Source organism: Spectribacter acetivorans, from assembly GCF_031846305.1.
GTDB classification, from domain to species: Bacteria; Pseudomonadota; Gammaproteobacteria; order Nevskiales; family Salinisphaeraceae; genus Spectribacter; species Spectribacter acetivorans.
Genome location: NZ_JAVRHY010000004.1, coordinates 1 through 230,686 on the forward strand (window position 1 = coordinate 1; position 230,686 = coordinate 230,686).

207 protein-coding genes, 1 tRNA gene and 1 other RNA gene (1 of these 209 cut by a window edge) are annotated in these 230,686 nt (G+C 66.3%); 98 read left to right on the top strand and 111 right to left on the bottom strand.

Annotation, left to right across the window (positions count from 1 at the left end; translation table 11 throughout):
• The coding region (locus tag RM531_RS05325) for a beta strand repeat-containing protein (protein ID WP_311657833.1) at positions 1–2,721 on the bottom strand (2,721 nt) is incomplete at its 3' end.
• A 650-nt stretch (positions 2,722–3,371) separates the two neighbouring features.
• Between RM531_RS05325 and RM531_RS05330 the strand changes: the two genes are divergently transcribed.
• The gene (locus tag RM531_RS05330) at positions 3,372–3,659 is read left to right on the top strand and encodes a hypothetical protein (RefSeq protein ID WP_311657834.1); all 288 of its coding nucleotides are present in this window, start codon (positions 3,372–3,374) and stop codon (positions 3,657–3,659) included.
• Positions 3,660–3,732: 73 nt separating this feature from the next.
• On the top strand, positions 3,733–4,047 hold the full coding sequence (locus RM531_RS05335; RefSeq protein ID WP_311657837.1) for a hypothetical protein: 315 nt from the start codon (positions 3,733–3,735) through the stop codon (positions 4,045–4,047).
• Positions 4,048–4,701: 654 nt separating this feature from the next.
• On the opposite strand, the gene RM531_RS05340 is transcribed toward RM531_RS05335, so the two are convergent.
• The 3 genes from RM531_RS05340 to RM531_RS05350 all read right to left on the bottom strand — a co-directional run bounded on the left by RM531_RS05340 (position 4,702) and on the right by RM531_RS05350 (position 9,680).
• On the bottom strand, positions 4,702–8,409 hold the full coding sequence (locus RM531_RS05340; protein WP_311657838.1) for a hypothetical protein: 3,708 nt from the start codon (positions 8,407–8,409) through the stop codon (positions 4,702–4,704).
• A gap of 482 nt (positions 8,410–8,891) precedes the next feature.
• A complete protein-coding gene (gene tadA / locus RM531_RS05345) occupies positions 8,892–9,365 on the bottom strand; it encodes a tRNA adenosine(34) deaminase TadA (RefSeq protein ID WP_311657840.1) in 474 nt (157 codons plus the stop codon).
• Positions 9,366–9,497: 132 nt separating this feature from the next.
• Positions 9,498–9,680 (bottom strand): hypothetical protein, encoded by a 183-nt coding sequence (locus tag RM531_RS05350; protein WP_311657841.1) that lies wholly within the window; start codon positions 9,678–9,680, stop codon positions 9,498–9,500.
• A gap of 265 nt (positions 9,681–9,945) precedes the next feature.
• On the opposite strand from RM531_RS05350, the gene RM531_RS05355 reads away from it, so the two are divergent.
• Together RM531_RS05355 and RM531_RS05360 are read left to right on the top strand one after the other, a co-directional pair.
• On the top strand, positions 9,946–10,191 hold the full coding sequence (locus tag RM531_RS05355) for a ribbon-helix-helix domain-containing protein (RefSeq protein ID WP_311657842.1): 246 nt from the start codon (positions 9,946–9,948) through the stop codon (positions 10,189–10,191).
• Positions 10,192–10,206: 15 nt separating this feature from the next.
• Positions 10,207–10,623 (top strand): putative toxin-antitoxin system toxin component, PIN family, encoded by a 417-nt coding sequence (locus RM531_RS05360; protein WP_311657845.1) that lies wholly within the window; start codon positions 10,207–10,209, stop codon positions 10,621–10,623.
• A 258-nt stretch (positions 10,624–10,881) separates the two neighbouring features.
• Here the strand turns inward: RM531_RS05360 and RM531_RS05365 are convergent, their stop codons facing one another.
• The 3 genes from RM531_RS05365 to RM531_RS05375 all read right to left on the bottom strand — a co-directional run bounded on the left by RM531_RS05365 (position 10,882) and on the right by RM531_RS05375 (position 13,783).
• Positions 10,882–11,175: a type II toxin-antitoxin system RelE/ParE family toxin gene (locus tag RM531_RS05365; RefSeq protein ID WP_311657847.1), complete on the bottom strand. Its 294-nt coding sequence runs from the start codon at positions 11,173–11,175 to the stop codon at positions 10,882–10,884.
• Positions 11,172–11,396, bottom strand: coding sequence for an addiction module protein (locus tag RM531_RS05370; protein ID WP_311657848.1), 225 nt, complete (start codon positions 11,394–11,396; stop codon positions 11,172–11,174). The genes RM531_RS05365 and RM531_RS05370 overlap by 4 nt, the downstream gene beginning before the upstream one ends.
• 365 nt (positions 11,397–11,761) lie before the next feature.
• Positions 11,762–13,783: a sodium-translocating pyrophosphatase gene (locus RM531_RS05375; RefSeq protein WP_311657849.1), complete on the bottom strand. Its 2,022-nt coding sequence runs from the start codon at positions 13,781–13,783 to the stop codon at positions 11,762–11,764.
• Positions 13,784–14,009: 226 nt separating this feature from the next.
• On the opposite strand from RM531_RS05375, the gene ppa reads away from it, so the two are divergent.
• Positions 14,010–14,540, top strand: a complete 531-nt coding sequence (gene ppa, locus RM531_RS05380) for an inorganic diphosphatase (protein ID WP_311653212.1) — start codon at positions 14,010–14,012, stop codon at positions 14,538–14,540.
• A 136-nt stretch (positions 14,541–14,676) separates the two neighbouring features.
• On the opposite strand, the gene RM531_RS05385 is transcribed toward ppa, so the two are convergent.
• From RM531_RS05385 to moaB, 3 genes are all read right to left on the bottom strand, one after another.
• On the bottom strand, positions 14,677–14,892 hold the full coding sequence (locus RM531_RS05385) for a type II toxin-antitoxin system HicB family antitoxin (RefSeq protein WP_311657851.1): 216 nt from the start codon (positions 14,890–14,892) through the stop codon (positions 14,677–14,679).
• A 9-nt stretch (positions 14,893–14,901) separates the two neighbouring features.
• Complete coding sequence (locus RM531_RS05390; RefSeq protein ID WP_311657853.1) at positions 14,902–15,090, bottom strand: type II toxin-antitoxin system HicA family toxin; 189 nt, start codon at positions 15,088–15,090, stop codon at positions 14,902–14,904.
• 118 nt (positions 15,091–15,208) lie between these two features.
• Positions 15,209–15,724: a molybdenum cofactor biosynthesis protein B gene (moaB, locus tag RM531_RS05395; protein WP_311657856.1), complete on the bottom strand. Its 516-nt coding sequence runs from the start codon at positions 15,722–15,724 to the stop codon at positions 15,209–15,211.
• A 224-nt stretch (positions 15,725–15,948) separates the two neighbouring features.
• On the opposite strand from moaB, the gene RM531_RS05400 reads away from it, so the two are divergent.
• Positions 15,949–17,232, top strand: coding sequence for a DEAD/DEAH box helicase (locus RM531_RS05400; protein WP_311657859.1), 1,284 nt, complete (start codon positions 15,949–15,951; stop codon positions 17,230–17,232).
• A 140-nt stretch (positions 17,233–17,372) separates the two neighbouring features.
• Here RM531_RS05400 and RM531_RS05405 read toward each other — a convergent pair whose 3' ends face one another.
• On the bottom strand, positions 17,373–18,461 hold the full coding sequence (locus RM531_RS05405; RefSeq protein ID WP_311657862.1) for a hemolysin family protein: 1,089 nt from the start codon (positions 18,459–18,461) through the stop codon (positions 17,373–17,375).
• A gap of 87 nt (positions 18,462–18,548) precedes the next feature.
• Between RM531_RS05405 and RM531_RS05410 the strand changes: the two genes are divergently transcribed.
• From RM531_RS05410 to RM531_RS05420, 3 genes are all read left to right on the top strand, one after another.
• Positions 18,549–20,444: an ATP-binding cassette domain-containing protein gene (locus RM531_RS05410; protein ID WP_311657865.1), complete on the top strand. Its 1,896-nt coding sequence runs from the start codon at positions 18,549–18,551 to the stop codon at positions 20,442–20,444.
• A 2-nt stretch (positions 20,445–20,446) separates the two neighbouring features.
• The gene (gene sbcB / locus RM531_RS05415) at positions 20,447–21,883 is read left to right on the top strand and encodes an exodeoxyribonuclease I (protein WP_311657866.1); all 1,437 of its coding nucleotides are present in this window, start codon (positions 20,447–20,449) and stop codon (positions 21,881–21,883) included.
• Between the two features lie 93 nt (positions 21,884–21,976).
• On the top strand, positions 21,977–22,483 hold the full coding sequence (locus RM531_RS05420) for an SRPBCC family protein (RefSeq protein ID WP_311657868.1): 507 nt from the start codon (positions 21,977–21,979) through the stop codon (positions 22,481–22,483).
• A gap of 752 nt (positions 22,484–23,235) precedes the next feature.
• Here RM531_RS05420 and RM531_RS05425 read toward each other — a convergent pair.
• Positions 23,236–23,847: a DUF938 domain-containing protein gene (locus tag RM531_RS05425; RefSeq protein ID WP_311657871.1), complete on the bottom strand. Its 612-nt coding sequence runs from the start codon at positions 23,845–23,847 to the stop codon at positions 23,236–23,238.
• A gap of 86 nt (positions 23,848–23,933) precedes the next feature.
• Here RM531_RS05425 and RM531_RS05430 point away from each other — a divergent pair, with 86 nt between their 5' ends.
• From RM531_RS05430 to RM531_RS05440, 3 genes are read left to right on the top strand one after another with little or no spacing between them, the layout of a single operon-like run.
• Entirely contained in the window at positions 23,934–24,596 is a 663-nt protein-coding gene (locus tag RM531_RS05430) for a glutathione S-transferase (RefSeq protein WP_311657872.1), read from the top strand.
• Between the two features lie 4 nt (positions 24,597–24,600).
• Positions 24,601–25,599 carry an extracellular catalytic domain type 1 short-chain-length polyhydroxyalkanoate depolymerase gene (locus tag RM531_RS05435; RefSeq protein ID WP_311657873.1) on the top strand — a complete coding sequence of 333 codons (999 nt, stop codon included), beginning with the start codon at positions 24,601–24,603 and terminating at the stop codon, positions 25,597–25,599.
• Positions 25,600–25,615: 16 nt separating this feature from the next.
• A complete protein-coding gene (locus RM531_RS05440) occupies positions 25,616–25,894 on the top strand; it encodes a DUF3634 family protein (RefSeq protein WP_311657874.1) in 279 nt (92 codons plus the stop codon).
• 243 nt (positions 25,895–26,137) lie between these two features.
• On the opposite strand, the gene RM531_RS05445 is transcribed toward RM531_RS05440, so the two are convergent.
• From RM531_RS05445 to pncB, 14 genes are all read right to left on the bottom strand, one after another.
• The gene (locus tag RM531_RS05445) at positions 26,138–29,929 is read right to left on the bottom strand and encodes a beta strand repeat-containing protein (RefSeq protein WP_311657875.1); all 3,792 of its coding nucleotides are present in this window, start codon (positions 29,927–29,929) and stop codon (positions 26,138–26,140) included.
• Positions 29,930–30,269: 340 nt separating this feature from the next.
• Positions 30,270–30,839 carry a DUF2946 family protein gene (locus tag RM531_RS05450; protein ID WP_311657876.1) on the bottom strand — a complete coding sequence of 190 codons (570 nt, stop codon included), beginning with the start codon at positions 30,837–30,839 and terminating at the stop codon, positions 30,270–30,272.
• Positions 30,832–32,280, bottom strand: a complete 1,449-nt coding sequence (locus tag RM531_RS05455) for a diguanylate cyclase (RefSeq protein WP_311657877.1) — start codon at positions 32,278–32,280, stop codon at positions 30,832–30,834. The genes RM531_RS05450 and RM531_RS05455 overlap by 8 nt, the downstream gene beginning before the upstream one ends.
• Before the next feature lie 133 nt (positions 32,281–32,413).
• Positions 32,414–32,752 carry a hypothetical protein gene (locus RM531_RS05460; RefSeq protein ID WP_311657879.1) on the bottom strand — a complete coding sequence of 113 codons (339 nt, stop codon included), beginning with the start codon at positions 32,750–32,752 and terminating at the stop codon, positions 32,414–32,416.
• Between the two features lie 61 nt (positions 32,753–32,813).
• Positions 32,814–33,320: a 5-(carboxyamino)imidazole ribonucleotide mutase gene (gene purE, locus RM531_RS05465; RefSeq protein ID WP_311657880.1), complete on the bottom strand. Its 507-nt coding sequence runs from the start codon at positions 33,318–33,320 to the stop codon at positions 32,814–32,816.
• A complete protein-coding gene (locus tag RM531_RS05470; RefSeq protein ID WP_311657881.1) occupies positions 33,317–34,489 on the bottom strand; it encodes a 5-(carboxyamino)imidazole ribonucleotide synthase in 1,173 nt (390 codons plus the stop codon). The genes purE and RM531_RS05470 overlap by 4 nt, the downstream gene beginning before the upstream one ends.
• Positions 34,490–34,640: 151 nt before the next feature.
• Positions 34,641–35,039 carry a DUF3015 family protein gene (locus tag RM531_RS05475; protein WP_311657882.1) on the bottom strand — a complete coding sequence of 133 codons (399 nt, stop codon included), beginning with the start codon at positions 35,037–35,039 and terminating at the stop codon, positions 34,641–34,643.
• A gap of 127 nt (positions 35,040–35,166) precedes the next feature.
• Positions 35,167–36,132: a zinc-binding metallopeptidase family protein gene (locus tag RM531_RS05480; RefSeq protein WP_311657883.1), complete on the bottom strand. Its 966-nt coding sequence runs from the start codon at positions 36,130–36,132 to the stop codon at positions 35,167–35,169.
• Between the two features lie 109 nt (positions 36,133–36,241).
• Positions 36,242–37,513: a DUF2254 domain-containing protein gene (locus RM531_RS05485; RefSeq protein ID WP_311657884.1), complete on the bottom strand. Its 1,272-nt coding sequence runs from the start codon at positions 37,511–37,513 to the stop codon at positions 36,242–36,244.
• A 161-nt stretch (positions 37,514–37,674) separates the two neighbouring features.
• Positions 37,675–38,622 carry a DMT family transporter gene (locus tag RM531_RS05490; RefSeq protein WP_311657885.1) on the bottom strand — a complete coding sequence of 316 codons (948 nt, stop codon included), beginning with the start codon at positions 38,620–38,622 and terminating at the stop codon, positions 37,675–37,677.
• Between the two features lie 241 nt (positions 38,623–38,863).
• Positions 38,864–40,714, bottom strand: coding sequence for a phosphomethylpyrimidine synthase ThiC (gene thiC / locus RM531_RS05495; RefSeq protein ID WP_349255402.1), 1,851 nt, complete (start codon positions 40,712–40,714; stop codon positions 38,864–38,866).
• A 169-nt stretch (positions 40,715–40,883) separates the two neighbouring features.
• On the bottom strand, positions 40,884–41,264 hold the full coding sequence (locus RM531_RS05500) for a DUF427 domain-containing protein (RefSeq protein WP_311657887.1): 381 nt from the start codon (positions 41,262–41,264) through the stop codon (positions 40,884–40,886).
• A gap of 39 nt (positions 41,265–41,303) precedes the next feature.
• Positions 41,304–41,930, bottom strand: coding sequence for a bifunctional nicotinamidase/pyrazinamidase (gene pncA / locus RM531_RS05505; RefSeq protein ID WP_311657888.1), 627 nt, complete (start codon positions 41,928–41,930; stop codon positions 41,304–41,306).
• Positions 41,930–43,348, bottom strand: a complete 1,419-nt coding sequence (gene pncB, locus RM531_RS05510; RefSeq protein ID WP_311657890.1) for a nicotinate phosphoribosyltransferase — start codon at positions 43,346–43,348, stop codon at positions 41,930–41,932. Before pncB ends, pncA begins: the two co-directional genes overlap by 1 nt.
• 127 nt (positions 43,349–43,475) lie before the next feature.
• Here pncB and RM531_RS05515 point away from each other — a divergent pair, with 127 nt between their 5' ends.
• Complete coding sequence (locus tag RM531_RS05515; RefSeq protein ID WP_311657892.1) at positions 43,476–44,186, top strand: lysophospholipid acyltransferase family protein; 711 nt, start codon at positions 43,476–43,478, stop codon at positions 44,184–44,186.
• A complete protein-coding gene (locus RM531_RS05520) occupies positions 44,183–44,827 on the top strand; it encodes a 4'-phosphopantetheinyl transferase family protein (protein WP_311657894.1) in 645 nt (214 codons plus the stop codon). The genes RM531_RS05515 and RM531_RS05520 overlap by 4 nt, the downstream gene beginning before the upstream one ends.
• Here RM531_RS05520 and RM531_RS05525 read toward each other — a convergent pair.
• Positions 44,785–45,318: an NUDIX hydrolase gene (locus tag RM531_RS05525; RefSeq protein ID WP_311657895.1), complete on the bottom strand. Its 534-nt coding sequence runs from the start codon at positions 45,316–45,318 to the stop codon at positions 44,785–44,787. The genes RM531_RS05520 and RM531_RS05525 overlap by 43 nt on opposite strands.
• Before the next feature lie 40 nt (positions 45,319–45,358).
• Positions 45,359–46,162, bottom strand: a complete 804-nt coding sequence (locus tag RM531_RS05530; RefSeq protein ID WP_311657896.1) for a UDP-2,3-diacylglucosamine diphosphatase — start codon at positions 46,160–46,162, stop codon at positions 45,359–45,361.
• Between the two features lie 160 nt (positions 46,163–46,322).
• On the opposite strand from RM531_RS05530, the gene purD reads away from it, so the two are divergent.
• From purD to RM531_RS05555, 5 genes are read left to right on the top strand one after another with little or no spacing between them, the layout of a single operon-like run.
• Complete coding sequence (gene purD / locus RM531_RS05535; RefSeq protein ID WP_311657897.1) at positions 46,323–47,651, top strand: phosphoribosylamine--glycine ligase; 1,329 nt, start codon at positions 46,323–46,325, stop codon at positions 47,649–47,651.
• Between the two features lie 39 nt (positions 47,652–47,690).
• On the top strand, positions 47,691–48,260 hold the full coding sequence (gene rloA3, locus RM531_RS05540; protein WP_311657898.1) for a retropepsin-like aspartic peptidase RloA3: 570 nt from the start codon (positions 47,691–47,693) through the stop codon (positions 48,258–48,260).
• Between the two features lie 39 nt (positions 48,261–48,299).
• The gene (locus RM531_RS05545) at positions 48,300–49,835 is read left to right on the top strand and encodes an inactive transglutaminase family protein (protein WP_311657899.1); all 1,536 of its coding nucleotides are present in this window, start codon (positions 48,300–48,302) and stop codon (positions 49,833–49,835) included.
• 14 nt (positions 49,836–49,849) lie between these two features.
• Entirely contained in the window at positions 49,850–50,851 is a 1,002-nt protein-coding gene (locus tag RM531_RS05550; RefSeq protein WP_311657901.1) for an alpha-L-glutamate ligase-like protein, read from the top strand.
• A complete protein-coding gene (locus RM531_RS05555; protein ID WP_311657902.1) occupies positions 50,835–51,581 on the top strand; it encodes a lipoprotein intramolecular transacylase Lit in 747 nt (248 codons plus the stop codon). Before RM531_RS05550 ends, RM531_RS05555 begins: the two co-directional genes overlap by 17 nt.
• A gap of 417 nt (positions 51,582–51,998) precedes the next feature.
• Here RM531_RS05555 and rho read toward each other — a convergent pair whose 3' ends face one another.
• Both rho and trxA read right to left on the bottom strand, forming a co-directional pair.
• Positions 51,999–53,258 (bottom strand): transcription termination factor Rho, encoded by a 1,260-nt coding sequence (gene rho / locus RM531_RS05560; protein ID WP_311658217.1) that lies wholly within the window; start codon positions 53,256–53,258, stop codon positions 51,999–52,001.
• 453 nt (positions 53,259–53,711) lie between these two features.
• Positions 53,712–54,041 (bottom strand): thioredoxin TrxA, encoded by a 330-nt coding sequence (trxA, locus tag RM531_RS05565; RefSeq protein WP_311653173.1) that lies wholly within the window; start codon positions 54,039–54,041, stop codon positions 53,712–53,714.
• Positions 54,042–54,339: 298 nt separating this feature from the next.
• Between trxA and RM531_RS05570 the strand changes: the two genes are divergently transcribed.
• The gene (locus RM531_RS05570; RefSeq protein WP_311657904.1) at positions 54,340–55,644 is read left to right on the top strand and encodes a DEAD/DEAH box helicase; all 1,305 of its coding nucleotides are present in this window, start codon (positions 54,340–54,342) and stop codon (positions 55,642–55,644) included.
• Between the two features lie 10 nt (positions 55,645–55,654).
• Here RM531_RS05570 and RM531_RS05575 read toward each other — a convergent pair whose 3' ends face one another.
• The 3 genes from RM531_RS05575 to RM531_RS05585 are packed head-to-tail and all read right to left on the bottom strand — an operon-like array spanning position 55,655 to position 56,937.
• Entirely contained in the window at positions 55,655–56,314 is a 660-nt protein-coding gene (locus RM531_RS05575; RefSeq protein WP_311657906.1) for an HAD-IA family hydrolase, read from the bottom strand.
• Positions 56,307–56,525, bottom strand: coding sequence for a toxin-antitoxin system HicB family antitoxin (locus tag RM531_RS05580; RefSeq protein ID WP_311657908.1), 219 nt, complete (start codon positions 56,523–56,525; stop codon positions 56,307–56,309). The genes RM531_RS05575 and RM531_RS05580 overlap by 8 nt, the downstream gene beginning before the upstream one ends.
• A gap of 1 nt (position 56,526) precedes the next feature.
• Positions 56,527–56,937, bottom strand: coding sequence for a putative toxin-antitoxin system toxin component, PIN family (locus tag RM531_RS05585; protein ID WP_311657909.1), 411 nt, complete (start codon positions 56,935–56,937; stop codon positions 56,527–56,529).
• A gap of 117 nt (positions 56,938–57,054) precedes the next feature.
• Here RM531_RS05585 and cysQ point away from each other — a divergent pair, with 117 nt between their 5' ends.
• Positions 57,055–57,852, top strand: a complete 798-nt coding sequence (gene cysQ / locus RM531_RS05590; protein WP_311657911.1) for a 3'(2'),5'-bisphosphate nucleotidase CysQ — start codon at positions 57,055–57,057, stop codon at positions 57,850–57,852.
• Between the two features lie 24 nt (positions 57,853–57,876).
• On the opposite strand, the gene RM531_RS05595 is transcribed toward cysQ, so the two are convergent.
• Complete coding sequence (locus RM531_RS05595; protein WP_311657913.1) at positions 57,877–59,139, bottom strand: 6-phosphofructokinase; 1,263 nt, start codon at positions 59,137–59,139, stop codon at positions 57,877–57,879.
• 190 nt (positions 59,140–59,329) lie between these two features.
• Between RM531_RS05595 and RM531_RS05600 the strand changes: the two genes are divergently transcribed.
• Complete coding sequence (locus RM531_RS05600; protein ID WP_311657914.1) at positions 59,330–59,881, top strand: adenylate kinase; 552 nt, start codon at positions 59,330–59,332, stop codon at positions 59,879–59,881.
• A gap of 9 nt (positions 59,882–59,890) precedes the next feature.
• Here the strand turns inward: RM531_RS05600 and rnd are convergent, their stop codons facing one another.
• Positions 59,891–61,024: a ribonuclease D gene (gene rnd / locus RM531_RS05605; RefSeq protein ID WP_311657915.1), complete on the bottom strand. Its 1,134-nt coding sequence runs from the start codon at positions 61,022–61,024 to the stop codon at positions 59,891–59,893.
• Between the two features lie 60 nt (positions 61,025–61,084).
• Between rnd and RM531_RS05610 the strand changes: the two genes are divergently transcribed.
• From RM531_RS05610 to RM531_RS05650, 9 genes are all read left to right on the top strand, one after another.
• Positions 61,085–61,633, top strand: a complete 549-nt coding sequence (locus RM531_RS05610) for a hypothetical protein (protein WP_311657917.1) — start codon at positions 61,085–61,087, stop codon at positions 61,631–61,633.
• A 34-nt stretch (positions 61,634–61,667) separates the two neighbouring features.
• A complete protein-coding gene (mpl, locus tag RM531_RS05615; protein WP_311657918.1) occupies positions 61,668–63,020 on the top strand; it encodes a UDP-N-acetylmuramate:L-alanyl-gamma-D-glutamyl-meso-diaminopimelate ligase in 1,353 nt (450 codons plus the stop codon).
• 151 nt (positions 63,021–63,171) lie between these two features.
• The gene (locus RM531_RS05620; RefSeq protein ID WP_311657919.1) at positions 63,172–64,074 is read left to right on the top strand and encodes a hypothetical protein; all 903 of its coding nucleotides are present in this window, start codon (positions 63,172–63,174) and stop codon (positions 64,072–64,074) included.
• Between the two features lie 227 nt (positions 64,075–64,301).
• The gene (locus RM531_RS05625; RefSeq protein ID WP_311657920.1) at positions 64,302–65,378 is read left to right on the top strand and encodes a hypothetical protein; all 1,077 of its coding nucleotides are present in this window, start codon (positions 64,302–64,304) and stop codon (positions 65,376–65,378) included.
• A gap of 215 nt (positions 65,379–65,593) precedes the next feature.
• Positions 65,594–66,259 carry a hypothetical protein gene (locus RM531_RS05630; RefSeq protein ID WP_311657922.1) on the top strand — a complete coding sequence of 222 codons (666 nt, stop codon included), beginning with the start codon at positions 65,594–65,596 and terminating at the stop codon, positions 66,257–66,259.
• 144 nt (positions 66,260–66,403) lie between these two features.
• Positions 66,404–67,027: a transcriptional repressor LexA gene (gene lexA / locus RM531_RS05635; protein WP_311657923.1), complete on the top strand. Its 624-nt coding sequence runs from the start codon at positions 66,404–66,406 to the stop codon at positions 67,025–67,027.
• Positions 67,024–67,731 (top strand): translesion DNA synthesis-associated protein ImuA, encoded by a 708-nt coding sequence (imuA, locus tag RM531_RS05640; protein WP_311657925.1) that lies wholly within the window; start codon positions 67,024–67,026, stop codon positions 67,729–67,731. Before lexA ends, imuA begins: the two co-directional genes overlap by 4 nt.
• Positions 67,664–69,082: a Y-family DNA polymerase gene (locus tag RM531_RS05645; RefSeq protein ID WP_311657927.1), complete on the top strand. Its 1,419-nt coding sequence runs from the start codon at positions 67,664–67,666 to the stop codon at positions 69,080–69,082. The genes imuA and RM531_RS05645 overlap by 68 nt, the downstream gene beginning before the upstream one ends.
• Positions 69,079–72,174, top strand: coding sequence for an error-prone DNA polymerase (locus tag RM531_RS05650; protein WP_311657929.1), 3,096 nt, complete (start codon positions 69,079–69,081; stop codon positions 72,172–72,174). Before RM531_RS05645 ends, RM531_RS05650 begins: the two co-directional genes overlap by 4 nt.
• An 18-nt stretch (positions 72,175–72,192) precedes the next feature.
• Here the strand turns inward: RM531_RS05650 and RM531_RS05655 are convergent, their stop codons facing one another.
• The gene (locus tag RM531_RS05655; protein WP_311657931.1) at positions 72,193–72,582 is read right to left on the bottom strand and encodes an MAPEG family protein; all 390 of its coding nucleotides are present in this window, start codon (positions 72,580–72,582) and stop codon (positions 72,193–72,195) included.
• Positions 72,583–72,624: 42 nt separating this feature from the next.
• Entirely contained in the window at positions 72,625–73,704 is a 1,080-nt protein-coding gene (locus RM531_RS05660; RefSeq protein WP_311657933.1) for a methyltransferase, read from the bottom strand.
• Positions 73,705–73,756: 52 nt separating this feature from the next.
• Between RM531_RS05660 and RM531_RS05665 the strand changes: the two genes are divergently transcribed.
• From RM531_RS05665 to RM531_RS05695, 7 genes are all read left to right on the top strand, one after another.
• A complete protein-coding gene (locus tag RM531_RS05665; protein ID WP_311657934.1) occupies positions 73,757–74,074 on the top strand; it encodes a hypothetical protein in 318 nt (105 codons plus the stop codon).
• A 2-nt stretch (positions 74,075–74,076) separates the two neighbouring features.
• A complete protein-coding gene (locus tag RM531_RS05670; RefSeq protein ID WP_311657936.1) occupies positions 74,077–74,757 on the top strand; it encodes an MOSC domain-containing protein in 681 nt (226 codons plus the stop codon).
• 33 nt (positions 74,758–74,790) lie between these two features.
• On the top strand, positions 74,791–76,416 hold the full coding sequence (locus RM531_RS05675) for a sensor histidine kinase (protein ID WP_311657937.1): 1,626 nt from the start codon (positions 74,791–74,793) through the stop codon (positions 76,414–76,416).
• Positions 76,413–77,084, top strand: a complete 672-nt coding sequence (locus RM531_RS05680; RefSeq protein WP_311657938.1) for a response regulator transcription factor — start codon at positions 76,413–76,415, stop codon at positions 77,082–77,084. The genes RM531_RS05675 and RM531_RS05680 overlap by 4 nt, the downstream gene beginning before the upstream one ends.
• Positions 77,085–77,292: 208 nt before the next feature.
• Positions 77,293–79,116 carry a methanol/ethanol family PQQ-dependent dehydrogenase gene (locus RM531_RS05685; protein ID WP_349255403.1) on the top strand — a complete coding sequence of 608 codons (1,824 nt, stop codon included), beginning with the start codon at positions 77,293–77,295 and terminating at the stop codon, positions 79,114–79,116.
• Positions 79,117–79,265: 149 nt separating this feature from the next.
• Positions 79,266–79,850, top strand: coding sequence for a pentapeptide repeat-containing protein (locus tag RM531_RS05690; protein WP_311657944.1), 585 nt, complete (start codon positions 79,266–79,268; stop codon positions 79,848–79,850).
• Entirely contained in the window at positions 79,847–80,278 is a 432-nt protein-coding gene (locus RM531_RS05695; RefSeq protein WP_311657945.1) for a hypothetical protein, read from the top strand. The genes RM531_RS05690 and RM531_RS05695 overlap by 4 nt, the downstream gene beginning before the upstream one ends.
• Before the next feature lie 10 nt (positions 80,279–80,288).
• Here RM531_RS05695 and RM531_RS05700 read toward each other — a convergent pair whose 3' ends face one another.
• From RM531_RS05700 to RM531_RS05720, 5 genes are read right to left on the bottom strand one after another with little or no spacing between them, the layout of a single operon-like run.
• Positions 80,289–81,587: a D-arabinono-1,4-lactone oxidase gene (locus RM531_RS05700; protein ID WP_311657947.1), complete on the bottom strand. Its 1,299-nt coding sequence runs from the start codon at positions 81,585–81,587 to the stop codon at positions 80,289–80,291.
• A 15-nt stretch (positions 81,588–81,602) separates the two neighbouring features.
• A complete protein-coding gene (locus RM531_RS05705; protein WP_311657948.1) occupies positions 81,603–82,793 on the bottom strand; it encodes an alanine racemase in 1,191 nt (396 codons plus the stop codon).
• A complete protein-coding gene (tesB, locus tag RM531_RS05710; RefSeq protein WP_311657950.1) occupies positions 82,777–83,667 on the bottom strand; it encodes an acyl-CoA thioesterase II in 891 nt (296 codons plus the stop codon). The genes RM531_RS05705 and tesB overlap by 17 nt, the downstream gene beginning before the upstream one ends.
• A 41-nt stretch (positions 83,668–83,708) precedes the next feature.
• Positions 83,709–84,146, bottom strand: coding sequence for a PaaI family thioesterase (locus RM531_RS05715; protein WP_311657952.1), 438 nt, complete (start codon positions 84,144–84,146; stop codon positions 83,709–83,711).
• Positions 84,143–84,616 (bottom strand): PaaI family thioesterase, encoded by a 474-nt coding sequence (locus tag RM531_RS05720; protein WP_311657953.1) that lies wholly within the window; start codon positions 84,614–84,616, stop codon positions 84,143–84,145. The genes RM531_RS05715 and RM531_RS05720 overlap by 4 nt, the downstream gene beginning before the upstream one ends.
• A gap of 136 nt (positions 84,617–84,752) precedes the next feature.
• Here RM531_RS05720 and RM531_RS05725 point away from each other — a divergent pair, with 136 nt between their 5' ends.
• Both RM531_RS05725 and RM531_RS05730 read left to right on the top strand, forming a co-directional pair.
• The gene (locus tag RM531_RS05725) at positions 84,753–85,562 is read left to right on the top strand and encodes a crotonase/enoyl-CoA hydratase family protein (protein ID WP_311657954.1); all 810 of its coding nucleotides are present in this window, start codon (positions 84,753–84,755) and stop codon (positions 85,560–85,562) included.
• Complete coding sequence (locus RM531_RS05730; RefSeq protein ID WP_311657956.1) at positions 85,559–86,173, top strand: LON peptidase substrate-binding domain-containing protein; 615 nt, start codon at positions 85,559–85,561, stop codon at positions 86,171–86,173. Before RM531_RS05725 ends, RM531_RS05730 begins: the two co-directional genes overlap by 4 nt.
• Positions 86,174–86,185: 12 nt before the next feature.
• Here the strand turns inward: RM531_RS05730 and pmbA are convergent, their stop codons facing one another.
• Positions 86,186–87,544: a metalloprotease PmbA gene (gene pmbA, locus RM531_RS05735; protein ID WP_311657958.1), complete on the bottom strand. Its 1,359-nt coding sequence runs from the start codon at positions 87,542–87,544 to the stop codon at positions 86,186–86,188.
• Positions 87,545–87,618: 74 nt separating this feature from the next.
• Here pmbA and RM531_RS05740 point away from each other — a divergent pair, with 74 nt between their 5' ends.
• From RM531_RS05740 to RM531_RS05750, 3 genes are read left to right on the top strand one after another with little or no spacing between them, the layout of a single operon-like run.
• Positions 87,619–89,049 carry a HAMP domain-containing sensor histidine kinase gene (locus tag RM531_RS05740; protein ID WP_311657960.1) on the top strand — a complete coding sequence of 477 codons (1,431 nt, stop codon included), beginning with the start codon at positions 87,619–87,621 and terminating at the stop codon, positions 89,047–89,049.
• Complete coding sequence (locus RM531_RS05745; RefSeq protein WP_311657962.1) at positions 89,049–89,543, top strand: hypothetical protein; 495 nt, start codon at positions 89,049–89,051, stop codon at positions 89,541–89,543. The genes RM531_RS05740 and RM531_RS05745 overlap by 1 nt, the downstream gene beginning before the upstream one ends.
• A complete protein-coding gene (locus tag RM531_RS05750; RefSeq protein ID WP_311657964.1) occupies positions 89,540–90,895 on the top strand; it encodes a sigma 54-interacting transcriptional regulator in 1,356 nt (451 codons plus the stop codon). Before RM531_RS05745 ends, RM531_RS05750 begins: the two co-directional genes overlap by 4 nt.
• Positions 90,896–91,324: 429 nt before the next feature.
• Here RM531_RS05750 and RM531_RS05755 read toward each other — a convergent pair whose 3' ends face one another.
• Positions 91,325–92,311 carry a hypothetical protein gene (locus RM531_RS05755; RefSeq protein ID WP_311657966.1) on the bottom strand — a complete coding sequence of 329 codons (987 nt, stop codon included), beginning with the start codon at positions 92,309–92,311 and terminating at the stop codon, positions 91,325–91,327.
• Positions 92,312–92,573: 262 nt separating this feature from the next.
• Here RM531_RS05755 and RM531_RS05760 point away from each other — a divergent pair, with 262 nt between their 5' ends.
• From RM531_RS05760 to RM531_RS05770, 3 genes are all read left to right on the top strand, one after another.
• Positions 92,574–93,830, top strand: coding sequence for a sensor histidine kinase (locus tag RM531_RS05760; RefSeq protein WP_311657967.1), 1,257 nt, complete (start codon positions 92,574–92,576; stop codon positions 93,828–93,830).
• Positions 93,827–94,342, top strand: coding sequence for a response regulator transcription factor (locus tag RM531_RS05765; RefSeq protein ID WP_311657968.1), 516 nt, complete (start codon positions 93,827–93,829; stop codon positions 94,340–94,342). Before RM531_RS05760 ends, RM531_RS05765 begins: the two co-directional genes overlap by 4 nt.
• 71 nt (positions 94,343–94,413) lie before the next feature.
• Positions 94,414–94,755 (top strand): hypothetical protein, encoded by a 342-nt coding sequence (locus RM531_RS05770; RefSeq protein ID WP_311657969.1) that lies wholly within the window; start codon positions 94,414–94,416, stop codon positions 94,753–94,755.
• Here RM531_RS05770 and RM531_RS05775 read toward each other — a convergent pair.
• The 3 genes from RM531_RS05775 to RM531_RS05785 all read right to left on the bottom strand — a co-directional run bounded on the left by RM531_RS05775 (position 94,731) and on the right by RM531_RS05785 (position 96,513).
• A complete protein-coding gene (locus RM531_RS05775; protein ID WP_311657970.1) occupies positions 94,731–95,021 on the bottom strand; it encodes a hypothetical protein in 291 nt (96 codons plus the stop codon). The genes RM531_RS05770 and RM531_RS05775 overlap by 25 nt on opposite strands.
• A gap of 85 nt (positions 95,022–95,106) precedes the next feature.
• Positions 95,107–95,649 (bottom strand): hypothetical protein, encoded by a 543-nt coding sequence (locus tag RM531_RS05780; protein ID WP_311657971.1) that lies wholly within the window; start codon positions 95,647–95,649, stop codon positions 95,107–95,109.
• Between the two features lie 252 nt (positions 95,650–95,901).
• A complete protein-coding gene (locus RM531_RS05785) occupies positions 95,902–96,513 on the bottom strand; it encodes a class I SAM-dependent methyltransferase (protein ID WP_311657972.1) in 612 nt (203 codons plus the stop codon).
• A 209-nt stretch (positions 96,514–96,722) separates the two neighbouring features.
• Between RM531_RS05785 and ndhC the strand changes: the two genes are divergently transcribed.
• The 16 genes from ndhC to RM531_RS05865 all read left to right on the top strand — a co-directional run bounded on the left by ndhC (position 96,723) and on the right by RM531_RS05865 (position 116,259).
• Positions 96,723–97,139: an NADH-quinone oxidoreductase subunit A gene (ndhC, locus tag RM531_RS05790; RefSeq protein ID WP_311657973.1), complete on the top strand. Its 417-nt coding sequence runs from the start codon at positions 96,723–96,725 to the stop codon at positions 97,137–97,139.
• A gap of 115 nt (positions 97,140–97,254) precedes the next feature.
• Complete coding sequence (locus tag RM531_RS05795) at positions 97,255–97,893, top strand: NADH-quinone oxidoreductase subunit B (RefSeq protein ID WP_311657974.1); 639 nt, start codon at positions 97,255–97,257, stop codon at positions 97,891–97,893.
• 115 nt (positions 97,894–98,008) lie between these two features.
• The gene (gene nuoC / locus RM531_RS05800; RefSeq protein ID WP_311657975.1) at positions 98,009–99,757 is read left to right on the top strand and encodes an NADH-quinone oxidoreductase subunit C/D; all 1,749 of its coding nucleotides are present in this window, start codon (positions 98,009–98,011) and stop codon (positions 99,755–99,757) included.
• Positions 99,758–99,881: 124 nt separating this feature from the next.
• The gene (nuoE, locus tag RM531_RS05805) at positions 99,882–100,349 is read left to right on the top strand and encodes an NADH-quinone oxidoreductase subunit NuoE (protein WP_311657976.1); all 468 of its coding nucleotides are present in this window, start codon (positions 99,882–99,884) and stop codon (positions 100,347–100,349) included.
• Positions 100,350–100,469: 120 nt separating this feature from the next.
• Complete coding sequence (nuoF, locus tag RM531_RS05810) at positions 100,470–101,765, top strand: NADH-quinone oxidoreductase subunit NuoF (protein WP_311657977.1); 1,296 nt, start codon at positions 100,470–100,472, stop codon at positions 101,763–101,765.
• Between the two features lie 113 nt (positions 101,766–101,878).
• Complete coding sequence (nuoG, locus tag RM531_RS05815; RefSeq protein WP_311657979.1) at positions 101,879–104,551, top strand: NADH-quinone oxidoreductase subunit NuoG; 2,673 nt, start codon at positions 101,879–101,881, stop codon at positions 104,549–104,551.
• Positions 104,552–104,565: 14 nt separating this feature from the next.
• Entirely contained in the window at positions 104,566–105,522 is a 957-nt protein-coding gene (nuoH, locus tag RM531_RS05820) for an NADH-quinone oxidoreductase subunit NuoH (RefSeq protein ID WP_349255404.1), read from the top strand.
• Positions 105,523–105,658: 136 nt separating this feature from the next.
• The gene (gene nuoI, locus RM531_RS05825) at positions 105,659–106,174 is read left to right on the top strand and encodes an NADH-quinone oxidoreductase subunit NuoI (RefSeq protein WP_311657982.1); all 516 of its coding nucleotides are present in this window, start codon (positions 105,659–105,661) and stop codon (positions 106,172–106,174) included.
• A gap of 76 nt (positions 106,175–106,250) precedes the next feature.
• Positions 106,251–106,652 carry a four helix bundle protein gene (locus RM531_RS05830; RefSeq protein WP_311657983.1) on the top strand — a complete coding sequence of 134 codons (402 nt, stop codon included), beginning with the start codon at positions 106,251–106,253 and terminating at the stop codon, positions 106,650–106,652.
• The gene (gene nuoJ, locus RM531_RS05835; RefSeq protein ID WP_311657984.1) at positions 106,652–107,152 is read left to right on the top strand and encodes an NADH-quinone oxidoreductase subunit J; all 501 of its coding nucleotides are present in this window, start codon (positions 106,652–106,654) and stop codon (positions 107,150–107,152) included. Before RM531_RS05830 ends, nuoJ begins: the two co-directional genes overlap by 1 nt.
• Before the next feature lie 35 nt (positions 107,153–107,187).
• Positions 107,188–107,493, top strand: coding sequence for an NADH-quinone oxidoreductase subunit NuoK (gene nuoK, locus RM531_RS05840; RefSeq protein WP_311653255.1), 306 nt, complete (start codon positions 107,188–107,190; stop codon positions 107,491–107,493).
• Positions 107,490–109,343, top strand: coding sequence for an NADH-quinone oxidoreductase subunit L (gene nuoL / locus RM531_RS05845; RefSeq protein WP_311657985.1), 1,854 nt, complete (start codon positions 107,490–107,492; stop codon positions 109,341–109,343). Before nuoK ends, nuoL begins: the two co-directional genes overlap by 4 nt.
• A gap of 16 nt (positions 109,344–109,359) precedes the next feature.
• Positions 109,360–110,892: an NADH-quinone oxidoreductase subunit M gene (gene nuoM, locus RM531_RS05850; protein ID WP_311657986.1), complete on the top strand. Its 1,533-nt coding sequence runs from the start codon at positions 109,360–109,362 to the stop codon at positions 110,890–110,892.
• Positions 110,893–110,902: 10 nt separating this feature from the next.
• Positions 110,903–112,357 carry an NADH-quinone oxidoreductase subunit NuoN gene (nuoN, locus tag RM531_RS05855; protein ID WP_311657988.1) on the top strand — a complete coding sequence of 485 codons (1,455 nt, stop codon included), beginning with the start codon at positions 110,903–110,905 and terminating at the stop codon, positions 112,355–112,357.
• 297 nt (positions 112,358–112,654) lie between these two features.
• Positions 112,655–114,736, top strand: a complete 2,082-nt coding sequence (locus RM531_RS05860) for a TonB-dependent receptor family protein (protein WP_311657989.1) — start codon at positions 112,655–112,657, stop codon at positions 114,734–114,736.
• 38 nt (positions 114,737–114,774) lie between these two features.
• The gene (locus RM531_RS05865; protein WP_311657991.1) at positions 114,775–116,259 is read left to right on the top strand and encodes a PepSY domain-containing protein; all 1,485 of its coding nucleotides are present in this window, start codon (positions 114,775–114,777) and stop codon (positions 116,257–116,259) included.
• Here RM531_RS05865 and RM531_RS05870 read toward each other — a convergent pair.
• Genes RM531_RS05870 through RM531_RS05925 form a run of 12 tightly spaced genes read right to left on the bottom strand, consistent with a single transcriptional unit; the run spans position 116,226 to position 128,772 of the window.
• The gene (locus RM531_RS05870; RefSeq protein ID WP_311657992.1) at positions 116,226–116,885 is read right to left on the bottom strand and encodes a hypothetical protein; all 660 of its coding nucleotides are present in this window, start codon (positions 116,883–116,885) and stop codon (positions 116,226–116,228) included. The genes RM531_RS05865 and RM531_RS05870 overlap by 34 nt on opposite strands.
• A complete protein-coding gene (locus RM531_RS05875; protein ID WP_311657993.1) occupies positions 116,882–117,475 on the bottom strand; it encodes a hypothetical protein in 594 nt (197 codons plus the stop codon). Before RM531_RS05875 ends, RM531_RS05870 begins: the two co-directional genes overlap by 4 nt.
• A 40-nt stretch (positions 117,476–117,515) precedes the next feature.
• Positions 117,516–118,520, bottom strand: a complete 1,005-nt coding sequence (locus tag RM531_RS05880) for a vWA domain-containing protein (protein ID WP_311657995.1) — start codon at positions 118,518–118,520, stop codon at positions 117,516–117,518.
• Entirely contained in the window at positions 118,517–119,581 is a 1,065-nt protein-coding gene (locus RM531_RS05885) for a vWA domain-containing protein (RefSeq protein WP_311657997.1), read from the bottom strand. The genes RM531_RS05880 and RM531_RS05885 overlap by 4 nt, the downstream gene beginning before the upstream one ends.
• Entirely contained in the window at positions 119,568–120,836 is a 1,269-nt protein-coding gene (locus RM531_RS05890; RefSeq protein ID WP_311657998.1) for a hypothetical protein, read from the bottom strand. Before RM531_RS05890 ends, RM531_RS05885 begins: the two co-directional genes overlap by 14 nt.
• 2 nt (positions 120,837–120,838) lie before the next feature.
• Positions 120,839–121,636: a MotA/TolQ/ExbB proton channel family protein gene (locus RM531_RS05895; RefSeq protein ID WP_311657999.1), complete on the bottom strand. Its 798-nt coding sequence runs from the start codon at positions 121,634–121,636 to the stop codon at positions 120,839–120,841.
• Entirely contained in the window at positions 121,636–121,872 is a 237-nt protein-coding gene (locus RM531_RS05900; protein WP_311658000.1) for a hypothetical protein, read from the bottom strand. Before RM531_RS05900 ends, RM531_RS05895 begins: the two co-directional genes overlap by 1 nt.
• Positions 121,873–121,878: 6 nt before the next feature.
• Positions 121,879–123,909: a PEGA domain-containing protein gene (locus RM531_RS05905; RefSeq protein ID WP_311658001.1), complete on the bottom strand. Its 2,031-nt coding sequence runs from the start codon at positions 123,907–123,909 to the stop codon at positions 121,879–121,881.
• The gene (locus RM531_RS05910) at positions 123,906–125,444 is read right to left on the bottom strand and encodes a coiled-coil domain-containing protein (protein WP_311658003.1); all 1,539 of its coding nucleotides are present in this window, start codon (positions 125,442–125,444) and stop codon (positions 123,906–123,908) included. The genes RM531_RS05905 and RM531_RS05910 overlap by 4 nt, the downstream gene beginning before the upstream one ends.
• 29 nt (positions 125,445–125,473) lie before the next feature.
• Positions 125,474–126,703 (bottom strand): hypothetical protein, encoded by a 1,230-nt coding sequence (locus tag RM531_RS05915; protein WP_311658004.1) that lies wholly within the window; start codon positions 126,701–126,703, stop codon positions 125,474–125,476.
• Complete coding sequence (locus RM531_RS05920) at positions 126,700–127,452, bottom strand: hypothetical protein (RefSeq protein WP_311658006.1); 753 nt, start codon at positions 127,450–127,452, stop codon at positions 126,700–126,702. Before RM531_RS05920 ends, RM531_RS05915 begins: the two co-directional genes overlap by 4 nt.
• 24 nt (positions 127,453–127,476) lie before the next feature.
• Positions 127,477–128,772, bottom strand: coding sequence for a tetratricopeptide repeat protein (locus RM531_RS05925; protein ID WP_311658007.1), 1,296 nt, complete (start codon positions 128,770–128,772; stop codon positions 127,477–127,479).
• A gap of 87 nt (positions 128,773–128,859) precedes the next feature.
• Between RM531_RS05925 and RM531_RS05930 the strand changes: the two genes are divergently transcribed.
• Entirely contained in the window at positions 128,860–129,207 is a 348-nt protein-coding gene (locus RM531_RS05930) for a TraR/DksA family transcriptional regulator (RefSeq protein ID WP_311658009.1), read from the top strand.
• Here RM531_RS05930 and RM531_RS05935 read toward each other — a convergent pair.
• Positions 129,204–130,010: an AraC family transcriptional regulator gene (locus RM531_RS05935; RefSeq protein ID WP_311658010.1), complete on the bottom strand. Its 807-nt coding sequence runs from the start codon at positions 130,008–130,010 to the stop codon at positions 129,204–129,206. The two genes, RM531_RS05930 and RM531_RS05935, sit on opposite strands and share 4 nt — an antisense overlap.
• 85 nt (positions 130,011–130,095) lie before the next feature.
• Here RM531_RS05935 and RM531_RS05940 point away from each other — a divergent pair, with 85 nt between their 5' ends.
• A complete protein-coding gene (locus tag RM531_RS05940; protein WP_311658011.1) occupies positions 130,096–131,103 on the top strand; it encodes an MBL fold metallo-hydrolase in 1,008 nt (335 codons plus the stop codon).
• A gap of 5 nt (positions 131,104–131,108) precedes the next feature.
• Here RM531_RS05940 and RM531_RS05945 read toward each other — a convergent pair whose 3' ends face one another.
• From RM531_RS05945 to RM531_RS05955, 3 genes are read right to left on the bottom strand one after another with little or no spacing between them, the layout of a single operon-like run.
• Positions 131,109–131,780 carry a class I SAM-dependent methyltransferase gene (locus RM531_RS05945; protein WP_311658013.1) on the bottom strand — a complete coding sequence of 224 codons (672 nt, stop codon included), beginning with the start codon at positions 131,778–131,780 and terminating at the stop codon, positions 131,109–131,111.
• Positions 131,777–133,195, bottom strand: coding sequence for an FAD-binding oxidoreductase (locus RM531_RS05950; protein WP_311658219.1), 1,419 nt, complete (start codon positions 133,193–133,195; stop codon positions 131,777–131,779). The genes RM531_RS05945 and RM531_RS05950 overlap by 4 nt, the downstream gene beginning before the upstream one ends.
• Positions 133,195–134,106 carry a TIGR01777 family oxidoreductase gene (locus tag RM531_RS05955; protein WP_311658015.1) on the bottom strand — a complete coding sequence of 304 codons (912 nt, stop codon included), beginning with the start codon at positions 134,104–134,106 and terminating at the stop codon, positions 133,195–133,197. Before RM531_RS05955 ends, RM531_RS05950 begins: the two co-directional genes overlap by 1 nt.
• Before the next feature lie 75 nt (positions 134,107–134,181).
• On the opposite strand from RM531_RS05955, the gene RM531_RS05960 reads away from it, so the two are divergent.
• The 3 genes from RM531_RS05960 to RM531_RS05970 all read left to right on the top strand — a co-directional run bounded on the left by RM531_RS05960 (position 134,182) and on the right by RM531_RS05970 (position 136,257).
• Positions 134,182–135,057 (top strand): metallophosphoesterase, encoded by an 876-nt coding sequence (locus RM531_RS05960; protein WP_311658017.1) that lies wholly within the window; start codon positions 134,182–134,184, stop codon positions 135,055–135,057.
• Between the two features lie 42 nt (positions 135,058–135,099).
• A tRNA-Gly gene (locus RM531_RS05965) sits at positions 135,100–135,175 on the top strand.
• A 284-nt stretch (positions 135,176–135,459) separates the two neighbouring features.
• On the top strand, positions 135,460–136,257 hold the full coding sequence (locus RM531_RS05970) for a hypothetical protein (RefSeq protein ID WP_311658019.1): 798 nt from the start codon (positions 135,460–135,462) through the stop codon (positions 136,255–136,257).
• 4 nt (positions 136,258–136,261) lie between these two features.
• On the opposite strand, the gene RM531_RS05975 is transcribed toward RM531_RS05970, so the two are convergent.
• Complete coding sequence (locus RM531_RS05975; RefSeq protein WP_311658022.1) at positions 136,262–136,654, bottom strand: hypothetical protein; 393 nt, start codon at positions 136,652–136,654, stop codon at positions 136,262–136,264.
• A gap of 125 nt (positions 136,655–136,779) precedes the next feature.
• Here RM531_RS05975 and RM531_RS05980 point away from each other — a divergent pair, with 125 nt between their 5' ends.
• Entirely contained in the window at positions 136,780–139,251 is a 2,472-nt protein-coding gene (locus RM531_RS05980; RefSeq protein WP_311658026.1) for an MMPL family transporter, read from the top strand.
• A 51-nt stretch (positions 139,252–139,302) separates the two neighbouring features.
• Here RM531_RS05980 and RM531_RS05985 read toward each other — a convergent pair whose 3' ends face one another.
• From RM531_RS05985 to minC, 9 genes are all read right to left on the bottom strand, one after another.
• Complete coding sequence (locus RM531_RS05985; protein WP_311658028.1) at positions 139,303–140,220, bottom strand: alpha/beta fold hydrolase; 918 nt, start codon at positions 140,218–140,220, stop codon at positions 139,303–139,305.
• Entirely contained in the window at positions 140,217–141,572 is a 1,356-nt protein-coding gene (locus tag RM531_RS05990) for a DNA recombination protein RmuC (RefSeq protein WP_311658029.1), read from the bottom strand. The genes RM531_RS05985 and RM531_RS05990 overlap by 4 nt, the downstream gene beginning before the upstream one ends.
• 136 nt (positions 141,573–141,708) lie before the next feature.
• On the bottom strand, positions 141,709–143,397 hold the full coding sequence (locus tag RM531_RS05995; RefSeq protein WP_311658031.1) for a thrombospondin type 3 repeat-containing protein: 1,689 nt from the start codon (positions 143,395–143,397) through the stop codon (positions 141,709–141,711).
• A gap of 44 nt (positions 143,398–143,441) precedes the next feature.
• Positions 143,442–144,557 carry an OmpA family protein gene (locus tag RM531_RS06000; protein ID WP_311658033.1) on the bottom strand — a complete coding sequence of 372 codons (1,116 nt, stop codon included), beginning with the start codon at positions 144,555–144,557 and terminating at the stop codon, positions 143,442–143,444.
• Between the two features lie 80 nt (positions 144,558–144,637).
• Positions 144,638–145,276, bottom strand: coding sequence for a hypothetical protein (locus RM531_RS06005; RefSeq protein ID WP_311658035.1), 639 nt, complete (start codon positions 145,274–145,276; stop codon positions 144,638–144,640).
• A gap of 131 nt (positions 145,277–145,407) precedes the next feature.
• Positions 145,408–147,066, bottom strand: coding sequence for a GMC family oxidoreductase (locus RM531_RS06010; protein WP_311658037.1), 1,659 nt, complete (start codon positions 147,064–147,066; stop codon positions 145,408–145,410).
• A gap of 34 nt (positions 147,067–147,100) precedes the next feature.
• Entirely contained in the window at positions 147,101–147,367 is a 267-nt protein-coding gene (minE, locus tag RM531_RS06015) for a cell division topological specificity factor MinE (protein WP_311651655.1), read from the bottom strand.
• On the bottom strand, positions 147,364–148,176 hold the full coding sequence (gene minD / locus RM531_RS06020; protein ID WP_311658039.1) for a septum site-determining protein MinD: 813 nt from the start codon (positions 148,174–148,176) through the stop codon (positions 147,364–147,366). Before minD ends, minE begins: the two co-directional genes overlap by 4 nt.
• 3 nt (positions 148,177–148,179) lie before the next feature.
• A complete protein-coding gene (gene minC / locus RM531_RS06025; RefSeq protein WP_311658040.1) occupies positions 148,180–148,854 on the bottom strand; it encodes a septum site-determining protein MinC in 675 nt (224 codons plus the stop codon).
• Positions 148,855–148,970: 116 nt separating this feature from the next.
• Between minC and RM531_RS06030 the strand changes: the two genes are divergently transcribed.
• A complete protein-coding gene (locus RM531_RS06030) occupies positions 148,971–149,567 on the top strand; it encodes a 2-hydroxychromene-2-carboxylate isomerase (RefSeq protein ID WP_311658042.1) in 597 nt (198 codons plus the stop codon).
• Between the two features lie 7 nt (positions 149,568–149,574).
• On the opposite strand, the gene RM531_RS06035 is transcribed toward RM531_RS06030, so the two are convergent.
• Positions 149,575–149,847 carry a hypothetical protein gene (locus tag RM531_RS06035; RefSeq protein WP_311658043.1) on the bottom strand — a complete coding sequence of 91 codons (273 nt, stop codon included), beginning with the start codon at positions 149,845–149,847 and terminating at the stop codon, positions 149,575–149,577.
• Between the two features lie 110 nt (positions 149,848–149,957).
• Here RM531_RS06035 and RM531_RS06040 point away from each other — a divergent pair, with 110 nt between their 5' ends.
• The 7 genes from RM531_RS06040 to RM531_RS06070 all read left to right on the top strand — a co-directional run bounded on the left by RM531_RS06040 (position 149,958) and on the right by RM531_RS06070 (position 160,737).
• A complete protein-coding gene (locus tag RM531_RS06040) occupies positions 149,958–151,412 on the top strand; it encodes a circularly permuted type 2 ATP-grasp protein (protein ID WP_311658044.1) in 1,455 nt (484 codons plus the stop codon).
• The gene (locus RM531_RS06045) at positions 151,412–152,356 is read left to right on the top strand and encodes an alpha-E domain-containing protein (RefSeq protein ID WP_311658045.1); all 945 of its coding nucleotides are present in this window, start codon (positions 151,412–151,414) and stop codon (positions 152,354–152,356) included. Before RM531_RS06040 ends, RM531_RS06045 begins: the two co-directional genes overlap by 1 nt.
• Positions 152,353–153,453: a zinc-binding metallopeptidase family protein gene (locus tag RM531_RS06050; protein ID WP_311658046.1), complete on the top strand. Its 1,101-nt coding sequence runs from the start codon at positions 152,353–152,355 to the stop codon at positions 153,451–153,453. Before RM531_RS06045 ends, RM531_RS06050 begins: the two co-directional genes overlap by 4 nt.
• 53 nt (positions 153,454–153,506) lie before the next feature.
• Entirely contained in the window at positions 153,507–154,316 is an 810-nt protein-coding gene (locus RM531_RS06055; protein WP_311658047.1) for an alpha/beta fold hydrolase, read from the top strand.
• A gap of 202 nt (positions 154,317–154,518) precedes the next feature.
• Positions 154,519–157,224 (top strand): penicillin acylase family protein, encoded by a 2,706-nt coding sequence (locus RM531_RS06060; protein WP_311658048.1) that lies wholly within the window; start codon positions 154,519–154,521, stop codon positions 157,222–157,224.
• Between the two features lie 144 nt (positions 157,225–157,368).
• Positions 157,369–158,748 (top strand): DUF1329 domain-containing protein, encoded by a 1,380-nt coding sequence (locus tag RM531_RS06065; protein WP_311658050.1) that lies wholly within the window; start codon positions 157,369–157,371, stop codon positions 158,746–158,748.
• A gap of 45 nt (positions 158,749–158,793) precedes the next feature.
• Entirely contained in the window at positions 158,794–160,737 is a 1,944-nt protein-coding gene (locus RM531_RS06070; protein WP_311658051.1) for a DUF1302 domain-containing protein, read from the top strand.
• A gap of 18 nt (positions 160,738–160,755) precedes the next feature.
• On the opposite strand, the gene RM531_RS06075 is transcribed toward RM531_RS06070, so the two are convergent.
• The 7 genes from RM531_RS06075 to tkt all read right to left on the bottom strand — a co-directional run bounded on the left by RM531_RS06075 (position 160,756) and on the right by tkt (position 168,558).
• Positions 160,756–161,463 (bottom strand): SanA/YdcF family protein, encoded by a 708-nt coding sequence (locus RM531_RS06075; protein WP_311658052.1) that lies wholly within the window; start codon positions 161,461–161,463, stop codon positions 160,756–160,758.
• 46 nt (positions 161,464–161,509) lie between these two features.
• Positions 161,510–161,923 carry an MAPEG family protein gene (locus tag RM531_RS06080; protein ID WP_311658053.1) on the bottom strand — a complete coding sequence of 138 codons (414 nt, stop codon included), beginning with the start codon at positions 161,921–161,923 and terminating at the stop codon, positions 161,510–161,512.
• Positions 161,924–162,003: 80 nt separating this feature from the next.
• On the bottom strand, positions 162,004–163,182 hold the full coding sequence (locus RM531_RS06085) for a vWA domain-containing protein (protein ID WP_311658054.1): 1,179 nt from the start codon (positions 163,180–163,182) through the stop codon (positions 162,004–162,006).
• Positions 163,183–163,346: 164 nt separating this feature from the next.
• The gene (locus RM531_RS06090; RefSeq protein ID WP_311658055.1) at positions 163,347–164,192 is read right to left on the bottom strand and encodes an AAA family ATPase; all 846 of its coding nucleotides are present in this window, start codon (positions 164,190–164,192) and stop codon (positions 163,347–163,349) included.
• Between the two features lie 110 nt (positions 164,193–164,302).
• Entirely contained in the window at positions 164,303–165,478 is a 1,176-nt protein-coding gene (locus RM531_RS06095) for a phosphoglycerate kinase (RefSeq protein WP_311658056.1), read from the bottom strand.
• Between the two features lie 20 nt (positions 165,479–165,498).
• Positions 165,499–166,506, bottom strand: coding sequence for a type I glyceraldehyde-3-phosphate dehydrogenase (gap, locus tag RM531_RS06100; RefSeq protein WP_311658057.1), 1,008 nt, complete (start codon positions 166,504–166,506; stop codon positions 165,499–165,501).
• A 54-nt stretch (positions 166,507–166,560) separates the two neighbouring features.
• Positions 166,561–168,558 carry a transketolase gene (gene tkt, locus RM531_RS06105; protein ID WP_311658058.1) on the bottom strand — a complete coding sequence of 666 codons (1,998 nt, stop codon included), beginning with the start codon at positions 168,556–168,558 and terminating at the stop codon, positions 166,561–166,563.
• Between the two features lie 316 nt (positions 168,559–168,874).
• Between tkt and RM531_RS06110 the strand changes: the two genes are divergently transcribed.
• The 3 genes from RM531_RS06110 (at position 168,875) to RM531_RS06120 (ending at position 172,899) form a co-directional block, all read left to right on the top strand.
• A complete protein-coding gene (locus tag RM531_RS06110; protein WP_349255405.1) occupies positions 168,875–170,827 on the top strand; it encodes a PhoX family protein in 1,953 nt (650 codons plus the stop codon).
• Positions 170,828–171,018: 191 nt separating this feature from the next.
• Positions 171,019–172,599, top strand: coding sequence for a DUF4331 domain-containing protein (locus tag RM531_RS06115; protein WP_311658060.1), 1,581 nt, complete (start codon positions 171,019–171,021; stop codon positions 172,597–172,599).
• A gap of 15 nt (positions 172,600–172,614) precedes the next feature.
• Positions 172,615–172,899 (top strand): hypothetical protein, encoded by a 285-nt coding sequence (locus tag RM531_RS06120; protein WP_311658061.1) that lies wholly within the window; start codon positions 172,615–172,617, stop codon positions 172,897–172,899.
• A 57-nt stretch (positions 172,900–172,956) separates the two neighbouring features.
• On the opposite strand, the gene RM531_RS06125 is transcribed toward RM531_RS06120, so the two are convergent.
• Genes RM531_RS06125 through RM531_RS06135 form a run of 3 tightly spaced genes read right to left on the bottom strand, consistent with a single transcriptional unit; the run spans position 172,957 to position 175,711 of the window.
• Positions 172,957–173,385, bottom strand: a complete 429-nt coding sequence (locus tag RM531_RS06125) for a carboxypeptidase-like regulatory domain-containing protein (RefSeq protein ID WP_311658062.1) — start codon at positions 173,383–173,385, stop codon at positions 172,957–172,959.
• A complete protein-coding gene (locus tag RM531_RS06130) occupies positions 173,382–174,509 on the bottom strand; it encodes a HupE/UreJ family protein (protein WP_311658064.1) in 1,128 nt (375 codons plus the stop codon). Before RM531_RS06130 ends, RM531_RS06125 begins: the two co-directional genes overlap by 4 nt.
• Positions 174,506–175,711: a tetratricopeptide repeat protein gene (locus RM531_RS06135; RefSeq protein WP_311658065.1), complete on the bottom strand. Its 1,206-nt coding sequence runs from the start codon at positions 175,709–175,711 to the stop codon at positions 174,506–174,508. Before RM531_RS06135 ends, RM531_RS06130 begins: the two co-directional genes overlap by 4 nt.
• Positions 175,712–175,816: 105 nt before the next feature.
• Here RM531_RS06135 and RM531_RS06140 point away from each other — a divergent pair, with 105 nt between their 5' ends.
• From RM531_RS06140 to RM531_RS06170, 7 genes are all read left to right on the top strand, one after another.
• Positions 175,817–177,724, top strand: a complete 1,908-nt coding sequence (locus RM531_RS06140) for a TonB-dependent receptor (RefSeq protein ID WP_311658067.1) — start codon at positions 175,817–175,819, stop codon at positions 177,722–177,724.
• 62 nt (positions 177,725–177,786) lie between these two features.
• Positions 177,787–178,488 (top strand): DUF4198 domain-containing protein, encoded by a 702-nt coding sequence (locus RM531_RS06145; RefSeq protein WP_311658069.1) that lies wholly within the window; start codon positions 177,787–177,789, stop codon positions 178,486–178,488.
• Positions 178,489–178,559: 71 nt separating this feature from the next.
• Positions 178,560–179,348: a MerR family transcriptional regulator gene (locus RM531_RS06150; protein WP_311658070.1), complete on the top strand. Its 789-nt coding sequence runs from the start codon at positions 178,560–178,562 to the stop codon at positions 179,346–179,348.
• A gap of 216 nt (positions 179,349–179,564) precedes the next feature.
• A complete protein-coding gene (locus RM531_RS06155) occupies positions 179,565–180,500 on the top strand; it encodes an alpha/beta fold hydrolase (RefSeq protein WP_311658071.1) in 936 nt (311 codons plus the stop codon).
• Between the two features lie 33 nt (positions 180,501–180,533).
• On the top strand, positions 180,534–181,469 hold the full coding sequence (locus tag RM531_RS06160; protein WP_311658072.1) for a metal-dependent hydrolase: 936 nt from the start codon (positions 180,534–180,536) through the stop codon (positions 181,467–181,469).
• 88 nt (positions 181,470–181,557) lie between these two features.
• Positions 181,558–183,099 (top strand): flavin-containing monooxygenase, encoded by a 1,542-nt coding sequence (locus tag RM531_RS06165; protein WP_311658073.1) that lies wholly within the window; start codon positions 181,558–181,560, stop codon positions 183,097–183,099.
• A gap of 141 nt (positions 183,100–183,240) precedes the next feature.
• Positions 183,241–184,083 (top strand): SDR family NAD(P)-dependent oxidoreductase, encoded by an 843-nt coding sequence (locus tag RM531_RS06170; protein ID WP_311658074.1) that lies wholly within the window; start codon positions 183,241–183,243, stop codon positions 184,081–184,083.
• A 35-nt stretch (positions 184,084–184,118) separates the two neighbouring features.
• Here the strand turns inward: RM531_RS06170 and RM531_RS06175 are convergent, their stop codons facing one another.
• The 4 genes from RM531_RS06175 to fadI form a co-directional block, all read right to left on the bottom strand.
• A complete protein-coding gene (locus tag RM531_RS06175) occupies positions 184,119–185,348 on the bottom strand; it encodes a CaiB/BaiF CoA transferase family protein (RefSeq protein ID WP_311658076.1) in 1,230 nt (409 codons plus the stop codon).
• 251 nt (positions 185,349–185,599) lie between these two features.
• The gene (locus RM531_RS06180) at positions 185,600–187,846 is read right to left on the bottom strand and encodes an acyl-CoA dehydrogenase (RefSeq protein ID WP_311658077.1); all 2,247 of its coding nucleotides are present in this window, start codon (positions 187,844–187,846) and stop codon (positions 185,600–185,602) included.
• A 126-nt stretch (positions 187,847–187,972) separates the two neighbouring features.
• On the bottom strand, positions 187,973–190,156 hold the full coding sequence (fadJ, locus tag RM531_RS06185; RefSeq protein ID WP_311658078.1) for a fatty acid oxidation complex subunit alpha FadJ: 2,184 nt from the start codon (positions 190,154–190,156) through the stop codon (positions 187,973–187,975).
• Between the two features lie 257 nt (positions 190,157–190,413).
• Complete coding sequence (gene fadI, locus RM531_RS06190) at positions 190,414–191,742, bottom strand: acetyl-CoA C-acyltransferase FadI (protein WP_311658079.1); 1,329 nt, start codon at positions 191,740–191,742, stop codon at positions 190,414–190,416.
• A 197-nt stretch (positions 191,743–191,939) separates the two neighbouring features.
• On the opposite strand from fadI, the gene RM531_RS06195 reads away from it, so the two are divergent.
• Positions 191,940–192,584, top strand: a complete 645-nt coding sequence (locus tag RM531_RS06195; RefSeq protein ID WP_311658080.1) for a TetR/AcrR family transcriptional regulator — start codon at positions 191,940–191,942, stop codon at positions 192,582–192,584.
• A gap of 7 nt (positions 192,585–192,591) precedes the next feature.
• Here the strand turns inward: RM531_RS06195 and RM531_RS06200 are convergent, their stop codons facing one another.
• Positions 192,592–193,155: a thioredoxin family protein gene (locus RM531_RS06200; protein WP_311658081.1), complete on the bottom strand. Its 564-nt coding sequence runs from the start codon at positions 193,153–193,155 to the stop codon at positions 192,592–192,594.
• Positions 193,156–193,289: 134 nt separating this feature from the next.
• On the opposite strand from RM531_RS06200, the gene metK reads away from it, so the two are divergent.
• The 9 genes from metK (at position 193,290) to RM531_RS06245 (ending at position 203,006) form a co-directional block, all read left to right on the top strand.
• On the top strand, positions 193,290–194,462 hold the full coding sequence (gene metK, locus RM531_RS06205; RefSeq protein WP_311658082.1) for a methionine adenosyltransferase: 1,173 nt from the start codon (positions 193,290–193,292) through the stop codon (positions 194,460–194,462).
• A gap of 150 nt (positions 194,463–194,612) precedes the next feature.
• Positions 194,613–196,034 (top strand): adenosylhomocysteinase, encoded by a 1,422-nt coding sequence (gene ahcY / locus RM531_RS06210; RefSeq protein WP_311658083.1) that lies wholly within the window; start codon positions 194,613–194,615, stop codon positions 196,032–196,034.
• A gap of 165 nt (positions 196,035–196,199) precedes the next feature.
• Positions 196,200–197,087, top strand: a complete 888-nt coding sequence (gene metF / locus RM531_RS06215; RefSeq protein WP_311658085.1) for a methylenetetrahydrofolate reductase [NAD(P)H] — start codon at positions 196,200–196,202, stop codon at positions 197,085–197,087.
• A 94-nt stretch (positions 197,088–197,181) separates the two neighbouring features.
• On the top strand, positions 197,182–198,915 hold the full coding sequence (gene pilB, locus RM531_RS06220) for a type IV-A pilus assembly ATPase PilB (protein WP_311658088.1): 1,734 nt from the start codon (positions 197,182–197,184) through the stop codon (positions 198,913–198,915).
• A 130-nt stretch (positions 198,916–199,045) separates the two neighbouring features.
• A complete protein-coding gene (locus RM531_RS06225) occupies positions 199,046–200,272 on the top strand; it encodes a type II secretion system F family protein (RefSeq protein ID WP_311658090.1) in 1,227 nt (408 codons plus the stop codon).
• A gap of 48 nt (positions 200,273–200,320) precedes the next feature.
• Positions 200,321–201,184, top strand: a complete 864-nt coding sequence (locus tag RM531_RS06230) for a prepilin peptidase (protein ID WP_311658093.1) — start codon at positions 200,321–200,323, stop codon at positions 201,182–201,184.
• Positions 201,185–201,285: 101 nt separating this feature from the next.
• Complete coding sequence (gene coaE / locus RM531_RS06235; protein WP_311658095.1) at positions 201,286–201,927, top strand: dephospho-CoA kinase; 642 nt, start codon at positions 201,286–201,288, stop codon at positions 201,925–201,927.
• Positions 201,928–202,022: 95 nt separating this feature from the next.
• Entirely contained in the window at positions 202,023–202,796 is a 774-nt protein-coding gene (gene zapD / locus RM531_RS06240) for a cell division protein ZapD (protein ID WP_311658098.1), read from the top strand.
• Positions 202,797–202,802: 6 nt separating this feature from the next.
• Positions 202,803–203,006: a DNA gyrase inhibitor YacG gene (locus RM531_RS06245; RefSeq protein ID WP_311658099.1), complete on the top strand. Its 204-nt coding sequence runs from the start codon at positions 202,803–202,805 to the stop codon at positions 203,004–203,006.
• A 16-nt stretch (positions 203,007–203,022) separates the two neighbouring features.
• Here the strand turns inward: RM531_RS06245 and RM531_RS06250 are convergent, their stop codons facing one another.
• The 4 genes from RM531_RS06250 to RM531_RS06265 form a co-directional block, all read right to left on the bottom strand.
• The gene (locus tag RM531_RS06250; RefSeq protein WP_311658101.1) at positions 203,023–203,976 is read right to left on the bottom strand and encodes a Nudix family hydrolase; all 954 of its coding nucleotides are present in this window, start codon (positions 203,974–203,976) and stop codon (positions 203,023–203,025) included.
• A gap of 10 nt (positions 203,977–203,986) precedes the next feature.
• Complete coding sequence (gene argJ / locus RM531_RS06255) at positions 203,987–205,201, bottom strand: bifunctional glutamate N-acetyltransferase/amino-acid acetyltransferase ArgJ (RefSeq protein ID WP_311658103.1); 1,215 nt, start codon at positions 205,199–205,201, stop codon at positions 203,987–203,989.
• A 21-nt stretch (positions 205,202–205,222) separates the two neighbouring features.
• The gene (secA, locus tag RM531_RS06260) at positions 205,223–208,090 is read right to left on the bottom strand and encodes a preprotein translocase subunit SecA (RefSeq protein WP_311658105.1); all 2,868 of its coding nucleotides are present in this window, start codon (positions 208,088–208,090) and stop codon (positions 205,223–205,225) included.
• A 222-nt stretch (positions 208,091–208,312) separates the two neighbouring features.
• Positions 208,313–209,248 (bottom strand): M23 family metallopeptidase, encoded by a 936-nt coding sequence (locus RM531_RS06265; protein WP_311658106.1) that lies wholly within the window; start codon positions 209,246–209,248, stop codon positions 208,313–208,315.
• 41 nt (positions 209,249–209,289) lie between these two features.
• Between RM531_RS06265 and RM531_RS06270 the strand changes: the two genes are divergently transcribed.
• Positions 209,290–209,733, top strand: a complete 444-nt coding sequence (locus RM531_RS06270; RefSeq protein WP_311658108.1) for a DUF721 domain-containing protein — start codon at positions 209,290–209,292, stop codon at positions 209,731–209,733.
• A 22-nt stretch (positions 209,734–209,755) separates the two neighbouring features.
• Here the strand turns inward: RM531_RS06270 and lpxC are convergent, their stop codons facing one another.
• The 18 genes from lpxC to rsmI form a co-directional block, all read right to left on the bottom strand.
• Positions 209,756–210,673, bottom strand: a complete 918-nt coding sequence (gene lpxC / locus RM531_RS06275; protein WP_311658109.1) for a UDP-3-O-acyl-N-acetylglucosamine deacetylase — start codon at positions 210,671–210,673, stop codon at positions 209,756–209,758.
• A 216-nt stretch (positions 210,674–210,889) separates the two neighbouring features.
• Positions 210,890–212,041, bottom strand: coding sequence for a cell division protein FtsZ (ftsZ, locus tag RM531_RS06280; RefSeq protein WP_349255399.1), 1,152 nt, complete (start codon positions 212,039–212,041; stop codon positions 210,890–210,892).
• Positions 212,042–212,119: 78 nt separating this feature from the next.
• On the bottom strand, positions 212,120–213,364 hold the full coding sequence (ftsA, locus tag RM531_RS06285; RefSeq protein WP_311658111.1) for a cell division protein FtsA: 1,245 nt from the start codon (positions 213,362–213,364) through the stop codon (positions 212,120–212,122).
• A complete protein-coding gene (locus tag RM531_RS06290) occupies positions 213,348–214,088 on the bottom strand; it encodes a cell division protein FtsQ/DivIB (RefSeq protein WP_311658113.1) in 741 nt (246 codons plus the stop codon). Before RM531_RS06290 ends, ftsA begins: the two co-directional genes overlap by 17 nt.
• Positions 214,078–215,007, bottom strand: a complete 930-nt coding sequence (locus tag RM531_RS06295) for a D-alanine--D-alanine ligase (protein ID WP_311658116.1) — start codon at positions 215,005–215,007, stop codon at positions 214,078–214,080. Before RM531_RS06295 ends, RM531_RS06290 begins: the two co-directional genes overlap by 11 nt.
• The gene (gene murC, locus RM531_RS06300) at positions 215,004–216,449 is read right to left on the bottom strand and encodes a UDP-N-acetylmuramate--L-alanine ligase (RefSeq protein ID WP_311658117.1); all 1,446 of its coding nucleotides are present in this window, start codon (positions 216,447–216,449) and stop codon (positions 215,004–215,006) included. The genes RM531_RS06295 and murC overlap by 4 nt, the downstream gene beginning before the upstream one ends.
• A complete protein-coding gene (gene murG / locus RM531_RS06305; protein WP_311658119.1) occupies positions 216,446–217,522 on the bottom strand; it encodes an undecaprenyldiphospho-muramoylpentapeptide beta-N-acetylglucosaminyltransferase in 1,077 nt (358 codons plus the stop codon). Before murG ends, murC begins: the two co-directional genes overlap by 4 nt.
• The gene (gene ftsW / locus RM531_RS06310; protein WP_311658121.1) at positions 217,519–218,673 is read right to left on the bottom strand and encodes a putative lipid II flippase FtsW; all 1,155 of its coding nucleotides are present in this window, start codon (positions 218,671–218,673) and stop codon (positions 217,519–217,521) included. The genes murG and ftsW overlap by 4 nt, the downstream gene beginning before the upstream one ends.
• A complete protein-coding gene (murD, locus tag RM531_RS06315) occupies positions 218,670–220,040 on the bottom strand; it encodes a UDP-N-acetylmuramoyl-L-alanine--D-glutamate ligase (protein ID WP_311658123.1) in 1,371 nt (456 codons plus the stop codon). The genes ftsW and murD overlap by 4 nt, the downstream gene beginning before the upstream one ends.
• Complete coding sequence (mraY, locus tag RM531_RS06320; RefSeq protein ID WP_311658124.1) at positions 220,037–221,119, bottom strand: phospho-N-acetylmuramoyl-pentapeptide-transferase; 1,083 nt, start codon at positions 221,117–221,119, stop codon at positions 220,037–220,039. Before mraY ends, murD begins: the two co-directional genes overlap by 4 nt.
• Entirely contained in the window at positions 221,113–222,489 is a 1,377-nt protein-coding gene (locus tag RM531_RS06325; protein ID WP_311658125.1) for a UDP-N-acetylmuramoyl-tripeptide--D-alanyl-D-alanine ligase, read from the bottom strand. The genes mraY and RM531_RS06325 overlap by 7 nt, the downstream gene beginning before the upstream one ends.
• On the bottom strand, positions 222,486–223,982 hold the full coding sequence (locus RM531_RS06330) for a UDP-N-acetylmuramoyl-L-alanyl-D-glutamate--2,6-diaminopimelate ligase (RefSeq protein WP_311658127.1): 1,497 nt from the start codon (positions 223,980–223,982) through the stop codon (positions 222,486–222,488). The genes RM531_RS06325 and RM531_RS06330 overlap by 4 nt, the downstream gene beginning before the upstream one ends.
• Positions 223,979–225,718 carry a peptidoglycan D,D-transpeptidase FtsI family protein gene (locus RM531_RS06335; RefSeq protein ID WP_311658129.1) on the bottom strand — a complete coding sequence of 580 codons (1,740 nt, stop codon included), beginning with the start codon at positions 225,716–225,718 and terminating at the stop codon, positions 223,979–223,981. Before RM531_RS06335 ends, RM531_RS06330 begins: the two co-directional genes overlap by 4 nt.
• A complete protein-coding gene (gene ftsL / locus RM531_RS06340; protein ID WP_311658131.1) occupies positions 225,715–225,987 on the bottom strand; it encodes a cell division protein FtsL in 273 nt (90 codons plus the stop codon). The genes RM531_RS06335 and ftsL overlap by 4 nt, the downstream gene beginning before the upstream one ends.
• The gene (gene rsmH, locus RM531_RS06345; protein WP_311658133.1) at positions 225,984–226,919 is read right to left on the bottom strand and encodes a 16S rRNA (cytosine(1402)-N(4))-methyltransferase RsmH; all 936 of its coding nucleotides are present in this window, start codon (positions 226,917–226,919) and stop codon (positions 225,984–225,986) included. Before rsmH ends, ftsL begins: the two co-directional genes overlap by 4 nt.
• A 53-nt stretch (positions 226,920–226,972) precedes the next feature.
• Complete coding sequence (gene mraZ, locus RM531_RS06350; RefSeq protein ID WP_311651591.1) at positions 226,973–227,434, bottom strand: division/cell wall cluster transcriptional repressor MraZ; 462 nt, start codon at positions 227,432–227,434, stop codon at positions 226,973–226,975.
• 642 nt (positions 227,435–228,076) lie between these two features.
• Positions 228,077–228,433, bottom strand: an RNA gene (gene rnpB, locus RM531_RS06355) — RNase P RNA component class A.
• Between the two features lie 25 nt (positions 228,434–228,458).
• Positions 228,459–229,313: a 16S rRNA (cytidine(1402)-2'-O)-methyltransferase gene (gene rsmI, locus RM531_RS06360; protein ID WP_311658134.1), complete on the bottom strand. Its 855-nt coding sequence runs from the start codon at positions 229,311–229,313 to the stop codon at positions 228,459–228,461.
• 130 nt (positions 229,314–229,443) lie between these two features.
• Between rsmI and RM531_RS06365 the strand changes: the two genes are divergently transcribed.
• A protein-coding gene (locus tag RM531_RS06365) for a penicillin-binding protein activator (protein ID WP_311658135.1) crosses the window boundary here: on the top strand, positions 229,444–230,686 show its 5' portion. 674 nt of this gene lie beyond the right edge of the window; the window shows 1,243 of its 1,917 coding nt (coding positions 1–1,243); it begins with the start codon at positions 229,444–229,446; its stop codon lies off the right edge, out of view.

The window sequence follows — 230,686 nt, forward strand, 5'->3', positions numbered from 1 at the left end:
GTTATTGGCAATGCTCGCCTGACCCAAGGCCACGCTGTTAGTCCCCGATGCCAAGCTAACATCGCCCATGGCGGTACTGTTTACACCGATCGCCTGACTGAGGCGGCCGTTAGCCGTGCTGTTTTCAGCCGATGCCAGACTGCTTTCGCCAGTTGCCGTACTGTTAAGCCCGGACGCCTCACTGCCCTCACCGGTTGCGGTCGCAAAATTGCCGATAGCCTGGGCATTGTGACCAGTCGCCGTGCTCTGCGAGCCCGACGCCACGCTGTCCTGCCCGGTAGCGGTGCCGAAATTACCCGAGGCAAGACTGTTCTGGCCGGTGGCGGTGCTCTGGCCGCCCGATGCTTCGCTGCCCTGTCCCGTGGCGGTGCTGAAGTTGCCCGAAGCCAGACTGTTCTGGCCCGTGGCCGTGCCCTGGGCACCGGAAGCCTCGCTGCCCTGACCGGTGGCCGTGCTGTCGTCAGCAGAGGCAACACTGCCCTGACCGTTGGCGGTACTGTTGGCGCCGGTGGCCTGACTGCCCTGGCCGTCAGCCGTGCTGTTCTCGGCATTGGCAAGGCTGCTTTCGCCGGTCGCGGTACTGTTCAGGCCAGATGCCTCACTCCCCTCGCCCGTGGCGGTGGCAAAGTTGGCTGTCGCCTGCGAATTGTGGCCAGTCGCCGTGCTCTGCGAGCCCGACGCCAGGCTGTCCTGGCCCGTCGCCGTACCGAAATTCCCAGAGGCGACACTATTCTGGCCGGTCGCTGTACTCTGGCCGCCGGAAGCCTCACTGTCCTGGCCGGTAGCGGTGCTGAAATTGCCCGAGGCAACGCTGGTCTGACCGGTGGCCGTGGCACTAACGCCGATCGCCATGCTCGCCTGACCGGTCGCCGTGCTGTCACTGGCCGAGGCCACACTGCCCTGACCATTAGCCGTGCTGTTGACACCTGTCGCCTGACTACCCTGGCCGTCAGCCGTACTGTTCTCGGCATTGGCAAGGCTGCTTTCGCCGGTCGCGGTACTGTTCAAGCCCGAGGCTTCGCTACCCTCACCGGTCGCCGTAGCGAAGTTGGCCGTGGCCTGCGAATTATGGCCAGTCGCCGTGCTCTGCGCGCCCGACGCCAGGCTGTCCTGCCCGGTGGCCGTGCCGAAATTACCCGAGGCAACACTGTTCTGACCGGTGGCCGTGCTCTGCCCCCCAGACGCCTCGCTGTCTTCGCCGACCGCGGTGCTGAAATTGCCGGACGCTATGCTGTTCTCGCCCAGGGCCGACGCGCTATTGCCGGTCGCCATCGCGTTTTCACCGAAGGCCGCGGAATCGACGCCGGTTGCCATCGCACCGCCGCCAACGGCGGTCGAGCCCGACGCGATCGCGCCGCGGCCAATGGCAACCGCATTAACAGATGAAGCCTCGGCACCGACACCAATCGCAATCGCGCCCTCGGCACTTGCGCTGGCGTTGTCGGCGATCGCAACCGTATCGGCTTCGGTCGCCTGCGCGCCCATGCCATCGCCATCGGCGTCACCGCCGATCGCGGTGGCACCATTCTGTGCATTGGTGAGGGACCCGTAGGCCGTTGCACCCGTCCCAGCGGCCTGCGAACCGGCACCGCTGGCGGTGCTGTTAACGCCGGTGGCCTGCGAGTTGGCGCCGGAAGCGGTCGCATTGGTCATCGTGGCCGTCGCGCCAACACCCGTGGCCGTGCTCTGAAGACCCGAGGCTTCGGAATTGACACCCGCTGCCGTGCTGCTGATACCGCTGGCCTCCGACAACGTACCGGTTGCCGTGCTATTGGTCTCGCTCGCCTGGGCGCCCACACCGCTGGCGGTGCTGTTAACGCCGGTGGCCTGCGAATTGACGCCGGACGCGGTCGCATTGGTCATCGTGGCGGTCGCGCCGACACCCGTGGCCGTACTCTGAAGACCCGACGCTTCAGCGGTGACACCCGTTGCCGTGCTGGACTGGCCGGACGCCTCGGAGAGCGCGCCAACGGCGGTGGCATTCACGCCGACATTGGCGGCACTGCCTTCCCCCAGCGCCGTATTGTTATCGCCGGTGGCGTCGGCCTCGGCGCCAAACGCGGCCGTATTGGCCCCGTTGGCGGTGGAATTGGTGCCCACAGCGGTGGATCCGTTGGCCGACGAGCCGGCACCGATGGAGATCGCACCATCCGACTGGGCGCTGGAATTATCACCAAGTGCGATGGAGTTCTCGCCATCCGCCTGGGCGCCGCCGCCGCTGGCGTCGTTGTCGCCGCCAATGGCAATCGAGCCACCCCCGGCGGAATTGGCGCTGTTGCCAATCGCCGTCGAATTGGCGCCGTCGGCGGTCGCCCCCACGCCGGTTGCCGAGCTGTTGTCGCCGATGGCGGCCGCATTCGTGCCGGTGGCCGTACTGGCCTCGCCCTCGGCGTTTGCCGCCGCGCCGGTGGCGGTGCCGTTGGTGCCCGTGGCCTGCGCCTGCACACCAGTAGCGGTGCTTTGATCAGCCGCCGCATTGGCGAGCACGCCAGTCGCCGTGCTGCTCACGCCTGCCGCAGTCGCGCTGACTCCCGTCGCCGTCGCATTGACCTCGCTCGCCGAGGCATTGTTGCCGGTGGCGGTACTTGCCGCACCGGCTGCATTGGCGCCGGCGCCGGTGGCGGTTGACGCAGCACCGCCGGCATCGGAAAACACGCCGGTCGCGGTTGCATTCTGGCCATCGGCCAGCGCCGAAAATCCGACCGCGGTGGAACCCGACACGCCCACCGCCTCGGCGTCCTGACCGCAGGCGGTATTGTTCGGGTTGCCGTTATCGTCGCCGGTATTGGCGGCAGCACCAGCGTTCGCACATTCGAAGGCGTTTGCTCCGCCAGGTGCAAGCGCCGATCCCAGGCCAAGGGCTGCAATCAGGACGGCCGTGGCCGCCGCCGTGGTTGGCAGGAAGGCTGCGTAATTACTGCGAGCCGCGAGAGAATTTGAATTCGACATACCCGGTCCCCTTAAGCGTTAACACCACTTAACCCCATCACCAGCGCCATTGACATGAGCCGGTGCTACCTTGTAGTTGGGATAATTATCACTTTTTCCTGACATACGCAAGCAGTTCCGGCCGTCCATTGAGCGGCAGTTTCCCCCTCGTGGTCACTCAGCCTTGACTAACAGGCGTTATCCGATAACGGAACTCAAGTCCTTCACGGTTCGGCCGGGGTTGACCGGACAACCCGAATCCGTGCGAGGCGAACCGCGCACGTCGGCGTTGGGTGGGCCTGCTGCGCGAGAGTTGGCGCGTGCCAACGATGGATCGCGTCCTTACTATTCAAACCTCGCCGGCGCGAAGTATCATCATTACGTCGGCTTACCGGCCCTCGGGCTCGACTACCGGCAGCCAACGCACCAACAAGGGGACCTTCATGCTCAGAACGCTATCCATCGGCCTTGCCGCCCTGCTCCTTGCCGGCTGTGAGGGCGTTGGCCTGGTCGGCGTCGACCAGGGCCAGCTCTGCCTGTTTTCCAGCGATGATGACGCCACCAAGTGCAAGGAGGGTGAGCTTGCCTACTTCAAGCCGGCCCAGGCCGCCGGTGGCCAGACCGTCCTGAATGTCGCGGCCGCCTACTGCAATATCGGCCACGAAATCGTCACCAATGAAGGCGGCGTTCTCTGTGTGTTCACCCGCAAGCGCATGCACCTGATGAAGTAGCGCCGACGTGGCCCATCCTCTGGCCGGTTCGCCCGGCCGGGGCCGTTTCCACATGACGAACGGGAGATTCGCCATGCGCCGAGCACTCACCATCATCCTGCTGGCCGCGGTATTCATCGGCGCGGTGGCGCTTGTCTACCAGGAACGCCATCCGCTGCGAACGCTGTGGGTCGATCAGAGCAAGCTATGCCTGTTCACCAGCGACGACGAGGCCAGCCAGTGCAAGCCCGGTGAACTGGCCTACTTCAAGCCGCCGGCGGCGGTTAATAACCAGGTCATGCTCAATGTGGCGGCTGCTTACTGCGATGCTCACCATCAGGTGGTTTGGAATTCCGGCGGCGTGATCTGCGTTTTCACCCGCGAGCGCATGCATCGGCTGGGGCGGTAGCGCGCCGGACAGTCGGAAACCAGGCGGGCGGCATTCGCCCGGCATGACGTATGTAACGCACCGGCCCCCTCCGGGCCCACCACAATCGCACCACGCGGTGTAGCCGGGCCACGGCGGCACGGGCATCCGGTCCAGGCCGCGGTTTCTACCAGCAACTTCAATCGGAGCGGCCGGCCCGATCACGGGCCCCTTACAGGTAGCCTCTGGTGCAGGGCGTGCCGTCGGCAGCCCGTGCGCGAGCAGTCACCCTGCCAAGCAGGATGGTTGACGATCCGCTGCCATGCCTGCCCGGCGCCGGGATCACCATGTTCGATGAACAGCGTCATGATTCATGGCGCCGTTTTCGATGGCGTGTTTAGTGAGGTGGGTCGGCTCCGGCGCCAACACGAGGCCGAATGGCGCGGCATTGATACGGCAGCCTGCACAGCATCCCGAACCACGTGGCGGTGTCCATTCGGACCGTTACCGCGGCCATTCGTCCGGTGACAACGACAACCAACCCGTCGTGAAGCTGCCGCAGGCGACACCCCGGTCCCGGTTCCGCCCGGCCGATAAGCGCCGTCACAGTCAATCGATTATTGGTTATCCACAAAAAAGGGGCCCCGAACCGGGGCCCCTCAAGGCTAGACAATTTTACTAGCGTTCTACATCGCCTTACGGCGCGATGAAGGAATCGTCCTTCTGCATGTCGAAGGCTTCCATATCGATGGCAGAAGTGATGTTGGGCACGAAGGCACTGAAGATCAGAGCTTCCTGATTTACGCCAATATCCTGAAGCGTAATCTCATCATCAGTTGCCACGGCCACCCCGGCCACTTCGAAGGTAATCGTCACGGTGCGAATGCTGTTCCCCATCAGCGCGGCGTCACCGCCACCACCAGCAGGGTTGAGCACGTTGTTGCCGTCGCCGTTACGGGCCACGACACCAACCACGTCCAGATTACCGTTCGGAATGACATCGCCGATCGACAGAACAAGATCAATCAGGTTCTGCTCGACAAGCAAGTCAGTACCGTCACAGAAATTGTTCAGATTCGCAGCACCGGCGACAGCACTGCCGGGGAACTGCTGTTCGTAGATCGACTCGCTGCCCCCCTGACCGGCATTGGCATCACACAGCGCAACCGGATGGTTGAACTCGATGTCGCACTGGAAGTCTTCACCGATGGCCAGACCGTCGGCAAAGTCCACACCGCACTCGGAGGCGGTGATCATGAACGGACCGACAACATTGGCACCCGCGAAGAACGAGTGATGAATGCCAAGGTCTGCCGAAGCGGCAGCTTGCCAGTCAGCCCAGGTAACGCCAACACCCTGAGCGGTGTCCGCCACGGACTGGTAGGCAATAAGACCATGGGACGGCTCCAGGTCAACCGCGCCCGCAGGCAGGTCGGTGGCGCCGGCCAGGTTGGCCTCACTGTAGGCATCTTCCTCGTAGCTCGGGCCAGGGAAGCAGGTGTTGATGTCGTTAATAGCACCACCGAGCCCGTTCAGGTAGGAAACCGGCACCGTCAGACGGGTGTCGTTCTCCGTCAGCGTTGCCGGATTCATGCCCGCGGTCAGGGCGCCATTGACATCAATCTCGCCGACGCCGGGAGCACACTGCAGCAGATGAATCGTGCCATTGCCGTTGATCGGCTCATGGAATTCGAACACGAAGTTCGAACCGTCGTAGAAGGCACGGGTCATCAGCGGCGGGTTGATATCCACCGGCACCACGCGGGCGTTGGCATCCGGACCGGCCACGTTTGCCGGGTCTTCCAGATCCTGCACCGCATTGGTGAAGTCGATGGTGGTCGGCATATCCAGATCCTGGGCTGCCACGTCGATAGCATTACGGCTATCGGCTTCCAGCGTCAGGATGTTGTCCACGTCAAAGCGGACAAGCTGCAGGATGTTGCCCGTACCCGGGGTCTGAGCCTGATCTTCGTCAAGCGCGTTCGGCACGGCCAGGTAGTTACCCAGCACAGCGTTACCGTCGTAGCTCGGCGCGGTATCAGTCAGCGCCACCGATTCGGTGAAGTTCACGCCGAGGATACGGTCGAGGTCGTTGACGAAACCATCGGTACCGAAGACGCCCATCGAGGTCGCGTCAGCGACGGCGGACAGATTTCCGTCAATCGCTTGCACGCCGCCAATGGCGTTGAAATCAGCAACTGCGCCTGCATCCGGGTTGCCGGGATACTCGGCACTGCTGATTTCACCCTGCAGGTTATCCGCGTCAAAGCCGTTGTTGCCGGCATCGACACTGTCCAGGGCCTGCGGCGTCACCGGGTACAGCACGGTGTGACGGTCGCTGTCGGCCACGCTGATCGCGCCGCCCGCCGAGAGGTTGGCACCGCTCAGCATTGCCGGAAGACTGGCGCCGCCAATCTGCAGGCCAGTGGTCGGTACGACGTTGTCGCCCAGTTCAGCTTGGGCAATGCCGCCGAGCAGGCCGTCGTCCGCACGAGATGCCACGACCACATGGTCGCCCGGCTCGAGCAGGTCGCCAGCACCGGGGGTGAACACGTCGCGCGTACCGGTGATGAACAGGTCGAACTCGGTAGCGCCGTTCGGCTGAATGATGTAGCGGCGGTAGCCGTCGCCCAGATCGCTGACAGCCACCTGGCTGCTCGACGAACCCGTGGTGGTCACGAGGTTGAACGTCGTGCATGTCGGCGGGTTGTCACAAACCTGACCGACATTCTCGGCCGGGGCCTGCGGGAACACCAGGGCATCACGCACGTTGTTGCCGCGCTGCACCCAGACCACGAGGTCTTCGGGCACGTTGTCTGCCGGCAGGGTTACACGTACACGTGCGATGTCGGTTGCCACGTCACCCACAGCACCGCCCGGAATGGCCGAGGCGAAGAGGTCGGCAAGCGGATCAAACTGACCAGCCGCCACCATGGGATCGAAGTTCAGCGCACGAACCTGGCCGTTCAGCGGACCGCTGCCGACCATCACAGGATTGTTGTCCTGGTCCTGCGCGTCGTTGATGTCACCAAGGTCGCCCACCGTATCCAGGAACGCCGAGGACGACTGGAACGGCGCGGTCGCATCCATGTCGGTCTGGTCGTTGATCTGCATCAGCGCAACGGCGTCAGCATTCTCATTGACCGGATCGAAGGTCTGCAGGTTCAGCACCAGGAAGTTGCCGTCGAGCACATCAAAGTCGACCGGGTCCTGATCGTTGGTTGCCGGGCAGCCTCCGCTCATGTCACAAGTGGTCAACGGATTGCCCGCCAGATCAATCGCCTCGAGCGTGCTGATCCGAATGGCGAACTCCGTGCCCGCCGGAATGGGATCGGCGGTTTCCACCGTGAAGCCATTGGCAGACGAACTGGTCAGGTCGAACGGCACGGGCGTGACGTTCGGCGGCGCGCCAATGCGCACCTGGATATCACCAGCCGTCAGCGGGCCCACAAGCGGCTCGCTCAGGGTCACGCTGATGCCCTGCGTGCCGTCGAGGCCGCTCTGCAGGGTACCGCGCGCCACGTTCTCGACCGTCACACCCGACACGGTGCGCACGAAAGGCGCCACGCCGTCGTTGTTGGTGTTGGTGGTCGCGATGAGGCTGGACAGCTCGATGGTGGCATCGCCCTCGGACGCCAGCGTGGTGAACGTGACCGTTCCCGCGCCGACCTGACCGATATTGCACTGAGCCACTTCATTACCGTTCTGATACATCAGCTGGAAGCCGGCGGCTGCCAGCTCGTAGCAGGCATCATCAGCCACGCCGGTGAACTCGAACGCACCGTCGGTACCGACTTCGGCAACCGGGGTCGGGCCGGCACCGTAGGCGGCGACCAGGCCCGGACCGATCAGCGCGAGCTGGTCGGCAACCACGGCACGGAAGTCCGCCGTCAGGGTGGTGCCCTCGGGCACGAAACCACCGGTATCAGCGTCACGAAGCACGCCGCGAACGGTGGTGCTCAGGGCCGGCAGCGGCACGGGGCCGGTGCCTACGCTGAACCCGTCAACGAAGGTGCAAACCGGGTTTTCGTCGCCACCCGGGGCGTTGCCGTCCTGGCTGGAGCAATCGTCGGAGGCCAGCGCGGTGACCTGAACGGTGGCGCCCAGGAAACCGTCCGGCGGCTCGATGGCTACGGACAGCGCCGGGTTCGTGCCGTCCTGCAACGTGCCCGTCACGCGAACGTCTTCGATCTCCCAGCTACCGGAGTCGTCGGTGGTGGTGGATTTGCTGCCGATGGTGATGGTGGTGTCACCAACCCCAACGCCGTTTGTGGAAACGATACGGCCGGAAATGTTGCCGACCGGGTTGCCGATTTCGTTGCTCGAGCCCCCTGTCGTGTTCCGTTCGTTGTCGTCACCGCCACAGCCTGCAATCAGACCTACCGCCGCTGTGGCGATAAGCATGCGAGCGGCTGCAGCTCGAAGCCATCCTTGCTCGGATGACCTGAACTGAGTACTTCTCATCGGGCTGTTCTCCCTAAGGTCCAAACAGTACGCCCCCCGGAATGGGGACCCTTCGCGAATCTCGCGTAGCAGCAATATACGCACGGCTTTTTACGCGAGTCAAACCCTTCTTGGGTTTTATTTACCACTGAACGCCAACTTGCTCAACACGGGGCGCGCGGTGGCCTCGGGCGGGGGATTGAAGCGCGTCATAGCGTTTGTGGCCAAATTATTTCCGCCTTTCGAACGGTGTGAAAAACTCTCGCTTGTACAAAAGGTTACCAGCAGGCAGGCGCCAGAAAGCACGTCGGGAAAGCGGGAAATCCATTTGGGGGGTTGTTCGCGGGTGCCGCGATATGGTCGGCGCCCGCCGGGGGCGGGTGACTTCAACAGTGTGCGATAACGCGATGACAGCGCGGCGAATCCGCGCATCCGCGCAACCCTTAGGGGGTCCCGGCCGGCCGGCGCGCGCGCCGCTGGCGGAAAAACGCCTGTAACAATCCGCTGCTTTCCCCGGCACGTACGCCACCCGTCCAGGTAGTGCGGTGGTTCAGCCAGGCGGCGTCCAGCGCGGCGGCCACGGAGTGCACGGCGCCGGCCCGGGGATCGTCCGCGCCGAACACCAGCCGCTCGATGCGCGCATGGACGATGGCGCCGGCGCACATCTGGCAGGGCTCCAGGGTGACGTAGAGGGTGCAGCCGGGCAGGCGGTAGTTGTCGAGTGCCCGGCCGGCTGCGCGGAGGGCGGCGATTTCAGCGTGTGCGGTGGGGTCGCAGGTGCCGACGGGGCCGTTGCGGCCGGTTGCAATCAGTTTGTCATCCCGGACGATGACGGCGCCGACGGGGACTTCGTCCTCGGCCTGCGCCGCGCGGGCCTGTTCCAGGGCGAGGGTCATCCAGTGGTTGTCGTTGGTCATGGCGCGCTCGGCACTCTATCTGGATGAACAGGAAATCGAGGCCGTTATGACCTCACGCGCTGGCGAGCGCTTCCATGATCCTCAACACGTGGGTGCAGGTGGGTGTAGGTCTGGAGGCATCCAACACCACAATCAAACCAGCTCCCTGTTCAGTGCGGCCCGCCGGTCGGCAAGCAACTCGTCCACCAGGTGCACGTTGTTCGGAATATTGGCGACGCGCGCCTTGATGCGACGTTCGATAATCTCGCGACGGGGGCGGGCCGGACTGACTGCAGATTTCTGCTTGCCGGGCCCGGGCGGGTTGTCTGCTCTCACTCTGGAACACGGATACTTGTTTATTGGACATCTTATGGTTGCGTGCCGTAACGCTGCAACGATTGCCGTACGTGTAAGAGCACTAGCTGACGTGCCGGCCCGCGATGTTTTCATCCCTTGCCGCTCACGCCCAAGCTTCAGTATTGCCATGCATGGCGAACCGGAGCCGGTTTGACTAACGCATCGTGTCAGGCAGGTTCACCGCTTGCGGCAGTCCGGGCGTGATCTTAATGTTCGCTTAGACACACAGACGCGCAGTTCATCGATGAGCGAGCAAACACGCTGGCACCTAAAGGTATCGGACGAGGCCGACAGGCAGGTGCGCAGCTTCCTGGCCGAACGGGGTTACAAAAAAGGCGATCTGTCCCGCTTCGTCGAGGAGGCGGTGCGCTGGCGTGTCCTGGACCGGACCACGGAGGACTTCCGGGACCGTTTCTCGGACCTTGATGACGAGGAGATAGACCGGCTCAGCGAGGAAGCCGTCCGCTTTGCCCGGCTGGCCAGGCGCTGACCCGAGGGCCGCGGCGTGCGGGTAGTCCTGGATACGAATATCCTGCTATCGACTTTGATTGCCGCGCATTCGCCGCCTTTCAGAATCTATCAGGCCTGGCGGCAGGGCCGATTCGAGTTGCTGACCAGCGACGCGCAACTGGCTGAACTGACTGCCGCGACCCGATATCCGCGGCTGCGTGCACGCATTGCACCGGCCGAGGCCGGGCGCATGGTGAACCTGATCCGGGCCAATGCGACGCTGATCGCGAAACCGCACACCGTTTCGGCCAGCCCCGATCCCGACGACAACCGGATTCTGGCAATCGCGGAAGCCGGCTCGGCCGACTATCTGGTCAGCAGCGATCTGGGTGACCTGGTGGCGCTGGAACGATATGCCGGTACCCGAATCGTGTCGGCACGAATCTTCATCCAGCAGGTGCTGCAGGATTAGCGACGCGGCTATGCTGTTCGGCGGGCACCGTGTGGCGGCGTGCGCCGGCCATGAGATCGCCGCGGCAGCCCCGCCGGCGCGGGGCTTTCTCGCGATGACGGCGGGTTGGTTTAGCACCGGAATCAGAAGCGGCCGAATGAATTCGGCCCTACACCGATCAACGGAACCTCACCGTAGGCCGCAATTCATTGCGCCTGACATCAGAAGCGGCCAGACGGGTTGGCTGAAAAGAGGGAGCCATCCCCACTACCGCTTTTCTTAGAGCCGCGGTGCCCAGTAGCCCGGCCGCCTGCGGTGATGCGCGACTGCCAGCACCTGAATGCCATCCCCGTGTTCACGAAAGATGAGGGTGTGGGGAAAGCCATGAATCGGGGTCTGCCGCAAGTCCGGTGCAGCAATCAACTTGTGGCGTTGCGGGTGCTCACAGGCCTGGGTAACGGCAGCACGGAAGGCGTCGTGATAGCGCTGGCCAAGGCCGCGTGAACTGGTTTCGTAGTAAGCAACCTGTTCTTCGTGTTCGAATGCCGCCTCGGGATGAAGCGTGTAATTCACTTCAAGCGCGCTTCGACCCGCCGTTCGAGCTCATCTGCTGAAACCAGCTGAGTAACGCCTTCGTCGATTTCTCGCGCTCGCCGCGCGGCTTCTGCAATCCACAGGTTCTCGGCTTCCTGCGCCGAGAGGGACTCCAGGCTTTCCAGAAGACGCTGGGCCAGCTTTGCTCGCTCTTCCGCCGGTAGCTGGAGCGCTTCGATTTCGACAGGGCTGGGTTTCATGCCGCGAATATACCACTGCTGTTTCGCCGCCCCAAAAGGGTGGTCAGCGGCGAATGAACGACACCTTTGAGGGTGTCTTTCACGTTCCTGTTAAGGCAGGCACTGCATTGCGGCGAGATCCGGCCAGGAGATCGCCGCGGCAGCCCCGCCGGCGCGGGGCTTTCTCGCGATGACAGCGGGTTGGTTTAGCACCGGAGTCAGAAGCGGCCGTATCGTTCGGTGCCCGAATCGACCAGCCCTCTCCCCAGCCACTCTCCCGCGGGGAGAAGGGTTTGGAAGAAGCCCGCCCCTCTCGCAGCGAGAGGGGTTGAGAAGAAGTATGCCCCTCCCGCTGGGGGAGGGGCTGAAAAGACGCGGGCGCCGGATCAGTGCGTCAGCAGCGGTGCAATCACCAGGCTGACGATGGCCATGACATTGATCAGGATGTTCATGGACGGGCCGGCGGTGTCCTTGAACGGGTCACCCACGGTGTCGCCCACCACGGCCGCCTTGTGGGTATCGGACCCCTTGCCGCCGAGATGGCCCTCTTCCACGTACTTCTTGGCGTTGTCCCAGGCGCCGCCGGCGTTGGCCATCATCAGGGCCAGCAGCACGCAGCTGACCAGCGCGCCGCCGAGCATGCCGCCCAGGGCGGCCGCCCCGAGGCCGAAACCGACCACTACCGGCGAGCCCACGGCCAGCACGCCCGGCAGCACCATGCGGCGCAGGGCGGCCTTGGTGGCGATATCCACGCAACGGGCGTTGTCGGGTTTGCCGGTGCCTTCCATCAGGCCGGGGATTTCCTTGAACTGGCGCCGGATCTCGTTGATCATTTCGTAGGCAGCGTCACCCACGGCCCGCATGCAGATGCTGCTGACCAGGAACGGGAAGATGCCGCCCAGGAACATGCCCATGAGCACCAGCGGGTCATTCATGGTGAGGTCGAAGCCTTCCACGTGCCGGGCCACCGACTGGATGTAGGCCGCGATGATGGCCAGGGCCGCCAGACCGGCCGCGCCGATGGCGAAGCCCTTGCCGATGGCGGCGGTGGTGTTGCCCACGGCGTCCAGGCCGTCGGTGATCTCGCGCACGTCGTCGCCCAGTTCCGCCATCTCGGCGATGCCGCCGGCGTTGTCGGCCACCGGGCCGTAGGCGTCGATGGCCATGGTCATGCCCACGGTCGACAGCATGCCCACCGCGGCAATGCCCACGCCGTAGACGCCGGCGCCCTCGGGCATCAGCAGGCTGGCGAAGAAGATCACGGCCACGATCGACAGCACCGGCAGCACCACCGATTCCATGCCCACGGCCAGGCCGCGGATCATGACCGTGGCGGCCCCGGTCTCGCCGCCCTCGGCGATGTCGCGCACCGGTTTGCCGCCAGTGTAGTACTCGGTGACCAGGCCGATGACAATGCCGGCGGACGCGCCGACCACCACGCACAGCCACACCGCCCAGTTGATGCCCAGGGCGGTCACCACCGCGAATGCCGCCAGCATGAAGATCAGCGTGGCGCCGATGGTCCCGGACCGCAGCGCCCGCGCCGGGGCATTGGCCGAGAAGAAGTGCACGATGCCGATGCCGATGACCGAGCAGATCAGCCCGGCCGAGGCCAGGGCCAGCGGCAGGAACATGAGCTGTTCACGCGGGCCCATCACGGCGATGGCGCCGGCGGTCAGCGTGGTGGCAATGGCGATGGTGGCGATCATCGAGCCGCAGTAGGACTCGAAGATGTCCGACCCCATGCCGGCCACGTCGCCGACGTTGTCGCCCACGTTGTCGGCAATCACGCCGGGGTTGCGGGGGTCATCCTCGGGAATGCCGGCCTCGACCTTGCCGACCAGGTCCGCGCCTACGTCCGCGCTCTTGGTGAAGATGCCGCCGCCCACACGCGAGAACAGCGCCACGCTGGAGGCCCCCATGCCGAAGCCGTGGATGGCCTCGGCGTGCGCCGGATCAGACCCGAACAACAGGTAAAGGGAGCCGAGCCCCAGCAGACCCATGGCGGCGATGGTCAGCCCCATGATGGAACCGCCGAAAAAGGCCACTGACAGGGCCGGCGCCGCGCCCAGGGTGCGGGCGGCCTCGGTGGTGCGCACGTTGGCGCGGGTGGCGGTGTACATGCCGATGTAGCCGGCGGTGCCCGAGGCCAGCGCGCCGACCACGAACGCCAGCGGCGTGTGCCAGCTCTGGAAGCCGATGATCAGCAGCACCGTGACCACCGTGGCGAAGATGGCGAGGATCGAGTACTCCCGGCGCATGAACACCATGGCGCCGGTGTGAATCTCCTCGGCAATCTCGGCCATCTTCCCTTCGCCTCCCGGGTATCGCAGCACCAGGCGATACATCCAGAAGGCCATTGCCAGACCGGCAATCCCCAAAAGCGGAACCAGAACCGTCGCAGTCATGCTCGACTCCTTTATAAGGTCATTATTTATCGCGATGCCCGTGTGGGCGGTCGCACTCCTCCTTCAACCAACAAGGCCCCCGACCGGCGGTAAAGCCGGTGCGTAGACTGGGAAATAGCGATGACTGTGATCGAGTGTAGGCCGGGCGCGCGGCCGGGGCAAACGCCAATCCGTCGCACGTTTTGCGGTATCATCGCGCGCCCTCGAACCCCAACACGGAGCAAGCATGAGCCTGGAAAAAGTCTCGCGCGGGCAGAACCTGCCGGACGACATCAACGTGATCATCGAAATTCCGATGAACAGCGAACCGGTCAAGTACGAAGTGGACAAGGAAACCCGGGCCCTGTTCGTGGATCGCGTTCTGACCACGCCCATGCACTATCCCTGCAACTACGGCTATGTGCCGGACACCCTCTGCGGCGACGGCGATCCGCTGGACGTGCTGGTGGTGATGCCGGTGCCGCTGCAGCCCGGCTGCGTGATCCGCTCACGCCCCGTGGGGGTGCTCAAGATGACCGACGAGTCCGGCGAGGATGCCAAGCTGATCGCCGTGCCGCATCACAAGATTTTCCCCGCCTACAACCACATCAAGACGGTCGAGGATCTCAACGCCCTGACGCTGGACCGCATTGCCCATTTCTTCGAGCACTACAAGGATCTCGAGGACGGCAAGTGGGTGCGCATCGACGGCTGGGTCGGCCACGAAGCCGCACGTCAGGAAATCGAACGGTCGGTGGAGATGTACAAGGCCGCCTGATCGCGAATTGAACGTAGGGCGCCATTCATGGCGCCGGCCGGCCCGGGCACACTGGCGGAATGAATTCCGCCCTACAGCATGGGCTCCTTCGGCCGTCGGGTCGGATTCATCCGACCGGCCGCGGCGACGGGGCGGGCTACGCCGCGGTTACTTCGACAAACTCGCTGCTCGAGTGTGGCGCGGGCGGGGCCTCGCCGTCCTCCCGCAAGCCTTCGAGATGAAATTCGATGGCCTCGTGAATCAGTGACAACACTTCGTCGCGGCTGTCGCCCGCGGCGACGCAACCGGGCAGGTCCGGGACGTATGCGCCCCAACTGGCGGGGCCCTTCTCGACTACGACCATGTATTTCATTGCTGCAACCTACTGCTTCAGACCGGCTTGCTTCAGAACATTGTTCGCCGTCCCCGAAGGTACGTCAACGCCCGGTTTTCCGGCGATCGTGACCGTTCCCGCTTTACGCGGATGCTTGAACTGGCGATGGCTGCCTCTCATGCGCACCTGCTCCCAGCCATCCGCCTCGACGAGCCTGATCAGTTCCTTGACCTTCATGAATTCAACAATTCCGAATTAGCAGTACGACGCGGAAATAGGCAGTGACTCTGCACGGAGCGTAGGGCGCCATTCATGGCGCCAGCCCTCCGGGCACACCGGCGGCATGAATGCCGCCCTACTCCTCCAGCCGCGGCATCAGCTCCGCCAGATTGCAGGGTCGCGTGCGGCTATCAAGCTGCTTCTCGATCAGCTTGTCCCAGGCGTCGCGGCAGGCGCCGGACGACCCCGGCAGACAGAACACGTAGGTGCCGTTGGCCACGCCGGCCATCGCCCGTGACTGCAGCGTCGAGGTGCCGATGTCGTCGTACGACAGCACCCGGAACATTTCCCCGAAGCCGGGGATGAGCTTGTCCAGCAGCGGCGTGATCGCTTCCGGGGTGCCGTCGCGGCCGGTCAGGCCGGTGCCGCCGGTGGTGATCACGACCTGCGGCCGGTCATCGGCGATCCAGCGGGCCACCCGGGCGCGGATTTCGTGGATGTCATCCGGACAGATGGCCTTCTCGGCCAGCTCGTGGCCGGCTGCCTGCAGACGTTCCACCAGCAGGTGGCCGGACTTGTCGGTGCTGTCGTCGCGGCTATCGGACACCGTGAGCACGGCAATGGACAGCGGCTGGAAGCGGATTTCGGTCACGGCGGTTATCGCTGGTGATTGGTCACGGATGAGCATATACTCCGTCGGGCAGGTTGTGGCGTCCGCCGGTTCGGCGCCGGAAGCTTCCCGCGGCGCCGCCAGGCGCCCCCGGCCGATGCTTCAGCCATCCCGCCGCGTGAACCCACGCGCACTATTCCCTATAGCGGTCTGAGCCGGACGCCGCGCGCAAGCGCGTTTGCAGGCCCATCCGGAGTTCCAACTCAATGTCGTTTTCCGAACTGGGTCTGAATCAGACCCTGCAGACTGCCGTTGCCAACAGCGGCTACACCACCCCGACCCCGATCCAGGCCCGCGGCATTCCCGCCGTGCTGGCCGGCCGCGACGTGCTGGCCGCCGCCCAGACCGGCACCGGCAAGACCGCCGCCTTCACCCTGCCGATCCTGCAAAAGCTGGGCGACGTCGGGGACAAGCGTGGCCGCAAGCCGCGCGTGCTGGTACTCACCCCGACCCGCGAACTGGCCGCCCAGGTGGCCGACAGCGTGCGCACCTACGGCCGTGATCTGCCGGTGCGCACCGCCGTGATCTTCGGCGGCGTGGGCTTCGGCCCGCAGGTGGACGCCTTCCGGCGCGGGCTGGACATCATCGTCGCCACCCCCGGCCGGCTGCTCGACCACGTCCGTCAGGGCAACGTCGATCTGTCCGCCCTGGAAATGCTGGTGCTCGACGAAGCCGACCGCATGCTGGACATGGGCTTCATCCACGACATCCGCCGGGTGATCGAGCGCCTGCCGCCCAAGCGCCAGAACCTGCTGTTCTCGGCCACCTTCTCGGGCGATATCCGCAAGCTGGCCCGCACGCTGCTGAACAACCCGGAAGAGATCGACGTCGCCCCGCGCAACGCCCCCGCCGAGCTGGTGGATCAGAAGGTGGTGTTCGTGCCCAAGTCGCGCAAGCGGGCGCTGCTGTCGTGGCTGATCGGCTCCAACAACTGGCGCCAGGTGCTGGTGTTCACCCGCACCAAGCACGGCGCCAACCGCCTGTGCAAGCAGCTGGAGAACGACGGCCTGAGCGCCGCCGCCCTGCACGGCAACAAGAGCCAGGGTGCACGCACCAAGGCGCTGGACGGCTTCAAGTCCGGCTCGGTGCGGGTGCTGGTGGCCACCGATATCGCCGCCCGCGGCATCGACATCGACGCCCTGCCCCACGTGATCAACTTCGAACTGCCCAACGTGCCGGAGGACTACATCCACCGCATCGGCCGCACCGGCCGCGCCGGCAGCGAGGGCGAAGCCCTGGCGCTGGTGGACGGCGAGGAAAAGACCTATCTACGCGACATCCAGCGCCTGCTCAAGCGCGAGATTCCGGTGATGACCATCGAGGGTTTCGACCTGCAGGCCCAGGTGCCCCAGCGCGAGGATGAAGTCGACCCCCGCCAGTCGCAGGGCAACCGCCGACCGGGCAACAACCCCGGCCGCCCCGGCGCCCCGCCCCGCCGCAAGCGCGGCGGTAACCGCGGGCGTGGTGCGCGGCGTCAGGGGTCGAACTAGCCCCCGGCTCGTCGACACCATCCCCTCTCCCGCAAGCGGGAGAGGGGCAGGGTGAGGGAAACAGAAAAGGGCGCCACATCGTGGTGCCCTTTCTTTTTCCGAGTCCCTGATCGGCAAACGCAGGGGAGCCCGCGGCGACGTCACTCCCGGGACTGATTCCCCGGCAGATCGTCGATATCGGCATCCGGCTCCACCAGCCCCATGCGGCGGGCGCGCTGCAGCCAGCGGCGCCGGGCGGCGACCCGCATGTCCTCGATGCGGTCGCCCTCGTCCATGATCTCGAGGCCCAGCAGGGTCTCCACCACGTCTTCCATGGTGACCACGCCCTGGATGCCGCCGTATTCATCCACCACCACGGCCAGGTGTTCGCGGCGCTCCAGCAGCCGCCGGAACAGCCCGTGCAGGGACAGCGTTTCCGGCACGGTGAGCACGTCGCGCCGCAGTTCCCGCAGGCGGGTGTCGTGCTCGTCGCGGGCCACCGCCATCAGGATGTCATTGAGCAGCACGAAGCCGGTGATGTCTTCGGGCTCGTCGGCGTAGACCGGCAGCCTCGAGAACCGTCGCTGGGTCAGCCGCTCGAACGCTTCGGCCGCGGTCAGGGATTCGGGCAGCGCCATGGTCACGACCCGCGGGGTGAGCACGTCGCGGGTCTGTAGCGAGCCGAACCGGAACAGGTTGCGGAAGATGCGGGATTCCTCGTCGCGGAAGATGCCCTCTTCCGCCCCCAGTTCGGTCATGGCGCGGAATTCCTCGCGGCTGACCGTGGCTTCCTCATCGTCGCGGGCCAGCATGCGGGTGATCACCATCGACATCAGCACCAGCGGGTACAGCAACCAGATCATCCATTGCAGCAGCCACCCGGCCGGCGGGGCCAGCCGGCGCCAGTAGCTGGCCCCCAGCGTCTTGGGGATGATCTCGGAAAACACCAGGATCAGCAGCGTCAGAACCGCCGAGGTAATCGATACGTAGGCGTTGCCGAACACCGCCTGGGCCTGGGCCCCGACCCCGGCGGCACCCACGGTGTGGGCGATGGTATTCAGGCTGAGCAGCGCCGCCAGCGGCCGGTCGACGTCGTCCTTGAGTTTCTTCAGCCGCGCGCCGCCGGCGGTGCCCCGCTGTTCCAGCATGGAGATATAGGACGGGCTGACCGACAGCAGCACGGCTTCCAGCACCGAACAGAGGAACGACACCCCGATGGCCAGGGCGAGATAGATCAACAGCAGCGTCATGAGCGGGGAACGGCTCCGTCGGGAAGGATGCGCGGGGCGACCAGCCTAGCCGGAACCACGGGCGCTTGTCGCGTAAAATCCCGCGCAATGATCAATCTCAATAACGTCACCCTGCGTCGCGGACGCGACATCCTGCTCGAGGACCTCAGCCTGACGGTGCACGCCCGCCAGCGCGTGGGTGTGGTCGGGCGCAATGGCACCGGCAAGTCCAGCCTGTTCGCGCTGCTGCTGGGCCAGCTCGGGGCCGACCGCGGCGAGGTGCAGATGCCGGCCGGCCTGACGGTGGCCACGGTCAGCCAGGAAAACCCGGCCGGCACCCGCGCCGCCATCGAATACGTCATTGATGGCGATACCGAGCTGCGCGAACTCGAGGCAAACCTCGCCCGGGCCGAGGCCGACCAGAACGTCACCCGGCAGGCCGACATCCACGAGCGGCTGAACACCATCGGCGGCTATGCCGGGCGAGCCCGGGCCGCGCGGCTGCTGCACGGCCTGGGTTTCGCGCCGGATACGTTTGATCGGCCGATCAACAGCTTCTCCGGCGGCTGGCGCATGCGGTTGAACCTGGCCCAGGCGCTGATGTGCCGATCGGACCTGATGCTGCTGGACGAGCCCACCAACCATCTCGATCTGGACGCGGTGCTGTGGCTGCAGGAGTTCCTGGCCCGCTATCCCGGCACCCTGCTGGTGATTTCCCACGACCGCGATTTTCTCGACGCGGTGGCCGGGCAGATCCTGCACCTGGAAGGCAAACGGGGCGTGCTCTACACCGGCAACTACTCGGCCTTCGAGGTCCGCCGGGCGGAGAAGCTGGAACAGCAGCAGGCGCAGTACGAAAACCAGGCCAAACGCCGGGCCCACCTGCAGGCGTTCGTCGACCGCTTCCGTTACAAGGCGACCAAGGCCAGGCAGGCCCAGAGCCGGCTCAAGCAGCTCGAGCGCATGGAAACGGTGGCCCCGGCCCACTGGGACAGCCCGTTCACGTTCGCGTTTGCCGAGCCCAAGCGCCTGCCCACCTGGCTGCTGCGGCTGGACGGCGCCGCCGCCGGCTACGACAACACGCCGGTGGTGGCCGGCATGAAGCTGACCATCGCCCCCGGCGACCGGCTGGCCCTGCTGGGGCGCAACGGGGCCGGCAAGTCCACCGTGATGCGGCTGCTGGCGGGCGAGCAGCCGTCGCTGGCCGAACCGGTGGGGCGCGATCGCTATCTCAACATCGGCTATTTCGCCCAGCACCAGCTGGAGCAGCTCGATCACCAGGCCAGCGCGCTAACCCATCTGCAGCGGATGGACCCGGCGGCCACCGAACAGAAACTGCGCAACTTCCTGGGCGGCTTCGACTTTCACGGCGACAAGGCCCTGGCCCCGGTGGCGCCGTTTTCGGGCGGCGAAAAGGCGCGGCTGGCCCTGGCCATGGTGGTCTATACCGAGCCCAATCTGCTGCTTCTGGACGAGCCCACCAACCACCTGGACCTGGACATGCGCCAGGCCCTGGAACGCGCGCTGCAGGATTTCGCCGGGGCCGTGGTGCTGGTGGCCCATGACCGGCATCTGATCGACGCCACCTGCGATCAGCTATGGCGGGTGGCCGACGGCCGCTGCGAGCCGTTTGACGGCGATCTGGACGACTACGCCCGCTGGCTGCGGGCCCAGCAGGCCAACGCCGAGGGCGGCAACACTCCGGCGCCGGCCGAACCGGAGCCGGCCCGATCCAGCAGCCGCGAAGCCCGCCAGGCCGCGGCCGACCAGCGCAATCGGGAAAAGCCACTGCGCAATGAACTCAAGAAGCTGGAACGCGAACTCGATCGCGTGACCGTGAAGCTCGACGAACTGGAAACGCAGCTGGCCGACCCCGACCTGTACGCCCCGGAAAACCGCGAGCGGGCGGCCCGCCTGACCACCGAGCAGGGCCGGCTGCGCAAGAGCCGCGACGATATCGAGCAGCGCTGGCTGGACTGCGCCAGCGAACTGGAAGAAGCCTGAGCGTGGCCGCCACCACCTACTACTGGCACGACTACGAAACCTTCGGGGCCAACCCGCGCTTCGACTGGCCGTCGCAGTTTGCCGGCATCCGCACCGACGCGGACTTCAACGTCATCGGCGATCCGCTGGTGCGCTACTGCCAGCCGCCGACCGACCGCCTGCCCGAGCCCGCGGCCTGCCTGATCACCGGCATCACCCCGCAGACAGCCGAACGCGAGGGCCTGCCCGAACCCGAGTTCATTGCCGCCATCCACGCGGAGCTGTCGCGGCCCGGCACCTGCGGCGTCGGCTACAACAGTCTGCGCTTCGACGACGAGGTCACCCGTCACGCCCTGTGGCGCAACTTCTTCGACCCCTACCGGCGGGAATGGGCGGACGGCTGCTCGCGCTGGGACATCATCGACATGGTGCGCCTGACCTACGCCCTGCGCCCCGACGGCATCGAGTGGCCGACCCGCGAGGACGGCGCGCCCAGCTTCAAGCTGGAACATCTGGCCGCCGCCAACCACCTGGAACAGGCCCGGGCCCATGACGCCCTGTCCGACGTGCACGCCACCATCGGCCTGGCCCGGTTGATCCGCGAGCGCCAGCCGCGGCTGTACGAGTTCGTCCAGGCCAACCGCGACAAGGCGTCCGCCCGGGCGCTGCTGGACGTGGACAACCACCGGCCGGTGTTGCACGTCTCCGAGAAATTCCCGGCCGAACTGGGCTGCCTCAGCCTGGTGATGCCGATCGTGGCGCATCCGGTAAATCGCAATGCGGTGATCGCGTTCGATCTGCGCCACGACCCCGCCGACCTGCTGGCCCTGCCGCCCGAGGATATCCACGAACGGCTGTTCACGCCCGCCGCCGATCTGCCGGAGGGCGTGGCGCGCATCCCGCTAAAAGGCATCCACATCAACAAATGCCCGGTGCTGGCCCCGGCGAGCATGCTCAGCCCCGCCGAAGCCGAGCGGCTGCAGCTGGACGGCGACACCCTGCGCCGCCACCGCGATGCGCTGATGGCGGACATCGACACCGTCAGCGCCAAGGTGCAGGCGGTGTTCGCCCAGGGCGAGTTCGACGACCGGCGCGACCCGGAGCAGGACCTGTACGGCGGCTTCGTGCCGGATGCCGACCGTGCCGCCTGCGAACGGGTACGCCGTGCCGACGGCGCTGAACTGGCCACCGACCCGCCCGCGTTCGAGGACCCACGCCTGCGCGAGCTGCTGTTCCGCTACCGCGCCCGCTACTTCCCCGACACCCTGGATGCCGGGGATCGCGAGGAATGGCAAAACTGGCGGGAACGGCGCCTGAGCCACGCCCCGGACGGCGGCCTCACCCTGGACGACTATGACGAACTGCTGGCGCAACTGCCCGATCACATCGACGGCGATGCCGCCAAACTGCAGATCCTGCTGGACCTCAAGGCCTGGGGTGATCAACTGCGTCGCTTTTGAGTCCGGCATTTGCGACACTGCTCGGCGGTCGCCTGCATGCAAGATACGGATAACCGGCGACCGCACTCATAACGCAAAGGGAGGAGACCTCACATGTCCCGCAGTATTGCCATTCTTTTCGCCGCCGCCGGCACCCTGATGCTCGGCGCCTGCAGCGCCGGCGACAGCAGCCTCAGCGCCAGCCAGTCCGCCACCGTCAACGCATCCGCCGCCGATGTCTGGGAAACCATCGGTGACTTCGGTGATCTCGACGGCTGGCATCCGGCCGTGGCGAGCACGGAAATCACCACCGGCACCAACAACGAACCCGGCGCCCAGCGGCTGCTAACACTGGGTGGCGACGGCGGCACCGTCACCGAGGAACTGCAGGCCTATGACGCCGACGGCATGAGCTACACCTACACCATCGTCGACGGCGTGCTGCCCGTGGCCGACTACCGGTCCACCATCACCGTGATGCCGGCCGGCGACAACAGCAGCAACGTGAGCTGGAGCGGTACGTTCAACGCCGCCGGTGCGGATGACGCTACCGCCACCGAGACCATCAACGGGGTCTACAAGGCGGGGCTGGATAATCTGAAGGGCATGTTTGCCGAATAGGCTGTCCCTCAGTCGTGACGACTAAGCCCGCTTCGGCGGGCTTTCTTATTGATGATGAGAACATCAGTCTTTCGAGATTCGTCGAAAACAAGATTAGAGCATTCCGTCCCGCTGACGCGGGCCGGGTAACTTTCTTGTGCGACAAGAAAGTTACCAAAGAAACGCTTCCGGCGGGCGAGTCCTGCCTCGAACGGAGTTCGAGGCAGGATGCCCTGTGCGCTTCGGTCGGCGAGGAGGTCTTTCGACGGGTCATCCCTGACCCGACGAAAACCGCGCGCCCGTCCTGGGCGCGCCCCTTCGGGCCGGAAACCTCGCCGCCCTGCAGTGCTCAGCTCGTCCCGACGGGAATCAAGAGGTGCCACATCCGGGTGGGGTCGCTTCTTCCCTCCCGTTAGCGCTTGCCGCCCGACCGCCGGGGCATCGGGCAAACGGGCCATGGACGGCCCGTTTAGTGCCGTTCAGGACACGACGTCCTGTCGGCACGGCCCGCTTCATGCCCCGGTGGTCGGGCGGGAATCCCCCGGTCAGCGCCGCCGCGCTGACCGGGGGACAAGCGGTCCGGGCGCCCTTCTTTTTGTTGCTTTTCTTGGGCGCGCAAGAAAAGGAACTCGCCCTTCAGGGCGAAATTCTCTTCATTCCTGAAGCGCTGGAAACGCTGAGTTACCAGGACAGCTCGAGATTGCCGCGGCCCCTGACGGGGCCTCGCAATGACGTTCTTGCGACGTTCGGCGCCCCGCAATAGCCTCAACAACTCAACCAACACCCTCATCCCGACACCAGACCAGACACCGATTATCCGCCGGCATGGCCACGTCCTCCACCAGACGCAGGCCGGCTCCCGCGGCCAGCGGACCCACAGCCGCCATATCGCGAATCCCCATGCCGCCGGGCTGCGTCCGCAGCGAGGCATCAAAACGCGCATTGCCCTCGCCGGTGGGCCGGCCCTGGTAATGGAACGGGCCATAGACGATCAGCCAGCCGCCGGGCGCCAGGACGCGGTCCACGCCCTCGAAGAACGCCCGGACCGCCGACCAGTCCATGATGTGGAGGGTATTGGCCGTGAATACGGCGTCGAAATCGTCTGCCGGCCAGTCGCCGGTGACGTCCAGCGCCAGCGGTTCCCGGACGTTGGACAGGCCCGCCTCGTCCAGCCATGCGCGGATGCCGGGGTGATTATCGGCGACATCGCTGGTCTGCCAGACGAGGTGCGGCATGGCGGCGCCGAAATGCACCGCATGCTGGCCGGTGCCGCTGCCGATCTCCAGCACGCGGCGGCAGTCGCCCAGATAGCGCTGCAGCACTGCCAGAATCGGGTCGCGATTGCGCTCGCAGGCCGGGGCGAATGGCTTGTCTTCGACGGGCATGCGGCATTGTCCCACGGCCGCGGCTCGCATTGCCCGCGGCCCGCCGATATCCTTGCGCCCTGAATTCCGATCCACCGGCCATACCCATGATCACCGTTCACCATCTGGAAAATTCGCGCTCCCAGCGGGTGCTCTGGCTGCTCGAGGAGCTGGAACTGACCTACGAGGTCGTCCGGCACGAGCGCGACCGCAAGACCATGCTGGCGCCGCCCGAACTCAAACAGGTGCATCCGCTGGGCCGGTCGCCGGTGATCGTGGATGGCGAGCGGACGGTGGCCGAAACCGGCGCCATCATCGAGTACCTGACCAGCCGCGCAGGCGGCCTGCTGGTGCCGAATGGCGACGAGGAGCGGCTGCGCTACACCTACTGGCTGCATTACGCCGAGGGCACGCTGATGCCACTGCTGGTGATGAAACTGATCTTCTCCAAGCTGGGTTCGAAGCCGGTCCCGCTGCCGCTGCGCCCGTTCGGCGGACTGCTGGCCTACGGCGTGGGACAGCAGTTTCTCGATCCCCGCATTGCCGAGAATCTGGCGTATCTGGAAGGCGAGCTCACCGGCCGCGACTGGTTCGCCGGTTCCGACCTGAGTGCCGCCGACATCATGCTCAGCTTCCCGCTCGAGGCCGCCCAGGCCCGTGCCAACCTGGATGACTATCCGAATCTGGCGGCCTTCCTGAAGCGCATTCATGCCCGGCCCGCCTACCAGCGCGCCCTGGAACGCGGCGGACCCTACGCTCTGATGTTCTAGCCCCATGGCGCCGTCGGCAGGGACGCCGCAACTCGCGACTCGCCCCGGCGCCGGATGGCGGTGGCTGATACTGGCGCTGGGGATTGCCGCCGCGTCGGCATCGGCGCTGGAACCCGGCACCCACACGATCGAACTCGAGCACGAGGGCCGGCAGCGGCAGGCGCTGGTGCATGTGCCCGACGGCGCTGGGGAACCGCCGTGGCCGGTGGTGCTGAATTTCCACGGCGGGGGCGGCCATGCCGCCAACCAGCAGGATTACAGCCGGCTGCATGAACTGGGGGCGCGCGAGGGTTTCGTCACCGTCTATCCCGATGGCACCGGCGGCATCCTCGGACGTTTGCACACCTGGAACGCGGGCGACTGCTGCGGCTACGCGGCCCGGGAAAACGTGGACGACGTGGGCTTTACCGCCGCGCTGATCGACCGGCTGATCGACATCCTGCCGGCCGACCCGGCACGCATCTACGCCACCGGTCTGTCCAACGGCGCGATGATGACCTACCGGCTGGCGGAATCGCTGGGCGATCGCCTGGCGGCGGTGGCGCCGGTCGCCGGCATCGTCGCCCCGACGACGACCAACAGCAACCCGGTGCCGATCCTGCACCTCCACAGCCGGGACGATCCGCGAGCGCTCTACGATGGCGGGCTGGGGCCGCCCTTTCCGCTGACGCGAACGCGCGTGCATCATGCCCCCGTCACGGCCTCGCTTACCGCCTGGGCCGAGCGAAATGGCTGTCGACCGGCGCGGTCGGCAACCGACGAGGAACGGACCTGGCACGGCCCCGACACCGAGCACCGGGCGGTGCGGCTGACCTACGCGGACTGCCCCGCCGGCGCCACCGTCCAGTTGTGGCGGCTGACCGGCGCGGGCCACGTCTGGCCCGGCGCCGCGCCCGCGCTGACACGCATCCTGGGCCCCGCCACCGAGGTGATCGACGCCAATGCCGAAATCTGGGCATTCTTTCGGGACCGGCGCCGCACTACCGACCAAGCCACCGACTGACCCGAGCCTGCCGCGCATGTTCGACCGATTCCGCCTGACCTACCGCCTGCGCCTCGATGCCACGGGCGTGCATGTCACCGTCGGCAAGCCACCGGCGCGCTTCCTCAACGCCGTCCAGGACATCGCCGCCCTGCACGGCATCGACCGCGGGACCATCGACTGCAAGGGTGCCGGGCGTCATGCGCGGCTGCGCTTCTCCGACGATTTTCCGGAGCGCGGGCGACAGGCCATCCGCAACGTATGGACCCCGCCCACGGGCCCCGGCTCCGGCGGGGGCATGCGAGCCAGCGGGTAGCCGATCGTCGGGTCGGATTCATCCGACCGGGCGGGTTGCGGCCATGCCGGGTCACCGTTCAGCGCAATGAATTGCGCTCCGCCACGTAACCGAGTGATGGGCGATCGAATCCGCGCTTGGTCAGAATCACGCGCCACAAACAGAAAAGCCCCCGGCATTGCGCCGGGGGCTTGAATATAGCCAGGTCCGCGGGAGCGGCAGCAGGATAATCCCGCCGCCTACCCGCGGATTGACTGACGGGCCTTAATCGTCGGTGACGATCAGGACCGGACCAACCACATCGTTGGCGCCATTGGGCAGGATCATGCTGAAGTCTGGTCCAGTGCCCTGCACGTCGCCAAGACGGAACTGGTAGGTCTCCACCTGGGTGCCGTCTTCTCCGGGCGGTCCGGGCGGGCCTTGTTCGCCGTCTTCTCCGTCCTCGCCGTCTTCACCGGGCGGGCCTTGCTCGCCGTCTTCACCATCTTCGCCGGGCGGGCCCTGCGGGCCTTCCGGTCCGACCGGACCTTCCGGACCCTGCGGACCTGCCGGACCCTCGGGGCCTGCCGGACCCTCGGGACCTTCAGGGCCTTCCGGACCCTGCGGACCCTCCGGACCTTCCGGCCCCTGCGGACCCTGGGCGCCGTCATCGCCGTCGCAGGCCGACAGCGAGAACACCAGCATGCCGGCTGCCAGAACCGCCGCGACCTTGCGGCGACGGAACTGACCGAGCCCGATCAGGCCCAGCAGCGCCGCAGCGCCACCGCCGGCGGTGACTACCGGCATCATCAGTGCCGCGAGGTTATCGGAGAAGTCGATCACAAGGATATAGCTCTCGCTGTCATCCGGTCCGAGCGGCCCACGGCCAGCCGGGAAAGTGACCTGGAAGCTGTTGCCGGCATCGTTAAGCTCAACGTCAGCTGGAATCTCCAGCTCACCGTTATCGACCAGACCGTTGGCATTCTCGTCGAGAATCACCGTGGCCTCGGCAATATCGGTCTCGAAGTTGCCGCTGCCGCGCAAGTCGCCGGAGAAGCCGTCCAGGGTGATGTCCTCTTCCGAGTCGTTGGTGATGGTGAAGGCCAGTGCCTCGACCCCCATATCGCCCGACTCGGCCGGGGTGGGCGTGCCGTTGACGGACTCACCGTTGGGCATGATCTGGGTGGCCTGAGCGGGCGCGAATTCGAACGCCCCGATGTCACAGACCGCCTGACCATCGTCGTTACCGTCGATCGGACGAACGACACCTCGCTGATCGACATTTTGGACCGCCGGCCCGCCGCAAGCGAGGCCGCCATCGATTGCCGGACTGCCCATCAACAGCGCCAGGGTTTCCGTGGGACCGCCGTTGTGGTTGAGCATGTCGGCCAGCATGGCCAGGTCGACCAGATTGCCATTATCGGCGGGGAGTGCCTCGGACGAATCGGAGATGATGCTGTTCTGCGTTGGACCAAAGGCGCCCTCGACATCGCCCGCGTTGCCCTCGGCCGACATGTTGCGGCTGATGATGGTATTGCGCGCGTCAAGCATCGCGCCTTCCGACACGAATACACCGCCGCCCATCATGGCCATGTTGTCGGCAGTAGTGCTATTGCGGTCCTGCAGGTTCGCATTCGGCTGCAGATAAACGCCGCCGCCGTTGCCAGCGGCTTCGTTCATGGCGACCGTGCTGTTTTGCAGGTTTAGCGTGGATTCGCTAAACACCCAAAGGCCACCGCCCTGATTCGCCGCCTGGTTGCGGGAGACGGTGGACTGGTCGACGGTGACGGTGCTGTCACCGCCAGTGATGTGCAGGCCACCGCCGTTGCCGGGGTTGCCCATGAGTTCGCCGTCCACGACCAGACCCGTGGTATTGCGGTCCATGGTGGACTGGATGAACGTCACGTCCGTTGCACCATCGGAGGACACGTCCTCGAAGGCACCACCGGCACGGCTGGCCATGTTCTGCTGCAGGGTCGTGCCCTCGATCGTCACCACGGTGCTTCCGTCACCGACGTTCAGCATGCCGCCGCCGGAACCGCTTACACCGGACGCCACGTTGTTGCTGACGGTCGCGTTCATGACGTTGAAGGTGCCGCCGTCATTGAACAGGCCGCCGCCGCCGTTGTCCGCATTCGCACCGCGGGCGTCATTGTTCGTGACGTTGGTGCCGTCCTCGACGGTCATCATGCCGTCGGCGGAGTTCCAGAGGCCACCGCCCTCGCTCGCCGCGAGGTTGCTGCTCACGCTGCCGCCGGTGACGGTTACCTCGCCTTCGCCGGTTACGTGCAGACCACCGCCGTTGCCCGGGTTGGCCACGAGGCCCTCGATTGGCGTCTCGGTCTCGGCACCCGCCGTGTTGTTGTTGAGGTCGACATTGGTCAGCGTCGTGGTGCCGCCCAGGGCCTCGATGCCGCCACCGGCGCGGTTGGCCGCGTTGCTGGCAATGGTCGCGCTGGGGCCTTCCTCAATGGGCTGCACGATCACGGTGCCGCCGTTGTTGAAGATGCCACCGCCGGAGCCGGACTCGCCCAGCGCACTGTTGTTGCTGATCGAGCCGCCGTTGACGGTGACCAAGCCGTCGCCAGCGTTGTTGAAGATGCCGCCGCCGCCGTTAGTTGCTTCATTACCGTTGGCCGCGTTGTTGGTCACGGTGGTGCCGGTCAGCGTCATCTCGCCGGTGTCGTTCCACAGGCCGCCGCCTTCGGTAGCCGCGACGTTGTTGCGCACCATCGAGTCGTTGAGGTCGACATTACCGTTGCTGGTGATGTGCAGGCCGCCGCCGTTGCCGCCGTTGCCGCCGCCGGTGGTGTTGGCGATGTTGCCGTCGGCCATTTCCATACCGCCGAGCGTCACATTGGTCAGCGTGGCCATGGAACCGGCGCGCAGCTCGATGCCGCCGCCGGCACGGTTGGCGGTGTTACCGCTGATGACGGTATCGGTGGCCGTGAGCGTGGTGCCTTCATTCATGAAAATGGCGCCGCCGGAAGCAATGCTTCCCTCTGCGGCGGTGCCCTCTTCGGTCAAAACACCCGCGACGTTGCCGGTCATCACCGTCTCGCCGGTGATCACTACGCTGCCCTCGGCGGTGTTGCTGAAGATGGCGCCGCCGCCCTGGGTAGCATCGCCGCCGGTGGCCGTGTTGCCAGTGAACTGGCTGTCGGCAACGCTCATCATGCCGCTGTTGTTCCACAGCGCGCCGCCTTCGACGGCGGTGTTATCGGTGAAGTTGCTGTTGGTGATGTCGATGTCCGACATGCCGGTGATGTGGATGGCGCCACCGTTGCCGGGAACGCCGTCGCCCAGGGCGTCATTGCCACTGAACGTCACGCCGGAGAATATCGACTCCGCCTGACCCTCAGCCGCGACAATCTCGATGGCACCGCCGGCGCGGTTGGCCATGTTGTCGGTGAAGTTGCCGCCAGTCACGTCGAGGTTGCTGCCACTGTGAATAATGGCGCCGCCGCTACCGCTGCCGGCGGTGGCCGTATTCATGCTGAAATCGGTGTTCATCACCGTCAGCGAACCGGCGTTATCCAACGCGCCGCCGTTAGCCGCATCCATGCCCGTGCCGGTATTGCCGGTCACGAGGCTGTCGGAGAGCGTTACGCTCGACATCGCTGCAATCTGAAGCGCACTGCCCGATACAGCGGACCCGTCAGCCAGTACGAGGCCGCTCAGGGAAACCGGTTCTTCGGCCCCGGAATCTACGCTAAAAATGCGGTACTCGCCGGCGCCGCTGATGGTGGTGCCGGCCGGGTCACCCATGGCGCCCAAGCCGGTGATAGCCAGATCATCAGAGATCGCGGGAAGGTTATCTACCAGGGTGATCGTTTCACCGTCCAGAGTCTCGGCAAACGTGATGGTGTCGCCATCCGCTTCACCCGCGGGCGCGTCGCCGCTGACCCCATTGTTACTAGATGCCGTGATGGCCTCGCGCAAGCTGATCTGGCCGTCCTCGGCGTCGATCACATCGTCGGTGGTATCGACAACGTAGTCCGTTGCCGCGACCGACATGGACACGGCGCTGAGTGACAGCGCCGTGAGCATGGCTGATAGTCGTGTTGTAGAAGTCACTATGGTTTTCCTCCTTTACTGCGCCTCGTCGGTAGGCGAGTCTCTTCCGCGTTCGGAAAGAGTCCGTGCGCCTCTAGCCGGCCCGGTATCGGCACCGGCCCTGAAGTTCCGCGTAGACGCCACTCGAAAGCGAATTGCCCCGGTCATGCAGCGACTACTCCCGCACTGTCTCAGCGTGAATCTTTTGCTGTCAAACACGGGCGACGTCGGTGTGAGGGGGATATGGGCGGAAACGCCCTGTGGGCGCAGCTTCCCAATTATCTGGGGATACTTTCCCGATTCCCGGCCGGGCGCTCCGCGCGCATGAATGCGCCCTGCCGGGCCGGCTGAGGCACCATCGCTACCCCGGGGCGGGGACGCAGACGAAGCCCAGTGCCGCCGCCAACCGGTCGCCGTCCAGCCGCTCCACGGGCAGGGAACTTCCGGCAAACTCGAAACGCAGCGGCGTCGTCGCACCATCCGGTTGCGCCAGGGCAGCCGCGATTGCCTGGTTATTGGCGGGGGCACCATCCCGGTGCAGCCGGGCCAGGGCCCATTCCAGATCATGGTCGTCGATCACGCCGGCACCGAGCGGCGTGTCCGCCACCAGGCTGCCCTGCTCGTCCAGGCAGATCCGCGACATTGCTGACACCGGCTGGCCGGTATGGGTCATCAGTTGCCCGTCGCTGTCCACCCGCAGGATCAGCGGCGTGTATTCGAGGCTGACGTAGCCGCGCTGCGGCCCGTTCTGGAAATACCAGCAGCCGCGGTCGTCGGCGGCGTAGTTGCGTTCGATGAAGGCAAGGATGCGGGGGTGGGTGATGCGTTCGCCGTCGACGTACCAGCGGCCGCGCCGGTCCAGGTGCAGCCAGCCGTAGAGGTCCGGCACGTCGGGCAGGCGCGCCATTGCGCGCCGGACGCTTTCATCCACGGCGTTCCGCCCAGCGGACGCGGTTACGCCCGTCCCGCTTGGCCCGGTAAAGCGCCGCATCGGCCTCGCGGTAGAGATCCGTGGCGCTGATGGACTCATCGGGCACGGTGCCGGCGACGCCGATACTGGCGGTCAGGGCAACCGGCTCGTCGGTGCCGAATGCCTCGATCTCGGTGGCTTCGATGCCGGCACGGATCCGCTCGGCAACGACGCTGACAGCCGAGGCATCGAGGTTCTCGAGTACCACCGCGAATTCTTCGCCCCCGGACCGCGCGACCAGGTCCTCCATCCGCCCCACGGCTCGCCGAATGGCCGCGGCCCCGGCGATCAGGCACGAATCGCCGGCAACATGGCCGTAGCGATCATTGATGGATTTGAAGTGATCGAAGTCGATGATAAGCACGAAGATGGCATGCCCCTGCCGGCGGGCGCGCGCCCAGGCAGCCGCATAGGCATCGTCGAAGTGCCGGCGATTGGCAAGCCCGGTCAGGCCGTCGTGACGCGAGAGCTGCGTGAGTTCGGCGTTCTTCATCACCAGCTCGTCGTTGAGCCGCCGCATGCCGGCGGCCATCCGGATATTGCGCTGGCTGGCCCGGATCAGAAGCCAGACCACCGAGGCGATCAGCAGGGCGAGTACTGCCCCACCCGCCTGCCATGGCCATACATCGCCCGGCCGGGGATACCAGCCCCGCTGCGGCGCGGCCAGCAGCTCCCACGTGGCGCCCGGCAGATTGATCGACATCGGGATCGCATCGGGCGGTATCTCACCCTGTCCGAGCATGCGGGCTGGCGCACCGTCGTCGCCGGCATCCCCGAGAAGCCAGTAGCGGGTGCCCTCGATGCGGGCGCTTATACCGACGTAGTCGAACAGGCGATCAATATCCACCACGATGGAAATCAGACCCCAGTAGTCCCCGTTGCTCAGGAAGACCGGTGTGCGATTGATGATGCCTCGTCCACCCTGAACCAGGTCGACCGGCCCCACCACCACTGAATTGCGACTCTGCATGGCACGCTGCACGCTCGGCCACTGCTCGGGGATATCCTTGAACCGCAGCCCGATGGCGTTTTCGTTGCCTTCAAGCGGGTACACATGGGCGAGCCGATTATCCGGCGCCAGGCCGATATTCCGGACGCGGGAGTCGGCGTCAAACAGCGCTTTCAGCGCACGGCGGTACTGGTCCGGCGTCGGATCGTCGACACTCTGGATAAAAGCAACGAGGCCGTTGGCGAGATAGAGCGTGGCGCTGAGTTCCGTATCCAGCCGGCTGCGTAACGTGGTCACCTTTTCCAGGACACGCTGGCGTTCGGCGTGCTGCTTTTCCCGGGCCTGCAGCAGCACCAGGCTCTGGAACACAACCAATGCCAGCAGAAATACGCCTACCGTTGTGACCAGGGCGCGAATCAGTGACCGTTGCCGGCTGTTTTCTGGTGTCAGCACACTCAATCCTGCCTAACAGCCCTGATACAGGGTTACGCCATTGCCGAGGTACTCGCGTACCAACCGATCCCGCGGCGAATCATGCCGCGCACCCGGAATCATCGAGGTTCCGCCAACCCGTTCCCGTCACACTTTACGGCACGAACTCGATCCGTTCGATTTCCCAGCGCCGCTCCAGGCCGTTGGCGGCGGTGCAACCCAGCGGCTCGGGGTCAGCGCCGGGCGCCAGTTGCTTGACGCTGCGGCCCTGGCTGCGGGTGTCGCCCAGATAGCGCCACAGGACCACTTCGATGGTGCGGGTCTCGTGGGTGTTTTCCACCAGCCGCATTTCAGCGCGATGGCGGGTGCAGTCGGAGGCGTACTTGTGCCCGAACTCGATGAAGTCCCGCGGGTCTTCCGGTTCGCCGGCCGCACCCGACAGGCCCGGGGCAAGTGCCAGCGCGAGGCTGGTGAGTGTGAGGCGCCAGTCCATGCCACCAATCTGCCACAGAACCGGCGCCGGGCGGAAACCGCCGCTGGCCGTGTCCGGCCTTTCAGCCGCCCTGGCGGGTCAGGTCCTTCGCCTTGGTCAGCACCCTGTCTTCCAGCGTCTTGCGATAGGCCCTGACGCGATCGCGCAGGGCATCGTCGCCGGTGCCGAGAATCTGCGCGGCCAGCAGGCCGGCATTGGTGGCATTGTCGATGGCGACCGTGGCCACGGGAATGCCGGCCGGCATCTGCACGATGGACAGCAGCGAATCCTGGCCGCTGAGCGCGGTGACATTCACCGGCACGCCAATCACCGGCAGCGGTGTCAGGGCCGCCGCCATGCCCGGCAGATGCGCCGCCCCGCCGGCCCCGGCGATGATCACACGCAGGCCGCGTTCCTCGGCGCCGGCGGCATAGTCGTACAGGCGCTGCGGCGTGCGGTGGGCCGATACGATCGTCAGCTCGTACGGCACCGCCAGTTCGTCGAGCATGTCGGCGGCCTTCTGCATCACCGGCAGATCGGAGTCGCTGCCCATGATGATCCCGACCAACGGCTGTCGCGCTGCTGTCATAGCGGGTGCTCTCCCCGAATCCTCAGGACCTGACGTATCCGCTGCGCCTTGGCGCCGGCGGCCTCGATGCTGTGATCCACCACGGTGACATGGCCCATCTTCCGGCCCGGCTGTGACTCGGCCTTGCCGTAGATATGCACCGCCGCGCCCTCGACCGCCAGCGCTTCATCCAGGCCCTCCACGATGGTGCGACCACTGTACCCCGGTTCGCCCAGCAGGTTGATCATCACCGCCGGTTGAATCTGTTCGGTGGAGCCCAGCGGCAGGCCGGTGATGGCGCGAATCTGCTGCTCGAACTGATCGGTGACGCAGGCCTCGATGGTGTAGTGCCCGGAATTGTGCGTGCGCGGGGCGATCTCGTTGACCAGCAGCCGGCCATCCTTCGCCAGAAACAGCTCGACCCCGAACACGCCGACGCCATCAATGGCCTCGATCGTCTCGACGGCCAGGGCGCGGGCTGCCTGCGTCTGCGCCTCGTCGATGCGGGCCGGGGCCACCAGCTGATCCAGGATATTGGCCGCCGGGTCGAACACCATTTCGACCACGGGATAGGCGCGGGTGACCCCGTCCAGTCCCCGCGCGACCATCACCGCCAGCTCCTTGTCGCAGTCGACGTACTCTTCCAGCAGACTCGGCACCGGCAGGATGCGGTCGGGATCGCCATCGTCGTGGAAAATCTCGACGCCGCGGCCATCGTAGCCGCCGCGCTGGGCCTTCTGCACCAGCGGATAGCCGAACTCGGCCAGGGCCGCCGGGGTGGGCTGATCCAGCCCGACGAAGCGGCCGGTGGCGATGCCCTTGTCGGCCAGCATCTGCTTCTGGGTCAGCTTGTTCTGGATGCTGGCCAGCAACTGCGGGGACGGGAGGATGCTGAAACCATCGGCCACCAGAGCTTCCAGCGCCTTCGAGTCGATGGACTCGATATCGAAGGTAGTGACGTTCGACAGCTCGGCCAGCTCGCGCAGCTTGGCCGGGTCGAAGAAATCGCCCACGATCTGATGACCCGCGACCTGGCCGGCCGGCGAATTCGGGGTGGGGTCGAGCACGATGGCGGAAAAGCCCAGTTGTGTAGCCTTTCGCACCATCATGCGGCCGAGCTGGCCGCCGCCGATTATGCCGATACGGGCCAGCGGAAACGGCAGCGCCCGATCGGACAGGTCATGGCTCATGTCGCAGGAAAATCGCCGGGAAAAGCCGGCCATAATAGCCGATTCCGGGCGTATTTGCCGAAATCCGGATGCACCGGGTCCGGGTTTTCGGCGGCATCGGCAACAGGGGGCATGCCCGCTGCCGATGCCGCCTGACGAGGCGGTCCGCCGGTCAGCGGCTGCCGCGCAGCGCCACCACCCGCGTGACCAGGTCGCCCTCGGCGACGGCGGATCCGTAAAGGCTGGCGTAATTGCCCTGCAGCCAGCGGCCGAAGGCATCGGTATCGGACGCGCCCATCAGAGTGGCGAACGCATCCAGGTGCTCGCCCTCGCCCGCGGCCACGTCGCGGCGCAGGGCCACAGAGCGCTTGTCGGCGAAGTCGCGAGCCCGGGCAAAGTCGTCGTCCTCGCGGTCTTCGTGAATGAGATATGCGGTGGTACCGGCGGTGCTGGCGCTGGTGGCCAGATCACGTCCGTCGTTCACACAGGCACCGAGGCCGATTGCGGCGCCCAGGGCCAGCGGCAGCGCGGGCATACCGAATGACCGGCGACGTTTGCAGTTCGAGTTCATGGCAGCGTCCTTCATGGTCGAAACTTGAGAGGCAGGTCCCCGGCGCCATCGCCATACCCATGCATGCAGTTTGCCGCAAAACCGCGCCGATGGCATGTCCCGTCGCACCGAACTGCGGGTGTCCGCATTACAGCCCCTGCGCGCCCCGGCGCAGCCAGTCGTGCACGAAAGCCAGCTTGCGGCGGGCGGCGTCCGACAGCACGAATGGGTACAGGTCCGACAAGCCCATGGCGCGATTGACATGGTTGACTGCCACGGTCAGCGATGCCGCCACCCGGATCAGGCGCTCGGCATCCGGCTCGGCATAGGGATCCCAGCGCGGGCTCGGCAGGTCGGCGGCGGTCAGGCCGGCGGCGACGAAGCTGTCGGTGATGTCAGTCAGATGCAGCAGGTGGGCGGTGGTCTCGGCCCAGTCCTCGTGCGGATGGGCCGAGGCGTAGGTGGTCAGGAAGCGGCGGTCCCAGTCCGCGGGCGGGCCGTTCTGATAGTGCCGCTGCAACGCGGCCGGATAGTCGTCGCGCTCGTCGCCGAACATGGCGCGGAAGGCGGCGAGAAAATCCTCCCGCAGACTCAGTCGCCACCAGAGCATGTGCGCGATCTCGTGGCGCATGTGGCCGATCATCGTGCGATAGGGTTCGTGCAGCGCCTGGCGGCGGGTGGTGCGCAGCACCGGATCCGCCTCGTTCACGCTGATCGTGACCACGCCCTGCGCATGTCCCATCGGCACCGGCGTCGCCCCCTCGGCCAGCATGTGAAACACCGGCCGCGTGCCGGGGTCCTCCGGCCGGAACCAGTGCCAGCGGCCCAGGTTATCCAGCGCCCAGCGCTTGGCGGCCTCGGTCAGCGCCCAGTTGGGAATGGCATCGGCAATCGAGGGATCGGGCGCCAGCGCGGTCATCGCGCAGGACCGGCAGAACGCCCCCTGTTCCGGCGCGATCCAGTTGCAGCCGATCACCTCGCGGTTCACGCAGAAAGGCGGCGTGGCCAGAAAGGCCCGCGCCTGCGGATCGTAGGCCACCGGCGTGCCCTGCGCGGTGGTCAGATTATCGAACCAGAGGGAACCGGCACCGACGGGGTTGGCGAAAACGCGCATGGGGGAGAAGCCCTACTGCATCGTGGAGGGACGCACAGTGTGGCGGAAAGCGCGAGTCGCTGTGCAAGTCACGGTTCGCCGGCGCACGCGGTGGCGATGGCGCAGCGGTTCACTTGGCGTTGTCCCCGGCCGCGTCGCGAACCGCCGCCAGATCCTCCGGCTGATCCAGCGCAGACCCTGCACGCGCCAGCGCCAGTGCCCGGTGGTGGCGGGCCGCGTCGCGCACGGACGCATCGCCGATCGACGCCAGGGACCGCAGCGCCTTCTGCAATCGCACCGACACTTCTACCTGCCCGGCTCCGTCACGGGCAATCGCGGTGAAGGCATCATCGAACATCTCGCGGACCGATAACCGGGGCACTTCCACGCGCTCGTACATCGGCGAATCCGCATCGCGGGCCGCGGCGGGCTCACACCATTGATGAAACAGCCGCACCAGCCGACCCACCACATCGATTGCCGTGCCGGGATCATTGACCGCCGGTGACAGAGCCCGCCCGGCAATCTCCGACAGCACCACCAGACCGAATCTGGGATCGTCCTCGAAACGACGGGCGTCACCCACCTGGAACGCATCGGCCACCTGACCGGACCGGTCTGCGCGCCCGTCGCGGTCGGCGTCGCAGACGTAGGCTAGCGGCCGGTCCGGCGTGACGAACGTACCCGGCAGCGCCGCAACGACCACCCGCGCCTCGACCGCTTCCGCCCAGGTCTGAAGAGCTGCAATATCGACGTACTGCACGTAACCGATTGTCGTCGCGAATACGGTGGCCCCCTCCGGCCGGGCCCGGGCGACACGCGCATTCATCGTGGGGGCATCGCGCCGCCGTATCAGGGCATTGCCGGCCGCCTTTTCCACCTTGTCCATGGTGGAGCCCAGCCGCCCGAGCCGGGCAATGCCGTCCACCCAGCGCACGAAGGTGAGAATGACCACGGCGAACACCAGCACCGTCAGCGCAAAAAGGATGAACAGCCCCGCCGTTTCGAAATAGTCGTTCTTGGCCGCCGTGAGTGCCACCACCGAGAAGATGAAGGCGCCAACAAATGCCGACAGGGCGTTCTGGGATGCATCGTCGGCAACCACCAGGCTGAATGACCGGGGCGTTGCCGTGTTGCTTGCCGCGGCATAGGCCGACACCATCGAGGCGACCGAGAACGTCGCAATCACCAGCATGCTGGCGGCCATGATGGACAGCAGCGCTTCGATCGAATCCGACGTGATTGCCGGCACATAGGCGCCCAGCGCAGTGCTGTCGAAGAGTTTTGCGACGAACGCCGCGCCGATGGACAGCAGACAGACGGTCAGCGGCCTCACCCAGAGCCGCTCGCGAAAGCGGTTGACCAGAAACCTGACGCGGTCCACTGAAACCATGGCGTTCATCTCGATTTCCCTTGCACGCGGAATACTCCGGCCTGTCGACCCGCCGGACGCGTAGACGAAGCGAATGGTTGATCGAATCACATCCACCCGTGACGCGAGATCACGGCTTCCTCGAGCGATGCCAGCCGCCGGCAACACCGCCGATGAACCCCGAGCGACGGTCAGCGAACGTGCCGGTCGTCGGCCGCTTGTCGCCTGCTCGAATATACGCTCAGCGCTGTCACCGTGACCAGAATCAGGACCATGCCCGCGATCTGCATGCCCACCAGGTTTTCCGCCAGCACCACCACGCCGAACAGCGACGCGGTGACCGGCTCCACCATCGCCACGATCGAAGCCACCGCCGGCGCCGTGTGGTTCAACCCGATTATGTAAAGGATGAACGACAGCCCGGCGCCAAGCACCCCCAGCACGACAAACAGCGGCCAGTCCGGCGTGCTCAGCACCGCGACCACCTGACCGGTATCCGCGAAACCGATCAGAATGATGCACAGCGCCGCGAAGGCAATGACCAGAATCGCCTGCGGGCTGCCGTGCGGCGCTGCGTACTTGAAGCCGAAAATGAACAACGCGTAAGACAATCCGGCCAGCAGCCCGGCGCCCACGCCGACGGGTGTGATGCCGCCCGCCCCGATGTCGTAAATACCCGTGAGCAGGACGATCCCGACCATCACCATCGCGATTGCCGCCCACTTCAGGGGCGTAGCCTGCTCCAGCTTGAGCGCGAACGACACCAGGTAGACGAATACGGGCGCGCAATACATCAGCGTCGCCGCCACCGCGACGCTGCCCTCCCCGATACTCACGAAATAGAACGAAAAGTTGCCCGCCACGCCCAGGCCGGCAACCACCGACCAGAACCACAACCGGCCACTGGTCAGGCCACTGCCCCGCGGCCGCAACGCCAGCCAGCCCAGCACGAATAGCAGCCCGATCGCGCCCCGGTAGGAAGCCACCACGAACGCACTCCAGCCATCCGCCATCAGGATGCCGCCGATGCCGCCGGATATTCCCCAGCACAGCGCCGCCAGGGCCACGAAGGCGGTGCTGAGGCCAGTTGTTCGATCGGGTTGTGTCGAATTCAGCGGCGGTGCCGGCTGCGATCCCATTGAGCAAATCCTGCCGTTTACTGACGCCGGATCACGACCCGGGCTTTGTTGTCGATAGCCAGCCTGATAGTTGTTGTGATCTCAGCAACGACGGACCGCCAGGACGATGACAATCTGTTGCGCCTCGATCTCGATTGGGGGCCGCAGGATCAGCTTGTTCGAGGGCGGCAAAGGCTGGCAACCCATTTACCGCCTCACCGCAACCACTCGATTCGTTAAATAAGCGTGGCCTCGCGGCCGCTCAGCGATAGATTTCGCCGCCGGTTTCGACGAATTCCTCGGCCTTTTCGGTCAGACCGGCTTCCAGCGCATCCTCGGGCGTTTCGATGCCGCGCTCGGCGGCGAATTCGCGGACTTCCTGGGAGATACGCATGGAGCAGAACTTGGGACCGCACATGCTGCAGAAGTGGGCGACCTTGGCACTGTCCTTGGGCAGGGTCTCGTCGTGGTAGCCGCGGGCGCGGTCCGGGTCCAGGGCCAGGTTGAACTGGTCTTCCCAGCGGAACTCGAAACGGGCCTTTGACAGCGCGTTGTCACGAATCTGGGCGCCGGGGTGACCCTTGGCGAGATCCGCGGCGTGGGCGGCAATCTTGTAGGTAATGATGCCCTCGCGCACGTCATCCCGATTGGGCAGGCCCAGGTGCTCCTTGGGGGTGACGTAGCAGAGCATGGCGGTGCCGTACCAGCCGATCTGGGCGGCGCCGATGGCCGACGTGATGTGGTCGTAGCCCGGGGCGATATCGGTGGTAAGCGGGCCGAGGGTATAGAACGGCGCCTCGTTGCAGGCGTCCAGCTCGGCGTCCATGTTTTCCTTGATCAGTTGCATGGGCACGTGGCCGGGACCCTCGATCATCACCTGGCAGTCATGTTTCCAGGCGATTTCGGTGAGTTCGCCGAGCGTTTTCAACTCGGCCATCTGGGCCTCGTCGTTGGCATCCGCAATCGAGCCCGGACGCAGACCGTCGCCCAGCGAGAAGGCCACGTCGTAGGCGGCCATGATGTCGCAGATGTCCTCGAAGTGCTCGTACAGGAAGGACTCGCGATGGTGGGCCAGGCACCACTTGGCCATGATCGAGCCGCCGCGGGAGACGATGCCGGTGATGCGCTTGGCGGTCATGGGCACGAACGGCAGCCGCACGCCGGCGTGGATGGTGAAGTAGTCCACCCCCTGCTCGGCCTGCTCGATCAGGGTGTCGCGGAACAGCTCCCAGGTGAGGGCTTCCGCCTTGCCATCGACCTTTTCCAGCGCCTGGTAGATGGGCACCGTGCCCACCGGCACCGGCGAGTTGCGGATGATCCACTCGCGGGTTTCGTGGATGTGTTTGCCGGTGGACAGGTCCATGATGGTGTCGCCGCCCCAGCGGGCCGACCAGACCATCTTCTCCACTTCCTCGGCGATGGAACTGGAAACCGCCGAGGTGCCCATGTTGGCGTTGATCTTCACCCGAAAATTGCGGCCGATGATCATCGGCTCGGATTCGGGGTGGTTGATGTTATTGGGAATGATGGCGCGGCCGGCGGCGATCTCGTCGCGCACGAATTCCGGCGTGACGGTCTCCGGCAGGTTGGCGCCGAAGCCCTGGCCCGGGTGCCGACGCAGCAGGCGCGAGTCGCGGATTTCGTCGATGCGGGCGTTTTCCCGGATCGCCACGAACTCCATCTCCGGCGTGATAAGGCCCTGCCGGGCGTAGTGCATCTGGCTGACGTTGGCGCCGGCCTTCGCCCGCAGCGGCCTGGGCGGCGACGGGAAGCGCAGGTGGTCCAGGGCGTTGTCGGCGTGGCGCTGGCGCCCGTATTCGGAGGAAAAATCGGCCAGGCGCTCGGTGTCGCCCCGCTCGGCGATCCAGTCGGCGCGCAGCGGCTTGAGGCCGGCGGTGAGGTCGATCTCGACGTCCGGGTCGGTGTACGGCCCGCTGGTGTCGTAAACCGTGATCGCCGGGTTCTTCTCGATGCCGAAGGTGGCCGGGGTGTCGGCCTGGGCGACCTGGCGCATGGGCACCCGGATGTCCGGCCGGGAACCCGCCACGTGAACGCGTTGCGACCCGGGCAGCGGCTGCGTGACCTCGGTGGTCAGGCTGCCGGTTCGGTCCATCAGGTCCTGGGAAATGCGGGAAGCGGGAGCACTCATGAGCGGTCGACCAGTGGCGTGAATGGCTTTATTAGAACATGCGCGACTGCGCCGCTGCACCGGCGGGGCGGGCTGTTCACGGCATCGGGGTATGGCACCGATGCCGGGCACTCACCGCGGCTACGGCGACAGCCTATTCCCGCCAGATCACGATAGGGTCGGGATAGAAGGCCACGCAGTTGGCAATGGCCGCCAGTTCCGGCCTGGGATCGGGATAATGCCAGGCGGCGTTGGGCAGGGCCTGCTCGCCCACCGTTACGTCGTAGTAGCGGGCGTCGCCCTTGAACGGGCAGTGACTGGTCGCGGGGTTGTGCCCAAGCACGCCGGGTTGGACATCGGCGATGGGCACGTAGATCACCGGCGGATAGCCGGTCTCTCGCAACTCCAGGGCCTGTTCGGAGCGGGCAATGGCTTCGCCACCGCACTGGACATGGATCACCGCCGCAATCGGGCTGAGCGTGATGCGGCCGGTATCCGTAAGAGTCTGGTCAACCTGCAACTCGGCATCGGGCATGGCGTTCAACTCGTGTCGGGCGGGTTCGGCGCGGCTGGCTCAGTGGCCGGCAAGCCGCTCGCTGGTGACAATCTCGACCCCGGCGGCGCGCATGCGTTCAAACGCGCTGTCCACATCGCCGGGCTGCAGGTCCACGCCGCGGGTGCCGTCGGACACCAGCCGGGTGGCAAAGCCTTCATCCACCGCATCCATCGCGGTGAAGTACACGCAGACATCCGCGGCCAGACCGGCCAGGGTCACCGCGGTCACGTCGCGGGCCCGCAGCCAGTCGGCCAGGCCGGTGGCCTTGCGGTGGCCGTTGTCATGAAAGGCGCTGTAGCTATCGATACGGCGGTCCGTGCCCTTACGGAAGACCGCGTCCACACAGCCCATGTTCAGATCGGGCGCGAATTCCGCGCCATGCGATCCCTGGACGCAATGATCAGGCCATAGAATCTGGGTCAGGCCATCCACTTCGGTCACGTCGAACGGGGCCAGAGCCTCGTGCTGACTGGCGAAGGACAGATGATCGGCCGGATGCCAGTCCTGTGATGCCACGACGATATCGAAGCCGGGTTGCAGGCGATTGACCACCGGTATCACAGCGTCGCCCTCGGGGACCGCCAGCGCCCCGCCGGGCAGAAAATCGTTCTGGATATCGACCAGAATCAGCGCCTCTGTTGCCATCACGTATCTCCCTGCGCATCGGCCAGCCGCGCCTCCAGTGCGACCTCGTAGTCTGTGACAGCGGCAAACGCCGAGCATTCACTCGTGGCGTGTTCGCGGATGGCGTGCAGGTCGGGCGGGGCTCCCACGGGCTGGCCGGCACGGATCAGTGGCTGCAACAGATCCCGCGTTGCCGCGGCGGGCGGCAACCCGCGGGCCTCGCCGCCTGCCAGCAGCCGGCCGGCCAGGAAGTCGGCCCCGACCACCTCGTCGTCGTAAAGCCAGTCGGCCAGCGGCCGGCCGTCGCCATCGAGAAAGCGGCGCACCTGCAGACTGCCGGCCAGGGTCTGTTTTTCGACCGTATCCGACCGCTTGGCGCACTGGCGCCAGCGGCCGGCATCGTCGCGGATCGCCCCCAGCTTGTAGACGCCGTCGAGGGCGCCATCCGGCGCGCCGGTGGTGAGCTTCGTTCCCACCCCCCAGAGCACGATCGGCGCACCACCCTGCTTCAGCTCCGCGATGCGGTGCTCGTCCAGGCTGGAACTGGCGGCGATGCGGGCGTCCGGGAATCCGGCCGCATCAAGCTTCGCCCGGGCCTCGCGGGCCAGGTTCCCGAGATCGCCGGAGTCCAGGCGGATACCCAGCATCTCGTGGCCGCGTTCGCGCAGCTGCCTTCCGGCGGCGATGGCATTGTCGACGCCGGCGCGCGTGTCGTAGGTATCCACCAGGAAGATGCAGTTATCCGGCAGAGCCTCGGCATAGCGCAGAAAGGCATCCAGTTCATCGTCGAAGGCCATCACCCAGCTGTGGGCGTGCGTGCCGCGTACGGGGATGCCGTAAAGCTTTCCCGCCAGCACGTTGGCCGTGCCCGCACAGCCGCCGATGTAGGCCGCCCGTGCGGCGATCACCCCGGCCTGCGGCCCGTGGGCCTTGCGCAGGCCGAAGTCCAGCACCGGGTCACCCGCGGCCGCGGCCGCCATGCGGGCGGCCTTGGTGGCGATCAGGGTGGGGAAATTGACCAGGTTGAGCAGCGCGGTTTCCAGCAACTGCGCCTGCAGGATGGGCGCGCGGACCCGCAGCATGGGTTCGCGGGGAAACACCGCCGTGCCCTCGGGCACTGCCTCCACGTCGCCGGTAAAACGCAGGGCTGCCAGGTAGTCCAGAAACGCGGAATCGAACAATCGGCCGCCGCGGGCGTCGGTCAGGGTACGCAGGTAGTCGATGTCATCCGGCGCGAAACGGAAGTCGGCCAGGTAGTCGCGCACGTCCGCCAGGCCGCAGGCGAGTGCGAAGTCCTGCCCGAACGGGGCCTCGCGAAAGAACAGGTTGAACACCGCCTCGCGCTCGGGGTCGGCCGTGCGCCAGTGAGCGTAGGCCATGGTGAGCTGGTAGAGGTCGGTCAGCAGGGCGAGCGACCCGCCGTCGTGCGTTCGAAGCATGCGCGGATGAATTCCCGTAATCAGTGGCAAATCTGCGATCGCCGGCGCGCGGTTTCAATCCGTGCGGGACGACCGGTCGATCGGCGATACTACCGGACCGGCATGCATCACGACCCTTCCCTCGCCAATGAGCGATCGCGAGCCCTTTCTCCGCAACCCGGACGGCAGCCTGCGGGCCAACCTGACTGTCTGGCAGAGCCTGAAGATCAGCCTGCTGGCGCGGGTGGCGTCGGCCTATATCCGGCTGGTGCGCTTGACCTGCCGCATCCAGGTGGTCGCCGGCAGCGGTCATCTCGAAACCGCGCGCCGCGAGGGCCCGGTGATCGCCTGCGCCTGGCATCAGGCGGAACTGGTCAGCGGCATCTACCTGCTGACCTGGCAGCGCCTGGCCATGCGGGTGGGCTTTCTGATCAGCCCGTCCCGGGAAGGCGAATTCATCGCCCGGGTGGCGCGGCTGCACGGGGCGGCGGTGATGCGCGGGTCGTCCACCCGGTCCGGCCGTGAGGCGTTGTGGGCCATGGCCAAGGCTCTGGAAGAGGACACGTCGCCGGTGGTATTCGCGGATGGCCCCAGCGGGCCGGCGCAGCAGTTCAAGGCCGGCGCGGTGATCCTGTCGCGGCGTACGGGGGCGGCGGTACTGCCGGTGGGCTGCGCGCTCGACGGCTACTGGCAGTTGCGTACCTGGGACGGCACGCTGATTCCCAAGCCGTTCGCCCGTCTGCGCATCGCGCTGGGGCCGCCGCAGACCATCAGCCCCGATGCGGATGTCGACACCGAGACCGAGCGCCTGGGCCGGCTGCTCAACGAGCTGACCGAGCAGGCCTGGCAGGGCGCGTGAGCCGCAAGGCAGGACTGTATCTGCTGGACCGCCGTGACCTGCCGCCCGTATCCGCGGCCTGGCGGGCGGCGCTGTCGGCCCCGCTGCGCGATCGTCTGGACGCCATGCGCAGCGCACACGCCCGCCGGCAGAGCGAGGACGGGCTGCGCCTGCTGGCGGCCGCGGCCGTTCACGACGGCTGGCCGATCGAGCTTGCCGCGCTGACGCGCCGAGACGGGCGGCTGGCAATGCCCGGCGGCCCCGCTATCAGCCTAAGCCATGCGGGGGACTATGCGGTTTGCGCGGTGAGCGCGGTGGGCGCCATCGGGGTGGATATCGAACGTATCCGGCCGCTGCGGACACTGCGGGTTCTGCGGCTGCTCTCACTCGAGGAAAACGCCGCGGCGGAGCACGACCCGGCGATGTTCTTCACCAGCTGGACCGCGCGCGAGGCGGTTATCAAGGCGACCGGGCTGGTCGGGCCCCGCCGCCTGGCGGCGGTGCGCGTCGAGGCCGACGCCGCGCGGCTCGACCACCGCCGGTTCCGGCTGTCACGCCCGCCGGCGCCGGACGGTTACGCGTTGTGCGTGGCCACCGAAGCCGGCGACCCGGCGGCGATTCAGGACCTGAGCGACGTGGTGAGAAAGAACAGCGCGGCGTAGACCTTGTGGTCCACCGTACGGCCGGCCGCCACCTGGTCGGCCAGCCAGCCGCGCACCTCGCCCAGCGGCACGTGGAGCACCCGGATGTCCTCGTCGTCGAGGCCGCCGCCCTCGCCCACGCGTTCCAGATCGAACGCGCGCACCACGGTGACCAGCTCCGAGGCCATTCCCGGCGAGGACGGGCCTCGGTAGAGCCGTTCCACGCGGGCGGGGCGATAGCCGGTTTCCTCGATCAACTCGCGCACGGCCGCCCTTTCCGGGGTGTCGTCAGCCCCGCCGTCCGCATCGCCGACGATACCGGCGGGCAACTCCAGCACCCGACCGCCCATGGGCACGCGGTACTGATCCACCATCAGCAGTTCATCGTCGGGGGTAATCGCCAGGATGTGGACGGCGCCGGCCGCATTGACCCGCGACACGTACTCCCACCGTCCCCGCCGCGAGAGCCGCAGGAAGCGTCCCTCGGCGAGCGTTTCCACGTCATCACTCATGCCGGCAGTGTCGGCGGTGGTCCGAGACACTGCAAGCCGGTCAGGCGACGCGCAGCGGGGTCACGTTGTGGTGGGCGTCTTCGGCGTCCGCCCAGTGCAGGATTTCCATGTGACCGTCGTGGTGCTCGACCAGCGCAGTGCAGGATTCCACCCAGTCGCCGGAGTTGTAGTAGGTCACGCCCTCAAGATTCTTGATCTCGGCATGGTGGATGTGACCGCAGACCACGCCATCGAAGCCCCGGCGGAGGCATTCGTGGGCCACCGCCTTCTCGAACTCGGAGATGAAGTTCACCGCGGTCTTGACCCGCTGCTTGGCGAACGCCGACAGCGACCAGTACGGATAGCCCAGACGCGCCCGGGCCCAGTTGACGTAGCGATTGGCCCGCAACAGCGAGGTGTAGGCGGCGTCGCCGACCAGCGCCACCCACTTGTGGTACCGGGTGACCACGTCGAACAGGTCGCCGTGGATGACGAACAGCTGCCGGCCGTCGGCGGTTTCATGCACCACGTCGTTGACCACGTGCACATTGCCCAGCCGCAGCTCGTAATCCACGAACTTGCGCAGGAAGTCGTCATGGTTGCCGGTGACGTAGTACACCTGCGTGCCACGCTTGGACTTGGTCAGTATCTTGCGGATGACGTTGGTGTGCGTCTGCGGCCAGTAGAAGTGATTATGCAGACGCCAGCCATCGATGATGTCTCCCACCAGATACAGCGTGTCGCACTGGTTGTCCTTGAGAAACTGCGTCAGCCGCTCGGCCTGGCAACCGGCGGTGCCCAGATGCACGTCGGAAATCCAGATGGTCCGGTAACCGGGGCGGTTGTTATCGCTGGTCTCGGTCATGATCTCGGCCTCGCGGATCGGGTCATGCCCCGAAGGCTAGCCCCGGGGTCTGACGTCTCCATGACACTAGTATGACCATTGGATGACGGCTTGCCGCTGCTGGGGCCACCGCCCGGTTGCTGCTAATATCCGCGCCGCCCGCTTTCCAAGCCCGGATTCCATGGCAGACAACACGATTCTGATCGTCGGCGGCGGCGGCCGCGAACATGCGCTTGCCTGGAAAGCCGCCCAGTCGCCACGGGTGAACCGGGTACTGGTGGCGCCGGGCAACGCCGGGACCGCACTGGAGCCCGGGGTGGAGAACGTGGCGGTGGCCGACACCGACATCGACGGCCTGCTCGAGCTCGCCCGTCACGAATCCGTGTACCAGACCATCGTCGGGCCCGAAGCCCCGCTGGCAGCAGGCATCGTGGATGCATTCAGCGCCGCCGGGCTGCGCTGTTTCGGCCCCACAAAGGCGGCGGCCCAGCTGGAATCGAGCAAGGCCTTCACCAAGGACTTTCTCGCCCGCCACCGGATCCCCACTGCGGACTACGGGGTATTCGATAACGCCGATGAAGCGGCGACTTACATCCACGAACGGGGCGCGCCGATCGTGGTCAAGGCGGACGGCCTGGCCGCCGGCAAGGGCGTGATTCTGGCCGAGGACGTCGACACCGCCGTGGCGGCGGTCAACGACATGCTCTCCGGTCAGGCCTTCGGGGATTCCGGCAAGCGCGTGGTGGTGGAGGATTTCCTGGTCGGCGAGGAAGCCAGCTTCATCGCGCTGGTGGATGGCGAACACATCCTGCCGCTGGCCAGTTCCCAGGACCACAAGGCGGCGCTGGATGGGGACCTCGGCCCCAACACCGGCGGCATGGGCGCTTACTCCCCGGCCCCGGTGGTCACCGACGCCGTCGCCGAGACCATTCTCGAGCAGGTGATGCGCCCTACCGTGGCCGGCATGGCCGCCGAGGGCCGGCGCTTCACCGGGTTTCTCTACGCCGGGCTGATGGTGGCCCCGGACGGCAGTTGCCGGGTGCTGGAATTCAATGCCCGCATGGGCGACCCGGAAACCCAGCCGCTGCTGATGCGGCTGCGCAGTGACCTGGTCGAGATCATCGATGCGGCCCTCGACGGCCGGCTCGACCGGATCACGGCCGACTGGGACCCTCGCCCCTGTCTGGGCGTGGTCATGGCAGCCGGCGGCTATCCCGGCCGGTACGACAAGGGCGATCACATCGACGGCCTCGATGTCGCCAGCGAACCGGATACCAAGGTTTTCCACGCCGGCACGGCAACCGGCGAGCACGGCGTGGAGACGGCCGGCGGCCGGGTGCTGTGCGTGTGCGCGCTGGATTCGGACGTGGCCGCGGCCCAGGCCCGTGCCTACCGCCGCGTGGCCGGGATCACCTGGCCGGGCGTGCAATACCGCACGGACATCGGCTATCGTGCCCTCCGGCGCAGCGTTACGAGGGGCGGGGAGACGCCGGGACCAGCGGATTCCTGAAAGATGCCGCGCCTTGCACCCAGTACAGGAGACCACCGAATGCGACTGCCCGCCCTGCTGACCGCCGCTCTGGCACTGTCCATCGTCACGGGGGCCACCCAGGCCCGCGAGAAAACCGAACATGCCCGCATCTTCGGCTGGGTCGAAAAGGCCGAGATCGAGCCCTGGGGCGTGGAAATCAAGGCCAAGCTGGACAGCGGGGCCCTGACTTCATCGATGCATGCCCGGGACATCGAGCGCTTCGAGAAAGACGACGAGGACTGGGTGCGCTTCACCGTCGACGTCGAAGACACGAACAAGGACGAAACCGTCACCCGCACTTACGAGCGGCCGCTGTTCCGCAACGTGAAAATCCGCGGCGCCGGCGGCACCGAGCGCCGGCCCGTCGTGCTGATGAAGCTGTGCATGGGCCAGCGCATCTACGAAGAGCAGTTCTCGCTGGAGAACCGCGACGACATGAACTATCCGCTGCTGATCGGCCGCCGCACCATTCAGCATCTCGGGCTGCTGGACGTGACGGCAACCTTTCTGCACGAGCCGTCCTGTGACGACGACTCCCCCGTGTCGCGCGAAGAGGGTCGCGAGGACGACGAGGACATTGGTACCTGATCCGGAACCGGTGATCCCGACAGCCATGACCTATCCGCGATGAAGGATCTGCACGTCAAGCTGCTGGCGCTGGCCCTTGCCGTCATCGGTATCGGCACCTGCCTGTACAAGGTGGAACGGCTGGGGCTGCCGATCAGTCCATCGGGGCAGACGGAGGTCTGGGTCGTGGAGGCCCGGGTACAGTTCCAGGGCCAGGGCCGCTCGGCCAAGATTTCCGCCCGCATTCCTTACAAACCGCCGGGCTTTTCCATGCTGGACGAGGACTTCGTCTCCGGCGGATTCGGCCTGGCCACGGAAACCAGCGGCGTCAATCGCGAAGCCCTGTGGGCCGCCCGCAATGTGCGCGGCGGCCAGACACTTTATTACCGCGTGGTGCTAGCCGAGGATGCCGAGAACAACCGTGACCGCACCCTACCCAAGCCGCGCTATCCGGAGGTGCCGGATTACCCCGAGCCGGAGCGTTCCGCGGTATTCTCGCTCCTTGACGGCGTGCGCAATCAGTCGGCGGATATTGTCTCGTTCACCCGCGAGCTGCTACAGCAGTTCAATGACCCGACGCCGAACGAAAACGTCAGCCTGCTACGGGAGGAACTCGGCACACCGGCCGAACGCGTGGCCGAAATCCGGCATGTGCTGGCCGGCGCCCGCATCCCCAGCCGTGTGGTCCACGTGTTGGTGCTGCAGGACAGCACCCGCGAGACCGAACTCGAACCCTGGCTGGAGGTGCATAACGGTGACGGCTGGGTGGCCTTCAACCCGGCGACGGGCGCCAGCGGCTTCCCCGACAACGTGCTGGCCTGGACCACGGGCGACATTGCGCTTACCCAGGCGGAAAATGCGAGCAAACCCGAGCTGACCTTCGCCATCAGCCGCTCGTCACGCGAAGTGATGAGCGTGGCACAGCAGCGGGCGCGGCTGCTGAATTCAGGACTGCTGGAGTTCTCGCTGCTGTCGCTGCCGGTATCCACCCAGAACGTCTACAAAATTCTTCTGACGGTGCCGCTGGGCGTGTTCGTGGTGGTGCTGATGCGCAACTTCATCGGCATCAAGACCTTCGGCACCTTCATGCCCATCCTGATCGCCCTGGCGTTCCGGGAAACCAAGCTGATCTGGGGCATCATCCTGTTCTCCACGCTGGTGGCGCTGGGCGTGATGATCCGCTTCTATCTGGAGAAGCTGAAGCTGCTGCTGGTGCCCAGACTGGCCTCGGTGGTGATCATCGTGATCCTGCTGATGGCCGGTGTGTCGGTGGTCAGCCACAAGCTGGGGCTCGATCGCGGGCTGTCGATCGCCCTGTTCCCGATGGTGATCCTGGCCATGACCATCGAACGCATGTCGGTCACCTGGGACGAGTCCGGGCCGCAGGAAGCGCTGCTGGCCGGCCTCGGCAGCCTGTTCGTGGCCGCCCTGGGTTATCTGGTGATGGCGGACCCGCTGCTGAGTTACCTGACGTTCGTGTTCCCGGAACTACTGCTGGTGCTGCTGGCCGCCACGCTGTTGATGGGGCGCTACACCGGCTATCGACTGTCCGAGCTGCGACGATTCCGCTCGTCGCTGTCCGGCCGCAAGGGCTGACGACCGTGGCGCTGATGAGCCGCCTCCGGTTGATGCGCCGGCTGGCCCGCCGGAATCCGCCGCTGATCATGCCCTGGACGCTGCGCCGCCAGGGGCTGCTGGGCATGAACCAGCGCAACGGCGACTACATCATGCGTTACAACCAGCGGCGCTTCTATCCGCTGGTGGACGACAAGCTGCGCACCAAGCAACTGGCCATGGACGCCGGCATCGCGGTGCCCGAGCTGCTGGGCGTGATCGAAATCGAACATCAGGTCCGCGACCTGGCGGACATGCTGGGCGGACGCACGGATTTCGTGATCAAACCCGCCCAGGGTTCCGGCGGCAACGGCATCATGGTGATCGCCGGGCGCCGCGCCGGGCGTTACATCCGGGCATCCGGCGTGGTCGCCACCGACGACGACATCCAGCACTTCGTGTCCAACATCCTGTCGGGCATGTACAGCCTGGGCGGCCTGCCCGACAAGGCGATGATCGAATACCGGGTCAAGCCGCATCCGGTGTTCGATGCCGTGAGTCATCAGGGGGTACCCGACATTCGCACCATCGTGTTCCGCGGGGTGCCCGTAGCTGCCATGGTGCGCCTGCCCACCCGTCAGTCCGACGGCAAGGCCAATCTGCACCAAGGTGCGGTCGGGGCCGGCGTGGACCTGCTTACGGGGCGGACGCTCGATGGCGTCTGGCTCAACCGGGTAATCAACGAACATCCGGATTCCGGTCGCTCCATCCGATCGATCGAAATCCCGGACTGGGATCTGCTGCTGGAACTGTCCGCCCGTTCCTACGACCTCACCAAGCTGGGCTATCTCGGGGTCGACGTGGTGCTGGATCGCGATCATGGTCCGCTGGTGCTGGAGTACAACGCGCGACCCGGCCTGGCCATCCAGATCGCCAACCAGGCCGGACTGCTGAAGCGCCTGCGGGCGGTGGAAGCGCTGGAAACGATCCCGGATCAGGCAGGCGATCGGGTCGCCCTGGCCAAGCGGCTGTTCGGGGGCGATGGCACGCCCGCCTGAACCCCGGCGCGCCGCGCGCGCCATCGGCTGGGGCACCTTCATCTTCAGCCTTCTGCTGGCCGCGTTCTGGCTGACCTGGCTGGCCTGGTCGTCCGCCGGGTTCAGCTACGGGTTCTGGCATGAGGCGGTTGGCCTGGATGACAACATCGCCGAATTCGGACCGCAGAACCGCTATCGTCAGGGTTTCGAAAAGACCACCGAGGCCGAGCGGATCCGGCTGTTCGAGGAAATCGTCATCGCCATCAACCGCGACCCCGATCGTCTCGCCGGCCTGACCTACCATGCCCCGGGCGGACGGCCCCTCGGCCGCCTGCTGCGACCACCCGAGGTTCAGCATCTGGAGGACGTGGCCTGGCTGGTCGGGCTGTTCCGCGTTGCGGGCTGGACCGCGGTGGTGCTGACCCCGCTACTGGGCGGCCTGATCCTCCACCGCCGCTGGGCACTGCCGACCTGGCGATCGCTGGCCACCGGCGCCGGCGTGATCGCCGCCGCCGTAACGGCCCTGCTGGTCATCGCCGGCCCCACGACGGTGTTCTACCACCTGCATGTCTGGATATTCCCCGCCGAGCACCAGTGGTTCTTCTATTACCAGGAGTCGCTGATGTCGACGATGATGCGAGCACCGGTGCTGTTCGGGGCGATTGCGGTGCAGTGGGCGGTTACCGCCTTGCCCCTGGCGGTGCTGGGGTTGCTGGTTCATCGGGGGTTGCATCGTCGGCTTCGACGGTAAGCGAACACGGAGCCGTAGGGCGCCATTCATGGCGCCTGCCCAATTTCCGAATCGCATTAAGGAATTAAGATTCCGCCCCGCTGAAGCGGGCCGGGTGTCTTTCTTGTGCGACAAGAAAGTCACCAAAGAAACGCTTCCGGCGGGCGAGCCCTGCCTCGAACGGGGTTCGAGGCAGGATGCCCTGTGCGCTTCGGTCGGCGAGGGGGTGTTTCGACGGGTCATCCCTGACCCGGCGAAAACCGCGCGCCCGTCCTGGGCGCGCCCCTTCGGGCCGGGAACCTCGCCGCCCTGCAGTGCTCGGCTCGTCCCGACGGGAATCAAGAGCTGCCACATCCGAGTGGGGTTGCTTCTTCTTCCCTCCCGTTAGCGCTTGCGGTCGGAGCGCCATTCATGGCGCCACTCGATGCGGAACGTGGTCTACTGCCGCTTCATCGACTCGAAGAACTCGGCATTGGTCTTGGTCTGCTTCATCCGGTCGATGAGCAGCTCCATGCCGGCCAGGTCGTCCATGCCGTGCAGCAGCTTGCGCAGTACCCAGATCTTTTGCAGTTCGACCGGGTCGACCATGAGTTCCTCGCGGCGGGTGCCGGAACGGCCGAGGTTGATTGCCGGGTAGACGCGCTTCTCGGCGATGCGACGCTCCAGGTGCACTTCCAGGTTGCCGGTGCCCTTGAACTCCTCGTAGATCACCTCGTCCATCTTGGAGCCGGTCTCCACCAGGGCGGTGGCGATGATGGTGAGGCTGCCACCCTCTTCCACATTGCGGGCAGCACCGAAGAAGCGCTTGGGCTTCTGCAGCGCATTGGCATCCACGCCACCGGTGAGCACCTTGCCGGACGAAGGCGCCACGGTGTTGTAGGCGCGGGCCAGACGGGTGATGGAGTCCAGCAGGATCACCACGTCCACCTTGTGCTCGACCAGCCGCTTGGCCTTCTCGATCACCATGTCGGCCACCTGGACGTGGCGGGCGGCGGGTTCGTCGAAAGTGGATGACACCACCTCACCGCGCACCGAGCGTTCCATCTCGGTGACTTCCTCGGGCCGCTCGTCGATCAGCAGCACGATCAGATAGCAGTCCGGGTGATTGTGGGCGATGGACTGGGCCACGTTCTGCAGGATCATGGTCTTGCCGGCTTTGGGCGGCGACACGATCAGGCCGCGCTGGCCCTTGCCGACCGGCGCCACCAGGTCGATGGTCCGGGCGGTGATGTCCTCGGTGGAGCCGTTGCCAATCTCCAGACCCAGCCGGTCCTGCGGGAACAGCGGCGTCAGATTCTCGAACAGTACCTTGCCCTTGGATTTCTCCGGCGGCTCGTAGTTGATCTGATCGACCTTGAGCAGCGCGAAGTAGCGCTCGGAATCCTTGGGCGGACGCACGCGGCCGGTGACGGTATCGCCGGTACGCAGGTTGAAGCGGCGGATCTGCGAGGGCGAGACGTAGATGTCGTCCGGACCGGCCATGTAGGAGGCGTCGGCGCTGCGCAGGAAACCGAAGCCGTCGGACAGGATTTCCAGCACGCCGTCGCCGTGGATGCGTTCACCCAGCTTGGCGCGGGCCTTGAGGATGGTGAAGATCAGGTCCTGCTTGCGGGTGCGCGAGATGTTCTCGATGCCCAGGTCCTGGGCCATGGTCATCAGTTCGGCGCCCGTACTGCGCTTGAGCTCGGTGAGGTTGATCACCGGGCGATCGTCGTTGTCGTCCTCTTCCTCGTAGGCGGCCAGCTCTTCCTCGTCGAAATCGAAATCGCCGCCCTGGTTGGGATCGCGATTGGGATTGCGGTTGCCGTTATTGTTGTTCCCGTTGTTGTTATTGCCGCCCCGACGATTGCCGTTGCCGCCGTTGCCGCGGTTGCCGCCGCCACCGCCACCGCCGCCGCGCTTGTCGCCGCGGCGCCGCCGGGGCTTGCGCGGGCCGCCATCGCCGCCACCGCCGTTGTTGTTCTTGCCGCGGGCGGGGCCGCCGGAAGCCTCGACGCTATCGTCAAAGCCGGGACGTTCTTCGATCTTCTGGTCGGACACTTGGCAGTTCCGTCTAGTGGTGGAAACGGCCGCGGGGCCGGTTTCGGGATATGTCAGTCGCGGGGAGAGAGCATGACGGCCGCCGGCGGGGCCGGCGGCCGGAAAGTCGATTCAGCCGATGTGGCCGTCGAGGAACTCGGTCAACTGGGTCTTGGACAACGAGCCGACCTTGGTGCCCTCGACTTCGCCACCCTTGAACAGCATCAGCGTGGGAATGCCACGAATACCGTAGCGGGGCGGCGTGTTCGGGTTTTCGTCGATGTTGAGCTTGGCAATGCGGAGCTTGCCTTCGTACTCGTCGGCAATCTCGTCGAGCACCGGCGCAATCATCTTGCACGGGCCGCACCATTCTGCCCAGTAGTCGACCAGCACGGGCGTATCGGCGCCCAGCACATCCTGATCGAAACTGTCATCGGTGACCTTGACTATGTTTTCACTCATTCGCTTGCGTCCTCATGGCTTGCAGGACAATGGGAATCGGTATCGCGCCGGGGGTACGGGTAATGGCGCCACAACCGAATGTGGGGGCACAACCCCGAATGATCAAACTGTTATGATGTCGGGCGAATCGGCGGGAACAGTTCCCGTCCAGGGCCGAATACGCGACTTTATGGCGGAAGCGGCCCGCCGGCGCGGCGGGCGTTATTCGTATTGGAGCCCATTATTCGGCGTATTTCAACCCCGAGCGACGACACCCGCCTCGGCATGCGGGCGCGTACCGGTGACGAGAAGCCCCCACATGACTGATTCCCGGCTGCTGACAGACGTTTCCATTGACTCCCTCGGCCTCGATCCTTCGCTGTCCCGAGCAGCCGGGGAACTCGGCTTCACGCATTGTACGCCGATCCAGGCGGATACCATTCCGCGAGCCCTGAAGGGCGAGGATGTGGCCGGCCAGGCCCAGACCGGCACCGGCAAATCGGCGGCGTTCCTGCTCGCCACCATGCATCGGCTGCTGGCGAATGCGCCGGATCCGCCCGATCACGCGCCGCAGACCGCCAGCCAGCCGCGCGCGCTGATTCTCGCCCCCACCCGCGAACTGGCAATCCAGATCCACAAGGATGCCGAGGGCCTGGGCAAGCACAGCGGGCTGAAGCTGGTGGTGTGCTACGGCGGCACCGGCTACGACACCCAGCGGCAGGCTATCGCCGACGGGGTGGATATCCTCATCGGCACGCCGGGCCGGCTGATCGACTACTGGAAGCAGAAGATCTACACCCTGAAGGCGATCGAGGTGGCGGTGCTCGACGAGGCCGACCGCATGTTCGACCTGGGCTTCATCGACGACATCCGCTTCATGTTCCGGCGCATGCCACCGCCGGCCAATCGCCTGAACATGCTGTTCTCGGCCACCCTCTCGCATCGGGTGATGGAGCTGGCCTACGAGCACATGAACAGCCCGCAGCTGATCAAGACCGATACCGATACGGTCAACGTCAAGGCGATTCGCCAGAAGCTCTACCACGTCAGCCGCGAGGACAAGTTGCCTTTGTTCCTGGGTCTGCTGCGGCGCATCGACCCGACCCGCACGCTGGTGTTCATCAACACCAAGCGCGAGGCCGAGAAAGTCGAGGACACCCTAAACGCCAACGGCATCCAGGCCGCCACTCTGTCCGGCGACGTGCCGCAGAAGAAGCGCGAACGCCTGCTCGACGATTTCAAGGACGGCAAGCTGCCGGTACTGGTGGCCACCGATGTGGCGGCCCGCGGGCTGCACATCCCGGCGGTGTCGCACGTATTCAATTACGACCTGCCCCAGGACGCCGAGGATTACGTCCACCGCATCGGCCGGACCGCCCGGGCCGGCGCCGAGGGCGATGCCATCTCGCTGGCCTGCGAGACCTACGTGTACTCGCTGCCCGACATCGAGAAGTACATGGGTCACAAGATCGATTCCGAAGTGGCCCCCTCGGACTACTACGCCCACGATATCGAGCGCCCCGCGCCGCGGCCGCGCAAACCCCGGGGTGGACCACGGCGGCGCAGCGGCGGCAACGGCGGGCGTGGCGGCGATCGCCGCCGTAGCGGGGGCGGCCGCCGCTGAATCGCGCCGGTCAGTCCGGCCGGATATCGGCCACGCTGTCAACCACCCGGTGATGGGCGTGCTCGCGTACCGCGCCGCGCGTATCCGGCCGGGCAATCGCCACCACCTGTCCGATGCCGTAGGCCTGGGCGGCCGCCACCACCGCCGGACTGTCATCCACGAACAGCGCCCGCTCGGGCTGGAAATCGATGCGCTCGGCCAGGCCCGTCCAGAAGTCCGGATGCTCCTTGGCGTAGCCGATGTCGTGTGACGTGACGATGCCGGCAAACCGCGGCGCCAGGCCGGTGCACGCCATCTTCATGGTCACTACGTCGGGATGCGCGTTGGTGACAATCCAGGCCGGCCGGCCCGCGGCCGCCACGGCATCCAGGAACGCCAGCGTGCCGGGCAACGGCTGAATCAGGTCCCGCAGATCCTGCTTGAGCGCCATGATGTCGAGCGCGGTGGTGCGGCTCCAGAAATCGGTGCAGTACCAGTTGAGCTGCCCGGCGTGCTGCGCGAACACCGGCATCAGTTCCGCGCGGGCCGCCGCCTCGTCCAGCCCGCGGGCCTGCGCGTAGCAGCGCGGCAGGTGCTCGTTCCAGAAACGGTTGTCGAAATGCAGGTCCAGCAGGGTACCGTCCATGTCCAGCAGGACGGTGTCCACCTGCGACCAGTCGACGTTACCCAAGCTCGCGATCCAGCTTGTCCAGAACGCGCAATCCCTTGTCGGCCGCGCCACGCGCCGCTCTCGCCTGAAACCGGTTCTCCGCATCGAACTCCGCCAGAGCCTGCGTGGACAGCTCATCGATCAGCCGGTTGACGCTGATACGCCGGCGGGCCGCCAGCGCCTTCAACCGCGCGTGCTTGTCATCGGGGATTCGCACCGTGAGTGTTGCCATATCAGACCTCCTTCAGGAGTTGCTCGGGTGTCGTGATGCCGACGTCTGGCAAATGCAGCTGGCTACCCGCGAAATCCTTCAGATTATTGGTGACCACCCAGCGGGCGTTACCAGCCGTGGCTAGCTCCAGAATGTGGTTGCCCCCTTCATCCACAAGATTCGGCCGCAAAAGATAGTAGATCGGCACCCACTCCGCTGTTGCGCATAACGCGTCGAGCAGGTCCTGGACCTCCCAGGATGTAGCCGGCACGCGCTTCAATATCGCCGGTCGGTTGATCACCGCTTCGTACTCTGCCATCAGCGAATTGCCCATGAGCGGCCGATAGACGCCCTGGAGGCAGCGCCGAAGGAGTTCCCGATTCGGACCGCCACGGCCGATCAAGGCTGCCACGAAAACGCTGGTGTCGATCACGATACCCGCCGCCATTCCGGAATGATGGCACATACGCCATCACTTGAGAACAAGTCGCTCACCACCCGAACCTTCAAGACGGTACGATACGCCGCTCATTTTCCACGGCAGTGCCGCATGTCCCGTATCGACGCACTACTGCCCGACGTCATCGCCATCGCCGAGCGCGCCGGGCGCGCCATTCTCGAGGTTTACCACGGTGAGTTCGAAGTCGAGCACAAGGCCGATGACAGCCCGCTGACGGCGGCCGATCTCGCCGCCCATCGGGTGATCGCGGCGGGGCTGCGCGACCTCACGCCGGACTGGCCGCAGCTATCCGAGGAAGGCGCGGACATCGACGCTGCCACGCGTCATGTCTGGTCGCGCTACTGGCTGATCGACCCGCTCGACGGCACCAAGGAGTTCGTCAAGCGCAATGGCCAGTTCACGGTGAACATTGCGTTGATCGAGGACAGCGTGCCGGTGCTGGGCGTGGTGCACGCGCCGGAACTGGACTGCACCTGGTCGGCTGCCCCGCGGGCCGGTGCCGCCAAGCGCGCGGCCGACGGCTCTCAGCGAACCCTGTCGGTGGCAACCGTGGACCCGGCCCGGCCCCGGGTGCTGGTATCGAGTTCGCATCGCACGCCGGACGTGGATGCCCTGCTCACCCGGATGCCGGATTTCGAGCCGGTGGCGATGGGCTCGTCACTGAAGTTCTGCCTGATCGCCGAGGGCGAAGCCGACTTCTATCCCCGCCTGGGACCGACTTCGGAATGGGATACCGGCGCCGCGCACGCGGTGCTCGCCGCGGCCGGCGGCGAGGTGGTGGAACTCTCCGGCACGCCGCTGCGCTACAACCAGCGCGACAGTCTGCTGAATCCGCACTTCCTGGCCTTCGGCGATACCGGCCACGACTGGCGCCAGTACCTGGACTGACGCCGCATCAGCGGCAAGACCGCGTCAGACCGTGAACGAGCGCCCCGTACGCTTTTCCACCGCCACGTTCTGCAGCCGGGTGTATTGCGGCAGCCCGTGCACAAACGGCGGGAAATCCTCACCGGCAATCAGCGGCGCCAGGTAACGACGGCAGGCCTCGGTGATATGGAAACCGTCCGCGCTGATGTACTCGGCGGGCATCTTGCGCTCGACGTTGGCCACCTTATCCAGCGGCGCTTCACCCAGCGACCAGCGGTAGGGATCGTCGGATTCCCGCTCGATGGTGACCATCACGCCCGACTTGCCGGCCACGGCGTATTCCACCGCACCGCGTCCCACGGCATAGGCCTGCTCGATATCGGTGGCCGAGGCGATGTGGCGCGCCGCCCGCATCAGATAGTCGGCGATCGCATAATGATACTTGTGGCCGAGCCGGTCCTTGATCAGATTGGCCAGGGTCGGCGCCACGCCGCCCAGCTGCGTATGGCCGAAGGCATCGGTACTGCCGGCGTCGGCCAGGAACTGCCCGTCGGCGTTGCGCACCCCTTCCGAGGCAACGATAGTGCAGTAGCCATCCCGCTTGACGCACTCGTCGACCCGGGCCAGGAACGCGGCCTCGTCGAAGGTCACTTCCGGAAACAGCAGGATGTGCGGATCACGCCCGTCCTCGTCCGAGGCCAGCCCGCCGGCGGCGGCGGTCCAGCCCGCGTGACGGCCCATGACTTCCAGAATGAACACCTTGGTGGAGGTCTTGCACATGCTGGCCAGATCGAAACTGGCCTCGCGGATGGATACCGCCGTGTATTTGGCCACCGAGCCGAAGCCCGGACAGCAGTCGGTCAGCGGCAGGTCGTTATCCATGGTCTTGGGAATGTGGATCGCCTGGATGGGATAGCCCATCTGCTCGCCCAGCTGACTCACCTTCAAGCAGGTGTCGGCGGAGTCGCCGCCACCGTTGTAAAAGAAGTAGCCGATGTCGTGAGCCTTGAACACTTCGATCAACCGTTCGTACTCGGCCTGATTCTGGTCGAACCCCTTGAGCTTGTAGCGAGCCGACCCGAAGGCCCCGGCCGGCGTGTGCTTGAGGGCAGCAACCGCCGCGGGGGATTCGCAGCTGGTGTCGATCAGGTCTTCGGTCAGCGCGCCGACAATACCGTCGCGTCCCGCATACACCTTGCCGATGGCGTCCGGATGTTCGCGGGCGGCCTCGATCACGCCGCAGGCGCTGGCATTGATCGCGGCGGTGACGCCGCCACTCTGGGCATAGAAGGCATTGCGGGCAGTCATCGGGGCTCTCTCGCAGTCAAGTTTCAGGGATTGGCGGTTGCAAGAATACCCGCTGTTTCCCGGCACGGAAAATTGACTTACCCCCGAGCACTGTTTAGCCTGCGCGGCTTCCAGAAGGCGCGCGCAAGACGGCGGAACCATTGTTCCGGCGCCACAAACAGAGCATGCGTCGATTCCGAGGAGAACCAACATGCGAATCGTGTTGTTCGGGGCACCCGGCTCCGGCAAGGGCACCCAGGCACAGAAACTGGTCGAGGATTTCGGCGTTCCGCAGATTTCCACCGGCGACCTGCTGCGCGCCGCCGTGGCCAACGGCACCGAACTCGGCAAGAAGGCCAAGGCCGCCATGGACGCCGGCGAGCTGGTGGCCGACGAGGTGGTGATCGGCATGATCCGCGACCGGCTCAACGAGCCGGACACTGCAAACGGCTTTATCCTGGACGGCTTTCCGCGCAGCCTGGCTCAGGCCGAGGCACTGGACAGCATGCTGGAGAATCTCGGCCGACCGCTGCAGGGCGTCATCCACCTGGAAGTGGACAACGAGGAAATCGTCCAGCGCCTGCTGGAGCGCGGCCGCGCGGACGACAACGAGGACACCATCCGCAACCGGCTGGATGTCTTCGATAACCAGACCCAGCCGCTGATCGAGTACTACCAGAACCAGGGCAAGTTCGAGGCGGTGGACGGCATGGGCGACCTGGATGCCATCCAGGCCCGCATCCGGGCCGCGCTGCCGAACTAGCCAGATTTTCTAGCCGGAAACCTCCTCCAGCACCACGGCATTGCCGTCGGCGCGCAACGACGCGCGCCCCTCCAGCAGCGCCAGCAGCCTTTCACCAGCTGCGGCCCGCCGCCATCCCCGCAGGATCGGCAGGTCGCGTTCACCGCTGACCAGTGATTCCAGATCCTTGCGCGTGGCCAGGGCGCCGGCACTGATCTCGGCCTCGGCCGCCCGCGCCTTGAGGCCGCAGGTCAGCAAATCCACCAGCGCCTGACCGCCGGCATCCAGCGGCTGGCCGGGCCCGATCAGCGCCTCCGACGGCTCGTCCGCCGCAGCGGCAATGCAGGCCAGGATCGCCGCCTCCTGCTTGCGCCGGGTGGCGTCGGCCAGCCCGCGCACCCGGGCCAGCTCACCGGCATCACGCGGACGGCGTCGGGCCAGGTCCAGCAGTACGTCATCCTTGATGATCCAGCCGCGCGGCCGGTCGCTGTCGACCGCGGTGCGCTCCCGCCAGGCCGCCAGTTGCGCCAGCGCCCGCTGCTGGCCGGCACGCAGCTTGCGCACACCCTTGACCCGGCGCCAGGCGTTGTCCGGGTCCGGGGTGTAACGCGCCGGATCAGTCATCGCCTCGAACTCGGGCGCCAGCCAGTCAAGCCGTCCGCGCGCCGCCAGTTCATCGCGCAGCGCGGTATAGGCGCCGGTCAGGTAGCGCACGTCGTCGGCGGCATAATCGATCTCGTCGGCGCTCAACGGCCGCCGGCTCCAGTCGGTACGGGAATGGGCCTTTTCCAGCCGCACGCCCAGCACATCCTCGACCAGCCGGGCATAGCCGATCTGGTCGGCATGACCGAGCAGCGCCGCCGCCACCTGGGTATCGAATATCGGCCGCGGCATTTCGCCGACCGCCTGGAGCAGCACTTCCAGGTCCTGGCCGGCGGCATGGAATACCTTGATCACCGAGGTGTCCGCCAGCAGCGGTGCCAGCGGGGTCAGATTCTCGCAGGCCAGCGGATCGATGCAGGCCAGTTCATCGGCGGTGGCCACCTGGATCAGGCACAGCTGCGGAAAGTAGGTGCGCTCGCGCATGAACTCGGTGTCCAGCGCCACCCAGTCCGCCTGCCGCAGCCGATCGACCAGCGCGGCCAGCCCAGCGGTGTCGCTCACCACGGCGACCTTGTCGAATGCCTCCGGTATCATGCGGCCCACTTATACGGTTGTTGCACCATGTTCGTCCAAACCTTACGCGTCACGCTGGATATCCTGTTGCTGCGACGGGGCCCGCAGGATCTGCCTGCGGACTGGAACCTGTTGTCGCTGGTTGCGGGCGCCTATCTTACCGTGACCTTCGCCCAGGTCAGTGTGGCCGCTTCGGTGGGCCCCGCGCTGGTCCAGGCCCTGCTGGCCACCGGGCTGCTGGCCCTCTACGTGCACGGCGTGCTCAAGTTCCGCGATCTGAGTCCGCGTTTCCTGCAGACGCTGATCGCGTTCTTCGCCACCGGCACCGCGCTAACCATTCTCATGCTCGGGCCCACCAGCGCCCTGGCGCCGATGCTCACGGCCCTGGCCGAAGGCGCCTCGCCGGACGACATCCCGCAACCCTCGACGCTGGTGCTGCTGGTGTACATGATCGTGGGCATCTGGGGGCTGATTGCCTTCGGCCACATCTACCGCCATGCGCTGGACCTGTCGCTGGGATTCGGGGTGCTGGTGGCACTGGGTTTCGAAATGCTGCTGTTCATGGCGTTCGCCCTGATCGGCCCCGCGTTGCGGTGACGATCCCGGCCGGACGCGACTGGACGGACCGCTGATGCGGGTCCACATCAGCGGTATCGGCGGCACCTTCATGGCCGGCGTGGCACTGCTGGCCCGGGCGGCCGGCCACCGTGTGACCGGCTCCGATCAGGGCCTTTATCCGCCGATGAGCACGCAGCTGGCCGAGGCCGGCATCGACGTGTTCGACGGCTACAGCGCGGACAATCTCGCGCACCGGCCGGACCAGGTGGTGCTGGGCAACGCCCTGTCGCGCGGCAATGCGGAAGTCGAGGCGGTACTGGACGCCGGCCTGCCCTACACGTCGGGCCCGCAGTGGCTGGCCGAAAACGTCCTGACGGGCCGGCATGTGCTGGCGGTGGCCGGCACCCACGGCAAGACCACCACCGCCAGCATGCTGGCCTGGATTCTCGAGCATGCCGGGCTGAAACCGGGATTCCTGATCGGCGGTATTCCGGGCAACTTCGGCGTCTCTGCCCGGCTGGGCGAGGGCGAGTGCTTCGTGGTCGAGGCCGACGAATACGACACCGCTTTCTTCGACAAGCGTTCCAAGTTCGTCCACTACCGGCCGCGCACCCTGGTGCTGAACAATCTGGAATTCGATCACGCGGATATCTTCGACAACCTGGCCGCCATTCAGCGCCAGTGCCATCACCTGGTGCGCACCGTGCCGGGGCGCGGCCGCATCATCCACAACGCCGCCGAGCCGGCCATCGACGAGGTGCTGGCGATGGGCTGCTGGACCCCCTGCGAGCCCTTCGGCAACGATGCCGGCTGGCAGGCCGTGCCGCACCGCGATGCCGCCACCAACTTCGATGTTCATCATGCCGGTCAACCGGTGGGCACGGTCCGCTGGGACCAGACCGGCGCGCACAACCGCATGAATGCCCTGGCCGCGGTGGCGGCGGCCGGCCATGCCGGGGTATCGCCCGCCGCAGCCTGCGCGGCGCTGGCCGAGTTCACCGGCGTCAAGCGGCGGATGGAAGAACGCGGCGCGGTCGGCGGCGTAACCGTCTACGACGATTTCGCCCATCACCCCACCGCCATCGCCACCACCCTGGAAGGCCTGCGCACCAGCCACCCGGACGGCCGCATCCTGGCGGTGCTGGAACCCCGCTCCAACACCATGCGCCTGGGCATCCACCGCGACCGCCTGGCCGCCTCGCTGGCCGCCGCCGACGCGGTGTTCGTCTATACCGCCGATCTGGCCTGGGACGCGGCCGAAGCGCTCGCCGGTCTGGGCGATCACGCGCTGCTTACCGACGACATGAACACCCTGGTCGCCGCAATCGTGGCGGCGGCGCGGCCCGGGGACCGGGTGGTGGTGATGAGCAACGGCGGCTTCGGCGGCATCCACGAGCGGCTATTGAACGGCCTGGCAGACCGCTGACCACCCTCGCCCGGCCCGGCCCGACGACAGCATTTTCTGACAGCAACCACGGCATTTCGCCGATAGGCAGACCCGCCGACAGCCCTGATCCTCCCAATGACCACGCCCGGTGCCTGGCGGCATCGGTCAATCTCAGAGGGAGGAAGACACCATGAAGACAAACAAACACTGGGTGGCCGGCGCCGCCCTGCTGGCCCTGTCAGGCGTCAGCCACGCGCAGGATCCGGTGGCCAATCTCACCGGGGGGCTAAATAGCCTGGCCATCAATCTCAACGGCACCGTGAACACGCTGCTGATGGGCGATGCCAGCGCCACGACCCAGAATCTCGGCATGACCGTGTCGACGCTGATCGGCGACCTGTCTGCCGGCACTCCGCTGGCGGGTCTGGCCGAGTCGGGCATTGCCCTGTCCGATTCCCTGACCAATGCGGCGCTGGGCATCACCCCGACCGTCGACGGCATCACCATTCCCATCGCTCGAATCGGCGAACCGCTGACCCTGCCGCTGATTCAGGTCACCGATGACCTGCTCGGTGAAGGCCTGCCACTGCTGGGCGGCGGTGAGCTCGGTGGTCTCCCCTTGATCGGCGGCGACCTGCTGGGCGGGGACCTGCTCGGTGGGGACGGTCTGCCGCTGATCGGCGGCCTGCTGGGCGGTGACGACGGCGGCCTGCCACTGGTCGGCGGCCTGCTTGGCGGCGAAGGTGGCATTCCGGTCATCGGCGGGCTGCTTGGCGGCGAGGGCGGCATTCCGGTCATCGGTGGCCTACTCGGTGGTGAAGGCGGCATTCCCGTCATCGGCGGATTGCTCGGCGGCCAAGGCGGTATCCCGATCATCGGCGGCCTGCTGGAAAGCGAAGATGGTCTGCCCCTGATTGGTGGCCTGCTCGGCGGCCAGGGCAGCCTGCCGATCATCGGCGGCTTGCTGGGTGGCGGCATGGTGGCCGGTAACGGTCAGGGAATGCTGCTGGCGGAACTGCCGTTGCCCCTCGAATCGCTCGACCCGAACACGGCCGGCGCGCTGGTCAACGGGGTCACGCTGGCGGGCCTCTAAGCGGCTGCCTTCAATACCTTCGTGTCACTGGCCCGGCGATTCATCGCCGGGCCTTTTTCATGGCTGGCGAACATCCAGCCCATCGACGCGTGCGTCAATTTTCTGACACCCCCACGCGCAATTTGCCGATGGACCGGCATCCGATCAGCCGCGATCATCGGCAACGATGACACCCATCCGCGCCGGACAAACCCGGCGTCATTCGCGTTTCAGGGAGGAAATGCATCATGACAACCAAGCATTGCTTGAAATCCGCCGGGCTCGGCCTGGCACTGCTCGCCGCATCCAGCGGCAGCTGGGCCCAGGACGGTGGCAATATCGTGGCCGCACTGGATCACGCGGTGGCCAATCTGGATTCGACGCTCAAGAACGTCCTGACCGGCAACGCCGTTGCCGCGACCGATGATCTGCAGATCCTGGTCAACACGCTGGCGATGGACCTGACCGACGGCAGCCCGCTGGCCGACCTCGCCGCTGAAGGCGGCACCCTCCAGGGTCTCACCGACCCGTTGTTCGGCATTGCCCGGAGCAACGTGGCCCCGCTGCTCGGCCAGCTTTCAGCCCCGGTGGTGGAGATCGCGGCACCGCTCAGTTCGCTCTACGTGAATGGCGGCCTGCTGGCCAACGGCATCCCGCTGGTCAACGGTGAGGAAATTGTCCTGCTGAGCGATGCATCCCTGCCGTCGCTGGGTGGTCTGGGCCTGCCCACCGGTTTGCTGGTGGTCGTCCGGGACCTGGCCGAAGTCGATCTGCTCGGCCCGGGCGATGGTGATGGCGGCGGCGTGCTGCTACCGATTGCCGGCGGCGATGGCAGCCTGCCGTTGCTGGGCGGTACCGATGGCCTGCCGCTGATCGGCGGCCTGCTGGGTGGCGAAGGCGGCCTGCCCCTGGTGGGTGGCCTGCTCGGCGGCGAAGGGGGTATCCCGATCGTGGGCGGCCTGCTCGGTGGTGAGGGTGGTCTGCCGCTGCTCGGCGGCGACAGTGCGGGCGGCCTACCGATCGTTGGTGGCCTACTTGGTGGTGAGGGCGGCATCCCCATCGTGGGCGCCCTGCTGGGTGGCGACGGCGATCTGTTGCTGATCGGTGATCTGCTCGGCGGCGACGATGGCGGTCTGCCGCTGATTGGCGGCCTGCTGGGTGGCCAGGGCGGCCTGCCCATTGTCGGCGGTCTGCTGGGCGGTGGCATGGTGATGGCTGGCGGGTCTAACGGCCTCCTGCCGGAAGAAGTGCCCCTGCCGCTGAATCAGGTCGACGGTGGCACGCTCACCGCGCTGGCCCGGGACGTCACCCTGCAGGGTCTGTAAACCCGTGCATCGCCGCCCGCAACAGGCGCGGCGGCGATGTCGTGACAATGCCCGTTTCCCGCCCGCCCGGTGTTTTCACATCGGGCGGGTTTTCATTGCTGTCGATTTTTCCTGTAGTCTTTCTCTTACGCAGCTGTAGTGGCAGGCCTCTCGCCGGCTATCAGGCTCACGCGGTTTTTTCGTACTTCACAATAATCGAGCGTAGGAGAGTTCCCATGAAACGCATTGCACTTTCAATCGTGCTGTCGGCCGGCTTTGTCGGCACGGCTGCCGCACAGGGACCGCAGAACCTGCAGGTCCTGCTCAACAACGTCGACAACACCGTCAACGGCCTGGTTGAAGGCCCGGCTGCTAATCGCGGCCTGGATTCCAGCCTGATCGCCAGCTTCAATGGCGAGCTGGTCAGCGATAATGGCACCATCATTGCGCCGGACTACGTCGAGAACACCCTGACCGACGTCCCGGCCAACCTGTTCACCGGTACGCTTGTCGGCACGCCGCTGGAAGGCATGGAACTCCAATTCATTGCCGCCGGCCGTGATCTTGGCCAGCAGCTGGTCGAGGCCGGTCGCCCGCTGTTCGAAGCGCTGGACGGCCCCGCCGGCCAGTTCGCCGACGCAGCGTCGCCCCTGAGCGGTCCGGGCATCGAGTTCCTGGAAGAGCTCGAGTTCAACCTGGTACTGGATACCGTCATCCCCGATCCGACCGGAGGCGCTGGCGGCGGGCTGCCGACACTGCCCGGCCTGGGTGATGCCGGTCTGCCGGGCCTGGGCGATGCCGGTCTGCCGGCGCTGCCCGGTCTGGGCGACGCCGGTCTGCCGGACCTGCCCGGCCTGGGCAGCCTGACCGACCTGCTGATGCTGCCGAATCTGCCGTCCTAACCCACCTCGGGTAACGGCATTCGCGCAACAAGCCCCCGGCCCTTGGCCGGGGGCTTTTTCGTTGCGGCTCGAATAATCCGCGGGACGTTGTACATTGATCATTAGCTGTATATATTTACATGCAAACGGCAACCGGATCGCCTCATGCTCGACCTTACCGACCGCCAGGCCGCCATCCTGGGCTTCATTCGCGACACCCTCGCCGAACGCGGCATTCCGCCCACCCGGGCGGAGATCATGGACCACTTCGGCTTCGCGTCGCCCAACGCCGCCCAAGCCCATCTGCGGGCGCTGGCCCGGCGCGGGGCGATTGAGCTCAGCGCCGGCCACAGCCGCGGCATCCGGCTGTCGCCGCAGGTGGCCGATCCCGACACCCTGCCACTGATCGGCCGGGTGGCCGCCGGCGCCCCGATCCTGGCGGTGGAAAATATCGAGACCCATCACCGGATTGCCCCCGCGCTGTTCAGGCCGCGGGCCGACTACCTGCTGCGGGTGTGCGGCGACAGCATGATCGACGCCGGCATTCGCGACGACGATCTGCTGGCCGTGCACGCCACCCGTGAAGCCGCCAACGGCCAGGTGGTGGTGGCCCGGGTGGATGACGAGGTCACCGTCAAGCGCTTCCGGCGCCGGGGCAATATCGTCGAGCTGCTGCCGGCCAACCCCGCCTACGAGCCCATCGTGGTGGACGGCAGCAGCCAGTCGCTGGCGATCGAGGGCCGGGCCGTGGGCGTGATCCGCCGCGACGATTTCAGCGATCGGCCATGACCGGATCGGTTGCCGATCTGCTGCGCCATCCCGACATCTGGCGCGGCGGGGCGGCCGCCGACACGCCGGGCCTGCCCAGCGGCTTTGCCGCGCTCGATCAGCGCCTGCCAGGCGGCGGTTTCCCCGCAAACGGCCTGACCGAAATCACCCCGGACTCGTCGGGTATCGGGGAACTCGGCCTGATGCTTCCGGCCCTGATCGCGGCCATCGAACAGGGCCGGCATCTGCTCTGGGTGGCGCCGCCCCATCTGCCCTACGCGCCGGCGCTGGCCGCGGCCGGCCTGGATCTGACGCGGCTGGCGACGGTCACCACCGCGTCGGCACCGGATGCCCTATGGGCCGCCGAACAGGGTCTGCGGGCCGGAGCGGTCGTGGTGCTGTGGGCCGCCGACTTCACCGCCCCGGCCGCCCGCCGACTGCAGCTTGCGGCCGAAGCCGGCAACCGACCCGGTTTCATTCAGCGGCCGCCCGGCATGCCTGCCGATCCGCGCCTGCCCGCCGCGCTGCGGCTGCGTCTTGCCCCGGGGCCGCTGGTGCACGTGCTCAAGTGCCGCGGCCGCGCCGGTTTCCGAGTCGATCTGTCCCGGTCCATGTCGGCCCGAACGCGGGCCGCGGATAACCAATCAGGGATTGCTGATGCTATGGCTCTGCCTGTGGCTACCGGCGCTGGCGCTGGACGCCCGCTGCCGGCACGGCACGCCTGACACTCCGGTTGCGATCACGGATATCGACCGCCGGCGCCACCTGCTCGCGGCCAACCCGGCCGCGCGGCTGGCCGGCGTACAGCCCGGCCAGTCCGCCGCCACCGCCCGGTCGTTGCTGCCGGAGCTGCATCTACTGGCCCGGGACACAGCCGCCGAGGGCCGCTGCCTGCGACAGCTGGCGGCCTGGGCGCAGCAGTTCACCGACCGCGTGGTGCTGCAGTCACCGCAGTCACTATTGCTGGAGGTCGCCGGCAGTCTCACCCTGTTCGGCGGCGCCGAAACCCTGCGGCACCGCGCCGCGCGGGAACTGAATGATCTGGGCTTCGCGGTCACGGCCGCCATCGCCCCCACCCCGGCGGCCGCCACCGCGCTGGCGCGAATCGGGCGCGGTGAATGCCTGACCCGGGGCGCTGATCTGGCCGAGTCCCTGGCGGACCTGCCGCTGTCGGCACTCACCATCGAGGCGCAGGCACTGGATGACCTCCAGGCGAGCGGCCTGCACCGGCTGGGCGACATCCTGACCCTGCCCGCGGCGGCCCTGGCACGGCGTTTCGGCCCGGATTTCATCACCTATCGCGATCGCCTGCTGGGCCGCCGGCCGGATCCCCGTCAGCCCTACCAGCCACCACGCCGCTACGAGGGCGAACTGGCACTGCCGGCCCCGGCCGATACCGCCGCCGCCCTGGGCTTTGCCGCCCGGCGCCTGCTGCGGGAACTATGCGGTCAGCTGCGCGCGGTGGATGCCGGTGTCACCCGCTGCGAACTGATTCTGACCCACCGCGATGCCGATCCCACCCGCGTGACACTAGGCCTGCGGGCGCCGGGGCGCGATCCCGACCATCTCGGACGCCTGCTCGACGACCGGCTGGATCGCACGCCGCTGCCCGCCCCGGTGGATGGCCTGCGATTGCGGGCCACGGGTTTCGTGCCGCTGGAACAGCCCCAGCAGAGCCTGCTGCCCACCACGGACGACAGCCAGTGGCAGCGTCTGCACGAAACCCTGGCCGCCCGGCTGGGCCCCGGCGCCATCCGCGGTCTGGCCGTGGTGGCCGACCACCGACCGGAACGGGCCAGCCGGGCCGTCGACCCCGGCACCCCCAGCCAGGCCAGCGACAATCGCCCCCGGCCCCTGTGGCTGCTTCATGCGCCCGAAACCCTGCCGGCCGAGCTGGTGCCGGACCGGACGTCCGCCGGCCTCACCCTGCTGGCCGGCCCCGAGCGCATCGAAAGCGGCTGGTGGGACAGCCGGGACGTGCGCCGCGACTATTACGTCGCCGCCACCGGGGACGGCGCCCGCTGGTGGATATTCCGGGACCGCGACGGGTGGTTCCTGCACGGGTTGTTCGCATGACGGCCACCACCAGCGACAACAATCCCGCCTACGCCGAGCTGCATTGTGTGTCCAACTTCAGCTTCCTGCGCGGGGCCTCACACCCCGAGGAGCTGGTCGAGCGGGCCGCCGAACTCGGCTACACCGCCCTGGCGATCACCGACGAAGCCTCCATGGCCGGCATGGCCCGCGCCCACGCCGCCGCCCGGCAACATGAACTGCACCTGATCGTGGGCAGCGAGATCGCCCTGACCGACGGCCCGCGGCTGGTCCTGCTGGCCACCGGCCATGACGGCTACTCCCGGCTATGCGGGCTGATCACCCGCGGGCGCCGACGCGCAGCCAAGGGCGACTACCAGCTTACCCGTGACGATCTGGCCGACGGTTTACCCGGCTGCCTGGCCCTGCTGCTGCCCGACACCGAGACGACGACCGAGACCGCCGACTGGGTGACCGCGCGTTTCGGTCACCGCGCCTGGATTGCTGCCGAACTGCACCGTGGGCCCGACGACAATGCCCGCCTGCACGACCTCCGGGCGCTGTCGCACGCAGCCGGTCTGCCGCTGGTGGCCGCCGGCGGCGTTCACATGCACGCGCGTGGCCGGCGGGCCCTGCAGGACACCCTCACCGCCATCCGCCACGGCGTGCCCCTGAACGAAGCCGGCCACCGCCTGCTGCCCAACGGCGAACGCCACCTGCGGGCCCGCAACGCCCTGGCCCGGCATTACCCCGCCGACCTGCTGGCGGAGACGCTGAACGTCGCCAGCCGCTGCCGCTTTTCCATGGCGGCGCTGCGTTATGAATACCCCGCGGAACTGGTACCACCCGATCGCATGCCGGCGGCTCATCTGCGCGCCCTGGTCACGGCCGGCGCCGAACGGCGCTGGCCGGACGGCGTTGCGGCGCCTATCCGACAGCGCATCGACGATGAGCTCGCCCTGATCGCCGAGATGCGCTACGAGCACTACTTTCTCACCGTGCACGATCTGGTGGCCTTCGCCCGCAGCCGGGGCATTCTCTGCCAGGGCCGCGGTTCGGCGGCCAATTCGGTGGTCTGTTTCTGTCTGGGCATCACCGAGGTTGATCCGGTCAAGCGCCAGATGCTGTTCGCCCGCTTCATCTCGAAGGACCGTGACGAGCCGCCCGACATCGACGTGGACTTCGAACACGAGCGCCGCGAGGAGGTGATCCAGTACATCTATGCCAAGTACGGCCGCGACCGCGCCGCCCTGGCCGCCACCCTGATCACCTACCGCCCCCGCAGCGCGGTGCGCGACGTGGGCAAGGCACTGGGTCTGGGCGCCGACCAGGTGGATAGCCTGGCGAAGAATCTCGCCTGGTGGGACGGGCAGGAGGCCTTCGAAACCCGTATCCGCGAAGTGGGTCTGGACCCGGCCTCGCCCGTCGTCACCCGCCTGCGACGGCTGGTGGCCGACCTGATCGGCTTCCCCCGCCATCTGTCGCAGCATGTGGGCGGCTTCGTGATCAGCCACCGGCCGCTGCATCAGCTGGTGCCGGTGGAAAACGCGGCCATGCGTGACCGCACGGTGATCCAGTGGGACAAGGACGACCTGGAATCGCTGGGACTGATGAAGGTCGATGTGCTCGGCCTGGGCATGCTCTCCTGCCTGCGGCGGGCCTTCGACCTGGTGGCCGACTTACGCGGCGTGCGGCATACGCTGGCCTCCCTGCCCGCCGGCGACGGTCCCACCTACGCCATGATCCGGCGGGCCGACACCGTGGGCGTGTTCCAGATCGAGTCCCGCGCCCAGATGAGCATGCTGCCTCGGCTGCGGCCGGAAAGATTCTTCGACCTGGTGATCGAGGTAGCCATCGTCCGGCCCGGCCCGATCCAGGGCGGCATGGTGCATCCCTATCTGAAACGCCGGCAGGGGCTGGAGCCAGTCACCTATCCCGACGAACGCCTGAAGGGCGTGCTGGAACGCACCCTGGGCGTGCCCATCTTCCAGGAGCAGGTGATGCAGATCGCCATGGTCGCCGCCGACTTCACCCCCGGCGAGGCCGATGCCCTGCGCCGGGCGATGGCCGCCTGGAAAAAGCGCGGCGGGCTGGAACCGTTCGAGGCCCGGCTCAAGGCCGGCATGCGCGCCAACGGCTACGACGCCGCGTTTGCCGACCGCATCTTCGAGCAGATCAAGGGCTTCGGGGCCTACGGGTTTCCCGAATCCCACGCCATCAGTTTCGCCTTGCTGGTCTACGCCTCGGCCTACCTGAAATGCCACGAGCCGGCGGCGTTCGCCTGCGCCCTGCTCAACAGCCAGCCCATGGGGTTCTACGCCCCGGCCCAGATCGTCCGGGACGCCCGCGAGCACGGCGTGACGGTGCGCGGGGTGGACGTTGGCACCTCGCGCTGGGACTGCAGCCTGGAAACCGTCGACGGCGGCGAGCCGGCACTGCGGCTGGGTCTGCGCCAGATCAAGGGGCTGGGTCGGGGCACGGCCGATCGCATACTGGCCGCACGTGACAGAGCCGGGTTCACCGACATCGCCGATCTGGTGCGGCGAGCGAATCTGGACCGGCGCGACCGCCGCACGCTGACCCGAGCCGGGGCGCTGGCCGGTCTGGCGGAACACCGCCATGCCGCCTACTGGGCGGCCCAGGGCGTGGCACCGCTACCCGGTCTGTTCGCCGACCACACGGCCAGCGACGACACCCCCGAGCTGCCCGCCCCCGCCGAGGGTGAGGATATCGTGGCCGACTACGCCAGCCTCGGCCTCACCCTGGGCCGGCATCCGCTGGCGCTGATTCGCAACCGGCTGGCGCGGCTGCAGGCGGGCACGGCGGCCGATTTCGCGGGGCTGGACCACGACCAGCCCGCGCGGGTGGCCGGTATCGTCACCATGCGCCAGCGCCCCGGCACCGCGAAGGGGGTGATGTTTCTCACCCTGGAGGACGAGACCGGTCAGGTGAATGTCATCGTCTGGCCGCAGCTGGTCACCCGTTTTCGCCGTCAGGCGCTGGCCGCGCGGCTGCTGCTGGTCAGCGGGGTGATGCAGCGCAGCGGCGAGGTCCGCCACCTGCGCGCCGAACACCTGGAAGACCACAGTCCTCTGCTCGGGCGGCTGACCACCCGGTCCCGCGACTTCCATTGACCGCTGGAAACGGCGCGGCTACAGCAGCTGAAACGCCATCATGCCGATACCGACCAGACCGCCGGCCCAGGCCACGGTGCGCAGGGTGTGCACGCCGAAGAAATACAGCGGTACGAACACCACCCGGGACCAGAAGTACACCCAGGCGCCCAGCGCGGTGGTGGCGTTGGCGTCGCCGGTGACCTGGACCAGCACCAGCAACGGCAGGGCCCAGATCGCGGTTTCCTTGAAGTTGTCGTTGGCCCGCCAGGCCCGGTTGAGAAAGACGTTGTCCGAGGTCGGCAGATTGTCCCGCGCGCCCAGCAGCGGCATCAGCCCGTGGACCGGAATGTTGCAGCCCGCCATCAGCAGGATATGGAAAAAGCCCAGCCCGAGGGTGAGCACGAATACGGTGGTTTCGACGGTCATGGCGGTTCCCTCCCTTGTTGCCGCCCCGAGTATAGCCAGCGTTCAGAGACGTTCGAACACGTAGATGCAGGGCCACACACCGCTCATCTGGATCAACCGCCGGCGCCGCAGCCGGAAACCACCGGCCGCGCGCAGACCACGGTTGACCGCCCCGCCGCGATCCGCCAGGAACACCAGCCTATGCCCCGGTGCCAGCCGGTCGGCCGCCAGCTCGAACAGGCGCCGATAGAAATCCGGAAACTTCATGCCGCGGCCCAGCTTGCGACCGAAAGGCGGATTGGTGACCACGGCGTCGAAGACGCCGAGATCGTCCAGCCCGGCGAGGCTGTCACGGCAGTCGACCCGGCCCCGGTCGGCCAGACCGGCGACCGCCAGATTGGCACTGGCCCCGGCTACGGCCCGCTCGTTCCAGTCGCAGCCAATCACTTCGATTCCCGGGGCCAGATCACCGGCTTCCAGCAGAATGGTGCCGGAACCGCAGAAGGGGTCGAGCACCCGCCCGGCGCTGTCCTCCTCGATGCCGGCCATGCGCAGGGCCGCGTAGGCGATGTTGGCGCGCAAACCCGTGGGATGGGTCTCGACACGCGGATGCCGGTTGGACAGCGCCCGGTGCGGCAGCACGACATCCACGATGCAGCGCGAATCGATCACGTCCACATGTACCGCCGCGTCATAACCGGTCAAGTCCACCGACACCTGCCAGGCGCGGTTGATCGCCGCGCCCACGGCACGCATCACGTCCTCGCTGGTGAACGGCTGGTCTCCGCGCCGGATGCAACTCGCCCGGAAGCTGGCGGCGGTGGCCAGTTCGGGCAGGTCAAGTTTCGCAACCCGGGCGGCAATCTCGGCCAGCGGGTCGGGCCCGTCCGGCAGGTCGAACCGGTCAACCGGCCGGCGCACGTGATGGATGCTGCGCATGCGCGGGGCCACCGCCGCCATCACGTCACCATCGGTGCCGGCCAGCACCCGGCCGCGCACGCCGCTCCGGCGGGCATCGAAGCCACCGGCCGGGGCGCCGGCGGCATAGCAGCGCTGGCGGAATTCGGCGATAACCACCTTCTCCAGACCCGGATTGGTGGTAAACACGCGCTGGCAGCCGGTTACCTTGAGGGTGTCGGTCATGCCGCCAGCTTAACCGCTGGCCAACCGGCCGGGTCCGCGTCAGGATTGGAGTATGGTCGAGCCTGATTGCTGCCAGCTCTGCGAACGCCGGGAGGTGCGGCTGACGCGCCACCACCTGATCCCGCGCCGCACCCATCGGCTCAAGCGAATTCGCCGCCGCTTCTCGCGCGACGAACGCCAGCAGCGCATTCTTTTCCTGTGCCGCCCCTGTCACAAACAGATCCACGCCGTGCTCGACGAAAAAACGCTGGCCGAGCGCTATCATGATCGCAGCGCCCTGCTCGGCCATCCGGACATCGCCCGCTTCGTGGCCTGGATCGCCGACAAGCCGGGCGGCTTTGTGCCTAAGACCCATCGCCCGCGGAGATAACCATGGCTGATGATTCCGCTTCCATCGAATCCCAGGGCCTGTTCGTGGGCGACCTGCGCCAATTACCCGGCGTGGGCTCGCTTACCGGCATGTTCAAGCGACGCGCCGACGCGCCCGTCGCCCTGGCGCCCGAGGGGCTGGAAGGCGACCGCCAGGCCGACCGCACCCACCACGGCGGCCCCGAGCGCGCGCTCAATCACTACCCCGCCGAGCACTACGATCACTGGCGGCAGGAATACCCGGATCTGGCCGACCAGTTCGAACCCGGCCTGCTGGGCGAGAACCTGAGCACCCGCGGCCTGACCGAGGCGGACGTGCATCCGGGCGATGTCTTTGCGCTGGGCACCGCCCGCATTGCGATCACCCAGCCACGCTATCCCTGTTTCAAGATCGCCCGGCGCACCGGCATCCGCAACTTCGCCCAGGTGGTGGCGCAGGCCGGTCGTTCGGGCTGGTTGTACCGGGTGGTCGAGCCCGGCGAGGTCGCCCCGGATGACGTGCCGGCGCGGATCGAAGCGGCCGGGCACGGATTCACCCTAGCCCGGTTGTGGAAGGTGCGTAATGACCCGGCGCCCGATCTCGACGAGATGGCCGCGCTCGCCGAACTGCCGCCGCTGGCGGAAAGCTGGCGGCAGGCCTACCGCAGCCGGCGGGAATACCTACTTCAGCGGGGCGCGGACTAGAACCGGGAATTCAAAAAGGGGAAGTCTGCCTTATTGATTTCGGTCCGGAAGCGGGTCTTCATAGGCCGCAGCATTCAGGATCGCCTTCACCCTATCCGAGCCCGAGACTCCCGCCCGCGCGCCGATTCCTACTACTGGCCGGTCCGCGGCCTGAACGGCCTGCTGATCATCACACTGGCCATCACCGGCATCGCGCTTGCCTTTGGGGCCGCCGCCACCGCCATCGGCTGGCAGCGGGCCCAGTTCCTGCTGCAGCGCGGCGGCCATGCCTACGAGCAGCTGGAGCTGCTGGCCCGGGTGGCCGGCGGCATCGACCGTTACATGGCCTCACTGGCCGCGCCCGGGGTCGACGACGAAGCCCGGCGCGACGCGATGAGCCTGCTGACGGCCTGGCATCAGTCCGTTGGTGCCGAGCTGGCGTTGCTCGAGCCTGCGGCCCGCGCTGACGAGCGCGGCGAACTCGATCAGATCGCCGCCATCGAGGCGCTGCTCACCCGCGCCGAGGAGGTACTACTGACCCGCCGCGAGCCGCTCTGGGTCACCCGTGAACACATCGAGCGACTACTCGACCAGGCAATCCGCGACGAACGCGCTGAAGTCCAAGCCAACGCCCGTCAAATGGCCGACACTGCGCGGGAAGCCACCCTGCTGGCAGTGGGCCTGCCCCTGCTGGTACTGACGCTGGCGGCCGCAGTGAATCTGGGCCTGGTCGGGGCGATGCGATCACGCCTGCGCCGGCTGATGCACGGGGCCGCGCTCGTCGGCGGCGGCCGGCTCGACTATCGCCTGCAGGACCGCACCCGCGACGACATCGGCCTACTCGCCGCTATGTTCGACCGCATGGCCGCCCGCCTGCAGCGCGACCGGCACCGGCTGGACAGCCTGCGCGCGGATCTGGCCAACCAGGTCGCGGCGCGCACCGCCGAACTGGAACAGCGCAATCGCCGGCTGCAGGCCGTCGACAACCGGCGCGAGCAGTTCTTCAGCGAGATTTCCCACGAACTGCGCACGCCGCTGACCGCCCTGCGCGGCGAGGCGGACATGGCCCTGCGCCAGCGCGCGCCGGATACCGGGCAACTACGGGCCGTTCTGCAGCAGATCGTGGGGCTGGCCGACAGCCTGTCCCATGCCATCGAGGATCTCGTGGCCCTGGCCCGCTCGCGCAGCCGCGAACTGGCCTTCGTGCGCGAGGATCTGCAACTGGGGAAGATCGTCAGCCGTGCCGCGGCCGCAGCCGGCGCGCTCGGCCGGCCACGCGGCATCCGCGTGATCGGCCTGGCGCCCGGTCACGCCGTGACACTGCGCGGCGACGGCCAGCGCCTGCAGCAGGCACTGCTGACCCTGCTCGACAATGCCATCAAGCACTCGCCGGACGAGGGCTGCGTCCACATCGAACTGGATCACGACCTGCCGACCGGTAGCGGCATCATCACCGTCACCGACCAGGGACCGGGCATGGCACCGGCCGAGCGCGAGCGGGCTTTCGACGGCTTCGCCCGTGGCGGCGACACCGGCGGTCTCGGCCTGGGGCTAACCATCGCCCGGCGCATCGCCCAGGACCACGGGGGCACCATCGAACTTGGCGCCGGCCCCGGCGGGCGCGGCACCCGGGCGGTACTTGTGCTGCCGCTGGCCGCAGCCGAGGTAGCCGCGCCATGAATCTGCTAATCGTCGAGGATGACCCACGGGTGTCGGACATGCTGCGGCGCGGCTTGGCCGCAGAGGGGTTCACGCCCGACACCGCCGAAAGCGGGGCCGCCGCCCTGGCCCGTCTGGGCAATGTGGACTATGACCTGATCATCCTGGATCTGCGCCTGCCCGACCTCGACGGCGTGCGGCTTTGCCAGCAGATCCGTGACGACGGCGACGTCACCCCGATTCTCATGCTCACCGCCCGTGACCGGGTGGACGACCGCGTGGCCGGGCTGCGCGCGGGTGCCGACGACTACCTGACCAAGCCCTTTGCATTCGAGGAATTGCTGGCCCGGCTGGAAGCAATCAGCCGACGCCGGCGGGGACACCCGGCTGAACAATGCCTGCGGGTCGGGCAACTCACATTGACCCCGGACATGCACGAAGCTCGCTGTGGCAATCAGACCATCGTGCTGAGTGCCCGCGAGTTCGCGCTGCTGCACTGCCTGATGGCCGGCGCGCCGCGGGTGCTATCGCGCACCCGCCTGCTGGAGCGGGTCTGGGGCCCGGACGCCGACGTTACCTTCAATACGGTCGACGTCTACATCGGTTACCTGCGCCGCAAGCTCGGTCAGTGTGACGCCCCGCCGCGACTGGAGACCGTGCGCGGCGTGGGGTATCGGCTGGTGGCGTGAGGCGCTGATTCGTTCTCAGCGTTTTCCCATCTTCCTCTCAAGCCTTTCTCAGGGTTGCTGCCCCAGTGTGGCCGGCAAGGCGTTCACAAAACCATAGCCACAAGCGCCGCGCGGGAGTCCATCAACGCGTTAACGAGGAGACCGATTCATGCGACAGCAATCCACGACGCCAAGGCGTCGCAATACAGCCCTGGTCCTGGCGGCCGGCATGGCCGTCAGTACCGCGCCGGCCCTGGCTGCAGACGTCAGCTGGGAGGACATCGTCAACGATGCCCAGACCCCGGAAAACATCCTGATGTACGGGTTCGGGCCGGACGCCCAGCGCTACAGCCCGTTGACCGACATCAACGTCAAGAACGTCGAGCGGCTGCGGCCGGCCTGGCAATTTTCCTTCGGCGACGAGAAGCAGCGCGGGCAGGAAACCCAGCCGCTGATTCACGACGGCGTGGCCTACATCACTGCCTCCTACTCCCGCATTTTCGCGCTGGACGTCGAAAGCGGCGAGAAGCTGTGGGAGTACGCCCACCGCCTGCCCGAGAACATCCGCCCCTGCTGCGACGTGGTCAACCGCGGTGCCGCGATCTACGGCGACAAGGTGTTCTTCGGTACCCTGGATGCGGCGATCGTGGCACTTAACAAGGACACCGGTGAAGTGGTCTGGCAGGAGAAGTTCGCCGATCACGAAGCCGGCTACACCATGACCGGTGCGCCCACCATCATCAAGGATCAGGAAACCGGCAAGGTGATGCTGATCCACGGCAGCTCGGGTGATGAATTCGGGGTGCTGGGCAAGCTCTACGCCCGCAACCCGGACACCGGCGAGGAAATCTGGATGCGACCGCTGGTGGAGGGTCACATGGGCCGCCTCGACGGCGAGGAAAGCACCACCACCGGCGACGCGGATGCCCCGTCATGGCCAGACGGTGACTACAAGGGCACCGGCAAGGCGGAGGCCTGGAGCCATGGCGGCGGCGCCCCCTGGCAGAGTGCGTCGTTCGATGTCGCCACCAACACCATCATCATCGGGGCCGGCAACCCGGCGCCGTGGAACACCTGGAAGCGCACCGGCGAGACCGGCGACCCGCAGGACTATGACAGCCTGTACACCTCGGGCCAGGCCTACGTGGACCCGAGCAACGGCGAACTGGTGGGCTTCTACCAGCACACCCCGAACGATGCCTGGGACTTCTCCGGCAACAACGAGATCATCCTCTTCGACATGAAGAAGGACGGCAAGACCGTTCGCGCCGGGGCCCATGCCGACCGTAACGGGTTTTTCTACGTCACCGACATCAATGATCTGGCGGATCGGGATGACGACATCATCAACGACGGCACCGCGGTAATCGCCGGTTACCCGTTCGTCGACAAAATCACCTGGGCCGAGGGCATCGACGAGAAGACCGGCCGCCCGATCGAAGTGGCCGGCCAGCGTCCGCCCAAGCCCGCCGAGGGCAAGGATCGCGGCGAGACCATTCAGGTGACCCCGCCGTTCCTGGGTGGCAAGAACTGGAACCCGATGTCCTACAGCCCGGATACCGGCCTGTTCTACATCCCCGCCAACAACTGGACCGAGGACTACTGGACCGAAAACGTCACCTACAAGAAGGGCGCGGCCTATCTCGGCCAGGGCTTCCGCATCAAAAAGCTCCACGACGACCACGTGGGTACCCTGCGGGCAATGGACCCGACCAGCGGCGAGATCGTGTGGGAACACAACGAAAAGCTGCCGCTGTGGGCCGGCACCATGACCACCGCCGGCAACCTGGTTTTCACCGGCACCAGCGATGGTTTCTTCAAGGCCTTCAACGCCAAGACGGGCAAAGAGCTGTGGAAGTTCCAGACCGGTTCCGGCGTGGTCGGCTGCCCCATTACCTGGACGCATGACGGCGACCAGTACGTAGGCATTGCCACCGGTTACGGCGGCGCCGTGCCGCTGTGGGGCGGTGACCTGGCTGACCTGACCCAGCCGGTATCTCAGGGTGGGTCGTTCATCGCCTTCAAGGTTCCGGACTTCGCCGCCCAGAACTAGGGGTCAACCGGAAAACCGTGACTTAACAAACAACCTGACGCTTTCTTTTCAGAGTGCCGGGTCGAATCCGTGGTGTCTTAGTCTCCAAATCTCCACTAAGTCGCTCCGCCACGGATTCGGCCCTCTTTTTTTCGTTTCAGGATCCCATCATGCGAATGCCCGCAATCCTCCTCGTGGCGCTATCCCTGACCATCGCCGGGCAGAGCCTGGCCGCCGGCGACGATGCCGATGATGCGGCCAGAATCACTGGCAACTGCCGCATCGAAGCCGGCGCCGACTGCCGCAATGCCGATCTGCGTCACGCCAATCTGGAGAACGCCGACCTGTCCGGCGTCAATCTCGCCGGCGCCAACCTGGCTCGTGCCGATCTTGAACACGCCAATCTCCGCGGGGCCAACCTGCGCGGCGCGAATCTGGAAGCGGCCGTTCTGGTCACCGCGTTCCTGCAGGGAGCCGATCTCACCGATGCCAACCTGCACGGCGCCAATCTGAACTTCGCGCGGCTGTCCGGTGCCACCCTGTCGGGCGCCAACCTCACGGCCGCCAACCTGGAAATGGCCTGGCTGCCCAAGGCGCAACTGGACGGGGCCCGGCTGATCAACGCCAACCTGCAGGAAGCCAAGCTGTCGCTGGCCAATCTGGCCGGTGCCGACATGACCGGCGCGCGCTATCCCTACGCCATCTTCCAGGGCACCCACATGGAAGACTGCACCGCCTGCCCGTTCGACTGGTGACCGTCCGCCGGTGCCTCGCCGGCCTGCTTGCCGCGCTCGCCGCCCCGGGCGCGCTCGCGGCTGATCCCGCCCTCGGCGACGGAACCGCCGCCGCGCTTCGCGCCTGCCGGGCGGAAGCCGGGGACGACGCCCGGCTAGCCTGCTACGACCGCGCAGTTGACCGGCACCTGTCATTCGATTTCGCCGGCCGCGGTCGCGAAAGCACCGCCGTCTTCACCAGTCCGGGACCATTCCGGGTGCGTTACCGCAACGAGGACGTGATCTTCGTGATCTACATCTACCGCACCAGCGGTAAACTGGTTCGCTCCTACGGCACCGGCCCCGGCGAGGGTCATCTCGACGTGGAAACCAGCGGTGAGTTCTATATCGAAGTGAAGGCCACCGGCACCTGGAAACTCTGGGTCACGCCGCTGCCGGCAAGCGGCTGAGCCGCGCGGATCAACCGCTGCCAACCAGCACCCGGTGCAAATGCGGATTCAGGAACACCCCATCCGGATCCAGCCGCTCGCGAACCGCCCCGAAGTCTCGCCATGCCGGATAGCGAGATGCCAGACGCCCGACATCCTCGTCATGCCACTTGCCCCAGTGCGGGCGGCCATCGTGATCGCGGAAAATCTCGCCCAGCGCGGTGAAGTAATCGATGAACGGCATGCGGGCATGCACATGGGCGGCGATATAGGCCGAGTCCCGACCGTAAGCCGGCGATAGCGGAATATCATCAGCCGCGGCATCGCGGATCTCCAGCGGGAAATTGGTGGCGAACCGCGCCCGTTCGATCAGCTTGCGAACGGCCCGGAGTACCTCGGGTAACGCCGCCCGCGGCAGGCTGTACTCGGTTTCGTTGAAGCGCACCAGCCGGGACGTGGCGTAGGCGGCATGGGCCGGTGCGACCTGATCATGGCGGGGTACCGCGGCGGCGGCGATGCGGTTCAGGCGCGGGCAGCTCGACGGCCGGGCACGAGCGATGCGCGAAAGCGCCCACAGGCCGCCATTCTCCACCAGCAGGTCCTGCCAGCGTCGCCAGCGGCCACCGCCGCGTGCCGGCTCGACCGTTTCGTCCATGGTCTTGATCTGCACCCGGTCGGTGTAGGGAAACCAGTAGTACTCGACATTGCGGTGAGCCGCCCGGCGATCCTCGAGACCGGCGAGCATCTCGTCCCAGCCAATCCGGTCGCTGCGGTAATGCAGGCGGTAGGCCGGCACGCAGGCCAGTTCCACTTCGGTGACGATGCCCAGCGCGCCGAGATGAATGCGCCCGGGGTGGAAAATGTCGGCATGTCTGTCCGCGCTGCACCAGCGGGCCTGCCCGTCGGCGCCGACCAGGCGCATGCCGGTCACCTGCGTGGCCAGATTGCCGAAGGCCGCGCCGGTGCCATGGGTGCCGGTGGCCAGCGCCCCGGCCAGACACTGCACGTCGATGTCGCCGAGATTGGGCATGGCCAGCCCGTGATCGTGAAGTGCGGCGCCCAGCTCGCCCAGGCGGGTACCGGCCCCGACGCGCACTCGCCCGGTGGCACTATCCACCGACCGCAATCCGGTAAAGCGCGACAACGACACCTGCACCCCGTCGGTTGCGCACAGTGGGGTGAACGAATGACCGGCCCCGACCGGCCGTACGCACTCGCCGGCCTCGCGGGCCGCCAGGATGATGGCGCCCAGTTCCGCTTCATCGGCCGGGATCATCAGCCGGCGCGGATGGCAGACAACGCTGCCGGACCAGTTGCGCCACTGCGGCACGTCAGGAACCCGCCGTCACAGAAAACACTGCCCGGCCCCGCGATAGGTCGGCACGTCGTCCACCACGTCGCCGCCGCGAATCAGCAGCAGGCGATCGAAACGCTCGCACAGTTCGCCGGCCTTGGCATGGCGAAACAGCACCGGCTCGCCGATCGCCGGCACCGCATCCCGCGGGAAGAAGACCGGCGTCTGCACCTCGCCGGCGCCCTCCAGCGGCGACAGCCGCGCGCCGGCCGGCCACCAGGGCCGCGGCGCGGGCCGTTCACCGCCGGAGGCCGGGTACCCGCCGCCCAGGCAGGTGGCCACGCCCGGGGCCGGATGACGGACCACCGGCAGTGCAAAACCGGCCGCCGGGCGATGGCGAAACCCCTGATAGCCGTCGAACAGCCATGGATTAAACAGCCCGGAGCCGGCCGTGACTTCCGTGACCCCGTCCGCCACCGACGATGCCTCGAGGCAACCGGTGCCGCCGGCGTTGACCATCGCCGGCAGCAGATTCTCGCGGGCCAGGGCCGCCAGCAGCGCTTCGCGGCGCCGCGTGATGACTCGCTGCGACAGCTGCTTGAGCCGACGGATGACTGCATTCCTCGCCCGGCTCCCGGCGGCCATATCCGGCACCCCGGCCAGCTGGGCCTCGTAGCCCATCAGGCCGGCCAGGTGCAGATGCGGGTGATCGGCGACGGCCCGAACCAGCGCCACCAGGTCCGCTGACCGGCGCAGCGGCGAGCGCCAGACGCCGAAGTTGAGCCCGGGCAGCCGCAGCGAACAATCGAACTCCACGGAAACCGGTAGCATCAAGCCGGCCGCGGCCGCGATCGTCCCCAGCCGGTCCAGATGCACGGGGTCGTCCACCGTCAGGCAGAGTCGCCGGCCCGCGGCAATGTGGTCACAGACGGCCGCGATGGCGTCGTCGTCCGTGGTTGGGTAGGCCACGAGCAGATCGTCGAAGCCCCGCCCGGCCAGCCAGGCCGCCTCGGCGGCGGTGAAGCACATCAGGCCCTGGTAGCGGGGATCACTGTCCAGGACTCGCCGCAGCAGCGCCTCGCAGCGCACGGACTTGCTGGCCACCCGGATCGGGCGATCGCCCGCACGGGTCAGTAGCGCGGCCGCATTGGCGTCGAATGCGTCGAGATCGACAAAGGCGGCCGGCAGGCGCTGTCCGGTCAGCGCCCGGCGAAGACCCTCGGCATCAATCGCGTTTGCCATCGATACGGCGCATCAGGTTCTCCTGCGCCACGGAGGCCACCAGATCGCCGTCGCGACTGAATATGCGCCCGAAAGTCAGCCCGCGTGCCCCGCTGGCAGCCGGGCTGTCCATGTCGTAGAGCAGCCAGTCGTCCACCCGCGGCGTGCGGTGGAACCACAGCGCGTGGTCGATGCTGGCCACCACCATGTCCGGCTGCAGAAACGACATGCGGTGCGGCAGCAGCGCGGTGGTCAGCAGATTGTAGTCGGAGGCATAGGCCAGCATGCAGCGGTGCAGCACCGGTTCCGCCGGCAATGGCCCGGCGGCCTTGAACCAGATCTGCTGCTGCGGTTCGCGCGCGTCCGGATCCAGCCCGTTCCAGGGATTGACCGGCCGGAATTCCAGCGCCAGCGGGCGCGTCAGGGCCCACTGCAGCCGCTCGGGCAGCGGGCCGGCGTCGTCCATCCACTTGCGGCGCAGTTCGGACTGGGGCGCCAGGGATTCCGGCGACGGCACCTCGGGCATGGCGGCCTGATGCGAGGCCCCCTCCTCCGGCTGCTGGAACGAGGCAATCACGGAACAGATCGGCCGGCCGTGCTGGATCGCCTGCACGCGTCGGGCAGCGAAACTGCGGCCGTCGCGCACCCGGTCCACCTCGTAGACAATCGGCGCGTCCATGGCGCCGGGGCGCAGGAAATAGGCGTGCAGCGAGTGGGCGACGCCCTCATCCACCGTCCGGGTGGCCGCCACCAGCGCCTGGCCCAGCACCTGGCCGCCGAACACGCTCTTGCCGCCCAGGTCGCGGGATTCGCCGCGGAAGAGATTGACTTCGATGTTCTCCAGATCGAGCAGGTCGACCAGGTCCTGGAGAACGCGGCTGGGAGTATCGCTCATGGAATCGGCGGATGGATGACAGATGCCGCCAATTGTAAGCGCTAGTCTTCCTGGAGCAGAAAGTCCGCCCGCGCGAATGCGATCAGCCGCTCGCGCTGGTCCTGCCAGACATCCACCTGCACCTGGGCGATGCGGCTGCCCTGGCGCACCACCCGGCCAACGGCAAAGGTATCCCGGGCCCGGCCGGAACGCAGATAGTCCACGGTCATGTCGACCACGCGCGGCACGCGTTGCTGGGCCTGCGAGATCAGCACCTCGAACAGGGCCGCGCTCTCAACGAATCCGGCGATTGCGCCGCCGTGCAGGGCCGGCAGCCGGGCATTGCCGATCAGGTCCTCGCGATAGGGCAGCCGGAAAATGCGGGCGCCGTCGGCGTCCCGCTCGATACGCAGGTCCAGGTAGGCGGCATAGGGCACGGCGGCCACCAGCGCCCGCGGGTCGTCGGGCAGGGTGGCAGCATCCGGCGGCGGCGCGTTCATTCCTTCGCGGCCTCGGTGGCGACCGCCGACGCCCGGCCGGTGCGCATGAACGTGGCAGTACAGCGGGCGGTGGGGCGTGTCGGATCGCCCTGGTGCAACCGCACGCCGGCAAACACGATCCGGCGGGTGATGTGGTCGCATTCGCCGTCCGCAATCAGCGGCTGATCGGCCACCGCCGGGCGCAGGTAGTCCATGCGCAGGTCCAGGGTGGCGATCGACCCGGGTTCCGGCAGCCCCAGGAACACCGCCAGTCCGGCGGTGGCATCGGCCAGCGAGATCGCCGGGCCGGTGTGCCAGAGCCCGGCCGCCACATCGCCGAGAAACTCGGGGCGGTAGTCCAGACAGGTCCGGGCGGTGCCCGGGCCGGTGTCGACCACGCGCATGCCCAGCGCCGTATTGTGGGGAATCGCGCGCATGAAGCCATCGGCAATGCGCTGGCGCTGCTGCTCTCGGGGATCGGGATTGCTCACGGGCGCAGACGGTAGCCGCGGCCCGCGCCGCTGTCCAGCCGTCATCCGGGGCGGCCGACCGCCGGGATATGGCACCCTAACGCCTTGCAGACGGCCCCTGCCGGGCCGCGACCCCAGAAACACCGGAGATATCGACATGAGCGACCGCGTGACCACCCACGTGGAAAATGGCATCGCGGAGATCTGCCTGAACCGGCCCGATCGCCACAATGCCCTGGACATGGACATGTTCGAAGGCGTGCTGGCCGCCGGCAAGGCACTGGTGGACCGCCGGGACCTGCGCGCGGTGATCCTGCGCGGCGACGGAAAGAGCTTCTGTTCCGGCATCGACTACCCCAGCTTCATTGCCGCCGGTATAGATATCCAGCAGGCCCTGTTCGGGATCGAGGACGACGGCGCCAACCGCGCCCAGATGGCCGCGCTGATCTGGCGCCGGATTCCGGTGCCGGTGATCTGCGCGATCCAGGGCGTGGCCTTCGGCGGCGGCCTGCAGATTGCGGCGGGTGCGGACATCCGCATCGCCGCCCCGGATGCCCAGCTTTCCATCATGGAAGTGAAATGGGGGCTGGTACCCGACATGGGCGCCACCCTGACCCTGGCCAATCAGATCGGCATCGACCGGGCCAAGGAACTCACCTTTACCGGCCGCATCGTCAACGGCACCGAGGCGGCGGCCCTGGGCCTGATCACCCGGACCGACGACGACCCGCTGGCCGCCGCCCGGGCACTCGCCGCCGAGATCGCCGGCAAGTGCCCGGACGCGGTCCGCGGCGCCAAGCAGCTGTTCGAGCAGGCCTGGCAGATCGACCGCGAACGCGCCCTGACGCTGGAAGCCGGTCTGCAACGGACCATGCTGGCCAGCCGCAATCAGCAGGAGGCGGTGCGCGCCGCGATGGAAAAGCGCACGCCCGAATTCACCGACCCGCCGGAGTCATCCGCTTCATGAGCGATATCGACCCGCACGACTTTCCCGATTTCCCGCTGTTCCCCCTGTCCAGCGTGGTGTTCCCGGGCGGCGTGATGCCGTTGCGCATCTTCGAGCCCCGCTACGTGGACATGGTCAGCCTGTGCATGAAGGGCCAGACCGGCTTCGGTGTGTGCGCCCTGGAACCGGGTTCGGAAGGCAACCAGTCCACTGCCCCGCGCTCGGTGGGCACGCTGGTCGAGATCATGGATTTCGACCGGCTCGAGGACGGCTATCTGGGCATCACCGTGGAGGGCAACCGGCGCTTCGAAGTGCTCGACCGGCGCCAGGCCGAGAACGGCCTTTGGTGGGGCACCGTGCGCTTCCTGCAGGAGCGCCGGGACGTGCCCTGCCCGCTGGAATTCGCGGGCCTCAAGCGGGTGGCCGAAGCCCTGTACGACCGGCTGGGCGAACCCTACGCCAGCCGTCCGCGCGAATACGATTCCGCCGGCTGGCTGTCGTCGCGGCTGACCGAACTGCTGCCCTTCGACGCCGCTACCAAGCACGCATTGCTGGCCACGCCGGACCCGGTCGACCGTCTCAAGCATATCCACCCGCTGGTGCGGCTGGAGGAGGCCGGTTCGACGGACTAGATCAGCGGTCGATTACTGGCCGGCGACGGTCATTTCCCCGATCAGCAGGCTGGGGGCGCGGATGGCACCGCGGCAGTCCGGGTCGGCGCCGGCCGCCACGATACCCGCGAACATATCCAGCAGATTGCCGGCGATGGTGACGTTCTGCACCGGGTAGGCCAGCCGGCCCTGCTCGACCCAGAAACCGGCCGCGCCGCGGGAATAGTCGCCGGTCATCAGGTTGACCCCCTGTCCCATCAGCTGGGTGACCAGCAGGCCCGTATCCATGGTATGCAGCAGTCCCGCCTGGTCACCGCTGCCGCCCTCGATGCACAGATTGAACGCGCCGCCGGCGTTACCGGTGGTCTGCCGGTCCAGCCGCCGGGCGGCATAACTGCCCAGTAGATAGTCCGCCAGCACACCGCGGTCGACAATCGGGCGTTCGGTGGTCGCCACGCCCTCCGCATCGAAACTGGCGCTGGCCATCGCCCGGGGCAGACGCGGCCGCTGGATCACCGACAGCCAGTCGGAAAACAGGGTCTCGCCCAGACGGTCCTTGGCGAACGAAGCGTCCCGGTAGAGCGTGCCGCCGCTGATCGCGCCCACCAGATGCGCGAATAACGACCGGGCCAGTTCCGGCGGAAACAGCACCGGCGCCCGGCGGGTGCTCGGGGTGGTGGCATCCAGGCGCGCGGCGGCCCGCTCGCCGGCCCGACGACCGACTTCGGCCACCGGGTCCAGATCATCACGGCAGCGGGCGCTGCTGCTCCAGGCGTCGCGCTGCATCTGCCCGTCGGCCCGGGCGATCACGGTGCAGCCCCAGCCGTGGCGGGTGGCCCGCTCAGCGCCGAAGAAGCCGTGGGTATTGGCATAGGCCGAGATGGTGTCGCTGGTTTCCACCGCCGCCCCATCGGACTGGTGAATGCGCGGATCCGCGGCCAGCGCGGCCGATTCACAGGCCAGTGCCAGATCCCGCGCGTCGGCCACTTCCAGCTCCCAGGGGTGCACCAGATCAAGATCGGGGAACTCGCGCGCCAGCGCGTCCGGGTCGGCCAGCCCGGCCCAGGGGTCCTCCCCCGTATGCACCGCCATGGCCGCGGCCCGGGCGGCCACGGCGCGGATGCCCTCATCGCTGAGGTCGGTGGTGGTCGCAGTGGCGCTGCGCCGGCCGCGGTAGGCGGTGACGGCCAGATCACGGTCGGCCTGGAACTCCACCGACTCCAGATCGCCCTGACGCACTTCAACGCTCAGGGCCCGGCCGGCCGCCACGCGGGCCTCGGCGCTGTCGGCACCGGCCGCGCGCAGAGCATCCAGCGCCTGTTCTAGTTGGCGGGCCAGATCGGCGGCGTCGGGCAGGGCCGGTTCGGCCACCGTTTGCGGGGTGTGGCTCAAGCGATTCTCCTGGGTCTCGGGACTGGGGACGTAAACGGTTATGCTGACGGCTTATGCCGCGTCGATCCAGCCCCTTGCGCCCCCGTTCCGTGCCCGGCCTGCTGGTGGCCGGCTTCGGCATCGTGGCCCTGCCGCTACTGCTGGCCCTGGGTGTCGGTGCGGTCTACGTCGACCGGTTGGCCAGTCAGAGCGAGCGTCTGGTCCGTCAGGGCGTGGCGGTCACCCGCCTCAGCCGTCAGGCGCAGAACCGGATTACCGCCATGGAGCGCAGCGCGCGGCAGTTCGCGGTGCTGGGGGATCCGGTCCTGGTGGAACGCTTCAATGACCACCACGACGCATTCTCGGCCGCTCTGGATGACCTGGGCCGGTTACAGCTTGAAACCATGCCCGGCTGGAACCTGACCGATCTGCGTCACGAAGCCGAGCTGATCCGTCGCGCGCTGCTCGACAGTCAGATCGACGGCGATGCCTTCGACGCCGAGATGTCGCGGTTCGAGACCATGCGCGATCTGGCTCAGGGCATCACCGACCAGGGCAATGTTTTCATCGACCGCGAAGTCGCGCGCATCGAATCCACCGCCGGCGAGGTGGGCCTGTTCCTGCTGTTGTGCACGGTAGCGCTGGTGCCGGCGACCGTGGCGCTGGTGATTCTGTTCACCGTGGTCATTTCCCGTCCGATCCGCCAGATTCGAGCCGCCATTCAACGCCTGGGCGGCGGCCGGTTCGATCAGCCGGTGGTGATCAGCGCGCCTTCGGCGGAGTTGGACGATCTGGGCGTGCAGCTCGACCGGATGCGCCAGCGCCTGGACGAGCTCGAGGGGGAGAAGAACCGCTTCCTGCGCCACATGTCGCACGAGCTAAAGACGCCGCTTGCCAGCATCCGAGAGGGGGTTTCGCTGCTCGACGACGACAGCCTCGGCGGCCTGGCCCCGCCACAGCGGGAGGTAGTAGCCATCCTGCTGCGCAACAGCCTCGAGCTGACGTCGCTGATCGACAACCTGCTCGATTTCGCCGCCTGGCGGGAGCAGCATGCCCAGATCGACGCCACCGAATTCGACCTGCGCGAACTGGTGGAACAGGTACTCGACCGGCATCGGCTGACCCTGGACAGCCATCGACTGATTACCAGTCTTCCCGAATCCGGCCTCGTCATGAATGCCGACCGCGACCGCTGGCGGCTGATTTTCGATAATCTTCTGACCAATGCGATCAAGTTCTCCCCCGATGGCGGCCGTATCGATATCAGCGGCCAGCGTCTGCGACGGGGCATGATCATCGAAGTCACCGACGACGGCCCGGGTATTCCGGCAGAGGAGCACGAGCAGGTGTTTACCCCGTTCTATCAGGCCCACCCCGACCCCGGCCGCCACGTGCGTGGGACGGGCATCGGACTGTCGGTGGTGCGCGAAGCGGTGCAGACCCATGGCGGCGACATCGAGATTCTCGACCAGGCGGGCCGCGGGGCCTGTCTGCGCATCCGCCTGCCGCGCCGGAGCCTGGCCTGATGCGTGCCGGCGGAGGACTGGCTGCCATCATCCTGTTGGCGACGCTGGCTGGCTGCGCAGCGCTGCAGCCGCAGAGCACCGACCCGGCGCCGCCGGATCTGGTGGCCTACGCCGAACAGCTTGCCGCCGCGAACACGGATCGGCGCGAGGCGGCGCTGAACGCGGCACGTGAGCAATGGCGCGAACAGCCCGACCCGGTTTCGATTGCCCGCCTGGGTCTGGCGGAGGGTCAGTGGGGCCATCCCGGTGCCGACGCCGCGGCGGCCGCCGACCACATCGAGCAGGCACTCAACGACCCGGCGGCAGACTGGGCGCCATCCGTACGCGGTTTCCTGTCGGTCCGGGCCGCCACGCTGCGGCACATCGCCTCACTGGAACAGGCTCAGCGCGACGCACGTGGCGAGCGGGACGAACTCGCCGAGGCACTGGATGAAGCCCGTCGCAAGCTCGACGCCATCACCAATATCGAGCGCGACCTGGGCGAGGCGCCGTGAGCGGGTCGGCCACCGGACGCATCCTGCTGGTCGATGACGACCCCGGCCTGCGCCGGCTGCTGTCCCTGCGGCTGGAAAGCGAGGGCCACGAGGTGGTCACCGCCGAATCGGCCCGCGAGGCGCTCTCCCGCCTGACCGGCTTCGCCGCGGATCTGGTGATCACGGACCTGCGCATGGCCGGCATGGACGGCATGGCGCTGCTGGGTGAAATCGGCCGCGAACGGCCGGGCCTGCCGGTGATCGTGCTCACCGCCCACGGCACTATTCCGGAGGCGGTTACCGCCACCCAGCAGGGGGCGCTGGACTTCCTCACCAAACCGGTCGACCGGGCGGCGCTGGCCGAACGCATTCAGCACGCTCTCGGGGCGGGCCGCACGAACCATGATCAGAGCGATGGCTGGGCCGCCCGGGTGATCACCCGCTCACCCGAGATGCACTCGCTGCTGGGCGAGGCCCGCATGGTGGCCGAAAGCGACGCCGCGGTGCTGATCAACGGCGCCTCGGGAACCGGCAAGGAACTGCTGGCCCGGTCCATTCACGACGCCAGCCCCCGGGCCGGCAAGCCGTTCGTGGCGATCAACTGCGGGGCCATGCCGGAGGCCCTGCTGGAATCCGAGCTGTTCGGGCACGAGAAGGGCGCCTTCACCGATGCCAAGTCGGCCAAGCCCGGGCTGATCCGCGATGCCCATGGCGGCAGCCTGCTGCTCGATGAAATCGGCGACATGCCGGCATCGCTGCAGGTCAAGCTACTGCGGGCACTGCAGGAAGGCGAAGTGCGGCCGGTCGGTGGCAGCCAGTCGGTGGCGGTCGACATCCGGGTGATCTCGGCCACCCACCGCAACCTGCGCGAGGCGATTGCCGCCGGCGACTTCCGCGAGGACCTCTACTACCGGCTGAACGTGGTCACGCTCACGCTGCCGCCGCTGGCGCAGCGCCGCGAGGATATTCCGCTACTGGTGGATCATTTCCTCAAGCAGCTGACCGAAGACAAGGGCAGGCCTCCCAAGGTCTACGCCCCCGATGCCATGGAGTTGCTCACCGGCGCCGACTGGCCCGGCAACATCCGACAATTGCGCAACATGGTGGAACACAATGTGGCCCTGACCCGGGCCCGCGTGATCGGAGCCGATCAGGTACGCCAGGCACTGGTCCGCGACGGCGGCACGGTGCCGGGTGAGGTCATGCCGCCGCTCAAACAGGCACGGGAAAGTTTCACCCGCCACTACCTGATTCGACTGTTGCAGATCACCGGCGGCAACGTCTCCCGCAGCGCGCGGCTGGCACGGCGCAACCGCACCGAGTTCTACAAGCTGCTGGGCCGCCACGGTATCGATCCCGCCGAGTTCAAGTGACGCCTGTCGCCGCTCGGCGACACCTTTTTCTCTTTATTATCAGCAATCTGGGATAAATCCCGGGGAAAGCGTCGCCAGCAGGCAACAGTTCTGGCGCCGCGACGCCATCGAATGGCGGCAATTGCGCAGAGACAGCCGCCCGGGAACCTTTATCTTTTTGTTTTTATTAAATTTATATAACCTGGCACGACTGGTGCAGTGCCTATGACATCGGCGGCAACCCCGTCGATGAGTCCGCCGGATCGGGTCGGCGTCTCCCGGTCCCCCCTCGTACCTCGGCGTGGTACCGGCTCGATCCGGCGATTTATTACGGCTCACCCAATCTCGCGATTCTCGCGGGACTACCAAACACCAGCACTAGCGTGCACAAAAAAGCCCCCGCCAAGGCGGGGGCTTTTTGCGCGTTTCAACCCGTCAGGTCGAAGCGTTTCAGGCGCCGTTCATACCCGGCAGACTGAAGCTGCTCAGCAGCCCGAGCAGCGCATCGGGACCCAGCGGCAACATGCCCAGCGGCGAGCCGTCTTCACCCATCGGGATCAGAACCAGCAGGGTGTCGAGACCCGGCAGGCCGCCCTCAGCGCTGGCACTACCGTCAGCACCCGGAATCAGGCCCAGAAGGATATCGGCACCAGGCAGGCCGCCTTCGCTACCTTCACCGCCAGGAATCGGCAGCAGGGCGAGCAACGCGTCGGGACCCAGCCCGGACGCCATGTCCCCACCGACCGGCAGGAAGCCGAGCAGGATATCGGCGCCGGGGATGCCCGAGCTCATTTCGCCGTCACCACCCGGCAGGAAGCCGAGGAGAATGTCCGCGCCCGGCAGGCCGGCACCATCTTCCATACCCGGAATGGGCAGGCCGAAGCCTTCACCACCCGGCACGCCGCCGGCCAGGATATCCCCCAGTGCGGTGGACAACTGCCCGCCCGGACCGATCAGATCAGCAAGGGTGCTGGCCGGGAAACCGAATGCTTCCAGCGACGAGGCGCCCGCCGCCTCGAAAATGGTCACGCTGCCGTTGGAACGCACGAAGGGAATGCCCTGCGCCAGCGCACCCGAGTCCAGATAGAACTGCGCGAACGGAGCCAACGGCTCTGCCCCCGGCATGGTGAGCTGATCAAGCAGCGGGTACAGGAACTGCTGGCCGGTGGCGTTGAGCTGGTTGCCCAGGTCAGCGCCCATGATGGCCAGATCTTCGCCCGCGGTGTCGGTAGCCACGGTGGTGCTGAATTCCGTCACCAACGCGGTCAGGCCGTTGGCCGTGCCGCTGGAATTGCCGACGACCAGCGCGTCGAGCGTGCTGTCGAGGTTCACGGCGGCGCCGTCGAGGCCAGCCAGGAAGTTGCCGACCGGATCGGCGGCAGTCGCGCCGCCGGCGAAAGCCAGTACAGCAGCACCGGCAAACAATTGCTTCTTCATCATTAGTCTCTCCTCGCAGGGATTCTGGTAATTACTGAAACAGTGGTCAATTTTGGGACACGTAAGCTAGCACCACCCCTACCCCAGCGCAATCATCGCACAGAAGGCGTGGGAATTATCCTACAAGCCCTGTAACGGCTGCGGCCGCGCAAACTTTAGGGGCGCCTCGAATCAAGGCGATTTCCTGCGACGATTCGCCGCAGCTGCGCGCGCAATCGGCGCCGGATATCCGGGTAACATGAGGGCCCCACGCGAGACCCGCATGACCGACCAAGCCGTTCTCACGCCACCCCAGGTGATTGGCCTGCTACGCCGCCTCCGCTGGCTGGCGGCGATACTGCAGGTAGCCGGCACACTGCTGGCCAGTGCCCTGCCGGATATGACGCTGCCGCTGATGCCGATGCTGGCGGTACCCGCCGCGCTGGTCGCATTCAATCTTTTAACCGGGCTCGGCAACGATCGTCGGGCGGTTACCCAGACCAGGGTCTTCGTTCATCTGGGGGCAGATATTCTCGCGCTGACGCTGCTGCTGGCTCTGTCCGGCGGGCCAGCCAATCCATTCGTGTCGCTTTACCTGGTGCCAGTGGCCATCGCCGCGGCGGCCATGCCGATGGCCAGCGCCTGGGCGATCTGGGCGGTCTGCGCGGCGGCCTATTCCGGATTGTTCGCGGTCTATGCGGCGACGCCGGCCGGCCACCACGGCGGCGGCAATTTCTTCTTCCTGCACGTCGCGGGCATGTGGCTGAACTTCATGATTGCCGCCACGCTCACCACCATCGCCCTGGTCCGGCTGGCCGGGCTCCTGCGCCAGCGAGAGCAGGACCTCGGCGAGGCGCGGGAAAAGGCGCTGCGCGACGAACAGATCGTGGCGACAGCCACGCTTGCCGCCAGCACCGCCCACCAGCTGAACACCCCGCTCGGCACCATGACCCTGCTGGTGGACGAGTTGCGCAACGAAACCGCGCTGTCATCCAGTGCCCGGACCGATCTCGACACCCTGGCCGACCAGATCGACCAGTGCCGGCAGCGGCTGCGTACAGTGCTCGCGACCGATGCCGACACCACACCATCATTGCGGCCGGCCCGCGCCGTCCTCGCCGAGCTGCTGGATCAGTGGCGTCTGGCGCATCCGGACACCCCCACCGAGGCGGACTTCTCCGGACTACCGCGCCAACTCTCCATCCTCGAACCACCGGTGCTGCAGCCGGCGCTGGCCAACATGCTGGACAACGCCGCGCGATCGGCCCGCGGCCTGCCGGTGCGTATTCGAGCCACCGCGACCGACGACCAGTTGATCGTGATCATCGAGGACGAAGGACCGGGCCTGAGCGCAGGCGACCTGCACCGGGCCGGCCGGCAGGTGTTTACCTCGCGTGCGGACGGCCACGGGCTTGGCCTGGTCCTGACCCATTCAAGTATCGAGTACCTGGGCGGCGAAGTCCGCCAGTCCAACCGCCATCCGCGGGGATTGCGCACCGAGGTGCGCCTGCCACTGAGCCGGTTGCGTCCCGTCGTATGAAAGTGCTGGTAATCGAGGATGATGCCGTGTTCGCGGCCACGCTCGCCCGCAGCCTGTCGCGGCGGGGGCTGGACGCGCAGGTAGCGAACAACCCCCACGATGCCATCGACCTGGCTCGCGCATTCACGCCGGACGCCGCCATCCTCGACCTGCACCTGGGTGAAGATTCCGGACTCGCCCTGATCGAACCCCTGCTGGACTGCCGTCCCGGCCTGCGCATCCTGGTGCTGACCGGCTATGCCACCGTTCAGACGGCCGTGGCCGCCATCAAGCTGGGCGCGGCCAACTATCTGCCCAAACCGGCCACCGCCCCCGAGATTCTCGCAGCCCTATCGGACGATGCGGCACCCACCCGGATCGAACCGCCCTCGCTGCAGCGGCTCGAGCGTGATCACATCGAACGGGTGCTAGACGCTCACGGCGGCAATATCTCCGCCACCGCCCGGTCACTGGGGCTGCATCGCCGCACTCTCCAGCGCAAGCTGGCGAAACGGCCCAACAAGCCACGCTGACGCCGGCCGTTCGTTTGCCGCCGCCCGCCGTGCTTTAATGCCGGCGAGGATTTCAGTGGCCGGATGAACCCATGAAGATAAACATCGAAATCGACGTCACCCCCGCGGAACTGCGCCATTTCCTGGGCCTGCCGGACGTGGCCGGCCTGCAGGAAGACATGATCGATTACGTGCGCACGCGCGTGTCGCGCGGCGCCGACAATTTCGATCCCGCGGAATTGCTGCGAGAAACCACCGACTGGGGCAACAAGACGCTGCAACGAATCCTGGGCATGGCGGCCAGCCGCCTGTATACCGAGGAAGAGGATGACGCGGACACCGGAAAGCGCCAGGGCAAGGCCGGCAGCTCGGGCACACGCCGCACCGGGTCGCGACGCAAATCCGGGGGTCAGTCCTCCGGCGGCAAGGACTGAAGCCGGGCCTGCCACTGCCGCCGGGCCGCTGCCAGCGCACCGCGCCAGGCGGCGGCGATCCCGGCACTTTCGGCTGACGGGGTTCGCAGTCGCCGCTGGTCCCGCAACAGCGTGCCGACATCGCCGGCCTGCAGCGCCACACTGGCGCGGGCCTGAAGACGCTGCCACTGCACCTGCGCGTGCAACTGTTCGGTCATGACCAGTTGCTGCAGGGCTGCCAGAACCGCACCGGCGCCGGCGCGTGCGTAGCGTGACATTGTCTTCATTCAATCAGCCTCCGTGCTGCCGTAAAAAAAGCCCGGTCAGATCCGAAGGACCTGCCGGGCCGGGGCCGTCATTGGCCGACAGATCCTAGGAAGCGGAGGTCGCCGCCGAACCATTGCCGGTGGACTTGGCCTTGCTCGCCGTGGTGGTCTTGCGAGCGGTCGACGCCTTGGTGCCGGTGTTGCTGGCACGCTTGGCCGCGGTCTTGCGGGCCGGCTTCTTGGCCGGCGCCTTCTTCTTGGCCGCAGGCTTGCCGTTGAGCGACTTGAGCACCTTCTTGTACCCGTCGGTCATGACGTCGGTGAGTTCGTTGCTGGTCTTCACGATCAGGTCGAGCGTGTCCTTGTAGGCGCTGACCAGGCGGTCACGACCTTCCGGCAGGTAGGCCTGGGGCTGGTTCGCCACCTGACGCACGCCATCGGTACGGGCCTTGTCGAAGCTCGACCGGGCAGCGGAGAACACGTCCTTCGCTGCCTGGATCTCGGTACGGGCCAGCGTGCGGGCGCCGCCGGTAACCACCTTGAACGCCTTCTTCTGCACGTCCACATAAGTATTGAGCGCGTCCTGATACGGTTTGCGCGCACGGTCGACGCGTGCTGCAACGTCCTTGATCATGTCCTGAATCGCCATGGTGTCCCTTCCTCCGGTTGCCGTTTTGCGATAATCAACTATGGCATTGCTGCGTTGCAACAATGTTGCGGTGCATCATATTGCGGCGGTTCCCAGGTGTCAAGCCTCCATCGGCGGAGGCGTCATTTTTCCACTGGACGGAAGAAAAGCCGGGTCCTTGGAGCGCGTGGCGCCCGGGCCTGTCGGAATCGAGGCACGATGCACGCCTCGCGTCACGATTCCTCGGCAGCGCCCCGTGAGGGCGGCGTCGGACTAGCGGTTGACCGCGCGGATCAGCGACCAGTAACCAAAGGCATTCACCGGCTCGATCTCCACTTCCTCGAGCTGCGCCATGGCTAGGAAGTCTTGCAGCGGGAACAGCGGACGGAAGCCGACCAGCTCGGACAGGGGCGCCGCGGCACGTTCCAGTTTCGCCATCACCCCGCGGTCGCGGCTGAAGTGATTGACAATGTAGAGCTCGCCGCCCGGGCGGCACACCCGCTTCATCTCGCGGATCATCGCGTCCGGGTCGGGCACCACGGAGGCCACGTACATGGCCACGACCTTGTCGAAGCTGTTGTCGTCGTACTCGAGCTCCTGCGCATCCATGACCGCCAGATCGATGCGGTCGGCATGACCGTTCAGCCGGCGGCGGGCGCGCTCGAGCATGGGCTCGGACACGTCGATGCCGGTGACCCGGACACCATCCGGATATTGCGGGAGGGACAGCCCGGTACCCACACCCACTTCGAGAATATGCTGGCCTGCCTGGCAACCCATCTTCCGCAGAGCCCGCTGGCGCCCCTGCTCGAAGACGGGTCCGAAAAACCGGTCATAGGTGCTGGCGAGCCGCTTGTATGCGGTGGTTACGGCCTGCTGTTCCATGCCGAGAATCCTCATTTCGTGGGGAATACGAGCGCCTGAACCGGGCGCCTGTCCAGCCGACAATGATACCGATTCGCGCGAATACACTCTACTGACCGGCCGTCTGGTTACCACACCTCTAGTCAAGCGCCCTCATTTCCGTCATGGTTTGACAGTTGCCGCCGATTACGAAACCAGTACCCCTAGGGGTACAAGGACGGTGTGACGCGATGAGTCCGTTGACCGAAAGCGCCAGTGCTATCTGGCCACTGCTTGCCTACACGGTGGCGGTGCTGGGGATGATCGGCCTGATGCTGGGCCTGTCGCATGTCCTGGGCGGCCGTCATCAGGACCGCGTCACCGGCGAGCCCTACGAATCCGGCGTCAAGCCGGTGGGTAACGCCCGCCTGCGCTATTCCGCCAAGTTCTACCTGGTTGCCATCTTCTTCGTATTGTTCGACCTGGAAGTGGTGTTCCTGTTCGCCTGGGGCGTTGCTGCCACCGAGGTCGGCTGGCCCGGCTATGCCGGCGCCATGGTATTCCTGTTCATACTGACCGTCGCCCTCGTCTACGAGTGGCGGCTGGGCGCGCTCGACTGGGGCGCGCGGCCCGACCGCAAGCGGGCAGCCGGGCGGTTGACGCCCTAGCGAGGATTGACGACCGTGGCAGGGCGGCGCACGTGGGGGTTCGCCGCACTCGATCGCAACAGCCAGACACGGTGCGGCCGCAGCCGTTTCGATTTGCGGCAAGGAGGTTAGCCAGATGCGCTGGTCGTGGACCAGGCCGGATCAACCCGCCGAGCAGACGGCGGGCGACGGCGGCTTTGACGACGCCGTTCGCAAGAACGTCGTGATGGCGAAGCTGGATGACCTGGTTGCCTGGGGGCGCAAGAATTCCATCTGGCCGTTCAACTTCGGCCTTTCCTGCTGCTATGTGGAGATGGCCAGCGCCTTCACCACGCCGCACGACCTGGCCCGTTTCGGGTCGGAGGTGATCCGCGCCACCCCGCGGCAGGCGGACGTCATCGTCATCTCCGGCACCGTGTTCATGAAGATGGCGCCGGTGATCCAGCGGCTCTACGAGCAGATGATGGAGCCGCGCTGGGTGATCTCCATGGGTTCCTGCGCCAATTCCGGCGGCATGTACGACATCTACTCCGTGGTCCAGGGGGTGGACAAGTTCCTGCCGGTGGATGTGTACGTGTCGGGCTGCCCGCCGCGGCCCGAAGCCTTTCTCGAGGGGCTGATGCTGTTGCAGGAGTCTATCGGCTCGGAGACCAGGCCGCTGTCCTGGGCCATTGGGCCGCAGGGCGTGACCAAGGCGCCGAAACTGTCGAACCGCGAGCGCAAGCGCAGCGGACGGATGGCGGAATCCAACCTGCGCACGCCGGACGGGGTGTAACGTTGGCGTCACGAGTTGCAGGCTTCGCGTTTCGAGCGGCACCGATAGCGAGTGCTTCGCGCTCATTCTCGACACCTGAAACCGGACACCGGAAACGGCGCAACAGCGCGGTGCCATGCTGACCCCCACCGACATTCGCGCCGAGCTGATCACGCGCTTCGGCGAGTCGGCGTTCCTGACGCAGGCCACCGCGGACGGCATGCCGACGCTGTGGATGGACGCGGACCGGTTGCGCGAGGTGCTGGCCTATCTCAAGCGCGAGGCCAGCGTGGCCTACCGCATGCTCTACGACATCACCGTGGTCGACGAGCGCGCCCGCGAACACCGCGAGGGGCTGCCGGCCAGCACGTTCACCGTGGTCTACCACCTGCTGGCGCTGGAACCGGTGCGCGAGATTCGTCTCAAAGTGGCGCTGACCGGGGAGTCCCCCAGCCTGCCGAGTATTGCCGATCTCTGGTCCAACGCCAACTGGTACGAGCGCGAGGCCTGGGACATGTTCGGAGTGCGCTTCGATGGCCATCCCAACCTGCGGCGCATTCTGATGCCGCCCACCTGGGAAGGGCATCCGCTACGCAAGGATCACTACGCCCGCGCCACCGAGGTGGACCCCTTCTCGCTGCCGCCGGAACGCATGCGGGTGGAGGAGGACGCCCTGCAGTTCAAGCCCGAGGAATGGGGCATGAAACGCGAGTCCGACGACAGCGAATTCATGTTCCTGAATCTGGGCCCGAACCATCCCAGCGTGCACGGCGTGTTCCGGGTGGTGGCCCAGCTCGACGGCGAGGAAATCCTGGGGGCAGTGCCCGACATCGGCTACCACCACCGCGGCGCCGAGAAGATGGGCGAGCGCCAGACTTGGCACACCTATATCCCCTACACCGACCGGGTGGATTACCTGGGCGGCGTGATGAACGAGCTGCCCTACGTGATGGCGCTGGAGCGGATGCTGGACATCGAGGTACCGCCGCGGGCGCGGGTTTCCCGCGTGATGCTCAGCGAGTTGTTCCGCATCATGTCCCACCTGCTGTTCCTGGGCACGTTCCTGCAGGACATCGGGGGCATGAGCCCGATCTTCTACATGTTCACAGACCGGCAGAAAGTCTACGACATCATCGAGGCCATCTGCGGCTTTCGCATGCACCCGGCCTACTTCCGCATCGGTGGCATGGCCATGGACCTTCCCGATGGCTGGGACCGCAAGGTGCAGGAGTTTCTCGACTGGTTCCCCGAGCGGCTGGATGAATACGAGCGCATGGCCATGCGCAACGACCTGACCATTCGTCGCACCCGCGGCATCGGCGCCATGACGCCGGAAGAGGCCATCGACTGGGGCGCCACCGGCCCCATGCTGCGGGCCACCGGGTATCAGTGGGACCTGCGCAAGGAGCGCCCCTACGCCGGCTACGACGAATTCGAGTTCGATGTGCCCGTGGGGACGCGCGGCGACTGCTACGACCGCGCGATGGTGCGTCTGGAGGAAATGCGACAGAGCGTTCGCATCGTGCGCCAGTGCCTGGCCAACATGCCCGGCGGCGACTACAAGGCCGATCACCGCATGACCACCCCGCCGCCCAAGGAGCGCACGATGCAGGACATCGAAACGCTCATCGCCCATTTCCTGACCGTGAGCTGGGGCCCGATCGTCCCGCCGGGAGAATGCGAGGGCATGGTCGAGGGCACCAAGGGGCTCAACAGCTACTACATCACCTCCGATGGCGGGACCATGAGCTACCGCACGCGCATCCGCACGCCCAGCTTTGCCCACCTGCAGATGATCCCGTTCATGAGCCGCGGCCACATGGTGCCCGACCTGATCGCGATCATCGCGTCGATCGATTTCGTGATGGCGGATGTGGATCGATGAGCAATGCCGACTACCCTGGCCGCAAGGAACGCAACGTGCGCGAAGGCATGAATACAGCGATTGCGCGACAGCGAGAAACGCGTTGCGTGCGTTGCGACTTCCGCGGCTTTCGCAGGATGGCGACATGACGCTGAGCGACGAGGAAATCGCCGAGATCCGGCACGAAATGGGGCTGTACGAGAACCCCCAGGCCGCCTCCATCGAGGCACTGAAGGTAGTGCAGCAACACCGCGGCTGGGTGTCGGATGACGCCCTGGCAGCCGCCGCCGAGGTGGTCGGGGTGCCGGTGGCAGCGATGGAGTCGGTGGCCACTTTCTACAACCTGATCTTCCGCCGCCCGGTGGGCCGGCACGTGATCATGTTGTGTGATTCGGTGTCCTGCTATCTGTGTGGCTACGACGGCGTCAAGGCGCATCTGAGCGAATCGCTGGGTATCGACTACGGCGAGACCACGCCGGACGACCGTTTCACCCTGCTGCCCATCTGCTGTCTGGGTGATTGCGACAACGCCCCCTCGATGCGGGTGGGAGAGGACTACCACGGCAAGCTGACGCCGGAACGGCTCGACGAGGTACTGGCGCGTTATGAGTAGCGGTTACGGCTTCAAGTTTCCGGTGTCGTGTTTCATGTTGGGTTCAGCAAGCCGCGCGCCGGGGATTACCTGCACGAAACACGACACACGACACACGAGACCATCCGCCGGGGCGAAGCCATGAAGGTCCTGACTCGCAACATCCGCCCGGATCGCACACCACCCACCCTGGCCGAATACGAAGCCACCGGGGGTTACCAGGCGTTGCGCCAGGCCCTGCGGGACATGACCCCGCAAACGGTCACCGATCTGGTCAAGCAGGCGGGCCTGCGCGGGCGCGGCGGCGCAGGGTTTGCCACCGGCATGAAGTGGGGTTTCATGCCCCGCTTCGAACAGGATGATCCGGCGCGACCGCCCCACATCTATCTGGTCGCCAATGCCGACGAAATGGAGCCCGGCACCTTCAAGGACCGGCTGCTCATGGAGGGCGATCCGCATCAGTTCATCGAGGCGCTGATTGTCAGCAGCTACGCGATCGGTGCGGATATCTGCTACGTCTTCATCCGCGGCGAATACGTGGAATCGCAGCGCCGGCTGCAGCGGGCCATCGATGAGGCCACCGAGGCCGGCCTGCTGGGCGACCATATCCTGGATACCGATTTCTCCCTGCGCATCCACCTGCACATGAGCGCCGGCCGCTATATCTGCGGCGAGGAAAGCGCACTGCTATCGGCCCTCGAAGGCAAGCGGGCCATCCCCCGCTCCAAGCCGCCCTTCCCCGCGGCCAGCGGCCTGTTCGGCCGCCCGACCACCGTCAACAACGTGGAAACCCTGTGCAACGTGCCGCACATCGTCACCAACGGCGCCGACTGGTATCAGAATCTCGGCCTGCACAAGGACGGCGGCACCAAGCTGTTCGGGGCATCGGGGCAGATCGAAAAGCCCGGTCTGGTCGAACTGCCGATGGGCGTCCCCCTGGGCGAGCTTCTCGACCAGTACTTCGGCGGCGTGCGGGGCGGCAAGGCACTCAAGGGCCTGTTGCCCGGTGGCGGTTCCACCCTGTTTCTGACCGGCGAACATCTCGACGTACCGATGGACTACGAGGGCGTCGGCGCCGCCGGCAGCCGTCTGGGCACCGGGACCATGATCGTGGTGGACGAGGACACGCCGATCGTGGGCGTACTGCGCAATCTCGAGCATTTCTATGCCCAGGAATCCTGCGGCTGGTGCACCCCCTGCCGGGATGGCCTGCCCTGGGTGGAGAAACTGCTGCTCGACCTGGAACAGGGCCGGGGTCAACCCGGCGATATCCAGAACCTGGTCATGCACACCAAGCTGCTGGGACCGGGCATGACCTTCTGTGCTCACGCCCCGGGGGCGATGGGACCACTGGAAAGTGCGTTGAAATACTTCCGGGAGGAACTGGAGTCATTGATCCCGGCGGGCAATGGTCAGGCACTGGAGGAATCGGCGTGAACTTTCGTTTCAAGCTTCAAGTTTCAAGTTTCAAGCTCAGGCCACCGGATGCGGGAGCCCTTGCTTTTATCCCGACACTCGAAACCCGAAACTCGAAACTGTCGTAGCAAACCATGGCCAAGATCCGCATCGACAACCGCGAACACGACGTCGACGAGCGCAAGAATCTGCTCGACGCCGCGCTGTCGCTGGGTTACGACCTGCCCTACTTCTGCTGGCATCCCTGCCTGGATTCGGTGGGTGCCTGCCGCCAGTGCGCGGTCAAGCAGTTTCGTGATGCCGACGACGAACAGGGCAGCATCGTCATGGCCTGCATGACACCGGCCGCCGAGGGGACGCGCATCGCGCTCAACGACGCCGACGCGGTGAATTTTCGTGCCCGCATCATCGAATGGCTGATGATCAATCATCCACACGACTGTCCGGTGTGCGAGGAAGGCGGCGAATGCCACCTGCAGGACATGACCCTGATGACCGGCCACACCCGCCGGCGCTACCGGGGCACCAAGCGCACCCACCGCAACCAGGATCTGGGCCCGTTCATCAGCCACGAGATGAACCGCTGCATCGCCTGTTACCGCTGCGTGCGCTACTACCGCGACTACGCCGGCGGCGAGGACCTGGAAGCCTTTGCCGCGCACGACAACGTCTATTTCGGCCGCCATGAGGACGGCACGCTGGAGAACCCCTTCTCCGGCAATCTGGTGGAGGTGTGCCCCACCGGGGTGTTCACCGACAAGACGCTGGGGGCCAGCTACACCCGCAAATGGGACCTGCAGGCAGCCCCGGGCATCTGCCAGCACTGTTCGCTGGGCTGCAATATCTCGCCCGGCGCCCGCGACGGCGTGCTCAAGCGCGTCCAGAACCGCTACCACGGCGAGATCAACGGCTACTTCCTGTGCGACCGCGGCCGCTTCGGCGCCGGGTTCGTCAATCGCGACGATCGACCGCGGCAGGCGCAGCTGCGCAGCCCCGGCAACGGCCTGCAACCCGCCGAGACCGACGCCGCACTGCAAACCATTGCCGAACAGTTGCGCGCCGCCAGCGGCGTTATCGGCATCGGTTCCCCCCGGGCGTCACTGGAGACCAATCACGCCCTGCGGGAACTGGTGGGGGCGGATCATTTCAGCACCGGCATGGCTGCCGGCGAGCAGGCACTGGTTCACCGGGCGCGCCAACTTCTGGCAACACACCCGGGCGAACGCCCCAGCCTGCGGCAAACCGAGCACTGTGATGCAGTACTGATTCTTGGCGAGGACGTCACCAACACCGCCGCGCGACTGGCCCTGTCGCTGCGCCAGTCGGTGCGCGGGGCGGCCCGGGATCATGCGGTGGCCCACGGCATCCCCCGCTGGCACGATCGGGCAGTGCGCGACATCGCCGGCGACCGCCGCCACCCGCTGTTCATCGCCAGCACATCGGCGACCGCGCTCGATGACGTGGCGGCCGCGACCTGCTACATCCGACCGGCGGACATCGCGGCGCTGGGCCGCGCCGTCGCCCATGCCCTGGACGCCAGCCAGCCCGCGCCCGACGCACTGGACCCGGCGCTGCAGCAGCAGGCGAACGCCATCGCGAACGCCCTGGCCGGCGCCGAACGGCCGCTCGTGGTGGCCGGCACCGGTGCCGGCGACGCCCGCATCCTGGATGCCGCCGCGGCGGTCGCCGGCACGCTGGGCAGCAAGGGCCATCTGTTCCTGACCCTGCCCGAGTGCAACAGCCTGGGGGTGGACCTGCTCGGCGGCATGACCGTCGACAGCGCGCTAGCGCATCTGGTGGACGGCAGCGCGGACACGCTGGTGGTGGTGGAAAACGACCTCTATCAGCGCGCCTCGAGCGCGCGCGTGGATGCCGCCCTGGAGGCCGCCACGCACGTCATCGTGATCGATCACAGCCTGCATGCCACCCTCACCCGCGCCCACGCGGCTTTGCCGGCTGGCAGTTTTGCCGAAGCCGACGGCACGCTGGTCAACAACGAAGGACGCGCCCAGCGCTTCTTCCAGGTCTATGCCGCCGAGGCGCCGGTACGCGAAAGCTGGCGCTGGTGCGCGGCCCTGCTGCGCCGGCTGGATCGGCCGGTGGCCTGGGAAAGTCTCGACGACGTGATCGCCCATATGACCGCCGCCCGGCCAGGTCTGGTCGGTGTGGCCGACGCCGCCCCCGGGGCGGATTTCCGCATCGCGGGCATGCGGCTGCCCCGCGGCACTCATCGCTATTCCGGCCGCACCGCCCTGCATGCCAATGTCAGCGTGCACGAGCCCACACCGCCGCGGGATCCGGATTCACCGCTGGCCTTCAGCATGGAGGGCTGGCCCGGCCGCCGGCCCGGGGCGCTGCTGCCCTTCGCCTGGTCCCCGGGCTGGGATTCCAACCAGCAGGCCATCACCAAGTTCCAGGACGAGGTGGGCGGCGCGCTGGGTGGCGGCGATCCGGGTGTTCGCCTGCCGCTCGACGGCGCCGACGAGACCGACCCGATCGAGCACGCGACTTCGGCCGCCGACGAGTGGCTGGCCGTTCCGCTGCACCACCTGTTCGGCGGCGAGGCGCAGTCCGCCCTGGCACCGGCCATGGCCGGGCGCATCCCGACGCCGTATGCCGCGCTCAACGCGGCAGCAGCCCGGGAACTGAACCTGACCGACGGCGACACCCTGACCCTGACCGTCAGCGGTGAGCATCTAAGCCTGCCGGTCCGGATTCTGGACAGCCTCGCCGACCGCAGCATCGGTCTACCGGTAGGGCTGCCAGGACTGACCGGGCTGACACTACCCGCGGTGGTAGCCCCGTGATCGACGACACCGCCATCGCCGTGATCGGCACCGGCGCGCAGATCGGCGCCATTCTCGGGGTGCTGGTCGGGTCGGCGGCCTTCCTGACCTGGATCGAGCGCCGCCTGCTAGGTCTCTGGCAGGACCGCTACGGGCCCAACCGCGTCGGTCCCTTCGGCGTGCTGCAGGTGGTGGCGGACATGATCAAGATCTTCTTCAAGGAGGACTGGATTCCGCCGTTCGCCGACAAGTTCGTGTTTGTCCTGGCCCCGGCGCTGGCCATGTTTACCGGGCTGATGGCCTTCGCGGTGGTCCCGTTCGCGCCGGGTGTCGGCATCATCGACATGAACATCGGGCTGCTGTTCTTCCTGGCCATGACCTCCCTGGGGGTCTACGCCGTGGTATTCGCGGCCTGGGCTTCGAACAACAAGTACGCGTTGCTCGGCGGCATGCGTACCGCCGCCCAGATGGTGTCCTACGAGGTATTCATGGGGCTGGCACTGCTGGGCGTGGTAATGCAGGCCGGCAGCTTCAACCTGCGCACCATCGTCGAGGCCCAGGCCGGGTTGTGGTACGTGGTGCCGCAGTTCCTGGGCTTCGTGATCTTCTTCATCGCCGGGGTGGCGGAAACCCACCGCATGCCCTTCGATCTGCCCGAGGCGGAGCACGAGCTGACCGCCGGCTTTCACACGGAATATTCGGGCATGAAGTTCGGCATGTTCTTCGTGGGCGAATACGTCGGCGTGATCCTGGTTTCGGCCATGACCGTGGTGCTGTTCCTCGGCGGCTGGCTGGGACCCTGGCTGCCACCGCTGGTGTGGTTCGTGCTGAAGACGAGCGCGGTGGTGGTGTTCTTCATCCTGCTGCGAGCCTCGCTGCCGCGACCACGCTACGACCAGTTGATGAGCTTCGGCTGGAAGGTGATGCTGCCGCTGGCACTGCTGAATGTGGCGGTGACCGGCGCCATGGTTCTGGCACTGGGGACATCATGAGCGACCTGCATATGGAAACCGCCCGTTTCAAGTTTCGAGCTTCGGGTTCCAAGGTCGACACATCAGGCCTAGCAGCTATCGCTGCTCACTCGAAACTTGAAACACGAAACACGAAACTGCTTCGCGGAGCGAAGCCATGCTGAGCCACCTGCGCACAATCTGGATGGTCTTCCTGCACGGTTTCCGCAAACGCGACACGGTGCAGTACCCGGAGGAACGTCCCTACCTGCCGCCACGCTACCGCGGTCGCATCGTGCTGACCCGCGACCCGGACGGCGAGGAACGCTGCGTGGCCTGCAATCTGTGCGCCGTGGCCTGCCCGGTGGACTGCATCGCCCTGACCAAGACCGAGGACGACACCGGCCGCTGGAAGCCGGATACCTTCCGGATCAACTTCTCGCGCTGCATCTACTGCGGGTTCTGCGAGGAGGCCTGCCCCACCTATGCGATCCAGCTCACGCCCGATTTCGAGATGGGCGAGTTCGACCGCCAGCAGATGGTCTACGAAAAGGAGGATCTGCTGATCTCCGGCGTGGGCAAACAGCCGGGCTACAACTTCTACCGCGTCGCTGGCATGGCCGTCGGCGGCAAGGACAAGGGCGAGGCACAGAACGAGGAAAAGCCGATTGATGTCAAGTCGCTACTGCCGTAGCAACTTGACGTTTCAAGTTTCAAGTTTCGTGTTTCAGGTTGTAAGAGCGGACGTGAGCGAATAGAGGCAGGAGGCGATGGGGCACCGGTACGAAGAACTAACGGTTTGGCAAAAGTCCATGCAAATGGCCGAGAACACCTACGCCCTCACTACCTCCTTCCCCGAGCAGGAGCGCTTTGGCCTTGCAGCGCAGTTGCAGAGATCCGCAGTATCGGTTGCAAGCAACATTGCGGAAGGTCAGGGGCGACTGAGCAAGGCGGAATTCAAACGTTTTCTCGGCATAGCTCGCGGATCGATCAATGAAGCGGGCACGCAGATGGCTCTGGCTTATCGGCTGCATTATGTAGATGACCTCAAGTATCGCGAATTCTGTGCGCTGGCCGACGACACAGCCAACCTTCTGAACGCGCTAATCAAGTCACTTGAGGCACCGAAAGTGTCGACGCGAAACTCGAAACTCGAAACTCGAAACAGCTAATGCAATTAGCCTTCTACATCGCCGCTACGATTGCCGTGCTGACCACCCTGCGAGTGGTCACCCACAGCAACCCCGTGCATGCGCTGCTTTATCTGATTGCGTCCCTGCTTTCGATTGCGGTGGTGTTCTTCACCCTGGGCGCGCCATTCGCGGCGGCGCTGGAAGTGATCGTCTACGCCGGGGCGATCGTGGTGCTGTTCGTGTTCGTGGTAATGATGCTCAACGTCGACCAGGCCAGCATCGAGCAGGAGCAACAGTGGCTGGCGCCCGGCCTCTGGATCGGGCCCGGCATTGCCGCGGCAATACTGCTGGCGGTGATGGCCAGGCTGCTGTGGAGCGGGGCCTCGGTAGGCGCCGTCAGCGGCACCGAGCTGGCGCCCAAGGCAATCGGCGCCGCGATGTTCGGCCCCTATCTGCTGCTGGTGGAACTGGCGGCGTTTCTGCTGCTGGCGGCGCTGGTAATTGCCGCCCATGTGGGACGGGACGCCGATGGCCGCTGACCGGATCGTGAGGGAGAGGGGTTAACGCGATGGACATGGCATTGCCGGTGGAACACGGCATGGCACTGGCGGGCATCCTGTTCGCGCTGGGGCTGGTCGGGCTGGTAGTCCGGCGCAACCTGCTGTTCATCCTGATCAGCCTGGAAATCATGATGAATGCCGCCGGGCTGGCGTTCGTCGTGGCCGGCCAGGCCTGGCAACAGCCGGACGGCCAGATCATGTATATCTTCGTGCTGACGCTAGCGGCCGCCGAAGTCAGCATCGGGCTGGGGCTATTGCTGCAGATGCGGCGCACCTACCGCACGTTGGATATCGACGCCGTGGCGGGGATGAAGGGATGACCAGCCTGGCGCTGATTCCGCTGTGTCCGCTGCTCGGCGCGGTGCTGCTGTCGTTCGGCTATCGCCTGGGCGATCGGGCCGCGGTAACCATCGGCGTGGGATCGATGGCGCTGTCCCTGCTGGCCACCGCACAGGCCCTGAACACGTTCGCCGGCGGCGACGGCGGCGCGCTCAGCCAGACGCTGTGGACCTGGTTCACGGTGGGCGACCTGGCTCCGGACGTGAGCCTGTACCTGGACGGGCTGACCGCCACCATGGTCGGCGTGATCGTGGGGGTGGGTTTTCTCATCCACCTATTCGCCGGCTGGTACATGCGCCACGATCTCGAGGGCGGACCGGGCATGACGCGCTTCTTCGCGTACATGAACCTGTTCGTGTTCAGCATGCTGGTGCTGGTGCTGGCCGATAACCTGCTGCTGCTGTTCCTGGGCTGGGAAGGGGTCGGCCTGTGCAGCTACCTGCTGATCGGGTTCTATTACAAGGAGCCGGCCAATGCCTGGGCGGCGTTCAAGGCCTTCATCGTCACCCGGGTGGGCGACGTCTTCCTGGTTCTGGGCCTGTTCGTACTGTTCGCCGCATTCGGCACGCTGCATATCCCGACCCTGCTGGCGCAGGCGCCGGAAGTCTGGGCCGAGGGCGACGCGATGGCCACGCTGGCGGCCTTCCTGCTGCTCGGCGGCGCGGTGGGCAAGTCCGCCCAGCTGCCGCTGCAGACCTGGCTGGCCGACGCGATGGCCGGCCCGACGCCGGTCTCGGCACTCATCCACGCCGCCACGATGGTGACCGCGGGCGTCTATCTGATCGCCCGGATGCACGGGCTGTTCGAACTGGCACCGACGGCGCTCTATGCAGTGGGCATCGTGGGGGCGCTCACCCTGCTGATGGCCGGCTTTGCCGCCCTGGCGCAGACCGATATCAAACGGGTACTGGCCTACTCCACCATGAGCCAGATCGGCTACATGTTCCTGGCGCTGGGCGCCGGGGCCTGGGAGGCGGCCATCTTCCACCTGATGACGCACGCCTTCTTCAAGGCGCTGCTGTTCCTCGCCTCGGGCTCGGTGATCATCGCCTGCCATCACGAGCAGAACATCTTCCGCATGGGCGGGCTCGCCCGCACCCTGAAGTTCGACTACGCGCTGTTCCTGATCGGCGGCGCGGCGCTGGCCGCCCTGCCGCTGGTCACCGCCGGGTTCTACTCCAAGGACGAGATCCTGTGGCTGGCGTTTGCCAATGGCTATCCGGTGCTATGGCTGGCGGGGCTGACTGGCGCCCTGCTGACCTCGATCTACACCTTCCGCATGATCTTCATCGTGTTTCATGGCCCGGCACACACCGAGGCTCATCCCGGCCACGGCCTGGCTCATCATCTACCGCTGATCCTGCTGGCGCTGCTGTCCACGTTCCTGGGCGCCTGGATCCATCCGCCGGTGACCGATCTGTTCGGCACCGGACATGGTGGCGACCACAGCCACGCCCTGAAACTCACCATCGAGATCCTGTCGAGCGTGGTAGCCATCGTGGGTGTAGGCATCGCCGCCGGACTGTTCCTGGGTTCGCGCGAGCGAGTGGCAAGGCTGGTGGCCGACGGTCACGGCGCGAGGTTGTGGCAGTTCTGGCATCACGCCTGGGGCTTCGATGCGCTGTACGACCGGGTATTCGTGCGGCCCTATCTGGCGCTGGTTCGCCTGCACCGCATCGACTGGATCAACGACACGGTGAATCTGATCCCGGCCCTGGCGCTGAAGCTCAACGCCCGTCTGACCGCTACCCAGACCGGCCAGTTGCGCTGGTATGCGCTGGTGCTGTTCGCGGCGGCGACTGCCTTCCTGCTGCTGTTGCTGGTGCCATAAGGAGAATGCCCGCGTCATGATCCTGGTCTGGTTGCTACTGATCCCCTTCATCGGCGGCACGTTGTGCTGGCTGCTGGAGCGCGCCCATGCGGGCTCCGACATGCCGCGCTGGATCGCCACGGCCACCATGCTGACGGTGCTGGGGCTGACCGTCTGGCTGTGGCTGACCGGCAACTATCATCTGGCCGGCGTGATCGGCGACCAGCCCGACTGGGGCACCGAATTCCGGTTGGACTGGATCGAGCGTTTCGGCATCAGCTTTCATCTGGCGGTGGACGGCCTGTCGCTGATCATGCTGATGCTGACCTGCTTTCTCGGCCTGCTGGCGGTGCTCTGCTCCTGGCAGGAGATCGACCGGCGCATCGGTTTCTTCCATCTCAACCTGCTCTGGATCATCGGCGGCGTGGTCGGGGTATTCCTGGCCATCGATCTTTTCCTGTTCTTCTTCTTCTGGGAAATGATGCTGGTGCCGATGTACTTCCTGATCGCGTTGTGGGGCCACAGCGGCTCCCGAGGCGCCACCCGCATCACCGCCGCCACCAAGTTCTTCATCTACACCCAGGCCAGCGGCCTGCTGATGCTGGTGTCGATTCTCGGGCTGGTGTTCGTCCACTACAACCACACCGGCGAATTCACCTTCGACTACAACGTGCTGCGCGATACGCCCGTCGGTGGCGTCCTGGGCTATGTACTGATGCTGGGCTTCTTCATCGCCTTCGCCGTGAAGCTGCCCACGGTGCCGCTGCACGGCTGGCTGCCCGACGCCCATGCCCAGGCCCCCACCGCCGGCAGCGTGGACCTGGCCGGCATCCTGCTGAAGACCGCGGCCTACGGCATGCTGCGCTTCGCCATTCCGCTGTTCCCCGATGCCTCGACCCATTTTGCGCCGGTGGCCATGGCGCTGGGCCTGGTGGGCATCTACTACGGCGCGGTGCTGGCGATGGCCCAGCACGACGTCAAGCGGCTGATTGCCTGCAGCAGCATCTCCCACATGGGCTTCGTGCTGATCGGCATCTATGCCGGCACCCTGCTGGCCCTGCAGGGGGTGATTATCCAGATGGTGGCGCATGCCTTTTCCGCGGCCGGGCTGTTCATTCTCAGCGGCCAGATCTACGAGCGCATTCACACCCGCGACATGCGCCGCATGGGCGGGCTGTTCCCGCGCCTGGGCTCGCTGCCCGGCTTCGCGCTGGTCTTCGTGCTGGCCTCCCTGGGCTTGCCGGGCACCGCCAATTTCATCGGCGAGTTCCTGATCCTGGTGGGCACCTTCGGCGTGGCCCCGGTGGTGGTGGTACTGGCCGGCGGCGGACTGGTGCTCGGCGCCGTCTATTCCCTGGTGCTCATGCATCGGGTGTACTGGGGCCCGGCCCAGGGCCGGGCCGAACTGGCCGGCCTCAACGGCCGCGAGTACCTGACGCTGTTGATGCTGCTGGCGCTGATCATCGGTATCGGCATCTACCCGCAGCCGGTTCTGGATGTGTCGCAGACGGCGATGACCGAAGTACAGCACTGGTTCACCGACGTCCGGCCGCGGCCGGGCACGCCCTGAGGTCCCGCGCATGACCCTCACCGGCACTGATCTATTCGCGCTGCTGCCCGTCCTGCTGGTGCTCGGCACCGCGCTGGCGGTGCTCGTCAGCGTGGCCGTAAGCCGGCAGCACTTCGTCAACGCCACCATTACGGTGGTGGGCCTCAACGCCGCGCTGGTGTCCCTGCTGCTGGTGGTGGGTGCCACCCCGGTGTCGGTCACAGATCTGGTCGTCATCGATGACTACACGGTTCTCTATACCGCCCTAATCCTGGTGGCGTCGCTGGCCTGCTCGACGCTGGCCCATGCGTATCTGGACGGTTACCCGGGGCGGCGGGAAGAGTTCTACATGCTGCTACTTACGGCGGTGGCCGGGGGCATCATCCTGGCGGCCAGTCAGCATCTGGCGGCGCTGTTCATCGGGCTGGAGCTACTGTCGGTGCCGCTCTACGGCATGGCCGCCTATACCTACCGCGACCACCGCTCGCTGGAGGCGGGACTTAAGTACATGGTGCTGTCGGCCGCGGCGTCGGCGTTCCTGCTGTTCGGCATGGCGCTGCTGTACGCGGCGACCGGCACGCTGCAGATCAGCGAGCTGGGGGCCGCCATCGACGATGGGGTGATCCACCGCAGCTGGCTGGTGATCGGCTCAGGCATGATGGTGATCGCCATCGCCTTCAAGCTGTCGCTGGTGCCATTCCATCTGTGGACGCCGGACGTGTACGAAGGCGCCCCGGCACCGGCCGCGGCCTTCCTGGCCACGGTCGGCAAGGTAGCCGTGTTCGCGGTGCTGGTGCGCCTGTTCCAGTCGGCGCCGGCTACCGCGGATGCCGCCCTGCACCAGATGATTGCGGCGCTGGCGCTGATCTCGATGATCGCCGGCAATCTGCTGGCCCTGCGCCAGAACAATCTGAAGCGGCTACTGGGCTATTCCTCCATCGCCCACATGGGCTACATCACGGTGGCTATCGTGGCAACCGGCAGCCTGGCGGTGGAAGCCGCCGGCATGTACCTGATCACTTATGTGCTGGCCACGCTCGGCGCCTTCGGCGTGCTCACGCTGGTATCCAGCCCCTATGACGGCACCGATGCCGGGGCCGTGCACAACTATCGCGGCCTGTTCTGGCGCCGGCCCTATCTGGCCGCGGTGATGACGGTGATGATGCTGTCACTGGCGGGCATCCCCTCGACCGCCGGCTTCATCGGCAAGTTCTACGTGATCGCTCTGGGCGTGCAGTCGGAACTGTGGTGGCTGGTGGGCGGCATCGTGCTGGGCAGTGCCATCGGCCTGTACTACTACCTGCGCGTGATGGTGGTGATGTACCTGTTCGAGCCCGGCGAACGACGCCGCGACGCCGCCCACGACTGGGGCCAGCGCTCCGGCGGCATCATGGTGCTGCTGATCGCCCTGGCGGTGATGGGTATCGGGCTGTTTCCACAGCCGCTTATTCTCCTGGTGGAGGCGGCGGGGCTGGGCAGCGGCTGAAGGCTCGCGGATCACGGTGACCGGGTGGGCATCCCACTCAGTTCTCTTCACCTGAGGCCAGCAACATAGTCCTGCGGCAATTTGCCGCATTCCGCCGCGCGCGCCGGCTGCCTAGACTCTCCCACGGACGAGGGGCAGCGCGGACTCGCGTTGACGGTAACCTGGCACTGTTTCCCCGATCCCGTCTGGTCCTGATTTTCCGGATTCCGGCGCCGGTTGCCGCGAACGTCATTGGGGACACCGCGCATGCATTATTGGTATGTTGTCGCGCCTGGCCGGACATGGCGGCTTCCGGTGATGGCCGCCCTGTGGTCGGCGACCGCCGGCATCGCCGCGGCTGCCGACACCCCCCTCGCGCTCGACACCCTGCCGGTCATCGGTGACCGGCCGGAGGCCTTCGACAACCGAGGCATCAAGGCGGAGCAAGAGGAGGCCGCGCTGACTCCCGGTGGCGTCACCGTGATCGAGGACGACATCCTCCACGAGCGGAACACCGCGACGCTTTCCGACATGCTGCGCTACGTGCCCGGCGTATGGAGCGCGAGCCACAGCGGCAGTGACAGCATCTTCATCTCCAGCCGCGGTTCCAACCTGGACGCCACCGATTTCGACCGCAACGGCGTCAAGCTCTTTCAGGATGGCCTGCCGGTGACCACCGCCGACGGCAACAACCACAACCGCATCGTCGACCCCCTGAGCGCCCGCTACGCCGTGTTCGCCCGCGGTGCCAATGCCGCCAAATACGGTGCCAGCACGCTGGGCGGGGCGATCAACTTCGTCTCCCCCACCGCCCAGGACAGCCCGTCAGCGCAGTTCCTCCTCAACAGCGGCAGCCACGGTCAGCGACAGGGCCGGGCCACGGCCAGCCGGGTCTTCAACGACCGCTTCGATGGCCTGCTCACCCTGGAGGCCAAGACGCGGGATGGCTACCGCGACCATGACGAGATGCGCCGCCGGGGCGTCTACGGCAACGCGGGCTGGCGCATTACCGACGACATCGGTACCCGCGTGTACAGCCAGTACGTGAAGCGGGACCTGGAACTGCCGGGTCAGCTCACCCGCCAGCAGTTCGAAAGCGACCCCGATCAGGCCAGCGCCAGCGCCCGGGCGGGCAATTTCCAGGCCGATCTGGAGAGCTGGCGGCTGGCCGACAAGACCACCTGGCAGATCGACGCCAACCGCCGGCTGGATGTCGGTCTGTCCTACGAGGAACAGGCACTCTTCCATCCCATCGTCGACAAGGTGATCGTGCCCGGCGCGGGGGTGGTCTTCAACGGGCTGCTCATCGATACCGATCACCGGGATATCGGCGGCATGGCACGTTACCAGCACCGCATGGGCGATCACGATCTGCTGTTCGGGCTGAACGTCGGCGTGGGCGACGTCGAAGGCGAGCAATACGGCAACGCCGGCGGCGCGCGCGACGGGCTTTCCACCCGGGTCGATCAGAACGCCCACAACACGGAACTGTTCGCCACCAACCGCTGGCGCCTCACGGACCGGTGGACGCTGATTCCCGCCCTGCAGATCGTCCACGGCAATCGCGAACTCGACAACACCAGCGTGGCCAGCGGCGCGGTGAACGACATCGAGGACGACTACACCGGCGTCAATCCGAGTCTTGGCATCATTCATCACCGGGGCGAGAGCTTCGATCTGTATGCCAGCGTCAGCCGGCTGTACGAGTCGCCGACCACCTTCGAGCTGGCCGACGACGTGGCGGGGGACGGTTCGGCGCTGGACGCCATGCACGGCACGGTGGTGGAAATGGGCACCCGGGGCAGCCGCCCGATCGGCGCGCGGGGTTTCTGGCGCTGGGATCTGTCGGTCTACTACGCCTGGGTTCGCGACGAAATTCTTTCCGTGGACGATCCGGCCGCCCCCGGCACGAGTCTGTCCACCAACGTGGACCGCACCGTGCACGCGGGCGTCGAGGCGCTGGTCAGCGGCGGCCTGGCACTGGATCCGGGCGCTAGGCACCGGCTCGAACCACGACTGAGCCTCACCCTCAACGAATTCAACTTCGACGGCCACCCAACCTACGGCGACAACAAGCTGCCGGCGGCCCCGGGATACGCGCTGCGCGGCGAGATGCTCTACCGGCACGCGCACGGCTTTTATACCGGCCCGACCGTCGATGTCGTGGACGAGCGCTTCGCCGATTTCGCCAACACCTATCGCGTGGACGACTACGAACTGCTGGGATGGCTCGGCGGCTGGTCCGGCGAGCGCGTCACGGTGTACGCGGAACTGCGCAACCTGCTGGGCGAGGCCTATGTGTCCACCCACCGGGTGCGCGATGTCGCCGCCGCCACCGACGCGCTGCTCAACCCGGGCGAGCCGCGTTCGGTATACGTCGGCATGCGTTACCGGATGTAGGTGGCGGTATCGGGGCGTTGCGGAAACCGGGCCTGCCGATGTGGCGAATCTGGCATCGCCGGCTGGGGCTGACAGCCTGTCTCGGGGCCCTGCTATGGGCCGCCAGCGGCATGCTGCATCCGGTGCTTGTCCGGGTGCAGCCCCCGGCGGCCAACTGGCAGGCACCACCCCTTAACTGGCGCCATGCCGATGCCATGCTCAGCCCGGCCGCACTGGCGGATCGCCACGACATGGATACGGCCAGCCTGTTCCGGCTGGTCGCTCTGCCGCAGGGGGTGCATTTCCAGGTCCGGGGCAAACCCGGCTCGTCGTTGCGGTATTTCGACGTCCGCACCGGCATCGAATTACCGGACGGCGATCGCGTCTACGCCCGGTATCTGGCCCGACACTATGCGGGGGAGCCGCGGGCCCGTATCAACGCCGTCGAAGCCATCGAGCGCTTCGCCGGCGAATACGACACCGTCAACCGCCTGCTGCCAGTCTACCGCGTGCAGTTCGAGCGGCCGGACGGGTTGCGGGTCTACGTCGACACGACGACCTCGAGTCTCGGTACGCTGGTCGATGACCGCAAGGCCGTGTTCGACTGGTTGTTCCGCAACCTGCACACATGGAGCTGGCTACGCGACCTGGAGCCCTTGCGGCTGTCGGTGGCGCTATTCTTCATCGCGGCGGCGCTGGCCACGGCTGTCAGCGGTCTTCTGACATTTTTTGCCACGCATTCACCACGAGGCCTGGCGCTGCCGGCCTGGCACCGCTGGCTGGGCCTCGGCGCGGCGATCTTCCTGCTGGCGTTCGCCGCCAGTGGCGGGCTGCATCTGGTGAAGATGTCGCTGGACGATCTCGCGGCGCCGCCGCGGCTGGCGCCCACGCTGTCCCTGGCCGGCCTGACGCTGACGCCCGATCGGCTGATGCGGCCGGGAGACGCTGCCGTGCAAAGTCTGTCGCTGATCTCGGTCGACGGCAGGCGCTACTACCGCCTCGAAACGGGCGGCCATGCCGCGCGCGATCACGATGGTGGTCACGCCCATCACGGCAGCGCCGATAGCGCTGGTCCGAGCGTGAGGTTTCTCGACGCTGATAACGGTAATCCGGCCGTGCTCACCGAGACCGGTCATGCCCGGGACATCGCCGCCGCCCTGGCCAGCGTGCCGGCCGCCGACATCCGGGCGGCGTCGCAGGTCACCACGTTCAGCGGCGAATACGGCTTCGTGAACAAGTTTCTGCCCGTCATCCGACTGGATATCGCCGGCCCCGCGAACGAGGCCATCTATATTCATGCCGCCACCGGCACCTTGGCCGCCCGGATCAACAACAAGGACCGCTTCGAGGGCTACCTCTTCGCCTGGCTGCACAAGTGGCATTTCATGGAACCGCTCGGCACCGGTGTTCGTGACATCCTCATGGCGCTGGCCGCCTTCCTGATCATCATCGTGGCGCTGCTGGGGCTGGCCCTGTTCCGGCGCCGATACCGCCGCCGGATGCCTCCGGGCTACTCCCCGGGTACCAGCAGTTCGCGCAATTGATCGCCCAGACCGCTGCAGGCTGCCGCCTCGGTGCGGGCCAGCAACGGCACCGGCACGATCACCGCCGGCATGTAGGACGTGCCGCTGGCGTCGACGCTCACCCGGCCCACTTCCGCGGCCCGGGTCACATCCCAGACCGAGGCCTCGAAGGCCGCGTTCTTCTCCCACCAGGCGAAGCCCAGGCAGCCGCCCCCGCCCGGCCCCACGGCACAGCCCATGCTGCCGCCGCTGTCGGTATCACGGGTGGTGCCGTCGATCCACACCAGGTAGCGCACCGGGTTCTGCTGCAGGCGCTGCGCGATCAGCGGATCGTCGAGCAGGCGCCGCAGATCGTCCACGTTCTGCGGCGCGGTGCGCGGCTCGAACCAGGGAAACAGCCGATCGTTGAAAGTCTGTGCCGGCGTCACCGGCAGATCGGGCCCGTCCATGCGATCGGCGACGCACTGGGTGAAGCCCCCCTCGGTGCGGTACTCGCCCTGCTGGCTGCGCCCCAGCACCACCACCGACTCGTCGGTGGCAAGGGCCGCACCCGGGGGCGACTGCCGCAGCTGCTCGACCGAGGTGTTCACGCAGCCGGCCAGCCACAGGACGGTCGCCAGCGCCGTGCATGAGCCGCAGCGGTTCATGGCAGCGCCTCCTCCGTGCGGCCGCCGGCAATCGACTGCCCGCGCAGCTTCAGGATCAGGGCCGTGGCGGCATCCCGGAGCGCCCGCTCCACCGCCTCGGCCACCGCCTCGTCATCCCCGAGCAGACGATCGCGGCTGCGGCCATAGGCGCGAATCGGCCAGCGATCGACCTGCGCGCCCGCATCGTCGAGCAGCCGGACATCGAAATGCAGCCAGGCCTCGTGGAATTCGCCGTGGCTGTCGCCGGGGCCGCTGATCTGGGCATCCGCCCAGGTCGGCACCACGATCAGATCGACGCCGGACGCATCCGGCGTATCCGTGACCCGCACGTCACGATAAAGCGCGTCCAGCGTTCGGCCAAAGGTGAATTCGGCCGGTTCGCCCAGGCCGATGTTCCAGTCGTCGTCGGTATAGCGGCGCTGGCGGAATTCGGGCGAAATCACCAGCGCGATACGGCGCGCCTGCTCGGCCACCACCGGATCCGGCAGTACCGCGTCCGGCGCCACGGGCGTGGTGCCGCAGCCGGCGGCCAGAAAACCCGCAACGCCGGCCACGACCAGCCGGCCGCGAGCGCGACGCCAGCGCGTCATGACCGCAGACCGGTGCGTGCCGGGCTGGCGTTGATGCCATTCATCGGGTGTCCCGCAGTCCCACGAACGTGCCGCCGTTCTCCTCGGTCAATCTACGCATCAGTGTGGCAAAGCGGATGCCGGTGGAACCGGCCCGGCCCTGGCGATCGAACTGGGTGGGAAACCCCACTGCGTGGATGCGAACACGCGGCCGCCCCTGGGCATCGCGTGGATTCAGTCGCGCCACGGTGTCCAGCACCGACTGCATGGAATTGCCGCTGAACTCGTCGCCGAACACGTAGATGCTGATGCGCTTGTCCGATGCCGAGAAGGCGCGGATCGCACGGGTAATGCCCTCCACCGGACTGCTGTTGGAAAAGGGCTGCCAGCCCGCCAGCGTGTCCACGATCACCTTGCGCCGACCGGGGGTGTCCGGAATCCATTGCCCGGCGTATTGGGAGAACATGTAGTCCCCCATGTCGTTCATCACCTGCAGCCCCTTGACCCGGGGATAGACGGCCAGCGTTTCCCGCAGCTTGGCCAGCACCGCGGGCCAGGCAAAGCTCTGCATGCTGCCGGATGTGTCGATGATGAAGATGATGTATTCGCTGTCCACCGGGATGCCGGCCACCGCGTTGTCGGTCGACCGGAGCCCCTGCGCGTACAGCCGCTGCATTTCCTCGGTCAGGGACTGCCGGGCCTCGGCCAGGCGCTGTTCGATTGCCGCCGAGGCGCGCGAGTCCAGCGCCTGTTCGGCTCGCTGCTGTTCGGCCTGCGCGGCCTGCGGCGCCAGCGCCGCCACCCGCTGCTCGGCCGATGCCAGCGACGACTGGGCCTCGGCCAGTTCCGATTCCAGCGACGACGCCTGCGCGGCCAGCGCCGGCAGTCGCTCGGACAGCTCGGCCGCCAGTGCCTCCAGCCCCTGGCCACGCTCCTTCTGGATGGTGGGTTCCGCGGTCTTGGTGATCACCAGCAGTAGCACGATCGCCCCGAACCCGCAGGAAATCGCATCCAGGAACGATAGCCCGAAGGCCTCGCCGTCGCGGCGGCGCCGGCGGCGGCTCACGGCCATGCCTCCGAGGGCGTGATGAAGGCCCCGCCGCGGGCCTGGGCCAGTTGCCAGAAGGCGCTGGATGCCAGCGGATCCCCCTCCATGGGCAGCAGCAGGATGTTCACCGGCACGCCGGACGGCAGGGCGTTGACGCCCTCGCGATAGAAATCCAGCCGCTGGCTGCCGGACACCGTGCCGCGGCGCGATTCGCGGCCCTGGGTCGGCAGGCCGTCGGTAATCAGATAGATGTTGTCCGGCCGCGGCGACAATCTTGCGGCGGCGTCCGCCACGTTGCGCAGGCTGGTGCCGCCGGCCGGTATCACCCCATCCAGCGCGCGCACCGCGGCGGTCAGCCGGGCCCCGCCGTCAGTGCCCAGCCACTGGCCGTCGGTGCCGGACAGCGCCGCCTTAGGCTGTTCGGCGAAGGTGTACAGCTGGAACCGGGACTGCGCCGGCACCTGGGTGGTCAGCCAGTCCACCGCGGCCCGGGCGCGCCGCCACTTGGGTGCGGACCGACGGGCGGCCTCGTCCATGTTGCGGCGTCGGATCACGTTGACGATATCGTCGTCGAGCATGCTCGCCGAGGCGTCCAGCAGAATCAGGACGTGCTTGCCGCCGACCTTCAGGCCGGTCAGGTACTGGCGGTCACCCTGGCCGGCCCGGGCCCGGGTGGCGTCGCCGGAATCGGCCTGCTCGCGCATCTGCTCGACCCGGGACTCCAGCGACTGCAGCTCCTGCTTGAGCGCGGCGATGCGCTCGTCCGGGCCGGTATCCGCCTCCGGTACCGGCTCGTCGGCGGCCGCGGCCAGCCGCTCGGCCCGCTCGCGCGCGGCCCGGTCCTGCTCGCGGGTGGCGTCGAGCGTGTCCCGCAGCGACGCCACCCGCTGCTGACGCTCGATCACCTCGGCTTCCAGCGCGCTGACCTCGTCGGCCACATCCCGGTTGGCGTCGACCGCGCGCACTTCGCTGGCGTGGTTGATGATCATGAACAGCAGGATCACGGCCCCCAGGCCGCAGGACATCGCGTCGATGAACGACAGGCTGAAGGTGGTGGGACGGCGGCTATGCCTGGCCATGACCGGGCGCCACCGCGATCAGCCACATCTGCCTGTCACCTACCACCAGGTGGTCCCCGGCGATCAGACGGGTATCTGCCGCCGCCGGCCGGCCGTTGAGGCGCAGCCCGTCGAGATCGCCCCGCAGACACCAACCGTCGTCGCCGGGCTCGAGCCGGGCCGACCCGCCGCCCAGCGCATGACCGTCCGGCGGCAGCGGCGTGGCCACGCCATCGCTCAGAAGATGGGTCGGGGCTGGCCGGTCGGTCGATCCGGCTGCTGTCTTGGCGTCGCGTTGACCGCGGGGCAACCGGGTCACGAAGGGCGGGGCCTGCGGATCATCCGCGCGGATCGCATCCCCGGCGGCATGGACACCCGATGCCAGTGCCTCGGGCGGACAGACTACGGGCGCATCCGGCAACTGTTCGCGCAAGCCGGGCAGCGCCGCCAGACGGGCGTCCAGCACCACGCCGGCGCGATCGGTGAACTCGGCGGCGACCGCCCGGTACACCTCTTCGGCGCCGGCCGCGAGGAAGGCCGCATCCAGCGGCACGTGATATTCCCGGTCACCGACGCGCATGGCCGCACGTACGGCCGGTGCATCCGCCAGGGCCGTCAGCCACTCGTCCAGCGCGTCGTGAAGACGCTGCTCGGTGTCGGCATCGTGCAGCGGATCGAAGCGGGTATCGCGCACAAAGCGTTCGGCGATAAGGCCGGCCCAGCGATTTTCCAGATCTACCAGTCCGCGCCGCAACAGGGTCCGGCAGCCGGTTAAAGTCACCGAGTCCGGCCCGACCTCGATATCGGCGGCGATCAGGTCGTGCAGACGCAGGCCGAGCAGCCGCCAGTGGCCGGTCTCCAGATCGAGACCCACGGCGGCGGCCACCGGCGCGCAGACCAGCCCGGCTACTTCCAGCCCGCAGGCTTGCACCACGCCGAGGGCCAGGGCCAGCCGCGACTTGTCGTACTCCGCGGGCACCGCCAGCGTGACGGACCCGACCGGCTCGCCCGCCGCATCAAGCACCGCACGCAGATGGTAATAAGCCAGATCGGCATGGCTACGGGCCGGGCCGGCCGACTCGGCCAGCGGCTGCTGATCCAGATGTTCCCAGAAGCGATCGAAGGTACGGCGGGGGTTGCGCCGCGCCCTGGCCCGAGCGTCGGCACCGAAATGCAGGCCGTCCCGGTGGGCCACCGCCACGCCGGGGCTGGCCACCATCGGGCCGTTTGGACCGGACAGGGTGACGGCGAGATCGTTGATCTCGAGCAGGTACACGGTCAGCCCGCCTGCAGGTTCTGGATTAGTCCCCGATCGCAGGCGGTCTGGGTATCCAGCACCAGCCGCTCCTGCACCAGCTGCAGCTGATGCAGGAAGAACATCAGGATGATCGACAGCACCAGCGCCACGAAGGTGGAATTGAAGGCCAGGCCCAGGGCCGCGGTGACGCCGCTGATGTCCCCCTCCACCGCCTTGTGGGCCAGACCCAGGGCCTCGCCGATGCCGCGGACGGTGCCGATGAAGCCGATGGAGGGAATCGCCCAGGCGATGTAGCGCACCATGGACAGTTCCGAATCCAGCCGGTCGGTTTCGGCCTCGCAGACCTGGCCGATGGCATCGGATACGTCCTGCACGTTGCGGGTGGCGCGGAAGCGATGCAGCGCGGTCAACAGCGCCCGCGGGTAGAGAAATTCCCGCTCCATCACCGGCAGCGCCTCGATCGCCCGGGTGTGTTCGCGGGCGTCCTCCGGCAGGATGCTCTCGCCCGGCCCCACCGCGATCAGGCCGCGCTGCAGCAGCCGCCGCTCGCGTTGCACGGCGGCCGCCTTGTAGCCCAGCAGGGCCAGCGCCCAGAGCATCAGGATGAAGCAGACCTCCTGTTCGTAATCCCGCACGATCACCCACAGCGATCGTTCGGGCGCGGCATCCGGATTGTCCGCCAGCACCGCGGCCCGCTCGGCCTCCGCGGCCTGGGCCTGAGGCCGCACCATGCCGACATAGATGCCGTGCACGATGATCACCGCCAGCAACAGCGCGAACAGCTGGTAGACGAATTCGATCGACAGGCGGCCGCGCATCAGATATCCGCCGGGAAGGCGACTGCCTCATCCGCCCCGATACGTTCCGACGGCTTGAAGTCCTTCGGGGACGCCGACCGACGGCGTTCCGTGGACTCGCCGTTGTCGGCCGCGGCCGCCGGCTCGATGTCAGCCGCGTCGCGGCCCGGCGGCTCGGACGCGTCATCCGGCTGCGCACCCGCCAGGGGCGCGAGCAGCACGAGTGTGAGCGCGGTGATGAGTGTCTTTCGCATCATTCCAGCTTACTCCGCGTAGCGGGCCACCCGGAAGCCCAGGTCATCCCGCGGGCTGCTGCCCGCCTCACGGTACGACAGACGCAGCGGCGTGATGCGCCCGTGCCGCCAGCTCGAGCCCCGCACCACCCGCGCACTGCCGCTGCTCGGCCCGAACGGGTCGGCCTCCACGCCCCCGCTGCCCGGATTGGCGCTGTAACGGTCGTGCGTCCATTCGGCGACGTTGCCGCCCAGATCAAACAGACCCAGGGCATTCGCGGCAAACCGACCCACCGGCGCCGCCGCGGCATGACCGTCGTCATAGTCCTGCAGCCGCTCGTCCAGCAGATCGGCCGCGGACGCATCCGCGTAATTGCCGGCCCGCCCGGTAGGCGGCATGGCATCACCCCAGGGGTATTTCAGCGAACGCCCGCCGGCAAAACGCGCCGCCCAGGCCCATTCGGCTTCCGTGGGCAGGCGATAGCCGGTGGTCACCGGCGTGACCCGTTCGCCGCCCGAATAGGCCCTGGGCAGGCCAGCCTGGTCGCTCAGCCAGTTGCAGTAGGCCACCGCGTCGTCCCACGACACGCGCGCCACCGGCTGGTCGTCGTTGTCCAGCGTCTTGCGCGCGACGATGCCGGAGGAATGCCCGGACCGAAAACGACGAAAGCGTTCGTTGGTGACCTCGTGCACGCCGATGTAGAAGGGCCGGGTCAGTTTGACCTCGCGGCGGACTTCGTTGCTGCGGGCCCCCTGCTCGCGCCGCGGCGCCCCCATGGTGAAGCGACCGGTGGGCATCAGCCGCATGGTGCCGCCGGCGGGGGTACGTTCGGCGTCCGGGAACTTCGCCAGCGCGGCGGCATCCTCGGTCAGCAGTCTCGCCTCGATGCGCTGGGTCTCGCCGGGTTTGGGTGTGACCTCGGCCTCGAACGGGGCGTAACCGGGTTTGCTCACGCGGATATCGTGGGCCACGGCGGTCAGCGACAGCGTCTGGCTGCCGGTGCCGCGGCGTTCATCGTCCACGTACACCTCGGCATCCGTCGGCGTCACCGAGATCCGCACGTCGCCGACAATCGGCGTCAACTCGACTTCAAGGCTGTCCCGTTCGTCCGCGGCTAGTCGTACCTCGCGGGTAACCGATCGATGCCCGGCCCGGGCGACGCGCACCGTGCTGTCCGTATCCGGCGACAGTGCCACCTCGACCGGGGTGCGGCCGCGGTAGTCGCCGTCCACGGTCACGCTGGCCCCGGCAGGTTGGCTGGACACGGCCAACCGTCCCGGGGCGGGCTGTAGTTCGATCGGCCCCAGCGACTGGGGTTCATCCGCCACCACTTCGATGCGCCGGGTCCAGGTCCGATAGCCGGATTGCGCCAGCTGCAGCTCGTGCTCGCCGGCGCCCAGTTCCACCATCTGCGGCGTCGGACCGCGGTCTTCGCCATCGACCATCAGCGTGGCGCCGGCCGGTTCGGAGGTGATTTCCACCGGCGCCCAGGCCGGGGTAAGACTGACGCTCAGCGTCTGCAGTTTTTCCATGCCCTCGATAGAAACCGTCTGTTCGGCGGTTTGGTGCCGCGGCGCGCGCACAGTCAGCCGGTGTTCGCCGGGTTCCAGTTCGATCGGTTCCAGCGGTGTCTGCCCAACGGTCTCGCCGTCGATCAACACCGTGGTTTCCGCGGGTTCGGTTTCCAGTTGCAACCGGCCGGGCTTCTTGCGCATCTCGAAGCCGAACACATCGTCACCGTCTAGCGTCACGGTGAAGGTTTCCGTGAGTTGCCGGTAGCCGGCCTTGTCTGCCACCACACGATACTCACCGGGCCGCAGCAGATACCGCTCGCCCACCGGCAGCGACCAGCCGCCCTCGATCGCCAGCCGATCCGGGGCGGGCGACACATTGACGGTCACCGCCACGGCGGTGAACACGAACCAGGCCCCCAGCGCCAGCACCGCCAGGCCGGCAATGGTGGCCAGCAGCCAGACCCGGGGGCGGCGTGACCGTGGCGGCCGGCCCCCACCGTCGGGCGGCTGGTAGGCGGCGGCCTGAACGCGGGTCGGCTCGGTCACAGACGTTCCTCGCAGCGGATCTCGATCGGACCGATCGGCGCCTGTTCGGCAGTGACGGTAAATTCGCGCCGGACATCACGATAGCCCTCGCACCGCCCGACGGCCGTGTAGCGACCGGGCGTGAGCGTCAGCTCATGTGTTTCAAAGCTGCCCAGCTCGCCCACATGATAGACCGCCACCCGGGTACGGTTGTCCGATTGCAGTCGCACGGTGACCGGCTGACTGGCCTGCTCGAGTGCCGTCTCCAGCCGCGCGATGCGTGCCTGTAGCCGCGGACCTGGCTCCGACACGGCCCGGGCGCTGGCCAGCAGCTCACTGACCGCGTTCCGCACGCCGGCATCGGCCAGCCGTTTCGGCTGCTCCAGGTGCGCGGTCAGGCGGGCGTTCAAATCGGCCATTTCTCGCGCATGCGCCAGCCGTTCGCGCGGCTGGGCAAGGCTGGCATCGCGGTCCAGCATCGCCTCGTAGGCGGACACCGCGTCCTGCCATTGCTCGGCCTGCTCTGCTTCACGCGCCTGCTGGCGCAGCCGCTCGATGGCAGCGCGTTCCAGTCCGGCCTCGGCCTCGGCCAGCCCGTCGGCGGCCTCGGCCGCGCCCGGACGAATGCGCGCGGCCTCGGCAAATGCCGACCGGGCCGCCGAAAAATCACCCTGATCCAGGGCCGCCAGGCCCGCGGACATGCGGGCGCGAAACCGCCGATCCGCCAGGGCGGTCTCGACCCGCTGCACGGCCTCGCCGGCCGGCTGGTACGCCTCGTCCAGGGATCGGGCCTCCCGATAGGCCTCCTTTGCTGCATCCAGCTCACCGGCCTGCTCGCTGGCCCGCCCCTGGCGCATGGCGGCCAGAACCTCGTCGCGGCGGGCGGCCCGATCCGCGCCCCGACGGGCATCGGCATTGTCCTCGTCAATGGCCAGTGCCAAATCGAATGCGGCCACCGCCTCGTCGACCCGGTTGTCGCTCAGGGCCTGGCCACCCCGTTCCAGCGCGGCCGCCAGTTCGGTGTCGATACGCGACTCGAGGTCGTCCGCAATCGACAGGCCGGCCCGGAAGGCGTCGATGGCGGCAGCGTACTCTCGCTGTTCGAATTGCGATTGCCCCTGCTCGGCCAGGTCGGTCATGCGGCGCTGCTCGTCCGGTGCCCAGCGATCCACGCCCTGCCCGGCCAGCGACTCGCGCGCCGCAGCCAGCTCATCGCCCAGCGATTGGGCCGACTGACGTCGGGCCAGCAACGCGTCCGCATCCTGCTTCTGGGTCGACGCCGTTCCGGTCTGCTCGGAAGAATCAGGTGTCGCATCAGGCTCGGCCACGGCAGATTCCGCGGGCGTCGCGGGCGTCCGCTCGTCATCCCCGATCAGGCCGGGGAGCCACCACCAGCCGCCGGCTACGATCAGCAGCACCAGAACCGCCAGTACCACCGCACCGACGGGCACACCACGGCCGCCGGCCGGCGGCGGTTCGGGCTCGTGCCCCGGCTGCCAGGTCGCCGGCGCAATGCGCTCGAACTCGTCGGATGATGGCCCGCGGTTATCCGCCATCGTCGATCCGGCTCATGACACGGGTAGGTTCAGCGATCATCGTCGCCACTGGCCGGGGTCTGTCCGCTGTCGCGGATCAGGCCGGTCTCAGCGGCGTAAATGTCGCGCATCAACTGCTGCCATTCCTCGAACTGGGCTTCCGCGGAACCGCTGAGGGTCACGGTCTGGTTGGCCAGCTGGACATTGCGGGGTTCGACATCGCTTTCCAGCGAGCGGCCCAGCTCCTCGAGCGCCTCGGCGTGGATCTTCGATTCGCGACCTTTTTCGAGACCGCTGGCAAACACGCCGATACCCCCGATAATCGCCACCTGCGAGGCGGCGCCTTCCACCCCGCTATTGGCGTTGGCCGCGCCCACGATACCGGCAATCACCGCCGCCGCGCCCAGGAGCTTGCGCGTCAGCGACTGGCTTTCCAGTTCCCGGAGGTTCTCGGTTTCCCGGTAGCTGGCCGCGCGCCAGTCGGCATAGGCCAGATCGATCTGGTCGTGGAAGACGCGGTAGTGCTGATCCAGAGCATCGATCAGGGCATAGTCGCGGTCACGGATGCGCTCGACCCGGGCCATCAGCGGATCGCCGTCGGCGGGCAGGCCGTTCAGGCGATACCGGCCGTCCCCGGATTCGACATAGCGTGCGAAGGCGTCGGGCGCCAGCTGCTCGGCGAAGCGCATGTCGGACAGGTGACGCACCGTCTGCAATTCCTCGGCGGAGCGCGCCCGGCGTGCGGCCAACAGGTCATCGGCGATGCGGTTGTACACCGCCTGGAACGGGTCGGCCGGGGCGTCCCCCTGGCGATAGCTGAGTTCGGCGGCCTCGGCGTCGTAGGTCTGGTCCAGCCACACCCGGCCGCTGGCATCCACGGCGCGCACCGCCAGCGCCATCTCGTAGCCGCTGGATTCGACGATTTCGCCAGTCACCAGCAGTTCGGAATAGTCGACCTTGTCGGGCACCACACGCACCGCGCCCCAGTAGCCGGTGTTTTCCAGCGTGCGGCGCAGGGCTACCGCCATGTACCGGCTTTCGGCTTCCCGCACCTCGGGGAAGATACCCGCTTCTTCGGCCTCCGACGGGTCTTCCGGAATGCCCGGCTCGAACACCGCGATGTTGACGTTGACCAGCTCCTCGCTGGACAGCTCTTCCTGCGCATGCGCCGCGGGCGCCGCGTTGACCGTCTTCACGGTCTTGTTCACGCAGCCCTGGGACAGCAGCGCCGCGACCAGCAGGGCAAGCAGACTCAGCGGGGATCGCACGGCAACATTCATTGATTTTCCTTGTACGCGCGATATTCCTCCCACAACCGCTCGCGCAGTTCGGGGTCGGACTCGTTTTCGGCGGCTTCCCGCAACTGGCGGGCCACCACATCGTCGTTGGCGCCGCTGCCGATGTCATCCGGCGTATTGGTGGCAATATCGGGCTGGTTGCCGCCGACGCGATCACGACCGGTGCGGGTGTCGCCCTCGGGCGGCTCGCCCCCGGCGGTCACCGGGGGCGGCGGAGGCGAGCCCGCGCGGCCGCCGGCCCGCTCGCCGTCCGACCCGTCGCTGCCCGCGCCTTGCATGGCCTGGCGTTGATCGCGCGCCTCGCGGGCCTGTTCATCCAGGGATTCCAGCTCCGCCTGCTCGCGACGCAACCGCTCGTCGAATTCGCCGAGTGACCGATCGAGAGCCGTATCCAGTTCCCCCGTGCGTTCGGCCCCGGTCTGGCCGCCGGCCGGGAAGCCGGGACCGCGCGCGGTGGTTCCGGCCTCGTTCGGCGGGGTGGATTCGGTGGTCTGCGGGGCCGCCGGTGCCGGCGAGGATTCGGGCTCTGCATCGGCTTTCCGATCAGCATCGCGCTCGCCCGGGGGCGTCTGCGCTTCCGACTCGGCCGATTCGGTAGTCTCCGGCGGCGGTGCCGCGGATGGCGGCGGCTGACTCGACGAGGACGATGACGGCGGCGTGCTGGCGCAACCCGCCGCCAGCAGCAGACAGGGAATGACCAGGAGTTGTGTCACGCGGGATTGCATCATCATGGCTTCGACCCTGTCGGCCCCACCCTAGTTTCCTTCCGGGGCCGGGCCAGGAAGATAGTGGAACTCATGATCCAGTGATATGCGCTCGGCGTCGACCGCACCGTCGGCTGTCAGGCGTGGGCGGAAACGTGCTCTTGCGTGGGCCCGCCGCACGCTTTCCTGCAACTCGGTCAGGCCCGGCGGGTCCACCGCCACGGCCTCGACATCGCGCGGGTTTCCCCCTGCATCGACGTCCAGTAGCAGTTTGACGGTCACTTTCGGGCCCAGGCCGGCGTCCGGCACGTCCTGCAAGCGCCGGATCGGGGGCAGATAGGCCACGGCGGGATGGCGTAACCGTTCCAGAGCATCGGCATCGCCCGCCTCGCCGTAGAGCGCACGCGCCTTTTCGTAGTGGCTGATGGCGTCTCGCAGGCGGTCGAAACGCATGTAGAAGTCGCCGATTTCCATGCGTATATCGGCCAGAGCCCCGGGATCACGGGGGGTGGCGTTTTCCTGGATATCCAGTGCCTGATGCAGGGCATCCAGTCCGGCGAAGGCCGGTTCCTGCAGTGCGGGCTGGTAGGTGTCGGCGATGCCGACCAGCGCGGACACCAGGGCGGGATCGTCGTCGCCGCGGGCCTCGCGCAGCACGCGAAGCCGTTCGCGCTGCATGTCGCGGGCGTCCGCATAGCGCCCGAGCGCATTGAACCAGTTGCCCGACCGGGCCAGGGCACCGGCCAGTTCGCCTGGGCGACCCGCCGCACTACGCTCGATCACCGCCAGCCGGGCCCGCTGCAGCCGGGCAGCCTCGTCCTCGCGGCCAACCGCCAGCTGCGCCGCGATCAGGCCGTCATAGGGCGCCAGTTGGGCCGGATCATGCAGACCGTGGGCGACCCGGCCGATAAAGGCGGCCCGGGACAGGGCCCGGATCGCGGCCGGGTAATCGCCGGCGCTGAGCGCCGCCCGGCCCAGGCCTCGCAGGGGGCGAATCAGATCGGGATGCCGGTTGTCGCCGCGGCTGGCCAGAATATCGACGGCCCGCTGGAAATCGCTCATGGCCGCCACCGGCTGGCCAGCCTGATGCCGGGCGGTGCCGAGGTTGATCAGCGCCGGTACCAGCGCCGGATGCCGCGGCCCGTAACCGGTTTCCATGGCGCGCAGTATCCCGCGCATTTCGCCGATTGCCTGATCCGAACGACCATCCGCCAGCGCAGCCGCGAACTCGGGATATGCCTCCGCCTCCATGAACACCGGATTCAGGGGCGCCTCGGGCGACTGCGCCGTGGCCGCCGTGGCGTATAACACCGTACCGAGCAGCAGACAGCGGCAATGTCGGCTCACCTTTGAAACCATATTGGACCGCCTCATCCGACCCGATTACGCTGACCTGTTTACCGAACCATTATTACGTCAGAAACCCGCAATTCGATGACCGACGCCCAACTCGAACACTTTCGAACCATGCTGCTGGACATGCAGGCAACCCTGCAGGCCGGCGCCGAGAGCCGCGACAGCATGGGTCAGACAGTGGAGCTCGATCAGACCCGGACCGGGCGACTGTCGCGCATGGACGCCCTGCAAGCCCAGGCCATGGCCAAGGCCGGCGCCCAGCGAGCCGCCAATCAGGCGCGCCGCATCACCGCCGCCCTGGCCCGGGTCGACGCCGGCACGTTCGGCGACTGCGCCGCCTGTGAAGAACCGATTGCCGAGGCCCGGTTGGAGGCCGATCCCGCCAACCCCTTCTGCCTGGATTGCGCCGAAGCCCGCCAGGGTTAAGCGTCTCCGATACCTGGCCGAAGCCGGGCCAGGCTCACCGATGGCGGGGCGCCAAAGGTACGGCGGAAATCGTGATTGAAATGCGCCTGATCGCTGAATCCCGCGCCGTGTGCCGCGGTCGTGAAATTGTCCCCGCCGGTAATGGCATCGATGGCCGCGCGCATACGTCGCCATGCGCGGTAACGCCTGAGCGGCACCCCGGCTTCGCGGGTGAACAGATGTTGCAGACGCGAGGCCGACAGACCCACGCTGGCGGCGAGTTGCGCTGCCGGCACCGGCGTGCCGGTCTGGTGGCCCGGGTCCGCCATGATCCGGGCAACGCGGGCGTCCGGTTGCCGGCGCACCCGCGGCCGGGCGAACGTCAGCAGATCATCCAGGGCCTCACCGGTCCACTGCGGACCGCGGCGATCCTCCCACAGTTCGCGCAGTAGGTTGCGGCCATGCGGGCGCCCGATCAGGGCGCCGTCGATCTCACGAACGTCACCGAGCAATGTCGTCAGGCTGCCGATGCCATCGACGCCCGGTTCGACGTAGAAGACCGCAATCGGCTGGCCATGGACCCTGAGTTCGTGCTGGCACCCGGCGGGAATGACTGCACCCCGGCACCGGCGCCAGCCCATTCCTGCCAGACGCAGTTCGAAGGCCCCGTACAGACCCGCCAGATAGACCGGCGCACCGTGCTGATGCAAACCGTTGTGCTGCAGGGGGCCGACGAACAGCGTGCGCGTCTGGTCCAGATGCCAGAACGGTCCCAGACCGCGCACGCTCGCAGCAGATTCATACAAGCGGCCGCATTCGGTCATTGGCTAGCGTTCCTCCCCGCGGCCGCGCCCACGAAGGCCGCCCGCGAATTACAGCATGAATCAACCTGTCGAGGAGCCATCCGCCATGATCCGGAAACCAACCAACCTCACCCGCCGGCGGTTGCTGGCCGCGGCCGCAGCCGGACTGGCACTCCCTGCCACCGCGGTGCTGTCGATGCGAGCGCGAGCTGCCGCGCCTTGCCCGTCGCTGACCGCCCACCACCGCTTTTCGCTTGGCGCGTTCGAGGTGGTCACATTGCGCGACGCCGACGTCATGCTGGACGGTCCCTGGCCGGTGGTGGGCGAGGATCGCCCGGAATCCGAGGTGCAGGCACTGATGCATGAACATCTCCTGCCACGCGATCGTTTCCAGCCCGGTTTCACCCCCACGCTGGTGGACACCGGCGCGCAACGCATCCTGTTCGATACCGGCAACGGCGACCAGGGTTTCGTGCCTCCGCCACGTGGCGGCCGGCTGGCGCCCAGCCTGCAACAGGCCGGCTATTCACCGGAACAGATCGACCTGGTGGTCCTGACCCACGGTCACCCGGACCACATCGGCGGCCTGATGCACCAGGGCAAAGCGGCGTTTCCGCGGGCCGCTTACGTCATGGGCGGGCAGGAGTTCGATTTCTGGGCCGCGACCGACGACCGTCTACGCGCGCCCGAGGAGAGCATCGAGCACCAGTCGGCACGGCTGTTTTCCAGTCATCTCGCACCGCTGGCCGACACCATGACCCGCATTGGACCGGGCGACGAAATCGCGCCCGGTATCCATGCCGTGGCCGCCCATGGTCACACCCCGGGGCACCTGGCCTTTCACGTCGAAAGCCGCGGCCAACGTCTGCTGCTGTGGGGTGATTGCGCCCACCACGAGGTGGCCTCGCTGGCCCATCCCGAATGGCATGCGCTGTTCGACCAGGACAAGAACCAGGGCGCCGCCACCCGGAAAAGAATCTACGACATGGCTGCCACCGAACGCCTGGCGGTGGTGGGGTACCACACCAGTTTTCCGTCGATCGGCTTCGTCCAGCGCCGCGGCCAACACGGCTACCGCTGGATTCCCCTGACCTATCAGTTCCAGACGTCGTGACCCGTCTATGCCTGCCGCAGGATCACCACATCCGCGCCATACCGCCGCCAGCGCCAACCGTGGCGGGCCGCCAGCCAGTCCAGGGCGGACTCGGTGTAGAAGCTGACGTGGGTGGGGTCGCGATGGTAGTGCCAGGTCGCGAAATCGGTGCCAGCGTCGAACAGCCGGGTCATCAGCCCCAGGCAACCAGCGGGTTGCAGCAGTCCGGCGATCTGATCGAAGGCAGCACCGGGATGGTGAAAGTGCTCGGCGGTCTCGGTGCAGACGACGAAGTCGTAGCGGCGGGCCAGCACAGCCGTATCGGGGGCGAAGAAGGGATCGTAGACGGCGGTGGGAAAGCCTGCCTGGTCGAGCATCGCGGCCAGTGCCGGGCCCGGGCCGGCGCCGTAGTCCAGGCCGCAGGCGCCGGGCGACAACTGCGGAATCAGCCGGTCGGTTAGCCGTTGCAGGAAGGCGCGATAGCCGGGATCGTCGACACGGTTGTCATGCGCGCTGTACAGACGGTGTTCGGTCAGCGCGTCGGGCCGTTCGTCGGGGTGCTGGAAGATCAGATCACACTCGGGGCAGCGCCCGTATCGGCCGCTGGCCACCCGTGCAAAACCACGGGTGCAGGTGTGGCCACAAAGGCCGCAGGCGATGTCGGCCGGCCAGTCGGCCTCGCCGGGTGGGCCGATCATGGCTCCCGGTCGAGCACGGCTCCGGGGTTGAGCCGATTGTCCGGGTCCAGCGCCCGCTTGATCGTTCGCATCAACTCCACCGCCACCGGAGACCGGTAGCGGCGCAGGGCTGCCGGCTTGAGCCGGCCGATACCGTGCTCAGCCGCAACCGACCCACCCATCGTCGCGACGAGGTCGTGGATGATGCGGCCGGCCTCGTCGGCGCGGGCGAGAAAGGCATCGCCATCGTCGCCGGGGGGTTGCGACAGGTTGAAGTGCAGATTGCCATCGCCAACGTGACCGAACGCGCAAACCCGCACGCCGGGCATCGCCCGGGTCACCGCGGCGCCGGCTTCGGAAACGAATGCCGGCAGCCGCGACACCGGCACCGACACATCGTGCTTGAGCGAGGCCCCCTCACGGGTCTGGGCCTCGGGGATGGATTCGCGCAGCCGCCACAACGCGGCCGCCTGGTCCAGACTGCCGGCCATCACGGCGTCGCTGACGTCACCGTCTTCCAGACCGCTGGCCAGCACCATCTGCAGGGCATCGGCCAGCCACTCGCCGGCAGCGGGGCTGGCCAGTTCCACCAGCAGGTACCAGGGCGCGGGTTCGTCTAGCGGGTCGCGGCAACCGGGAATATGCCGGCAGACCAGCTGCAGCGCCAGGCGCGGCAGCAGTTCGCAGGCAATGCAGTTGTCGCCGGAAGCCCGCCGGAACTCGCCCAGCAGCCGCACCGCGGCGGCGGGATCGGGCACGGCGATGAAGGCAGTCTCGCGCTGGGCCAGAGCAGGAAACAGCCGCAGGGTGGCGGCGGTGATGATGCCGAGGGTGCCCTCGCTGCCGATGAACCAGTGCTTGAGATCGTAGCCGCTGTTGTCCTTGCGCAGGCCGGACAGGCCATCCCAGATCCGGCCGTCGGCCAGCACCACCTCCAGGCCGAGCGTCAGATCGCGAACGTTGCCATAGCGCAGTACGTTGACCCCGCCAGCGTTGGTGGCCAGGTTGCCGCCGATGCGGCACGAGCCCTCGGCCGCCAGCGACAGCGGAAACAGGCGACCTTCCGCCGCCGCCGTGCGCTGCACGTCGGCGAGGATGCAGCCGGCCTCGACGGTAATGGTGTCGTTGTCGATATCCAGCGACCGCACCGCGGTCAAGCGGTCCAGGCTGACAATCACCTGGCCGGAGCGCGCCACCGATCCGCCCACCAGGCCGGTGTTTCCCGCCTGGGGAATAACCGCGACGCCGGCTTGTGCGCACAGAGACACCGCACCGGCCACCTGTTCGGTGGAACGCGGCCGCAATACGGCGGCGGGCGTCGAATGGAACTGGCCGCGCCAGTCGCGCGCGTAGGGGATCAGCGCATCCCGGTCGGTGAGGACACGGTCCGCCCCCAGACGGTCGATCAGTGCATCGATCAGACCCTGGGGCAGCATCACCAGCGTGCCAGAATCTCGCGCAGTGCCGGCTCCAGATCGGGATAACGGAACTCGAACCCCGCGGCCTGCAGGCGCGACGGCAGAACCTTCTGGCCGGTCAACACCAGATGTGCCATTTCCCCGGCGATCAGCCGCAGCACCGGGCCCGGCAGCGGCAACAACGCCGGGCGACGCAGCACCCGGCCGAGGGCGCGGGCGAAATCCCGATTGCGTACCGGGTGGGGCGCGGTGGCGTTGTAGGCCCCGTCGCAATCCGGGTTGTTGACCAGAAACACGATGGCCCGCGCCAGGTCCTGCCGGTGAATCCACGACAGCCACTGGCGCCCGGTGCCCTGCGGCCCGCCGAGCCCGACGCGAAACGGCGGCACCAGTTCGCTCAGCGCGCCCTGGCGAACGCCCAGAACCGCCCCGATGCGCACTACCGCCACCCGCACGCCCAGATCCGACGCACGGCGGGCTTCGGCCTCCCAGGCCTGGCAGAGGCGCGACTGGTATTCATCCCCGGCCGGACTCTGCTCGTCGATCGGCTCGTCGCCGCAGGCCCCGTAAAAGCCCACTGCCGAGCCGTTCACGAGCACCTCGGGCCGGTACTCACAGCCGGCCATTGCATCAACCAATGCACGGGTCATCCCGACCCGGCTATCGACGAAGGCCTGCTTACGCGCCGCGTTCCAGCGCTTCGCGCCCAGGTTTTCGCCGGCCAGATTGATTACGGCGGCCGGCGGTGGACAGGCATCCAGCGACTCTTGGCAGGTCACCACCTCGGGCAGGACCTGCCGGGCGGCCGCGCCGTCGCGGGTCAGCACCGCCACCTGCCAGCCATCGGCGAGGAGTTCGTCCACCACTGCCCGTCCGACAAAGCCGGTACCGCCGGTGACCAGGGCGGTTCTTGCGCTCGACTGATTCATGCCACGAAGGATAGCAGCGCCCGGCTTCACCACCGCCGCATTGACCATTGCCGGCGCCAACCGTACAACGTCACCATGAAACTGGCAGTCATCGGCGATATTCACGGCTTCTGGGACGAGCGTGATACCGCGTACTTCAACCACTCGGATTACGACGGCCTGCTGTTCGTGGGGGATCTGCCCCGCCTGACCGGCAGTCGCCCGGTCGCCCGCATGCTGGCGGAGCTGGACAAACCGGCCTGGCTGATCCCCGGCAATCATGACGGCGTAACCACTCTTCAGCTGCTGGCCGAACTCAAGGGCTGGCGATGGCTGGCGCGGCTGGGGGCCGTGGGCATGCGCGGCCGGATGCGGCGCCTGCGCCGGCGCCTCGGCCCGGTGCGGCTATGCGGTTACGAAATGATCACCCTGGCCGAAGACCTGGGCCTGCTGGTCGCCCGGCCGCATGCCATGGGTCCGGACAGATTCTACTACCGCGCCTTTCTGCGGAAACGCTACGGGATCAATGATTTCCGTGACAGCGCGACGACCCTGAAATCGCTGGTGGACATGACCCCGCGCCGCCTAATCGTGCTGGCGCACAATGGGCCGGCCGGGCTCGGCGACCAGCCGGATTCGCCCTGGGGCTGCGATTTCTCTCCCGCCCACGGCGACTTCGGCGACCCCGACCTGCGTGAGGCGATTGATCATGCGAACGCCAGCGGCCGACAGGTGCTGGCGGTAGCGGCCGGGCATATGCATCTGACCCACAAGAGCACGGGCGCCCGGCGACAGTCCTGGGCGAGACAGGACGGCGTCCTGTACGTGAATGCCGCGGCGGTGCCGCGGATTCGGGAGGACGGCGCGCGGCGGCGCCATGTCTCGCTCGAGATTGGCGACGGGCCAGTGGACGCGGCGTTCGTCGACGTGGACGAATCAGGCAACCGTGTCGCCCAAACACCGCTGCGGTAGCCCCTTGCATTGTTCGCCAGTCTGGCCAATCCTATGACCAGTGCGGCGGTAGCTCAGTTGGTAGAGCGCAACCCTCCCAAGGTTGAGGTCGCCGGTTCGAACCCGGTTCGCCGCTCCAATTTCCCTTTGACGCCGGAATCCAGACCCAAGGTTGAGGTCGCCGGTTGTCAGGCCCGTCCATGGGCCTGACCCTCACGGGCCCGCCTCGCGGCGGTCCCGATTTGTTCCGGACAAATCGGTAGAACCCGGTTTGCCACTCCAATTTTAGTCCGTCGCCGGAACGCGTCGAGGTATCAGTTGCATTGTTCCGTACTTGCAGCCGTGGCGTAGAACGCCGGCCGAGTATCCTCGATAACGCCGCGCGGCTAACATGCCCGCATAATCATCACGTTCGGATTTACGGTGGACCCCCAGCAACTGCGTACCTCCCAGACGCCGGCACACGCCAAGGCGGCAATTGTCGTGTTGCTGATGCTCCTCACAAGCATCGGGATTGCAGCCGCGGCTGCCGCGTACTGGTTCTTCCCGGAGAATTACGACGCGCTGCTGCAGGCAGCCGCCTATTCACTCGGGATTTCCGTGCCTCTGCTGTGTCTGGCCATCCTGCTTTCCTACACCCGTTTCGGAGGACGCACGACTCGGGAAAAGCTGGCCCGGTTTCTGACCGTCGAACTACCAGGCGTACTGGCGGAGACGCCACTTTCATACGATGTGTCGCGCGAGGACTTCCGCCACTTCGACGGAGACCGACGCCCGATTACCCCTTTGCCCGGGCCGCCCAATGATATCCGGCTGGTGCTGGAACCACTCACGCACAAGGCCTACTATTTGATCAGTTCGCCCGCACTCGCCGGCACCGAGTTGCTGTTCAGTGTCGAACTGGCACTGCCCGGTATTACCGTCTGCGTTTTCGTAAATCGGAAACAGGGTGCAGCCGAACCCGATGAGACACTGCGCGAGCGCTTTGCGTCGTCCATCGACGGCGCGGAGAGTTCGGGCGGCTACCGAGTGGACAAGGCGATGCCCTGGCGTGACGTGGCCGGGGCCGAGCATAGGACGCTGATTTTCCGCAAGCAGACAGCATCGGACGATTTCCTGGTCGACGAGCAGGAGAAATTGTTCTTTTCCATCGACCTCGGCCTGATGATGGCGTCACTGGCCAGCGACATCGCCGGGACCCAGCGCGCCAGTACCGGATGAGACCTCAGGCGGACCAGTCCGAGACGATTTCCACGGTTCGGTGGTCCCCGATCCTTCGATAGACCGTGACCCGGAGCGCCGACACCTCCAGACCCGTGGCGGAATCGGCCATTAGCCGGGCCTTCCTCAACAGGCTATCCGCCAGGAACTCGAGCGGACCGCGCAACGGAGCGCTAACCAGATCATCGATGGCACGATCCCAGGCCGCGTAGCTGAAGACATCCTCGAAACGAGCAGGTACATTGTCGCGCAATGCCTTGGCGCTGTAATTCACCGTCAAGCCGAACGCAAGTTGCTCGCTACCCGACATCGAGTCATCAACGCGCTGGTCGACTGCCAGATGGGAATGATCGATCCGGACGGGTACCTGGCATCGCTGGTAAATGAGTTTCTTCACATCGGACATCGCATTTTTAGGCATGCGGTGAGTATTTCAGCACACCATACGGGGCGGCGCAGGCCATTCGTCCGCCTGAATGAACGTCACTGTCGTTGCCTTCCTCAATAATCTCTACCGTTGCCATGAAAAAGACACTAGCCGCCGCGTATGAAAACGCCACCATAAGCCAGCCGTGGATCGCCGTGCTGCTGGTGCTTGCGCTAGCCGCCACCGCGGGCTACTTCGCCCAGGATTTCCGTCTGGATGCGTCGGCGGACTCGCTGGTACTGGAGAACGACGAGGACCTGGCGTTCTACCAGAAAATGACGGAGCGCTACGGCTCACAGGATTTCCTGATCGTCACCTACAACCCGGCGGACGGGTTGTTCAACCGGCCGGCGCTGGATCGGCTGGAATCGCTGCAGGACGAGCTGGCCGATGTCGGGATAATCGCGGAGGTGACCAGCATCCTGAACGTGCCGCTGATCGACAGCCCGCCGGTGTCGTTCTCGGAGATTCAAAAGGGCATACGCACCCTGTCCGACGAGGATACCGACCCGGAACTGGCGCGGGAGGAGTTCCTGACCAGCCCGCTCTACGACGATCTGCTGCTCAGTGACGACGCCAGGACCACGGCGATGCTGCTCAGCCTGAAACGGGACGAGCAGTATCACGAGTTGCGTGACAGCCGGAACGAGTTGCGCCGCAAGCGGGAGGCCGACGGACTGGACGAGGCCGAGGCGGCCCGGCTGGCGAAACTGGAAGCCGAGTTCGACATCGTCAGCGGCCAACAACAGGCCGAACAGGCGGCGATGATCGCCGAGGTGCGCAACATCCTGGCCCCGTATCGCGACGGTGCCACCATCCACATGGGCGGTCTGCCGATGATCGCGGTGGACATGATCGAGTTCGTGCGCAGCGACATCCAGGTGTTCGGTGCCGGCGTCGGTGTGCTGCTGATCCTGCTGCTGGCGGTGATCTTCCGACGTGTGCGCTGGGTGCTGGTGCCGGCAGCGATCTGCGCCACGGTGGCCCTGAGCGTATTCGGCTTTCTCGGCGCGATGGGCTGGCACGTGACCGTGGTGTCGTCCAACTTCATCTCGCTGGTGCTGATTCTCACGCTGTCGCTGATCGTGCATCTGATCGTGCGTCAGCTCGAACTGCACGCCGAGAACCCGGAGGCCCGGCACGCGGCGTTGATCAGCGAGACCCTGCGCAGCAAGTTTTCGCCATCCGTGTTCACGGTGCTGACGACAATGGTGTCGTTCGCCTCGCTGATCGTCAGCGGCATCCGCCCGGTGATCGACTTCGGCTACATGATGGTCTGCGGCATGGCCATCGCATTCGTGGTGGTATTCGCGCTGTACCCGGCGGCCCTGGCCAAACTGAGCGCCGGCACCCCGGTATTCGGCGACCGCGACATCACGACCGGCATCACCGGCGGCTTCGCCCGCGCGGTGGCGCGGTTCCCCGGGCTGACCTGGCTGACCTATGCGGCAATCATGGTGATGGCTGCGGTGGGCATCAGCCGGCTGGGGGTGGAAAACCGCTTCATCGACTACTTCAAGGAATCCACCGAGATCTATCAGGGCATGGTCCTGATCGACAAGAAGCTCGGTGGTACCACGCCGCTGGACATCATCATCGATGCCCCGGAAGGCTTCCCGATCGGCGAGGAGGCCGCCGAGGAAAGCGGCGACGGCGGCATGAGCGCCAACAGCTACTGGTTCAACAGCTTCACGCTCGAAGAGCTGGACCCGATTCACAACTATCTGGAGGAACTGCCGGAAACCGGCAAGGTGCTGTCGCTGGACACCACCATGGACATGCTTACCCAGATCAACGGCGGCCCGCTGGACAACTTCGCCCTGGCGCTGATCTATGACCGGCTGCCGGCCGAAATCAAGGAAACGCTGTTCGACCCCTACCTGGGGCCGAACGGCAACCAGGTCCGGCTGAGCGTGCGGGTGATCGACTCGGACGAGAACCTGAACCGGTCCGCGCTGCTGGACAAGATTCGCGCCGACCTGGAAGAGGACTTCGGCCTGAAACCGGAACAGATTCACCTGACCGGCCCGCTGGTGCTCTACAACAACGTTCTGCAGAGCCTGTTCCGGTCGCAGATTCTCACCCTCGGCGTGGTGTTTGCCGCCATTGCCCTGATGCTGCTGCTGCTATTCCGGTCATTCAAGGTCGCGCTGATCGGCGTGGCCCCGACCATGGTGGCCGCCAGCGCCGTGCTGGGGCTGATGGGCTGGATCGGCATTCCACTGGACATCATGACCATCACCATCGCGGCCATCACCGTGGGCATCGGCGTGCACGACACCATTCACTATGCCCACCGGTTCCGCGAGGAAATTCAGCAGGACGGCGACTACGATGCTGCGGTACAACGGTCGCATGCCACCGTGGGCCGGGCGGTGTACTACACCACCGTCACCGTCACGCTGGGATTCTCGATTCTGGTGCTATCGAACTTCGTGCCGACAATCTACTTCGGTCTGCTTACCGGCGCGGCCATGGTGCTGGCGCTGATTGCCAACCTGACCCTGCTGCCGTTGTTGCTGGTCCGGTTCCGGGCGTTTTCACATCTGGCGCCGCAGCGCGCCTGACAGCCCGAACCGGTTACCGTGGCGAATCGGGGCGGCCGGATGAATCCGGCCCTACGCGAGCCGCTGGGCGTCGGCCTCCCGGCCGGACCGTAGGCCGGCATTCATGCCGCCTGCCGACAGGAAATCCGTCACCATTCGGGCGAACGCCTCCGGTTGCTCGCGGTGCATGAAATGCCCGCCAGGCAGCCCCTCAATCCGGCAATCCTCACCGGTGACACCCCGCCACATCTCGGGACCGATGCAGCGGTCACGCTCGCCATAGACGCACAGCGACGGTGCCGACGGCCGTCCGACCAGCCAGCGGCGGCGGCGGGCGCGCCGCAGGCTCAACAGCGCACCCGGCAGGCCGCGGTAGTAGCCCAGGGCTGCCCGGCGCGCCGCCCGGGTGGCCAGTGCCGCCCGCACGGGCGCGATATCGGCCTCGGTAAAGTCCCAGTCCGGCGACCAGCGGCGCCATAGCCATTCGATGAAGCGACCGTCCGAGAGCCCGAGATGTGTCTCCGGCCAGCCGGGCAGCTGGAAGTAGCCGATGTACCAGGAACGCAGGATCTGCGCCGGCCGCATGTTGGCCAGAAACCAGCGCAGCGGTGGTACCGCCGCGGCCACCACCCGCTCGACGCGGACCGGAGCCATGGCCGCCGTGGTCAGCGCGATCACCGACCCCCAGTCATGGCCCACCAGCGAGAAACGCTGCGAGCCCAGTGCATCCGCCAGACCCAGGATGTCCCGACCCAATGTCGTAACCCGGCAATCGCCATCCCGCGGCGCGGCCGTCGGGGCGTAGCCACGCATGAACGGCGCCACCGCCCGGTAGCCTTCGGCTGCCAGACGCGGCAGCAGGTCGTCGAACGTGTTGGCCGAATCGGGAAAGCCGTGCAGACAGAGCACCAGCGGGCCTTCGCCGGTGGCTCGCACAGCGAATCGGAGCCCATTGGCGGTGATATCGAAGGATTCAACGGGCCCGTTCATGTCGGCTCCTCAGTGTCATCCGCGTCATCGTCATCCTCACCGACACCAATCGCCCCCGCCCGGCGCCAGTCCGCCGGCAAGCGCTTGCTGGCGGAGGCCCCCAAACTCTTGAGCTTCTCCGCCCGGGTGATCAGATTGCCGCGACCATCTACCAGCTTGCCGCGTGCGTCGTCATAGGCGCTGACCGCGCTTTTCAGCCCGCGGTCGAGTTTATCCATATCATCGATGAAGCCCTTGAACTTGTCGTACAGCGCGCCAGCCCGGCGGGCGATCTCCGCGGCATTCTCCTCCTGGCTTTGCAATCGCCAGAGGTTGGCTACCGCCCGCAGCATGGGCATCAGCGTGGTTGGCGAGACGATGGCGATGTTCGCTTCCAGCGCCTGCCGTTGCAGGGAAAAATCGCCGCGCAACGCCTCCACGTAGGCCGCCTCCGAGGGAATGAACATGAACACGTAGTCCAGCGTCGCCTGGTTGGGCACCTCGTGATAATCCTTGTCCGAGAGTTGCCGCAGGTGGCGGCGGACGGACTCGAGGTGTTCACGTAGGGCAACCGCCCGGCCGTTCTCGTCCTCTGCCTCGTGCAGACGCAGATAGGCCGTCAGCGACACCTTGGAATCCACCACGATCGCCCGCTCGCCCGGCAGATGGATCACCGCATCCGGAATCCGGCGCCCGCCCTCGGCGCTGCTCTGCGAGAACTGGGTCTCGTAGTGCTGGCCCGGCAGCAGACCGGAGCGCTCCAGCACCGTTTCCAGGATCATCTCGCCCCAGTTGCCCTGGGTCTTGGACTCGCCCTTCAGCGCGTTGGTCAGGTTGACCGCATCTTCGGCGATCTGCTGATTTAGCTCCCGCAACTGGCGGAGTTGCTCGGTCAGCTGACCGCGCTGGCGGTTCTCCTCGTTATAGGTATCCCGTACCTGCTTCTCGAAGCCGGCGATCCGCTCGCTCAAGGGCTTGAGCAGGGATTCCAGTCCCGCCTTGTTCTGTTCCGTGAAGCGCTTGGATTTCTCTTCGAGAATTTCCTGCGACAGCGTTTTGAACTGGTGGGTCAGGCTGTCCCGGGCTTCAGTCAGAAGCTGCAGCTTCTCCTCGGCCTGGCGGCGCTCACTGTCCAGCCGGGTTTCCAGCCGGGCGTTTTCGCTTTGCAGTGACGACAACTGGCCACGCGTTTCTTCTAGCCGGGTTTCGGTTGCGTCGAGCCGGGAGCGTACCTGCTCGAAGCGTTCCAGCAGGCGGCCTTCGCGCAGGCGTACGATTGCCCAGGCAGCCACGAAACCGAAGACGAGCCCGCCGAACAACATGGCCGCGATGACAAGCGGCGAGATCGTGAGCTGGGTCATCAGGACATCCATGACAAGTCGTACTCAGCAGTTACCGGGACCAACAAAAAGGTCCGGCATCGCGCCAGTGGCGATGCCGGACCTGTGAAGCCGGCCGTTCCCGGGAAAGCAGCAGGCCCGATCCCGGTCATGGTCTCACGGCATAACGCTACGGCGCCGGTGCATCATCCCTCACGCAAGCCGCGAACACGTCCAGCGTTGACAGCGCGTCGAGAACCCCGCTGAAGGAAAGTCGCACTTCGTCGAATGTCGTGGGTTCCGGCAAGTCTTCCGCCGTGAAGCCAACGAAGAAGACCGGATCGCCGCCGACGATGCCGAGCAGATCTAGATCAAGCAGACTCAGGTTCTGCTGCGGCAACTCTTGGCCGTCCTGTAGCAGCGTAACCGTAAGGCCGCTAAGCAAGTCCACTCGGAGAAGCGCATCGGGACTGCTGACACCAAACCCAACAAGGGCGGTATCGGCGGGATCACCCATCGCGCCACTGCCGGATACCGTGACATCGCCCGGGGGAACCACGCTGATGGTGGTACCGCCAATCGCGTTCACAGAGTTGTTCATGCGGGCTGCGTTATCGAGCGGAACGTCGACCACGTTCTCCGGCTCAACAACTGAACAAAGCAGGCAAAGGCCGTCCGTCTGCCCATCAGCCATCGTGCCGGTCTCATTCAAAGGACGAAGCATGGGCGACGTATCGGTCGTGCCAGTGCCACATGCCACATTCGGTAGCTGGCAGGCATCACCGATGCCGTCGTCATCACTATCCGTCTGGTCCGCATTCGCAATCAGGGGGCAGTTGTCGGGATCGTTGTCGAATCCATCGCCATCAATATCGTCATCACAGACATCACCAACCCCGTCACCGTCCAAATCTTCCTGGTCGGGGTTCGGCGTCATCGGGCAATTATCGACGCCATCGTCGACACCATCGTCATCGGCATCGTTGTTCATCGTGCACGCATCGCCAGTGCCATCCATATTCGAATCTGTCTGATCCGGGTTGTCAACGAGCGGGCAATTATCGTTCTCGTTGTCTAGGCCATCGCCGTCGATATCGTCATCGCAGGCATCGCCAATCCCGTCGTCATCCTGATCATCCTGCTGGTCATCCGCATTCGGGACCAAAGGGCAGTTGTCCTCGTCGTCCGGAATGCCGTCACCATCATTATCGTCCGAACAGGCATCACCAGTGCCGTCGGAATCCGTGTCAGTCTGATCTGAATTGGGCGTAGTCGGGCAGTTATCCGCAACGTCCGGGATGCCGTCACCATCGACGTCGTCGGTGCAAGCATCACCGACACCGTCGCCATCGGTGTCCTCCTGCTGAGGATTGGCCGTATCCGGACAGTTATCCGGGCCGTTATCGACACCATCTCCGTCGCGATCGTCGTCGCAGACGTCCCCGACGCCGTCATCATCGGAATCCAGCTGATTCGGATTCGGCGTTGCCGGGCAGTTATCGTCCACATCCACAACTTCGTCATCGTCTCGGTCAACCACGTTGTCACAAGCGTCACCGACACCATCGCCATCCAGGTCAATCTGGTCCGGATTCAGTGTATCCGGGCAGTTGTCAACAGCGTTGGCCACCCCATCACCGTCGCGATCGTTGTCGCAGGCGTCGCCGATGCCGTCGTTGTCCGAATCCGTCTGCTGCGGATTCGGCGTGGTCGGACAGTTGTCCATGGCGTTGACCACGCCATCACGGTCAGAATCATTGTCGGCGGACGGATTATTCGGCGGGGGGCCGTCCCCATCAGCACCGCCGCAGCCAACCAGGCTCGCACCCGAAGCCAGCGCCGCACTCAAGATAATCAAGCGGAAAATATTCAAATTCATGAGAGGTCTCCGGAATTCCTGCTCGGTTTCGGGTCAGTCATCGCTTACTGCAACACGCGGAACTCGACCCGCCGGTTGCGTGCGCGCCCGTAATCGGTTTCATTGCTGGCGACAGGCTGGGTCTCGCCATACCCGCGAGCCACTAGACGGAACGACTCGATACCGGCACTTACTAGATAGCTCCGGACCGAAGCCGCCCGCTCCTGCGAAAGATTCTGGTTGTAGCTTGCGCTGCCGGTGCTGTCGGTGTGGCCAGCAATCTCCACCCGCTGGGTCGGCTGCCCCTGCAATGATCTCACCACGCGATCAAGCGTGGTGCGCGCACCGGGTGTCAGTTGTGCTGAATCAAGCGCAAACGTGACGCCCTCGAGACGCAGCGTCTGGTTCTTCTCGGCGCAGCCGCGGCTATCCACACGCAGACCCCGGAGCGTATCGGGGCAGCGGTCGTTCTGATCCGGGACGCCATCACCGTCACTGTCAGTAATCTTGGCCGGGACTTCCTTGATGACCTGCTTCTCGCGAACGACTTCGCGTACCACTTCCTTCTCGACAACGCGGGAACCCAGCGGTATTTCCACACCCAGGCTGACCCGCCAGTCATCCATGCCGCTTTCGTTGCCGAATTCGTAGTCGTCGTGGATGTAGCGTCCCTCACCACGAATGCGAACCGCGTAGCCGCCCAGCTCTGCCGTCACAAAACCCAGACCCACGTTGCCAAAGGCACCAGTGTCGTCCGCGGAGTCCGGCACCACATCGTTGTGGACCACGCCGGCGCCGATCAGGCCATAAGGCGTCCACCCCTGTCCGCGCAGAAGACGATATCGAAGATCGATGCTTGCGCCGTACTGATAGAAGTCGGTCAACCCGGGAATGTTGAGATCCTCGGTCTCGATAACCGTTCGGAAAGCCTGCACCTCGACATCGAACTGATTCCGAAGATGCCAGCCAAACCCCAGCGCGATACCATCGCTAACCTTCCCATCGGTCAGCCGGTTATCGTCGGGGAAGAATGCGTAAGGCATGGCGCTGAAATAGGGGCCCGAACGGTCCGTGGCCGCCACATCAGCTGCAACCTGACGCTCGGGCTCGGATTGGGCGAAGGCGCTGGGGGCGACTATGCCGCCACCCAAAATCGCCACGATAATCGTTCGTCGAATCATGATCTGTATCCCTGTGTCTTTAGGCCGTAACCGACTTGGCATCCACGCAGATGCTGAATCCTCTCGTACCGCGAGCCGGCTTACTGCGGCGCAACTTCAGCGAGGCCGTCGAGCACCATGGTCAACTGCTCCGCGCCACCTGCTTCGCCAATCAGGTCTTCGAACATGCCCTGCAAACCGCTCGGATCGAGCAGATCGGCCAGCATCGCCGGATCGCCCAGATCGCCTCCGGTCAGCGAAGCCAGGAGCATCGTCAATTGCTCCGCGCCACCCGCTTCACCAATCAGACCTTCAAGGACACCCGAGAGATCATCCGCACCCGGGAAGTCGGGCAGGTCGCCTTCCTCTCCGTCACCCGGTAATCCAGGCAGACCTGGGAGCGATGGTGTACCACCCGTATTCAGATCCGACAGAGCAATGGAGAGGTCGCTCAACAGCGGAAGCAGGAGGGGGTCAGGCAACGCACTATTCAGTGGGTCGACCAGCAATGTACGCACCTGTTCGCCCAGACCCATGAGCTGGCCGACACCCTCTCCGGCAGGCAGCATGCCGTCTTCGCCCGCGAACTGATCGAACCCGCCGTTGAGAAGATCGAGCAGAAGACCCGGATCCGCCCCCGAATCAGCGCTCGGGAGTCCCCCGACACCGGGCAGCGTCTGAGCATTCACCTGCGTAATGGCACCTGCAGCAAGTGCCAGCGACAAAATCATGCGTTTCATGGCTTCTCCCTGATCCGACAGTAGCGCCGGACGATATCAATTTCTCTCGAATATATCACTCGAGGTGGATTTTGTAAGTCGCGTTAGACAGAAAAATATCGATACCACTTACAAAGCGGCCATCAGGTGTATCAACCCGCGTCGCGGTTGCTGACATCATCAGTCCCATCTTCCCGGATCATCTCGGCCGCCTTCTCCGCAATTGCTGTCGTCGGCGCGTTGGTATTACTGCCGACCAGCGTGGGCATGATCGAAGCATCCACCACGCGCAGGCCGCGCATGCCGTGAACCCGCAGGCGGTCGTCGACCACCGCCTCGGCGGGATCCGGGCCCATGCGGCAGGTACCCACCGGGTGGTAGATGGTTTCGGCCTCGGCGCGGATGAATTCGCGGATGTCGTCATCAGACTGTACCGACGTGCCGGGCTTGAACTCGTCGCGTCGATGCGGCGCGAACGCATTGCTATCGAGCAGACGGCGACCGAGCCTGACCGCGGCCACCAGGTGATCCATATCCGGCTTCTGGTCGAGGTAGTTGGGCTGAATCAGCGGATCGTCCGACGGCGCGGCGCTGCGTAGCCCGATATGGCCGCGCGAGCGCGGCCGCAGGTCGCAGATGCGCAGTGAATAACCGTAGTACCGGAAGGTGTTCCAGAGGTTGTGACCGTGATCCTGCTCGATGGCGGGCAGGAAGTGGCATTGCAGGCTGCAGACGGGGTCCTCATCGCGCAGTTTCACGAAGCCGCCGGCTTCGGCCACGTTGCTGCTGAGTGCACCGCCCCGTCCTCCGAGAAAATAACGGAACAGCGCCGGAATACCGCGGGTGAGCAGCCAGCGGGGATGCAGGCTGATGCCCAGACGCGTTCGTTCGCGGTGAATCAGGGTGATGTCGAGATGGTCCTGCAGATTGCGGCCGACGCCCGGCAGTTCATGGACCAGATCGATGCCGTGGGGCTCGATTTCCTCGCGCGGCCCGATCCCGGACAACAGCAAGAGTTGCGGCGAGTTGATCGCGCCACCGGCAAGAATGACTTCGCGATCCGCACGTATCTCGTTCGGCCGCAGCCGGCCCTTGCGCTTGACCGTCACGCCCACGGCCCGCTTGCCTTCGACCAGCACCTTCAAGCCCCGGGTGCGGGTCAGGACGGTCAGATTGGGGCGGCGGGCCACCGGATGCAGGAAGGCGTGCGCGTTGGAGCAGCGCCGGCCGTCCTTCTGCGCCACGTGGTAATAGCCGAAGCCTTCGTCCGTGGCGCCGGAAAAATCGTTGTTGGCGGGGAAACCGCATTCTTCGGCGGCTTTCAGAAAGACGCCGCTGAGCGGATTGGTCTCGCGCAGTTGCGCGACGTTATAGCCGCCACCGGCCCCGTGATATTCGTTTTCGCCGGCCTCGAAGTTTTCCGACATGCGGAAGTACGGCAGCAGATCACGGTAGCCCCAACCCCGGTTGCCCAGATCGGCCCAATGGTCATAGTCACTGGGATCGCCGCGGGTGTAGCACATGGCGTTGACCGCGCTGGAACCACCCAGCGTCTTGCCCCGCGGCCAGAACAGCTCGCGGTCGTTCAGGTTCTTCTGTGGCTCGGTGCGAAAGGCCCAGTTGTAGGCACGCCCCCACATCATCGCGATCACCCCCACCGGGATGCGGATGAACGGGTTCCATCGGTCGGAAGGGCCCGCCTCGAGCAGGCAGACAGACACGTCGGGATCGGCCGATAGCCGGTTGGCCAGCACGCAGCCGGCCGAGCCGCCGCCGACAATGACGTAATCGAAATGCTGTTGACGGCTCACGGCGGCAATCCCCGGGGACGAAAGCCTTACGGCGTCAGTTCCGCGCCTGCTGTTCGGGCAGCGTGATGTTCAGCTCAAGCACTTCAAGGTCCCCGTCGCGCTCGATGTCCATCTGCACGGCATCGTCGCTGACCTCCACGTACTTGCGCAGCACCCGCAGCAGATCCTTTTGCAGCTTGGGGAAATAGGCCGGGTGATCGCCGCGGTTGGACCGGCGGTGGGCCACCACCACCTGCAGGCGCTCCTTGGCCAGCGATGCCGAGCCCTTGCGATCGGCCTTGAACAGATTCAGCCAGCTCATGCCCGCCTCCCGAACATCCGTCCGAACAACCCCTTCTTATCTTCGAGAAAGCGCATCGGGCGATCCTCGCCCAGGAACCGCGCCACCATGTCGTCATAGGCCAGGCCGGCGCTACTGTCCTGCTCCAGAATAACCGGACTGCCGGCATTGGACGCGTTGAGCACCGCCTCGGATTCCGGGATCACCCCGAGCAGCGGAATCGCGAGGATGTCGGTGACGTCTTCCACCGACAGCATTTCGCCCTTGCCCACGCGCGACGAGGCGTAGCGGGTGAGCACCAGATGCTGCTTGACCGGGTCTTCGCCGTTGGCGGCTCGCTTGGTACGTGCCTCGAGCATGCCCAGCACCCGGTCGGAATCCCGCACCGACGAGACTTCCGGATTGGTCACGATCAGCGCTTCGTCGGCGAAGTGCATGGCCATCATCGCACCGCGTTCGATACCTGCCGGCGAATCGCACACGATGTAATCGAAATCGCTGCTCAGGTCCTCGAGCACGCGGGCCACGCCGTCATCGGTCAGGGCATCCTTGTCGCGGGTCTGCGAGGCGGCAAGGATGTAGAGATTCTCCACCCGCTTGTCCCGGATCAGCGCCTGCTTGAGGTTGGCCTCCTTGCTGATCACGTTGACGAAGTCGTAGACCACACGCCGCTCGCAACCCATGATCAGATCGAGGTTGCGAAGCCCCACGTCGAAGTCGATTACCACCGTCTTGTGCCCGGCCTTGGCCAGGCCGGCGGCAAAGGAGGCCGCAGTGGTGGTCTTGCCCACGCCGCCCTTGCCGGAAGTCACAACTATTATTCGCGCCACGCCCTACTCCTGTTGCTCGATAATCAGGCTTTCGCCATCCAGCCGTACCTGCACGGCCTGTCCCCGCCAGCTGTCCGGCATATCATCCGCTACCTTATAGTTGCCCGCCACGGCCACCAGCTCGGGTTCGAATCGGCGGCAGAAAATGCGGGCCGAGGTATCGCCCTGGGCCCCGGCCAGCGCCCGGCCGCGCAGTGTGCCGTATATGTGAATATGGCCGTCGGCAATCACTTCCGCGCCTTCGCCGACCGCCGCCATCACTACCAGATCGGTATCGCGGGCGTAGATCTGCTGCCCCGAGCGAACCGGCCGGGTAATGGTTCGTGCCGCACGGGCCGGCGCGCGCCGCGGTTCGGCCTTCGGTTCCGTCGGCACCCGGCCGGCGCCGATCACGCCCAGCCCGGCGGTCGCCGCCTGGTCCGGATCGCCATCCAGCAACGCCACGGGCACCATGCCGTGGCCGCGCAGCAGGTCGGCCAGCACGGACAGATCCGCCGAGGCATCCCCGAGCGAAATCACCACCGGCATGCCGCGGAAGAAATCCCCCGCCTTGCCCATGTGCGCCTGAATATCCTGGGCCAGCCGCTCCGGATCGGGATCGCGGATTTCAACCACGGTCAGGGCCATCATGCGGCCCTTGAACGCAATGGCGGCGCCGGCCTGGGCGGTTATCGCCATGGGGTTGAAACGGGCTGCTGCATGGAAACGCAGTCTAACATGTGACCTTTCCGGATTGGTTGTGGCGGCCGGGCCCCGGTGCCAGAATCCGGCACCCACCATTTCGGAGAATCGGCGTGCCTCACCCCTCGAGTCTGGAATTCTTCTGGGACCCTGCCAGCCCCTACACCTATCTGGCCGCCACGCGCATCGAGACCCTCGCAGAGGAGGCAGGGATCGCGCTCAACTGGCGCCCCTTCCTGCTGGGCGGCGTATTCAAGGCCACCGGCAACCGCGCGCCAGCCGAGGTGGCGGCCAAGGGTCGGTACCTGTTCGAGGACCTGCAACGCTGGGCAAGCCTGTACGGGGTGCCCCTGCGGTTTCCGGAAAGCTTTCCCGCCAACAGTATCCAGGCCCTGCGAGCCGCCCTGGTGGCCGAGGAAAGCGGCCAAGGGCCGGCCTTTGCCCGCGCCGTGATGGCGGCGCACTGGGGTGAGGGACGGGATATTAACAACCCCGCAGTGCTGGCCGAGGTCGCGGAAGGCGCAGGCCTGTCCGCCGACGCGGTCGCTCAGCAGATGCAGTCGCAGGAAATCAAGGACCGGCTGCGGGCCAACACCGACGAAGCCGTCGCCCGCGGTGCCTTCGGTGCCCCGACATTCTTCGTGGGCGACGTCATGTTCTGGGGCAATGACCGCGTACCGCTGCTGAAGGCCTACCTGCAGGAGTCCTAGCGACGCCTCAGAAGTCGTAGTAGCGCTCGTTCAGATACTCGACCACCGCCTGCATCTCATTGCTACTCCAGTCCGCGCCGGCAACGGCGGTGCAGTTGCGCACGCGCGCCTTCAGCCCCGGCATTGAACTGACCGTGCGGTCCTGACGGCTGAACACCTCGTTGCCATGACAGCCGGTGCAGTCATCGGTAATCAGACGGCGGGCGTTGATGTCTGCGGCGACCGCCGGCAGGGCAACCGTGGCGATCACAGCGGCAAGCAGGAACTGGCGAAATGGCATGGGCGGAACTTCCATCGAAACCACGCTCGGACTCTAACACTCGCGAGCGATTCGCCATGGCCGGTTTCTTGCTACTTTGAGCCACCGCCGCACCCCGCCACCGACACTCAATGGTCAATCCGTCGCCGCCGACCAGCACCACGCCCTATCAAAGCCCGGGGTGCTACGACGAATTGTTCGATGGCAATGGTGTACCGCGGCCGGCCGCGGCCGAGCTGCTGAGTTTCCTGCAGGGGTGGCCGGGCGAGGAACGCGAGGCCCGACGCCTGGCGGCCGACCTCGCGATTCAGGCCATGGGCATCACCTTCACGGTGTATTCGGAAGGCGCGGCGATCGACCGCGCCTGGCCGTTCGACATCGTGCCGCGGGTCATTGATGCCCGCGAATGGCAGCGCACCCGCACCGGTCTGGTGCAACGGCTGACGGCCCTCAATGCCTTCATTGCCGATATCTACGACCGGCAGCTGGTTGTCCGTGACGGCATCCTGCCGCGCGAGGTGCTGGCCCAGTCGATGAATTTCCGGCCCCAGTGCATCGGCATGCGGCCGCCGGGCGACATCTGGGCGCATATCTGCGGGTCGGATCTGGTGCGTGATGCCGACGGCAGTCTTTTCGTGCTGGAGGACAATCTGCGCGTGCCGTCCGGGGTGGCCTACATGGTGGAGAATCGCCTGATCTGCAAGCGGGTGTTTCCGGAAATCTTCGAACGCATGTCGATCCTGCCGGTGGACGAATACCCTAGCGAACTGCTCGATACGCTGGCGCAGCTCTCGCCCCGCCCCGGGGAAACGCCCAATGTGGCGCTGCTGACACCGGGCATCTACAACTCGGCCTACTTCGAACACGCCTGGCTGGCCGGGCAGATGGGGGCGGAACTGGTCCAGGGAAGCGACCTGGTGGTGGCCGATGATGACTGCGTGTACACCCGCACGGTCTTCGGGTTGCAGCGGGTCGACGTGATCTACCGCCGGGTGGATGACCTGTTTCTCGATCCCGAGGCATTCAACCGCGATTCCATGCTTGGCACGCCGGGTCTGATGCGTGCCTGGCTCAAGGGCAACGTGGCGCTGGCCAATGCACCGGGGGCCGGGGTGGCGGACGACAAGGTGGTATACGCCTTTGTCCCGCAGTTGATCCGCTATTACCTCGGTGAAGAGCCCATACTGCCGAATGTGCCCACCTTCCTCTGCATGGACCCGAAACAGCGCGATCACGTGCTGGCCAATCTGGATCAACTGGTGGTCAAGCCGGCCAACGAATCCGGCGGTTACGGCATGCTGATCGGCCCGCGGTCCAGCGCCGAGGAGCGGGCGGTATTCGCCGATCTGATCCGGGCACGTCCCGGCAACTACATCGCCCAGCCCACCCTGTCGCTGTCCACCACGCCCACGCTGGTGGACGGTGAACTGGCGCCGCGTCACGTGGACCTGCGGCCGTTCATCCTCGCCCGCGAGAATCCCTACGTAACCATGGGTGGCCTGACCCGGGTCGCCCTGCGAGAGGGGTCACTGGTCGTCAACAGCTCCCAGGGCGGCGGCAGCAAGGACACCTGGGTAGTCGAATAATGCTGTCCCGCGTCGCCAACAATCTGTACTGGGCCGGTCGTTACATCGAGCGCGCGGAGAACACCGCCCGCCTGATCAACGTGACCACCTACCTGCTGCTCGACCTACCGCGTCAGACCGACTTCGACTGGCGACCCCTGGTGGAAATCAACGGCGCGGAAGCATTCTTTGACGAGCGTTATCCCGAGGGCGGCGAACTCGACGTCATGCGCTTCCTGATACTGGACCCGCTCAACCCGACGTCGATTCGCCAGTCACTGGCTTCGGCTCGTGACAACCTGCGCACCACCCGCGACATCGTGCCGCGCGAAGCCTGGGAAGAAATCAACGAGCTCTACAACTTTCTCTCCGGCCACGGTAACGAAGCCCTGCCACGACGACGGCGCCAGGGACTGCTGGACCGGGTGCTGCGCTGCGGCCGCATGGTGGCGGGACTGCTCGACAGCGGCATGAGTCGCGATGCCGCCTACGAATTCCTGCAACTCGGCGTGAACATCGAGCGGGCCGACATGACCACCCGGATCGTGGACGTGCGTACCGAGGATCTGCTGGAGCAGGCGCGTGACGGGTTGCCGCCGTTCCAGAGCCTGCAATGGCTGAGCATGCTGCGTTCGCTGTCGGGCTATCAGATGTATCGCCGACATGTCCGCAGCCGCGTATCCGGCCCGCGGGTACTCGGATTCCTGCTGCAGAATCAGGCGTTCCCGCGGTCGGTGCGCTTCTGCGTCGAGGCCGCTGAAAAGCGGCTGGCGCGGCTACCGGATGGCGCCGCAGGCATCGAGCTCTGCCGTCGCACTGAAGCGATGCTGGGTGAAGCCAGCATGGCCAGCCTGATCGATCACGGGCTCAGCGATTTCCTCGATCACGTGCAGCGTCAACTCATCAGCCTGCATGCCTGTATCGATGCCACCTACTTCGGCATGCGTGTGGAGGCGGAGGCTTGAAGACCTTCCAGTGCCAGTGCGGTAACAGCATCTTCTTCCGCAACAGCCGCTGCGCCTCCTGTGATCGCCTGCTCGGCTACGCGCCGGGCCTCCACACCATGACCGCGCTGGAACCCGGCACCGACGGCTGCTGGCAGGTGCCCGATGCCGGACGGGTGCGCGGCGCGACATTCCGTCGCTGCCGGAACTACAGCGACCACGACGTGTGCAACTGGCTGACTCCGGCGGATCAGCCCGAGCATTTCTGCTTCGCCTGCCGGCTGAACCGGGTCACGCCCAATCTGTCGCATCCGCGCCACCCGGCCTTGTGGTACCGGCTGGAGACCGCCAAGCGGCACATGCTCTATACCCTGCTGGACCTCGCCCTGCCGGTGATCGGCCGCGACCAGGATCCGCAATACGGCCTGGCGTTCGATTTCCTGTCGGATCGGGATACCGATTCCGAGTTCACCGAACCGCTGATCGGTGCCGACCCGGTCTCCACCGGTCACCTCAACGGCATCATCACCATCAACCTGGCCGAGGCCGATGAGGTGGCACGCGCCCGCATGCAGGCGCAGATGGGCGAGAACTACCGCACATTACTTGGCCACTTCCGGCACGAGATCGGTCACTATTACTGGAGTCTGCTGATCGAGCGAGGGGGCCGACTCGCCGAATTCCGCGAGCTGTTCGGCGACGAGCGTGCCGACTATGCGCAGTCGCTGCAGCGGCATTACCATGACGGGGCGCCGACGGACTGGTCCCGGCATGCCATTACCGCTTACGCCACCGCCCATCCCTGGGAGGACTGGGCCGAGTCCTGGGCCCACTACATGCACATGACCGACACCCTGGACACGGCGTTGCAATTCCAGTTCGTGCCGCCCCGGCCCTGGCGCGAACGGCTGGAGGAATTCGACACCATGATGCACGCCTGGACCCGGCTGGCCACCGGCATGAACGCGATCAACCGCAGCATGGGACTGGCCGACGCCTACCCCTTCGTACTGCAGGAGGGGCCGGCACGCGACAAGCTAGCCTTCATACACGACGTCATTCGTGCAGCCACGGGAAACCGGGCAACCATGCAGGCACCACGCCACCGATCCGCGTGACGGACGGGCGCTGTCAGCGGTCGTTCACGACGGTACGCGGCCTCAGCCATTGTGTGCGTCACTGGCCGCGGAACGACTGGCCATCCGTATTCCTGCTGCATGGACTACTGGATACCGGCGCCAGCTTCGCCCCCATGGCCGAGCATCTGGCGCCGAAGGCCAATCTTCTCGCGCCGGACTGGCGCGGCCACGGGGACAGCGATCGCGCCCCCAACGGTTACTGGTTTCCCGATTACGTGGCCGATCTCGACGCTCTGATCGACACGCTGGCTGGCAACCAGACGGTCGCGCTGGTCGGTCACAGCATGGGCGGGCAGATCGCCAGCCTCTACGCCGGCCTGCGACCGGAACGCGTCACCCATCTGATCTGCCTGGACAGCCTGAACGTACCGGCGACGGCGCCCGAAACCATGCCCCGCCGCTACCGGGACTGGCTGGCGGCACAATCCCGGCCGCCGGCACCACGCCGCTATTCGGACCTGGATGACCTGGCTCGACGGATTCACGCCCGGTATCCGGAACTCACTGCCGCACAGGTTCGCCAGCTTGCCGAGGACTGGTCGCGCCCCGACGACCAAGGCGGCATCCGGCTGGCCAGTGATCCGCTACATCGCGTGTCGTTTCCGGTCGCCTTCCACCCCGAGGATTACATGGCGGTGTGGCAACAGGTAACGGCCCCGGTCCTCTGCCTGGATGGGGGAAGGTCACCGGCGAGCCGCTGGATTGACGCTGCCGAGATGCAGCGACGCCGTGATTGCTTCAGGGATGTCACGCACGACCTGCTACCCGAGTGCGGCCATATGCTGCACCTTGAACAGCCGGCCATGGTTGCCGCGCATATCGCGCGATTCCTCGGCATCTGAGCGCATTTATTGCGCCTTGGCAAAGCCGCCCTAACACGGCGCAATACACCTGTTTATTGCAGCCCGGTGCTACCGAGCGTAGCCGGTATCTGTAAGGGTTATTTCCGATTGCCTTTTTGTTGCATGCCGTGCTTACTACTGAAGCCGACGGCATTACAGCCGACAACATAACGAAAGCCGGTGCGATGGAGAGGAGACGGATATGACGGTAAACAATCCAGTGCGTGGGATGCGCACGACCGGGCTGGCCCTGGTCTTGAGCATGACGATGATGGCGGGTTGCGGCGGTGACAACGACGGCGCGCCGACCAATGCCGGCGACCCTGGTGGCCCCGAACCAGTCCCGGCCGACCGTATCTTCGACGGCGACGATGACCTGCAAGCCGAAATCCGGCGCACCACGAATGGTGCCGCCCACATTCGTGCCGACAATCTCGAGTCCGCGGGCTTCGGTCAGGGCTACGCGCAGGCGCAGGACAACATCTGCCTGATTGCCGAGCAGGTCGTCAAAGCCAATAGCCAGCGGGCCCGCTTCTTCGGGCCAGGCCCGCAGAACATCAACATCATCAAGGATTTCAGCTACAAGGCGCTGGAGGTCTATGAAAGGGCTGAGGCCGAATTCGAGCAGCTCTCGGACGAGAGCCGCGCCATCATTCAGGGCTTCGCCGCCGGGTATAACGACTATCTCGCTACCCAGGGCGGTGCCGCCGGAATTGCTGACCCACGCTGTGCCAACCAGCCCTGGGTACGCCCGATAACGCCGATAGACCTGTTTGCGTACTACCGGATCATCGCGCTGTTCGCAAGCGGCGACCTGTTCACCACCGGCGTATTGTTCGCCGCAGCACCCCCGAACGTCGACCCATCACCACGCCCGGTAATGACCTCGGGCATGAGTGATCAGCAGATGGAAACGGCCCGAAACCTGATCGCGGATATATCCGTGGATAACCTGCCGGATATTGACCTGCAGAAGCAGCTCGACGAATTGCCACTGGCCATGGGCAGCAATGGCTGGGGCATCGGCAGCGAGTTGTCCGAAACCGGCGGCGGCGCCCTGCTGGCCAACCCGCATTTCCCTTACAACGGACCACGCCGGTTCTGGCAGAGCCATATGACCGTACCGGACGTCATCGATGTGGTCGGCGCAGGTCTGGTTGGTTACCCGCTGCCGCAAATCGGTTTCAACGAGAATCTGGGCTGGACCCATACGGTTACCACGTCGAACCGCTTCACTGCATACGTCCTGGCGCTGACTGCAGGTAACGGCACGACGTACATCAAGGACGATCAGGCGCGGCCCATTACCAAACGCACCTTCACCATCCAGGTGGCGACCGGCGGCCCGCAGACCATGACACTGGAGAAGGATTTCTATTACTCGGAATACGGCCCGATGATCGCGGCCAATCTCGTCAATCCCGCATTCCCGGCCTGGGGTGATGTACTCAACGGCGTACAGGCCGCCATCACCTACCGTGACGCCAACGCCCGTGCCGACGACATCATCGATCAGTGGCTGGGCATGGGTCGAGCCAGCAATCTGGAGGAGTTCCAGTCGGTGTTCGCCAATAACCGCGGCACCCTCTGGGTGAATACCATGTACGCGGATGATCAGGGCAATGCCTTCTACATCGATGGCAGCTCGGTGCCGAACCTTTCACCACAGGCGATAGCGGCTTACCGCAACGACCTCGCAAACGATCCCACGATTGGCGCAGCCTACAGCCAGGGGTTCGTGGTGCTGCCCGGCACCACCTCGCTATTCGATTGGCAGCCCGGCAGCCGTGACTTCCTCACCCCGTTCGAAGCCATGCCCAAGTTGACCCGCAGCGACTTCGTCCAAAACTCCAATGACAGCTACTGGGCCACCAATCCGGAGGCTTTTCTGACGAGCTTCTCGCCGCTTTACGGCCCGGTCGAAACACCACAGGGACCGCGTACTCGATTGGGTCTGCACATGCTGCAGAACCCGACCGAGAGCGGTCCGAGCTCGGTCGCACCGGCTGGCAACGACGGGCTGTTCAACGGCACCGAGCTTATGGACATGCTGTATTCCAACCGGGCTCTGTACAGCGAACCCGGCGTCACCGGCGTACTCGACGCGCTGCGAACCCGATGCACCGCCGTCGGCACCGATTCGGTGACAACGGCAGGCGGGAGCCGATCGGTCGATCAGGGCTGCGCCGTGCTGGAAAACTGGGATGGTCTGTTCAACCTGGACAGCGTGGGCGCGCACGTCTTCCGGGTATTCATCGCCAATTACGACGACCAGCTGCCTGGCGACCTGAGCGTGCCATTCGACCCGGCTGACCCGGTCAACACGCCCCGGATCCCTGCCGACCCACCGACCGACCTGGCTGAAGACCCCATGCTTGGCGCACTCGCAGCCGGGCTTGATGCACTGGATAACGCGGGCATTCCCTATGGCGCACCGCTGGGCCAGGTGCAGTTCGTGCTGCCCTCGAACAACGCCCCACCCCTGGATTTCGCCAGCCTTGCTCCCACGCGGGCGCCGATTCCATGGCCCGGCGGTGATGGCGAGGTCAGCGGCGTGTTCAACGATAATTCGTTGAGTGCTTCCCCACTGGCCCAGGACACGCTGTATCCGGTTATCGCGCCCCAGGAAACCGTGGCCAATACCGGCGGCCTGTCCGCCACGGCCGGCATCGATGGCTGGCTGCGCAACAACGGCACCAGCTGGCACTTCGGACTGTCGTTCGGTGAAAGCGGACCCGAGGCCGTGGGACTTTTGAGTTACTCACAGTCCAGCGACTCGACATCGCCGTTCTTCGCCGATCAGCAGGCGCGATTCTCGGCGGGCAACTACCGCCCGATCCGGTTTACCGAGACGCAGATCAGCAACGATCCGACACTGACCACAATCACGGTAAGTGACAGTGACTGATCCCGACCGAACAGTGACGCCAAACCAAGGGTGTGGAACAGAGCTCGATTGCCGATAACCGAAAAGCTTTATGCATTGGCGTTGTCCAGGGCCCGTCACGAGGCAGCAGGCGCCAATGCCAGGACCGCGAACTGGAGGATGGAGATGAAACATATTTGCCGAGTCGGCATAGCCGGCTTCTATCTCGCCGTGGCCAGCACCGCCGTGCTAGCGGGCGTGTCACCCGAACAGGCCGCCCGGCTAGGCGGCGACGAACTGACGCCGACCGGCGCCGAGCGTGCCGGTAACGAGGCCGGCACCATCCCGGCATGGGATGGAGGACTGACGACTGCCCCGGCCGCTTTCGGTGGCGCGGAAGGTCGGTACGCCAACCCCTATGCGGACGACGAACCGAAGTTCGTGATTACCGCCGACAATCTGGACCAACACCGGGATCATCTCACTGACGGCCAGATCGCCCTGCTCCAGCGCTGGCCGGATACCTACAAGATGCCGGTCTACGAAACACGGCGCAGTTACGCGGATCCGGGCTGGGTGTACAAGGCGGTGGCCGATAACGCCGCAACCAGCGAGTTGATCGAGGACGGCGAAGGCATTGCCGGCGCAACGGGTGGCATTCCGTTTCCGTTCATCGAGGAAACCAGTAACCCCGGCAAGGCTGCGGTGTGGAATCACAAGCTTCGCTACCGGGGCGGGGACGTCAAGTACACCAGTGCCCAGATAGTTACCCAGCCGGGTGACGATTATCGCCTGAGCAAGCTGCTGATCGAAACAAAATTCCCGTACAACCGGCAGGGCATCGAGCCCAGCGATCTTGAGAACATCTCCATTTACTTCCTCCAGACAGTACTCGAGCCTCCGCGCAGTGCCGGACAGATCCTGCTGGTGCACGAGACCATCAATCAGGTGGAAGAGCCGCGCCGCGCCTGGCTGTACAACCCGGGACAGCGGCGTATTCGCCGCGCCCCGAACGTTGCCTACGACAACCCGGGGACCGACTCCGACGGCATGCGCACGAACGATCAGTTCGACATGTTCAATGGCGCCACCGATCGCTATAACTGGGAGCTGGTCGGCAAGCGGGAAATCTACGTCCCCTACAACAGCTATGACCTTCAGCTGGCACCAACCTACGAAAGCGTTTTCAACGAAGACCACACCAATCAGGACCTGATGCGCTACGAACTGCATCGAGTCTGGGTGGTCGAGGCGACAGTCAAGGACGGCACCTCGCACATCTACGCCAAGCGCCGCTTCTATATCGACGAAGACAGCTGGAACATTGTTGCCGCCGACCAATGGGACCAGCGCGGCGAGCTATGGCGAGTGATGGAAGGTCATACCGCGCAGCTTTACGACCGCCCGTTCATGGCCCCTGTCATGCTCTCGTCCTACGACCTGGACTCCGGACGCTATCTACTGCTGGGCCTCAACAACGAGGAAACAGCGTTCTGGGATTCAACCGTCGAGTACGACAAGAGCTACTTCAACCCGCGCAACATCCAGCGCCGCGCGACCAGGTAGCCGCAACGAATAACCGATAATGATCAAGGAACGGGAGGGGATTTTATGAATCGCTATCAGACGAGCACCGCACTGGCGGGCAGCTTACTACTGGCCGTATCGAGCGCAGGCCATGCGCTGACCTACGAAATCGACGATTTCGATATCGAACTGATCAGTTCCGTCACGGCTGGTCTGGCCATGCGTACGCAGGACGCAAACCGTGAACTTATCGGCAAGGCCAACAACGTGCCAGGTAACAGCGCGCCCAACAGTGCCCTGGGTTCCTTCTCCGTCAACAGCGACGACGGCAACCAGGCATTCGATGAATCCGGCGACGTGTTCTTTTCCCAGATCAAGCTGTCCAGCGAACTGAAGATTCAGCGGGGCGACTGGGGTGTCTTTGCCCGCGGCAATTATCGCTACGATCCCCGTCTGGAAGACGACGATTTTTTCCCGGCGGAGGACTTCGGACCGGGGCGCAGCCGCTCCAACGCATTCCTGGCAACCAAGAACAGCGCCGTCCAGGACGCCATCGCCAATGACGCAGAGCTGTTCGACCTTTACCTCTTCGGTGGCTTCGATGTCGCAAACCGCTATGTCTCCGTGCGCCTCGGCCGTCAGGTGATCAACTGGGGCGAATCCACCTTCATCCAGAACGGCATCAACAGCATCGTGCCGATTGATGCCCGACAAGCGCGCGGGCCGGGCGCCGAGGTCAAGGAAATCTTCCGTCCGTTCAATGCAGCCTGGGTGTCGGCGGCGCTCACAGACAGCGTGTCGTTCGAAGCCTTCTACCAGTTTGAATGGGAGGAAACCATTCCCGATCCGGCTGGCACCTTCTTCTCGACCACCGATTTCGTGGGCGCCGGGGGTACGGATGCCATGATCGGTTTCGGTCGCTGCAACGAGAACACACCGTCGATTACTGCCGGCGGCACCTGTCCGCCCGGCATGGGCGAAGCGCCGGGTGGCACCAACATCCCGCGTGTCGCTGACAACACACCGTCGGACAGTGGCCAGTACGGCGGCCGTCTGAGTTTTTATCTGGAATGGCTGAACAGCACCGATCTATCGCTGTACGCCATGAATTATCACAGCCGTTTACCCCTGATCAGCGGGCGTGCTGTGGACACCATTGTCCCACTCGACACCAATGGCGACGGTACGATAGACACGAACCTCCCAATTACCGGCAGCGGCCAGTTCTTTCTCGACTATCCCGAGGACATCAAGCTCTACGGCCTTAGTTTCAACAGCTACCTGACATTCGCAAACGTCGCCGTGCAGGGCGAAATCAGCGTCAAACAGGATCAGCCGCTGCAGATCGACGACGTCGACCTGCTGCTGTTCGCGCTCGGGGCACCGGCGCCGACACAAACGTTCGGTGGCTTTACCGACACTACCTTTGCACCAGGCAAGGAATTCAAGGGCTTCATCCGCCGCGACGTCTACCAGTGGGACATCTCATTCACGAAGATTCTCGGCCCCAACTGGACCGGCGCCAACCAGACCATCATGCTTGCGGAGTTTGCCGGCATGCACGTATCCGGTATGCCGGATACCAACGAATTGCCACTGGATGCGCCGGCGACCTACGTGCCCAACCAGCCGTCGGCTGCGATAGGTGTCACCAGCACACCTGCTCAGGACCCCGAAGGCTATGCCGATGCGGATTCCTGGGGCTATCGGCTGGCACTGGCACTGCGATATCAGAACGTGCTGAACCGCTTCAATCTCACACCGAGCCTGCGGTTCTTCCATGATGTGGACGGGAACAGCCCGACGCCTATCCGTAATCACATGGAAGGCACCAAGCAGGCATCGCTGGGGCTGACCGCAGAATATCTGGACGCCTGGGAGGCCGGCCTTTCATACACGGCATTCTGGGGCGGGCTGGACACCAACGCGGGCCCGAACGTGCCCAACGGGGTGCGAGGCGGCGGCTATACCAACAATCTGCTGGAAGATCGGGACTTCGTGAACATCTTCATGCGCTATACGTTCTGACGCGCCAGCCGATCTGGCTCAATCGGGCGCCGGCTTCAGAGTCGGCGCCTTTTTTTCGTCCAGCGCGGGATCGGGCGGCAACTGGCGCAGTTCGCCCAGAAACCTGGGCCCGGTGCCCAGCACGTACAGATCGAATAATGCGGCCACCCGCGCGAGATACTCCCGCGCCTCCACCCGCAGGGATTGACGTTCATCCTGCTGCGGATGGGCGTAGGCGATGGTTGCAAGCCCGCGATGACGGCCCAGAAAGACGGCGCGGTAGCAGTGGTAACGCTGCGAGATCACGGTCACGTTGTCGAGGCCGAAAACCTCGCGTGCCCGGATCATGGAATCCAGTGTCCGGAAGCCGGCAAAGTCGAACGTCATCGCATCCCCGGGCACGCCGGCCTCGATGAGCGCCTGGTACATCTTGCGCGGTTCGTTGTAGGTGTCGTCGGGGTTGGCGCCGGACAGCAGCAGATGCTCAACCTTGCCGCCGTGAAACAGTGCCGACGCCGCCTCGATCCGGTGTCGGAACAGCTGGTTGCGTTCTCCGGAACGGGTATACGGACTGGTCCCCAGCACCAGGCCGACCTGATTGGCCGGGATGGTGCCGGCGTCGGCGTAGACGTGCGGCCTGGCCGCCGTGACCATCCAGGCGTTTCCGGCCAACAAGGCGACTGCCACCATGCCCACCAGAGTGGGCATGGTGGCCAGAATGCCGGCGGTCCCGCGCGGGCGCGCCATCACGGCTTACGGCGCCGCCCCGCTTGCAGCTCGGAGCGCGACATCGTTAACCCAGCAGCAGTCCATGCAACCAGATCACGAGAATGCCCACCTGCACCAGGAACAGCGGGAAGCGCACGAAGAAGATCATCAGGTGATGCACCGAGACGATGTGCGACACCGACTGACCGATACGCGCCGCCAGGAAGATTATGGCCAGCCCGTCGGTGATGGCGGACTGCCCCGCAACCGCGGCCGCCAGGATGACCGCGGCAAAGATCGGCAGCATCTCCAGGCAGTTGGCGAACGCATCGTTGAGACGCTTGACCACCGGCGGATCCTCCACCGCCCGGCCGCGCGTCCAGGCATCCGCCTTCAACTGGCCCGTCAGGACACGGATGCCCCGGTAACCGATGGTGACGATGATGAATGCAAGCGTCCAGGCAGCGAAACCTGCCAGCGCCATCATGGATGTACTCATGACCCCCTCCTTGTTATTGATGGAACGCCCGATACGTCGAGCGGCCGGAAGAGCTTAGCAGCCTCCACGGCCGTTCGACGCTACCGGGTCAGGTAGGAGGTGGCGCGATCCAGACCTTCGAGAGACATGGGAAACATATGGTCCCCCATGAGCTCCCGCGTCATCTGGATCGACGGGGTATAGGACCAGTGTTTTTCCGGCTCGGGATTGAGCCAGACGGTCTTCGGATAGACCTCGAGCAGCCGCTGCAGCCACACCGCCCCGGCTTCCTCGTTCCAGTGCTCGACGCTGCCGCCCGGGTAGGCGATCTCATAGGGGCTCATGGTGGCGTCGCCGACCAGGATCACCTTGTAGTCGGACGGATACTTGTGCAGCACGTCGAAGGTGGAAATCTTCTCGCTGCGGCGCCGGCGGTTGTCCTTCCACACGCCTTCATAGAGGAAGTTGTGGAAGTAGAAGTATTCGAGATGCTTGAACTCCATGCGCGCGGCAGAGAACAGCTCCTCGCACACCCGCACATGCGGATCCATCGACCCGCCCACGTCGAAGAACAGCAGAATCTTGACCGCGTTGTGGCGTTCCGGCCGCCACTGGATATCGAGCAGCCCAGCGTTGCGGGCGGTGGAGTCGATGGTGTGATCCAGATCCAGCTCGTTGGCCGCACCTTCCCGGGCAAACCGGCGCAGCCGCCGCAAAGCCATCTTGACGTTACGGGTGCCGATCTCGCGCGAGTCATCCAGGTTGGCGAACTCCCGCTTGTCCCACACCTTGACCGCGCTGCGGTTGCGCGAGCCGTCCTGCCCGATGCGGATGCCTTCGGGGTTGTAGCCGTAGGCGCCGAACGGCGAGGTGCCGGCCGTGCCGATCCACTTGTTGCCACCCTCGTGGCGCTCGGTCTGTTCTTCCAGGCGCTTTTTGAGCGTTTCCATCAGGGCTTCCCAGCCGCCCATGGCCTCGATCTGCGCCTTCTGCTCCTCGCTGAGCTCGAGCTCGGCCATGCGCTTGAGCCAGTCTTCCGGAATGTCCTCGAACAGCTCGCCGGCCGCGTTCTCGATTCCCTTGAAGTACTCGCCGAAGATCCGGTCGAAGCGGTCGAACTGGGTTTCGTCCTTCACCAGCGTGGCGCGGGACAGGTAATAGAACTGGTCGAGGCTACCGTAGGCCACCCGGGCGTCCAGCGCTTCCAGCAGAGTCAGGTACTCGGTAACCGAGCACTTGAGTCCGCCGCGCCGCAGTTCGTAGAAGAATTCCGTCAGCATGGGGAGTCACGGTGACCCGCGCAGCCGGGTATCGGCTTTCGGGTTTCAGGCAAAACTCGTGGGTTCAGTCTCAGGTTTCGGGTTTCGAGTTTCAAGACAGCTACGTCGGCCGTGTATGCCGCTCGAAACTTGAAACGTGAAACTCGAAACCGCAGTGCCGCGCGTCACTGCCGCCTGGACATGAAGGCCAGCCGCTCGAACATGTGCACATCCTGCTCGTTCTTGAGCAGCGCGCCGTATAGCGGCGGCAGGGACTGCTTGAGGTCGGCCGACCGCAGCGTCTCCGCGGGGATGTCCTCGGCCAGCAGCAGCTTGAGCCAGTCAAGCAGCTCGGAAGTGGACGGCTTTTTCTTCAGGCCCGGCACGTCGCGAAGATCGAAGAACAGGTCCATCGCCTCGGCCAGCAGCTTCTTCTTGATGCCCGGGAAATGCACGTCGACGATGGCCTGCATCGTCTCCTTGTCCGGGAAGGTGATGTAGTGGAAGAAGCAGCGGCGCAGGAACGCGTCGGGCAGTTCCTTTTCGTTATTCGAGGTGATCACGATGATCGGCCGCTGCTTCGCCTTGATCGTCTTGCGCGTCTCGTAGACGTAGAACTCCATCCGGTCGATCTCGCGCAGCAGATCATTGGGGAATTCGATGTCGGCCTTGTCGATCTCGTCGATCAGCAGCACCGGCTGCTCGTCGCACTCGAAACATTCCCACAGCGGCCCCTGGAGAATGTAGTTGGAAATATCGTGCACCTTGTCGTCGCCGAGCTGCGAATCGCGCAGCCGGGACACGGCGTCATATTCGTACAGGCCCTGCTGTGCCTTGGTAGTCGACTTGATGTGCCACTCGAACAGCGGCTTGCCCAGCGACGCGGCCACCTCCTGCGCCAGCATGGTCTTGCCGGTGCCGGGCTCGCCCTTGACCAGCAGGGGCCGCTGGAGGGTGGCGGCGGCATTCACCGCCATTTTCAGATCGTCAGTGGCGACGTAGGCGTCGGAGCCGTCAAATCGGGTGGTCATGTCAGGGGTTACTCGGTTGCAAACCAGGAGCTATCTCGCGTGAAGCCGGCAAGGATACAGCAACCCCGCTGCCGTTCGGCAACCGGGCCGGGTCGCCGGGGTCACCGCCGCTAGCCGCCGCTGCGCGCTTCCAGCGCGGCGATGGCGGGCAGGGTCTTGCCCTCGAGAAACTCGAGAAACGCCCCGCCACCGGTGGAGATATAGGAGATGTCGGCTTCGATGTCGTACTTCTCGATCGCGGCCAGGGTGTCGCCGCCGCCGGCAATCGAGAAGGCCGGGCTGCTGGCCACGGCTTCGGCCAGCGAGCGGGTGCCGCCGCCGAACTGGTCGAACTCGAACACACCTACCGGACCGTTCCAGACGATGGTGCCGGCGCTTTCCAGAATCGCCGCGAAGCGGGACCGGGTCTGCTGGCCCACGTCGAGAATCATCTCGTCGCTTTCCACTTCACTGGCCTGCCGCGCCTGAGCGTGGGCCTCGACCGAAAACTCGGTTGCGCACACCACGTCCGTGGGCAGCGGAATGTTGCCGCCGCCGGCCTCCACCTTCTGCTGAATGCGGCGAGCGGTCTCCACAAGATCAGCTTCGTGCAGCGACGCGCCCACATCGAAGCCGGCCGCGGCCAGAAAGGTATTGGCGATGCCGCCACCGAGAATCAGCTGATCAGCCACATCGGACAGGTTCTCCAGCAGCTCCAGCTTGGTGGAGACCTTGGACCCGCCGATGATGGCCACCAGCGGCCGCTTCGGGTTTTCCAGCGCGGCGGACAGGGCATCGATTTCCCGGGCCAGCAACGGCCCGGCACAGGCGGTCGGCGCAAACCGGGCCACGCCCTCGGTGGAGGCCTGGGCACGATGGGCGGTACCGAAGGCGTCCATGACGTAGACGTCGCACAAGGCGGCCATGCGCCGCGCCAGGCCTTCTTCGTTGGCCTTCTCGCCGACGTTGAAACGCACGTTCTCGCACAGGGCGATGCCGCCGGCCGGCAGGTCGACACCGTCGAGCCAGTCGGTGACCAGAGGGACGTCAACATCCAGCGCCTGCGCCAGCCATGCGGCAACGGGGGCAAGGCTGTTGGCGGCGTCCGGTTTGCCCTCCTTCGGCCGTCCCAGATGCGACATCACCAACACGCTGGCGCCGGCATCCAGCGCGCTGCGCAGGGTCGGCAGCGAAGCCCGCAGACGAGCCTCGGAGGTAATCCGGCCCTGCTCGTCTACCGGCACGTTGAGATCCTGACGGATCAGGACCCGCTTGCCGGCCAGATCGATGTCGCTCATCCGCAGCATGGCTTATACCCCGCGTGCGTTCAGGCGCGCATCAGCGCCAGCGTGGTGTCCAGCATGCGGTTGGAGAAACCCCACTCGTTGTCATACCAGGCCAGCACCTTGACCAGTTTGCCCTCGATAACCTTGGTCAGCGGCGCATCGACCGTGGACGAGGCCGGATCATGGTTGAAGTCCTGGGAGACCAGCGGCGCCTCGCTGTAGTTCAGGATGCCCTTGAGCGCGCCTTCCGAGGCCGACTTGAGTACCTGATTCACCTCGTCGACGCTGGTGTCGCGGGCGGCGGTGAAGGTCAGGTCCACCATCGACACGTTGATGGTCGGCACCCGCACGGCGAAACCGTCCAGCTTGCCGTTGAGCTCCGGCATCACCAGGCCCACCGCGGCGGCCGCACCGGTCTTGGTCGGAATCATGCTCTGGGTGGCCGAGCGGGCGCGGCGCAGGTCCGAGTGATACACGTCGGTAAGCACCTGGTCATTGGTGTACGAGTGGATGGTGTTCATCAGCCCGTGCACGATGCCGATGCTGTCCTGCAGCGGCTTGACCAGCGGGGCCAGACAGTTGGTGGTGCAGGAGGCATTGGAAATGATGTCGTCATCGGCGGTGAGGCTGTCGTGATTCACCCCGTAGACGATCGTGGGCAGGTCCACGCCGGCGGGCGCGGAGATAATCACCTTCCTGGCGCCGGCGTCGAGGTGCGGCTGACACTTGTCACGCTTGGCGAACAGACCGGTGCATTCCAGCACCACATCCACGCCGAGTTCCCCCCAGGGCAACTTCGACGGATCGCGTTCGGCCAGCACCTTGATGCGGTCGCCGTTGACCACGAGGTTGTCACCTTCGACCGATACGGTGCCCGGGAACGGGCCGTGGGCAGTGTCGTACTTGGTTAAGTGGGCGTTGGTTTCCGCATCACCCAGATCGTTGATCGCCACGATCTCGATTTCGTCGGTGCGGCCCGCTTCATAGAGCGCGCGCAACACGTTGCGGCCGATTCGTCCGTAGCCGTTGATACCAACTTTCACTGCCATGCCGTTGTCTCTCCTTGAGTCCTGTACCGGCGCGGGACCCCCGCGCCTGTTGTTTTAGAAAAGGTCGCGCAACGCGTTCGCCACGCCGGCCTCGGTCAGGCCGAAATGCTCGTAAACCACGGGGCCGGGTGCGGATTCGCCATAGGTATCCACCCCCATGACTCGGCCGGCGTTGCCCACGAAGCGGTGCCAGTTATCGGTCACCCCGGCCTCGACCGCCAATCGACGGGTCACGCCCGGCGGCAGCACCGATTCGCGATAGGCCTGATCCTGGGCGTCGAAGCGTTCCACGCAGGGCATGGACACGACGCGCACCGCACGACCTTCCTCCGCCAGTGCCCGGGCGCCCGCCATCGCCAGGCCGACTTCCGAACCGGTGGCGATGACGATGGCTTCCGGGTCGCTATCCGGCTCGAGCAGCACATAGCCGCCGCGGGCAATCGCCGCCACCTGCGCATCGCTGCGGGTCTCGTGAGGGACGCCCTGCCGGGTCAGCGCCAGCGCCACCGGGCCGTCGCGGCGCTCCAGGCCACGTCGCCAGGCCACCGCGGTTTCGACGTCGTCGCAGGGCCGCCACATTTCCAGATTCGGAATCAGTCGCAGGCTGGCCACGTGCTCCACCGACTGGTGGGTGGGGCCGTCTTCACCCAGGCCGATGGAGTCGTGGGTGTAGACGAGGACGTTGCGGATACCCATCAACGCGGCCAGCCGCACCGCGTTGCGGGCGTAATCGGAAAAGGTCAGGAACGTGGCGCAGAAGGGAATGATGCCGCCGTGCAGCGACAGGCCGTTGGCCATGGCGGTCATGCCGAATTCGCGCACGCCGTAGTAGAGGTAATTGCCGCTGAAGTCGCCGACCTTGATCGGCTGGTGGCCGCTCCAGTCGGTGCCGTTCGAGCCGGACAGGTCGGCCGAGCCGCCCAGCAGTTCCGGCAGATGGGCGGCGAATGCGCCGATGGTCGCCTTGGAGGCCTTGCGGGTGGCGTCGTCCTTGCCGCTGGCCTGGGTCGCGGCGACGAACTCGTCGGCCACACTTGCCCAGTCGGCCGGCAGTTCGCCGGCCATCCGGCGATCGAAATCGGTGGCGGCCTGCAGGTTGGCGGCCTTGTACTGTTCGTGCAGCGCGCGCCAGGCCTTTTCCAGCTCCGCCCCCTTGCTGCGCTTGTCCCAGGCCTGGTAGATCGCATCGGGGATGGCAAAACGGGTGTCGTCGGACCAGCCCAGCTTCTCGCGCACCCGGGCCACCTCGTCATCACCCAGTGCCGCGCCGTGCACGCCGGCGGTGCCCTGCATGTTGGGCGAGCCCCAGCCGATCACGGTCTTGCAGCAGATCAGCGTGGGCTGATCGGTATTCTTGCGGGCGGTTTCGATCGCGGTCTTGATCTCATCGGCGTCGTGGCCGTCGACGTTGCGCACCACCTGCCAGCCATAGGACTCGAAGCGTTTGGGGGTATCGTCGGTGAACCAGCCGGCGGTTTCGCCGTCGATCGAGATGCCGTTGTCGTCGTAGAACACCACCAGCTTGCCCAGGCCCAGATGGCCGGCCAGCGAACAGGCCTCGTGCGAAATGCCCTCCATCAGGCAGCCATCGCCGGCGAAGCAATAGGTCCAGTGGTTGACCAGATTCAGGCCGTCGCGATTGAACTCGGCGGCCAGCCGCGCCTCGGCCAGCGCCATGCCCACGGCCGTGGCCAGCCCCTGCCCCAGCGGCCCGGTGGTGGTTTCCACCCCGGGGGTGATGCCGTATTCCGGGTGACCCGGCGTCTTCGAATGCAGCTGACGGAAATTCTTGATTTCCTGCAGCGGCAGGTCGTAACCGCTCAGATGCAACAGCGCGTACTGCAGCATGCAGCCGTGGCCATTGGACACGACAAAGCGATCCCGGTCGGGCCAGTCGGGATTGGCCGGGTTGAACCGCATGAAATCATTCCAGAGAACTTCGGCAATGTCGGCCATGCCCATGGGCATGCCGGGGTGACCGGAATTGGCGGCCTGGACCGCGTCCATCGCCAGAATCCGGATGGCGTCCGCGAGTTCTCGTCGTTTGGTCATGGTTACCCTGTGCCCGCTGGCGGAAAGGCCGGCCATTTTCTACGAATCCGCCCCCCCCGGCAACATTAGCTCTATTAATACTTGATATCTTCTTAATAAGTTTTCTTTTATTCGATTGGGGTGTCGAACGCCGGCGGTAGCGCATTCCCGCTGCCAGGCTGGGCGCGGCTGTCATGCCGATGTCAGCAAACCTCAACGTGATGGTCATGTCGGTTGGCTAGCTTGAGCCGGACCCCAAGCCAGCCAATGCAAGCCAGAGGTGCCCACCATGACCCGCAATCGCCCGACCATTACCGATCCGGACGCCATCAAGGAGATGGAAGGCTCGCTGTCCAACAGCAGCAGCCCGCATTTCAACCAGATTCTAGAGGCCCGCGTGTCACGCCGCGATACGCTGCGCGGCGGGCTCGGCCTGGCCGCCACCACCATCTTCGCCGGCGCCGGCCTGTCCGCCTGTGGCGGCGACTCGAACGGCGGCGCCAACGCCGCCACGCCCGGCCTTTCGTTCAACTCCATTGCCGGCTCCAGCGCCGATTCCGTATCCATCCCGGACGGCTATCGGATGCAGGTTCTGATCCCCTGGGGTACACCGTTCACCGGTAGCTTCCCGGCTTACGCCGGCGATGGCAGCAACACGGCCGCCGAACAGGCGCAGCAGATCGGCGCGAACCACGACGGCATGACCTTCTTCCCGCTACCGGAACGCTCGGAAAGCGCCACCCGCGGCCTGCTGGTGATCAACCACGAATACTCCAACCCCACGCTGTTCGCCGGCGATGGCCGCGCCACGGACATGAACGGCGCGCCCACCGATGCCGACGAGGTGCGCAAGGACATCAACGCGCATGGTGTAAGCGTGGTGGAAATCGCCCAGGGCACCGACCGCAACTGGGGCGTGATCCAGGGCGGCTTCAATCGCCGCATCACCGCGGCCACGCCGATGTCGCTGTCCGGCCCGGCCGCCGGCAGCGAGTTCATGGTCACCGCCTATGACAATTCGGGCATGACCACCCGTGGCACCGTCAACAACTGCGGCCGCGGCTTCACGCCGTGGGGCACCTACCTGGCCTGCGAAGAGAATATTCAGGGCTACTTCATCACCACGGAAGCCAACCCGCCGCGCGACAAGGCCCGCTACGGCCTGACCGATACCGGCTTCGGTTATCTCTGGAGCAATGTCGCCGGTGATCCCTCGGAAGTGAACGGCGAGTTCGCCCGCTTCGACACGACGCCGAGCGGCCCGGACGCCGCCAGCGATTATCGCAACGAAGCCAGCACCTTCGGCTGGCTGGTGGAAATCGATCCGTTCAATCCCGCTGCTACGCCCGTCAAGCGCACCGCCATGGGCCGCTTCCGCCACGAAGGCGCGGAACCGGGCCGCATCGTGGACGGCCGCCCCATTGCCTTCTACATGGGTGACGACGCTCGCGGCGAATACATGTACAAGTTCGTCACCGCCGAGGCCTGGGACCCCGCCCAGCCCAACACCAACATGCTGGACAACGGCACGCTCTACGTTGCCCGCCTCGACGCGGACGGCAGCGGCGAATGGCTGCCGCTCGACTACGACAGCAACCCGGCACTGGCCAGTGACTTCGTCAGCCAGGCGGACGTGCTCGTCAACACCCGCACGGCGGCCGATGTGCTTGGCGCCACGCCGATGGACCGGCCGGAGTGGTCGACCACCGATCCCAGCACCGGCGAAATCTATTTCACGCTGACCAACAACACCAACCGCGGCCCGGACCAGACCGACGCCGCCAACCCGCGCGGTCCGAACACCCACGGTCACGTCATCCGGCTTGCCGAGAACGATGACAACCCCGCCGCCACCGGTTTCGTGTGGGATATTTTCGTCTTCGGTTCCAACGCCAATGCGGACCCGAGCTTCAACATCTCCGGCCTGACGCTGGACAACGAATTCGGCAGCCCGGACGGCCTGTGGTTCGACAAGCGCGGCGTGCTCTGGATCCAGACCGACAACGGCGCGCCGCTGGACTCGGACACCAACGACCAGATGCTGGCGGTGGTTCCGGCCCAGTTGAATGGCGACCGCACGGTCAACCCCGACACCCAGGCCAGCCTCAAGCGGTTCTTCGTCGGCCCGGTGGGCTGCGAAGTCACCGGCGTGGAGATGACGCCTGACTACCGCACCATGTTCGTGAACATCCAGCATCCGGGCGGCAACTGGCCGGACGGCGGCAGCGCCCGCCCCCGGTCGGCCACCGTCATCATCTCGCGCGAAGACGACGGCGAAATCGCCCTCTGATCCCCCTCGCGACAACCTCGCGAAACTCGTTTGCCCGGCCCCGGTGGCCGGGCATTTTTTTGCCCGATCCGGCGATTCCTGAATCCGAAGTCATCCCGCCGGCGTAGGAGTTGGTATCACCGACATTCCGATGGCGAGTGAGAAGGGCGGGCCAAGCCTGGCCAGGCACTACAGGAAGGGAGCACATCTTCATGCTGAACCGAACACACCCAATTATCGGGACGGCGGCCACGCTGGCCGTCACCCTGGCCGCGGGATCGGCGGCCTTCGCCTCCAGTCACCGCGAGGCACCGTTCATCACGGAAAAGCCCAAGGTCGACGGCACCGACTTCTACATGTTCCGAAGCTACGAGAGCGGACGCGAAGACTTCGTCACGCTGATCGCCAACTATCAGCCGCTGCAAGATGCCTACGGCGGACCCAACTACTTCACCATGGATGAAGACGCCCGTTACGAAATCCACGTGGACAACGACGGCGATACGGTCGAGGACCTAACCTTCCGGTTCGAGTTCGACAATGAATATCGAAACGCGTCGTTGCCGGTCGGCCCGGATAACAGCCCAGTAACAATCCCGCTTGCCAATGTCGGGCCCGGCGGAAACGCCAGTCCGGTCGGCCCTGGCGTGGATGACAACGCTGGCCTTAATGTTATCGAAAATTACACGGTGACGCTGATCGAAGGTGATCGGAAACAGGGCATGGCCAGCCCCGTCACCCAGATGAGTACCGGCGACACCACGTTCCGCAAGCCGGTCGACAACATCGGCACCAAGACCATCCCCGACTATTCCGCATACGCCAACAACCACATCTACACGGTCAATGTACCCGGCTGTGACACGCCAGCGCAGCTGTTCGTCGGGCAGCGTCAGGAAGGATTCGTGGTGAACCTGGGCCAAGTCTTCGACCGAGTCAACCTCCCTGCCCCGCCAGTTGGAAATCGTGACAGAGGTGGGAACATCCTTGGTGACAAGAACATCACTTCCCTGGCGCTGGAGATTGACCGGAATTGCCTGACCGCCGGTAATGAACCGGTGATTGGCGCCTGGACCACTGCCAGCCTGCCTCAGGCCGAGGTTCAGCGGCCGAACCCGACGGTGGATACGCCGGCGGTGTCCGGGGGCGCCTTCACGCAGGTGTCTCGCCTGGGAAGCCCGCTGGTTAATGAGGTCGTGATCGGCCTTGACCAGAAGGATGCATTCAATAACAGCGAGCCGAAGGACGATCTGACCAACTTCGCCAATTTCGTCCTCTACCCAACGCTGCCGGTACTGATTAATGCGCTGTTCGAAGTGCCGCCACCAGCCACACCGCGTTTTGACCTGGTTGCGGCTTTTGTGACCGGCATCAGAACCAACGTGGGTGGCAACATGACCAACTTCACGCAGCCGCAGGCAATTACGGACGCCAATGCTGACGAAATCACGATGGGCGGCGAAATGCTGCGTCTGAACACGGCATTCCCGACTGATCCGACACCGGTTGGCATGCAGGAGGACCTGGGCTTTCTGGCCTGTGACCTAGCCGGCTTCCCGAACGGACGCAGGCCTGTTGACGACGTCGTGGACATCGCGCTGACCGTTGCTGAGGGCGCCATCACGGCTGAAAACCCCAACAACCTCCAAACTTGCGATGTGAGCGGTGGGGTACCGGGGACGACTCTAAACGGAGGGAACGTGGTGAACGACGGAGCACAGCCAAACCCCGGCAGCTACCTGACGCAGTTTCCGTATCTGGACACGCCCATCCCGGGCGCAACCACGCCGTAAGCCGGAGGGCAACCAATGCGACGTCACAGACTCACATTCGCCACCGCGGGGGCCGGCATCCTCTTACTTGCCGGCTGCGGCGGAGACGACAACAATTTCTTCAACGACAACCCTGACATGATGCAGCCGATGGGCAACAGCGCCTCGGCGATCGTCAATCAGGATCCGGATGATGAATCCCTGCCGGTGACCGACCCGGACGCGCTGCGGGCCGATCTCGCACGAGTCTTCGGTGGGCCGGATGATGAACCGGTTGAAATCGGTAACGGCGACACGCCGCTGCGGGATATCGTCAACTAGCGACGCGACAACAAGCGTGTGTTCAAGCCCACTGTGTGCCGCACACAGTGGGCTTTTTCATGCCCGCCGCCGCGCCAGCAGGAAGGACAGCAACCCGGCGTTGACCGCCAGGCTGCCGATCAGCGCATACAGCAACACACGCGGGGAGACGGCGACGGGCGTGGCGCTCGATTCGCCCTCGGCAACGCCACCGACTTCCACCTCGGCCCGGACCTCGTGGCCAAGCCCGTCATCGGCGACCACCATCCAGTCTCCCGGTCGATCCGGCACGAAGGCGAATTGCCCGTCGCGGTCAGTCTGGCCGCGCTGGTGATCCTGACCGGCCAGGGTGGTCACGACAACGCGGGCCCCGGCCATGGGCTCACCCACGGCGTAGGCGAAGCGAAGTGCCACGGTGTCGACATCCGGCAATCGCTCGAACCCGGCGCCGTGGGCGCCGGCCACGACCGGGACTATCAGGCAGGCCGCAGCCAGCAGTCGTTTCACCACAATCCCTCCAGACGCAGGTTGAACAGCCGCTGCACCAGCCACAGGCCGCCCAGCAGCGCGATGATGACCGAGCCGGGCACCACGATACCGTGGCGGTACCAGTCCTGACGGCGGGCGGCAAAGGCCAACGGCATCACCAGCGCCGCAACCAGAATCTGGCCGCCCTCCACACCCAGATTGAAGCCCAGCAACGCCACGGTCATGGCCCCGGCCGGCAGGCCCAGGCTGCCGAGGACGCTGGCGTATCCGGCGCCGTGGATCAGGCCGAAACCGAAGGCCACCCACCACAGCCGTTCCAGCCGCACCAGCGGCCGCAGATTGTTGACCGCCGCGAACACGATGGTGGCCGCCACCCCCGCCTCCACCCAGCGCGTGGGCGGGCGCAACCAGTCCAGGGTGGCAGCCGTCAGGCTCAGGGCGTGGGCCAGGGTGAACGCGGTGACGATCTTGAGAATGTCGATGAACGCCCGGCGACCGGAAGCCACCGGCACCCACACCCCGTCGATGCGCGTGAGCATGGCCGGCAGCAGCAGGCAGACCAGGAACAGCATGTGATCGATGCCGGCCCAGATATGCCAGGCCCCCTCGCGCAGATAACGCCAGAAAAGACGAACGGCGCCGGCGTTGTCAGGCTCGAACACCACCCGCGGCTGCGCCGGCGAAAGAATGGCACTGCGGGTGCCCGCGAATGTCAGGTTCACCAGGCCACGATGGGTCGGGTCGAGCTCGAACAGGAAATCGTAATCCAGCGTCAGCTCCCGGACCGGCGCCGGACAGGTTCCCGACAGGGAGAGCGCGGCATAGGTGCCGTCGGCGTGGTCGACCACCGCCATCTCTGTCACCCGCAAACCGCAACCGGCTTCCCCGGCACGAATCGACAGGCCGGCCATGGCCGCCTCGGTCACCGCCGGGCGGCGGGTCTGCAACTCCCGCCAGGTGATGGCGCCGTTACCATCACCATCCAGACCGACCAGGGCGTGCAGGTCGCGCAGCGCGATGTCCCAACGCCCCTCGATGGCAGCGCCGTCAACCTGCAGCCGCAGATAGCTGTCACTGGGCTTGTGGGCAAGCGCTGCCCCCGCGGCCAGAACCAGCGTCGTGACGATCAGCCCCCGGATCATGCCGGGTCCGCCATGGCTTCGAGTTGGCCGGCAAGATCCCGCAATCGCGGCGCTTCCACCGAGTGTGCTTTCAGCCACTGGAGCACGGGCCGGGCCTCGGCGGGCGCCTTCGCTGCCAGCGCCGCTTCCAGCAGAATGCGGGCGTCCAGCGGTTCCTTCTGGTCCCGCCAGTTGGCGCGGGCCAGCCACAGGGCCCGTTCCGGCCGCTCGCGCAAATACAGCTCGAACATGGCCTGTTCGCGGCGGTGCACGGTATCGCCGCGGCGTTGTGCGGCCTCGAATCGGGCCGCAAGCGTGTCGCGCTGACTCTCGAATCGGCTTGCGGCTTGTGCATTGCCGATTTCCGCCAGACGCTTGTTGGCCATCGCCAGACGCAGCAGCGCGGCATCGATGGCCTGATGATCCGCCAGCAGCCGGACCACCGCCGCTGGTTCACCGCGTTCCAGGAGAAAGTCCGAGTAGGCATTCAGCAGATAGGGATCATCGCCGTCGGCCGCGGTAATCGCCTGCTCGAAGCGTTCGGCGGCCAGATCGGCGCGGCCGAGTCGATCGGCTATCTCGGCGGCGATGGTCAGGGCCCAGACGCGGGTGCCGGCATTCACCGAGGCGTCGGCTGCCAGCGCGCTCTCCAGCGCATTCAGTGCCGCCGGGGCCGACCCCGACAGGCTGGCCGGCGGCGCGGCGCAAGCGGCCACGATCAGGGTCCGCACCTGCCCGGTCAGGGCGGCGCAATCCAGCAGCGCCGGCTCGTAGCGTGCCTGCACGGTGTGCAGACTGGCGCGGGTCAGCCGCGCCTGGGCGTGCTGGGGCTGGGCTGCAAGCACGGCATCCAGATCGGCGATGGCGCGGCCGAACTCATGCCGCCGCTGGGCGATGGTCGCGCGGAGCAGGCGGACCGGGTCCGGTGGGTCTGCCCGGCCCCACCAGGGTGCCAGCGCCGACTGCGCATAGCCGAGGTAGCGCGGATCCGCCGTCGCGCGCGCCTGCTCGATGGCCGCACGGGCGTATTCCACCGCCAGACCGACGCGTTCGGGCGACTGATCCAGCGACTTGCGCAGCTGCGACAGGCGGGCCGCCCCGGGATCGGAGGCCGGCGTGACCCGCGCAAGGACGGCGTCCGGCTTGTCTGGGCGGTAGGGTTCGCCGCCGAACACCGATGGCGCCAGCAGCAGAAAAAGACCGGCAAGAAAAATTCGCATCATGGGCGGCTTACGTGCCAACGACCGAGTACGGACGCGCATCCCTCGGTTGCGCGGCAGCGTAGTGGTTTGCAGGGAACAAACAGAAAAAGTGACTCGATGCGATTCATGCCAGCCTTGCTACTGGCGATGGCGCCATTGTCGGCCATCGCCCACGAACCGCTGAGCCTGCCCGAAATCGGCGTCACGGGCGAGGCGGCGGGACCGACATCGCTCGGCGACGCTGTCGACCAGCAACCGGTGGACAGCAGCGTCATCGACCGGGAAGCCATCGAACGTCAGGCCGCCAATAACGTGGTCGATCTGTTCCGCACCACGCCGGGCGTGACAGTGCGCAGCCTCGGGCAGGGAGCGATCGGGGATGATCTTGGCATCCGCGGCTTCACGGGGGGGCACAGTACCGACGTGGCGATCCAGATCGATGGTGTGCCGGTCAATCAGCCGAATGGTCGGGCGCACGGGCTGGGCGACATCGGCTGGCTGGTGCCCGCGATGATCGAGCGCATCGAAGTCATCAAGGGGCCGTTCTCCGCCGCCTACGGCAACTTCGCACAGGCAGGGGTGATCAACATCATCACGCGTACGGACGCCGAGCATGATCGGGTGCGGCTTGCCGGCGGCCGCTTCGCGCGCCTCGAGGGTACGCTGACGCTGGACGGCGGCGGGCCGTTCGGCGTGCTCCATGCGGGAGACTCGGACGGATTCCGGAATAACCAGTTCGAGGAGCATTTCTCCGCATTCGGCAACCACGTTACCCACCTTGGTGAAGGGCATCTGCGGATTCAGGCCCATGCCAGCCGGCGCGACTTCGGCGCGCCCGGCTATCTGCCGCTCGCCGATCTGCAGGCCGGTCGGATCGATCGGGAAGCCGCCTTCAATCCGACCGACGGCGGGCGCAGCGACGTCTACGGCGCATCGCTTCATTTCGATAGCGAGCGCTGGCAGTCATTGCTCTACGTCGGCGGCGACGACCGCAGCCGCTTCGCCAGTTTCAGCCCGACCCAGAACGTGGATTTCACGGATGCCACCTATGCCGGCTGGCGCATCATTCGCCGTTTCCAGGCGGACCCGGCCTGGTTCTGGCGAGTCGGCACCGATGGCCGCTTCGATGACGGCGAGCGCACTCGCTTTGCCACCGATGGACAGCGAGGCCTGATGAATCTTGTGCGCAGCCGCGACAGCGAAAGCCTGAATGCCGGCGTTTTCGCGGAAGCACAGTGGCAGGCACTGCCCAGCGTCAAGCTGACCGCCGGCCTGCGGGCCGACTCCGCGTACACGTCGGTCGATAACCGCTTCAATCCGGCCGCCGACGGCAGCGGCGACACCACCATCGTCACCCCTCGGTTCGGCGCGGCCTGGCAACCACTCTACGGCGTCGAGCTGTTCGCCAATCACGGCACCGGCTTTCGCAGTCCCTCGGCCGAGGAATTATCCCCGGACACCGGCGTCTACCGCCAGCTCGAGCACGTGGAGCTGGAGAGCACCGACATCGGCCTGCGCTGGTTTCGCGGGCCATGGCGCGCATCCGCGAGCGCCTTCATCACGGATGCTGCCGGCGAGATCCGGGAAACCGCGCCGGGCGAATTCGTCAACATCGGCGCCACCGAACGTGACGGCTTCGAGGTGGAACTGCGCTACGACAGCGGTGCCTGGCAGGCCTATCTGACCAGCACTCACCTGGATGCACGACAGCAGGACGGTGGTGGCGACGTCACCGGCGTTCCGGAGAATCAGCAGACCGCCGGCGTCAGCTGGCGTCACAAGCGCTGGACTACCGACATCTACGCACAGCGCTACGGCGAAACGCCGCTGACCGCGGATGCGGCCATTACCCGGGATGCCATCATCACGGTGGGCAGCCGGATCGCCTACGGCCCGCCGCGCTGGCGGGTTTTCGCCCAGGCCTTCTGGCGGCCGGATCCGCTATTGTCGGAATCGGCCTTCGGCTTCGGCGGCGGCGTGGTCGATCCCAAGCCGCGCATCGACGCCCTGGCCGGCGTCGAATTCCGCCTTTGAGAACTCTCTGCCTGATCTCGCGATCCGTGACCGACGCGACCGCCCGTACAAGGAACCCGCCTATGCGTCACCTGCGAATGCTGACCGCCACACTCGCGCTGTGCCTGCCCGTGATGGCCCCAGCCCACGACGTCTGGGTCTCACCGGATTACCGGATCGAGTTCGGGCATCCGGCCGAGGTGCCCGAAGCCTATCCCCTGGAGCGACTGATGACCGTGCGGCTGCTCGATGCGCAGGGCCGGGAGCTGCTCTATGCCCATGATCGGAAGGACGGCATGACCCATCTGATGCCGGCCGGCGAACCGGTCATGGCGCTGTTGCATTACGACAACGGCTACTACACCGAGAACCTGGCCGCGGGCGGTTACGAGCGGGGGCGTCAGGCCGACATCGCCGAACCCGGTAAGACCCGTCGCTTCGTCAAGTTCGGCAAGACACTGTTCGGCTGGAGCGCGATTGCCGACCGGCCGCAGGGCCTTCCGTTGGAAATCGTGCCACTTGCCGATCCCGCGGGGCTGACCGACGGGGCGCCACTGCCGGTGCAGGTATTGCAGGCGGGTCAGGCGCTATCGGGGGTCACCGTGTTGCGGGATGTGCCGGGTCACGAGGCTCAAGCGGAAACCGATGCCGCCGGCAAGGCGACCATTGCTTACGATCCCGCCATGGCACAGCTCTATACCGTTCGCCATGAGGCTGCCGGCATCGAAACCGAGGTGGCGGGAATCGGACTGGCTTCGGCGCTATACCTGCACGCGCGGCCCTGACATTGGAAACGATCCTGCCTGTCGGGCAGTGACGTATAATTCGGGATTCGGTTCGATCCAGCCCGAGTGGGATGGCCAGCAAACAGGGCAAATCCGCGAAGCGTTCCGGCGAATTCAGCATCGACGAGCTGGCGCGCACCTCCGGCATGACGGTGCGCAATATCCGCGCCTACCAGGATCGTGGTCTGCTGCCGCCGCCGATGCGCCGCGGCCGTCGCGGGGTCTACAACGACGATCATCTTTCGCGGCTGCGCATCATCGCCCGGCTGCTGGATCGCGGTTACACCCTGTCCAACATCGACGAGCTGATTGCCAGCTGGGAACAGGGGCGCGACATCGCCGAGATCCTGGGTCTAGAAACCGCGGTCGCCAGTCCCTGGTCGGACGAGGTGCCGGATTACCTGACCATGCCCCAGCTGGTACAGCGGTTCGGCAAGGCGTTCTCCGGCCGCGGCCTCAAGAAGGCGGTGGAACTGGGCATCCTTCAGCCCGAGGGCATGTACTACCGGGTACCCAGCCCACGCATGCTTCACGCCGGCAAGGAACTGGTGGACATCGGCATCCCGCTGACCGACATGCTGGACGTGGTGGCCTACCTGCGCCGCAACGTCGAGGAAGCCGCCGAGGAAATGGTCAAGCTGATTGCCCACCATGTATTCGATCGCTACGGCGAGGACCTGCCCCCCACCAAAGACCTGCCCGAACTCTCCGACATGATCTGGCGCCTGCGCCCGCTGGTGGAGATGGCCGTGCTGCCGGAAGTGGCCCGGGCCATGGAAAAGGCGGCCGACCGCTTCCTGGGGGACCGGCTGGCCCAGGTACTGGATCACCTCCAGGAAATCGATACCGCCCCGCGTTAGTGACGCACCGGCTGAAGCCGGTCTCGCGTCCGTCCGCCGCTGCCCCCTGTGCCTCGCCACGCCGGCCCTGCCCGCAGGCCCGGGCCCGCTTTACCGCTCCGGAATGCGGCAACGCACAATTGTTTATTCAATAAAAAACAAAAACTTATCAGGAAAGTTGACATGTAGAATATTTATGTGACATCGTCCAATGGTACGTTTAATGGTGTCACCGATATGACGACCAGCAACACGAACAGCGACGGCAACACGCAGCGCGTGCCCACCCGTGACGGGGGCTGGCTGGCGGTGGACGTGCGCGGTTCGGCAACGGCCGCCACGGTGGTGCTGGTGCATGGCTATCCCGACAGCCGCCGGGTATGGCGGCACACGGCGGCCAACCTGACGCCGCGCATGCGGGTGGTGACCTTCGATGTGCGCGGCGCCGGCGATTCGTTCCGCCCGACGCGGGACAGCGACTACCGCCTCGACAGACTGGCAGCCGATCTGACCGATGTCATCGATCATGTGTCACCGCGCCAGCCGGTGCATCTGGTCGGCCATGACTGGGGCGCCATCCAGGCCTGGGAGGTCGCCACCGATCCGGCCATGGCCGACCGGCTGCTCTCGTTCACCAGCGTCTCCGGCCCCTGCCTCGACCATATCGGGGACTGGATGCGCCGGCAGGGGCTGCACCCGCGCACGTTCGGACAACTGCTCAAATCCTGGTACGTCGGCGCCTTCCATCTGCCGCTGCTGCCAGGCCTGGTGTGGCGCGCCGGTATGGCACGCGTCTGGCCGCAACTGATGGCGCGGTCGGAGGGGATTCATCCGGAACGCGACCCGAACCAGACCGCCAACGGCGTGCACGGTACTGCCCTGTACCGGGCCAACGTGTTGCCCCGGCTGCGACACCCGCGGCAACGGCTGGCGCAGGTGCCGGTGCAACTGATCATTCCCACCGCGGACCCGTTCGTGACGCCGGCCATGGCCGCCAGCGCCACCCCCTGGTGCGAGCGTCTGCGCCGGGTGGAAATCAATGCCGGCCACTGGCTGCCGCTGTCGCAACCCATGTGGCTGGCCCGCCATATCCATGAATTTTCGGCGCAGTGCGAGGCGGGCGGCGTCCCGACCCGCGCGGCGCGCATCGACCACTGCCGCACCGCGGCGTAAGCCTCAACCGGCTGACAACTCAGGAGTAAGACCATGAGTGAAGCAACCCGCAAGCCCACCAACGGCCAGGCCAAGTCGGCCCCGACGGTGTCGGATTCCGGCCGCCCCGAAGACGGTACCAGCGTGATGCCGGAACGGCGCGACCTGCATTTCCTGCCGCCCGCCGAGCACATCGACAACTGGCACGGACGGGGCGCCCATCTCACCCAGTTCATGAACACGCTGTCGCTGTTCTTCCCGGCCGGCGAGCGCATGTTCATCGACGCGGTGCGCGACTATCGCGATCAGATTCCGGATCCGGACCTGAAGAAGGCGGCCACCGCCTTTATCGGCCAGGAGGCCATGCACTCGCGTGAACACATCGAGTACAACAAACTGATGGAAGACGCCGGCCTGCCGGCCGAGAAGCTGGACGCCTTTGTCTGGTCGCTGCTGGACTGGATCAAGGACAACACGCCGAAGGCCGTGCCGCTGACCGCCACCGTGGCGCTGGAGCATTTCACCGCCCTGATGGGCAGCGCCATCCTCGACGACGAATCGGTGATGGACGGCTCCCAGGACGACTACAAGCGCATGTGGCTGTGGCACGCCCTGGAAGAGGTCGAGCACAAGGCCGTGGCCTATGACGTCTACGAAAAGACCATCGGCCGTGGTCCCGGCGCCTACATCAACCGCGCCGGCGGCATGGTGCTGGCAACCGCCATCTTCTGGCCGCTGGTGGCCGCCTTCTACTTCCAGATGACCCAGGCCAGCCCGGCCTGCAAGAAGGAAGGCTGGCGCGGGCATCTCACCGTGCTCAACACCCTGTTCGGCAAGCCCGGCGTACTGCGTCGCCAGGTGCCGGAGTGGCTGGCCTACTTCAAGTACAGCTTCCATCCCTGGCAGCAGAACAACAGCCATCATCTGGCCCGCATCGACCAGCTGACCGAGGAAGCCGACGCCGCCTACGCCGCGGCCACCCACCACTAGGCCGACTCAGGCCGATCCCCATCGGCGGTCCGGTAGATGCCGGGCCGCCGGTTCCGGGCCTGCCCGGACCAGACAGGAGACCATTCCCATGGCCTCGACCCCCCTGACCACCCGCCCCACCGATGTGGATGTGGCCGTGATCGGCACCGGATTCTCCGGGCTGGGCATGGCCATCAACCTCAAGCAGTCGGGGCGTGATGATTTCGTGGTGCTGGAAGCCGCCGATGATCTGGGCGGCACCTGGCGCGACAACCACTACCCCGGCTGCGGCTGCGACGTTCCGTCGCATCTCTACTCGTTCTCGTTCGAGCCCAACCCCGACTGGTCGCGCCAATTCGCGCCCCAGGCCGAGATCTGGGCCTACCTGCGGCATTGCGCGGAGAAGTACGAGGTCACCGGCCACATCCGCTACAACAACCGGGTGGAGTCGGCCGAGTGGGACGAGGCCGGCGGCTTTTGGCATGTGCGCACCAGCCGTGGCTACTGGCGGGCAAAGTCGCTGGTATCCGGCATCGGCGGCCTGTCCCGGCCCAGCTATCCGACGATCCCGGGGATCGAGAACTTCCGGGGCAGGACCTTCCACTCCCAGCAGTGGGATCACGATTACGATCTTGCCGGCAAGCGGGTGGCAGTCATCGGCACCGGCGCCTCCGCGATCCAGTTCGTACCGCAGATCGCGGCCGACGTCGGCGAGCTGCACCTGTTCCAGCGTACCCCGCCCTGGGTGGTGCCCAAGCCGGATCGCGCAGTCACGCGGCTGGAGCAGGCCCTGTTCAAGCGCCTGCCGTCGGCGCAATTGGCGGTGCGCAACGCACTCTACTGGCAGCTGGAGTCGCGGGCACTGGCCTTCGTGGTCCAGCCGCGGCTGATGAAGTTGATGGAACGCCAGGCCAGACGCCATCTGCGCAAACAGGTGCCGGACCGCGACCTGCGCAAGCGCCTGACGCCCGATTACACCCTGGGCTGCAAGCGGGTGCTGATCTCCGACGACTACTACCCCGCGCTGACGCGCGACAACGTCAATCTGGTGACCGACGGCATCGCAGAGGTGCGCGAGCACAGCATCGTGACCGCCGATGGCAACGAACGCGAAGTGGACGCCATTATCTACGGCACCGGCTTCGCCGCCACCGATCCGATCGGCCCGATGAAGATCACCGGCCGCAATGGCGCCGACCTGCGCGAAACCTTCGCCGAAACCGGCACCGAAGCGTTCCTGGGTACCACGGTGTCGGGCTTTCCCAATCTGTTCCTGCTGACGGGGCCGAATACCGGGCTGGGGCATAATTCGATGGTGTACATGATCGAATCCCAGATCGCGCTGGTCATGGACACGCTCAAGGCCATCGACTACGAGGGCCTGGCCGCAGTCGAAGTCAAACGGGCCTCGCAGGACGCCTATAATCACTGGGTCCACGAGCATACGAAAGAGGCCGTCTGGAACACCGGCGGCTGCAAGAGCTGGTACCTGGACGCCAACGGCAAGAACGTGACCCTCTGGCCCGGCTTTACCTGGGACTTCCGGCGCCGCACCCGGCGATTCCCGGCCCGGCATTTCGAACTGTTGCGGGCCGAGGATCTAGCGCCCGCGGTCGTCAGTGCGGAGATTGAACCGGCCAACGCGGCCTGAGAAAGAAGCCCCTCTCCCGCCTGCGGGAGAGGGGTTGGGGAGAGGGTACGAGCGAATCAGCCGCCTCCGGCGGCACCCCCTCTCCCTGACCCTCTCCCCCGTCGGCGGGGGAGAGGGGACTGAATCAACCGGGAGAGCAGGATGAAGGACTTCAAGAACAAGGTTGCCGCCATTACCGGCGCCGGCTCGGGCATCGGCCGCGCACTGGCGATGGAGCTGGGCGCCCGCGGCTGCCACCTGGCGCTGTCGGACGTCAACCGCGCCAGCCTGACCGAAACCGCGCAACTGGTCGACGAAAGCAGCGCCGTCAAGGTCACCACGCAGGTGGTGGATGTTGCCAAGCGCCAGGCCGTGCACACCTGGGCCGGCAAGGTGGCGGCCGAGCATGGCGCCGTGCATCTGGTATTCAACAACGCCGGGGTGGCGCTGGGCAGCACCATCGAGGGTGCCGATTACGACGATCTGGAATGGATCATGAACATCAACTTCTGGGGCGTGGTCCACGGCACCAAGGCATTCCTGCCCCATCTGCGCGCGGCCGGCGAAGGCCACATCGTCAACATTTCCAGCGTGTTCGGCATCATCGGCGTACCCAGCCAGGGCGCCTACAACGCTACCAAGTTCGCGGTCCGCGGCTTCACCGAGGCCCTGCGGCAGGAACTGGACATGGACGGCGGCGGCATCTCGGCCACCAGCGTGCATCCCGGCGGGATCAAGACCAATATCGCCCAGGCGGCCCGCTTCGCGGACAACATGGACGGCGTGCTCGGGGGCAAGAACGAGGCGGACGGCAAGGCCGCGTTCGAGAAGCTGTTCATCACCACGCCGGAATCAGCCGCCCGAACCATCCTGAAGGGCGTCCGGCGCGATTCGCGGCGCGTGCTCATCGGCCCGGATGCTCATGCGATCGATGCCATGGCCCGCCTGCTGCCCAGTCATTACCAGTGGCTGGTCGGCATGGGCACGAAGTGGGCGATGCGCTGACGTCGGCCGCCTCGGGCGACGTCGGATCGGCTGGTTCAGCGTTCCAGTAGCCAGTCGTTGTCATCGCCCAGCCCCGGCGCCGGGGCCAGCGGGTCGCGACGCGCGCCCGCGAAGTGAAGCGGGCAGCCGAAGGCCGGTCCGCCATCGGCCCGCTCGAGCATGCCGCGCGCCAGGACCTGCGGATCAGCCAGTGCCTCTTCCAGGGTCAGCACCGGGGCGATACAGGCATCGGCATCGGCCAGGGCCTGCATCCAGGCGTCACGCGAACGCAGCCGGAACACGCCCGCCAGGCTCCAGCGCACCGGCATCAGCCAGCGCCGGGCCCGGGCCGGGTCTTCCAGAACATCGTTGAAGCGGTCGCGCAGGCCGGACTTTCTGGCACCCCCGCCGTCTGTGGCTTCCCCCGCGGCCGGCTTGCCCGCACGCCGGCCGGGTGATTTGCCGCCGACCAGATTCCGGAGCGTCTTCGGCAGTGGTACCTGCTCGCCCAGCGCGGTCAGCAGTCGGGCGAAGAACTTGGGTTCCAGCGCGCCCACCGCCAGGTAGCGGCCGTCGCGGCACTTGTAGACCTGGTAATTGGGCAGCGCGCCGGTGAGCATGTCTGCCCCGCGCTTCTGGGTATGGCCGTGGGAACGCAACCCGGCCAGGGCAATTGACTGCAGCGCCAGCGAGCCATCCAGCATGCTCGAATCCACGAACGTCCCCTCGCCGCTAATCTTGGCACCGAGCAGCGCGGCGAGAATGCCGGTAGCGGCGGTCAACGCCCCGCCGGCGAGATCGGCAATCTGCACATTGGACATCGTCGGGGCGCCGCCGGCCGCGCCGGTCTGATCCAGAACGCCGGCGTAGGCGAGATAGTTCAGATCATGCCCGGCCGCATCCCGGTAGGGCCCGACCTGGCCATAGCCGGTAATCGCGGCGTAAACCAATGTCGGGTTGATGGCCTTGAGTGTGTCGTAACCACAGCCGAGACGGTCCATCACGCCCGGCCGAAAAGACTCCACCACCACGTCGGCCGTTTCCACGAGTGCCTTGAAGGCCTCGACATCCTCGGCCTCGCGCAAATCCAGCGTCACCGAGTGCTTGCCGCGATTGACCACCGCGAACAACTCCGGCATCAGATCGCGGGCGTAGTCGCCGCCGGCCGGATCCTCGATCTTGATCACCTCGGCGCCGAGTTGGGCCAGATACTGGGTGCAGAACGGCCCCGGCAGCAGACGGGTCAGATCGAGGATGCGGACACCTTCGAGTAGCGGATTCGACATAAGAAACTTTGGTGGCTTTTCGGTAAGAGGTTTAACCGCAGATTACGCAGATGTGCGCAGATTAGAAGACATCAGAGTTTATTGGGTTAGGGCGGCGTCAGACGCCGTTGCGAAACTCGGCAACTGAAGTGTCTTCCGTGCAGCCAGCAGCAACTTCCCGTCAGGCCACAGCGCCACGCAGGGGCATGGCGCCGCAGCCCGACCCAGAACATCTGCGTAATCTGCGTAATCTGCGGTTCCTGTCTTTCTTCCTATGCAGCCGCCTGGCGCGAAGTCTCAGCCGCACTCGCGGCGTTGGCGAAGAATTCCTCCGCGGAAAACACGTCGACCTCGATCGCCGCCAGGCGGGCCTCGCGGGCGGCGGTGACGCGCGCGGCTTCCTCGTTGCTGAGCACGCCCGCGGTCCGGGCCTCCGCGACCAGCGAGTCGGGCTCGCCGGCCGGCAGCGTGCCGGCCTTCTGGGCCGCCTTGAGCTTGGTGATCAGCGGCTCGGCATCGCACACCAGACGGAAGGCGCGCATCAGGCGGCCGTGCCCGGGCGCATCGGTGTCCGGCAGATGAATATCGGCCAGCAGGCGCTCGGTCTGGGCGTCCCACTTCTGGGCGATGACCGCGGCCTTGTTGCCCAGATCATCCGACGGCAGACGACCCAGGCTGTTCAGGCGCAACAGGGGCAGACCCACCACGCGCAGGACCGCACCCAGCGGGCCGGGGAAGTTGGCGTAAATGCCCTCGAAGCCGGCCTGCATTTTCGCCAGCGCCAGTTGCAGCGAGTAATGCACCAGCGGCAGGTCTTCGGCGCGACGGCCTTCGGCCTCGAACCGGCGCAGGGCGGAAAAGCCCAGCAGCATCCAGGCCAGCACGTCGGCATAGCGTCCGGTCAGGTTTCCCTTCACCTTCAGCTTGCCACCGACGAAGAACATGGCCAGATCCGTGAACAGGCCAAACCGGGCGGCCGCCCAGCCGAGCTTGCGGTAATAGCGACGGGTCGGCCTCGCCGCGCCGTTAGCGCGCACCGTCCAGCCTCGAGTCAGACCATGCCACCAGGTGCGCCCGATGCCGGCGAAGAAATGCCTCATCCAGCCCAACAGATTCTTGCGGAACGACGTGGCGTCGCTGCTTTCCACCGCCTTGACCACGTTCAGGGCATACGGATGGCAGCGAGTGGCACCCTGCCCGAACACCATCAGGGTGCGAGTCATGATGTTGGCGCCTTCCACGGTAATGGCCACCGGGGCGGAACAGTAGCCGCGGCCGATCACGTTGTTCGGCCCTTGCATCACACCGGCCCCGGAAAGCACGTCCATCGCATCGGTGGCAGCCTCGCGGGCCAGCTCGGTGGTGTAGGCCTTCATCACGCCGGAGACCACCGGGGGATGAATGCCGTCGTCGATGGCCGAGCAGCCGAACACCCGGGCCCCCTCAGTCATGTAGGCCAGCGATGCCAGCTTGCCGATGGGCGCAGCCACGCCTTCCATGCGGCCGATCTGCAGGCCGAACTGCTGGCGCACCATGGAATAGGCGCCGGCCGCCGCGGCCGCGCCGCGGATGCCGCCGACCGCGGTGGCCGGCAGCGACACCATGCGCCCGCCGGCGAGCTGCTCCATAAGCATGCGCCAGCCGTCACCCGCACGCTCGACACCGCCGATGATCTGGCTGGCCGGCACTTCCACGTCGGTGCCTTCCAGCGGGCCGTTGGGGAAGGCCTCGCCGATGGGCTCATGACGATCGCCGGTCTTCAGACCGGGCATGCCGGTGTGCAGCAGCACCACGCTGATGCCGGCGTCCTCGCCCTTGCCCAGTAGGTTGCCCGGGTCATGGATGCGGCAGGCCAGCGAAATCAGATTCGCCACTGGCCCGAGCGTGATGTAACGCTTGCGGAAGTTCAGGCGCAGCTTCACCTGGCCGTCATCGCCCTTGAAGGCCACGGCTTCGGCCTTGATCGAGGCCGCGTCGGAGCCGGCGGTGGGCTCGGTCAGGCCGAAGCACGGCAGGTATTCGCCTTTCGCCAGGCGCGGCAGGTAGTGGGCCTTCTGCTCGTCGGTGCCGTAGTCGATCAGCAACTCGGCCGCCCCGAGCGTGTTGGGAATGACCACGTAGGCCGACAGGATGCCGGACACCGGCGTCACCTTGGCCATCACCGCCGAACGCGCCAGCGTCGAGAAATCCTTGCCGCCGAATTCCTTCGGAATCAGCAGGCTGAAGAAACCCTGCTCGGCCATGAAATCCAGGATCGGCTTCGGCAGTTCGCGGGTCTGGGCGATGGCGTAGGCATCCGCCCGGTTGAGCAGCTCCGCCACGGGGCCGTCCATGAACGCCTGTTCCTCATCGGACAGGCGGTGGTAGCTGGCGGCCAGCATGCGATCGAAGTCCGGCTTGCCGCCGAAGAATTCGCCGTCGATCCAGACGTCGCCGGCTTCGAGCGCCTGGCGCTCGGTGTCGGAGATGGCCGGCAGAACCTGATTGGTCTGCATCCAGTGCATGAGCTTGGCGAACATGTTGATCCTCGTTGCAAAAAACGGAAACCGCAGATTTCGCAGATTGCCGCAGACGGTTTTTCAGATTGAAATTTTCTTGCTCTTAATCCGTGAAAATCTGCGCAATCTGCGGTTACTTCCTTCTCTTCAGTTATAAAACCGCTGCTTGCGCCTGGCCCGAGCCCTGGCCATGTCGCGCAGGATGGGCGCGGGCTCGAAGCGGGCGCCGTGCTGATCGGTAAAGGCGTCCAGCCTGGCCACCACTTGCTTGATGCCCAGCCGGTCCGCGAACCGGAACGGCCCGCCGGTGAACGGGGGGAATCCCAAGCCGAAGATGGCGCCGATATCGCCGTGCATCGGCTCGGACAGGATGCCCTCGCCCAGGCAATGGGCGGCTTCGTTCAGGAACATGAAGGTGCAGCGCTCGGCAATCTCGGTGGCATCCATCCCGGCGTCGCCGGATACGCCCATCAGGTCGTAGAGATCGGCGTTGACCGGGCGCTTGCCGTTCTTCTTCTTGGCTTCGTAGTCGTAGAAGCCCTTGCCGGCCTTGCGGCCCAGCCAGCCGGCCTCGATCATCTTGGCCGACTCGCCCGGCACGGCCATGCGCTCGCCGAAGGCCTTCTCCAGGATCGGGCCGACCTTGGTGCCGATGTCGATGCCGACTTCGTCGAGCAGGGTCATGGGCCCGACCGGGAAACCGTAGTTGGTGAGTGCGGCATCGACGGCCTTCACGCTCACGCCCTCGGCGAGGATGCGCGTGGCCTCGTTCAGGAACGGCGCCAGGATGCGGGTGGTGTAGAAACCGGGCCCATCGCCCACCACGATCACAGTCTTGCCCTGCGCCTTGCCGAACGCCGCACTGGCGGCGATGACCTCGGGGGCGGTCTGGTTGGTGGCGATGATTTCCAGCAGCGGCATCTTCTCCACCGGGGAGAAGTAGTGCAGACCGATGACGTTTTCCGGCCGCTTCGCTCGGGCCGCGATATCGCCGATGGGAATCGACGAGGTATTGGAGGCGAAGATGGTGTCTTCGCGCCCGTTTGCCTCGACATCCGCCAGCATTCGATGCTTGAGATCGAGGTCCTCGAAAACCGCCTCCACCACCAGATCGCAGCCGGCGAAACCACGGTAGTTGGTGGTGCCGGTCACACGGTTCAGGGCCACGTCGGCCTCGAAGCGGGACAGCTGCTTGCGCTTGACCTTCTTGTCGTAGTGAGCACGCAGGTGGCCGATGCCGGCGGCGAGCCCGGTGTCGTCCTTGTCCTTCAGCCGCACCGGCAGGCCGGCCTTGTCGATGGTGACCGTGGCGATGCCCGCCCCCATCAGGCCGGCGCCGAGCACGCCGACATTGTCGATGGTCCGGGCCTTGGTGCCTGCCGGGGCGAAGGTTTCCTTCTTGAGGTCCTCGGTGGCGCGGTAGATGTGGCGCAGGGCGCGCGACTCGTCGGTGAACACCAGTTCGCCGAAGAAGCGGGCCTCGGCGGCGAAGCCGGCCTCGGGCCCCTTCTCCGCCCCGGCCTCGACCGCGTCGACGATACGCTCGGGCGCCGGGTAGTTACCCCTGGTCTGGCTCTGCAACTTCTTGCGCGCCTGTGAGAACAGCACGCGGCGGCCGAGACGGTTGTCCTCCAGTGCGAGCTTGGTAGCTCGGGCCTGCAGCCCGGCCACACCGCCCGTCAGCAAACCGGCCTTGGGCGTCTTGCCGGCGGCCAGCACCAGCGCGCGAGCGGCGGCGGCGTCGATCAGCGCTTCGGGCGCCACCACCTGATCCAGGATGCCGACCTTTTTCGCCCGGCCGGGACGCAACTGCTTGCCGGTGAGCAACAGATCCAGCGCCGCGGCAATGCCGATCAGCGCCGGCAGGCGCTGGGTGCCGCCACCGGCGGGCAGCAGACCGAGCATGACCTCCGGCAGACCGAGCACGGTTTTCGGCGTATCCGCGGCGATGCGGGCGTCACAGGCCAGCGCCAGTTCCAGACCGCCACCGAGGCAGGCGCCGTCGATCGCAGCTACCACCGGCACCTTCAGGTCGGCAATCTGGTGAAAGGCGCCCTGGCACTGCTCGGCCAGCGCCACCACCTCGTCCGGGGTCTTGACGTTCTCGAACAGCTTGATGTCGGCCCCGGCCAGGAACGAGCCGGGCTTGTTCGAGGCGAACACCACCGCCTTGATCGCCGAGTCCGTGCGCAGGCGCTGGAACAGCGCCTCGAACTCGTCGGCGAATTCCGCCTTGAGCACGTTGTGCGCCTCGCCGGGCACGTCCATGCGCACCACGGCCACGCCGTCGTCGCGCTGCTCGATGTCGAACGTCGATTGTTTGCTTGCCATATCGATAACCCTGGGACGCTCGCTCTACTCCGAGCGTCAAAGAAAAAGAGTTTGAAACCGCAGATTTCGCAGATGGACGCAGATTTTTACTTGGCTGCCTGGCGGCGTTGACTGAGCAATGGCGTTGCCCCTAACCGTGAGCCGCAAGAGGTCGCGTACACGAATGATCAAGCAAACTTAACCCAACCTCTTTTCCTTCAAATCTGCGAAATCTGCGGTTCCTGCCTTTCTGTCTTCTTTCTTGACTGGTCCGGCCGTCAGGCCGACTCGATCACCATCGCCGCGCCGATGCCGCCGGCTGCGCAGGCAGTGGTCAGGGCCAGGCCGCCGCCGCGGCGCTTGAGTTCGTGGGCGGTCTGGCCGATCACGCGGGCGCCGGTGGCGCCGAACGGATGGCCGTAGGCGATGGAACCGCCGTTGACGTTGAGCTTGCTGGTGTCCACCTCGCCCACCGCCTTGTCGCGGCCGGTCCATTTCCGGATGTAGTCCCTGGACGCCAGCCCGCGCAGGTTGCAGGCGATCTGGGCAGCAAAGGCCTCGTGCATGTCCACCAGGTCCAGGTCCTTGAGCGTGACGCCAGCCTGTTCCAGCGCGGCCGGGGTGGCCAGCACCGGGCCCATCAGCAGATCGGTTTCCGGCGTCTTGGCCGCGAATGAATAGCCGCGGATGTAGGCCAGCGGCTGGTGGCCGAGCGCCTTCGCCCGTTCCTCGCTCATCAGTACCATCGCCGCGCCGCCATCGGTCAGCGGACTGGCATTGGCGGCGGTAACGGTGCCCAGCTTCTTGTCGAACACCGGCCTCAACTTGTCGTAGCCCTCGCGCTGGGAATTGCCGCGAACGAGGTTGTCCTCACGCAATGGCCTGGTGCCGCCTTTGCCGTCGTCAAGGAATGCGCTGATCACAAAGTCGTCCATCCGGCCTTCCGCCCAGGCCCTTGCCGCATTGCTGTGCGAGGCGTGGGCGATGTCATCCTGCTCGGCGCGGGAGACGTTCCAGGACTTGGCCATCTGTTCGGCGGACTCACCCATGAGCAGGCCGGTGGAGAACTCCGTAATCGCCGGGGCGGTGGGCAGCAGATCCTTCGGCCGCAGGCGGGACAGAATCTTCACGCGCTGGCTCATGGTCTTGGCGAAATTGGCGTCCCGGAGTGCCGCGGCCAGCTTCTTGGAGACCGGAATCGGCGCGTCCGACGTGGAATCGGCGCCGCCGGCCACGACGACGTCGGCCCGGCCCAGCAGGATCGACTCGGTCGCATTGGCCGTGGTCTGGAAGCTGGTGGCACAGGCCCGTGTCACTGAATAGGCATCGACATCGGGCATACCGCAGGCCAGCGCCACCTCGCGCCCGATGAACTGGGTGCCGCTGGCCATGATGGTCTGACCGAAGATGATCTGGTCGATATCCGTCGCTGACAGGTTGTTGCGCGCGGCCAGTTCGGCGACCGCCATGGCCCCCAGATCCACCACGTTGTGCTCACGGAAGTGGGTGGCGATGCGGGCGAACGGCGTACGCAGGGCATCGACAATGGCCACGCGGCCGCCGACGCCGGTCAGGGTCGAGGTGGCGGAAGACTTGGATTGAGCCATGGAATGACGCTCCGGGACGGTGAGGCCTCCTTCATCCGTCGGACTGCCCAACGACGAAGGTGTAATGGAATTTACGAAAAAGAAATCGGGAACGATGTCTTTTCTGACCTTACTAGGACTCGATGTGCAATGCAACACGCCTGAACGAACTTTTCCATCTGTCCGGCATGGGAAAAATTCCGTAAACTTGTTTACACATGACATCGCCCCCTATTCATACCGCGCGCTCCCCCACCGCGCTGATCCGCGACCGGCACAGCCTCGATGCGGCCACACGCGACCGTATCGAGGCCGCTGCGCTGCGGGTGTTTGCCTCGCGGGAGTTTCACCAGGTACGGCTGGACGCCGTGGCGGCCGAAGCCCGCTGTTCGCTGCAGACGATCTACCGCTATTACGGCAACAAGCAGGGGCTGCTGGACGCGTGTCTGGACGACTGGCTGGGCCGACTGGCGCGGCGCATGCTCGATCACCTGCAGGGCATCGAAACCTACAAGGACCGGCTGCGGAAGGTTTTCTGGGTGGTACTGGATTTCTTCGAGCACCATCCGGCGGTGGTGGCGATGATGGCCAACTCGATCACCCCGGCAAGCTGGCGCAACGACGCCACCTTTCGTCAGCGGGTGCTGACGCGCCAGCTCATGGAAGTGCTCGCGGACGGCCGCCGGCAGGGGCTGCTGACCGACGAGGTCAGCGAGGCGCTCCTGCTCGACTACTTCTACGGCGTGCTGTTCCGGCTGATCCCGATGAACCTGGCCCGGGGGCGGCCGGAGTCCCTCACCGACCAGGCCAATACCCTGTTCGAGATGCTGTGGCGGGCAATCGCCCGGCCGCAGCGGGATTAACCGATGGTCACGCCGCCTTCCACTTGATATTGCAGCCCTGGCTGGGCACCTGGACGTCGTCCGGGATGATCTCGCCGGCGATGACGGCATCCAGGGCAGCACGCATGTCGGCACCGGTCACGGGCTCGCCGTTCTTCGGCCGTGATTTGTCCAGCTGACCGCGGTAGGCGCACTTGAGGTCGCCGTCGAACAGGAAGAAGTCGGGCGTGCAGACGGCGTCGTAGGCCTTCGCCACTTCCTGGGTCTCGTCATAGAGATAGGGAAACGGGTAGCCGAGCTGCCTGGCTACCTCGGTCATCCTGTCGGGCGCATCATCCGGATAATTGTCGACATCGTTGGACGAGATGGCGACGAATCCCACCCCCTGCGGCTGATAATCGTGCGCCAGGCGTATCAGCTCGTCATTCACGTGGATGACGTACGGGCAGTGATTGCAGATGAACATCACCAGCGTGGCCTTCTCGCCGGCCACGTCCGCCAAGCTCAGCGATCGGCCCGACACGGTGTCCGGCAGGGTGAAATCGGGCGCCGGGGTGCCCAGCGGCATCATCATGGAATCGGTACGCGCCATGGTCGGCTCTCCTCTGATCGAGACACGCAAATGGGTATCGGGATGATGCACGGGGCAAGCAGCGCTGTCACTGCAACGACTCATTGGATTCGTTATACTCATCCGCTTATCCGGATGGGAGGATCATTTAAGCTATGAGCCGAAGCACACTATTTACCTCGGAGTCGGTATCTGCCGGCCACCCCGACAAACTCTGCGATCAGGTGTCCGATGCGATGCTTGACGCCTACCTCGCGCAGGACCCGAACGCCAAGGTCGCCTGCGAGACCGCCACCAAGACCGGCATGGTCATGGTATTCGGCGAGATCAAGGCCGCCGAAGGCACGCACGTGCCGGTGGAGAAGATTGTTCGCGACACCGTTCGCGAGATCGGCTACACCAGTTCCGACATGGGCTTCGACGCCGACACCTGCGCGGTGGTGGACATGCTCGGCCAGCAGTCTTCCAACATCAATCAGGGCGTTGAGCGCCAGGCCCCGGAAGAGCAGGGCGCCGGCGACCAGGGCCTGATGTTCGGCTACGCCTGCGACGAGACCGACGTGCTCATGCCGGCCCCGATCACCTATGCCCACCGCCTGGTCCGCAAGCAGGCGGAGCTGATGAAGAGCGGCAAGCTCGACTGGCTGCGACCGGACGCCAAGTCCCAGGTCACCTTCGAGTACAAGGACGGCAAGCCGAGTCACATCAACGCGGTGGTACTGTCGACGCAGCACGACCCGGCCATTTCCCAGGCCGACCTCAAGGAGGCGGTGCACGAGGAGATCATCAAGCCGGTGATCGGCAACATGCTGACCGACAACCCGACCGTGCACATCAACCCGACCGGCCTGTTCGAGGTTGGCGGCCCGCTGGGTGACGCCGGCCTGACCGGGCGCAAGATCATCGTCGATACCTACGGCGGCATGGCCCGCCACGGCGGTGGCGCCTTCTCGGGCAAGGACCCGTCCAAGGTCGACCGCTCGGCCGCCTACGCCGCGCGCTACGTGGCCAAGAACGTGGTTGCCGCGGGTCTGGCAACCAAGTGCGAGGTGGCCCTGTCCTACGCCATCGGCGTGGCCGAGCCCACCTCGATCTGGGTCGAAACCTTCGGCACCGGCAAGATCGACGACGAGAAGATGACCAAGCTCATTCGTCAGCACTTCGATCTGCGTCCGTACGGCATTCTCACCATGCTGGACCTGCGCCAGGCGATGTATCAGCCCACCGCGGCCTACGGCCATTTCGGCCGCGAGGATCTGGACCTGCCGTGGGAGCGCACCGACAAGGCCCAGGCACTGGCCGACGACGCCGGCCTGCAGGCTGCCTGAGGGCGGGTCGCGTGACCGGAACGGCGTGATCGGCCGGGCCTGTGGCCCGCCGGTCACGCCAACCGCGACGCCCTGCCGGTCGCGTGCCAAGAATTATTAACCAGTGAGCGTCATCACCGACTTCACCGAACCCGAATCACGGAGACACCTATGAGCGCACCTGCCGAACAGTTAGGACAGGATTACGCGATTGCCGACATCAACCTTGCCGCCTGGGGCCGCAAGGAAATCGAGATCGCCGAAACCGAAATGCCGGGCCTGATGGCCCTGCGCGAGGAATTCGGCACCGCCAAGCCGCTGCAAGGCGCCAAGATCGCCGGCTCGCTGCACATGACCATCCAGACCGCCGTGCTGATCGAAACCCTGGTGGAGCTGGGTGCCGAAATCCGCTGGGCCTCCTGCAATGTGTTTTCCACCCAGGATCACGCCGCGGCCGCCATGGTCGACCGGGGTGTGCCGATCTTCGCCTACAAGGGCGAGACCCAGGACGAGTACTGGGAGTACTGCCACAAGATCATGGAATGGTCCGACGGCAGCGTGCCCAACCGCATCCTCGACGACGGCGGCGACGCCACCACGCTGGTGACCCTGGGCGCCGCCGCCGAGGACGATCCCTCGCTGCTGGACAACCCGACCTCGGGTGAGGAAAAGGCGCTGTTCGCCTCCATCCGCAAGCGGCTGGAAAGCGAGCCGGGCTACTACAAGAAGCGCTCGGAAGCCCTGGGCGGCGTGTCCGAGGAAACCACCACGGGTGTGCTGCGCCTGTACCAGATGGAAAAGCAGGGCCAGCTGACCTTCCCCGCCATCAACGTCAACGACTCGGTTACCAAGTCCAAGTTCGACAACCTCTACGGCTGCCGCGAATCCCTGGTGGACGGCATCAAGCGTGCAACCGACGTGATGATCGCCGGCAAGGTCGCGATCGTGGCCGGCTACGGCGACGTCGGCAAGGGCAGCGTGCAGTCCCTCAAGGGGCTGGGCGCCACCATCTGGGTCAGCGAGATCGACCCGATCAACGCCCTGCAGGCGGCGATGGAAGGCTACCGCGTGGTCAACCTGAATGACCCGGGCGTGATCGAGGCTGCCGACATCTTCGTCACTGCCACCGGCAACTACCAGGTGATCACCCACGATCACATGAAGCGGATGCGCAACGAGGCCATCGTCTGCAACATCGGTCACTTCGACAACGAGATCGACGTGGCCGGCCTGCGTGATTACAAGTGGGAAGAGATCAAGCCGCAGGTGGATCACATCACCTTCGCCGACGGCAAGAAGATCATCCTGCTGGCCGAGGGCCGCCTGGTGAATCTGGGCTGCGCCACCGGTCATCCCAGCTTCGTGATGTCCAGCTCCTTCACCAACCAGGTGCTGGCGCAGATCGAGTTGTGGAAGAACCGTGACAAGTACGAGAACAAGGTGTACGTGCTGCCCAAGCATCTCGACGAGAAGGTCGCCCGCCTCCATCTGGAGCGCATCGGCGCCCGGCTCACCGAGCTGACCCCGGAGCAGGCCGAGTACATCGGCGTGCCCCAGGACGGTCCGTACAAGCCGGACCACTACCGCTACTAAGCGGCGCGGACCGACGTGCCGCAGCCGAACCCGGCTGCCGCCCGTCGATCCGGGTTGTTCGCCCCCGGCAACTGCCGGGGCGCGGGCAACGCCAAAGCGTAGTGGTGCGACTGCTGCGCTTTGGCGTTACCCGTTTTCCAGTTTCACGCGGTCGATATCGGATATATGCGAAAGCAACAGGACCTGCCCAGGCACTACAGCTTCGAATTCTTCCCCCCCAAGGGGCCCAAGGGCGAACAGCGCCTGGATACCGCGCGGGCGGAACTCGCCGCGCTCGGCCCGGCGTTCTTCTCGGTGACCTTCGGCGCCGGCGGCACCACCCGCTCCGGCACGTTGAAGACCGTCAAGGCCACCATGGATGCCACCGGCATATCCGCCGCGCCGCATCTGTCCTGCATCGAGGGCACCCGCGAGTCCATCCGCGAACTGCTGCAGACCTACGCGGACAACGGTGTGGACCGGATCGTCGCCCTGCGCGGTGATATCCCCGAGGGCATGGATTCGCCCGGTGAATTCTCCTATGCCAACGAGCTTGTGGGCTTCATCCGCGAGGAATTCGGCGACCGCTTCCATCTGGAAGTCGGCGCCTACCCCGAAGTACACCCGGAAACGCCCGACCCCGCGGCCGACCTGGACAACTTCGTGCGCAAGGTCGAGGCCGGCGCCGATTCGGCCATGACCCAGTACTTCTTCAACGCCGACGCCTATTTCGACTTCGTCGACCGCGCCGAAGCCAAAGGTGTGGACATCCCGATCGTTCCCGGCGTGATGCCGATTCCCAACTGGTCGCAGATCAAGCGCTTTTCGGCCATGTGCGGGGCCGACATCCCGCGCTGGATGGAGCGCCGACTGGAAACCTACGAGCAGGCCGGCGACGAGGCGTCGGTGCAGGCGTTCGCCGCCGACGCGGTCACCCGGATGTGCGAGCGCCTGATCGAGGGCGGCGCCCCCGGCATCCACTTCTACGCGCTCAATCGCAGCGAACCGACCCGCACCATCTGGCGGAACCTGGGACTGCCGGCAGCGGATCACGCCGACGCCATGGCGAGCTGACAATCCGCCTGCCGGCGGCCAGCACCGCCATCCTTACTTTGCGCGCCCATGGATTCCAGATAGCATCGGAACCACAACGGTATCGGCCTGGTCCATGGCACAAACCCACAGCTCGAATACACGTCTAGGCCCGCTGACCGGTCTCGCCCGGCGGTTGGTCGCCGACGAGCTGCTCTCCGAGGCCAGGGCGCTGGAAGCCCAAGACTCTGCCCAGCGCCAGCGCGAGCCCTTCGTAGCGCATGTGGTGGCGCAGAAGCTGGTCTCGGCACGGGCGGTGGCGGAAGCCGCCTCGCGCGAGTTCGGCGTGCCCTGGGTGGACCTGCGGGCAATGAACCTGTCACTGGCGCCGGTCTCCGATGTCGCCGAGAAGCTCATCCGCAAGCACCGGGCGCTGCCGCTGTACAAGCGCGGTAATCGGCTATATCTGGCGCTGTCCGACCCCACCAATCTGCAGGCGCTGGACGAGATCAAGTTCAACACCGGGATGGCGGTGGAATGCATCCTGGTGGAAGAGGACCGGCTGGCCAAGAGCATCGACGATGCCCTGTCGGCGGTGGACTCCTCCAACATGGCGGGGCTGGACGACGCCGACCTGGATGGCCTGGAAGTCACCGGCGGTGATGACGACAGTGATGTCGACGTCACCCAGATGGATGCCGACGAAGCGCCGGTGGTGCGCTTCATCAACAAGGTAATGCTCGACGCCATCCATCGCGGCGCCTCGGACATCCACTTCGAACCCTACGAGAAGAAATACCGCGTGCGGCTACGCCAGGACGGCATCCTGCGCGAACTCGTGTCGCCCCCGGCCGGCCTGGGTATGCGCCTGTCCGCGCGGTTGAAAGTCCTGGCGCGTCTGGATCTGGCCGAGCGCCGGATTCCCCAGGACGGACGCATCAAGCTGAACCTGTCGAAGAGTCGGTCGATCGACTTTCGCGTATCCACCTGCCCCACCCTGCACGGCGAAAAGATCGTGCTGCGCATTCTGGACCCCACTAGCGCGCAGATGGGTATCGAGGCGCTCGGCTACGAGCCGGATCAGAAGCAGATCTACCTGGACACCATCCACCGGCCTTACGGCATGGTCCTTGTCACCGGCCCCACCGGCAGCGGCAAGACAGTGTCGCTGTACACCGCGCTGAATATCCTTAATACCGAGGACCGCAACATCTCGACCGCGGAGGATCCGGCGGAAATCAACCTGCCCGGCATCAACCAGGTAAATGTCCACCCCCGGGTGGGGCTGACCTTCGCCTCGGCCCTGCGCGCCTTCCTGCGCCAGGATCCGGACGTGATCATGGTGGGCGAGATCCGCGACCTGGAGACCGCGGAAATCGCCATCAAGGCGGCGCAGACCGGCCACATGGTGCTGTCCACGCTGCATACCAACGACGCCCCGCAGACCCTGACCCGCCTGCTCAACATGGGCGTACCGGCGTACAACATCGCCGCCTCGGTCAGCCTGATCATCGCCCAGCGCCTGGCGCGACGGCTCTGCGTCCACTGCAAGCGGCGGGTCGAGATTCCCGCCGAGGAGCTGCTCAAGGAAGGCTTCATCGAGGAAGAGCTCAAGCAGCTCAAGATATTCGAGGCCAATCCCGAGGGCTGTGACAGCTGCACGGCCGGCTTCAAGGGGCGGGTCGGGATTTACCAGGTGATGCCGGTGACCGACGCCATCGGCCAGATCATCATGGAGGGGGGCAACTCCACCGACATCGAGGCCCAGGCGGCCGCCGAGGGCGTGCTCAATCTGCGCCAGTCGGGCCTGATCAAGGTCCGCGCGGGCATCTTGAGCCTGGCCGAGGTCAACCGGGTGACGGTGGAGTAAGCAGGGATGCCCGGCGGCGGCTGGGTTAGTATCGGTACACCGGTGTCGTTGCATTACAACGCGGCGCCAACCGGCCGATAACGGCGGGGTACCGGCCAGACAGTTTCAGTGGGGACCGAGCGCGACCGACATGGCGCAGACACTCAGCGAGAAGCACACCTTCCTGTGGGAAGGCACGGATGCCAAGGGCACCCGCATCAAGGGCAAGACCGAAGCCCCGAGCGAGGCGCTGATGCGCGCCATGCTGCGCAAGCAGGGCATCAACCCGGTGCGCATCCGCAAGCAGTCCAACCTGTTCGGCCTCAACACCAAGCGCAAGAAGAAGATCAAGGCGGCCGACATCGCCATTTTCTCGCGTCAGCTGGCCACCATGATGAGCGCCGGCGTGCCGCTGGTGCAGGCGCTGGATATTATCTCCAAGGGGGCCGACAACCCCTCGCTGGCCGAACTGGTGGCCACCATCCGCAACGATATCGAGGGCGGTTCCACGCTGGCCGAAGCCATCAGCAAGCATCCGGACCATTTCGACGATCTATTCGTGAACCTGGTCGAGGCGGGCGAGAAATCCGGCGCGCTGGAAACCCTGCTCGACAAGATCGCCACGTACAAGGAAAAGACCGAGGCGATCAAGGCCAAGGTCCGCAAGGCGATGTTCTACCCCTCCGCGGTGATCGCGGTGGCGATCATCGTCATGGGCATCCTGCTGTATTTCGTGGTGCCCCAGTTCCAGTCGCTGTTCCAGGGCTTCGGGGCCGACCTGCCGGCCTTCACCCTGCTGGTGATTGCCCTGTCCAAGTTCGTGCAGGCCTGGTGGTGGGCCATTCTCGGCGCCATTGGCGCCGCGGCGTTCGTGTTCGCACGCGCCCGCAAGCGATCCCGCCGCTTCCGCCGCCTGCTGGACCGGCTGATCCTGCGCGTACCCGTGGTGGGCGACATCCTCTACAAGGCGGCCGTGGCCCGCTTCGCCCGCACGCTGTCGACCATGTTCGCCGCCGGTGTCCCGCTGGTGGAGGCGATGGAATCGGTGGCCAAGGCCTCCGGCAACATCGTGTTCGAGGAAGCCATCTTCCAGATGCGGGAGCAGGTATCGGCCGGTCAGCAGCTGCAGCTGGCCATGTCCAACACCGGCCTGTTCCCGAGCATGGCGATCCAGATGGTGGCCATCGGCGAGGAATCGGGTTCACTCGACGCCATGTGCGCCAAGGTCGCCGATTTCTACGAGGCCGAGGTCGACAACCAGGTGGATTCCCTGTCCAGCCTGCTGGAGCCGCTGATCATGGCGGTGATCGGCGTGCTGGTGGGCGGGCTGGTGGTGGCCATGTATCTGCCGATCTTCAAGCTGGGTTCGGTGATCTGATCGCCGGCGCCACGCCGACTCCCTTATCGTTTTCAACATGATGCCGACATGCTCGACCTGCTAGCGGCCCAGCCCGGGCTGTATATCGCCGTGCTCTTCGTGCTGGGACTCCTGGTCGGCAGCTTCCTGAACGTGGTGATCCTGCGTCTGCCGGTGATGCTCGACCACGCATGGCGCACCGACGCGGCGATGATCCTCGAGCAGCCCGGCCCGACCGAACAACCCCCGGGGATCGCCGGTCCCGCCTCGGCCTGCCCGGCCTGTGGGCAGCGTATTCGTGCCTGGCAGAACGTGCCGGTACTCAGCTATCTGCTGTTGCGGGGACGCTGCGCCAGCTGCCGGGCGCCCATCTCGGTGCAATACCCGCTGGTTGAACTGGCCGCCGGGTTGCTAGCCGCCACCGTGGCCTGGCAGTTCGGCGTCACGCTCCCGGCATTGCTGGCGTTGATCTACACCTGGATGCTGCTGGCGCTGACGGGCATCGACTGGCGTACCCAGTTCCTGCCTGATCTGCTCACCCTACCCCTTCTGTGGCTCGGCCTGCTGGCCAGCCTGGGCGGCGCATTCGCGCAACCGGCCGACGCCATCGTGGGTGCCGCGGCCGGATACGGCGCCCTGTGGCTGGTGTTCCAGGGATTCCGCCTGACCACCGGCAAGGAGGGCATGGGCTACGGCGACTTCAAGTTGCTGGCCGCCATCGGCGCGTGGCTGGGCTGGCAAGCGTTGCCGCTGGTGGTCATTCTGGCCTCGGTGGCGGGTGCGGTGGTCGGACTGGCGATGATGGCCGGTGGACGTCTGCAGCGGGGCAATCCGATGCCCTTCGGGCCATTTCTGGCGATTGCCGGGTGGTTGGCCCTGGTGGCAGGCGATACAATCACCGCCGCTTACTTCCAGCTGGCGGGGCTGGGTTGATCACTCGGGGGCGCCAACGCCATTCGTGGGCCACACGAATGCACAGCAACGGGACTATCGGGGGATAACCGGATGAAGCACGGCAACAAGGCAGGCCGCTGATGACACGGCAATTGGCAGTAGGGTTGACCGGCGGCATTGCCAGCGGCAAGTCCGTGGTTTCCAGCGCGTTCGAACGGCTGGGGATCGAGGTGGTCGACGCGGATCAGGTGGCCCGGGACATCGTCGAACCCGGCCAGCCGGCGCTGGAGGAAATCCGCGCGCGCTTCGGCGATGCCATCATCGACGGCGACGGCCGGCTCGATCGGCGCCAGATGCGGGGCATCGTTTTCGACGATCCGGATGCACGCGTGGCGCTGGAAAAGATCACCCATCCGCGCATCCGTGAAGCCCTGGCGACCCGTCGCGACGCGGTTCGCAGCGAGTACAGCCTGCTCGCGGTACCACTGCTGGTCAAAAGCGGCATGAGCGCTCTGGTCGACCGGATTCTGGTGGTGGATGCCCCCGAATCGGTGCAGATGGCACGCCTGATCGACCGCGACGGCATCGACGAGGAACTGGCCCGCAAGATGATCGCCGCACAGGACACCCGCACCCTGCGGCTGGCCGCGGCCGACGACGTGCTGGTGAATACCGGCCCCCGCAAGGACATCGCCGATCTCGCCGCCGCGCTGCACGCCGGCTACTCGCGGCTGGCCCGGGGGGACATCGACAACCTGCCGCCAATGCACCTGCCCGGCTGACCCGGGTTCCGCAGCCGCGATTCGCGTGCCGGTTTGCCGCACTGCGGCGAGGCGGTTGTACAATCGGGGCTCTGGACTTGCCGCGGAAGGACTCCTTGACCGATAACGGGCTTACCTGCTTCGAGCAGCCGCTGAACGAACGTGTGCGCACCTTCCTGCGGCTGGAACACCTGTTCGAGCAGACCCGCCACTACTGGCAGGACCCCTACCCCTGGGGCCGCCGTGCCACCCTGTCCACGCTGCTGGACATCCTGGCCATCCTGTCGCGGCACGATCTGCGCACCGAGGTGGGCAAGGAGCTGGCCGATCAGTACACCAAGCTGAATCGGCTGCGTAATCATTCCGGCATCGATCATGCGCGTCTGGACGACATCCTGCGCGACATCGACAGCCTCGGGCACGAGATGCAGCGTATTCCGCCGCAGTTCGCCGCCTATCTGATCCGCGACAACGAAATGCTCAACAGCATCAATAACCGCAGCGCCATCCCCGGCGGCACCTGCGGCTTCGATCTGCCGGGCTTCCAGCACTGGCTCAGCCGCGACGCCGATGCCCAGGAGGAAAACCTGCGCCAGTGGTGGCGGCCGCTGGAGCCCTTCTGCACCGCCATCGAGCTGATCCTGCGGCTGATCCGTGACAGCGCCGATCCCCAGCCCCTGACCGCGGCGGGAGGCGTCCTGGTCCACAACACGGAGGGTGGCACCCAGCTCCTACGGGTGCTGGTACCCCGGCGCGAACAGGTCTACCCGGAAATCAGCGCCGGCCGGCACCGCTCCACCATCCGCTTCATGGAACAGACGGGCGGCGACCTGCGGGTAAGCCAGACCGGGCGGGATATCGCCTTCGACATGGCCTGCTGCCGCCTCTAGATCGTCATGGTATCGGAGCTGCCCTGTCCCAACTGCGGTCAGCCGACCGATCTGTCGCCGGACAACCGCTGGCGGCCGTTCTGCTGTCAGCGCTGCAAGCTCATCGATCTGGGGGAATGGTTCGCCGAGGAGCACCGCATTCCGGCAGACGAACAGGACGATGATCTGTCCGACCCGTCCATCGGCGACGACGACCCGCCGCCGCACTGACGGCCACGGCCGTCGTTCAGACCGGCACCGGCCAGAAGGCGCGGATCCCCGACACGCCCTGGGCCCCATGGTGCCAGGCGGTGTCCAGATCGGCCGGGCCCACCCCGCCCAGCGCGTACACTGGCAGCGGCACGTCCGCGCGCGCCTCGGCGAATCCCGGCCAATCCAGCGGCCTGGCGTCGGGGTGAGTGGGGGTGGAACGTACTGGTGAAAGCACGGCGGCATCGGCCCCGCCGCGATGGGCCTGCAACAGTTCGGCCCGATCATGACAGGACACAATCAGCCACAAATCCGACGGCACCAGCCGGCTGTCGGCGGCAGTCAGCCGGCTGGCAGGCCAGTGGAGCCCGGCCGCGCCGACGCGCCGACATAGCGCCGCGTCCCGGTCCACGATCAGGTCGACGCCGGCCGGTCCGGTCACACGCGCAACCTCCGTAGCCAGGGCCTCGTAGGCCGGATCCGCAAGTTCGTTGGCCCGCAGGCGCAGCAATCGCACGTCCGACGCGATCAACGCGGACAACTGAGCCAGAAACGCCGCGTGGTCCGGCCCCGGCTCGGGGCTGATGGCATAAGCCGCCGGCAGGCAGAGCGCGTCCACGATCGGCTTGTTCGCCGACAGCAGATCGTAGTCCGTCAGGCGCTCGGGTTCACACCACGCCACGGGCTGGCCCTCGCGGCCGTGCGGCTCGCCGGTCCAGGCCGTCACGCAGTGAATATCCAGCAGCACGGGGCGGTCGCGATAGGCATGGTGGAAGCGCAACAACGGGCGCGTGTCCTGCAGCGACACGCCCAGCTCCTCGTCGAGTTCGCGCGCCAGCGTCTGCTCGATGCTTTCACCAGGCTCGCGCTTGCCCCCGGGGAACTCCCACTTGCCGCCCCCGGGTTTGTCGGCCGGGCGGCGGGCGATCAGCACGCGGCCGTCGGGATCAACCAGACAACCCACGGCGATGTGCAGAACGTCCGCGTGCATCAGCGGCCGCTCAGCTACGATATTCGGCGTTGATACGAACGTAGTCGTAGCTGAGGTCGCAGGTCCAGACATCCGTGCCGGCACTGCCCCGCCCCAGCTCGATACCGATCACGAACTCCGGCGCCGCCATCACCGCCGCGGCATCGGCCTCGCGATAGTCCGCGGCGGGCTGACCGTCGCGCACGATCACCACCTGATCGAGGCGGACCGACACGCGGCCGATGTCGAAATCGCTCAGGCCCGCTCGACCGACTGCCGCGAGTATGCGGCCCCAGTTGGGGTCGCCGGCGAAGCAGGCGGTCTTGACCAGCGGCGACTCGGCCACCGTGAAGGCGGTACGGCGGGCCTCCTCGTCGTCGCGGGCGCCGCTGACGGCGACCGTGACGAACCTGGTCGCCCCTTCGCCGTCGCGCACGATGGCCTGGGCCAGAGTCCGGCAGACCTCGGTCACGGCCGCGGCAAATCCCGGCCAGTCCGGATCGCCCGGCGCCAGTGCCTCGCCGCGGCCGGTGGCGAACAGCACGCAGGCGTCGTTGGTCGAGGTATCTCCGTCCACGCTGATGCGATTGAACGAGCCTGCTGCGGCGTCGTCCAGCAGGCCCCGGAGGTCCTCCGGTCGCACCGTCGCATCCGTTCCCACGAACGCCAGCATGGTGGCCATGTCGGGCCGGATCATGCCGGAGCCCTTCGCAATCCCGGTAATGTTAACAGTAGTACCGCTGGCCAGCCGGATCTGGCGGCTCACACCCTTGGGCAGCGTATCCGTGGTCATGATCGCGCGCGCCGCGGCCAGCCAGCCATCCTCGTGCAGGGCGTCGACGGCCTCGGGGATGGCCTTGGTCAACCGGTCGACGGGCAGCCGCTCTCCGATCACGCCGGTGGAGAACGGCAGCACCCCGGCTTCCTCGACATCAAGGGCGCGAGCCACGTAGCCGCAAAGCTCGGTGGCATCGGCCAGCCCGGCTGCCCCGGTCCCGGCATTGGCGTTGCCGCTGTTGATCAAAAGCGCGCGGGCCGTGCCACCGGCGCTGCGGGTCCGAGCCAGCTGGACCGGGGCGGCCGCGAAGGCGTTGCGCGTGTAGACGGCGGCCAGCGTGGTGCCCGGGTCAAACGCCAGCAGGGCAACGTCCGGCCGACCGGGTTTCTTGACCGCGGCCTCGGCCGTACCCAGCCGAACGCCGGGGATTGCCGTCAGCGCCTCGGGCGCAACCAGATTCACCGCCATGATGTGTTCAGCGAATCCGACTCAGGTGCGGCCGTGGCAATGCTTGTACTTCTTGCCGGAGCCACAGGGGCAGGGTTCGTTGCGGCCGACCTTGCGGTCATCACGAACAAAGGTTTCCGCGCGGGGCGCCGGCTCGGGTTCCGGCGATGGCGACTGCTGGCGCCGTTGCGGATTCTGCGGCAGACCCGGCAGGCCACCCGCGCCGGCGGGGGTCCGGCCGGGGGCGGGTGCCCCGGCACCGCCGGGAGCTTCCGCGGCGGCAGCCGCCGCCTGGGCGGACGCCTGCTCGGCCGCGCTGGCGGCCTCGTCGTGCTGCAGGCTGAGCTGCCGATCGCGTTTCTGGCTGGCAGCGCGGGCCTCATCGCCGATATCGGCACGAACCTGACCGCGAGCGAGCACCGACACCACTTCATGCTTGAGGCGGTTGAGCATGTCATTGAACATGGTGAAGGCTTCGCGCTTGTATTCGTTCTTTGGGTCCTTCTGCGCGTAACCCCGCAGGTGGATGCCCTTGCGCAGATAGTCCATCGCCGCGAGGTGCTCTCGCCACAGCGAATCCAGCACCTGCAGCATCACCGCCTTCTCGATCTGGGTCATCACCGATTCACCGGCGTCGGCCCGCTTCTGCTGATAGACCTCCCAGAGTCGCGCGCGGATGCGGTCGCGCAGGCCCTCCTCGTCCAGGTTCGTTTCCTCGTCCAGCCACTGCTGAACGGGCAGTTCCTGGCCGAACTCACGCTGCAGCGCTTCGGCGAGCCCGGGTATGTCCCACTGTTCCTCGAGACTCTGCGGCGGCACATGCTGGCTGACGACGTCGTCGACCACGTCGTTCCAGATATTCTCGACCACATCGGAGACGTCATCCGCCTCCATCAGCTCGTTACGCTGCTCGTAGACCACCTGGCGCTGATCATTGGCCACGTTGTCGTACTCGAGCAGCTGCTTGCGGATGTCGAAGTGGTGCGATTCGACCTTGCGCTGGGCGTTCTCGATCGCCCGCGTCACCCAGCGATGTTCGATTGCCTCGCCCTTCTCCAGGCCCAGGCCCTGCAGCATCGAGCGCAGCCGCGGCGGGGTGAAGATGCGCATGAGACTGTCTTCAAGTGACAGGTAGAAACGGCTGGCGCCGGGATCACCCTGGCGGCCGGAGCGGCCGCGCAGCTGATTGTCCACGCGGCGCGATTCGTGACGTTCCGAACCGATCACATAGAGTCCGCCGGCCTCCTTGACCTGCTCGTGGCGCTGGCGCCAGTCGGCCATGATGCGTTCGCGACCCGCGGTGTCATCCTCATCGAGCTCGGCCAGCTCGCCTTCCGGGTTGCCCCCCAGCACGATGTCGGTGCCGCGGCCGGCCATGTTAGTGGCGATGGTAGCGGCCCCGGCACGGCCGGCCTGGGCAATGATGTCGGCCTCGCGCTCGTGCTGCTTGGCGTTGAGCACTTCGTGCGGCACCTTGCGTTCGTGCAGCAGCCGGGACAGATACTCGGACGATTCGATCGACGCGGTACCGATCAGCACCGGTTGACCGCGTTCACGGGCCTCGTTGGTCTCGTCCGCAATCGCCTCGAATTTTTCGGCCACGGTCATGAAGACCTGATCGGCCCGATCGTCGCGGACCATCGGCTTGTTGGTGGGGATGACCACCACTTCCAGCCCGTAGATGGACTGGAACTCGTAGGCCTCGGTATCGGCGGTACCGGTCATGCCGGCCAGCTTGTCGTACAGCCGGAAGAAGTTCTGGAAGGTGATCGAGGCCAGGGTCTGGTTCTCGCGCTGGATCTTGACCCCTTCCTTGGCCTCGATCGCCTGGTGCAGACCATCCGACCAGCGCCGGCCCGGCATCGTGCGGCCGGTGAACTCGTCGACAATCACCACCTGCCCGTTGGCGAGGATGTACTCGACATCCTTCTGATACAGGCTGTGCGCCCGCAACGCCGCGTTGAGGTGGTGCATCAGGATGACGTTGTTGGCGTCGTAGAGGCTTTCGCCCTCCGGCAGCAGGCCCTCCGCCCGCATCATTTCCTCGACCCGCTCGTGGCCGGCCTCGGTCAGCTGAATCTGCTTGGACTTCTCGTCGGTGCGGTAGTCGCCGGGGGGATCCTCGCCGCCTTCCTGCGCGGCCTTGATCTCCTCCTCACTAGCGGTCTGGCGGGTGAGCTTCGGAATCAGCTTGTTGATGCGCCGGTACAGTTCGGGATCGTCATCCGTGGGGCCCGAAATGATCAGCGGCGTGCGAGCCTCATCGATCAGAATGGAGTCCACTTCGTCGATGATGGCGAAATTCAGCGGCCGCTGTACCCGGTCGGCCGCGGCAAACGCCATGTTGTCGCGCAGATAGTCGAAGCCGAATTCGTTGTTGGTGCCGTAGGTAATGTCGGCAGCGTAGGCCTCGCGCTTTTCCTCGTTGGACTGGCCGCTGTAGATCACCCCCACGGTCAACCCGAGAAAACGGTAGATACGGCCCATCCAGTCCGCGTCGCGACGGGCCAGATAATCGTTGACGGTAATGATGTGCACGCCCTGGCCAGGCAACGCGTTGAGGTAAGTGGCCAGGGTGGCCACGAGCGTCTTGCCCTCGCCCGTCTTCATCTCGGCGATCTTGCCCTGGTGCAGCACCATCCCGCCCACCAGCTGGACGTCGAAATGGCGCAATCCCAGTATCCGTCGCCCGGCCTCGCGAACCACCGCGAACGCTTCCGGCAATAGGTCGTCCAGCTTGGCACCGGCTTCCAGACGTTCCCGGAATTCAGGGGTCTTGGCCGCCAGTGCCTCGTCCGACAGCGCGCTGATGGACTCTTCCAGCGGGTTTACCTGAGCGATCTGCCGATGCAACCGCTTGACGACACGCTGATTGCGGCTGCCGAAGACCTTGGACAAGAGTTTGCTCATGGACGCTCAAACCGTCGATGGTGGTGAAGCCGCGCGCTCGCCGGCACATGCCCGTTGCGCGGCCCGGGTCAGCGCCCGATACCACGCGCCGCGGTCGGGTTGCCCGTCAGAAAGGGTATTACTTGAGGCCGCCGATGGCCTCTTTCAACGCCGCGGGCCCGCGATGATAACGCAAGGCCGCGTCGGGCTTAACCGATCAGCGTCCGACGAACGCCAATCTCGTTATCGGGCCGCTTCCATGTAGGCTGCCGGATCCACCACTTTGCCGTTGCGCAGCACCTCGAAATGCAGGTGCGGGCCGGTCGAGCGGCCGGACGAACCCAGCTTGGCAATCACGTTGCCGCGATCCACGCGCTCGCCAACCTCGACGGTGATCTTGCTGTTGTGGCCATAGCGGGTGACATAGCCGTTGCCGTGGTTGACCTCGACCAGCTTCCCATAGCCCGCCTTGCCGCCGGCGTGGGATACCACCCCTGGCGCCACCGACACCACGTCGGTGCCAACGCCCGCGGCGAAGTCGATGCCCTCATGCATGGACCGGCGGCCGGAAAAGGGGTCGGTTCGCCACCCGAACGCGGAAGAAATCCAGCCTTCGTTGACGGGCCGGCCCGCGGGGGTCATTTCCTCACGCAGTTCACTCGCCAGCATCAAATCGCGCAGGACGCGCATCTGACGTTCGCGGGAATCGAGCTCCTGCTCGAATCGATCCAGTGCCGCCTCGAACTGGTCCGCGGTCGGGGCATGTTCATCGGTTTCGGCGACCGGGCCACCCAGCGGCGGTGGACTGGCAAAATCGAATTCCCTGGCATCGATGTTGGCCAGCTTGGTCATTCGCGAGCCGGCCGCGTTCAAGCGGGTGACATGGGCCTGCAGCTGACCCAGCCGCTGGGCAAGCGCATGGATATTGTCATCCATGCGCTGGCGCAGTGACTGGACTTCCTGACGCTGAACCGCCACCTGTTCATCCCAGACCGCGGTAGTGCTGGCCACCTGGGTCACACCGCTGGCATCGGGTGCCATCCGGTAACCGAACACCATGGCCGCGCAGATGGCGACCACCGGCAGCGAGACCAGCGGCGCCCAGAACCAGGGCGAGCGCGGCTGACATCGCAAACGCCAGGTACGGCCACGCGAGTGGCTTATCAGTATGATATCCATAGGCTAACTTTCACCTGAGACGCCAGGAGCAAATACTCGCCGTGCGCAAAGCGCCTCGTCCCCTCGTTGATGTTCTGAGATCGGATCAGAACAAACTCAAGAGTTTACGCAGGCATGCATCATTCCTGCAACAAACCCAGGCGGCGGTCGACGCCGGTCTGCCGGCGGCAGCGCGGGGCCACGTGCGGGTGGCGGACTGCAACGACCAGCGCCTGGTGCTGCTGGTCGACAATGGTGCCTGGGCAACACGGCTGCGCTTCGAGCAGGATGCCATCCGGCGATCGGTGGCCGCCCGGCTAAAGCGCGGCATCCCCGATCTGGAAATCCGGATCCGGCCGTCCGCCGCCGAAGTGATATCGGGCAACCGTCGGCCGCGTCACATGAGTGAGTCGGCTCGGCAGCTGCTGATCACCTGTGCGGATTACGTCGACAACCCGGCGCTGACCCGGGCGCTGAAGCGTCTGGCCCGCGCCGGACGCCGCTAGTAGCGGGGTAGAGGGCCCGGGGTCAGGCCGCCGCCACCGGGCGCGCATTGACGTAGGAGATCGGCGCTTCCTCCATGTCCGGGAAGGTGACCTCCTCCCAGGCGCCGTGGTCGGCCATGAGCGCCCGCAGCAGCTTGTTGTTCAGGCCGTGGCCCGACTTGAAGCCGGTGAAGCTGCCGATCAGACCGCAGCCCAGCAGGTAGAGATCGCCGATCGCGTCGAGAATCTTGTGGCGCACGAATTCGTTGTCGTAGCGCAGGCCGTCGGCGTTGAGTACCCGGTAGTCATCCAGCACCACAGCATTGTCCATGCTGCCGCCGCGCGCCAGGTTGTTGGCCCGCAGGAATTCGATATCGCGCATGAAGCCGAACGTGCGGGCCCGCGACACCTCCTTGACGAACGAGGTCGTCGAGAAATCCACGCTGGCCGACTGCGTGTCGGCATCGAAGGCGGGATGGTCGAACTCGATCCCGAAGCTGACCTTGAACCCCTCGAACGGATCGAAACGAGCCCATTTGTCGTCTTCGGCAACCTGCACCGGCCGCTTGATGCGAATGAAGCGTTTGGCGGCGTCCAGCTCCTGGATGCCGGCGGACTGGATCAGGAACACGAAGGGGCCGGCGCTGCCATCCATGATCGGCACTTCGTCGGCCGATAGTTCGACCACCGCGTTATCGATGCCAAGCCCGGCCATTGCGGACAGCAGGTGTTCCACGGTCGACACGCGCATGCCATTGTCGGTCAGGGTCGTGGCGAGCGTGGTCTCGCCCACCTTGAGCGCGTCGGCCCGCAGTTCGCGGACCGGCGTCAGATCGGTACGGCGGAACACGATGCCGTGATCGGCGGGTGCCGGACGCAGCGTCATGTATACCTTGTGACCGGTGTGAAGCCCCACGCCGGTGGCGCGGATCGGGTTCTTGAGTGTCCGTTGTCTCAGCATCGACGCTGTTCCTCTTTTCCTTGCGGCATTCAGGCTGTCAACCGCTTGTCATGTACAGCGTCGATAATGGACGCTGGAGAATGAACGCTTGCTGAACGCCGGCGCCACGCTGAAAAATGCTGCAGTGAACAATACGCGGCGCCCAACAGGATATCACAGTGACCCAAACACGGGCGGATGCGGGGCACGGCCGCCCGCACCCGCCCGCCGGCAACATCAGTCTGCCTGGTTGCGCAGGAATGCCGGCACATCCAGGTAATCCATATCCACGGCCGCGTTCTGGTCGTGGCGCTGACGCGGGGCCTGACGGATGACCGTCGGGGTATCCAGCTCCTCGTAACGAACCTGACCACCGGTGTCACGCTTGAGTGCCCGGATGGAATCACGGCCGGTCAGCTGAGCCTGTTTGCCGAGCCCGGTCGCCACCACCGTCACGCACAGCTCGTCACCCATGCTGGCATCGACCGCGGTACCCACAATCACTTCCGCGTTCTCCGAGGTCATTTCCATGACCACCTCGTTGACCAGCTGGAACTCGTTGATACTCAGGTTATCGTCACCGGTGACGTTCACCAGCAACCCCTCGGCGCCGTGCAGGTTGAGATCATCCAGCAATGGCGAGGCAAGCGCTGCTTCCGCGGCCTGACGAGCGCGATCATCGCCCACCGCCGTGGCCCGGCCCATCATCGCCATGCCCTGGACCGACATCACCTTGCGCACGTCGGCAAAGTCGACGTTGATCAGACCCGGTCGGGTGATCAGGTCGGAAATGCCCTGGACCGCGTTATGCAGCACATCGTTGGCGGCCTTGAACGCCGAGCGCAGCGTGGTGCCCTTGCCCAGCACCGTGAGGAGCTTCTCGTTGGGAATGACGATCAGCGAATCGACGTACTCCTGCAGCTGCTCGATCCCCTGCCGGGCGATTTCCATGCGCTTGCCCCGCTCGAAGGGAAACGGCTTGGTAACCACCGCCAGCGTGAGGATATCCAGTTCGCGGGCGATTTCCGCCACCACCGGCGCCGCGCCGGTGCCGGTACCGCCGCCCATGCCACAGGTAATGAACAGCATGTCAGCACCCTCGATCGCCTCCCGAATGCGGTCACGATCCTCCTCGGCCGCCTGTCGGCCGATCACCGGGTCCGCACCAGCACCCAGGCCACGGGTCACGTTGACCCCGAGCTGCACCAGGGTATCCGCCTGGCAGGATTCCAGGTGCTGGGCATCGGTATTGGCGCAGATGAAATCCACCCCTTCAATACCGCCGTTGACCATCTGATTGACGGTATTGGAACCGCCGCCTCCGACGCCGATCACCTTGATGATGGCCTTGTCGGTCCTTTCGTCAGCGAATTCGAACACTTCACTCATGATCCATCCTCCAGTTGCCGTGCCGTCCCGTCGCCGGGACGCTTGATCCGGTTGCCCGGACTCAAACCGTTGCGTTACCTAAAAATTTCCCTGGAACCACGCCTTCATGCGTGACCAGGCCTGTTGAAAGCCCTGATTGCCGAAATGACCGCCACTCAGGGGCTGATACCCCGTGACGGGCTTCGTACCGAACTGCAGCAGCCCCACGCCGGTGGCGTGGATGGGGTTCCTGACCACGTCGGTCAGCCCCTTGACCCGCTGCGGCACCCCCAATCGAACCGGCATGTGGAAGACCTCCTCGGCAAGGTCCACCAGGCCCTCCATCTTTGCGGAGCCGCCGGTTATCACCACCCCGCCGGCGATCACGTCGTCGTAACCGCTGCGGGTGAGTTCCTTGTGAATGAGCATGAACAGCTCTTCGTAACGAGGCTTGATTACCTCGGCCAGCGTGTAGCGCGACAGCCGCCGCGGCGGGCGTTCGCCCACGCTGGGCACTTCGATGGCGTCGTCTTCCTCGATCAGTTCGGGTAGCGCACAGCCGTAGCGAATCTTGATCCCCTCGGCGTGCTGCGTCGGGGTGCGCAGGGCCACCGCGATGTCGTTGGTGACTTGGTCGCCGGCGATCGGAATCACTGCCGTGTGACGGATCGCACCGTTGACGAACACCGCGATGTCGGAGGTGCCGCCGCCGATGTCCACCATGCAGACGCCCAGATCCTTTTCATCGTCGTTGAGCACCGCCTCGGCCGAGGCAAGCTGTTCCAGTGACAGCTTCGACACTTCCAGCCCGCAGCGGGCCACGCATTTCTGGATGTTCTGCGCCGAGGTCACCGCCCCGGTGACCATGTGGACCTTGACCTCCAGGCGCACGCCGGACATGCCCACCGGCTCCTGGATGCCCTCGTTGTCATCCACCGCAAATTCCTGGGGCAGCATGTGCAGGATCTTCTGGTCGGCCGGAATGGCCACCGCGCAGGCGGCGTCGATAACGCGCTCGATGTCGGCCTCGGTGACCTCCTTGCTGCGTACCGCCACGATGCCGTGGGAGTTGATCGACTTCACGTGGGCGCCGGAGATGCCGCAGTGCACGGACTGGATCCGGCAGCCGGCCATCAATTCGGCTTCTTCCACCGCGCGGCGAATCGACTGGGTGGTGGCCTCGATGTTGACCACCATGCCCTTCTTCATGCCCTTGGACGGCTGGCTGCCCATGCCGATCAATTCGAGTTCACCGTGCTCGTCGTACTCCGCGACGATGCAGGCAACCTTCGAGGTGCCGATATCCAGCCCGACGACGAGATTCTTCTCAGGCCGCTTGCTCATTATCTGTCTCGCTGTCATTGGCCGGGGCGGCGCGATTGCCGCCCACGGCAAAACCATCCGCGTAACGCAGATCCACATAACCGGCGGTTTCCAGCGCGGCGCCCAGGGCGCTCGGCGCATGCCGGGCAAACCGGGTCAGCCGGTCCCGGACCGCATCCCGGCCCAGGCGCAGTTCCAGGCCGTTGGCCAGCCACGCGGTCCAGCCGCCACGGCGATCCAGCGCCAGCCGGCCGATGCGCATGTCGGTGCCAGCCAGAATCGCCTGCAGTGCAGGCAGTTCGGCCAGCAACTCGCGGGCGCTGCCGTCCGGCCCGTGCACGATCGGCAGACCGGCCGGCACCTGATCCGCCGGCAACTCGAACCGCTGCCCCTCGGCATCGATCAGCTGGTCTTCGCCCCAGCGGGCGACGGGCCGGTACTCGGCCACCCGCACCACCACGCTGTCCGGCCAGCGCCGGTGGACCGTGACCTCGGCGATCCAGGGCAATGCCCGGATGGCATCGCCCAGCGCCGCCGCATCCAGCTCGTAGAAACCGCGGGTCATGTAGGGCGCCGCGGCGTCCACCAGCGCGGCATCCGTGGTGTGCGCCAGATCACCCACCACGATCATGCGGTGCGCCTGGCGCTGATCGGGCGTCAGACCCTGCCAGGTACAGGCCGCGATCGCGGCGCTCGTCGCCAGCATCACCAGCGGCGTGAGCAGGCGCTTGCGTTCAGTTCGCATCGTCATGCTCCTCCAGGCTCAGGGCCAGAATGCGTTCCACCAGACTTTCGAAATCGATGCCGGCGGCCGCCGCACTCATCGGCACCAGGCTGTGCGAGGTCATGCCGGGCACCGTGTTGATCTCCAGAAACCAGGGCTGGCCGTCGTCATCCAGCATGAAATCGACGCGGCCCCAGCCACGGGCACCGGTGGCACGGAAGGCGTCCAGACACAGGGCGGCCAGGCGCTGTTCCTCATCCGGGGCCAGGCCGCAGGGGCAGTGGTAATGGGTGGTATCGGCCTCGTACTTGGCGTGGAAGTCGTAGAACGCGCCCGCCGATTCGATCCGCAGCAGCGGCAACACCCGGTCGCCAAGCACGGCGGCGGTGTATTCGCCGCCGTCCACGAAGCGTTCCGCCAGCACCGATTCGCCATAGCGGGACGCCGCCTGCCAGGCGGCATGCAGCTGATCCGGCGCGTCCACCCGGGACATGCCGATGCTCGATCCCTCGGTGGCCGGTTTGACGAAGATGGGCAGGCCGATATCGGCAATCAGCGTGTCGGCGTCGGTATCCGAGCTCAGCAGACGGTGGGCGGGCGTCGGGATACCACTCGCCGCCCACAACGCCTTGCAGCGGGCCTTGTCCATGGCCAGGGCCGAGGCAAGCACGCCGCTGCCGGTATAGGGCAGCCCCTGCACTTCGAGCACCGCCTGGGCGATACCGTCTTCCCCGCCGGTGCCGTGAAGGGCAATCCAGGCACAGTTGAAACCTTCATCGGCCAGATGCAGCAGCCGGGCCCGGTCCACGTCCACCCCGTGGGCATCGATACCACGCGCCTGCAGCGCGGCCAGCACGGCCCGGCCGGACTGCAGGGAAATCTCCCGCTCGGCGGACCAGCCCCCCATCAGCACCGCCACCTTGCCGAACCGGCCGCTCATGGTGCGTCTCCGATACGGTGGCTGGCCGCCATCCCGGCGGCCACGGCGCCGATGTCGCCGGCACCCAGGGTCAGAATCACGTCGTTATCGGCGACCACCCCGGTCAGCACGTCGGGCAGATCGTGCACATCGGCCACGAATACCGGGTTGACCCGCCCACGGGCCCGCACGCCGCGTGCCAGCGCCCGGCCGTCGGCGTCGGCAATCCGCGCCTCACCGGCGGGATAGACGTCGCACAGCACCAGCACATCCAGGCCGGCCAGCACTTCGCAGAAATCCTCGAACAGATCCCGCGTACGGGTGAACCGATGCGGCTGAAACACCACCACCAACCGGCGCTCCGGCCAGGCGGCGCGTACGGCCTGAAGAATGCTGCTCAGCTCGCGGGGGTGGTGGCCGTAATCGTCGACCAGCAGGCAGCGCTGGCCGGTCAGCGCAATTTCGCCCAGCACCTCGCAGCGGCGACCGATGCCGGCGAAACCGGACAGCGCGCGCTGGATCGCGCTCATGTCCACACCCAGCTCGCGGGCCACCGCGGCGGCTGCCAGGGCGTTGAGCACGTTGTGGCGACCGGGCAGGTTCAGATGCACCGGCCAGCTTTCCTCACGATCGCGCACGCGCAGATCGAAACGGGTACCCGGGCCCTCGGTCACCAGATTGTCGGCCCGCAGATCCGCTTCCTGATCGATGCCGTAGGTCAGCACCGGCCGGCCGACCCGCGGCAGCATCTCGCGAACCACCGGATCGTCGACGCAGACCACTGCCAGCCCGTAGAACGGCAGATGGTGGATGAACTCCACGAAGGTATCGATCAGCTTGGCGAAATCGCCCTCGTAGGCTTCCAGGTGATCGGCGTCGATATTGGTCACCACCGCCAGCATCGGGGTCAGGAACAGGAACGAGGCATCCGACTCGTCCGCCTCGGCCACGATGTAGGGGCTTTCTCCCAGTCGGGCATTGGTGCCCGCGCCCAGCACCTTGCCGCCCACGATGAAGGTCGGATCGAGCCCGCCCTCGGCCAGCACCGACGCCACCAGACTGGTGGTGGTGGTCTTGCCGTGGGTACCGGCCACTGCGATGCCGTAGCGGAACCGCATCAGCTCGGCGAGCATCTCGGCCCGCGGCACTACCGGAATCAACCGGTCGCGGGCTGCGACAACCTCCGGGTTGTCCGCCGACACCGCGGACGAGGTCACCACCACATCGGCGCCGGCCGCGTTGGCGGCATCATGGCCGATGCGGATGGCGGCTCCCCGCTCGGTCAGCCGCCGGGTGGCGGCGCCTTCGCGAATGTCGCTGCCCGACACCGTGTAACCGAGATTGAGCAGCACCTCGGCGATGCCGGCCATGCCCACGCCGCCGATGCCGACGAAATGCACCGTCTGCACCCGGCGCATGGGCCGTTCACTCAGCGGCTGGAAGGTGGTGGGGGCTGCGTTCATCGCCGCACCTCCGCCAGGGACAGACAGGCGGCCGTGATGTCAGCGGTGGCATCGGGCCAGGCCGCGGCATGCGCCGCCTCGGCCATCGCCAGCAGACGGGGCCGGTCGCCGATCAGCTCGCCCAGCAGCTGCGCCAACCGGGCAGGATCGAGGTCCCGCTGCTGCACCAGCACCGCGGCATCACGCCGGGTCAGATAGGTGCCGTTCACGGTCTGGTGATCGTCGACCGCATGGGGATAGGGAATCAGAATGGCGCCCAGACCGGCCGCGGCCAGTTCAGCTACCGTGAGCGCACCGGCGCGGCAGATCACCAGATCCGCCCAGGCATAGGCCTCGGCCATGTCCTCGATGAACGGACTGACCTCCGCCGCCACCGCGTGCTCGGCGTAGGCCGCCTGCGCCCGGTCGACCGTACGACCCGCCTGATGCCGCACCACCGGACGCTGGTCGGCCGGCAGCCGGGCCAGCGCCGCCGGCAGCATTTCGTTAATTGCCAGGGCCCCGCCGCTGCCGCCGAGCGCCAGCAGGCGAACCGCCCCGCTGCGCTGACCAAAACGCTGCGCCGGTGCCGGCAGCGCGAGGATGTCGCCGCGCACCGGATTGCCCACGACGCGGGCACCGGGCAACGCGCCGGGGAAGGCCTGCAGACGGGTCCGCGCCAATCGCGCAAGCACGCGATTGGTCAACCCGGCCGCGGCGTTCTGTTCATGCACCAGTAGCGGCCGGCGCAGCAGCCAGGCGGCCAACCCACCGGGGCCGGACACGAAACCGCCCATACCGACCACCAGTTGCGGCGCCACCCGGCGCACCAGCTGCAGGGCCTGCCACACGGCCCGCATCAGCTGCCACGGCGCGCCCAGCCAGGTGCGCCATCCCTTGCCGCGCAATCCGGACACGCCGATCCACTCCATCCGATACCCGGCGGCCGGCACCACCCGCGACTCCAGCCCCGCCCGGGTGCCCATCCACACCACCTCGGCACCGCGCTCGCGCAGGGCATCGGCCACGGCCAGTGCGGGGAATACATGTCCCCCGGTGCCACCGGCCATCATCAGAACCCGCGGCCCGTTCATCGCGCTGCCGCCCGGCCGGCGGCGCCGGCCTCCAGGTCCACTCTCAGCAGCAGGGCCACCAGCACGCACATCACGACCAGGCTGGAGCCGCCATAGCTCATCAACGGCAGCGTCAGGCCCTTGGTGGGCAGCATGCCCATGTTCACCGCAATATTGATGAACGCCTGCAGGACCATCCAGCTGGACAGCGCAAAGGCCAGGAACGCCCCGAACAGCATGCCCGCGTCCATTGCCCGCCGGCCGATCGCGAACGCCCGCCACACGAACAGCGTGAACAGCGCGATCACTGCCAGCGACCCGATCAGCCCGAACTCCTCGGCGAGGATGGCGAACAGGAAATCGGTATGGGTCTCGGGCAGGTACAACAGCTTCTGGACGCTGTTGCCAAGCCCCACGCCGACCACCTCGCCCCGACCAATGGCAATCAGCGACTGGGTCAGCTGAAAACCGCTGGCATAGGGGTGTGCCCAGGGGTCGGTAAAACTGATCAGCCGCGCCACCCGGTAGGGCGACGACAGCGCCGCCATCACCAGCAGCCCCCCGGCCGTTCCGGCCAGAACCAGCAGATGCGACAGCCGGGCGCCGGCCAGAAACATCAGGATGCCGGTCACCGCGAATAGCACCGCGCAGGCGCCGTAATCCGGTTCGATCAATAGCAGCAGGCAGGCCAGCCCGATCGGCAGCACCGGCCGCAGGAGGCCGGCGAAACTGGTGCGCAGCTCCACCTGCTGCCGCACGGCATAACCGGCCAGGTACAGCAGCAGGCCCAGCCTTGCCGGCTCGGATACCTGGACCGACACCACGCCCAGATCGATCCAGCGACGGGCACCGTTGACCTCGTGGCCGATCCCCGGAATCAGCACCAGCAGAAGCATCCCCATGGACACCGCCAGCAGATTGAAACTGTTGGCCTGCCAGATACGCAGCGGCACATGCAGAACCACGAACCCCAGACCCAGGCCGATCAGCGCGTACACCGCCTGGCGGTAGAAGAAATGCAGCGGTTCATCCGCCAGCCGGTCGGCCACCGCCACCGAGGCCGAGCCCACCATCACCAGACCCAGACCCAGCAGCAACGCGACCGTGGTGGCGAACCAGGCATCCACCGAACCGGCCGGCAGCCGCCATGCGACGTTCGGGCGCAGATTCATGCCGCCAGCCTCCGCACGCCGGCCATGAAGCGCTCGCCGCGGTCCTCGTAGCCCCGGAACTGGTCGAAGCTGGCGCAACCGGGCGACAGCAGGACCGTGTCCCCCGGCTCGGCCACGCCGGCGGCACGATCGATCGCCTCATCCAGCCCCGGCACCTGCTCGATCGCCACGTGGTCGCGCAGCGCGTCGGCAATACGCGCTGCATCGACACCGAACAGGATCGCCAACCGGCCCTTGCGCGACATCACCGGCCCCACCGGCGTGAAATCCCCGCCCTTGGCCTGGCCGCCGGCCAGCAGCAGAATCGGGCCCGGCAGGCCGTCCAGCGAGGCCAGCATGGCGCCCACATTGGTGCCCTTGGAGTCGTTGACCCAGTCCACCCCGTTAACCGAGGCCACGAACTGGCAGCGGTGCGGCAGCCCGGGAAATCGTTGCAGGGCCTCGCGCATGGCAGCGTCGGGCAATCCGACCGCCTCGCCCAGCGCCAGCGCGGCCAGGGCGTTGCACAGGTTGTGGCGGCCGCGCAGCGGCAGGTCGGCCGCGGCCAGGAACGCCTGATCCCCGCGGCAGATGATCGGCGCTGCGGCCGGTCCGTCCAGATGCCAGTCACCGGCCCGGTCACCGATCACCACGCGCCGGCCCGACGTGGCCATGGCGGCAACCCGAGCATCGTCCCCGTTGACCACGGACACCGTCGCCCGCCGGAAGATGCGGGCCTTGATCCCCGCGTAGTCTTCAATGTCGGCATGCCGGTCCATGTGATCGGCGCTGACGTTGAGCACCGTCGCCGCGGCGGGCGCCAGGCTTTCAACCAGCGCCAGCTGGAAGCTCGACAGCTCCAGCACGAATAGTTCGGCGCCCTCGTCGAGCAGGTCCAGAGCGGGCCGGCCGAAATTGCCGCCGACGGCCACCTGCCGACCAGCCGCCTCGGCCATTTCCGCCACCAGCGCGGTGACCGTCGACTTGCCGTTGGAGCCGGTGATGGCGATCACAGACTGAACTCGGGCCTCGGGAGTCGCCGGCTGGAGCGCACGGGCGAACAACTCGATGTCGCCGATGATCGGAATACCGGCGGCCCGGACCTCATGCAGGAAAGGCTCGTCCAGCGACACGCCGGGACTGACCACGACCTCGGCAAGCTGGTCCAGAGGCAGCGGCGACGCAAAGGCGCCGAAGCTGTTCGGGACGTCGGCCAGGCTCTCCAGATCCGGCGCCCTGGGCGGCTGCGAACGGCTGTCGGTCACCGCGAACGGCATGCCCGCTCGCAACAAATATCGCGCCACGGACAGTCCGGTGGCCCCCATGCCCACGATCAGACGCGCCCCATTCGGCGTCCCGAGTTCCGAGTCCCGAGTCGCGCTACTCATCGGATCTTCAACGTGGACAAACCGATCAGGACCAGCACCAGGGTGATGATCCAGAAGCGCACGATGATCTTGGGCTCGGCCCAGCCCTTGAGTTCGAAGTGATGATGCAGCGGCGCCATGCGGAACATGCGCCGGCCGGTCAGCTTGAAACTGGCCACCTGCAGAATCACCGACACGGTTTCGGCGACAAAGATGCCACCCATCACCACCAGCACGATTTCCTGGCGCACGATAACGGCGACGATGCCCAGCGCGGCCCCCAGGGCCAGTGCGCCGACGTCGCCCATGAACACCTGCGCCGGATAGGTGTTGAACCACAGGAATCCGAGGCCCGCGCCACCGATGGCGGTGCAGAAGATGGCCAGTTCCCCGACCCCCTCGATGTAGTGGAAGCCCAGGTAATTCGAGAATTCGGTATGCCCGGTGACGTAAGCGAAGACACCCAGCGCCGAGGCCACCATCACGCAGGGCATGATCGCCAGGCCATCGAGGCCGTCGGTCAGATTCACCGCGTTGCTTGACCCGACCACCACCAGGTAGGTCCACAGGATGTAGCCGGCTCCCAGCGGGATCGCCACATCCTTGAGCATGGGGATCAATACACTTGTCTCGGCCCCGGTTTCCGCGCCGGCATATACCCACAGCGCTGCCGCCAGCCCGATCACGCTCTGCCAGCCGTACTTGGTCAACGCCGACAGGCCCCGGCTGTTTCCCACCTTGAGCTTGAGATAATCGTCGACGAAACCGACCGCCCCGAAAGCCGCGGTCACGAATATCGCCACCCACACCCACTGATTCGACAGATCGGCCCACAGCAGCGTGGCCACCAGCACCGCGAACAGGATCAGCGTGCCCCCCATGGTCGGGGTGCCGGCCTTGATCAGGTGCGACTCGGGTCCGTCCTCGCGAATCTGCTGGCCGATCTGACGCACGGTCAGGTGGCGGATCATCCACGGGCCCGCGACAAAGCTGAACACCATGGCCGTCAGCACCCCGAGAATCCCGCGGAAGGTCAGGAACTGGAATACGCGGAAACCGCTGTAGTACTGCTCCAGAAATTCGGCCAGGTGCATCAGCATCCGACACCTGCCCCGGCCGGCTCAGCCGCGTCGTTGCAGATCAGCGCCTCGACCACCTGTTCCATGCCGGCCGAGCGCGACCCCTTCACCAGCACAGTCACGTCGGCTGACAGCCCATCGGCGACATCCCGCACCAGGGCCTCGCGCTCCTCGTAATGTCGGGCACCATCACCGAACGTCCCGGCCGCCAGGGCGCTGTGGCGGCCGATGGTGAACAAACGCCGCACCCCGGCCTTGCGGGCCAGGCGTCCGGCTTCGGCATGGCGTTTGTCGGTGGCATCGCCGAGTTCGGCCATGTCGCCAAGCACCAGCCAGGCCTGCCCGGTGCCCGCGGTCAACACCTCGATGGCAGCGGCCAGCGAATCCGGATTGGCGTTGTAGCTATCGTCGATCAGGGTGGCGCCGCCGGTGGCGGAACGAGCACGGAGTCGTCCCGCCACCGGCGGCACCGCGGCCAGACCGGCCGCAATCGCTGCCACGGGCGTACCCACCGCGGCGGCGGCCGCGGCGGCTGCCAACGCGTTGGCAACGTTGTGCCGGCCGGCCAGCGGCAGGGTCACCGCCGCCTCCCCATCGGGCGCGGTCAGCACGAAGCGCATACCGTTGGCCTCGGTGGCCACGTCATGCGCGCGCACCTCGGTCTTCCCCCGAAGACCGAAGCGCAGCTGCCGGCGATCGCCGGCCAGCTCCCCCCACAAATCGGCATAGGCATCATCGGCGTTGATCACCGCGATGCCGTCGGCTGCCAGGTCGGCGAACAGTTCGCCCTTGGCGCGGGCCACCCCCTCGCGGGAGCCGAAGCCCTCCAAGTGCGCATCCCCGGCGTTGGTAATCAGCCCGACGTTCGGGCGGGCCAGCCGGGTCAGCAATGCGATCTCGCCGGGATGGTTGGCCCCCATCTCGACCACCGCGAAGTCGTGCTCGGCACCCAGCTCGAGCAGCGTCAACGGCACACCGATGTGATTGTTCAAATTGCCCCGGGTCGCCAGCACCCGGCCGCTCTGGCCCAGAATCGCCGCCAGCATGGTCTTGACGGTGGTCTTGCCATTGCTGCCGGTCACGGCCAGCACCGGCGCGTTGCTGCGCAACCGCCAGGCCGCGGCCAGACGCTGCAGTGCCGCCAGGGTATCCCCGACCACGATCTGGGCCGGGCCGCCGTCGACCTCGCGCGCCACCAGCGCCGCGCCGGCCGCCAGGGTAGCGGCGCGCCGCACGAACTCGTGGCCATCGTGATGCTCACCGCGCAGGGCGACGAACAGACACCGGGGCGCCAGCCGCCGGGTGTCGGTGGAAACCCCCTCTACCCAGGCGTCCTCCCCGACCAGACGGCCGTTGACCAGGGTGGCGACTTCGCTGAGCCGGAGCTTCATGCCGCCTCCAGCACGCGACGGGCGGCCAGACGGTCATCGAAAGGCCGCCGTTCATCGCCGATCTGCTGATCGGTTTCATGGCCCTTGCCGGCGATCAGCACGGCATCATTCGGTCCAGCCGCGGCAATCGCCTCGGCGATGGCCAGCGCGCGGTCACGCTGTACGGTCACCGCGGCATCCCCGGGCATCCCCGAGACGATGGCCCGCACGATGGCGTCGCCATCTTCATGGCGGGGGTTGTCGTCGGTCACCCAGACCCAGTCCGCAAGCCGGGCCGCGGCCGCTCCCATCAACGGGCGCTTGCCCGCATCACGATTGCCGCCGCAGCCGAACACGCAGTGCAGCCGGCCATCAACATGCTCACCCAGGGCGCGAAGCGCGTGCTCAAGCGCCGCCGCGGTGTGGGCATAGTCAACCACCACCAACGGGCCCTGGCCCGGGGCGTCGACCACTTCCATGCGGCCGGGCACGGTCTGCAGCGCGGCCAGCGCCGACACCGCCCGCTCGGGGGCAACGCCGTCGACCAGCAGCACCGACAGCACCGCCAGCAGGTTGTAGGCGTTGAAACGACCGAGCAGCCCGCTTTCCACCCGCAGGCGACCCCAGCTGCTGTCTACTTCCACCACCAGGCCGCCCGGTCGGGTCAGCACGTCGGTGGCAAAAACATGCAGCCCGGTGATCGGCGGGGTATGCGGCATCAGGCCGTATGCCACCGAGCCACCGCGTTCAGCCATGTCGGCGAACCAGGCCGCGCCGGTGGCATCGTCGATATTCAGAATGACGTGATCGAGCCCGGCAAACTCGAACAGCCGCCGCTTGGCGGCGACGTAGGCCTCCACGCTGCCGTGATAGTCGAGGTGATCGCGGCCCAGGTTGGTAAGCACGGCGATGTCGATGTCGGTGCCATCGACCCGGCACTGGTCCAGCGCATGCGATGACACTTCCAGCGCCACAGCCTCCGCCCGCGCGGCCGCCAGCCGGGCCAGCCAACCCTGCAGCGATACCGCATCCGGCGTGGTGTGAGTGGGCGCCGCCAGCGCATCCAGCCAGCCGTAACCAAGCGTGCCCAGATAGCCGCTGATGCGACCAAGATGCATCAACGCCTGCGTGAGCAGATGGGTGCCCGAGGTCTTGCCGTCGGTGCCGGTGACGCCGACCACCAGCATGCTGGCCGACGGATTGCCGTGGAAGCGCGACGCGATCTCGCCCACATGCCGATGCAGATCGGTCACCCGGATGGCCGGCACCGTCACGGTCGGTGGCTGATCGCCATCCCAGAGTACGGCAACCGCACCGCGGGCCAGCGCATCATCGATGTATGCCATCCCGTGCCGCTTGCCCCCGCCACAGGCCAGGAACAGGTCACCGGGAGACACCTGCCGGCTGTCCGTGGCCAGACCGGTCACCGCCAGTTCGTCAACCGGGGGCTCACCCAGCCCGGCCAGCAGCCGGTCCAGCCGCATCGGTGCCGGCTGCAGCGCGACCAGGCTCATGACTTGGACTCCGGTTCGGCCGCGGCGTCGGCAGTCAGGGTCGCCGGGTTGTCCGGCGGCACGCGCAGAATGCGCAGCGCCTCCCGCATGATGTTGGAAAAGGCCGGCGCGGCCACCAGCCCACCGTAGTAGTCCCCGCTGCCGGGCTCATCGACCATTATCAGCGTGACCAGCGCCGGGTCATCGGCCGGCGCCATGCCCACGAACAGGGACTGGTGACTGGCGGCGTCGTAGCCCGCGCCTTCGACCTTGCGCACCGTGCCGGTCTTGCCGACCACGCGGTAGCCGGGCACCGCGGCCCGCCCGGCCGTGCCTTCCGCGGACACGACGTCGCCGAGCAGATCGCGCACCTTGGCGGCGGCGTCAGCCGAAATCACCTGCCTGGGCGCGGCCTGCCAGTCATCCTCGCCGGCCAGGGTCAGCCGCAGATCCCGAAGCCGGCCATCGTCCGCCAGTGCCGCATAGGCCCGGATCAGCTGCAGCGCCGTGACCGACACCCCGTAGCCATAGGCCGCGGTGGCGGTGGTGACATCATCCCAGCGGGCGAAATTGCGGAGCACACCATAGCGCTCGCCCGGGAAGCGAACGCCGCTGATGGTGCCGAAACCGTAGTCGTTGTAGACCTGCCAGAGCCGTTCCGGCCCCAACTTCAATCCCACCTTGGCCGCGCCCACGTTGCTGGACTTGGTCAGCAGCCGACGCAGATCGACATCGCCGTAGTCGCGGAAGTCACGAACCGTCAGGCGACCCACGCGAAAGCGCCCGCCCTCGGTATCGATCACGCTGTCGCGCGTGAACGCGCCGGCATCCAGCGCTCGCGAGATCAACAGCGGCTTGAAGGTGGAACCGGGCTCGAACGTGTCGGTGACGGCCCGATGCCGCAACGTCCCGGTCGGGATCGATTCGCGGCTGTTCGGATTGAAACTGGGAAAGGACACCATGGCCAGGATTTCGCCCGTTTCCGGGTCGGCCATCACCGCCACGCCGGCACTGGCCTGGTGTTCCAGCACTGCCGCCTTGAGCTCGCGGTAGGCCAGCGCCTGCAGACGCAGATCCACGGTCAGCCGCACATCGCCACCGGGATCGGGCGGGGTGAACTCGGCCAGATCCTCCACCACCCGACCGACACGGTCCTTGATCACGCGGCGGCTGCCGGGCGCGCCATCGAGTTCATCGTCCAGCGCCAGCTCGATGCCCTCCTGGCCGCGACCGTCGATGTCGGTCAGCCCCACCAGCTGGGCGGTGGATTCACCGCCCGGGTAGTACCGCCGGTACTCGCGCTGCAGGAACACGCCCGGGGCACCCACCGCCATCACCCGCTGGGCATGGGCCGGACTCAGCTGGCGCTGCAGATACAGGAACTGACGTTCGCGATAATTTTCCAGACGGTCACGAAGTTCCGCCGTGCTGTAGTCCAGTTCGCCCGCCAGCGCGGACAGTCGCCCGGGATCCTCCAGTAGCGCCGCCGGCACCGCCCAGACGGATTCCGTGGGTGCTGAAAGGGCCAGCGGCGCACCGCGGCGGTCGCGGATGGCGCCGCGGACCGCCGGCACTTCCATCGTCCGCAGATGCCGCTTGGCGCCCTCCTCGTTGAGGAATTCCTGATCCAGCACCTGCAGCTCGAACGCCCGGGCCCCCAGCATCACGGCAAACACGCCGAACAGCCCGAGCATCGCGCGGGCCCGCCAGGCCGGCGGCGGCTCCAGCTTGTGATTGCGGCGCCGCGACCGGTTCACGGCTGTGCCTCGATCAGTTCGAAGTGACGCGGCACTTGCATGTCCAACTGTTCCCGCGCCATGCGAGCGACCCGGTCCGGATTGGCCCAGGCGCTTTCCTCCAGCTGCAGCTGTGACCATTCCGTGCGCAGGCGATCACGCTCCACCCGCAGCACCTGCAACTCCGACTGCAGCTCCCGCGACTGGTGCTTGGCCTCGATCACGGCCACCGAGCTGGCCAGCGCAACACCGCCCAGCACTGTCAGTAGTACGGCCCGCCGCCCGGTCATGAGCGCCGCCGTTCCGCGATCCGCAACACGGCGCTGCGGGCACGGGGGTTGGCCGCCACTTCCGCGGCGTCCGGTCGCCGGGGCTTGCCCACCAGCGCGAAGCCGGGCTCGGGCTCGGCCGCCATGGGTACCGGTGGTGGCGGCGGATGCGCCTCGGCCCGCATGAACCGCTTGACGATGCGGTCCTCCAGCGAATGAAAGCTGATCACCGCCAGCCGACCGCCATCGGCAAGCGCGGCCGGGCAGGCGTCCAGGGCCGCCTGAAGCGCGCCCAGCTCGTCGTTGACCTGGATACGCAGCGCCTGAAACGTGCGCGTGGCGGGATGAATCCGGCTGCCGGCGGCAATCCGGGCCGGGGTGGCATCGGCCACGATCGCGGCCAGCCGGTCGGTTGTGTCAATGGGGGCATGCTCGCGGGCGGTCACGATGGCCCGGGCGATGCGCCCGGCCAGCTTCTCCTCCCCGTAGCGACGCAGAACACCCGCGATGTCACCCAGATCCGCCCGCGCCAGCCACTCGGCCGCGCTTTCACCCGTGTCGGGATCCATGCGCATGTCCAGCGGGCCACCGTGGCGGAAGGAAAACCCGCGGCTGGCGTCGTCCACCTGCGGCGAGGACAGCCCCAGATCGAACAGAATGCCGTCGACCCGGCCGGTCAGACCGGCGTCCGCGATCACCGCGCCGAGGCGGTCGAAGCCCGTGCGGCGAAACTGAAAAAGGGGCTCGCGCCCCCAGCTGCGTTCGGCGTGGGCCTGGGCATCCGGGTCGCGATCCACCGCCAGCAACCGGCCCTGACCGCCCAGACGCTCGAGAATGGCACCGGTGTGGCCACCGCGCCCGTAGGTGGCATCCACGTAGACGCCGCCCGGCCGCACGAACAACGCGTCGACCGCGGCGTCCAGCAACACCGAGGCGTGAGGCCGGTCATTCATCGCCCATGCTCGCGCCATCTCCCTGTTCCCGATGGCCCCGTGGCCACACCCGGTCAAAGCGGTAGATCCTGCAGCGCATCGGGCAGCGCGCCCGCCGCCGCCTGCGCAGCCAGCTCGTCGCAACTGGCGTCGTTTCGCGCCTGCCAATCGTCTTCTGCCCAGAGTTCGAAAAGATTGCCCACGCCCATCAGCACGGCGCGGGAGTCGATGCCGGCAAACCCGCGCAACGGGCTCGGCAACAGCAGTCGTCCCTGCTTGTCCATTTCCAGGTCACGCGCATTGCCCAGCAGGAATCGCTGGATGTCGCGCACCTTGGGATTGAGTCCACCGCGGCTGAGCAGCTCGCTTTCGAAGGCCTGGAACTGCGGCTGCGGGTAGATCAGAAGACAACGATCCCAGTGCTGGGTGACCACAATCCGACCGCCGCAAGCATCCCGAATCGGCTGACGGTAAGCCGATGGAATGGCGAAGCGTCCCTTCGCGTCGACGGTGACTGGACTGGAACCCCTGAACACGGTGCTGGCTCCCTGAAGCGGCGTTCCACTTCAAACCACTTTTTGCCCTTAATCGCCACTATAGGCACCTCCGAATTCCCGTGTCAAGGAAAAGTGACACCTGCTTCAGGGTAAAAACGTCGGTGAAACAGATGCTTAGAAGACAAGCCCGAGAGTGGCATGATGTGGGGCGAAAAATCGTCACATGGACAGCCGTTTAAGGCCGATTGATGACCGACGACATCAATCGCTACCGTCGGCAAGCGTCCGCATGACGGGGCGGCGTTCGATAGTCGCCAACGGGGTGGCGGGAACGCCGGGTAACAGGCTTGCGCGCCTGACATACGGTTTATCCTCGCCAGAAACAGACTGGCTGCGGCGTGGGCCCATCGCTCGGAAGGGCGGACCGCTTGCGGCTTCTACCGTTTGCCCCAGAAGCGATGAGGTGTGGTGGCGCGGGGCGAATTCGGGCGTCGGCGGATTGCTACCTTCCCGGCGACCCTCTTTCGGTTTCTCCCGCTTGCGGGAGAAAGGACGGGGTGCGGTGCGAGACGAATTCCGGCGTCGGCGGGTTGCTCCCTTCCCGGCTTCCCTCTTTCGATTTCTCCCGCTCGCGGGAGAAAAGACGGGGTGCGGTGCCGCTTGCGCGGCACCGCCATTCGTTATGGGAGTCGGCCTGTAAGCCGGGTTCTGTCTGGGACAGTCATTCGTCTGGGACGGATGTCGCCATCCGCCTCTAGCGACCTACCCGGGAGCCGTACGGGCCGCACGATGCTCCCCTATTCGGTCTTGCTCCGGGTGGGGTTTACCCTGCCACGAACCGTTGCCGGCCGCGCGGTGCGCTCTTACCGCACCTTTTCACCCTTGCCTGATCCCGCTTGCGCGGGCCATCGGCGGTATGTTTTCTGTGGCACTTTCCGTAGGCTCGCGCCCCCCAGGCGTTACCTGGCACCCTGCCCTATGGAGCCCGGACTTTCCTCCGTCGCCGTTGCCGGCGACCGCGACTGTCCAGCCGACTCCACCGCCATGTTAGCCGATCGCGCCGTCACTCGGGGGTATCGCGCAGCGCCAGCGCCAGGTCGTAGAGCTGATTGCGGGGCATACCGGTCAGACGCGCCGTGCTGCGGGCCGCCTGCGTCACCGGCATCGACCGCAGCAGTTCACGCAGGATGCGCTCCGGGGTCAACCCCGCGGTCTCGGCCGGCGGCGGCGCGTCCGACCCGCCGATGACCAGCACGAACTCCCCACGCCGACGCTGATCATCCGCCTGCAGCCAGTCCACCAGCTCGCCGGCCGGCAGGGTCACGGTCTGTTCATGCAGCTTGGTGAGCTCCCGGGCGAGCGTGACCGGTCGTTCGCTGCCCAGCTCGGTGACGATATCGGCCACGGTGGCGGCCACCCGATGACTGGACTCGTAGCAGATCAGCGTGCGCGGCTCGCCCGCCAGCTCCCCGAGCCGACGCCGCCGGGCGGTGGCTCGGGACGGCAGAAAGCCCTCGAACACGAAGCGGTCGGTGGGCAGACCGCTCACCGAGAGCGCCGCGATGGCCGCACAGGGCCCCGGCAGCGCTTCCACCCGGTGACCAGCGTCGCGCACCGCCCGAACCAGCACGAAACCGGGGTCGCTGATCAGCGGCGTGCCGGCATCGCAGATCAGGGCGATTCTCGCCCCCGCCTCGAGGCGCCCCAGTAGCTGCGTCACCCGCTGTGACTCGTTGTGCTCATGCAGCGAGAGCATGGGCACGTCGGCCGAGATCGAATCCATCAGGCGGCGGCTGTGGCGGGTATCCTCCGCCGCCACCAGATCCACCGTGCGCAGCACCTCGGCCGCCCGCGTCGACAGGTCCCCGAGATTCCCGATCGGGGTGGCGACGATGTAGAGGCAGGCGGTCTGGGTCACGGAACGGGCAGCCGGTGGCATGGATTCTTGCGGAAAACGCTACTATGGTAGCGCCCGGCATCGACCACTGCCCGCTTGCGGGCCGACCTGGCATCGATGTGACCCGCCGCCATCGCAGGAACAGGCCCCGATGATCGCAATCCCGACTTTCTTCACGCGCTGGCTGCCGCTGATACCGGCCGCATTCATCCTCGCCGGCTGCGCCGCTCTACCGACCGGCGGTGATCGCGGCGGCCCGGTGGACCGTGCCGCGGCAGCCGCTTCCCGCGGCGAGCCGTCACAGGCCTCGGTTCTGTATGAACAGGCGGCACAGGCGGCCAGTGAGCCCCGGCGGAGTCCGCTGTACCTGCGGGCCGCCGAGGCCGCGGTGGAAGCGGGCGACGGCGCGCGGGCGCAGCAGATGCTGAATCAGGTCAACGCCAACAGCCTCGGGGCCGACGACGAGGCCCGCCTGGTTTCGGTGGAACTGCGCGCCGAAGTGGCCGGCCTGTCCCCGGCCGAAGCACTGGACCGCATTTCGCCCCCCTCCGCCGGCGCGTCACCACTGGTGGCGGCCCGCACCTGGTCATTGCGCGCGGAGCTGTTGTTCGAGGCGGGGCGTACTATCGACGGCGTCCACGCCCTGGTTCAGCGCAGCGTGTGGCTGCTGGAGCCACGCGCGATACGCCGCAACGATGAACGCATCTGGGAGCGTCTGCGGGCGGCGCAATCGCCGGCACAGGACCGTGCCGCCCTGGCCGCGGCCGACGCCATCACCCGTGGCTGGGTGGAACTGGCCGGCATCGCCGGTCAGGTCACGCCCGATCGCGACACGCTCACCCGCGACCTGCAGGCCTGGGAACAGCGTCACCCCGGGCATCCGGCCACCCGCCACATCCTGCCCGAGCAGCTGGGCTATCAGCCGATGTCGCCGGACATGCCCGGCGCCGGCGGACGCGGCGCCCGGGTAGTGGGCCTGGCGCTGCCGCTTTCCGGGCAGTTCGAAGGCGCCGCCGGCGCCGTGCGGGACGGCTTTCTCGCCGGTTATTACGAGGAGTCCGCGCCGCGGGCGGATGTCCGCATCTACGACACCAATCGGCAACGCAATGTGGCCGCGACGATTGACCAGGCCCGCGCCGACGGTGTCGGCATCCTGGTCGGACCGCTGGGCAAGGCGCAGGTTGCCGATCTCACCGGCGTGCCGCAGCTGCCGATGCCGGTGCTGGCGCTGAATTACCAGGACAACGCCGATCAGTTCCCCGGCTTCTATCAGTTCGGTCTCGCGCCCGAGGACGAAGCCCGGGCGGTTGCCGACCGCGCCGCCGCCGAGGGCTGGCGCCGCGCCATCGCGCTGGTGCCGGACGGCGACTGGGGCCAGCGGGTGCTGGGTGCCT

Excerpts from the sequence above, each read along its gene's own strand:
- RM531_RS05330 (WP_311657834.1), top strand. The coding sequence starts at position 3,372 with ATGCTCAGAACGCTATCCATCGGCCTTGCCGCCCTGCTCCTTGCCGGC.
- RM531_RS05335 (WP_311657837.1), top strand. The coding sequence starts at position 3,733 with ATGCGCCGAGCACTCACCATCATCCTGCTGGCCGCGGTATTCATCGGC.
- RM531_RS05340 (WP_311657838.1), bottom strand. The coding sequence starts at position 8,409 with ATGCTTATCGCCACAGCGGCGGTAGGTCTGATTGCAGGCTGTGGCGGT.
- tadA (WP_311657840.1), bottom strand. The coding sequence starts at position 9,365 with ATGACCAACGACAACCACTGGATGACCCTCGCCCTGGAACAGGCCCGC.
- RM531_RS05355 (WP_311657842.1), top strand. The coding sequence starts at position 9,946 with ATGAGCGAGCAAACACGCTGGCACCTAAAGGTATCGGACGAGGCCGAC.
- RM531_RS05370 (WP_311657848.1), bottom strand. The coding sequence starts at position 11,396 with ATGAAACCCAGCCCTGTCGAAATCGAAGCGCTCCAGCTACCGGCGGAA.
- RM531_RS05375 (WP_311657849.1), bottom strand. The coding sequence starts at position 13,783 with ATGACTGCGACGGTTCTGGTTCCGCTTTTGGGGATTGCCGGTCTGGCA.
- ppa (WP_311653212.1), top strand. The coding sequence starts at position 14,010 with ATGAGCCTGGAAAAAGTCTCGCGCGGGCAGAACCTGCCGGACGACATC.
- RM531_RS05385 (WP_311657851.1), bottom strand. The coding sequence starts at position 14,892 with ATGAAATACATGGTCGTAGTCGAGAAGGGCCCCGCCAGTTGGGGCGCA.
- RM531_RS05390 (WP_311657853.1), bottom strand. The coding sequence starts at position 15,090 with ATGAAGGTCAAGGAACTGATCAGGCTCGTCGAGGCGGATGGCTGGGAG.
- RM531_RS05400 (WP_311657859.1), top strand. The coding sequence starts at position 15,949 with ATGTCGTTTTCCGAACTGGGTCTGAATCAGACCCTGCAGACTGCCGTT.
- RM531_RS05405 (WP_311657862.1), bottom strand. The coding sequence starts at position 18,461 with ATGACGCTGCTGTTGATCTATCTCGCCCTGGCCATCGGGGTGTCGTTC.
- RM531_RS05410 (WP_311657865.1), top strand. The coding sequence starts at position 18,549 with ATGATCAATCTCAATAACGTCACCCTGCGTCGCGGACGCGACATCCTG.
- RM531_RS05420 (WP_311657868.1), top strand. The coding sequence starts at position 21,977 with ATGTCCCGCAGTATTGCCATTCTTTTCGCCGCCGCCGGCACCCTGATG.
- RM531_RS05425 (WP_311657871.1), bottom strand. The coding sequence starts at position 23,847 with ATGCCCGTCGAAGACAAGCCATTCGCCCCGGCCTGCGAGCGCAATCGC.
- RM531_RS05430 (WP_311657872.1), top strand. The coding sequence starts at position 23,934 with ATGATCACCGTTCACCATCTGGAAAATTCGCGCTCCCAGCGGGTGCTC.
- RM531_RS05435 (WP_311657873.1), top strand. The coding sequence starts at position 24,601 with ATGGCGCCGTCGGCAGGGACGCCGCAACTCGCGACTCGCCCCGGCGCC.
- RM531_RS05440 (WP_311657874.1), top strand. The coding sequence starts at position 25,616 with ATGTTCGACCGATTCCGCCTGACCTACCGCCTGCGCCTCGATGCCACG.
- RM531_RS05460 (WP_311657879.1), bottom strand. The coding sequence starts at position 32,752 with ATGGACTGGCGCCTCACACTCACCAGCCTCGCGCTGGCACTTGCCCCG.
- purE (WP_311657880.1), bottom strand. The coding sequence starts at position 33,320 with ATGACAGCAGCGCGACAGCCGTTGGTCGGGATCATCATGGGCAGCGAC.
- RM531_RS05470 (WP_311657881.1), bottom strand. The coding sequence starts at position 34,489 with ATGAGCCATGACCTGTCCGATCGGGCGCTGCCGTTTCCGCTGGCCCGT.
- RM531_RS05475 (WP_311657882.1), bottom strand. The coding sequence starts at position 35,039 with ATGAACTCGAACTGCAAACGTCGCCGGTCATTCGGTATGCCCGCGCTG.
- RM531_RS05480 (WP_311657883.1), bottom strand. The coding sequence starts at position 36,132 with ATGCGCGTTTTCGCCAACCCCGTCGGTGCCGGTTCCCTCTGGTTCGAT.
- RM531_RS05485 (WP_311657884.1), bottom strand. The coding sequence starts at position 37,513 with ATGAACGCCATGGTTTCAGTGGACCGCGTCAGGTTTCTGGTCAACCGC.
- RM531_RS05490 (WP_311657885.1), bottom strand. The coding sequence starts at position 38,622 with ATGGGATCGCAGCCGGCACCGCCGCTGAATTCGACACAACCCGATCGA.
- thiC (WP_349255402.1), bottom strand. The coding sequence starts at position 40,714 with ATGGACCGAACCGGCAGCCTGACCACCGAGGTCACGCAGCCGCTGCCC.
- RM531_RS05500 (WP_311657887.1), bottom strand. The coding sequence starts at position 41,264 with ATGCCCGATGCCGAGTTGCAGGTTGACCAGACTCTTACGGATACCGGC.
- pncA (WP_311657888.1), bottom strand. The coding sequence starts at position 41,930 with ATGGCAACAGAGGCGCTGATTCTGGTCGATATCCAGAACGATTTTCTG.
- pncB (WP_311657890.1), bottom strand. The coding sequence starts at position 43,348 with ATGCTTCGAACGCACGACGGCGGGTCGCTCGCCCTGCTGACCGACCTC.
- RM531_RS05515 (WP_311657892.1), top strand. The coding sequence starts at position 43,476 with ATGAGCGATCGCGAGCCCTTTCTCCGCAACCCGGACGGCAGCCTGCGG.
- RM531_RS05525 (WP_311657895.1), bottom strand. The coding sequence starts at position 45,318 with ATGAGTGATGACGTGGAAACGCTCGCCGAGGGACGCTTCCTGCGGCTC.
- RM531_RS05530 (WP_311657896.1), bottom strand. The coding sequence starts at position 46,162 with ATGACCGAGACCAGCGATAACAACCGCCCCGGTTACCGGACCATCTGG.
- purD (WP_311657897.1), top strand. The coding sequence starts at position 46,323 with ATGGCAGACAACACGATTCTGATCGTCGGCGGCGGCGGCCGCGAACAT.
- rloA3 (WP_311657898.1), top strand. The coding sequence starts at position 47,691 with ATGCGACTGCCCGCCCTGCTGACCGCCGCTCTGGCACTGTCCATCGTC.
- RM531_RS05545 (WP_311657899.1), top strand. The coding sequence starts at position 48,300 with ATGAAGGATCTGCACGTCAAGCTGCTGGCGCTGGCCCTTGCCGTCATC.
- RM531_RS05550 (WP_311657901.1), top strand. The coding sequence starts at position 49,850 with ATGAGCCGCCTCCGGTTGATGCGCCGGCTGGCCCGCCGGAATCCGCCG.
- RM531_RS05555 (WP_311657902.1), top strand. The coding sequence starts at position 50,835 with ATGGCACGCCCGCCTGAACCCCGGCGCGCCGCGCGCGCCATCGGCTGG.
- trxA (WP_311653173.1), bottom strand. The coding sequence starts at position 54,041 with ATGAGTGAAAACATAGTCAAGGTCACCGATGACAGTTTCGATCAGGAT.
- RM531_RS05570 (WP_311657904.1), top strand. The coding sequence starts at position 54,340 with ATGACTGATTCCCGGCTGCTGACAGACGTTTCCATTGACTCCCTCGGC.
- RM531_RS05580 (WP_311657908.1), bottom strand. The coding sequence starts at position 56,525 with ATGGCAACACTCACGGTGCGAATCCCCGATGACAAGCACGCGCGGTTG.
- cysQ (WP_311657911.1), top strand. The coding sequence starts at position 57,055 with ATGTCCCGTATCGACGCACTACTGCCCGACGTCATCGCCATCGCCGAG.
- RM531_RS05595 (WP_311657913.1), bottom strand. The coding sequence starts at position 59,139 with ATGACTGCCCGCAATGCCTTCTATGCCCAGAGTGGCGGCGTCACCGCC.
- RM531_RS05600 (WP_311657914.1), top strand. The coding sequence starts at position 59,330 with ATGCGAATCGTGTTGTTCGGGGCACCCGGCTCCGGCAAGGGCACCCAG.
- RM531_RS05610 (WP_311657917.1), top strand. The coding sequence starts at position 61,085 with ATGTTCGTCCAAACCTTACGCGTCACGCTGGATATCCTGTTGCTGCGA.
- mpl (WP_311657918.1), top strand. The coding sequence starts at position 61,668 with ATGCGGGTCCACATCAGCGGTATCGGCGGCACCTTCATGGCCGGCGTG.
- RM531_RS05620 (WP_311657919.1), top strand. The coding sequence starts at position 63,172 with ATGAAGACAAACAAACACTGGGTGGCCGGCGCCGCCCTGCTGGCCCTG.
- RM531_RS05625 (WP_311657920.1), top strand. The coding sequence starts at position 64,302 with ATGACAACCAAGCATTGCTTGAAATCCGCCGGGCTCGGCCTGGCACTG.
- RM531_RS05630 (WP_311657922.1), top strand. The coding sequence starts at position 65,594 with ATGAAACGCATTGCACTTTCAATCGTGCTGTCGGCCGGCTTTGTCGGC.
- lexA (WP_311657923.1), top strand. The coding sequence starts at position 66,404 with ATGCTCGACCTTACCGACCGCCAGGCCGCCATCCTGGGCTTCATTCGC.
- imuA (WP_311657925.1), top strand. The coding sequence starts at position 67,024 with ATGACCGGATCGGTTGCCGATCTGCTGCGCCATCCCGACATCTGGCGC.
- RM531_RS05645 (WP_311657927.1), top strand. The coding sequence starts at position 67,664 with ATGCTATGGCTCTGCCTGTGGCTACCGGCGCTGGCGCTGGACGCCCGC.
- RM531_RS05650 (WP_311657929.1), top strand. The coding sequence starts at position 69,079 with ATGACGGCCACCACCAGCGACAACAATCCCGCCTACGCCGAGCTGCAT.
- RM531_RS05655 (WP_311657931.1), bottom strand. The coding sequence starts at position 72,582 with ATGACCGTCGAAACCACCGTATTCGTGCTCACCCTCGGGCTGGGCTTT.
- RM531_RS05660 (WP_311657933.1), bottom strand. The coding sequence starts at position 73,704 with ATGACCGACACCCTCAAGGTAACCGGCTGCCAGCGCGTGTTTACCACC.
- RM531_RS05665 (WP_311657934.1), top strand. The coding sequence starts at position 73,757 with ATGGTCGAGCCTGATTGCTGCCAGCTCTGCGAACGCCGGGAGGTGCGG.
- RM531_RS05670 (WP_311657936.1), top strand. The coding sequence starts at position 74,077 with ATGGCTGATGATTCCGCTTCCATCGAATCCCAGGGCCTGTTCGTGGGC.
- RM531_RS05680 (WP_311657938.1), top strand. The coding sequence starts at position 76,413 with ATGAATCTGCTAATCGTCGAGGATGACCCACGGGTGTCGGACATGCTG.
- RM531_RS05685 (WP_349255403.1), top strand. The coding sequence starts at position 77,293 with ATGGCCGTCAGTACCGCGCCGGCCCTGGCTGCAGACGTCAGCTGGGAG.
- RM531_RS05690 (WP_311657944.1), top strand. The coding sequence starts at position 79,266 with ATGCGAATGCCCGCAATCCTCCTCGTGGCGCTATCCCTGACCATCGCC.
- RM531_RS05705 (WP_311657948.1), bottom strand. The coding sequence starts at position 82,793 with ATGGCAAACGCGATTGATGCCGAGGGTCTTCGCCGGGCGCTGACCGGA.
- tesB (WP_311657950.1), bottom strand. The coding sequence starts at position 83,667 with ATGAGCGATACTCCCAGCCGCGTTCTCCAGGACCTGGTCGACCTGCTC.
- RM531_RS05715 (WP_311657952.1), bottom strand. The coding sequence starts at position 84,146 with ATGAACGCGCCGCCGCCGGATGCTGCCACCCTGCCCGACGACCCGCGG.
- RM531_RS05725 (WP_311657954.1), top strand. The coding sequence starts at position 84,753 with ATGAGCGACCGCGTGACCACCCACGTGGAAAATGGCATCGCGGAGATC.
- RM531_RS05730 (WP_311657956.1), top strand. The coding sequence starts at position 85,559 with ATGAGCGATATCGACCCGCACGACTTTCCCGATTTCCCGCTGTTCCCC.
- RM531_RS05745 (WP_311657962.1), top strand. The coding sequence starts at position 89,049 with ATGCGTGCCGGCGGAGGACTGGCTGCCATCATCCTGTTGGCGACGCTG.
- RM531_RS05755 (WP_311657966.1), bottom strand. The coding sequence starts at position 92,311 with ATGAAGAAGCAATTGTTTGCCGGTGCTGCTGTACTGGCTTTCGCCGGC.
- RM531_RS05760 (WP_311657967.1), top strand. The coding sequence starts at position 92,574 with ATGACCGACCAAGCCGTTCTCACGCCACCCCAGGTGATTGGCCTGCTA.
- RM531_RS05765 (WP_311657968.1), top strand. The coding sequence starts at position 93,827 with ATGAAAGTGCTGGTAATCGAGGATGATGCCGTGTTCGCGGCCACGCTC.
- RM531_RS05770 (WP_311657969.1), top strand. The coding sequence starts at position 94,414 with ATGAAGATAAACATCGAAATCGACGTCACCCCCGCGGAACTGCGCCAT.
- RM531_RS05775 (WP_311657970.1), bottom strand. The coding sequence starts at position 95,021 with ATGAAGACAATGTCACGCTACGCACGCGCCGGCGCCGGTGCGGTTCTG.
- RM531_RS05780 (WP_311657971.1), bottom strand. The coding sequence starts at position 95,649 with ATGGCGATTCAGGACATGATCAAGGACGTTGCAGCACGCGTCGACCGT.
- RM531_RS05785 (WP_311657972.1), bottom strand. The coding sequence starts at position 96,513 with ATGGAACAGCAGGCCGTAACCACCGCATACAAGCGGCTCGCCAGCACC.
- ndhC (WP_311657973.1), top strand. The coding sequence starts at position 96,723 with ATGAGTCCGTTGACCGAAAGCGCCAGTGCTATCTGGCCACTGCTTGCC.
- RM531_RS05795 (WP_311657974.1), top strand. The coding sequence starts at position 97,255 with ATGCGCTGGTCGTGGACCAGGCCGGATCAACCCGCCGAGCAGACGGCG.
- nuoC (WP_311657975.1), top strand. The coding sequence starts at position 98,009 with ATGCTGACCCCCACCGACATTCGCGCCGAGCTGATCACGCGCTTCGGC.
- nuoE (WP_311657976.1), top strand. The coding sequence starts at position 99,882 with ATGACGCTGAGCGACGAGGAAATCGCCGAGATCCGGCACGAAATGGGG.
- nuoF (WP_311657977.1), top strand. The coding sequence starts at position 100,470 with ATGAAGGTCCTGACTCGCAACATCCGCCCGGATCGCACACCACCCACC.
- nuoG (WP_311657979.1), top strand. The coding sequence starts at position 101,879 with ATGGCCAAGATCCGCATCGACAACCGCGAACACGACGTCGACGAGCGC.
- nuoI (WP_311657982.1), top strand. The coding sequence starts at position 105,659 with ATGCTGAGCCACCTGCGCACAATCTGGATGGTCTTCCTGCACGGTTTC.
- RM531_RS05830 (WP_311657983.1), top strand. The coding sequence starts at position 106,251 with ATGGGGCACCGGTACGAAGAACTAACGGTTTGGCAAAAGTCCATGCAA.
- nuoJ (WP_311657984.1), top strand. The coding sequence starts at position 106,652 with ATGCAATTAGCCTTCTACATCGCCGCTACGATTGCCGTGCTGACCACC.
- nuoK (WP_311653255.1), top strand. The coding sequence starts at position 107,188 with ATGGCATTGCCGGTGGAACACGGCATGGCACTGGCGGGCATCCTGTTC.
- nuoL (WP_311657985.1), top strand. The coding sequence starts at position 107,490 with ATGACCAGCCTGGCGCTGATTCCGCTGTGTCCGCTGCTCGGCGCGGTG.
- nuoM (WP_311657986.1), top strand. The coding sequence starts at position 109,360 with ATGATCCTGGTCTGGTTGCTACTGATCCCCTTCATCGGCGGCACGTTG.
- nuoN (WP_311657988.1), top strand. The coding sequence starts at position 110,903 with ATGACCCTCACCGGCACTGATCTATTCGCGCTGCTGCCCGTCCTGCTG.
- RM531_RS05860 (WP_311657989.1), top strand. The coding sequence starts at position 112,655 with ATGGCCGCCCTGTGGTCGGCGACCGCCGGCATCGCCGCGGCTGCCGAC.
- RM531_RS05865 (WP_311657991.1), top strand. The coding sequence starts at position 114,775 with ATGTGGCGAATCTGGCATCGCCGGCTGGGGCTGACAGCCTGTCTCGGG.
- RM531_RS05870 (WP_311657992.1), bottom strand. The coding sequence starts at position 116,885 with ATGAACCGCTGCGGCTCATGCACGGCGCTGGCGACCGTCCTGTGGCTG.
- RM531_RS05875 (WP_311657993.1), bottom strand. The coding sequence starts at position 117,475 with ATGACGCGCTGGCGTCGCGCTCGCGGCCGGCTGGTCGTGGCCGGCGTT.
- RM531_RS05885 (WP_311657997.1), bottom strand. The coding sequence starts at position 119,581 with ATGGCCAGGCATAGCCGCCGTCCCACCACCTTCAGCCTGTCGTTCATC.
- RM531_RS05895 (WP_311657999.1), bottom strand. The coding sequence starts at position 121,636 with ATGCGCGGCCGCCTGTCGATCGAATTCGTCTACCAGCTGTTCGCGCTG.
- RM531_RS05900 (WP_311658000.1), bottom strand. The coding sequence starts at position 121,872 with ATGATGCGAAAGACACTCATCACCGCGCTCACACTCGTGCTGCTCGCG.
- RM531_RS05910 (WP_311658003.1), bottom strand. The coding sequence starts at position 125,444 with ATGGCGGATAACCGCGGGCCATCATCCGACGAGTTCGAGCGCATTGCG.
- RM531_RS05915 (WP_311658004.1), bottom strand. The coding sequence starts at position 126,703 with ATGAATGTTGCCGTGCGATCCCCGCTGAGTCTGCTTGCCCTGCTGGTC.
- RM531_RS05920 (WP_311658006.1), bottom strand. The coding sequence starts at position 127,452 with ATGATGATGCAATCCCGCGTGACACAACTCCTGGTCATTCCCTGTCTG.
- RM531_RS05930 (WP_311658009.1), top strand. The coding sequence starts at position 128,860 with ATGACCGACGCCCAACTCGAACACTTTCGAACCATGCTGCTGGACATG.
- RM531_RS05935 (WP_311658010.1), bottom strand. The coding sequence starts at position 130,010 with ATGACCGAATGCGGCCGCTTGTATGAATCTGCTGCGAGCGTGCGCGGT.
- RM531_RS05940 (WP_311658011.1), top strand. The coding sequence starts at position 130,096 with ATGATCCGGAAACCAACCAACCTCACCCGCCGGCGGTTGCTGGCCGCG.
- RM531_RS05945 (WP_311658013.1), bottom strand. The coding sequence starts at position 131,780 with ATGATCGGCCCACCCGGCGAGGCCGACTGGCCGGCCGACATCGCCTGC.
- RM531_RS05950 (WP_311658219.1), bottom strand. The coding sequence starts at position 133,195 with ATGCTGCCCCAGGGTCTGATCGATGCACTGATCGACCGTCTGGGGGCG.
- RM531_RS05955 (WP_311658015.1), bottom strand. The coding sequence starts at position 134,106 with ATGAATCAGTCGAGCGCAAGAACCGCCCTGGTCACCGGCGGTACCGGC.
- RM531_RS05960 (WP_311658017.1), top strand. The coding sequence starts at position 134,182 with ATGAAACTGGCAGTCATCGGCGATATTCACGGCTTCTGGGACGAGCGT.
- RM531_RS05980 (WP_311658026.1), top strand. The coding sequence starts at position 136,780 with ATGAAAAAGACACTAGCCGCCGCGTATGAAAACGCCACCATAAGCCAG.
- RM531_RS05985 (WP_311658028.1), bottom strand. The coding sequence starts at position 140,220 with ATGAACGGGCCCGTTGAATCCTTCGATATCACCGCCAATGGGCTCCGA.
- RM531_RS05990 (WP_311658029.1), bottom strand. The coding sequence starts at position 141,572 with ATGGATGTCCTGATGACCCAGCTCACGATCTCGCCGCTTGTCATCGCG.
- RM531_RS05995 (WP_311658031.1), bottom strand. The coding sequence starts at position 143,397 with ATGAATTTGAATATTTTCCGCTTGATTATCTTGAGTGCGGCGCTGGCT.
- RM531_RS06000 (WP_311658033.1), bottom strand. The coding sequence starts at position 144,557 with ATGATTCGACGAACGATTATCGTGGCGATTTTGGGTGGCGGCATAGTC.
- RM531_RS06005 (WP_311658035.1), bottom strand. The coding sequence starts at position 145,276 with ATGAAACGCATGATTTTGTCGCTGGCACTTGCTGCAGGTGCCATTACG.
- minE (WP_311651655.1), bottom strand. The coding sequence starts at position 147,367 with ATGAGCTGGCTGAATCTGTTCAAGGCCGATCGCAAGGGCTCGGCATCG.
- minC (WP_311658040.1), bottom strand. The coding sequence starts at position 148,854 with ATGGCGATAACCGCCCAGGCCGGCGCCGCCATTGCGTTCAAGGGCCGC.
- RM531_RS06035 (WP_311658043.1), bottom strand. The coding sequence starts at position 149,847 with ATGCCATTTCGCCAGTTCCTGCTTGCCGCTGTGATCGCCACGGTTGCC.
- RM531_RS06040 (WP_311658044.1), top strand. The coding sequence starts at position 149,958 with ATGGTCAATCCGTCGCCGCCGACCAGCACCACGCCCTATCAAAGCCCG.
- RM531_RS06045 (WP_311658045.1), top strand. The coding sequence starts at position 151,412 with ATGCTGTCCCGCGTCGCCAACAATCTGTACTGGGCCGGTCGTTACATC.
- RM531_RS06060 (WP_311658048.1), top strand. The coding sequence starts at position 154,519 with ATGACGGTAAACAATCCAGTGCGTGGGATGCGCACGACCGGGCTGGCC.
- RM531_RS06065 (WP_311658050.1), top strand. The coding sequence starts at position 157,369 with ATGAAACATATTTGCCGAGTCGGCATAGCCGGCTTCTATCTCGCCGTG.
- RM531_RS06070 (WP_311658051.1), top strand. The coding sequence starts at position 158,794 with ATGAATCGCTATCAGACGAGCACCGCACTGGCGGGCAGCTTACTACTG.
- RM531_RS06075 (WP_311658052.1), bottom strand. The coding sequence starts at position 161,463 with ATGGCGCGCCCGCGCGGGACCGCCGGCATTCTGGCCACCATGCCCACT.
- RM531_RS06080 (WP_311658053.1), bottom strand. The coding sequence starts at position 161,923 with ATGAGTACATCCATGATGGCGCTGGCAGGTTTCGCTGCCTGGACGCTT.
- RM531_RS06085 (WP_311658054.1), bottom strand. The coding sequence starts at position 163,182 with ATGCTGACGGAATTCTTCTACGAACTGCGGCGCGGCGGACTCAAGTGC.
- RM531_RS06090 (WP_311658055.1), bottom strand. The coding sequence starts at position 164,192 with ATGACCACCCGATTTGACGGCTCCGACGCCTACGTCGCCACTGACGAT.
- RM531_RS06095 (WP_311658056.1), bottom strand. The coding sequence starts at position 165,478 with ATGCTGCGGATGAGCGACATCGATCTGGCCGGCAAGCGGGTCCTGATC.
- gap (WP_311658057.1), bottom strand. The coding sequence starts at position 166,506 with ATGGCAGTGAAAGTTGGTATCAACGGCTACGGACGAATCGGCCGCAAC.
- tkt (WP_311658058.1), bottom strand. The coding sequence starts at position 168,558 with ATGACCAAACGACGAGAACTCGCGGACGCCATCCGGATTCTGGCGATG.
- RM531_RS06110 (WP_349255405.1), top strand. The coding sequence starts at position 168,875 with ATGGAAGGCTCGCTGTCCAACAGCAGCAGCCCGCATTTCAACCAGATT.
- RM531_RS06115 (WP_311658060.1), top strand. The coding sequence starts at position 171,019 with ATGCTGAACCGAACACACCCAATTATCGGGACGGCGGCCACGCTGGCC.
- RM531_RS06120 (WP_311658061.1), top strand. The coding sequence starts at position 172,615 with ATGCGACGTCACAGACTCACATTCGCCACCGCGGGGGCCGGCATCCTC.
- RM531_RS06130 (WP_311658064.1), bottom strand. The coding sequence starts at position 174,509 with ATGATCCGGGGGCTGATCGTCACGACGCTGGTTCTGGCCGCGGGGGCA.
- RM531_RS06135 (WP_311658065.1), bottom strand. The coding sequence starts at position 175,711 with ATGATGCGAATTTTTCTTGCCGGTCTTTTTCTGCTGCTGGCGCCATCG.
- RM531_RS06140 (WP_311658067.1), top strand. The coding sequence starts at position 175,817 with ATGCCAGCCTTGCTACTGGCGATGGCGCCATTGTCGGCCATCGCCCAC.
- RM531_RS06145 (WP_311658069.1), top strand. The coding sequence starts at position 177,787 with ATGCGTCACCTGCGAATGCTGACCGCCACACTCGCGCTGTGCCTGCCC.
- RM531_RS06150 (WP_311658070.1), top strand. The coding sequence starts at position 178,560 with ATGGCCAGCAAACAGGGCAAATCCGCGAAGCGTTCCGGCGAATTCAGC.
- RM531_RS06155 (WP_311658071.1), top strand. The coding sequence starts at position 179,565 with ATGACGACCAGCAACACGAACAGCGACGGCAACACGCAGCGCGTGCCC.
- RM531_RS06160 (WP_311658072.1), top strand. The coding sequence starts at position 180,534 with ATGAGTGAAGCAACCCGCAAGCCCACCAACGGCCAGGCCAAGTCGGCC.
- RM531_RS06165 (WP_311658073.1), top strand. The coding sequence starts at position 181,558 with ATGGCCTCGACCCCCCTGACCACCCGCCCCACCGATGTGGATGTGGCC.
- RM531_RS06170 (WP_311658074.1), top strand. The coding sequence starts at position 183,241 with ATGAAGGACTTCAAGAACAAGGTTGCCGCCATTACCGGCGCCGGCTCG.
- RM531_RS06175 (WP_311658076.1), bottom strand. The coding sequence starts at position 185,348 with ATGTCGAATCCGCTACTCGAAGGTGTCCGCATCCTCGATCTGACCCGT.
- RM531_RS06180 (WP_311658077.1), bottom strand. The coding sequence starts at position 187,846 with ATGTTCGCCAAGCTCATGCACTGGATGCAGACCAATCAGGTTCTGCCG.
- fadJ (WP_311658078.1), bottom strand. The coding sequence starts at position 190,156 with ATGGCAAGCAAACAATCGACGTTCGACATCGAGCAGCGCGACGACGGC.
- fadI (WP_311658079.1), bottom strand. The coding sequence starts at position 191,742 with ATGGCTCAATCCAAGTCTTCCGCCACCTCGACCCTGACCGGCGTCGGC.
- RM531_RS06195 (WP_311658080.1), top strand. The coding sequence starts at position 191,940 with ATGACATCGCCCCCTATTCATACCGCGCGCTCCCCCACCGCGCTGATC.
- RM531_RS06200 (WP_311658081.1), bottom strand. The coding sequence starts at position 193,155 with ATGGCGCGTACCGATTCCATGATGATGCCGCTGGGCACCCCGGCGCCC.
- metK (WP_311658082.1), top strand. The coding sequence starts at position 193,290 with ATGAGCCGAAGCACACTATTTACCTCGGAGTCGGTATCTGCCGGCCAC.
- ahcY (WP_311658083.1), top strand. The coding sequence starts at position 194,613 with ATGAGCGCACCTGCCGAACAGTTAGGACAGGATTACGCGATTGCCGAC.
- metF (WP_311658085.1), top strand. The coding sequence starts at position 196,200 with ATGCGAAAGCAACAGGACCTGCCCAGGCACTACAGCTTCGAATTCTTC.
- pilB (WP_311658088.1), top strand. The coding sequence starts at position 197,182 with ATGGCACAAACCCACAGCTCGAATACACGTCTAGGCCCGCTGACCGGT.
- RM531_RS06225 (WP_311658090.1), top strand. The coding sequence starts at position 199,046 with ATGGCGCAGACACTCAGCGAGAAGCACACCTTCCTGTGGGAAGGCACG.
- RM531_RS06230 (WP_311658093.1), top strand. The coding sequence starts at position 200,321 with ATGCTCGACCTGCTAGCGGCCCAGCCCGGGCTGTATATCGCCGTGCTC.
- coaE (WP_311658095.1), top strand. The coding sequence starts at position 201,286 with ATGACACGGCAATTGGCAGTAGGGTTGACCGGCGGCATTGCCAGCGGC.
- RM531_RS06245 (WP_311658099.1), top strand. The coding sequence starts at position 202,803 with ATGGTATCGGAGCTGCCCTGTCCCAACTGCGGTCAGCCGACCGATCTG.
- RM531_RS06250 (WP_311658101.1), bottom strand. The coding sequence starts at position 203,976 with ATGCACGCGGACGTTCTGCACATCGCCGTGGGTTGTCTGGTTGATCCC.
- argJ (WP_311658103.1), bottom strand. The coding sequence starts at position 205,201 with ATGGCGGTGAATCTGGTTGCGCCCGAGGCGCTGACGGCAATCCCCGGC.
- secA (WP_311658105.1), bottom strand. The coding sequence starts at position 208,090 with ATGAGCAAACTCTTGTCCAAGGTCTTCGGCAGCCGCAATCAGCGTGTC.
- RM531_RS06265 (WP_311658106.1), bottom strand. The coding sequence starts at position 209,248 with ATGGATATCATACTGATAAGCCACTCGCGTGGCCGTACCTGGCGTTTG.
- lpxC (WP_311658109.1), bottom strand. The coding sequence starts at position 210,673 with ATGCTGAGACAACGGACACTCAAGAACCCGATCCGCGCCACCGGCGTG.
- ftsZ (WP_349255399.1), bottom strand. The coding sequence starts at position 212,041 with ATGAGTGAAGTGTTCGAATTCGCTGACGAAAGGACCGACAAGGCCATC.
- ftsA (WP_311658111.1), bottom strand. The coding sequence starts at position 213,364 with ATGAGCAAGCGGCCTGAGAAGAATCTCGTCGTCGGGCTGGATATCGGC.
- RM531_RS06290 (WP_311658113.1), bottom strand. The coding sequence starts at position 214,088 with ATGCGAACTGAACGCAAGCGCCTGCTCACGCCGCTGGTGATGCTGGCG.
- RM531_RS06295 (WP_311658116.1), bottom strand. The coding sequence starts at position 215,007 with ATGAGCGGCCGGTTCGGCAAGGTGGCGGTGCTGATGGGGGGCTGGTCC.
- murC (WP_311658117.1), bottom strand. The coding sequence starts at position 216,449 with ATGAACGCAGCCCCCACCACCTTCCAGCCGCTGAGTGAACGGCCCATG.
- murG (WP_311658119.1), bottom strand. The coding sequence starts at position 217,522 with ATGAACGGGCCGCGGGTTCTGATGATGGCCGGTGGCACCGGGGGACAT.
- ftsW (WP_311658121.1), bottom strand. The coding sequence starts at position 218,673 with ATGAATCTGCGCCCGAACGTCGCATGGCGGCTGCCGGCCGGTTCGGTG.
- murD (WP_311658123.1), bottom strand. The coding sequence starts at position 220,040 with ATGAGTAGCGCGACTCGGGACTCGGAACTCGGGACGCCGAATGGGGCG.
- mraY (WP_311658124.1), bottom strand. The coding sequence starts at position 221,119 with ATGCTGATGCACCTGGCCGAATTTCTGGAGCAGTACTACAGCGGTTTC.
- RM531_RS06325 (WP_311658125.1), bottom strand. The coding sequence starts at position 222,489 with ATGAAGCTCCGGCTCAGCGAAGTCGCCACCCTGGTCAACGGCCGTCTG.
- RM531_RS06330 (WP_311658127.1), bottom strand. The coding sequence starts at position 223,982 with ATGAGCCTGGTCGCGCTGCAGCCGGCACCGATGCGGCTGGACCGGCTG.
- ftsL (WP_311658131.1), bottom strand. The coding sequence starts at position 225,987 with ATGACCGGGCGGCGGGCCGTACTACTGACAGTGCTGGGCGGTGTTGCG.
- rsmH (WP_311658133.1), bottom strand. The coding sequence starts at position 226,919 with ATGAATGACCGGCCTCACGCCTCGGTGTTGCTGGACGCCGCGGTCGAC.